The organism is Sphingobacterium paucimobilis HER1398 (assembly GCF_000416985.1).
In the GTDB taxonomy this organism is placed as follows: Bacteria; Bacteroidota; Bacteroidia; order Sphingobacteriales; family Sphingobacteriaceae; genus Sphingobacterium; species Sphingobacterium paucimobilis.
Map to the genome: position 1 here is coordinate 230,687 of NZ_ATDL01000004.1, position 230,686 is coordinate 461,372.

At 40.8% G+C, this 230,686-nt stretch carries 183 protein-coding genes and 1 tRNA gene (2 of these 184 cut by a window edge); 116 read left to right on the forward strand and 68 right to left on the reverse strand.

Annotation, left to right across the window (positions count from 1 at the left end; all coding sequences use genetic code 11):
• From nusG to uxuA, 9 genes are all read left to right on the forward strand, one after another.
• Positions 1–305 carry the 3' portion of a transcription termination/antitermination protein NusG gene (gene nusG, locus M472_RS26590; RefSeq protein WP_021068871.1) on the forward strand. Its footprint begins 241 nt before the window's first position, so the window shows 305 of its 546 coding nt (coding positions 242–546); the start codon falls outside the window, past its left edge; the stop codon is at positions 303–305.
• A 220-nt stretch (positions 306–525) separates the two neighbouring features.
• Positions 526–969 (forward strand): 50S ribosomal protein L11, encoded by a 444-nt coding sequence (gene rplK / locus M472_RS26595; RefSeq protein WP_021068872.1) that lies wholly within the window; start codon positions 526–528, stop codon positions 967–969.
• A 22-nt stretch (positions 970–991) separates the two neighbouring features.
• Complete coding sequence (rplA, locus tag M472_RS26600) at positions 992–1,690, forward strand: 50S ribosomal protein L1 (protein WP_021068873.1); 699 nt, start codon at positions 992–994, stop codon at positions 1,688–1,690.
• Between the two features lie 2 nt (positions 1,691–1,692).
• Positions 1,693–2,211 carry a 50S ribosomal protein L10 gene (rplJ, locus tag M472_RS26605; protein ID WP_021068874.1) on the forward strand — a complete coding sequence of 173 codons (519 nt, stop codon included), beginning with the start codon at positions 1,693–1,695 and terminating at the stop codon, positions 2,209–2,211.
• Positions 2,212–2,284: 73 nt separating this feature from the next.
• Positions 2,285–2,659 (forward strand): 50S ribosomal protein L7/L12, encoded by a 375-nt coding sequence (rplL, locus tag M472_RS26610; protein ID WP_021068875.1) that lies wholly within the window; start codon positions 2,285–2,287, stop codon positions 2,657–2,659.
• 163 nt (positions 2,660–2,822) lie between these two features.
• Positions 2,823–6,632, forward strand: coding sequence for a DNA-directed RNA polymerase subunit beta (gene rpoB / locus M472_RS26615; RefSeq protein WP_021068876.1), 3,810 nt, complete (start codon positions 2,823–2,825; stop codon positions 6,630–6,632).
• A gap of 72 nt (positions 6,633–6,704) precedes the next feature.
• A complete protein-coding gene (gene rpoC, locus M472_RS26620; protein WP_021068877.1) occupies positions 6,705–10,982 on the forward strand; it encodes a DNA-directed RNA polymerase subunit beta' in 4,278 nt (1,425 codons plus the stop codon).
• 156 nt (positions 10,983–11,138) lie between these two features.
• Entirely contained in the window at positions 11,139–11,960 is an 822-nt protein-coding gene (locus tag M472_RS26625) for an SDR family oxidoreductase (protein ID WP_021068878.1), read from the forward strand.
• A 13-nt stretch (positions 11,961–11,973) separates the two neighbouring features.
• Complete coding sequence (uxuA, locus tag M472_RS26630) at positions 11,974–13,137, forward strand: mannonate dehydratase (RefSeq protein ID WP_021068879.1); 1,164 nt, start codon at positions 11,974–11,976, stop codon at positions 13,135–13,137.
• Here uxuA and M472_RS26635 read toward each other — a convergent pair.
• The 3 genes from M472_RS26635 to M472_RS26645 all read right to left on the reverse strand — a co-directional run bounded on the left by M472_RS26635 (position 13,130) and on the right by M472_RS26645 (position 17,592).
• Positions 13,130–14,167, reverse strand: coding sequence for a LacI family DNA-binding transcriptional regulator (locus M472_RS26635; protein ID WP_021068880.1), 1,038 nt, complete (start codon positions 14,165–14,167; stop codon positions 13,130–13,132). The genes uxuA and M472_RS26635 overlap by 8 nt on opposite strands.
• Before the next feature lie 64 nt (positions 14,168–14,231).
• A complete protein-coding gene (locus M472_RS26640; protein ID WP_021068881.1) occupies positions 14,232–14,885 on the reverse strand; it encodes a LolA family protein in 654 nt (217 codons plus the stop codon).
• Between the two features lies 1 nt (position 14,886).
• Positions 14,887–17,592: an FtsK/SpoIIIE family DNA translocase gene (locus tag M472_RS26645; RefSeq protein WP_021068882.1), complete on the reverse strand. Its 2,706-nt coding sequence runs from the start codon at positions 17,590–17,592 to the stop codon at positions 14,887–14,889.
• 142 nt (positions 17,593–17,734) lie between these two features.
• Here M472_RS26645 and M472_RS26650 point away from each other — a divergent pair, with 142 nt between their 5' ends.
• On the forward strand, positions 17,735–18,442 hold the full coding sequence (locus tag M472_RS26650; protein WP_021068883.1) for a DUF4397 domain-containing protein: 708 nt from the start codon (positions 17,735–17,737) through the stop codon (positions 18,440–18,442).
• A gap of 11 nt (positions 18,443–18,453) precedes the next feature.
• Here the strand turns inward: M472_RS26650 and M472_RS26655 are convergent, their stop codons facing one another.
• From M472_RS26655 to M472_RS26675, 5 genes are all read right to left on the reverse strand, one after another.
• Entirely contained in the window at positions 18,454–18,891 is a 438-nt protein-coding gene (locus M472_RS26655) for a hypothetical protein (RefSeq protein WP_021068884.1), read from the reverse strand.
• On the reverse strand, positions 18,891–19,763 hold the full coding sequence (locus M472_RS26660; RefSeq protein ID WP_021068885.1) for a hypothetical protein: 873 nt from the start codon (positions 19,761–19,763) through the stop codon (positions 18,891–18,893). The genes M472_RS26655 and M472_RS26660 overlap by 1 nt, the downstream gene beginning before the upstream one ends.
• A gap of 34 nt (positions 19,764–19,797) precedes the next feature.
• Complete coding sequence (locus M472_RS26665; RefSeq protein ID WP_021068886.1) at positions 19,798–20,343, reverse strand: RNA polymerase sigma factor; 546 nt, start codon at positions 20,341–20,343, stop codon at positions 19,798–19,800.
• Positions 20,344–20,348: 5 nt separating this feature from the next.
• Entirely contained in the window at positions 20,349–21,302 is a 954-nt protein-coding gene (locus tag M472_RS26670; protein WP_021068887.1) for a transketolase family protein, read from the reverse strand.
• A 74-nt stretch (positions 21,303–21,376) separates the two neighbouring features.
• On the reverse strand, positions 21,377–22,225 hold the full coding sequence (locus tag M472_RS26675) for a transketolase (protein WP_021068888.1): 849 nt from the start codon (positions 22,223–22,225) through the stop codon (positions 21,377–21,379).
• Positions 22,226–22,387: 162 nt separating this feature from the next.
• On the opposite strand from M472_RS26675, the gene M472_RS26680 reads away from it, so the two are divergent.
• Positions 22,388–23,995, forward strand: coding sequence for a mucoidy inhibitor MuiA family protein (locus tag M472_RS26680; RefSeq protein WP_021068889.1), 1,608 nt, complete (start codon positions 22,388–22,390; stop codon positions 23,993–23,995).
• 47 nt (positions 23,996–24,042) lie between these two features.
• Here the strand turns inward: M472_RS26680 and M472_RS26685 are convergent, their stop codons facing one another.
• The 3 genes from M472_RS26685 to M472_RS26695 all read right to left on the reverse strand — a co-directional run bounded on the left by M472_RS26685 (position 24,043) and on the right by M472_RS26695 (position 26,929).
• Positions 24,043–24,456 (reverse strand): hypothetical protein, encoded by a 414-nt coding sequence (locus M472_RS26685; RefSeq protein ID WP_022829258.1) that lies wholly within the window; start codon positions 24,454–24,456, stop codon positions 24,043–24,045.
• A 75-nt stretch (positions 24,457–24,531) separates the two neighbouring features.
• The gene (locus M472_RS26690) at positions 24,532–26,193 is read right to left on the reverse strand and encodes a M28 family metallopeptidase (RefSeq protein WP_021068891.1); all 1,662 of its coding nucleotides are present in this window, start codon (positions 26,191–26,193) and stop codon (positions 24,532–24,534) included.
• 106 nt (positions 26,194–26,299) lie between these two features.
• Positions 26,300–26,929 carry a SprT family zinc-dependent metalloprotease gene (locus M472_RS26695; RefSeq protein WP_021068892.1) on the reverse strand — a complete coding sequence of 210 codons (630 nt, stop codon included), beginning with the start codon at positions 26,927–26,929 and terminating at the stop codon, positions 26,300–26,302.
• A 91-nt stretch (positions 26,930–27,020) separates the two neighbouring features.
• Between M472_RS26695 and porD the strand changes: the two genes are divergently transcribed.
• On the forward strand, positions 27,021–27,914 hold the full coding sequence (gene porD / locus M472_RS26700; RefSeq protein WP_021068893.1) for a type IX secretion system protein PorD: 894 nt from the start codon (positions 27,021–27,023) through the stop codon (positions 27,912–27,914).
• Between the two features lie 16 nt (positions 27,915–27,930).
• Positions 27,931–29,592 (forward strand): DNA repair protein RecN, encoded by a 1,662-nt coding sequence (recN, locus tag M472_RS26705; RefSeq protein WP_021068894.1) that lies wholly within the window; start codon positions 27,931–27,933, stop codon positions 29,590–29,592.
• Between the two features lie 776 nt (positions 29,593–30,368).
• On the opposite strand, the gene M472_RS26710 is transcribed toward recN, so the two are convergent.
• The 6 genes from M472_RS26710 to hemA all read right to left on the reverse strand — a co-directional run bounded on the left by M472_RS26710 (position 30,369) and on the right by hemA (position 37,178).
• A complete protein-coding gene (locus M472_RS26710) occupies positions 30,369–30,788 on the reverse strand; it encodes a hypothetical protein (RefSeq protein ID WP_021068895.1) in 420 nt (139 codons plus the stop codon).
• 170 nt (positions 30,789–30,958) lie between these two features.
• Positions 30,959–31,771, reverse strand: a complete 813-nt coding sequence (locus M472_RS26715; protein WP_021068896.1) for a hypothetical protein — start codon at positions 31,769–31,771, stop codon at positions 30,959–30,961.
• 127 nt (positions 31,772–31,898) lie between these two features.
• Complete coding sequence (hemL, locus tag M472_RS26720; protein WP_021068897.1) at positions 31,899–33,209, reverse strand: glutamate-1-semialdehyde 2,1-aminomutase; 1,311 nt, start codon at positions 33,207–33,209, stop codon at positions 31,899–31,901.
• A 31-nt stretch (positions 33,210–33,240) separates the two neighbouring features.
• Positions 33,241–34,212 (reverse strand): porphobilinogen synthase, encoded by a 972-nt coding sequence (gene hemB, locus M472_RS26725; protein WP_021068898.1) that lies wholly within the window; start codon positions 34,210–34,212, stop codon positions 33,241–33,243.
• 28 nt (positions 34,213–34,240) lie between these two features.
• Positions 34,241–35,830 (reverse strand): hydroxymethylbilane synthase, encoded by a 1,590-nt coding sequence (hemC, locus tag M472_RS26730; protein WP_021068899.1) that lies wholly within the window; start codon positions 35,828–35,830, stop codon positions 34,241–34,243.
• 106 nt (positions 35,831–35,936) lie between these two features.
• Complete coding sequence (hemA, locus tag M472_RS26735; protein WP_021068900.1) at positions 35,937–37,178, reverse strand: glutamyl-tRNA reductase; 1,242 nt, start codon at positions 37,176–37,178, stop codon at positions 35,937–35,939.
• A gap of 424 nt (positions 37,179–37,602) precedes the next feature.
• Here hemA and M472_RS26740 point away from each other — a divergent pair, with 424 nt between their 5' ends.
• The 6 genes from M472_RS26740 to M472_RS26765 all read left to right on the forward strand — a co-directional run bounded on the left by M472_RS26740 (position 37,603) and on the right by M472_RS26765 (position 42,396).
• Positions 37,603–38,001, forward strand: coding sequence for a hypothetical protein (locus tag M472_RS26740; RefSeq protein ID WP_021068901.1), 399 nt, complete (start codon positions 37,603–37,605; stop codon positions 37,999–38,001).
• Between the two features lie 17 nt (positions 38,002–38,018).
• Positions 38,019–39,074 (forward strand): AI-2E family transporter, encoded by a 1,056-nt coding sequence (locus M472_RS26745; RefSeq protein ID WP_021068902.1) that lies wholly within the window; start codon positions 38,019–38,021, stop codon positions 39,072–39,074.
• Positions 39,075–39,625: 551 nt separating this feature from the next.
• The gene (gene rbfA, locus M472_RS26750) at positions 39,626–39,997 is read left to right on the forward strand and encodes a 30S ribosome-binding factor RbfA (RefSeq protein WP_021068903.1); all 372 of its coding nucleotides are present in this window, start codon (positions 39,626–39,628) and stop codon (positions 39,995–39,997) included.
• Positions 39,998–40,018: 21 nt separating this feature from the next.
• Positions 40,019–40,696: a leucyl/phenylalanyl-tRNA--protein transferase gene (aat, locus tag M472_RS26755; protein WP_021068904.1), complete on the forward strand. Its 678-nt coding sequence runs from the start codon at positions 40,019–40,021 to the stop codon at positions 40,694–40,696.
• Positions 40,665–41,747, forward strand: a complete 1,083-nt coding sequence (locus tag M472_RS26760; protein WP_021068905.1) for an aminotransferase class V-fold PLP-dependent enzyme — start codon at positions 40,665–40,667, stop codon at positions 41,745–41,747. Before aat ends, M472_RS26760 begins: the two co-directional genes overlap by 32 nt.
• A gap of 4 nt (positions 41,748–41,751) precedes the next feature.
• Positions 41,752–42,396 carry a hypothetical protein gene (locus M472_RS26765; RefSeq protein ID WP_021068906.1) on the forward strand — a complete coding sequence of 215 codons (645 nt, stop codon included), beginning with the start codon at positions 41,752–41,754 and terminating at the stop codon, positions 42,394–42,396.
• A gap of 72 nt (positions 42,397–42,468) precedes the next feature.
• Here M472_RS26765 and tsf read toward each other — a convergent pair whose 3' ends face one another.
• From tsf to rplM, 4 genes are all read right to left on the reverse strand, one after another.
• A complete protein-coding gene (gene tsf / locus M472_RS26770) occupies positions 42,469–43,305 on the reverse strand; it encodes a translation elongation factor Ts (protein ID WP_021068907.1) in 837 nt (278 codons plus the stop codon).
• Positions 43,306–43,469: 164 nt separating this feature from the next.
• On the reverse strand, positions 43,470–44,276 hold the full coding sequence (gene rpsB / locus M472_RS26775) for a 30S ribosomal protein S2 (RefSeq protein WP_021068908.1): 807 nt from the start codon (positions 44,274–44,276) through the stop codon (positions 43,470–43,472).
• An 18-nt stretch (positions 44,277–44,294) separates the two neighbouring features.
• Positions 44,295–44,681, reverse strand: a complete 387-nt coding sequence (gene rpsI / locus M472_RS26780; protein ID WP_021068909.1) for a 30S ribosomal protein S9 — start codon at positions 44,679–44,681, stop codon at positions 44,295–44,297.
• Positions 44,682–44,692: 11 nt separating this feature from the next.
• Positions 44,693–45,136, reverse strand: a complete 444-nt coding sequence (gene rplM, locus M472_RS26785) for a 50S ribosomal protein L13 (RefSeq protein WP_021068910.1) — start codon at positions 45,134–45,136, stop codon at positions 44,693–44,695.
• Positions 45,137–45,444: 308 nt separating this feature from the next.
• On the opposite strand from rplM, the gene M472_RS26790 reads away from it, so the two are divergent.
• From M472_RS26790 to M472_RS26810, 5 genes are all read left to right on the forward strand, one after another.
• Positions 45,445–47,169 carry a tetratricopeptide repeat protein gene (locus M472_RS26790; RefSeq protein WP_021068911.1) on the forward strand — a complete coding sequence of 575 codons (1,725 nt, stop codon included), beginning with the start codon at positions 45,445–45,447 and terminating at the stop codon, positions 47,167–47,169.
• Positions 47,159–47,929, forward strand: a complete 771-nt coding sequence (locus tag M472_RS26795) for a DUF4292 domain-containing protein (RefSeq protein WP_021068912.1) — start codon at positions 47,159–47,161, stop codon at positions 47,927–47,929. The genes M472_RS26790 and M472_RS26795 overlap by 11 nt, the downstream gene beginning before the upstream one ends.
• Before the next feature lie 100 nt (positions 47,930–48,029).
• Positions 48,030–49,307 (forward strand): murein hydrolase activator EnvC family protein, encoded by a 1,278-nt coding sequence (locus tag M472_RS26800; RefSeq protein ID WP_021068913.1) that lies wholly within the window; start codon positions 48,030–48,032, stop codon positions 49,305–49,307.
• 84 nt (positions 49,308–49,391) lie between these two features.
• Positions 49,392–49,592 carry a twin-arginine translocase TatA/TatE family subunit gene (locus M472_RS26805; protein ID WP_021068914.1) on the forward strand — a complete coding sequence of 67 codons (201 nt, stop codon included), beginning with the start codon at positions 49,392–49,394 and terminating at the stop codon, positions 49,590–49,592.
• A gap of 248 nt (positions 49,593–49,840) precedes the next feature.
• Positions 49,841–51,274, forward strand: coding sequence for a lytic transglycosylase domain-containing protein (locus tag M472_RS26810; RefSeq protein ID WP_021068915.1), 1,434 nt, complete (start codon positions 49,841–49,843; stop codon positions 51,272–51,274).
• A gap of 18 nt (positions 51,275–51,292) precedes the next feature.
• Here the strand turns inward: M472_RS26810 and M472_RS26815 are convergent, their stop codons facing one another.
• Together M472_RS26815 and M472_RS26820 are read right to left on the reverse strand one after the other, a co-directional pair.
• Positions 51,293–51,808 (reverse strand): phosphoribosyltransferase family protein, encoded by a 516-nt coding sequence (locus M472_RS26815; RefSeq protein ID WP_021068916.1) that lies wholly within the window; start codon positions 51,806–51,808, stop codon positions 51,293–51,295.
• A gap of 144 nt (positions 51,809–51,952) precedes the next feature.
• Positions 51,953–52,528 (reverse strand): C40 family peptidase, encoded by a 576-nt coding sequence (locus tag M472_RS26820; protein WP_021068917.1) that lies wholly within the window; start codon positions 52,526–52,528, stop codon positions 51,953–51,955.
• Between the two features lie 509 nt (positions 52,529–53,037).
• Between M472_RS26820 and thrA the strand changes: the two genes are divergently transcribed.
• From thrA to M472_RS26840, 4 genes are all read left to right on the forward strand, one after another.
• Positions 53,038–55,488 carry a bifunctional aspartate kinase/homoserine dehydrogenase I gene (gene thrA, locus M472_RS26825; protein ID WP_021068918.1) on the forward strand — a complete coding sequence of 817 codons (2,451 nt, stop codon included), beginning with the start codon at positions 53,038–53,040 and terminating at the stop codon, positions 55,486–55,488.
• 40 nt (positions 55,489–55,528) lie between these two features.
• Positions 55,529–56,521 (forward strand): homoserine kinase, encoded by a 993-nt coding sequence (locus tag M472_RS26830; RefSeq protein WP_021068919.1) that lies wholly within the window; start codon positions 55,529–55,531, stop codon positions 56,519–56,521.
• Positions 56,522–56,654: 133 nt separating this feature from the next.
• A complete protein-coding gene (gene thrC / locus M472_RS26835; RefSeq protein WP_021068920.1) occupies positions 56,655–57,962 on the forward strand; it encodes a threonine synthase in 1,308 nt (435 codons plus the stop codon).
• Between the two features lie 131 nt (positions 57,963–58,093).
• A complete protein-coding gene (locus M472_RS26840) occupies positions 58,094–59,278 on the forward strand; it encodes a class I SAM-dependent rRNA methyltransferase (protein ID WP_021068921.1) in 1,185 nt (394 codons plus the stop codon).
• A 69-nt stretch (positions 59,279–59,347) separates the two neighbouring features.
• On the opposite strand, the gene M472_RS26845 is transcribed toward M472_RS26840, so the two are convergent.
• Positions 59,348–60,394, reverse strand: a complete 1,047-nt coding sequence (locus M472_RS26845) for a 3-oxoacyl-ACP synthase III family protein (RefSeq protein WP_021068922.1) — start codon at positions 60,392–60,394, stop codon at positions 59,348–59,350.
• 145 nt (positions 60,395–60,539) lie between these two features.
• On the opposite strand from M472_RS26845, the gene M472_RS26850 reads away from it, so the two are divergent.
• From M472_RS26850 to M472_RS26865, 4 genes are all read left to right on the forward strand, one after another.
• Positions 60,540–60,821 carry an ATP-dependent Clp protease adaptor ClpS gene (locus tag M472_RS26850; RefSeq protein ID WP_021068923.1) on the forward strand — a complete coding sequence of 94 codons (282 nt, stop codon included), beginning with the start codon at positions 60,540–60,542 and terminating at the stop codon, positions 60,819–60,821.
• 85 nt (positions 60,822–60,906) lie between these two features.
• Entirely contained in the window at positions 60,907–63,399 is a 2,493-nt protein-coding gene (locus M472_RS26855) for an outer membrane beta-barrel family protein (RefSeq protein WP_021068924.1), read from the forward strand.
• Positions 63,400–63,653: 254 nt separating this feature from the next.
• Complete coding sequence (locus M472_RS26860) at positions 63,654–64,463, forward strand: 3-keto-disaccharide hydrolase (protein ID WP_031301341.1); 810 nt, start codon at positions 63,654–63,656, stop codon at positions 64,461–64,463.
• Positions 64,463–65,575, forward strand: coding sequence for an SGNH/GDSL hydrolase family protein (locus M472_RS26865; protein ID WP_081643082.1), 1,113 nt, complete (start codon positions 64,463–64,465; stop codon positions 65,573–65,575). The genes M472_RS26860 and M472_RS26865 overlap by 1 nt, the downstream gene beginning before the upstream one ends.
• A 24-nt stretch (positions 65,576–65,599) precedes the next feature.
• Here M472_RS26865 and M472_RS26870 read toward each other — a convergent pair whose 3' ends face one another.
• Positions 65,600–66,301: a YjjG family noncanonical pyrimidine nucleotidase gene (locus M472_RS26870; RefSeq protein ID WP_021068927.1), complete on the reverse strand. Its 702-nt coding sequence runs from the start codon at positions 66,299–66,301 to the stop codon at positions 65,600–65,602.
• A 179-nt stretch (positions 66,302–66,480) separates the two neighbouring features.
• Here M472_RS26870 and M472_RS26875 point away from each other — a divergent pair, with 179 nt between their 5' ends.
• Genes M472_RS26875 through M472_RS26900 form a run of 6 tightly spaced genes read left to right on the forward strand, consistent with a single transcriptional unit; the run spans position 66,481 to position 70,742 of the window.
• Positions 66,481–67,356 carry a sensor histidine kinase gene (locus M472_RS26875; RefSeq protein ID WP_022829260.1) on the forward strand — a complete coding sequence of 292 codons (876 nt, stop codon included), beginning with the start codon at positions 66,481–66,483 and terminating at the stop codon, positions 67,354–67,356.
• On the forward strand, positions 67,346–68,065 hold the full coding sequence (locus tag M472_RS26880) for a response regulator transcription factor (protein WP_021068929.1): 720 nt from the start codon (positions 67,346–67,348) through the stop codon (positions 68,063–68,065). Before M472_RS26875 ends, M472_RS26880 begins: the two co-directional genes overlap by 11 nt.
• Positions 68,066–68,073: 8 nt before the next feature.
• A complete protein-coding gene (locus M472_RS26885) occupies positions 68,074–68,589 on the forward strand; it encodes a hypothetical protein (protein WP_022829261.1) in 516 nt (171 codons plus the stop codon).
• Positions 68,590–68,595: 6 nt separating this feature from the next.
• Entirely contained in the window at positions 68,596–69,630 is a 1,035-nt protein-coding gene (gene hemE / locus M472_RS26890) for a uroporphyrinogen decarboxylase (protein ID WP_021068931.1), read from the forward strand.
• A 55-nt stretch (positions 69,631–69,685) separates the two neighbouring features.
• Positions 69,686–70,237, forward strand: a complete 552-nt coding sequence (locus M472_RS26895; RefSeq protein WP_021068932.1) for a CopD family protein — start codon at positions 69,686–69,688, stop codon at positions 70,235–70,237.
• 7 nt (positions 70,238–70,244) lie between these two features.
• Positions 70,245–70,742, forward strand: coding sequence for a hypothetical protein (locus M472_RS26900; RefSeq protein ID WP_021068933.1), 498 nt, complete (start codon positions 70,245–70,247; stop codon positions 70,740–70,742).
• A gap of 45 nt (positions 70,743–70,787) precedes the next feature.
• Here M472_RS26900 and M472_RS26905 read toward each other — a convergent pair whose 3' ends face one another.
• The 3 genes from M472_RS26905 to M472_RS26915 form a co-directional block, all read right to left on the reverse strand.
• Positions 70,788–72,002 (reverse strand): bifunctional 3,4-dihydroxy-2-butanone-4-phosphate synthase/GTP cyclohydrolase II, encoded by a 1,215-nt coding sequence (locus M472_RS26905; RefSeq protein ID WP_021068934.1) that lies wholly within the window; start codon positions 72,000–72,002, stop codon positions 70,788–70,790.
• 75 nt (positions 72,003–72,077) lie between these two features.
• A complete protein-coding gene (locus M472_RS26910) occupies positions 72,078–73,535 on the reverse strand; it encodes an LptF/LptG family permease (protein ID WP_022829263.1) in 1,458 nt (485 codons plus the stop codon).
• Between the two features lie 66 nt (positions 73,536–73,601).
• The gene (locus M472_RS26915; protein WP_021068936.1) at positions 73,602–73,979 is read right to left on the reverse strand and encodes an START-like domain-containing protein; all 378 of its coding nucleotides are present in this window, start codon (positions 73,977–73,979) and stop codon (positions 73,602–73,604) included.
• A gap of 240 nt (positions 73,980–74,219) precedes the next feature.
• Between M472_RS26915 and M472_RS26920 the strand changes: the two genes are divergently transcribed.
• Positions 74,220–74,293 (forward strand) — tRNA-Met (locus tag M472_RS26920).
• A gap of 279 nt (positions 74,294–74,572) precedes the next feature.
• Here M472_RS26920 and M472_RS26925 read toward each other — a convergent pair.
• A complete protein-coding gene (locus M472_RS26925) occupies positions 74,573–75,559 on the reverse strand; it encodes a helix-turn-helix domain-containing protein (protein ID WP_021068937.1) in 987 nt (328 codons plus the stop codon).
• A 161-nt stretch (positions 75,560–75,720) separates the two neighbouring features.
• Between M472_RS26925 and M472_RS26930 the strand changes: the two genes are divergently transcribed.
• From M472_RS26930 to M472_RS26955, 6 genes are all read left to right on the forward strand, one after another.
• Positions 75,721–76,662 carry an ABC transporter permease gene (locus tag M472_RS26930; RefSeq protein ID WP_022829264.1) on the forward strand — a complete coding sequence of 314 codons (942 nt, stop codon included), beginning with the start codon at positions 75,721–75,723 and terminating at the stop codon, positions 76,660–76,662.
• Positions 76,659–77,609 carry an iron chelate uptake ABC transporter family permease subunit gene (locus M472_RS26935; RefSeq protein ID WP_021068939.1) on the forward strand — a complete coding sequence of 317 codons (951 nt, stop codon included), beginning with the start codon at positions 76,659–76,661 and terminating at the stop codon, positions 77,607–77,609. The genes M472_RS26930 and M472_RS26935 overlap by 4 nt, the downstream gene beginning before the upstream one ends.
• A 28-nt stretch (positions 77,610–77,637) precedes the next feature.
• Complete coding sequence (locus M472_RS26940; protein WP_021068940.1) at positions 77,638–78,573, forward strand: siderophore ABC transporter substrate-binding protein; 936 nt, start codon at positions 77,638–77,640, stop codon at positions 78,571–78,573.
• 213 nt (positions 78,574–78,786) lie between these two features.
• Complete coding sequence (locus M472_RS26945) at positions 78,787–79,311, forward strand: DinB family protein (protein WP_021068941.1); 525 nt, start codon at positions 78,787–78,789, stop codon at positions 79,309–79,311.
• Between the two features lie 337 nt (positions 79,312–79,648).
• Complete coding sequence (locus M472_RS26950; protein WP_021068942.1) at positions 79,649–80,887, forward strand: TCR/Tet family MFS transporter; 1,239 nt, start codon at positions 79,649–79,651, stop codon at positions 80,885–80,887.
• Between the two features lie 340 nt (positions 80,888–81,227).
• Positions 81,228–81,863 carry an outer membrane beta-barrel protein gene (locus M472_RS26955; protein ID WP_021068943.1) on the forward strand — a complete coding sequence of 212 codons (636 nt, stop codon included), beginning with the start codon at positions 81,228–81,230 and terminating at the stop codon, positions 81,861–81,863.
• A gap of 61 nt (positions 81,864–81,924) precedes the next feature.
• On the opposite strand, the gene M472_RS26960 is transcribed toward M472_RS26955, so the two are convergent.
• The 6 genes from M472_RS26960 to M472_RS26985 all read right to left on the reverse strand — a co-directional run bounded on the left by M472_RS26960 (position 81,925) and on the right by M472_RS26985 (position 87,149).
• Positions 81,925–82,641 carry a 3-ketoacyl-ACP reductase gene (locus M472_RS26960; protein ID WP_021068944.1) on the reverse strand — a complete coding sequence of 239 codons (717 nt, stop codon included), beginning with the start codon at positions 82,639–82,641 and terminating at the stop codon, positions 81,925–81,927.
• Between the two features lie 141 nt (positions 82,642–82,782).
• Positions 82,783–83,088: a 30S ribosomal protein S10 gene (gene rpsJ / locus M472_RS26965; protein ID WP_013667229.1), complete on the reverse strand. Its 306-nt coding sequence runs from the start codon at positions 83,086–83,088 to the stop codon at positions 82,783–82,785.
• 141 nt (positions 83,089–83,229) lie between these two features.
• On the reverse strand, positions 83,230–85,353 hold the full coding sequence (fusA, locus tag M472_RS26970; RefSeq protein ID WP_021068945.1) for an elongation factor G: 2,124 nt from the start codon (positions 85,351–85,353) through the stop codon (positions 83,230–83,232).
• Positions 85,354–85,481: 128 nt separating this feature from the next.
• Positions 85,482–85,949, reverse strand: a complete 468-nt coding sequence (rpsG, locus tag M472_RS26975; RefSeq protein ID WP_022829265.1) for a 30S ribosomal protein S7 — start codon at positions 85,947–85,949, stop codon at positions 85,482–85,484.
• A 19-nt stretch (positions 85,950–85,968) separates the two neighbouring features.
• Entirely contained in the window at positions 85,969–86,382 is a 414-nt protein-coding gene (gene rpsL, locus M472_RS26980; protein ID WP_002993550.1) for a 30S ribosomal protein S12, read from the reverse strand.
• 125 nt (positions 86,383–86,507) lie between these two features.
• Positions 86,508–87,149 (reverse strand): helix-turn-helix transcriptional regulator, encoded by a 642-nt coding sequence (locus M472_RS26985; protein WP_021068947.1) that lies wholly within the window; start codon positions 87,147–87,149, stop codon positions 86,508–86,510.
• A 226-nt stretch (positions 87,150–87,375) separates the two neighbouring features.
• Between M472_RS26985 and M472_RS26990 the strand changes: the two genes are divergently transcribed.
• The 5 genes from M472_RS26990 (at position 87,376) to M472_RS27010 (ending at position 94,445) form a co-directional block, all read left to right on the forward strand.
• A complete protein-coding gene (locus M472_RS26990) occupies positions 87,376–87,876 on the forward strand; it encodes a DUF2480 family protein (RefSeq protein WP_021068948.1) in 501 nt (166 codons plus the stop codon).
• Between the two features lie 4 nt (positions 87,877–87,880).
• Positions 87,881–88,426 carry an NADPH-dependent FMN reductase gene (locus tag M472_RS26995; protein ID WP_021068949.1) on the forward strand — a complete coding sequence of 182 codons (546 nt, stop codon included), beginning with the start codon at positions 87,881–87,883 and terminating at the stop codon, positions 88,424–88,426.
• 90 nt (positions 88,427–88,516) lie between these two features.
• The gene (locus M472_RS27000) at positions 88,517–91,873 is read left to right on the forward strand and encodes a DEAD/DEAH box helicase (RefSeq protein ID WP_021068950.1); all 3,357 of its coding nucleotides are present in this window, start codon (positions 88,517–88,519) and stop codon (positions 91,871–91,873) included.
• Between the two features lie 100 nt (positions 91,874–91,973).
• Positions 91,974–94,193, forward strand: a complete 2,220-nt coding sequence (locus tag M472_RS27005) for a heavy metal translocating P-type ATPase (RefSeq protein WP_021068951.1) — start codon at positions 91,974–91,976, stop codon at positions 94,191–94,193.
• Between the two features lie 36 nt (positions 94,194–94,229).
• Positions 94,230–94,445, forward strand: coding sequence for a heavy-metal-associated domain-containing protein (locus M472_RS27010; RefSeq protein ID WP_021068952.1), 216 nt, complete (start codon positions 94,230–94,232; stop codon positions 94,443–94,445).
• Between the two features lie 100 nt (positions 94,446–94,545).
• Here M472_RS27010 and M472_RS27015 read toward each other — a convergent pair whose 3' ends face one another.
• The gene (locus M472_RS27015) at positions 94,546–95,037 is read right to left on the reverse strand and encodes an Lrp/AsnC family transcriptional regulator (protein ID WP_021068953.1); all 492 of its coding nucleotides are present in this window, start codon (positions 95,035–95,037) and stop codon (positions 94,546–94,548) included.
• A 119-nt stretch (positions 95,038–95,156) separates the two neighbouring features.
• Between M472_RS27015 and M472_RS27020 the strand changes: the two genes are divergently transcribed.
• The 10 genes from M472_RS27020 (at position 95,157) to M472_RS27055 (ending at position 111,035) form a co-directional block, all read left to right on the forward strand.
• Positions 95,157–96,122 (forward strand): EamA family transporter, encoded by a 966-nt coding sequence (locus tag M472_RS27020; protein ID WP_021068954.1) that lies wholly within the window; start codon positions 95,157–95,159, stop codon positions 96,120–96,122.
• A gap of 228 nt (positions 96,123–96,350) precedes the next feature.
• A complete protein-coding gene (locus M472_RS27025; protein ID WP_021068955.1) occupies positions 96,351–96,905 on the forward strand; it encodes an RNA polymerase sigma factor in 555 nt (184 codons plus the stop codon).
• Positions 96,906–97,015: 110 nt separating this feature from the next.
• Positions 97,016–98,215: a FecR family protein gene (locus tag M472_RS0122385; protein WP_144062637.1), complete on the forward strand. Its 1,200-nt coding sequence runs from the start codon at positions 97,016–97,018 to the stop codon at positions 98,213–98,215.
• A gap of 166 nt (positions 98,216–98,381) precedes the next feature.
• Positions 98,382–101,741 carry a TonB-dependent receptor gene (locus tag M472_RS27030; RefSeq protein ID WP_081643092.1) on the forward strand — a complete coding sequence of 1,120 codons (3,360 nt, stop codon included), beginning with the start codon at positions 98,382–98,384 and terminating at the stop codon, positions 101,739–101,741.
• On the forward strand, positions 101,728–103,683 hold the full coding sequence (locus M472_RS27035) for a RagB/SusD family nutrient uptake outer membrane protein (protein ID WP_021068958.1): 1,956 nt from the start codon (positions 101,728–101,730) through the stop codon (positions 103,681–103,683). The genes M472_RS27030 and M472_RS27035 overlap by 14 nt, the downstream gene beginning before the upstream one ends.
• Positions 103,684–103,709: 26 nt before the next feature.
• Positions 103,710–104,930, forward strand: a complete 1,221-nt coding sequence (locus tag M472_RS27040; protein ID WP_021068959.1) for a DUF4959 domain-containing protein — start codon at positions 103,710–103,712, stop codon at positions 104,928–104,930.
• Positions 104,931–104,941: 11 nt separating this feature from the next.
• Positions 104,942–106,084 (forward strand): DUF4998 domain-containing protein, encoded by a 1,143-nt coding sequence (locus tag M472_RS27045; RefSeq protein ID WP_158499868.1) that lies wholly within the window; start codon positions 104,942–104,944, stop codon positions 106,082–106,084.
• Positions 106,085–106,096: 12 nt separating this feature from the next.
• A complete protein-coding gene (locus tag M472_RS27050; protein ID WP_081643083.1) occupies positions 106,097–108,874 on the forward strand; it encodes a family 78 glycoside hydrolase catalytic domain in 2,778 nt (925 codons plus the stop codon).
• 21 nt (positions 108,875–108,895) lie between these two features.
• Positions 108,896–110,194 (forward strand): phosphodiester glycosidase family protein, encoded by a 1,299-nt coding sequence (locus M472_RS44345; protein ID WP_158499869.1) that lies wholly within the window; start codon positions 108,896–108,898, stop codon positions 110,192–110,194.
• A 109-nt stretch (positions 110,195–110,303) separates the two neighbouring features.
• Positions 110,304–111,035, forward strand: a complete 732-nt coding sequence (locus M472_RS27055; RefSeq protein WP_021068963.1) for a hypothetical protein — start codon at positions 110,304–110,306, stop codon at positions 111,033–111,035.
• A 1-nt stretch (position 111,036) separates the two neighbouring features.
• On the opposite strand, the gene M472_RS27060 is transcribed toward M472_RS27055, so the two are convergent.
• On the reverse strand, positions 111,037–111,963 hold the full coding sequence (locus M472_RS27060) for a TlpA family protein disulfide reductase (RefSeq protein ID WP_021068964.1): 927 nt from the start codon (positions 111,961–111,963) through the stop codon (positions 111,037–111,039).
• A 341-nt stretch (positions 111,964–112,304) separates the two neighbouring features.
• Here M472_RS27060 and M472_RS27065 point away from each other — a divergent pair, with 341 nt between their 5' ends.
• The 11 genes from M472_RS27065 (at position 112,305) to M472_RS27115 (ending at position 128,125) form a co-directional block, all read left to right on the forward strand.
• Positions 112,305–115,544, forward strand: coding sequence for a SusC/RagA family TonB-linked outer membrane protein (locus M472_RS27065; RefSeq protein ID WP_021068965.1), 3,240 nt, complete (start codon positions 112,305–112,307; stop codon positions 115,542–115,544).
• 26 nt (positions 115,545–115,570) lie between these two features.
• Positions 115,571–117,016: a RagB/SusD family nutrient uptake outer membrane protein gene (locus M472_RS27070; RefSeq protein WP_021068966.1), complete on the forward strand. Its 1,446-nt coding sequence runs from the start codon at positions 115,571–115,573 to the stop codon at positions 117,014–117,016.
• Positions 117,017–117,029: 13 nt separating this feature from the next.
• Positions 117,030–118,229: a sialidase family protein gene (locus tag M472_RS27075; protein WP_022829267.1), complete on the forward strand. Its 1,200-nt coding sequence runs from the start codon at positions 117,030–117,032 to the stop codon at positions 118,227–118,229.
• Positions 118,230–118,279: 50 nt separating this feature from the next.
• On the forward strand, positions 118,280–119,797 hold the full coding sequence (locus M472_RS27080; protein WP_021068968.1) for a PKD domain-containing protein: 1,518 nt from the start codon (positions 118,280–118,282) through the stop codon (positions 119,795–119,797).
• A 66-nt stretch (positions 119,798–119,863) separates the two neighbouring features.
• Positions 119,864–121,102, forward strand: coding sequence for a sialidase family protein (locus tag M472_RS27085; RefSeq protein ID WP_021068969.1), 1,239 nt, complete (start codon positions 119,864–119,866; stop codon positions 121,100–121,102).
• A 32-nt stretch (positions 121,103–121,134) separates the two neighbouring features.
• On the forward strand, positions 121,135–122,790 hold the full coding sequence (locus M472_RS27090; protein WP_021068970.1) for a sialidase family protein: 1,656 nt from the start codon (positions 121,135–121,137) through the stop codon (positions 122,788–122,790).
• Between the two features lie 103 nt (positions 122,791–122,893).
• A complete protein-coding gene (locus M472_RS27095) occupies positions 122,894–123,829 on the forward strand; it encodes a dihydrodipicolinate synthase family protein (protein WP_021068971.1) in 936 nt (311 codons plus the stop codon).
• Between the two features lie 41 nt (positions 123,830–123,870).
• The gene (locus tag M472_RS27100) at positions 123,871–124,884 is read left to right on the forward strand and encodes a hypothetical protein (RefSeq protein WP_021068972.1); all 1,014 of its coding nucleotides are present in this window, start codon (positions 123,871–123,873) and stop codon (positions 124,882–124,884) included.
• Positions 124,885–125,024: 140 nt separating this feature from the next.
• Positions 125,025–125,717, forward strand: coding sequence for a FadR/GntR family transcriptional regulator (locus M472_RS27105; protein ID WP_021068973.1), 693 nt, complete (start codon positions 125,025–125,027; stop codon positions 125,715–125,717).
• A gap of 101 nt (positions 125,718–125,818) precedes the next feature.
• Positions 125,819–127,042, forward strand: a complete 1,224-nt coding sequence (locus M472_RS27110; protein WP_031301354.1) for an MFS transporter — start codon at positions 125,819–125,821, stop codon at positions 127,040–127,042.
• Between the two features lie 153 nt (positions 127,043–127,195).
• Complete coding sequence (locus M472_RS27115) at positions 127,196–128,125, forward strand: hypothetical protein (RefSeq protein ID WP_021068975.1); 930 nt, start codon at positions 127,196–127,198, stop codon at positions 128,123–128,125.
• 242 nt (positions 128,126–128,367) lie between these two features.
• On the opposite strand, the gene M472_RS27120 is transcribed toward M472_RS27115, so the two are convergent.
• Positions 128,368–129,327, reverse strand: coding sequence for an aspartyl protease family protein (locus tag M472_RS27120; RefSeq protein WP_021068976.1), 960 nt, complete (start codon positions 129,325–129,327; stop codon positions 128,368–128,370).
• 620 nt (positions 129,328–129,947) lie between these two features.
• On the opposite strand from M472_RS27120, the gene M472_RS27125 reads away from it, so the two are divergent.
• Positions 129,948–130,907, forward strand: coding sequence for an Rpn family recombination-promoting nuclease/putative transposase (locus tag M472_RS27125; protein ID WP_021068978.1), 960 nt, complete (start codon positions 129,948–129,950; stop codon positions 130,905–130,907).
• Positions 130,908–131,199: 292 nt separating this feature from the next.
• On the opposite strand, the gene M472_RS27135 is transcribed toward M472_RS27125, so the two are convergent.
• Positions 131,200–131,763 carry a helix-turn-helix domain-containing protein gene (locus M472_RS27135; protein WP_021068980.1) on the reverse strand — a complete coding sequence of 188 codons (564 nt, stop codon included), beginning with the start codon at positions 131,761–131,763 and terminating at the stop codon, positions 131,200–131,202.
• A 734-nt stretch (positions 131,764–132,497) separates the two neighbouring features.
• Here M472_RS27135 and M472_RS27140 point away from each other — a divergent pair.
• Genes M472_RS27140 through M472_RS27150 form a run of 3 tightly spaced genes read left to right on the forward strand, consistent with a single transcriptional unit; the run spans position 132,498 to position 138,474 of the window.
• Positions 132,498–134,090, forward strand: a complete 1,593-nt coding sequence (locus tag M472_RS27140) for a TlpA family protein disulfide reductase (RefSeq protein ID WP_021068981.1) — start codon at positions 132,498–132,500, stop codon at positions 134,088–134,090.
• On the forward strand, positions 134,087–137,101 hold the full coding sequence (locus tag M472_RS27145; protein WP_021068982.1) for a SusC/RagA family TonB-linked outer membrane protein: 3,015 nt from the start codon (positions 134,087–134,089) through the stop codon (positions 137,099–137,101). The genes M472_RS27140 and M472_RS27145 overlap by 4 nt, the downstream gene beginning before the upstream one ends.
• A gap of 11 nt (positions 137,102–137,112) precedes the next feature.
• Positions 137,113–138,474: a RagB/SusD family nutrient uptake outer membrane protein gene (locus tag M472_RS27150; RefSeq protein ID WP_081643084.1), complete on the forward strand. Its 1,362-nt coding sequence runs from the start codon at positions 137,113–137,115 to the stop codon at positions 138,472–138,474.
• Positions 138,475–138,508: 34 nt separating this feature from the next.
• Here the strand turns inward: M472_RS27150 and M472_RS27155 are convergent, their stop codons facing one another.
• The 5 genes from M472_RS27155 to M472_RS27175 form a co-directional block, all read right to left on the reverse strand.
• The gene (locus M472_RS27155) at positions 138,509–138,823 is read right to left on the reverse strand and encodes a hypothetical protein (protein ID WP_021068984.1); all 315 of its coding nucleotides are present in this window, start codon (positions 138,821–138,823) and stop codon (positions 138,509–138,511) included.
• Positions 138,824–139,065: 242 nt separating this feature from the next.
• Positions 139,066–139,659, reverse strand: coding sequence for a cyclic nucleotide-binding domain-containing protein (locus tag M472_RS27160; protein ID WP_021068985.1), 594 nt, complete (start codon positions 139,657–139,659; stop codon positions 139,066–139,068).
• Between the two features lie 89 nt (positions 139,660–139,748).
• The gene (locus M472_RS27165; RefSeq protein ID WP_022829269.1) at positions 139,749–140,447 is read right to left on the reverse strand and encodes an ATP/GTP-binding protein; all 699 of its coding nucleotides are present in this window, start codon (positions 140,445–140,447) and stop codon (positions 139,749–139,751) included.
• An 85-nt stretch (positions 140,448–140,532) separates the two neighbouring features.
• Positions 140,533–140,895 (reverse strand): four helix bundle protein, encoded by a 363-nt coding sequence (locus M472_RS27170; RefSeq protein WP_021068988.1) that lies wholly within the window; start codon positions 140,893–140,895, stop codon positions 140,533–140,535.
• 209 nt (positions 140,896–141,104) lie between these two features.
• On the reverse strand, positions 141,105–142,043 hold the full coding sequence (locus tag M472_RS27175) for an AvrD family protein (protein ID WP_021068989.1): 939 nt from the start codon (positions 142,041–142,043) through the stop codon (positions 141,105–141,107).
• A gap of 324 nt (positions 142,044–142,367) precedes the next feature.
• Here M472_RS27175 and M472_RS27180 point away from each other — a divergent pair, with 324 nt between their 5' ends.
• Together M472_RS27180 and M472_RS27185 are read left to right on the forward strand one after the other, a co-directional pair.
• A complete protein-coding gene (locus tag M472_RS27180) occupies positions 142,368–143,330 on the forward strand; it encodes a hypothetical protein (protein WP_021068990.1) in 963 nt (320 codons plus the stop codon).
• 132 nt (positions 143,331–143,462) lie between these two features.
• A complete protein-coding gene (locus M472_RS27185; protein ID WP_021068991.1) occupies positions 143,463–143,849 on the forward strand; it encodes a hypothetical protein in 387 nt (128 codons plus the stop codon).
• Here M472_RS27185 and M472_RS27190 read toward each other — a convergent pair whose 3' ends face one another.
• Complete coding sequence (locus M472_RS27190) at positions 143,850–144,263, reverse strand: hypothetical protein (RefSeq protein WP_021068992.1); 414 nt, start codon at positions 144,261–144,263, stop codon at positions 143,850–143,852.
• A gap of 237 nt (positions 144,264–144,500) precedes the next feature.
• On the opposite strand from M472_RS27190, the gene M472_RS27195 reads away from it, so the two are divergent.
• From M472_RS27195 to M472_RS45400, 4 genes are all read left to right on the forward strand, one after another.
• Positions 144,501–145,130 carry a fibronectin type III domain-containing protein gene (locus tag M472_RS27195; RefSeq protein WP_021068993.1) on the forward strand — a complete coding sequence of 210 codons (630 nt, stop codon included), beginning with the start codon at positions 144,501–144,503 and terminating at the stop codon, positions 145,128–145,130.
• 205 nt (positions 145,131–145,335) lie between these two features.
• On the forward strand, positions 145,336–145,770 hold the full coding sequence (locus tag M472_RS27200; RefSeq protein ID WP_021068994.1) for a DUF5675 family protein: 435 nt from the start codon (positions 145,336–145,338) through the stop codon (positions 145,768–145,770).
• A gap of 106 nt (positions 145,771–145,876) precedes the next feature.
• Positions 145,877–146,044, forward strand: coding sequence for a hypothetical protein (locus tag M472_RS45395; protein ID WP_021068995.1), 168 nt, complete (start codon positions 145,877–145,879; stop codon positions 146,042–146,044).
• A 173-nt stretch (positions 146,045–146,217) separates the two neighbouring features.
• Positions 146,218–146,385 carry a hypothetical protein gene (locus M472_RS45400; protein WP_021068996.1) on the forward strand — a complete coding sequence of 56 codons (168 nt, stop codon included), beginning with the start codon at positions 146,218–146,220 and terminating at the stop codon, positions 146,383–146,385.
• Between the two features lie 82 nt (positions 146,386–146,467).
• Here the strand turns inward: M472_RS45400 and M472_RS27205 are convergent, their stop codons facing one another.
• Both M472_RS27205 and M472_RS27210 read right to left on the reverse strand, forming a co-directional pair.
• A complete protein-coding gene (locus M472_RS27205; protein WP_021068997.1) occupies positions 146,468–146,782 on the reverse strand; it encodes an ATP-binding protein in 315 nt (104 codons plus the stop codon).
• Between the two features lie 108 nt (positions 146,783–146,890).
• Entirely contained in the window at positions 146,891–147,922 is a 1,032-nt protein-coding gene (locus tag M472_RS27210) for a hypothetical protein (protein WP_144062639.1), read from the reverse strand.
• A 150-nt stretch (positions 147,923–148,072) separates the two neighbouring features.
• Between M472_RS27210 and M472_RS27215 the strand changes: the two genes are divergently transcribed.
• From M472_RS27215 to M472_RS27245, 8 genes are all read left to right on the forward strand, one after another.
• Positions 148,073–149,248, forward strand: coding sequence for a FecR family protein (locus M472_RS27215; RefSeq protein ID WP_021068999.1), 1,176 nt, complete (start codon positions 148,073–148,075; stop codon positions 149,246–149,248).
• 244 nt (positions 149,249–149,492) lie between these two features.
• Entirely contained in the window at positions 149,493–153,020 is a 3,528-nt protein-coding gene (locus tag M472_RS27220; protein WP_200859594.1) for a SusC/RagA family TonB-linked outer membrane protein, read from the forward strand.
• 18 nt (positions 153,021–153,038) lie between these two features.
• Positions 153,039–155,054 carry a RagB/SusD family nutrient uptake outer membrane protein gene (locus tag M472_RS27225; RefSeq protein ID WP_021069001.1) on the forward strand — a complete coding sequence of 672 codons (2,016 nt, stop codon included), beginning with the start codon at positions 153,039–153,041 and terminating at the stop codon, positions 155,052–155,054.
• A 48-nt stretch (positions 155,055–155,102) separates the two neighbouring features.
• Positions 155,103–156,446 (forward strand): DUF5126 domain-containing protein, encoded by a 1,344-nt coding sequence (locus tag M472_RS27230; RefSeq protein ID WP_158499870.1) that lies wholly within the window; start codon positions 155,103–155,105, stop codon positions 156,444–156,446.
• 27 nt (positions 156,447–156,473) lie between these two features.
• On the forward strand, positions 156,474–158,090 hold the full coding sequence (locus tag M472_RS44350; RefSeq protein WP_021069003.1) for a DUF4998 domain-containing protein: 1,617 nt from the start codon (positions 156,474–156,476) through the stop codon (positions 158,088–158,090).
• Positions 158,091–158,100: 10 nt separating this feature from the next.
• Positions 158,101–159,123, forward strand: coding sequence for an MBL fold metallo-hydrolase (locus M472_RS27235; protein WP_021069004.1), 1,023 nt, complete (start codon positions 158,101–158,103; stop codon positions 159,121–159,123).
• 223 nt (positions 159,124–159,346) lie between these two features.
• Positions 159,347–159,934, forward strand: coding sequence for an RNA polymerase sigma factor (locus M472_RS27240; protein WP_021069005.1), 588 nt, complete (start codon positions 159,347–159,349; stop codon positions 159,932–159,934).
• Positions 159,935–160,044: 110 nt separating this feature from the next.
• The gene (locus M472_RS27245) at positions 160,045–161,301 is read left to right on the forward strand and encodes a hypothetical protein (RefSeq protein WP_021069006.1); all 1,257 of its coding nucleotides are present in this window, start codon (positions 160,045–160,047) and stop codon (positions 161,299–161,301) included.
• Here M472_RS27245 and M472_RS27250 read toward each other — a convergent pair.
• Positions 161,298–162,515 (reverse strand): DUF763 domain-containing protein, encoded by a 1,218-nt coding sequence (locus M472_RS27250; protein ID WP_021069007.1) that lies wholly within the window; start codon positions 162,513–162,515, stop codon positions 161,298–161,300. The genes M472_RS27245 and M472_RS27250 overlap by 4 nt on opposite strands.
• Before the next feature lie 161 nt (positions 162,516–162,676).
• Here M472_RS27250 and M472_RS27255 point away from each other — a divergent pair, with 161 nt between their 5' ends.
• The 5 genes from M472_RS27255 to M472_RS44865 all read left to right on the forward strand — a co-directional run bounded on the left by M472_RS27255 (position 162,677) and on the right by M472_RS44865 (position 172,008).
• On the forward strand, positions 162,677–163,267 hold the full coding sequence (locus M472_RS27255) for an RNA polymerase sigma factor (protein WP_021069008.1): 591 nt from the start codon (positions 162,677–162,679) through the stop codon (positions 163,265–163,267).
• Between the two features lie 48 nt (positions 163,268–163,315).
• Positions 163,316–164,491: a FecR family protein gene (locus tag M472_RS27260; protein WP_021069009.1), complete on the forward strand. Its 1,176-nt coding sequence runs from the start codon at positions 163,316–163,318 to the stop codon at positions 164,489–164,491.
• 110 nt (positions 164,492–164,601) lie between these two features.
• Positions 164,602–168,201, forward strand: a complete 3,600-nt coding sequence (locus M472_RS27265; protein WP_021069010.1) for a SusC/RagA family TonB-linked outer membrane protein — start codon at positions 164,602–164,604, stop codon at positions 168,199–168,201.
• Positions 168,202–168,215: 14 nt separating this feature from the next.
• Positions 168,216–169,967, forward strand: coding sequence for a RagB/SusD family nutrient uptake outer membrane protein (locus M472_RS27270; protein WP_200859595.1), 1,752 nt, complete (start codon positions 168,216–168,218; stop codon positions 169,965–169,967).
• A 4-nt stretch (positions 169,968–169,971) separates the two neighbouring features.
• A complete protein-coding gene (locus tag M472_RS44865; RefSeq protein WP_021069012.1) occupies positions 169,972–172,008 on the forward strand; it encodes a phosphodiester glycosidase family protein in 2,037 nt (678 codons plus the stop codon).
• 112 nt (positions 172,009–172,120) lie between these two features.
• Here M472_RS44865 and M472_RS27280 read toward each other — a convergent pair whose 3' ends face one another.
• The 4 genes from M472_RS27280 to M472_RS27295 all read right to left on the reverse strand — a co-directional run bounded on the left by M472_RS27280 (position 172,121) and on the right by M472_RS27295 (position 177,264).
• On the reverse strand, positions 172,121–173,932 hold the full coding sequence (locus tag M472_RS27280) for an ABC transporter ATP-binding protein (protein ID WP_021069013.1): 1,812 nt from the start codon (positions 173,930–173,932) through the stop codon (positions 172,121–172,123).
• Positions 173,933–174,035: 103 nt separating this feature from the next.
• The gene (locus M472_RS27285; protein ID WP_158499871.1) at positions 174,036–174,935 is read right to left on the reverse strand and encodes a S1 family peptidase; all 900 of its coding nucleotides are present in this window, start codon (positions 174,933–174,935) and stop codon (positions 174,036–174,038) included.
• A gap of 119 nt (positions 174,936–175,054) precedes the next feature.
• The gene (locus M472_RS27290; RefSeq protein ID WP_021069015.1) at positions 175,055–176,266 is read right to left on the reverse strand and encodes a porin; all 1,212 of its coding nucleotides are present in this window, start codon (positions 176,264–176,266) and stop codon (positions 175,055–175,057) included.
• Positions 176,267–176,346: 80 nt separating this feature from the next.
• Entirely contained in the window at positions 176,347–177,264 is a 918-nt protein-coding gene (locus M472_RS27295) for a DMT family transporter (protein WP_021069016.1), read from the reverse strand.
• 263 nt (positions 177,265–177,527) lie between these two features.
• Here M472_RS27295 and M472_RS27300 point away from each other — a divergent pair, with 263 nt between their 5' ends.
• The 3 genes from M472_RS27300 to M472_RS27310 are packed head-to-tail and all read left to right on the forward strand — an operon-like array spanning position 177,528 to position 181,573.
• Complete coding sequence (locus M472_RS27300; RefSeq protein ID WP_021069017.1) at positions 177,528–178,598, forward strand: PepSY-associated TM helix domain-containing protein; 1,071 nt, start codon at positions 177,528–177,530, stop codon at positions 178,596–178,598.
• 34 nt (positions 178,599–178,632) lie between these two features.
• The gene (locus M472_RS27305) at positions 178,633–180,957 is read left to right on the forward strand and encodes a TonB-dependent receptor (RefSeq protein ID WP_021069018.1); all 2,325 of its coding nucleotides are present in this window, start codon (positions 178,633–178,635) and stop codon (positions 180,955–180,957) included.
• A 25-nt stretch (positions 180,958–180,982) separates the two neighbouring features.
• Complete coding sequence (locus tag M472_RS27310; protein WP_021069019.1) at positions 180,983–181,573, forward strand: HmuY family protein; 591 nt, start codon at positions 180,983–180,985, stop codon at positions 181,571–181,573.
• A gap of 76 nt (positions 181,574–181,649) precedes the next feature.
• Here M472_RS27310 and M472_RS27315 read toward each other — a convergent pair whose 3' ends face one another.
• Complete coding sequence (locus tag M472_RS27315; RefSeq protein WP_031301365.1) at positions 181,650–182,486, reverse strand: aminotransferase class IV; 837 nt, start codon at positions 182,484–182,486, stop codon at positions 181,650–181,652.
• A 253-nt stretch (positions 182,487–182,739) separates the two neighbouring features.
• Entirely contained in the window at positions 182,740–183,678 is a 939-nt protein-coding gene (locus M472_RS27320) for a cytochrome-c peroxidase (RefSeq protein ID WP_021069021.1), read from the reverse strand.
• Between the two features lie 179 nt (positions 183,679–183,857).
• Between M472_RS27320 and M472_RS27325 the strand changes: the two genes are divergently transcribed.
• The 6 genes from M472_RS27325 to M472_RS27350 all read left to right on the forward strand — a co-directional run bounded on the left by M472_RS27325 (position 183,858) and on the right by M472_RS27350 (position 199,183).
• A complete protein-coding gene (locus M472_RS27325) occupies positions 183,858–184,919 on the forward strand; it encodes an acyltransferase family protein (protein WP_021069022.1) in 1,062 nt (353 codons plus the stop codon).
• A gap of 478 nt (positions 184,920–185,397) precedes the next feature.
• Complete coding sequence (locus M472_RS27330; RefSeq protein ID WP_158499872.1) at positions 185,398–186,297, forward strand: helix-turn-helix domain-containing protein; 900 nt, start codon at positions 185,398–185,400, stop codon at positions 186,295–186,297.
• A gap of 2 nt (positions 186,298–186,299) precedes the next feature.
• Positions 186,300–187,388, forward strand: a complete 1,089-nt coding sequence (locus M472_RS27335) for a helix-turn-helix domain-containing protein (protein ID WP_031301366.1) — start codon at positions 186,300–186,302, stop codon at positions 187,386–187,388.
• A gap of 582 nt (positions 187,389–187,970) precedes the next feature.
• Positions 187,971–196,166 (forward strand): T9SS C-terminal target domain-containing protein, encoded by an 8,196-nt coding sequence (locus M472_RS27340; RefSeq protein ID WP_021069025.1) that lies wholly within the window; start codon positions 187,971–187,973, stop codon positions 196,164–196,166.
• 12 nt (positions 196,167–196,178) lie between these two features.
• Positions 196,179–197,192: a PorP/SprF family type IX secretion system membrane protein gene (locus tag M472_RS27345; RefSeq protein ID WP_031301367.1), complete on the forward strand. Its 1,014-nt coding sequence runs from the start codon at positions 196,179–196,181 to the stop codon at positions 197,190–197,192.
• Between the two features lie 41 nt (positions 197,193–197,233).
• Positions 197,234–199,183 carry an OmpA family protein gene (locus M472_RS27350; protein WP_021069027.1) on the forward strand — a complete coding sequence of 650 codons (1,950 nt, stop codon included), beginning with the start codon at positions 197,234–197,236 and terminating at the stop codon, positions 199,181–199,183.
• A 64-nt stretch (positions 199,184–199,247) separates the two neighbouring features.
• Here the strand turns inward: M472_RS27350 and rnr are convergent, their stop codons facing one another.
• The 5 genes from rnr to fsa form a co-directional block, all read right to left on the reverse strand.
• On the reverse strand, positions 199,248–201,377 hold the full coding sequence (rnr, locus tag M472_RS27355; RefSeq protein ID WP_021069028.1) for a ribonuclease R: 2,130 nt from the start codon (positions 201,375–201,377) through the stop codon (positions 199,248–199,250).
• A gap of 242 nt (positions 201,378–201,619) precedes the next feature.
• Entirely contained in the window at positions 201,620–203,143 is a 1,524-nt protein-coding gene (eptA, locus tag M472_RS27360; RefSeq protein WP_021069029.1) for a phosphoethanolamine--lipid A transferase EptA, read from the reverse strand.
• Positions 203,124–203,954, reverse strand: coding sequence for a phosphatase PAP2 family protein (locus tag M472_RS27365; RefSeq protein WP_021069030.1), 831 nt, complete (start codon positions 203,952–203,954; stop codon positions 203,124–203,126). The genes eptA and M472_RS27365 overlap by 20 nt, the downstream gene beginning before the upstream one ends.
• A 471-nt stretch (positions 203,955–204,425) precedes the next feature.
• Positions 204,426–204,887, reverse strand: coding sequence for a Fur family transcriptional regulator (locus M472_RS27370; RefSeq protein ID WP_021069031.1), 462 nt, complete (start codon positions 204,885–204,887; stop codon positions 204,426–204,428).
• 76 nt (positions 204,888–204,963) lie between these two features.
• Positions 204,964–205,623: a fructose-6-phosphate aldolase gene (fsa, locus tag M472_RS27375; RefSeq protein ID WP_021069032.1), complete on the reverse strand. Its 660-nt coding sequence runs from the start codon at positions 205,621–205,623 to the stop codon at positions 204,964–204,966.
• A gap of 172 nt (positions 205,624–205,795) precedes the next feature.
• On the opposite strand from fsa, the gene M472_RS27380 reads away from it, so the two are divergent.
• Complete coding sequence (locus M472_RS27380; RefSeq protein WP_021069033.1) at positions 205,796–207,049, forward strand: MFS transporter; 1,254 nt, start codon at positions 205,796–205,798, stop codon at positions 207,047–207,049.
• On the opposite strand, the gene ispG is transcribed toward M472_RS27380, so the two are convergent.
• Both ispG and M472_RS27390 read right to left on the reverse strand, forming a co-directional pair.
• The gene (gene ispG / locus M472_RS27385; RefSeq protein WP_021069034.1) at positions 207,009–209,015 is read right to left on the reverse strand and encodes a (E)-4-hydroxy-3-methylbut-2-enyl-diphosphate synthase; all 2,007 of its coding nucleotides are present in this window, start codon (positions 209,013–209,015) and stop codon (positions 207,009–207,011) included. The genes M472_RS27380 and ispG overlap by 41 nt on opposite strands.
• A gap of 28 nt (positions 209,016–209,043) precedes the next feature.
• Positions 209,044–209,952, reverse strand: coding sequence for a LiaI-LiaF-like domain-containing protein (locus M472_RS27390; protein WP_021069035.1), 909 nt, complete (start codon positions 209,950–209,952; stop codon positions 209,044–209,046).
• Between the two features lie 214 nt (positions 209,953–210,166).
• Here M472_RS27390 and M472_RS27395 point away from each other — a divergent pair, with 214 nt between their 5' ends.
• Genes M472_RS27395 through M472_RS27405 form a run of 3 tightly spaced genes read left to right on the forward strand, consistent with a single transcriptional unit; the run spans position 210,167 to position 212,620 of the window.
• Complete coding sequence (locus M472_RS27395; RefSeq protein ID WP_021069036.1) at positions 210,167–210,901, forward strand: MlaE family ABC transporter permease; 735 nt, start codon at positions 210,167–210,169, stop codon at positions 210,899–210,901.
• An 11-nt stretch (positions 210,902–210,912) separates the two neighbouring features.
• Positions 210,913–211,668 carry an ABC transporter ATP-binding protein gene (locus M472_RS27400; protein WP_021069037.1) on the forward strand — a complete coding sequence of 252 codons (756 nt, stop codon included), beginning with the start codon at positions 210,913–210,915 and terminating at the stop codon, positions 211,666–211,668.
• Between the two features lie 52 nt (positions 211,669–211,720).
• Entirely contained in the window at positions 211,721–212,620 is a 900-nt protein-coding gene (locus M472_RS27405; RefSeq protein ID WP_021069038.1) for a class I SAM-dependent methyltransferase, read from the forward strand.
• Positions 212,621–212,657: 37 nt separating this feature from the next.
• On the opposite strand, the gene M472_RS27410 is transcribed toward M472_RS27405, so the two are convergent.
• The 5 genes from M472_RS27410 to M472_RS27430 all read right to left on the reverse strand — a co-directional run bounded on the left by M472_RS27410 (position 212,658) and on the right by M472_RS27430 (position 218,766).
• The gene (locus tag M472_RS27410) at positions 212,658–214,436 is read right to left on the reverse strand and encodes a hypothetical protein (RefSeq protein WP_021069039.1); all 1,779 of its coding nucleotides are present in this window, start codon (positions 214,434–214,436) and stop codon (positions 212,658–212,660) included.
• A 108-nt stretch (positions 214,437–214,544) separates the two neighbouring features.
• Positions 214,545–215,390 (reverse strand): formyltetrahydrofolate deformylase, encoded by an 846-nt coding sequence (gene purU / locus M472_RS27415; RefSeq protein ID WP_031301371.1) that lies wholly within the window; start codon positions 215,388–215,390, stop codon positions 214,545–214,547.
• A 75-nt stretch (positions 215,391–215,465) separates the two neighbouring features.
• Positions 215,466–217,319 carry a DNA topoisomerase IV subunit B gene (locus M472_RS27420; protein WP_021069041.1) on the reverse strand — a complete coding sequence of 618 codons (1,854 nt, stop codon included), beginning with the start codon at positions 217,317–217,319 and terminating at the stop codon, positions 215,466–215,468.
• A 91-nt stretch (positions 217,320–217,410) separates the two neighbouring features.
• A complete protein-coding gene (locus M472_RS27425) occupies positions 217,411–218,202 on the reverse strand; it encodes a DUF3575 domain-containing protein (protein WP_021069042.1) in 792 nt (263 codons plus the stop codon).
• Positions 218,203–218,265: 63 nt separating this feature from the next.
• Complete coding sequence (locus M472_RS27430; RefSeq protein WP_021069043.1) at positions 218,266–218,766, reverse strand: cupin domain-containing protein; 501 nt, start codon at positions 218,764–218,766, stop codon at positions 218,266–218,268.
• A gap of 171 nt (positions 218,767–218,937) precedes the next feature.
• On the opposite strand from M472_RS27430, the gene M472_RS27435 reads away from it, so the two are divergent.
• The 9 genes from M472_RS27435 (at position 218,938) to atpG (ending at position 227,160) form a co-directional block, all read left to right on the forward strand.
• A complete protein-coding gene (locus tag M472_RS27435) occupies positions 218,938–221,145 on the forward strand; it encodes a helix-turn-helix domain-containing protein (RefSeq protein WP_021069044.1) in 2,208 nt (735 codons plus the stop codon).
• Between the two features lie 107 nt (positions 221,146–221,252).
• Positions 221,253–221,480, forward strand: a complete 228-nt coding sequence (locus M472_RS27440) for an AtpZ/AtpI family protein (RefSeq protein ID WP_021069045.1) — start codon at positions 221,253–221,255, stop codon at positions 221,478–221,480.
• A 96-nt stretch (positions 221,481–221,576) separates the two neighbouring features.
• Entirely contained in the window at positions 221,577–221,984 is a 408-nt protein-coding gene (locus M472_RS27445; protein ID WP_021069046.1) for a hypothetical protein, read from the forward strand.
• A gap of 87 nt (positions 221,985–222,071) precedes the next feature.
• Positions 222,072–223,148, forward strand: coding sequence for a F0F1 ATP synthase subunit A (gene atpB, locus M472_RS27450; RefSeq protein ID WP_021069047.1), 1,077 nt, complete (start codon positions 222,072–222,074; stop codon positions 223,146–223,148).
• Between the two features lie 35 nt (positions 223,149–223,183).
• Positions 223,184–223,375, forward strand: a complete 192-nt coding sequence (gene atpE / locus M472_RS27455) for an ATP synthase F0 subunit C (RefSeq protein WP_021069048.1) — start codon at positions 223,184–223,186, stop codon at positions 223,373–223,375.
• A 103-nt stretch (positions 223,376–223,478) separates the two neighbouring features.
• Positions 223,479–223,979, forward strand: a complete 501-nt coding sequence (locus M472_RS27460; protein ID WP_021069049.1) for a F0F1 ATP synthase subunit B — start codon at positions 223,479–223,481, stop codon at positions 223,977–223,979.
• A 46-nt stretch (positions 223,980–224,025) separates the two neighbouring features.
• A complete protein-coding gene (gene atpH / locus M472_RS27465; protein WP_021069050.1) occupies positions 224,026–224,571 on the forward strand; it encodes an ATP synthase F1 subunit delta in 546 nt (181 codons plus the stop codon).
• 56 nt (positions 224,572–224,627) lie between these two features.
• A complete protein-coding gene (gene atpA, locus M472_RS27470) occupies positions 224,628–226,202 on the forward strand; it encodes a F0F1 ATP synthase subunit alpha (protein WP_021069051.1) in 1,575 nt (524 codons plus the stop codon).
• A 79-nt stretch (positions 226,203–226,281) separates the two neighbouring features.
• Positions 226,282–227,160 carry an ATP synthase F1 subunit gamma gene (gene atpG / locus M472_RS27475; RefSeq protein WP_021069052.1) on the forward strand — a complete coding sequence of 293 codons (879 nt, stop codon included), beginning with the start codon at positions 226,282–226,284 and terminating at the stop codon, positions 227,158–227,160.
• 118 nt (positions 227,161–227,278) lie between these two features.
• Here the strand turns inward: atpG and M472_RS27480 are convergent, their stop codons facing one another.
• Together M472_RS27480 and M472_RS27485 are read right to left on the reverse strand one after the other, a co-directional pair.
• Entirely contained in the window at positions 227,279–230,191 is a 2,913-nt protein-coding gene (locus tag M472_RS27480) for an alpha/beta hydrolase family protein (protein ID WP_021069053.1), read from the reverse strand.
• 166 nt (positions 230,192–230,357) lie between these two features.
• Positions 230,358–230,686, reverse strand: partial view of an RNA polymerase sigma factor gene (locus M472_RS27485; protein WP_021069054.1) — the 3' portion only. The gene runs 268 nt beyond the window's last position; 329 of the gene's 597 nt are visible here — the last part of the coding sequence; its start codon lies beyond the right edge, outside the window — the gene reads right to left on this strand; its stop codon occupies positions 230,358–230,360.

Here is a 230,686-nt window from a genome sequence, read left to right on the forward strand (position 1 = left end):
TAATCAAAAACTTAAACAGTGTTATCGGTTTCTTGGGTGATAAGGCAGGTGTTGCTATTCCTTTGCGTCAGACTGAAATCAACCGTATCTTAGGTAAAGTTGATGAGATGGCTGAGCAAGGAGAGTCTATTAATATGGCTTATTTTGTTGGAGAATCTGTGAAAGTTGTCGATGGACCGTTCAATGGATTTACGGGTGAGGTTGAAGAAGTGCATGAAGATAAAAAGAAATTAACAGTTATGGTTAAAGTTTTTGGACGTAAGACTCCTCTGGAACTTAACTATATGCAAGTTGAGAAAGAATAACGGCTGTAAAGCATTAAGATATTAAAAACCCTGTTCACATTTTGAACAGGGTTTTTATTTATAGTTATTTTTGACAATTAGTTTTTGTAATTTAAAACTAATCATTATCTTTGCACCTCGTTTGGTTGTGTAAACTTCGGTTTTACAACTCCTCGAAATAAATGTTACAGTTTGCTTCCAACTTACTAACAAACATTTAACAAATTAAATAACAAACAAAATGGCAAAAGAAGTCAGTGCGTTAGTAAAATTACAAGTAAAGGGCGGTGCAGCAAATCCATCACCTCCAGTAGGACCTGCTTTAGGTGCTAAGGGTGTGAATATTATGGATTTCTGTAAACAGTTCAATGCTCGTACGCAAGACAAACCAGGACAAGTATTGCCCGTTGTAATTACTGTTTATGCTGATAAATCCTTTGATTTTATCATTAAGACCCCTCCAGTTGCAGTTCAGTTGAAAGACGCTGCTAAATTGAAAACAGGGTCTGGCGAACCTAACCGTAAGAAAGTTGCTTCTATCACGTGGGAGCAGGTGGAAACGATCGCTAAAGATAAAATGCCAGATTTAAATGCATTTACTGTAGACGCGGCAATGAGAATGGTCGCTGGTACAGCGCGTAGTATGGGTATCACTGTTTCAGGTGACGCTCCTTGGAAAAATTAATTAACGAAATCAGTTTAAGAAAGTGGCTAGATTAACAAAAAATCAAAAAGCGGCACTATCCAAAATTGAAGCTGGTAAAGCGTACACTTTAGCAGATGCTGCGGCATTGGTTAAAGAGATTACTATGACTAAATTTGATGCTTCAGTGGATATCGACGTGCGTTTGGGCGTAGATCCACGTAAAGCGAATCAAATGGTTCGTGGTATTGCGACATTGCCTCACGGAACTGGAAAAACTGTTCGCGTTTTAGTATTGTGTACTCCGGATAAGGAGGAAGAAGCTAAGGCGGCAGGTGCAGATTACGTAGGCCTTGACGACTATATCAGTAAGATTGAAGGTGGTTGGACTGACGTTGACATCATTATTACTATGCCTTCGGTGATGGCTAAGGTAGGTAAATTGGGCCGTATTTTAGGTCCAAGGAACTTAATGCCAAACCCTAAGACTGGTACAGTAACTACAGAAGTAGGTAAAGCTGTAACAGACGTAAAAGGTGGTAAAATTGATTTCAAGGTTGACAAGACAGGAATTATTCACACTTCAGTTGGAAAGGTGTCCTTCCCTGCAGAAAAGATTTACGAGAACGCATTAGAAGTATTGCAAGTTATCTCTAAATTGAAACCTTCTGCAGCTAAGGGAACATACTTCAAGAGTATCCATATCTCATCTACGATGAGTCCAGGTATTCATGTTGAAACTAAATCAGTAGCAGGAATTTAATCATGAGAAAAGAAGAAAAACAAGAAATTGTTCAAGCTTTGGCCGAACAGATTAAATCTTACGGTAATTTCTATATTACTGACACTGCTGATTTAACTGTTGAGAAAATCAATGGAATTCGTCGCAAATGTTTCGAGCAAGATATCGTCATTCAAGTTGCTAAGAACAGCTTGATTGAGAAGGCTTTGATCGAAGCTGGGATTAACTCTGATGAATTAAAGAGCGTGTTGAAAGGTGCGTCTACTTTATTGTTCTCTGAGACAGGTAATGCTCCCGCAAAATTGATTAAGCAATTACGTAAAGAAGGTGATAAGCCTGTTTTAAAAGCAGCTTACATCCAAGAAACAGCTTTCGTAGGCGATGATCAATTGAATGCACTAGTTAACCTTAAATCTAAGGAAGAATTGGTTGCAGACATTATTGCAGCATTACAATCACCTGCGAAGAATGTTATTTCTGCTCTTCAATCGGGAGGAAATACAGTTTCAGGTTTGTTGAAAGCTTTAGAAAACAGAGGCTAACGAGCGTCTCTTAAAAACAGTTCGTGAACTATTAAAAATAATTATTTAAGAAAATTTTAAAAATCAAAATAAAATGGCAGATTTAAAACAACTTGCTGAACAGTTAGTTAACTTAACGGTAAAAGAAGTTAAAGAATTAGCTGATATCTTAAAAGATGAGTACGGTATCGAGCCTGCTGCTGCTGCTGTTGCAGTTGCTGCTGCTCCTGCTGAAGGTGGCGCTGCTGCTGAAGAGAAAACATCATTTGACGTTATCTTGAAAGAAGCTGGTGGTCAGAAATTAGCAGTAGTTAAATTGGTTAAAGATTTAGCTGGCTTAGGCTTGAAAGAAGCTAAAGATTTAGTTGACGGTGCTCCTAAAGAATTGAAAGCTGGTGTTTCTAAAGACGAAGCAGAAGCTTTGAAAAAACAATTAGAAGAAGCTGGTGCTGTTGTTGAGATTAAATAATTTCGCATAACGCCCAAAAGAGATTAGACTCTGATAGTTTCTATCAGAGTCTATTCCTGTTTTAAAGTATTGAAGCGAATCATACGTGTACTGGCGGATGATTTTCAAAGTGACAAATAACAGTACAATTAAGCTCAGTTTTTTAAACTAAAATCTTATTCCCTTGGCAAACAATAATATTCAAAAGGAAAGAGTGAACTTTGCTACAAGTAAGAAGGTAATTGATTATCCGGATTTCTTGGACGTGCAATTGGAGTCTTTCAGGGAGTTTTTTCAATTGGAAACTACTTCTGATAATCGCCATCAGGAAGGGTTGTACAAGGTTTTCGCGGAAAACTTCCCTATTTCTGATTCAAGAAACATTTTCGTGCTGGAGTTTTTGGATTATTTCATTGATCCTCCTCGTTACGATATTCAAGAATGTATCGAGCGTGGTCTGACGTATAGCGTACCTTTAAAGGCAAAGTTAAAGTTATCTTGTAATGATGAAGAGCACGAAGATTTCGAAACTATAGTACAAGATGTATACTTAGGTACAATTCCGTACATGACACCAAAGGGAACGTTTGTTATCAATGGTGCAGAACGTGTTATCGTATCTCAGTTACACCGCTCTCCTGGCGTATTCTTTGGTCAGAGTAGACACACAAATGGTACTAAACTTTATTCTGCAAGGGTAATCCCTTTTAAAGGGTCTTGGATTGAATTCGCAACTGACGTAAATAATGTCATGTATGCGTATATCGATCGTAAGAAAAAATTCCCAGTTACTACCTTATTACGTGCTATCGGTTACGATTCAGATAAAGATATCTTAGAGTTGTTTGACCTAGCTGATGAAGTGAAAGTTAGTAAATCGGGGTTGAAGAAATACGTTGGCCGTCGTTTAGCGGCAAGGGTATTGAACAAATGGACTGAAGATTTCGTAGACGAGGATACAGGTGAAGTCGTATCTATCGATCGTAACGAGATTATTCTTGAACGTGAAACTGTTTTGGAAGAAGATCACATTGACTTGATCATCGACGCTGGTGTAAAATCCATTATATTGGCGAAGGAAGATGAAGCTAACAATGCGGACTATTCTATTATATATAATACCTTACAGAAAGATACGTCTAACTCCGAGAAAGAAGCGGTTGAACACATCTATCGTCAATTGCGTAACGCTGAACCACCTGATGAGGAAACTGCTCGTGGTATCATCGACCGTCTATTCTTCTCAGACAAACGTTACGACTTAGGAGACGTAGGTCGTTACCGTATCAATCGTAAGTTACAATTAGGTAAAGATGCTGATACGAAAGTATTGACACGTGAAGATATTATTGCTATCGTTAAATACTTGATCAACTTGATCAACTCTAAAGCGGAAGTGGATGATATCGACCACTTGTCAAACCGTCGTGTACGTACTGTAGGTGAGCAGTTATATGCTCAATTCGGAGTCGGTCTAGCTCGTATGGCTCGTACTATTCGGGAGCGTATGAATATTCGCGATAACGAAGTGTTCACACCTACAGACTTGATCAATGCACGCACATTGTCATCGGTTATCAATTCGTTCTTCGGAACGAATCAGTTGTCTCAGTTTATGGACCAAACGAATCCATTAGCAGAGATTACGCACAAACGTCGTCTATCAGCGTTAGGTCCTGGTGGTCTTTCTCGTGAGCGTGCCGGATTCGAGGTTCGTGACGTTCACTACACACACTATGGTCGTCTTTGTACTATCGAAACTCCAGAGGGACCAAACATTGGTTTGATTTCTTCTTTGGCGGTTCACGCGAAAATCAATAACCTTGGTTTTATCGAGACACCGTATCGTAAGGTGAAGGATGGTCGTGTAGTAGTAGAAGAACCTGTTATCTATTTATCTGCTGAGGACGAGGATGAAAAGACAATCGCGCAAGCGAATGCTATATATGACGATAAAGGTAATTTCGAAGATCCAAAAGTAAAAGCTAGATACGAGGGTGACTTCCCGGTTATCGAGCCTGAGAAATTGGATTTGATGGACGTTGCGCCAAACCAAATTACTTCTATTGCGGCTTCTCTTATTCCATTCTTGGAGCATGATGATGCCAACCGTGCATTGATGGGATCCAACATGCAGCGTCAAGCTGTTCCGTTGTTACGCCCACAAGCACCTATCGTAGGTACTGGTCTTGAGGGACGTGTAGCATCCGATTCTCGTACATTGATCAATGCTGAAGGCACAGGCGTGGTGGAGTATGTCGATGCAGAAGAGATTAAGATTCGCTATGATCGTACAGATGATGACCGTTTGGTATCGTTTGATGATGATGTCAAAACATATCGCTTGATTAAATTCAAGAAAACCAACCAGAATACGTGTATCAACTTGAAGCCTATCGTTAAGAGAGGTCAAAAAGTCGTTAAAGGACAGGTATTGTGTGAAGGTTATGCAACAGAAGATGGTGAATTGGCATTAGGCCGTAACTTGAAAGTCGCATTCATGCCTTGGCAAGGATACAACTTTGAGGATGCGATCGTGATCTCGGAGCGTGTAGTGTCTCAAGATATCTTTACTTCCCTTCATATCGAAGAGTTTGAATTAGAGGTTCGTGATACCAAACGTGGTGAAGAGGAGTTAACTGCTGATATTCCAAACGTTTCTGAAGAGGCTACTAAGGACTTGGATGAAAACGGTATTATCCGCGTAGGTGCTGAGGTAGGAGAAGGCGATATCTTGATCGGTAAGATTACACCTAAAGGAGAATCTGATCCTTCACCAGAAGAGAAGTTATTGCGTGCTATTTTTGGTGACAAAGCTGGAGACGTGAAAGATGCTTCTTTGAAAACTCCTCCTTCGATAAAAGGGGTCGTGATCGATACAAAATTATTCTCCCGTGCTAAGAAAATGTCAAAAGAAGTCGAGAAAAAGGCTTTGGAGAAATTGGAAGTTACGCATGAGAAGAACTTAAGAGTATTAAAAGATCGTTTGGTCGATAAGTTATTTACGATTGTAAATGGCAAAACCAGCCAAGGTATCTATAATGTGTATAAAGAGCTGTTGTTAGCTAAAGGTGCTAAATTCACTCAGAAGATCTTAATGGACTTAGACTATGCAAACGTTAACCCGTTTGGATGGACTACAGACGAAGACAAAAATGAGATGATTAAAATGTCACTTCATAACTACAACATCAAACTAAATGAGGAGCTAGGTGCTTTCAAACGTGATAAATTTGCAGTTTCTGTAGGGGATGAGCTTTCTTCTGGTATCGTTCAGATGGCTAAAGTTTATGTCGCTAAGAAACGTAAGTTGAAAGTGGGTGATAAGATGGCTGGTCGTCACGGTAACAAAGGTATCGTAGCACGTATTGTACGTGACGAGGATATGCCTTTCTTAGAAGATGGAACGCCAGTAGATATCGTGTTGAACCCGCTGGGTGTACCTTCACGGATGAACTTAGGTCAGATTTATGAAACAGTCTTAGGATGGGCCGGTCAAAAATTAGGCGTTAAGTTTGCTACTCCAATCTTCGATGGTGCAGAAATGGATCAGGTAGAAGAATGGGTAGATAAGGCAGGTTTACCAAGATCAGGTCGTACGTACTTGTACAACGGTCTTACAGGTGATCGTTTTGATCAACCGACTACTGTTGGGGTTATCTATATGTTGAAATTAGGACACATGGTAGATGATAAGATGCACGCACGTTCGATCGGACCATACTCGTTGATTACACAACAGCCATTAGGTGGTAAAGCACAGTTCGGTGGTCAGCGTTTTGGTGAGATGGAGGTTTGGGCATTAGAGGCATTCGGTGCATCTAATATCTTACAAGAGATCTTGACTGTGAAATCGGATGACGTTGTAGGTCGTGCTAAGACATACGAAGCCATTGTTAAAGGTAATAACTTACCTACTCCATCTGTTCCTGAATCGTTCAATGTATTGGTACATGAGCTTCGCGGTTTAGGTCTAGATATCACATTAGATTAATCAAGCAAAGAAATGAGCTTAGGAGGCGTAAGCCTCTTAAGCTTTTACATACATCTTTAAGTTATACAACGTATGTCTTACAAAAAAGATAATAAAATTAAAAGTAACTTTACCTCCATTACCATTAGTTTGGCTTCTCCGGAAACTATCCTAGAGCGTTCAAGTGGAGAGGTTACTAAGCCCGAAACGATCAACTACCGTACTTACAAACCAGAGCGTGATGGTTTATTCTGTGAACGTATTTTCGGTCCTGTAAAGGACTACGAATGTCACTGTGGTAAATATAAACGTATTCGTTATAAAGGTATCGTATGTGACCGTTGTGGTGTTGAAGTTACCGAGAAAAAAGTACGTCGTGAGCGTATGGGACACATCAACTTGGTGGTTCCTGTAGCACACATCTGGTACTTCCGTTCACTTCCGAACAAAATAGGTTATTTATTAGGTCTTCCAACGAAGAAGTTGGATATGATCATTTACTACGAGCGTTATGCCGTTATCCAACCAGGTATCAAGGAGGATGATGGTATCTCGTACATGGATTTCCTAACAGAAGAAGAATATTTGGATATTTTGGATACCCTTCCAAAAGAAAACCAATATTTGGATGACAATGATCCTCAGAAATTCATCGCTAAGATGGGGGCAGATGCTTTGGAAGAATTATTAAAGCGTCTTGACCTGGATCAATTGTCGTACGACTTACGTCACCAAGCAGCTAATGAAACTTCACAACAACGTAAAAACGAGGCGTTAAAGCGTCTTCATGTTGTAGAAGCTTTCCGTGGTGCTAATACACGTATCGAGAATAGACCAGAGTGGATGATCGTTAAGATCGTTCCTATCATCCCACCTGAGCTACGTCCTTTAGTACCTCTAGATGGTGGTCGTTTTGCGACTTCGGATCTAAACGACTTATACCGTCGTGTTATTATCCGTAACAACCGTCTTAAGCGCTTGATCGAAATTAAAGCTCCTGAAGTAATCTTACGTAACGAAAAACGTATGCTTCAAGAGGCTGTCGACTCGTTGTTTGACAACTCACGTAAGGTAAATGCAGTGAAAACTGAAGGTAACCGTGCGTTGAAATCATTATCTGATATTTTGAAAGGTAAACAAGGTCGTTTCCGTCAGAACTTATTGGGTAAGCGTGTCGATTATTCTGCTCGTTCAGTAATTGTTGTAGGACCTCATTTGAAATTACACGAATGTGGTATTCCTAAAGATATGGCTGCTGAGCTTTACAAACCATTCATCATTCGTAAGATGATCGAAAGAGGTATTGTAAAGACGGTAAAATCAGCTAAGAAAATTGTGGATCGCAAAGATCCGGTAGTATGGGATATCCTTGAAAATGTTTTGAAAGGACACCCTGTATTATTAAACCGTGCTCCAACGCTTCACCGTTTGGGTATTCAGGCTTTCCAACCTACTTTAGTAGAGGGTAAAGCTATCCAATTACACCCATTAGTGTGTACAGCATTTAACGCGGATTTTGATGGTGACCAGATGGCAGTTCACTTACCTCTAGGTAATGCTGCAATTTTGGAAGCCCAAATCCTAATGTTGGCAGCTCATAACATCTTGAACCCTGCCAATGGCTCACCGGTTACTGTACCATCTCAAGATATGGTATTGGGTCTTTACTATATTACTAAAGGCCGCAGAACAGATGATTCTCGTAAGATGAGAGGTGAAGGTAGTATTTTCTATTCTCCGGAAGAAGTAATCATAGCTTTGAACGAGGATCAGGTGGATCTTCACGCATGGATCAAAGTGAGAACTGAAGTTCTTACGAAGTCTGGTCAGATGGAGCAACAAATCATCGAGACAACTGTCGGAAGAGTAATTTTCAATCAGATTGTTCCAGAAGAAGTTGGTTATATCAATGAAATCTTAACAAAGAAATCATTGCGTAACGTAATCGGTGAGATTGTTAAGTCTACAGGTATGGCACGTGCTGCTAAGTTCTTGGATGATATGAAGGAACTTGGTTTTGCAACGGCATTTAAAGGTGGTTTATCTTTCAACTTGCAAGATTTAAATATTCCTGCTGCTAAAGCGGAATTGATCACGCAAGCTACCAATGAGGTAGATGAGGTGATGAACAACTATAACATGGGTTTCATTACAAACAACGAGCGTTACAACCAGATTATCGATATTTGGACGCGTATCAACAACAGGTTGACTGCGCACGTAATGGATATCTTGTCTAATGACAACCAAGGATTCAACTCTGTATATATGATGTTGGATTCTGGAGCCCGTGGTTCGAAAGAGCAGATCCGTCAGCTATGCGGTATGCGTGGTTTGATGGCTAAGCCTCAGAAATCAGGTAATTCAGGTGGTGAGATTATCGAAAACCCGATTTTGTCAAACTTTAAAGAAGGTTTGTCAGTATTGGAGTACTTTATTTCTACTCACGGTGCGCGTAAAGGTCTTGCGGATACGGCCCTTAAAACAGCCGATGCGGGTTACTTGACTCGTCGTCTACATGACGTTGCACAGGATATGATTGTTGTTGATTTCGATTGTGGTGGATTACGTGGTCTTTATACAACAGCATTGAAAGATAATGATGATATTATCGAACCATTGTATGACCGTATTTTGGGACGTACACCGCTTCATGATGTTTACCATCCTGAAACCGATGAACTTATCGTAGCTGCTAATGATGATATCACAGAAGAAGTTGCTGCTGCAATTGACGAAGCAGGTATTGAAGGTTTGGAAATTCGCTCAGTATTGACTTGTGAGGCTAAACGTGGTGTGTGTGCTTGTTGTTACGGACGTAACTTAGCGTCAGGTAAGCGTGTTCAAATGGGTGAAGCTGTCGGTGTAATCGCAGCACAGTCTATTGGTGAGCCAGGTACACAGTTGACACTTCGTACATTCCACGTGGGTGGTACTGCATCGAATATTGCCAACGAATCTACTGTTGTCGCGAAGTATGAAGGTACTGTAGAGTTTGAGAACGTTCGTACGGTTGAGAAAGAAGGTGAGGAAGGACCTTACCAAGTGGTTCTTGGTCGTTCAGGCGAGATCAAATTGGTAAATGCAGACCGAAAAGTTCTTTATCAACAGATCATTCCTTATGGTTCTAATCTTTATGTTAAGGAGGGTGATAAGGTTGAGAAAGGTACTAAGCTTGTTGATTGGGATCCATATAATGCGGTGATTATTTCGGAATTTGCAGGTAAGGTTGAATTCGATGCAATTATTGAAGGTGTAACTTTCCGTGAAGAATCTGATGAGCAAACTGGTCACAAAGAGAAGGTAATTATTGAAACACGTGATAAAACTAAAAACCCAACTATCAAGGTTCTTGATAACAAAGGGGAAATTATCCGTTCCTACAATATTCCAGTAGGGGCGCACGTTTCAGTTTCTGACGGACAAAAAGTTAAAGAAGGTGCTGTATTGGTTAAGATCCCTCGTTCGACAGGTAAAACTCGAGATATTACAGGTGGTTTACCTCGTGTTACAGAGTTGTTTGAGGCTCGTAACCCTTCAAATCCAGCAGTAGTTACAGAGATTGATGGAGTTGTTTCGTTAGGTGGTGTTAAACGTGGTAATCGCGAGGTATCTATTGAATCACGTGATGGTCAAGTGAAGAAGTACTTGGTACCTCTTTCCAAACATATCTTGGTTCAGGATAATGACTTTATCAAAGCAGGTATGCCATTGTCTGATGGACAGATTTCTCCAGGTGATATTTTGTCAATCAAAGGCCCTGCAGCTGTACAAGAATATATCGTAAATGGTATTCAAGAGGTTTACCGTCTACAAGGTGTGAAGATTAATGATAAGCATTTTGAGACAATTGTACACCAAATGATGCAGAAGGTGAATATTGAAGATCCAGGAGATACACGTTTCTTAGAAAAAGAAGCTGTAAATAAATGGGACTTCATGGAGGAGAACGATTCATTGTACGATAAGAAGGTTGTTGTTGATGCCGGGGACTCTAACGAGTTGCGTCCAGGACAGATTGTTACGTTACGTAGACTTCGCGAAGAGAATTCACTCTTGAAGCGTCAAGATATGAAGCTAGTAGAAGTTCGTGATGCTATTCCAGCGACATCTAGTCCATTGCTTCAAGGTATTACTAGAGCTTCGTTGGGTACTAAATCATTCATTTCAGCAGCGTCCTTCCAGGAAACTACGAAAGTATTGAATGAAGCAGCTATCGCAGGAAAACGTGACCATTTATTAGGATTGAAAGAGAACGTAATTGTAGGACACTTAATTCCTTCAGGTACAGGTCTTCGTCAATACGGTAATATCATCGTTGGATCGCGTGAAGAATATGATCAGTTATTAGCTTCTAAAGAAGAGGATTAATCGCTTCAGAAGTATGCTATAGGAAAAGGGGTGTCCATTTGGACACCCCTTTTTTTGTAGCGACATATATACGAAAACGTTTTCGTATATATGTCCGTTAAAATACGCTTATTTATTGATTAACTTAGTTAAGTTTGTATCAAATAGAATTAAGATATGAGCATTTTAGAACGTTTTTCTTTATCGAATAGAGTGGTGGTTGTGACAGGGGGGACGGGGATCTTAGGTAAGAACTTTGTGAAAGCTATTGCAGAAGCTGGTGCGAAAGTTTGTATTATAGGCAGAGATTTAGCTAAGGCACAAGAGCGCGTTAAGTTAGTAGAAGAACTGGGCTCTGAAGGTTTGGCGATAGCAGGAGACGTGTTAGATGAACAGTCTATGTTGGTAGCCTGTCAGCATATCGTTGACAAATGGGGCACAATTGATGCTTTGGTTAATGCCGCAGGTGGGAATATATCGGGTGCTACTATAGGTCCGGATCAGGATCTATTTGCTTCTAATATACAGGATACAATAAAAGCGATTGAATTAAATCTGTTCGGTACGATCATACCTACGCATATTTTTGGAAAGATTATCGCAGAGAAAGGTAAGGGGGTGATTATCAATATCGGCTCTTTGTCTTCTAGTCAGGCTATAACAAGGGTATTAGGGTATACAGTTGCAAAGAACGGTATTGTGGGCTATACCAAGTGGATGGCTACTGAGTTGGCTTTGCGCTATGGAGATAAGGTGCGTGTCAATGCTATAGCTCCTGGTGTATTTTTAACTGAGCAAAATAGGGCATTGTTGACCAATCCAGATGGAACATTTACCGAACGCGCACAACGTTTTGTTAATGGTACTCCCTATTCCCGTCTAGGTGATCCCAGTGAATTAGAGGGTACTCTTATTTATTTGTTGAGTGACGCATCCGCTTTTGTTTCTGGAGAGACCGTGTACGTAGACGGTGGATTTAATGCGTGGACAGGCGTATAATTAAAAAGAAAAAATGAAGAAATTTGAACAAACTTGGAGATGGTACGGACCCGATGATCCAGTGTCTTTACAAGATATTAGACAAGCTGGCGCTACAGGTGTCGTGACGGCTTTACATCATGTGCCCCATGGAGAAGTATGGACAGTAGCGGATATTCTTGATCGGAAACGTATCGTAGAGGAAAGTGGGCTTTCCTGGTCCGTTGTTGAGAGCGTACCAGTACATGAAGTCATAAAGACTAGAGGTAGCGAAGCAAAGCGATATATCGAGAACTATAAACAAACACTTGAAAATCTTGCTTCCTGTGGGATATATATCGTTACCTACAATTTTATGCCTGTATTGGATTGGACGCGGACGATGCTCGATAAGGAAATGGAAAATGGTGCAAAGGCACTCTATTTTGATTGGGTCGACCTTGCTCTATTTGATATTTATATATTGAAAAGAAAAGGAGCTGATAAGGATTATTCAGAGGAAATCGTAACCGCTGCTAAGAAGGGCTTTGAACAGCGTTCCGAAGAGGATTTGGCAGCCCTAACTCATGTGATATTAATGGGGATTCCTAGTGAAAAAGATATTTCGTTAGCGGATCTTCAAAATAGTTTAGACGTATATTCAAATATAGGACTTGATGGACTTTTAAGCAATCTCTTATGGTTTTTAGGAGAGATTCAGGAGGTTTGTGAGGCCAATGGAGTACAGATGGCATTGCATCCAGACGATCCGCCTTATCCGATTTTAGGTTTGCCCCGGATAGCCAGCAATAAAGAGGATTACCTTAAAGTAATAAATGGGGTAGATAGCCCCTTTAATGGAATTTGTTTTTGTTCTGGATCCTTAGGAGCTGGAGCGGCTAATGATGTCTTGGATATAGCTCGTGCTGTCAAGCACAGGGTTCATTTTGCTCACTTTAGAAATGTTAAGAAGGATCATATAGGTAATTTCTATGAAGCAGATCATCTCGATGGCGATGTGGATATGCCTAGTCTTCTCCGAATATTTGTTGAAGAGAATCAAAATAGGACGCGTCCTATTCCTTTCCGACCTGACCATGGACATCAGATGCTAGATGATCTGCATAAAGTCACGAATCCCGGATATTCTGCCATAGGTAGATTGCGTGGTTTGGCTGAATTAAGAGGAGTAGAGCAGGGCCTGATAGCCCTTATGTAAGTGCCGTAGATTTTCGGAGCTGGATAGAGGTTTCTAAAAGAATAGTTTGAAAATCTATCTGGCTCCGATCTTTTTTTGAGTTTATAAGATCCAAAAGTAACTGTAATGCGGTACTTGCCATTTCTTCTGTCGGTTGGTAGATAGTTGACAATGCGGGATTGAGACTGTTAGCAAACTCTATATTGGAATATCCAATAACTGCTATATCTTCAGGTACTTGTATCTTGAGACTAGCCAATACGCCTAGCAAACGTGTTGTCAATGTCTCGGTAGTACCTATTATAGCGTTAGGAGTACAGCCTGAACGCCAACATCTGGAAATGCTCTTTGTTAAGTCTTCATCTATTTTGTTTAGCGTTTTGCTATAATCTATATAGATGATATTTGCGTCATTCATTGGAATATTATAATCTTCTAGGGCTTTACGATAACCTTCTAAGCGATGATGGGTAATTCCTATATCTTTTCCGCATAATGCTATGATATTTTTCCTGTTGACTTTTATGAGTTCTTCTGTAGCCAAATACGTGCTCTTTATATTGTCAATTCCTACTTTGTGTGTGTCTAGGTTATAGTGTATGCGGTCAAATAGAACGACAGGACAATTCTCTTGATGGATTTTGGAAATTAATTCTAGATTAGACGTCTCGTGTACTGGAGCAATCAAGATTCCGTCTACCCCTTGATTGGTTAATGTCATCAAGGCTCGTTCTTCATCCTTTTCATGATCCATGCTCTGCATAAAAATGATGTTATAGCTGTTAGCTATTGCACTCTGATGCAGATACTGTAACAGTTGGGCAGAGAAAGGGGATTGAATATTAGGTAAAAGCACGCCAATATTATTGGTCTTACCTAGTTTTAGATACTTGGCTAAAGGGTTCGGTTGATAGTTGTGCTGTTGCGCAAATTGCTTAACCTTTTTTTTTGTTTCTTCACTTATCTCGTAGCTATCATTCAAAGCTTTCGAAATGGTAGATGGGGATAAGTGTAATCTTTTAGCTATTTCTTTTAAGGTGATTTTGGCCATATCGGTCGGATTCTATGGAGCCTAATATACAAAAAAGGAGGCCATGTTTGCCTCCTTTCATGACTTATCGTAAGTCTATGCTTTCATATCCTTTATACCTATCTTTTGCAAAAGTAAAAATACTTTCATCGAACTTCTGACCTAGATATAGCGATTTAATCGTATAGGTAAACCGGTTACTGGACTTGTCAAAAATCGTAACGTCGTGTATATGGTTATTTTCGTTGATACGTAGTTTTATCTTAAAATAATTTGTTTTCGTATCCAGGGGAGATAATTCTACTACACGCAGGGACTCCGTTTTACCGTTTTTGGTCAACTTCTCTACTGGCATCGATATGTACTTATATCCTTTTTTGTAGAAGGAAAAAAGGTTGTTTGGGCCTATCGTGCTATCATCATGCTCCGCATCCGTTATCTGAACTTCCTTGATATCGTGGGCGATATTCCATACGGTCTTTCCATTGGACAATATCTCTTGATCTTCCATTTTGATAGCATATTGTTTTTTAGGCTTGTTGAAATACATAACTCCTGTATTGCTATAAGCCGTTTTGTTCGCATCTTGCACAGTCAGATCAAATTCCGAGCGAATTGTTTTATAAGAATCATACTTCTTAGAAACCTCATTTAGCATTTTTGTCGCTGCCGGATCGGTTTGTGCTATGGATAGAGTTGCAATTGCAGTACAAATCAATGTAAGAATGTGTTTTTTCATATTAATCCGCCTTTCTTAATGTTTCTAAAAACTGTTCTAAGGAGTATTCATCTGGATATAATACTTCGCGGGCTTTACTACCTTCAAATGGTCCCACTATCCCAGCAGCCTCCAGTTGATCGATGATACGTCCAGCTCTATTGTAACCCAATTTTAGCTTCCGTTGTATTAGTGACGTAGAGCCCTGTTGATGCATGACGATAAGACGAGCGGCCTCTTCAAATAACTGATCCCTATCCGACATTTCAAAATCCATAGATCCGGATCCTTCTCCGGATTCATCGATATACTCCGGTAGCATGAAGGCAGAAGGATATCCACGCTGACCTCCGATGAAGTCGGAGATGCCTTCTACTTCGGGAGTATCTACAAATGCACACTGTATCCTTATGAGATCACTTCCGGTGGCTAATAGCATGTCTCCTCGTCCAATAAGCTGGTCGGCGCCTCCAGAATCTAAGATAGTCCGGGAGTCAACCTTGGATAGAACTCTAAATGCGAGCCTTGCGGGGAAGTTGGCTTTAATAGTACCCGTAATAATATTGACCGAAGGTCGCTGGGTAGCAATTACCAAGTGTATACCCACAGCACGCGCAAGTTGTGCCAATCGTGCAATAGGGGTTTCAACTTCCTTGCCAGCTGTCATCATCAAATCAGCAAATTCATCAACAATAAGAACTATGAATGGTAAGAATCGATGTCCCTCCTCAGGGTTTAATCGTCTATTGACAAATTTGGCATTATATTCTTTTAAATTCCTTACCTGCGCATTTTTTAAAAGATCATAGCGCTGATCCATCTCAATACAGAGTGAGTTTAATGTGTTTATTACTTTCTTCGTATCGGTGATGATGGCGTCATCTTCGTTAGGTAATTTGGCAAGGAAATGACGTTCAACCTTTTTGAATAGGGAAAGTTCAACCTTTTTGGGATCTACCAGTACGAATTTTAGTTCGGCAGGATGCTTTTTATAGAGTAACGATGTTAATATTGCATTGATACCTACTGATTTACCTTGACCTGTAGCACCAGCAACTAATAAGTGTGGCATTTTTGCTAGATCGGCGATGTATACCTCGTTGGAAATAGTTTTTCCCAGTGCGATAGGCAGATCCATGTCTGTTTTTTGAAATTTCTCTGTAGATATTACAGAACGCATAGAAACCATTTCGGGCGTACTGTTCGGAACTTCAATCCCTATAGTTCCTTTCCCTGGCATGGGCGCAATAATACGAATTCCTAAAGCTGCCAAACTTAAAGCAATATCGTCTTCGAGGTTTTTTATTTTCGATATGCGGACTCCTGGTTTGGGGATGATTTCATACAGAGTAACAGTAGGGCCAACAGTAGCTTTGATGTGTTCTATTTCAATATTATAATTTCTTAGGGTTTCTACAATTCTATTTTTGTTGGCTTCAAGCTCGTGTTGATTGATGGTTATTTTACCAGTACCGTAGTCCTTAAGCAATTCGAGTGTAGGGTGTTGATAACTTGACAAGTCTAGTTTAGGATCATATTCTCCAAATTGAGCTACCAAATCGCTTGCAGAGATCGATTTTTCTTCTTTTTGTTCTTCAATGCTCAATGTCGGTTCATTAATCTCGTCTTCTATAGATGTTATATCAAGAGGTGTATCTACTGTTAATTCTATCGTTGTATTTTCCTGCAATGTAGTTGACTCCACTGGAGGCTTGGTTTCAAAGCTTAGACTGTTTGTGAGTTCTATTTCATCTAGTATAAACTCATCATGCTCTGCATCTTTGTTTTCTTCCCGCAGATGCGCATATCGATCATTGAGACTAGGAGAGATGGAATTCATTGCGTTTCTGTTTCGTAGAGTATTGGAAACTTCAATTACAGCCCCGTCTATATTGATGTCGTCGTCCTCCTCTTTTTCTTCTAAAGGTGCGGAGTGTTCTCTTTTTATTGTCGAGATCCTGTTTTCTTTTTGATATTCAAGCTCTTCTTCTGTACCATCTTGATTCTCTTTCTGAGTTGCAGATTGAAAAGAGAATTTAAGGTCAAGATTGTAAATTAATATCAATGCAGTCAGGTAGCAGAAAATCAATAATCCCCCTACACCATATTTTCCGATTTGTGTATTTAAGAGCTGGTTGGTCCAGAACCCAAATTTTCCTTCCAGTATATGTGGTGTTTCTGTAATGTATTCCTGTATAAAACCAAGCGTAACCGAAAGGAAGATAATGCCAATAAATGAATAAAGAAGAGTTTTCCAAACAGGGAGTATAGACTTTTTATAAAGTAGTTTGTAACCGACAACGAATAGAATCAGAATAAATAGGAATGACGCTATACCAAACCACTCAAAAATAAATAGATTGGCCAACAGAGCTCCTAGTTTTCCTAACTTGTTTTCTACGATAGGAAGTTCAACGCCTTCTGTCTGTAGTTCTACATTGGTGTTAAATAGTGTTTTCCAACCACCATTGGTGGCAGCAATATAGCTTTGGTCTTCCTTCCATGTAAACAAGTAAGATGTAAATGCAACAGCCAATAAAAAAGAACTTAGTATCAAGAAGAGCCCAATAATCTTTAAGGCCTTTCTTTGCCCTTCCGAAAAATCGATATTATCAAAAGATTTTACGAATGAAGGAGTTTTCTTTTTAGCTATTGTCGCAGTACTCTTTGCTTCTTTTGTATTTCGATTCTGACTGCTATTTTTAAATGTATTGCCTTTGTATGCCATGAAAATGTTATACTTTACCGTATACAAACTTATTAAAAAAAAATGGGAGAAATGTATTGTTATTGGGGATTTGTAAGGTATGTGTAGCATTTGCTGTATACTGTTCGTTTTAATCATTAAATTAGCATTTTACGGGGCAGGTATGAACTATAGATATAATATTGCACTTTTTTTGATAACATTGTTCCTGAACAGTTGTGTAAAGGATGATGGGATGAACCCATATGATAGCCCTAGCGACTTATCTAGCTTGGCTAGCTTTAATGCAGTTCCTGGCACTTCTGAATTGAGCCTTTTTTTAGATGGTGCTAGGTTGAATAAGACAGATGAGAAGTTCTCTTTTAGTGAATTCATGTCACATCGAAATGTCTATCCAGGAGAAAAAAAGCTTAATATTGAAGGTGTTTATGTCAAGGGGGAGAAAATCAGGACTTTAAAGGATATTTCTCTGCATGCAGGGAATATATATAGTTTGTTTCTTTATGAAGAGGGGGGAATTCAGACGTTATTAACAAAGGACAATATTGTCGTACCTAAAGAAGGGTATGCTAAAATTAGACTGGCGCATATGGTTAAAGATGCTCCAGCACTTAGCATATGGGATAAAGAAAGGCCTCAACCTTTATTTGGAAATATACCTTTTAAGGGTGTCACTGAGTTTATAGAAGTTAAAGCCGATGAGATTGTGGAATTGCACATTATACCATCTGGTGATAGAAGTAATAAGAGTCTAGAAATCTCACAAACTTTTGTTCCTAGAAACAAAGCTTTTTATACACTAATGGTCGTTGGATTAATCAATGCGGAAGATAAAGAGCAAGAAGTATCTCTCCAAGTTATAGAGTTTTAAGAGAAATTTATCTACTTTCTTCGCCTATCGTTTTTTTGGCGTTCTTGTAATGTACTTCGCAATAGATCATTGAAGTCTTCAACAACTTGAAAGAATTGTGATGCTCTGGCTTGTCCAAGAACCTTGGCAAATTCTTCTCTATATTTTTTTTTGGTTTCGACTTCTTTTGCATCAAAAGCAATTACATCACGTTTAACTCCTGTGAAAGAGTTCGCCTGCTGCGGCGTTTCTCCTCTTTTTGCCCGTTTTAACTCTCTTAATTCATCACTATATTTGTTGTAGATAGGGAAAAATTTCTGAGCTTCACTAGGTGTTATCTTGAGCTCTTTGGTGATATAAGCTATTTTCTCACTTTCAATCGCCTCAAAGTTTCTTTGTTGGGCAAATGTTATTGAAAGAGAGAACAGCAAAAAGAAAACTGTAGTTAAAATATACTTTAAACGTAACATTATAGCATGTAATTTAAATATTCCTTTATATCCTCGTCAGCTATCGTATTATCTATGTGATTTTGGTTAGCGGTATCTTCTTGTTCTATAAATTTTGTCAGGTGCATCAGTTCTTCTCCTTCCGATACCTGAGCCAGGTACTCTAAGATTTCTTCATCGCTTACCTCACCAAGATTAATCTGGGTCGAGTTTGTCTGAAGTCTGGGGATAGAATTGGACAATGAAGCCTGCTTTAATGTAAAATAAGAACCAAATCCAATAAGGAATAGTAGTGCAGCAGCAGAAATATAGTTTATCCAGTTTCTGCCTTTGTTGATCGCAATAGTCTTTGCTTTTGTTCCATTGTCATTCCTGTACAGGGATGATGTGCTATTAATCTTATCAGATAAGGCATTAAAATAATCCGTTGGAATTGAATAACCATCAGAAGGGACTTTTGATTTAAGTGCTTCTTCTGACCTTTTTGTCGCTATATCTTTTTCTAATGAAGAAAAATAGTCGGTAGGAATAGCAAAACCATCGTCAATGATCGTCTCCTTGAGCTTGATTTCTGAAATTTGGGCTAGTATGGAATGCTCTAGATTTTCAAAATAACCCTGAGGCACATCGGCAGAGAAAGTTGCCTGTTCTTTAATCCTAATTTCTGATTTCTTAATTAAAATAGATTCTTCGAGTTGCTCAAAATAGTCTTTTGGCAGACTGTAACCATCAGATGCCGGTAAAGTACGAGATTGAAAAACACTAATCTCTGTTAGAATAGATTCTTTCTGTTTTATAAAGAAATCATTGGGTGTAGAAAAAGGTGTCACACGTAGTGAGTCAGGAAGGTTATTGTCTTCCATTGGCTCGTTATATATGTCTCTTTCTCTCATGGTCTATCTATAGATACATTCTTAGGATAAAGGTTTAATCATTGTTGTTAAAAAAGTTTTCAACCTTCTTGACCGCTAGGTGATAGGATGCTTTCAGAGCACCTACGCTAGTTCCTAATATGTCAGATATCTCATCGTATTTCAGATCTTCGAAATATTTCATGTTGAAAACCAAACGTTGCTTTTCTGGGAGAGTCAAGAGAGCTTGTTGTAGTTTCATCTGCGCCTTATCACCATTGAAATAAGTGGTATCGGCTAATGTTTCTGAAAGGTAAGAAGAATTGTCGTCATCAAGAGATACATTCTGCTTTTGTTTTTTCTTATTTAAGAAAGTAATACATTCATTTGTAGCTATACGATACAGCCAGGTATACAGCTGTGAATCTTCTCTAAACTTTTCCAAGTTTCGCCATATCTTGATGAAAATATCTTGGGTCACGTCATCCGCATCGTCATGATCAATGACCATGCGTCTGACATGCCAATATATTTTCTGTTGATATTTTTTTAACAAATGACTGAACGCCGCTTCTCGTGTACGTTCGTCTGCAAACATAGCTATGATTTGCGCGTCTTCCATTTGATTTATTTTCTACTGATAGCTTTACGTGCAGCAGCTACTATACTGTTAGCGTTAAGCCCGTATTTTTCCATCAACTGTGCCGGTGTGCCCGACTCTCCGAAGCTATCGTTGACAGCGACGTATTCTTGTGGAGTAGGCAGTTTCTGAGCCAATACCTGAGCTACACTATCACCTAGTCCCCCAAGACGATTGTGCTCTTCGGCCGTTACGACACATCTTGTTTTTGCTACCGATTTTAGGATGGCCTCTTCATCCAACGGTTTAATGGTATGGATATTTATGATTTCGGCATTGATTCCCAGTTTTTCTAACTCTTCGCCAGCTTGTATAGCTTCCCATACAAGATGTCCTGTTGCGATGATAGTGACATCTGTCCCCTCATTAAGCATGACCGCTTTTCCGATTTCAAAGGTCTGATCTGCAGGAGTGAAGTTTGGTACTACAGGTCGGCCAAAACGTAAGTATACAGGCCCTACGTGGTTTACCAATGCAATTGTTGCGGCCTTAGTTTGATTGTAGTCGCAGGTATTAATAACCGTCATCCCTGGTAACATTTTCATCAAGCCGATATCTTCTAAAATCTGATGCGTAGCCCCGTCCTCACCTAATGTAAGTCCCGCATGTGAAGCACATATTTTAACATTTTTGTCGGAATAGGCAACGGATTGACGGATCTGATCATAAACACGACCGGTGGAAAAGTTAGCGAAAGTACCTGTAAAAGGTATTTTTCCACCAATAGTAAGTCCTGCCGCAATTCCTATCATATTGGCTTCGGCGATACCAATTTGGAAAAATCGTTCTGGAAACTCTTTAATGAATGCATCCATTTTAAGAGAACCGATTAAATCGGCGCAGAGTGCTACTACATTGCTGTTTATTTTGCCCGCTTCTAACAGGCCTGCTCCAAAACCCGAGCGTGTATCTTTAGATTCTGTAAAAGTATATTTTTTCATTATATTATAGATGTGAGATACTAATGATTATAGTCTCATTTTTAATATCTGGTTTCTAAAACTCTATTTTAAATTTAGTAGTCCCCCAAAGTTCTAGGGATTTGATTAAGAGCTGATTCTAATTGCTCATCATTGGGAGCAGCACCATGCCATTTGTGAGTACCCATCATATAGTCTACACCAAATCCCATCTCGGTGTGTAATAATATGACCACGGGTTTTCCTTTTCCAGTGCGGGATTTAGCTTCGTCTAGACCAGCGATTACTTCAGTCATATCATTGCCCTTGTTTACCTCTAGAACGTCCCATCCAAATGCTTCCCATTTAGCTTTTAAATTACCTAATGACAAGACCTGATTGGTAGGGCCATCTATTTGTGCTCCATTGTAATCCACAGCAGCTATAATATTATCTACCTTGTTGTGAGGTGCATACATTGCGGCTTCCCATACTTGCCCTTCTTGTAGCTCTCCGTCACCCATTAATACATAGACTAAATGATTGTCTTTGTTCAGTTTTTTAGCCTGTGCAGCTCCAACAGCTACCGAAAGTCCCTGTCCTAGAGATCCCGAGGCAACTCGTATTCCAGGTAGATGTTCATGTGTTGTAGGATGCCCCTGTAGACGAGTGTTGAGTTTTCGGAAAGTCGCTAATTCACTTACCGGAAAATAACCAGCTCTAGCTAGGGTGCTATAAAACACAGGAGATATATGTCCGTTTGACAAGAAAAATAAGTCTTCATCTTTTCCGTCCATTTGAAAAGAAATGTCATGTTTCATAGCGTGAAAATACAGCGCTACAAAATAGTCTGCACATCCTAAAGACCCTCCTGGGTGACCAGATTGACAGGCATGTACCATACGTACGATATCACGCCTTACCTGAGAAGCGATTTGCTCGAGATTGTTAATATCTACACTCATCTTTAATTGAATTTCATAATGTTTATTCGTAAAGGTAGTGAATTTTGAATATTTAGGGCTATTATTTGCATTTTTAATTGTTGTCGATTATGGAATTGGTATGGATTGTGCATCCCTAAGCAAATCATAGATTTGAAATAGTTATTTAAAGAGATTATTATAATGAGAAAATTAATTTTTTGTATTTCGTTGTTGGGTTTAATATTGCCAAGTAAAGCACAACAAAAGTTAAGTGCCATTGCCGAAGTGAAGGAAGTCACTGTTTATGCAAATGGTGCTCAGGTGCAGAATCGGGTTCTTGTCAATCTGCCTGCCGGTAGCAGTGATCTGATTATAAATAATGTGGCCAGTGATCTGGATGAAGGCAATGTCCAGATTAGTGGACCTGATCAAGTGTCCGTTTTATCGATAGCAAAAACACGTGCTGAAGATGTGCCTATTTCTAATGTGAAGTATCAACGGTTAAAAGATTCTTTAGATTTATTGATCGCTGATAGAGAGGTGGTCGGGAATAAATTAGATGCTGCAAAAGGTGCATTGCAGATCTTGAAAAATGATAATCTCTTGGGGGGCGGTAATGGAAAAATTGATGTGGCGGACTTATCCAAATTGGTTGATTACTACCAAATGAAGTCAGTAAATCTCAATAGAGATATTTCTAGTCTTAACAAAGAGATGGGGGTACTTGACAAAAAGATTGCTCAAATGCAGATGGACTTACGTACGTATATTGGCAATGGAGGACAACTGAAACTACAGCTGGTCTCAAATCGCGGAGGTAATGTTACGTTGGACATCCGGTATATGACATATGCTGCAAGCTGGCAAGCATATTATGATTTAAAGGCAGTTTCTGTCTCAGCTCCGTTGAAGATGCTCTACAAGGCAAGTGTATCGCAAAATACGGGAGTAAACTGGCAGAATGCCAAGTTGATATTGTCCACAGGCAATCCTACAATGGGTGGAACAGCTCCTGTTCTTTCAACTTCGTATGCCGTGATCCGGAATCTTGATGAAGAGCTCTTTTCAAACTTATCGGTACAAAATAGAGCTCAGAATAAGATACAGTCATTGAGTGCGAAATCCATTCGAGCGGAGGTAAGCATGGATTCAAAAGCCCTAGAAGAAGTAGCTATTGCGACTACATCCATGGTTGAAAATCAGTTGAGTACTACATTTGATATAGAGGTGCCTTATACTATCCTTTCAAACGGTCAGCCGCACAGTGTAACGTTGAAGGAATTCTCTCAACCTGCAATCTATAAATACTATGCTGTTCCGAAGTTAGATAAAGATGCTTTCTTGATGGCAGAAATCACAGACTTCCAAAAATTGAACTTAATCCCTGGTGAAGCAAATATATCCTTTGAAAATATGTTTGTAGGCAAGTCGTATATCAACCCCAATATAACTACGGATACATTGAATTTAAGCCTTGGTAGAGATCACGGAATATCTATAAAAAGGGAGCGTATAATGGATCAAAAAAGTACGCAAATCTCTGGTAGTTGGAAAAGGCAAATATTTACCTATGAGATTAAAGTCCGAAACAATAAATCCAGCGAAGTAGACATCCTGTTGAAAGATCAGTACCCTATCTCTACGGATAAGTCAATCGAGGTAGAATTGTTGGAAGCAAAATCTGCACAGGTTAATGCGGAAACGGGAATTGCGACCTGGACAGTTCGATTGAAGCCTAATGAAACACAAACTTATAGAATAAGCTATATGGTAAAGTCTCCTAAGGACAAGTCGTTAGCTTTTAATTAAGTGTTTTAAAAGCAAAAAAGGCAGCGAAATTACTCGCTGCCTTTTTATTAGTTTAATATAGACCATGTTGACCAAGGTATTCTACTGAGTATAAGTATTAATCCGATGGTGTACATAATGAATACTTTTTGGTTGGCAGCGTAATCTTCTTTCGCTTTTTTAGCCTTGGAGTAACCTATGGTAATTAAAACGATCGCAATAATCATGGTCAACGGGTGTTCGATTACTTTAAACCGTAACTCAGAACTTTTCATAGTACCTGCTGAAAACATGGTGTAGTATTTAAGAGTGAAAAAGTAAATTAGACCGATCAATAACTGAAGGTGTGCACTGATAAAGCCGATTAATGCTACTTTACGGTTGTAAGGTTTAGCTTTAAAATAATTGACAGCTGTAATGATAATTGAAATAACCAAAGCCGCCAATAAGATGATTGCTAGGGTGGAGTGTAGGTGTTTCATTCCTGTTAACATGATTTATAGTTTAAGTTCTCTCTTTTGTTTTTCTCTTCTTTAATAATGATTCCGTCAAAAGTACTACTTTGTTAATCGTTTCTCTCCTAATTCACGAAATTCTGACATGATTTTGAACTGTGGGAACGTTTTTTCCATACTTAAGGTGTACCCAATATCAAAAAACAACTTAATGTCTGCTCGTATTCCATCAAAATCCCAATTATCATCCAGTTCATCAGATGGTGCATGGTAGCGGTCCGATAGCGCTGCTCTTCGTTTATTGATTTGTACCGTATCGGTAGATACCAATTCAGTACCGCTTCCCATAAAGAGACCAGGGATACCTTTTTTTACAAAATTGAAATGGTCTGATCTATAGAAGCCACCTGATGTTGGATTTTTCTCACCGTGTACTGTCCGCCCGAACTTATTAGCGGATTGTATGACATAGTCGTCGATTTCCGTTTGTCCAAATCCGACAATAGAGACATCTTTTGTTTCTCCTAAGGGACTGAAAGCGTCCATATTTAGGTTAGCGACAGTTTTGTTGATGGGATAGATTGGATTGTTGCTATAATGTGCCGATCCCAATAAACCTTGCTCTTCGGCAGTCACAGCCATAAAGATAATAGTTCGCTCCGGTTTTACCTTAGCAGCTTGAAAAGCTCTCGCTATCTCAAATAATGCAGAGACTCCTGCAGCATTGTCTATTGCTCCATTATAAATAGAATCGCCGTTTACCGCTTCCCCTATTCCTAGGTGATCCCAGTGGGCCGTATAGATAATGGTTTCGTCAGCTCTTTTGGTCCCCTCTATTTTTGCAATGACGTTGTTAGATTTGGCATATTTTAACGTATTCTTTAACTGTACTGACGTTGAAATAGCTAGAGGGATTGCTTTAAATCCCGGTTTTTTAGCAGATTCGATTGCATCGGTGCTTATTCCGGAGAGTTTAAATAACTGCTGTGCAGTTTTTGCCGATATCCATCCTTCGTATTGTGGTTTTGGATCTGCTGTATTTTTGTCATCGAGGTCCATTTGAGGGCCACTCCATCCCGAGCGGACCACATCCCAACCGTAACTCGCAGCTTTGGTATCGTGGATGATTAGTACACCTGTGGCACCTTGTCGACCAGCTTCTTCAAATTTATAGGTCCATCGTCCATAATAGGTCATCGTATCTGCTTTGAATAACTGTTTGTCATAGTGTCCGGGATCGGAAGCTAAGACAACGACCGTTTTTCCTTTTACATCAAGGTCGGCGTAGTCATTCCAATTGTATTCAGGTGCTACAATTCCAAAACCTGCAAATACCAAATCCGTCGATGCGATATCGATATGCTCTTCCAATCGCCTCGTACCGATGACATAATCATCTAGATATTGAGCGGATAGAGAGCCGTTTTTGCCTTTAAATGTAAGTGTTGAAGTTACAGGTTTGGACGATATCTCGACCATAGGTACCTCTTGGAAAAAAGAGTCGCCATTTCCGGGCTGTAATCCTAGCGCAATAAATTGATTTTTGATGTAATCGACCGTAAGACTGTCTCCTTTGGTAAATGGCATTCTTCCTTCAAATTTATCAGAGGCTAGGTTAGCTACATTATTAGCATAACTGTCCATGTCGATAGCCGCAATAGCAGTGCTATCAATGCCCGATGCATCGTATGAAGTGCTGTTGGTTTGCGTACATCCAATGCATATAAAGAATGTAGTTAAGGTGATGAATAGCTGTTTGTTCATATGTGAATACGCTGTTTAAAGTATAGTATTGTGGATTGCAAACTCTAAAATTACAATATTTTTCCCATAATTTGAGCTATTGATAAGAGGCTCTTACAATAGGAACTTAATCTTCAGAGAGGAAGACTTCGGCAATAGGATGAAACAGGTATATTTTATCGGTATCTATTTCAATGCATTTGTAACGCTTTCGGACCTTTTCCATTTTTTTGAATTTCCGCCCATTTTTTAAGGTGAAAATCGCATGGAGAGGAAGTTCTTCCACCACCGTCGCGCCGTTGGTGTTTTGAGTGTCATGTTTTTTTAACGCACGGTATAGATTTAGATCTGTACATGATGACGCCGATGGGTTGCTCATATAAGACGAAATCGCGATGAGTAGATCTGTGGGGAATATAGACAGTTTAATAAAAGGCTGTATGAGCGTAGCAAAGTTCTGTTTCCACTCTTTACCATGTGGTTTGACCGTGCTTTTATAATCCTGATAAGTCTTTAGGTGAGCAAATTCATGGATACTCGTGATTAAAAAAGAGTATGGGTTGAGGTCATGGTTTACCGTAATCTGATGAGGGCTACCTCTAAAAGGAGCTCTATAATCTCCTAATTTAGTCTTGCGGCTTCGGGTTACTTTAAAGCGGCATGAAGTATCATTGATCCATTGGGAGATAATGGGAGCAGCAGCCTCAGGCATATATTTACTCAGTTGTTTGCTAAAGTCTGACATGATTGCAAACATATTGTTTTCTTTTCAGATTCAGATTATTTCAATTTCAAATTCGTGAATATAAAGCATTTTATCTAAGTTTGATTTAGATATTTAAATACATATGGTTCGGATTCTTTTCACCTTATTTTTTGTTCATTTTTATTGCTTATCGTGGGGACAGGAGTTACTAGCGCGAGTTGAAATCTCGGCTCCCCAGGTTCAAAATGCAAACTCACGCACTATAGATTTTTTGAAAAAGGTCGTTTCTGATTATTTAAACAATCGATCCTGGACGGATCATAAAGTCAAACCGGAAGAACGTATAGATTGCAGTTTCAACATTGTGATTTCTTCCTTTGATGGAGTTAGTCAGTATAAAGCTACTGTGCAAGTCAATTCAGCACGGCCTGTCTACGGGACGAATTACAATTCTCCTGTTCTGAGTTTTAAAGACAAATATTTTAATTTCACCTATACTGAGGGGGAGCAACTGGAGTTTAACGAAAACCAAGATATGGGGACGTTATCTTCTTTATTGGCGTTTTATGCGCAGATTATTATCGGAATGGATATGGATACCTTCAAAAGTATGGGAGGAACTAGTGTATTTGGGCGGGCTCGGAATATTGTGAACTATTCGCAGTCTACGCAGAGCGAAGGGTGGCGGGCTATGGATGCGACAGATAATAGATACTGGCTGGTGAATAATTTATTGGACAGGAAGTATTTTCCTTATCGAGAGTTTTCTTACACCTATCATAGAGAAGGGTTGGATCTGATGGCAGAAAAGGAGATAGAAGCGAAAAAGAAGATGGCTGAACTTCTTGTGAAATTGAAGGATGTAGATCGTTCTAATACGGGCAATGTGCTGACTAATGCATTGTTTACAGCAAAGTCGAATGAGTTTGTCGGTTTGTTTTCGAAGATGCCAGGCAATGAAAGTGTTAAGGTCTTCAATCTATTGGCCGACCTGGACCCGACCAATGTGTCAAAATATGAAAAGTTGAAGAACTAAAATCTGATTGAATTTTATGCTAGTACGATTACTGATAAAAAACTATGCACTGATCGATAGTTTAGATATTTCTTTCGACAAAGGACTGAATATCATAACAGGGGAGACAGGAGCTGGTAAATCTATATTGATGGGGGCCTTGGGGTTGATTTTAGGGAGTAGAGTAGAAGGGCGTCCTTTTTTTAGTGAAGAGCGGAAATGTGTTATAGAAGGATATTTTAATATTTCCGCCTATGGCTTAGAACCCTTCTTTGAAGAAGAAGACTTAGACTACGAAGCGGAAACCATTATTCGCAGGGAAATCCTATTAGATGGCAAGTCACGCGCATTTGTTAATGATTCGCCCGTAACACTGGCTACATTGAAGGGACTAGGGGAGAAATTGATTGATATCCACTCTCAGCATGCCACTTTGCAGATCAATACGGAAGATTTTCAATTATTTGTTCTGGATAGCCTGGCTGAAAATGAAGAACGGTTGGTTTCGTTTAGAGAAGAGTTGAAGGAGTTACGGAATTTGGACAAACAGCTCAAGACGGTACGGGAAGAGCTGGACAGTGCGAATGCGGAGGCCGATTATAATCAGTTTTTATTTGACGAATTGGAGCGTGTGAATGTACAGCTTGATGAGGTCAAGGGATTGGAAGATGAGCAGCAGCAGTTGGAACATGCTGAAGAAATAAAACGGGGGCTAAATGCCGCAAGCTATTCTTTGTCAGAGGGGGAGGCTAATGTGATTTCACTTTTGAAGGAAAGTGTAGGGCAGGTGCAACATGTGACTCGCTACCTTAGTGGTGTTGAGGGGCTGACAGAGCGAATGCAGAGTGCTTTGATTGAACTCAAGGATATTGCCGAGGAGTTGGTGACACAGGAGAATGCGGTTAATTTGGATGAACAACGTCTTGATGAAGTGAATAATCGCTTAAGCGAGATTTATGTTCTACAGAAAAAGCACCGTGTAGATTCGGAGAATGAACTGGTGCAGATCCGCCAACAATTAGAGACTAAGCTTCAGATGGTTTTAAACCAAGATCAGCTTGTAGAAGAACTTGCCCATAAGCAGAAAGAGCAAATGCAAAGGGTATTACAGTTAGGGTACGATATCCATGAAAAACGGAAATCTATTATTCCGAGGGTGGAGATGGAGGTACAGCAAACACTGAGTGCGGTAGGGATGCCTAATGCGCAATTGAAGATTGATTTACAATTGTTAGATGGTGATCGGATGAGTGTAAAGGGACTGGATGTTATACAATTCCTTTTCTCCGCAAATAAAGGGCAGGCTATGCAGGCTATTCATAAGGTAGCGTCCGGAGGAGAGCTGTCGCGGGTTATGTTGGCGATTAAATCTTTGGTTGCGAAATCATCCGCTCTACCGACGATTATATTTGACGAGATAGATACAGGTATATCGGGTGAGGTAGCATTGCGCGTAGGAGAGGTAATGGATAGCTTGGCAGATCATATGCAGGTATTAGCCATCTCGCATTTACCGCAAATCGCTTCAAAAGGAAAAGCACACTTTAAAGTTTATAAAGAAGATCGCGGGGATAAGACCCAATCTAATATACAATTGTTGAATAAGGATGAGCGTGTTATGGAAATCGCACAAATGCTGAGCGGAACCAACCCTGGGGAGGCTGCATTACAGCACGCAAGAGAGTTGTTAAAGTCCTAAGCAGATGCTTAGGACAAATTTCACCCTATTTTTTTAGTTATAAGTTCACCTGTAATTACCATAGCAGAACGAAATGTCTGTGGCAGATTGCTTATTTTCGATATCCTGAGTGGGAAGAACGGTAGTGATTCTACTTTGTACGCTTGGGTTGGGATGATAGACGTTAGCGCGTAGACATGGTAAGCTAACACACAGACTATGTAAGCTAGTGAGCAGAGGAGATAGGCTGGTGCACGGATACAAATCGTTAGCCTGTCTATGCTGTTGGCAAGCGTACAGCATAGACAGGCTAGCTGCTGGACAATATACGCTAGCGTTTGTCCATTGGGAGCTAGCGTCCTGATGTCAATCGGATACGCTAGCGTCTGGTCTGTGGGTGATAGCTTGTCAATTCGAATAGCTGGTGTCTGGATTCTGTACGCTAGCGCGTAGCCTCCACACGCTAGCGTGCGGGGATCGGTTTTTTGTGATTTTCCGTCGCTCTAAAAGTTTGTTTTTGATATCGATAAGGCTGTTTTTGAGCTTTTTTTTGCTTCTAAAATGACGTAAGAAAGGTTTGGAAAACGGCAAAATATTTTTTTGTACCCCCTTGATTTTGGCCGAAAAACAAACCTTTTGTGTCTTATTTTTAGTTATTGTTTTATCAAGTTTTAGCAAGAAAATGTCCGTTTAGAAAGGATCCGGAATTGGGTGGGTATTTCTGCTTGATCATAAAAATACCCCCAAAAAGCATATAACCTTTTGGGGGCAGTGAAAATGATAGTCTCTTTAAAGTCTTATTCTACCCAATCAGCATCTGTTAATGAAACTTTGAAGAATACCTTATCAGGTGGATTGATTGTCACACCGTTGTCCATTATTGGATCTTCTAAATAAACACGGACAATGCCAAGCTTATAGTTGAATGAATAGGATATACCATCGATAGTTGCAGGAATAGCGTCGTAACTCTTTTCTCCATCTTGACTCATAGCAAGTGTTACAATACCTTGATCCATATAGTAAGCATTCAATTCTTTGACAGACAGCTCAACATATAGACGATTGCTGGATTCCCTTTTCCAATCACCAAATACTCTTTCGTATATCATAGTCTGGCTAGGGACGAAATTATTTGTAATGTACTCTTTTGTACAAGAATTAAGCGTAACGAGGGATGCCCCTGCTATCGCAAATGCTAGTAATAATCGTTTCATATTTTCAAATTAGTTTCCATGTTAAACAATCGATTTCTTTTTCTATTTATAAAGATAAGACACGACAAGTCGTTAATCGTTTAATCTAAGCAAAAATATTGCCATAAAAGAATAAGGCGCTAGATTTGCCCTAGGAGCAGGTCATTCTAGTGCCCTATATAGTATGTTGATTATTCCGCAATAAGCTTTATTTTACGTTCTACAGAGACATTATCGCCGGTTAATGCATTACCGTCTTTATCAATTAGCGTAAGTTTTACAACATTTTCGCCCAAGGGAAGATTGAGTATTTCATAAGGAGCCCATTGGTCGAGTATGAATTCCTGTCCATTGATGTCTGCTTTGACTTTATTTCCGTCAGCAGCTAGTGTTGTGTTCTCTATAAAGAAATCCAGTAGGATGTTCTTGGTATCTGCTCCTTTGTATTCGCCTTTCGGTCTGCTATAGAATAGAGAGGGCGTTGTTACTTTTGGTAATTCTTCTATTTGAGCATTGGCATTTACTTTGAATTTTAGCAATTTCGAGGCATCAACTGTTTTGATCGATTCATGAAATGACCTAGACAGAAAGGACATTAAGTAATGCTCCGAGTTGAGTGCTACGGTAACGCTATGCTCTGGTTTATACAACGCAGCATAGGGAGTGTTATCCAGAATGAAGTGTATATGCTGACCCTCATGTGAGTTCGCCATATTGTGGGTGTGTGCAGTCTGTTCGGTGAGGTTAAAGTTGTGTACGTTGTATTTTACAGTGACTTTTGCGGAGTCACTACCCACTTTTTCTCCCGTTATACTGGCTATGCTCAAAGTCGCTCCCGGAAAATCCTTTGCATGAGCTATAGGATTTACAGCTATAGCACCGACGGTATCTTTGAGTAAGGTACTATCTTTGACTTCACCGTCCGTGTTTTTTGTGGGTCCATTACAGGCACTAAAGGAAGCTAGTAATGTCAGTACTGTAATGCTACATATCCAATTTTTCATAATATTAACGTTTATGTGTGAATTTAATGTAAGGTATACAACAGCTGAATTGCCGTATTTGTTTTTGAGGAATAAAAAAACAGGCTTCCTGCGTAAAGGAAGCCTGTTTCATGCTTTTTAAATTTGGTTATGCTTCAAAAGCAATCAGTAAAGAATCTTTGATTGCAGCGAGAGCCGTCGCCAGGTCAGCTTCTGTATGTGCTGCGGATATGAATCCTACTTCATAGCCCGATGGACCAAAATATATTCCTCTATTGAGCAACTCACGGTGCATTTTTTTATAATACAACATGGAATTTGGATCGATCTGGTCAGCACGCTGTATGCGTTCTGACGTTGCAAAGGCAAACCAAAAAATCGAACCTACTGTAAATATCTTTACATCAAGTTGCTTTTCGGTAATGAACGATTGAATTTCATTAACGAAAGCCTGCGTTGTCTGTTCTAACTTTTCATAGAATCCAGGTTGCGACAATATACGCAGGGCTGCTATTCCTGCTGCCATAGCCACAGGATTGCCCGATAGTGTACCCGCCTGGTAAACATTCCCATCAGGGGATATGTTTGACATGATTTCGGAGGATGCTCCATAAGCTCCCACAGGCATACCACCACCGATGATCTTACCGTAAGTAAGTATGTCTGGTTGTATGTCGTAATATTTTGCAGCACCTTCAAAACCTAAGCGAAAGCCGGTTATCACTTCGTCAAAAATTAATAAGGCACCATTGTCTTTTGTTATTTTTCGCAAGAATTGGATATACTCTTTGTCCTGGATAAGCAGTCCATTGTTGGCAGGGATACCCTCGATTATTACGGTTGCAATTTGGTCTTTGAAATCAGAGAAGACTTTCTCCAATGCTTCTTTATCATTTAGAGCGATTACGATTGTCTCGTCGGCAAATGCTTTGGGCACTCCAGCAGAAGAAGTTTCTCCAAAGGTGACCAAGCCTGATCCCGCTTTTACAAGAAGTGAATCGGAGTGACCGTGATAACAGCCTTCGAATTTGACAATTTTACTTCTATTGGTATAGCCACGCGCTAGCCTTATTGCAGACATAACCGCTTCAGTGCCTGAACTAACGAAGCGTATCTTCTCTATATATTTATTGTGTGTTAATATCAGGTCGGCAAGTTCATTTTCTAGACGGGTAGGAGCTCCAAAGCTCAATCCCTTACCCAATTGGGCTTGTACTGCTTCACGAATTTCTGGATTATTATGTCCTAGGATCAAAGGACCCCAAGAGCAACAAAAGTCGATGAACTCGTTGTTGTCCGCATCCCAGAGACGCGAACCATCTCCACGTTCAATAAATAATGGACTGCCGTATACAGATTTAAATGCACGTACAGGAGAGTTGACCCCTCCTGGAAAATAATTTTTAGCCTTCTCAAAAAGTTGAGCCGATTTCTCTCTTGATATATCTTTTGTCGCCATAACGTTAATAAGAGTTTATTTTTTTTCAGATCTATTTTACCCAGCCCTTTTCTATGACTTCTTTTGCGTGATAGGTCAGTATAGAGGTTGCTCCAGCGCGACGGAAACTTAATAGTGTTTCCATAATCACCGCTTCTGAAAGCCACCCATTTGCTATTGCAGCTTTAAGCATTGCATATTCTCCCGATACATTGTAGGCTGCTATCGGCAGGTGAAAATTGTCATGCAATAGCTTGATGATATCTAAATAAGGAAGACCTGGTTTTACCATAAGGAAATCTGCCCCTTCTTCCATATCCAGCTGTGCTTCGATCAGCGCTTCTCTGCTATTTGCAGGATTCATCTGATAGGTTTTTTTATCTCCATTTTTAGGTGCCGATCCTAAAGCATCACGGAATGGACCATAGTATGCCGAAGCATATTTTGCTGTATAGGACATCAGGGATACATCGGTATGCCCGTTTGAATCCAGGATTTCTCTGATATAGCCAATTCGTCCATCCATCATATCGGAAGGAGCGATAATATCAGCTCCAGATTGAGCATGGGCTAGTGCCATTTTACCTAAAACCTCCAGTGTCTCATCGTTTAAGATTTCACCATCTTTTACAATACCGTCATGACCATCGGAGCTGTAAGGATCCATAGCGACATCGGTCACAACGCATGCCTCTGGAAAGTTCTTTTTTACAGCCTCAATAGCGCGCAAATAAAGTGTGCCTTCTCTATAACTCTCTGTTGCGTATTTATCTTTCAGTGCTTCTTCTACAGCAGGGAATAAGTCAAATGCGTTCAAACCGAGTTTAAGACAGCTTTCTACCTCTCTAAGCAAGTTGTCTATAGAGTAGCGATAGATACCCGGCATGGATTTTACCTCTACCTTTTGGTTCTCCCCATCGACAATGAATAGGGGGAAGATTAGATTAGCTGCTGATACGTGTGTTTCCTGTATCATGTTACGAATGACAGGCGACTTTCTGTTTCTTCTAGGGCGTTTTAACATTTCTTAGTCTTTTAGTACAAAGTTCGATTTACATATCCAGTCCAAATATGGCTTCGGCTAGTCCCATTTCATCCGGTGAGAAGGGTAGGGTATAAGGAAGTCCCATTTCTTCTATGGCCTGTGCTGTGGAATAGCCGATACATATTATCTTTTGACCTGGGTCTGCAAGGTTTTCTTTGAAGTAGGCTTCTACATTGCTTGGGCTAGTGAAAACTAATACCTCAGCATTGGATTTGTCAACCTCTTCTTCGAGTACCGTTTCGTAAATAGGCATATCTATAATATGCGTATTTGGGGTCAAAGCTTTTTGTATACTTTGTAATGAGTCTTTGGCTCTAGGTATGAGAACGGTTTGTCCGTCAACCAATTCAGCAAAAGCTTGTGCGATAGCTTCTGTACTGATACCAAGATCGTCTCCAGAAAAGTCTGCTACTCGACCGAACTTTCGTAAGGTAGATTCCGATCCTCTTCCTAATACCGCAATTTTAGTCTTTTTCAGAATGAGCGGGTCAAGGGCAAAGAAATGCTCGATAGCATTCTTACTGTTGAAAAAGATCCAATCTGCCCTTTTCAATATAAAGGAATCGAGGACATTGATCGTTGGGTATATTTTTATCAACGAGCGTGCGTCGATCTGTATGTTATGCTTTTTTAAGTAACGGCCCAAATAGGAGTTTTCATCCAGATCTCTTGTAATAAACAGTGAGGAAGGAAGTTTTCTGGATTTGTCGTACTTGTTGAATATGGCTTCAGCCATTCCCTCTGTGGTGTCAGCCTGTAGGTATAGGCGATCTGGGAAATCCTCGTTGTCTTCTGCAATAGAAGTCCAAGATTCAAATTTGCCATCACGTTCGCGGCAGTAACAACCTAGGGGAGCGTGACAACCTGCCTCGAACATGTTGAGTACTTTCCGTTCTACAGCGATCGTCTGTGCGACTTTGGTGTCATTGATTTTTTGTAGTGTATTAAAGAGCTCCTGGTCAGATTCTCTGATTTGGATAGCCAATACTCCCTGAGCAGGGGCTGGTATTATTTCTACGGGTGCGATCTCTTCCATATGGAAATCCGAAAGCTCCATGTTAATACGGTTTACGCCGGCTTTTGCTAAGACAATAGCATCGTATTTTTCGTCGCGCAGTTTTTGAATCCGCGTTTGAAGATTACCACGAAGATCTTCAAATTCTAAGTCTGGACGAAGAGAAAGTAATTGAGCTTTGCGTCTGTTTGAAGATGTGCCAACCGTAGCCGCATGTTTTATGGATAAACGTTTTGTGATATCGACACAGTCTTTGTGGATGATGATTACTTCGGCGGGGTTTTCTCGTTCTGAGACCGCTGCAATGATTAGACCTGGAGGATTTACAGTAGGCAAGTCTTTGTGGGAGTGTACAGCTAGGTCAATCTGAGAAGAAAGTAGTTCTTCTTCGAGTTCTTTGGTGAAGAAGCCTTTTCCTTCTAGTTTATCAAGTCTAAGGTGTTGGATAATATCGCCTTGAGTCTTGATGATTTTCAATTCGGCCTCTATGCCAATTTCCGCTAATCTGTCTTTTACAAAGTTAGCCTGCCACAGTGCAAGCTCACTGCCTCGAGTTCCAATAATTAGTTTTCTATTCAACATGGATTGTTTATGTTACGAAAAATACCACGGCAAATTTAGCCAAATACCCTAATAATCTGATCATATAATGTCAGAATAAAGTATCTTTTAGGAAGATTGTCGTAAATTAATTGTTTTCGAATTCGGTGTTTTTAACCAAGATCTCTTTTGCCATTACCATTGGAACTTTTATGTATTTTTTTTCCATGTAGTTAATGACCTTTTCTAGTACTTCACGCGCTTGCGGATCAAGTTTACTAACATCTTGGGCAAAAATCTCATTCAACGCAATTTCCCGAATTTCTTTTATTTTATCAGGCACCTGACGCATAGCCACTTCAACGCGACGCTGTTTAATAAGTGGAAGAAATTCTTTGATGTTCTCGTTGATTATTTTTTCGGCAGCTGTCAGTTCTCCATAGCGTTCTTGGAGGTTTTTCTCTGCGATAGCTTGTAAACCGCTTACTTCGATGTAGTGAATTGCATTGTCGGGGATGACTTCCGCATTTATGTCGTTTGGTATTGCTAAATCGACGACGATCTTTTTATCGGTATCTCCCTGTAATAAGTTTTGATATAGATTGTTGTCGATGATTGATTCAGATGCACCGGTACAGGTGATCATAATATCAAAACCTCCTTTGTAGCCTGCGAGCTGGCTTAGTGGATAAGCTTCACAGTTTAGCTCTTTGGCAAGTGATTTTGCGTTTTCAATTGTTCTATTAAAAACGACAAAATTTGAAAGTTTATGCTTTTTTAAATATTTCGCTAGATTTTGGTTCGTCTCTCCCGACCCAATTACTAGTATTCTAGGGTTTCCTAATAGTTTTACTTCTTTCAGCTTGCGGTATGCCAGCGATACGACAGAAATCGGATTCCGAGAAATATTGGTATGGGTGTAGACTTCTTTTGCTGTTTTTACAAGGCGATCCATCATGAGGCGAAGAAAGTCTCCTGTAAATCCTGCCTCTTTGCACTTTTCGTAGGCTCTTCTAACCTGAGCTAAAATTTCTTTTTCACCTACGACCAAGCTTTCTAAGGAACAAGACATTCTGAAAAGGTGGTTTAATGCCTCTAGTCCAGAATAACGGTTTACTTGTCCTAGATAGCATTGAAGCCTTTCTGATGGTACGCAGAAGTTCATCTTATCCATGAAGTGTGCGATAAAATCATCAGTCAGTTCATGGGCTCCATAGAAAACAAATTCCACACGGTTACATGTTGCAATATAGAATATCTCAGGGATGTCTAAGTTGTTTTTTAGATTGATTAATCTGGAATCTAACTCTTCGTTACAAATCACCAGATTGCCCAAATCTTTTAGGTCAACATGCTTGTGGGTAAATGCTATAACTTTTAAATTCTTCAACGCCTTGGTAATCTAGCCTCTATTATACTGATGCAAATGTAGACTAAAACCTCGGGTGTTATGTCAAAAATCTGTCAAACGAGCTAATTTAGAAGGGTTATAAATAATGTTAATTTTTTGTTAAATGTCTTTTTTACAGTCTGTTGTTTGCGGTTCTCTTTGGGTATTTCCTAGTTATATCTTCTTTGTTTTTTGTCTAAGCTCCTGCGACGTTTATAGGGTTTGCACAACTAAAGTGAAATCTAATCGTAATTTCTCATTAGAAGCATTATAGTGCCTGTGGAGATAAAGGAAGTAATTGATGATTTTGATGCTAATTCAGCGCTTTTTTTGAGAAGAGTGCGTGATATAGAGGGGTTAAAAAATGTTGCTAATTGCGCCCAAAGTTTTTTGACATTCGAAAATTGAAATCTACCTTTACGCTATGTATGTGCTTAATAAAATATACGCATTGCTAGGGATAGTTATTGCGGCGTTTTCCACGGTGTTTTGTCCTTTTCTTAGGGTGCCATTGACCGGAAACTGGAACTTGTATCAGACCGATCTTATCTTGTTTGGTGGGACCATTGGACTACTATCGTTATTGGTTCTTTTTTTTACACTTAGAAGGGTGAGTTGGTTCCGGTGGACATCTTACCTGCTCTTGGTTTGGTGTGCAGTCGCTTTTTTGGGTGTTTATTTTAAGATAAATAATTATTTTGGGATGAAATTTGTTGATGGTATGCTAGCTAAGGCATTGCACTTGAAATGGGGTTGGGTCGTTTTGTTTATAGGGGTATTCATCTCGGTGCTGAGTGTTAAAAAGGTCAAAGAGATTAATTGATTTAGAATGTAAATAATATGAGAGCTAAGCAGATAAATAATACGCCCATTAATCAGATTATGCTGATTCTGATTATCCTCTTGATCTGCATTTTGATTTTTAAGAATCTGCTGTATTATCTGCCAGGTTTCTTGGGAGCAATTACCCTGTATATCTTATTCCGAAGTTCTTATTTTTCACTTACTGAAGGGCGCAAGTGGAATAAGTCGTTGACCAGCGTCATGTATATTCTCATTTCGATCGTCTTTATCGTATTGCCGATATGGGCTATTGTCGATTACTTGGCACCACAGCTGTCTACATTCTTGACGAATACGGATCGGATGGTCGACCAGTTTAATCTGGTAAAGGAGTATATGAAAGACAAACCATTGCTTAAAGATATAGATATGTCGGATGAAGCGTTATTGGCTTTTGTGCAGCGCCTCACGAGATATATCCCCAATATCGTAAACTCTGTTGTCGAGGTGGTCATTAATGTGGTCGTAACGCTGTTTGTCCTTTACTTTATGCAGGTGCATGGCAAAGCGATGGAGAAAGCGATAGAAAGAGCGATACCTTTCTCTGTTCGTAGTAAAAATGAGATTTGGAATGAGGTGAATCTGATGGTACGGTCAAATGCGTTAGGTATTCCTATTTTAGGTATCTGCCAGGGATTGGTGGCTATGTTGGGGTACTGGATTTTTGGTGTAGAGAATTTTGTGCTATTGGGCGTGCTTACAGGGGTGGCTTCAATTGTTCCGGTTTTAGGGACAATGACCATCTATGTTCCGGTTACGATAATGGTACTGGCATCCGGAGAGACAGCCAGTGGTATTGGTTTGGCGATCTATTGCTTTTTCCTAGTGGGGGGGATCGACAATATATTGCGATTTACGATATTAAAGACTTTAGGAAATGTGCCGCCAATGATTACGGTGTTTGGTGTACTATTGGGACTTAATATGTTTGGTATGCTGGGGCTTATCTTTGGGCCGCTCATTCTCTCTTCAGTGGGTGTTTTAATTAAGGTATACAGCAACGAATTTGGAAGGCAATCGATTGATGTATTTACACAGGAGAAAGAAGAATAGTAAATAGCTATAAAAGTGACCACTTACTTTTTTTTAAAATATATTTTCGGTTATTATAAATATCTGCTTATGTTTGTAACACAAAGGGAGATGAAAAGAAATACTTTGTGAGTCTTTACTCACATTTGTAACCAACAAAAGTAAACAACTGAATATTGATAGACGACAAAGTCTTAAAACTTGAAAGAAATTTTTCTATCCAATTATAAACTAATTTTGATGAAGACTTGTCCACTTGCCCGCGACAAGTCTTTTTTTTTGCCTAAAATGTATATGTTGTTGATTCGATATTTTATTAAAGGTATTAATTAGCTCTCTTCGTTCGGTTTAAAGGACATCAAGAACTTTTTTCATGATGATTTCCTTTTGCATTTGCATTCAAGAGCTCGCCGATAACATCGGGATCGGTTCATCTCTGTTATTGATTCAATGGCAGGGATGAAAGTTTTATTTCAGGTGTTCGTGAATACAAAGCATTTTGTCTAATTTTGTGAGAGGTGAGGTGTTGACATTGGCGACACCTGTATTATTATTTTAAATATTCATATAGCATGGGAACGGAAAGTAAGAGACAACAAAGATTCGGGGGAGTCATCCAACAGGATTTGGCCGAACTGTTTTTACGGGACGGAAAAAATTGGGCTCCGGGAGCTTTTATAACAGTAACAAAGGTTCGTGTTACTCCAGATCTTGCGATAGCTCGTGTATATCTAAGTTTTTTGAATACCAATACCGCCAAAGATGATATCGCAAGCATTAAAGCTAAAGTTAGTGAAATCAGGTATAAGCTAGGTGCACGGATTAAGAATCAGGCTAGAATTGTTCCGGATTTGGAGTTTTTTCTTGACGATACCAATGAGTATGTCGAGCATATGGATCGCCTTTTTGACGAAATCAGTAAGGAACCGAGACAATCAGATTAGTAGCTCTAAGTCTATTGTCCCATGGTATTTCAGTTAGATGAAGATTTAATTTTGTTCCCCGATGTACAGTTGGCGGAGGAAGATGGGCTTCTGGCAGTAGGTGGCGATCTTCGTACCGAGCGATTACTCGAAGCCTATAAGAATGGGATATTTCCCTGGTACAGTGATGATACACCTATCCTGTGGTACGCTCCTCACGAACGCTTTATTCTCTATCCTCACCAGGTCAAGGTGAGCAAGTCGATGACTAAGGTGCTTGCCAAGAATATATTTGAGCTATCCTTTAACACCTGTTTTGAAGATGTCATGCAGCAGTGTTCTACTGTAGCACGTAGAGGCCAGGATGGAACATGGATTGTGGATGATATGTTGAGAGCTTATGCCCGATTACATCAGGAAGGCTATGCACATAGTATTGAAGTGCGTCAAGGTGGGAATCTTGTAGGCGGATTATATGGTGTTCTGATCGGTAAAGTATTCTGCGGAGAGAGCATGTTTTCTAAGGTTCCTGATGCCTCAAAGGCAGCCCTGATTTACCTATGTCAAAACTTTGATCTGGAGTTGATCGATTGTCAGATTTATTCTTCGCATTTAGCATCAATGGGAGCAACTACTGTAGATGCATCTTTTTTTTATAGCAAACTACAACAACAAGAAGTTGAAATCAATGGACTACAAAAGTTATTTCGATATCCCTAAGGGATTGACTTATCTCAATACCCCAGGAAATGGGCTAATGCCTATAAAGCATCATAAGTGGAGACGGGAATGGGAGCAGGCATTTTTTGATCCTGACGGTAGCTTAAGAGATCAGCAGGTGGCTTTTATAAAGGGAATAAAATCGGAGATATCGACTTTATTTAATTGCCCTGTAACCAATGTGTATGCTGTTCCGAACTTTTCGTTCGGGTTTAACGTATTGCTGGAAGGCTTACCTAGAGAATCCACGTTTTTATTGGTCGAGGATGATTATCCTTCATTAAACTATCCAGTGATTAGTCGAGGCTATCGTTATGATATTGTAGCGATTGGAGACGGTCTATTAGAAGCTAATATTCGCGATGCGCTTAAGCAAGAAAAGACCGATGTACTTATATTAAGTATCGTGCAGTATATAAGTGGGCTTAAGATAGATCTTGATTTTATTAAAGAGCTTAAACGCGATTTTCCGGATCTTATTCTGATAGGTGATGCTACGCAATATTTAGGGACCGAACCATTTGATTTTATGGAATCGGGCTTTGATGCGGTATGTGGTAGTGGCTACAAGTGGATGATTGCAGGTTTTGGAAATGGTTACGTAATGCTGTCCGACAGATTAAAAGAGGTGCTATACGCAGATGCTCAGAAGCGGGAGCGGCCTAAAGAGTTGATGTGGGAACACAAATCAATTCTTGAAACCTTTTTTGAACCGGGGCACCAGGATGTACTTAGTCAAGGGACGTTGCTTCAGTCTGTTCTTTTCTTCAATGAAATAGGCCTCTCGAACGTAAAACGGCATCTAGATGATGTTGTGACTTATGCTTACGAACGGTTTATCGATCGAAATTGGATTCTTCCAATCGTTGAATGCAGATCTTGTAGGTCTGGGCTCATCAATTTGCAAGTACCGCAGGATTGTTATCCATTGTTGCAAGAGGAGGGGATTAAGTGTTTTCCGAGAGGAAAGGGAATCCGTATAGGGATTCATTTATATAATAATAAAGAAGACATTGACCGTGTCGTCGATGTGTTAAGCAAAGTGTGTTAAAAAGATGAATTTGAAGATAGGTGATTTGGTACGATTTGTAGAGGAACCCATTGAGGGGCATATTACCTCTATTCAAGCCAACGATGTTATTGGCGTTACAGATGATACGGGTTTTGAGATTCCGGTTTTAAAAACGAAGGTTACACTTGTTCACGGGAATATGAGGATGCCCGAAGACGAGCTGGAAGAAAATACTTCTACATCGAACCTGCCGTTTGTCGATAAGGGTATTTTCATAGGCGTAGCAGGCGAACAAAAAAATGGTGTAGCGAAGTTTTACATTATCAATGAAACGTCTTTTGAGCTCTTGGTAAGTGTTTCTGTATTATCTGGAACCAAAGTAACAGGTGTTTTTGGGAACTTGATTCCAACGCATGATTATGCACAGTTCTATATGGCTAATTTTGCAACTGTAGGTAAATGGCCTACGTTTCATATACAAATAATTCAACATAGTAAAACATTACAACCACGGCAGCAACCGTTGAGTAAAGAGTTTCGTGTGAAACCCCTAGATTTAATAAATTCCAAGGAGCGTGTGGAGATGCTGAATGATAAGGTGTGGCTGTATGAACTGGATAAAGAAGAAGAGGATATTGGATTGGATAAGTTGAAATCCCATTTTATATCGCACCGGCCGAATAAGTGATGAATATCAATATTATAAAAAAACCTGCTTTAAATTTTAAAGCAGGTTTTTTATTTTGAGTAGATATTCTAATTATTCTCCTAATTGAATGCGTTTGAACGCTGTTACAGTCAATCCTTTAGAAACTGAATCTAAAAACTGAGCAATACTTTTAGAAGAATCTTTTACGAACTCTTGGTTCAATAAAGTGTTCTCTTTGTAGAATTTATTCAATTTACCAGCAGCGATTTTTTCTACCATTTCTTCAGGTTTACCTTCTGCACGGATTTGCTCTTTAGCAATTTCTAATTCGCGCTCGATAGTTTTTGAATCAACGCCATCTTTATCGATAGAAACTGGGTTCATGGCAGCGATTTGCATAGCTACATCTTTACCTGCTTCTTCAGCTCCTGCTGCGTCAGCAGAAAGACCTACTAATACACCTAAACGGTAGTTACCGTGGATATAAGCTACTACTTTTTCACCTGTTACGATTTCGTATTTAGAAACGTCGATTTTCTCTCCGATAACACCAGTTTGCTCGATTAACGCTTCTGAAATAACTTTTCCATCAACTGTTAAAGCTTTTAATGCATCCAAAGAAGCTGGAGTATTAGCTAAAGCTACATCAGCGATTTTATCTGCGAAAGCTACGAAATCAGCATTTTTAGCTACGAAGTCAGTTTCACAGTTAACTTCTACCACGATACCAGTTTTACCATCCGCTGAAGATTTAGCGATGATAACACCTTCGTTAGAATCACGGTCCTGACGGCTAGCAGCTACTTTAGCTCCTTTTTTGCGTAGGTAGTCAACAGCAGCTTCGAAATCGCCATTTGCCTCTACTAGAGCTTTTTTACAATCCATCATACCTGCGCCTGTTTGTTGACGCAATTTGTTTACATCTGATGCAGAAATTTGTACTGACATGATATTTTATTTTTTTTAAAATTACAATTGTAGGATTAACAAAAGTATACTTTGTAAGTAAAGCTATTGTTAACGTTATAAAAAGAAACCGGATAGACGAGTTTGTTTAAGGAAGCTTTTCTTCCAGAAACCAACACTTGTCTATCCGGCTTAATATAGAATTATTATTCTACGTCTTTTGCTTTACGAGTGCGTTTTCCTGGAGCAGCATCTGTTGCTTCACCATTGTCGACTGCTGCTTTAGCTGCAACAGCTTCTTTTTCCGCATCTTCTTCTTTATCGCGTTTACGCTCTTCCAAACCTTCGATGATTGCTTGTCCGATAATTCCTGCGATTAAGCTAATTGATTTAGTAGCGTCATCATTTGCTGGAATAGGGAAATCAATGTTAGTAGGGTCAGAGTTTGTATCTACCATTGCAAAAGTAGGAATGTTTAATTTAATAGCTTCAGCTACTGCAATGTGCTCTTTTTTCACGTCGATGATGAATAAAGCTGCTGGTAGACGATTCAAATCAGCGATACCTCCTAAAAGGTTTTCTAATTTGATACGCTCACGCTGAATCATTAATTTTTCCTTTTTAGATAATACATCGAATGTACCGTCTTTTTGCATTTTGTCGATGTTAGACATCTTTTTGATAGACTTACGAACTGTTGCGAAGTTTGTAAGCATACCACCTAACCAACGCTCTGTTACATAAGGCATGTTTACATCCTTAGCTTGTTGTGCGATGATTTCTTTTGCTTGTTTTTTCGTAGCTACGAATAAAACTTTACGACCTGATTTTACGATTTGCTTAATAGCAGAAGAAGCTTCTTCTAATTTCGTAAGAGTCTTGTTTAAATCGATAATGTGAATACCGTTGCGTTCCATGAAAATGTACTTAGCCATTTTCGGGTCCCATTTACGTGTAAGGTGACCAAAGTGAACACCAGCATCCAATAAATCTTGATAAGTAGTTCTTGCCATTTTGTGATCCTCCTTTGATTAACGTTTACTGAATTGGAATCTTCTACGAGCTTTCTTGCGTCCTGGTTTTTTACGCTCAACCATACGGTCATCACGCGTTACTAAACCTTTAGCACGTAAAGCTGGTTTTACTTCTGGGTCTAGCTCAACTAGTGCTTTAGCAATTGCTAAACGTACCGCTTCTGCTTGACCTTTAACTCCACCACCATGAACGTTAACTTTAACATCAAAATTTGTTAGTGACTCTGCTACTAATAAAGATTGAGTAGCAATGTACTGCAAAGGCAATGTTGGGAAATACTCTTTGTAGTCTTTACCATTGATGGTAATGTTTCCGCTTCCTGCTCCTAAGTAAATACGAGCAACAGCAGTTTTTCTTCTTCCTGAAGTGTTAGTTGTTGACATAATAATGCTCCTTAGAATTTAACGGGTTTTGGGTTTTGTGCCTCATGTTTGTGTTCTCCACCAGCGTAAACAAAAAGATTTTTGTACAACTGACGGCCAAGACGGTTCTTAGGTAACATACCACGAACAGCTTTCTCGATGATGCGCTCTGGGTGTTTTGCCATTAATTCTTTAGGAGATACAAAACGCTGACCACCTGGGTAGCCTGTGTAGCGAACATAAGTTTTGTCGCCTAATTTGTTTCCTGTCAATTTAACCTTGTCTGCATTGATAACAATCACGTTATCACCGCAGTCTACGTGTGGGGTGAATGTAGGCTTGTGTTTTCCACGAATTACTTTCGCAATTTCACTGGCCAAGCGCCCCAAGATCTCGCCCTCAGCGTCAACAACGATCCACTCTTTGTTAACGGTGTTCTTGTTGGCAGAGACAGTTTTGTAACTTAACGTATTCACTTGCTTTTATTTAATTAATTAAACTTGTTATTTACCAATCGTAATCACTACAATTGGATTGCAAAGGTACGATTTTTATTTTTTAAAACACAAGAGGTGTGCGTCTTTTATTTTTGCTTTAATGCTTTTGGTTTTTCGAGGCACTCAATGTGTATTCACAGATTGGTGAGAAAAGTAGTGTTCGATTCATGTAGTCTAATAGTGGGATGGATAATTTTAACATTTATTAAGGAGTTTGGGATTAAACTTTTTGATACTATTGTACTCTTTTTTTAAGGCAATATGTTACCTTAGTAAAAGGTGTTACTATGATTTTGAAGATGTTTTTGAATATGAAAGCGATAGGTTTGCTGAAAAAAGTATTTGTATTAGGGGTGTTATTGTTTGCAGGAACCGCAAATGCCCAGCGTGTTGACCCTCCTTATAAGATGCAGTTGGCAAAGGTGGAAGAACGATTGAAAATAGGCGATTTTAGGGAAGCTATGGGGGAAATGGACCGTATTACGGCACAGTACCCAGATGCTGCTGAAGTCTATTATGCGAAGGCCTTATTGTTTGGTCAGACTGGGAATTACGAAGAGGCTCTAGAAAATGCTAAAACAGCTTATCGACATGATGCCAATATTATGCATGCAAACCTACTGGTAGAGCTTTATAAAAGCAAGCAGAACTGGGCAGAGGCCAGTGTCATATTGGCGGAACTTAGGGGGAGATATGCAGGAGTTTCTTCTATCGCAAGAGACTTGATTATGGTCTTGTCCAATGCGAAGAAGCTGGATGAGGCTATTGCAGTATACCACGATGAGGTGGCTCGCGGACATGCCTCGGATACGTTGGATGTGGTGTTGGCCGATGTTTACGTGATGAATGATCGTTTTAAGGATGCAGAGGCGCTTTTGGAGCCATGGGATGGTAAATCAACATTAAGACATGTATATGGTACATTGGCCTATGTTAATTTGCAAAACGGTAAGACCAAGCCAGCTATTGCGATTTTAGAGCGAGGTGTAAAATATAGTAAAGATCCGGTGTTGTACCTTGATCTTGCAGATGCGTATAAGTCAGATGGTAAAATGAAGATGACTTTCGAGTCGCTAAAGCTTGCATTTGAGTCTAGTCAGGTCGATTTTGGGGATAAGCATCGCGTGATGTTGAATGTAATGCATCCTGATTTTAAGGGATTCACCTTGGATCAAATTCAAACACTGGCCAATACGTTGGTCTTGATCCACCCGAGAATAGCAGAGAGTCATGTGGTCAAAGGTGAAGTGTTATGGCGTAAAGGAAATACTGCAGAGGCCCGTTCGCTATTTCTTACTGCTGTAGGGATTAATCCTAGGCATGTTGATGCCTGGCGTATGCTAATCAATACTGATTTAGGACTGAATGAGGTTGACGAGGCTATTCGTCACGCGGACGAAGCGATCCGCGCAAATCCTGGTAATGCGATGCTGATGTATTTTTCTGGATTGGCTTTCATGGTAAAAGAGGATTTTGAAAAGACACGTATCATGTTGGAGATGGCTTTGGATCATAGTGAGGAGGAGAATACCTATTTGAGGTCAATCATCTATAGCGGACTAGGGGATCTGTACCATCAGTTGAAAATGGATGCTGCTTCGGATGTCGCTTACGAAGAAGCCATACAATTGGATAGTACGAATAGTACGGCTATGAATAATTTAGCTTATTACCTCTCTATTCGAAAAAAGGATCTGGATAAGGCGGCCGGTTATGCAAAGAAGGCGAATGAAATAGATTTGAATTCAGCTACTTTTCAAGATACCTATGCCTGGGTTCTATTTCAGCAGGGTTCTTATAAAGAGGCTGCTTTTTGGATGGAAAAAGCTATTAAGTCTTCTGCGTCTCCATCTGCTTTGTTATTCGAGCACTATGGCGATATCCTTATACAGCTCGGTAGAGAAAAAGAAGCGGTCAAACAGTGGGAAAAAGCATTGTCTCTTGTCAAAGGTGATAGTGTAGACGTCAATAAGATTAAGTTAAAAATAAAAGATAAGCGATATGTGGAGTAGGTATGTTTTGTTGTTGCTAACCTTAACTATTGTATTCGGTTGCGGTAGTAAGAAACAAGTGGTCGGTGCAAAAGGGGGAGAGGGCACAGTATACAAGAATGGTGCAGAAGGTTATTTGATCAATAACCTCGATTTTAGTACGTTTTCAGGACGAGCAAAATCGAAAATTGAGTTTGATAATGAAAAACATGATGTGACTATGCATGTGAGGATCCTGCGCGATCGTGAGATCTGGATTTCGGTAACTGCAACATTGGTTAATTTTGAAGTCGCACGAGTTAAGATCACCCCGGATAGCGTACAGATCTTAAATAAAATGAGAAGCGAATATATCGGGAAGCGTTTCGATTACGTGCATCGGTATACGGGAGAGGGAGTTTCATTTTTTACGTTGCAGGATCTTCTGATGGCTAATGTATCGCAGCCATTGTTACGGACCGACCAAATTACGGTAGCAAGTGCGTCTGATGAGGTGCAGATTGTTGGGGTAAAGGATCAATTGGCTTTTCAATACAGCCTAAACGAAAAGAATAGGCCTAAGGTATTCCGCTTGAATGTTGTAGGGCGTGATGATAATTTAGAGTCCTTTTATAGTAATTTTACAGTTTCTGGAGGCTATAATTTTCCGCAGAATCAACAGATAAAGTTAGGTGCGGGAGGAATGTCGATTAGTGCGATTTTAAATTATAATAAAGCTGATTTTAATCAGGATATAGATTTACCTTTTACTGTTCCAGCTAAATATAAAATAGTAGAATGATGTGGTGAAGGTGTTAAAAAGTTATTTTTATTAGGCAAGTAGGTGAGATATGTTTATTTTTGGAGGTTATATAAAACGCTAAGTTTAGAAGTAGCAATTCATGGTTTTTAAGAAAATATTACTCAGTATATTTATAATCGGCGCATGTGCGCATTTTTCATACGGTCAAAGCAGTGCGGAACTAAAGAAGCAATTGGAAAAAATCAATGCCGATATTTCTGCCTTGAACAAAGAGTTGTCTGCTAAAACCAAAGAAAAGCTCCTTTCCCAAAAGGAGGTCAATGCGCTCAGCCGTCAATTGAATTTACGGGAAGATAAGATTACGATTATCAATCGTGAGTTGGTTAATCTTTCAAAGCAGATAAATGACAATACAAAGTCTGTTAATGCATTGAAAGCAGAGCTCGAAAAGATGCGTCAGGATTATGAAAAAATGGTCATGTTTGCATTCCGTAATAAAAATGCCTATAACAAGATGATGTTTATCTTTGCTTCTAAAGATTTTAATCAGGCTTTCAAACGGGTGAAGTATTTGCAACAATTTACCGATGCTCGTAAAATAAAGGCAGCAGAGATTGAAGGGGTCAGAAAGGAAATAGAGTTGAAGATTGCGCGATTGGAAGCAGATCGGAAAACACAGAATGAACTGTTGGCAGAGCAGCGAAAAGAAAAAGATGTTATTGCCAAAGATCGGTCTGAGCATCAGGTTCAATTGAATCAATTGGCAAAAGAGGAGAAATCGTTTCAAGGTCAATTGTCTGCTAAACAACAAGAGCGGAAGAAGTTAAATTCGTTGATAAAAACCGCAATTGCCAGGGAGGCAGCAGAGGAGAGACGAAAAGCGGAGGAAGCACGGCAGAAAGCAGCCTTGGCTGAGTCGAAAAAAACGGGTAAATCGGTTGAAGATGCGCGGAAGGAAATCGATAAGAGAAAAGGAGCTGATGTTATTGCGAGTACGCCTGAAGTCGCAAAATTGTCGGCAAGTTTTCAGGCTAATAGAGGAGGGTTACCTTGGCCTGTAGCGCAGGGTAATATCGTTCGTAACTACGGAAGTGTCGTCGTTGAGCATGGAGTTAGGGACTTCTATGACTATATCCGTATTCGGACAGGAGATGGTGCAGCGGTAAAATCAGTGTTTTCCGGAACAGTAGTGCAGGTTGTAAGCATGGGGACTTCAGCGGTGGTCGTTAAGCATGGTAATTATTATACCGCTTATTCCAATTTGAAGACAACTTCAGTTAGTAAAGGTCAGTCCGTAAGTACTGGTACGGTAATAGGTACAGCTGCTGGAGATGCCGAAGAAGGGTTTTCTTATATTGATTTCAGTGTCTTCCAGGGAGAGACTGTTTTAGATCCATCTGCTTGGATAGCAAGATAGTTACGGGATATTAATTTATTAATATCTATATTTGTAAGAAGGAGTATTTATTGTAAAAGTATTTTATAAGTATAATAGAACAAAATGTATACATCAAATTTATTATTTATAGGAACCCAGGAGATTATCATTATAGTTGTCTTGGTTCTATTATTGTTTGGAGGGAAGAAGATTCCTGAATTAATGCGTGGCTTGGGACGTGGTGTCAAAGAGTTTAAGGATGGGCAGAAGGAAGAGCCTACCGATCAAAAGAACAATACATCTGATAACACAAGCAATTCTTAATGATTGCTCTTACATAGGAAAAAGGATTTGATCTTCGCTTTGGAGGATTGAGTCCCTTTTTTTTTGCAAGTGTTCGCTGTTTAAGGCCATTAAGATTTTTTTTTTCATGATGTTTTATCTTTAGTATTCGTATTCAAGAGGTCTCTCGATAACAGTGGAATCGGTTCATATCTTTTGAATATTAAAAAGAATCATGGAAGTTTTATTTTGTAAACCTTGCCCACTAGTCGGCTAAAAAACTAGAAAGCATGAAATTTTCTATTACGTTGTCAATCGCTGCTGTATTTGTATTCTCGTGTACGGTAGCTCAAGAAGTTGCGATTGATGCCCAAAAAGAGGAACTGAACAGTTCAATGAATGCCTTTATAGAGCTTCAGCAAAAGCAATTGGCATCCCATCTCGATTCAATCAAGGAAAATATAGATCCCAATCTGGAAATCACCCCTGAAGACCTAGGGATACTGAGACGATTGAAGTCTATTTCAAAGGACGTGCCTTTGGAGTTTAATTCACAGGTGAGGGGGTATATTGGTAAATATGCATCTCAGAACTACAGGCCCTATATGAATAGATTGTTAGGGTTGAGCCAGCATTATTTTTCAATTTATGAAGCTGTCTTTGAAGAGGCTAAAATACCTGAGGAGATCAAATATCTTTCCTTAGTCGAGTCCTCATTAAATCCTCATTTGGTTTCTACTTCAGGTGCGGTTGGCCCCTGGCAGTTTATGTATGCTACTGCCAAGTTTTATGACTTGGAGATGAATAGTAATATAGATGAACGAAAAGACGCTTACGCGGCGAGCTATGCCGTGGCTCGATATATTAATGAGGCCCATACTCAATTTAATGATTGGTTATTAGCTTTGGCATCTTATAATTGTGGAAGAGGTTGCGTACAGCGAGCGATTCAGCGTTCGGGATTCACCAATCCTACCTTTTGGGAACTAGCTCCGTTCCTTCCTAAAGAGACGCGAAATTACATTCCCAAATATATCGCAATGACCTATGTTCTTTCGAATGCCGACTATTATGGAATAGAAGCAGAATCTACAGAACTAGAGTTGGCGAGCAAGTTGGTTATGGTGGATAAGAAGATTGCTTTGGCAGGAGTAGCTGAAGCTGTCGGGGTATCTTTGGATCAGTTAAAGAAGTATAATCCGGCATTCAAGCAAAATGTAGTGATAGGCTCAGTTGAGAAGCCACGACGTCTATTGTTACCTCTTACCGAAAATACAAATGATAGTCTTTTGTATTTAGCTTTAAATGAAGTTGTATTACCCCAGCAATCGCCTCGGAATGAAGAAGTAGAAGCAAAGCTGGCTGTTCAGGAGCAAAAGAAATATAAAGTTAAAAATGGTGAAACCTTGGTTAGCGTATCCCGTAAGCTAGGAGTCTCTGTTCAAGACCTTGTAGCTTGGAATGGATTGTCGTCTAAGAGCAAGGTTGTGGGACGCGTTTTGATTGTAGAGAAACCTGTTGATTCCCGTTTGGCGGAAAGTGTAAAAACTGCGGCAACCAAAAGGAAAAATACGGGTGTGGTCTATACGGTGCAAAGAGGGGATTCTCTAGATCGGATAGCCAATAAGTTTTCAGGGAGTTCAGTGTCCAAATTAAAAGCAGATAATGGTTTAAAAAGTGATATGATTAAACCAGGAATGAAACTTAAGATAAATAAAGGCTAGGGATGAAAAAGGTGCTGCTTAGTAAAGCCAAGCAGCATCTTCTTCATTGTCGATTTCTTCTAGTCTGACCTCAACATGCTCTTTCAAGATTGTAGAGAGTTTTACACCGTAAAAATCGCTGAATATAGGGAACTTATGATGGCTTCTATCAATGAGCACTGCGGTCCGCATTTTCTTTAAGGGTACATTAATAAAGGCTCCTAGGGCATAGGCTAATGTACGGCCACTGTTAAGCACATCATCCACAATGATGACCGCTTTGTCTTTAGCCATTTCAACAGGTAGGTCTGTACTGGCTTCCAGATTTCTTTTACTCTTTTCTATATTGACCTTAATAAGTTCTATTTCTTTTTCAGGTGCTATTTCTTGAAGTATGTTTTGTAGGCGTTGCGCAAAAATATACCCTCGGTCAGCAATTCCAACGAGTACTACAGCTTTTTCTTCAAAGTTGTCTTCTAGGATCTGATAAGCGATGCGACGGGATTTTTGCTGTATCTGCTGCTTGTTTAATATAAGAGTTTTCTTTGTTGACATGATGATTATTTGACTATGCTAATTTAGTGAAATTAGGAGAGAAGTTCTATATAATACGCGTGAAAATTATTTAATGCGGGATGAATAAAAAAAAGCCTAGATGGATTCCATCTAGGCTCTATATTGTTCAAATAGTAACAAAGTCTATTTGTTGTCTTCTTTGTAGTTTGACGCATCTGCTGTCATGATCCTATCTTCGTCTTTTTTAGGCCTTCCTCCGTTATAGTAATAACGCTGCCAGTAAGCTTCATTAAGACTACTTACCATTACACCTTTACTCGAGGATGCATGTGCAAATTTGTCGTCTCCTAGATAGACGCCTACATGTGTTATACTTTTACTTCTGATTTTGAAAAAAACTAAATCTCCTGCTTGAAGGTCGCTTTTTCTGATGGGAGTTACATTGTCATATTGATTCCTGCTGTTGTATCCGATTGTAGTATTGAATACGTTTTCATAAACAGCCAAAGAGAACTTGGAACAGTCTATGCCTTTTTTGGAATCCCCGCCTAGTCGGTAGGGAGTACCTAACCAATCGTAGACAAACTGATAAAGTTTTGTGCTTGTTGTAGTATTAATAGCTACACCCATAATCTGAGAAAAGTACTCTTTTGTAAGATTATCCTGATCTCCTGTTTTACTTTTGTTTGTTGTTTGTGCGTGCGACACTAGACAAAAGCCTATAAATAGCATACTCGCTATTATCTTTTTTGTTTTCATTAAATCGCTTTATTTAATTACAACTTTCCTTCCGTAGATGTATATCTACACATCGACATCAACGAAGATAGGGTATTATGGTTGCGGTTCCAAACTATTTTACATTTTTTTAACAAAACTTTAACTTTTTAATTCGTGTAAATACTTGTATTACAATAGGTAGTGTGTTTGTCTTTCTGTGCGTATTGTAAAATGTTATTTGTAGTATATTAACAAGTCAGTGTATTTGATTACCATCTCTGATTAGATAGAAATAATAGACTAATATTTCTATTTTATTAAAATAAATTTGCATTTGTTGATATAGTTGTATTATCTTTATGAAAATTTTACAAAAGAGATGTTTTTAAATACGATTATTTCAACAACTATTATTACCACCGGGATAGATTCTGGAGGAGGTAGTTCTATGGTGAAATGATTAAGTGCAGCGAATATATAGAGCCTTCCTCCAGAAAAGAGGAAGGCTTTTTTTTTGAACTATTTTGACACAAACTAATATAAAACTAATGAAGGTATTAAAATTTGGAGGGACTTCGGTAGGTACCAAAGAGAGTATCCAAGAGATGTTGGCAATCGTTAAAGAATCTTTTGATAAAGGAGAAAAACCACTTGTTGTTTTGTCTGCAATGTCGGGGGTAACGAACTTGCTGACCCAAATGGCGGAACATGCTGCTGAAGGAAAACCGTTTGATGAGAATCTGAAAGTGCTGGAGGAAAAGCATTTTGATGTTGTAAAGAGCCTTATCGCGGTCAAATTCCAGAATCCGGTATTTACCAAGTTAAAGCTTATGCTCAACGACCTGGATGAAATCCTACAAGGCGTCTTTGCTTTGAGAGAGTTGAGTATGCAGAGCAAAGACCTGATTGTTTCTTTTGGTGAGCGCTTTTCAAATTATCTGGTTTCTAAGATTATGGAGCAATATATACCGGAGTCCGAGTATATCAATGCTTCTCACTATGTCAAGACGGACTCCAATTTTGGGAATGCCCATATCAATGAAGAGTTGACGACACAGCTTATTCAGGCTTTGTCTTATACCCATGCGGACAAATTGTTGTTTGTTACCGGTTTTATAGGATCCAACGATAAGGGACGTGTGACGACATTGGGCCGTGGAGGTTCCGACTATACTGCTGCCATCTTTGGATCTGTCCTAGGGGCTTCTATTATCGAAATATGGACCGATGTAAATGGAATGATGACAGCTGATCCGCGGATCGTTAAAAAGGCATTTTCGTTGCCTATACTATCTTACACAGAAGCAATGGAACTCTCGTACTTTGGCGCCAAGGTAATCTACCCGCCGACGATGATTCCGGCATTCATGAAAAAAATACCTATCGCTATCCGTAATACCTTCGAGCCACATTTGGCAGGGACAGTTATTCAATTTGAATCGGATAAGTCGAGTTATCCTATAAAAGGTATATCGTCTATTTCAGATATATCTATTATCAATCTTACAGGAAGTGGAATGATTGGCAAGTCTGGATTTTCCGGGCGACTTTTTACGATGTTGGCAAGAGAGCAGATCAATGTGATCCTAATCACGCAATCATCCTCTGAGCATAGTATAACATTTGCGGTCAATCCACAGGATGCAGCGAAAGCATTGCAGTTGATCGCCGTTGAATTTGAATTGGAGCTTGATGCCAATAAGCTTATCATGCCTGAGTTGGAAGAAAATCTTTCTGTCTTGGCGATAGTGGGTGAAAATATGAAGCGTACTCCGGGTATATCGGGAAGGTTGTTTCATGCATTGGGGCGGAATGGTATAAATGTACGCGCTATCGCTCAAGGTTCGTCCGAATTCAATATATCGGTTATTATTTCAAAAGATGACCTTGCTAAGGCGCTGAATGCTGTGCACGATGCGTTCTTTGCCGAGTTGAAAAAGACCTTACATGTCTTTAACTTGGGTACAGGCAATATCGGCGCTACATTATTTAAGCAGCTTCATGAACAACATGACTTTCTACTGGACAATAATGATATCGAAGTAAAGGTCGTTGGGATTTCTAACTCTCGGAAAATGCTCTTTAACGAAGCGGGAATTAATTTAGAAGGCTGGCAAGAGGATTTGGAAGGCAATGGTGAGATAGCAGATTTATCAGGTTTTATGGAAAGAATGCGAGCGATGAATCTGCCAAATTGTGTTTTTATTGATAATACAGCGAGCAAGTTGCCTGCTACCTATTATGAAGACATCTTTAAGTCCAATATATCTATTGTAACATGTAATAAGATCGCTAATTCGGGCGATTATGCACAGTATCGTTCGTTGAGAGACACGGCGCGCTTACACGGCGTTGACTTTTTCTATGAAACCAATGTAGGTGCCGGGCTACCTATTGTACGTGTTTTAAAAGACCTGATGATGAGTGGAGATCGGATTTTAAAGATAGAAGCAATTCTGTCGGGTACAATCTCTTATATCTTTAATAATTTCGTTGGCGATGCTTCTTTCTATGAAGTTGTGAAAAAGGCACAGGAGTTGGGTTATACAGAGCCTGATCCACGTGATGATCTGGGAGGAGTAGATTTTATGCGTAAAATGTTGATTTTGGCAAGAGATGGAGGTCATGTGATCGAAGCATCTGATGTCGATTTAGGTGCTATCCTGCCCGAGTCCTGTTTGCAGGCGGCCTCTGTTGATGAGTTTTATGCCGAATTATTGAAAGCTGACCAGTATTTTAATGCGTTGAAGGATAAAGCGGCTAGCGAAAATAAAGTAATCCGTTACATCGGTACATTGGAAGATGGTAAGGTGAAGATCTCTTTGCAGATGGTCGATAGCTCACACCCTTTCTTTGCACTATCCGGTAGTGATAATATCATCTCGTTTACAACGGAGCGGTATAAGGAACGTCCGCTCGTCGTGAAGGGGCCTGGAGCTGGAGCAGAAGTAACAGCAGGAGGCGTATTTGCCGATTTAATTAATGTTGGTGCGAGGTAAGCCGTTACATAAGAATTTGATTCAGTTTAACAGTCGAGTTATGAACGAAATAAAATTAGAGAAGAAAGTAAACTTTGATAATATAAAAGATAAGGTTCGGGTTTTTGCGCCTGCTACCGTGGCAAATATGATCTGTGGCTTTGATATCCTGGGCTTTGCTGTCAATGAACCCGGCGATGAGGTCAAGATGTATCGCGTAGCCGAGCCGGGGGTCCGTATCCGTTCGATAGCAGGGGATGACGGACGCTTGCCTCTGGATGCCGACCGTAATACAGTGAGCGCTTGTGTGAAGATGCTGCTGCGGGATCTGGGAGTTGCGGATACCATCGGTGTAGAGATTGAGCTTATTAAGCATATGCCAATAGGTTCTGGCCTGGGCTCGAGCTCTGCGAGTACCGTTGCTGGTCTGTATGCTATTAATGCTTTGTTGGGAACACCTCTTACGAAGGAAGAGTTAATGCCCTACTGTGTAGAAGGGGAGCGCCTGGCGTGTGGACATGGACATGCTGATAATGTCGCACCAGCATTGATGGGGGGAGTCACGTTGATTCGAGGACAGGAAGCACTGGACGTTATAAAGCTTCCGGTACCCGGAGATCTCTATGCAGGGATTGTATTTCCACAGGTCGATGTACCGACACGGGATGCCCGCCAGCTCATAAAAGATAAGGTGCTATTGAAAGAAGCTGTAGTGCAATGGGGTAATATCGCAGGGTTGATTGCGGGCCTTTTTCAAAATGATTATGATTTGATAGGTCGCAGTATGCAGGATGTCTTGATCGAACCTACGCGCGCTATTTTGATCCCTGAGTTTTATGAGATGAAACGGATTGCCCTAGAATGTGGGGCGTTAAGCTTTGGGATATCGGGATCTGGACCATCGGTTGTAGCTATCTCCAGAGGAGAAGATATCGCTCGTGTAGCGACAACTAAGATAAAAGAACACCTGTCGTCAAAAGAAATCGATAGCTATCAGTATGTGTCTGCTGTTAATGTCGAGGGGCCTCGACTGTTGGAGTTTGACAACGTATAGAAAAGCCCAAAACTAACTAATGACCATTGAAAATTATATACATATGAAATATCCATGTAGTACAGGCTACACAAACACGGATGAATATAGTTTGGATATTCCATATGACAGATAAAAAACAGATTATACACATATGAAACTTTACAGCACAAATAATAAAGCATTGCGTGTTTCTTTTCAAGAAGCCGTTTTCAACGCTCTCCCTCAGGATAAGGGATTGTATATGCCAGAAGTCATCCCACAATTGGATCCTTTTTTTATCCAGAATATACAACAATATTCACTTCAGGAGATCGCTTTGACGGTGGCCTCAGCATTGATTGGTGATGATATCCCTAAGGCTGACTTGAAGAAGATTGTGGATGATGCCATTAATTTTGATGCCCCGGTTAAGTTCTTGAATGCAGAGACGGCAGTTTTGGAATTGTTCCATGGACCTTCTTATGCTTTCAAGGATTTTGGAGCTCGTTTTATGAGTCGGGTCATGGGGTACTTCTCTCAAAAAGGCGATCAGCTCTTGGATGTGCTGGTCGCGACATCAGGAGATACCGGTGGAGCAGTGGCTTTAGGCTTTTTAGGAGTTGAAGGAACGCGTGTCACGATTTTGTACCCTAAGGGAAAAGTATCTAAGGTACAGGAGGAACAGTTGACGACTAACGGTCAGAATATTAGAGCCCTGGAAGTAGATGGTACATTTGATGACTGTCAGGCTTTGGTGAAAGAGGCTTTTAATGATACCGAACTTAATAGTGTGTTGCGGCTCACATCAGCAAATTCAATCAATATCTCCCGATTGATTCCTCAGACATTCTACTACTTTTGGGCTTATGCGCAATTGAAAGCTCAGGGGATCTCTGAAGTCGTATTTACAGTGCCTAGTGGTAATTTTGGAAATATCGGTGCTGGGTTATTGGCCTATAAAATGGGACTCCCAGTGACGCATTTTGTAGCAGGGACAAATGTTAATGATACCGTTCCTCGCTTTCTTCGTTCGGGTAACTATGAACCCAAGCCTTCGGTTCAAACACTAGCCAATGCTATGGATGTAGGTAATCCAAGTAACTGGGTCAGAATACAAGATATGTTTGATGGAGATTTAGAACACCTTCGAGGTATGGTCTCTTCGTATACCTATGATGATGTTGCGACTGAACAAGCGATGAAAGAGCTGTATGAAAAATATAATTATATAGCTTGCCCTCACACTGCGATAGCTTATCTAGCATCAGAGGCATATCGTAGAGATACACCGGGGACCTACGCTTCGGTATTTTTATCAACGGCACACCCTTGTAAATTTCCGGACGCAATAGACGAAGCGGTATTTGCCAAAGTAACTCTTCCTAAGGGAGCAGTAGATTTGTCCAATAAACCTAAGCTTGCGACGGATTTAAAAGTCAGCTATAAAGATTTTAAAGCCTATTTGCTCGCTAGTAGATAGGCTGATCGTCCTATATCCGAAAAGAGCAGTATCCGATAGGAACTGCTCTTTTTTTGTGTAGTTTGGAATAAAATTTTGAAAAAGTTTAAAATAAATAATATTGTTTGCTTCTTCAGTTTTATTTTTGTGCGATGAATAAGATAATCTTACAAAAAGGTAAAGATAAAGCTGCTTGGCAATTACACCCTTGGGTGTTTTCTGGAGCGATCGGCAAAATAAATGGTCGGGTGCAACCAGGAGAGGTTGTAGCCGTATACAACATAGAAGAGGAGTTCATTGCCTATGGCGTCTATAATAATACATCGCGCGTTGCAGTCCGTTTGTTGGAATGGAATCCGGCGAATGAGATTAATGAAGACTGGTGGAGGCTGCGGGTAAGAAAGGCCATTCAGAATAGAAAACATTTGTTGACGGCAGATAATGATGCGGCTCGTTTGATTTTTGCGGAAGCTGATTTTTTACCCGGACTGATTGCGGATAAATATGCAGACTATATTTCTATTCAGGTTCATTCGGCAGGGATAGAACAGGTCAAAGAACTTATCGTTGATGAATTGGTAAATCTCCTGCAACCTAAGGGGATTTACGAAAGAAGTGATTTGAAGTCTAGAGACTATGAAGGGCTACCGGATAGCAATGGCGTATTGTGGGGAGAATTACCTCCGGATTTTGTTGAAATCGTGGAAAACGGGATCCATTATAAGGTAAATATCATTGATGGTCAGAAGTCAGGGTTTTACTGCGATCAGCGTGAAAACCGCTTTTTGACAGCTCAATACGTCAAAGGCAAGCGGATGCTGGATTGCTTCTGTTATTCGGGTGGTTTTACTTTAAATGCTTTTCGGGCGGGGGCTGATGAAGTTGTCTCTGTTGACAGTTCTGCGTTGGCGATAGAGACCTTAAAGGAAAATGTGAAGTATAATGGTTTTGATGAGACAAAACATGTAGCGGTTCAGTCTGATGTAAATAAGTATTTGCGTCAATTGGGAGAGGGTGGAGAAAAGTTTGATGTAATTGTGCTAGATCCACCAAAGTACGCACCCTCCAGATCGACTTTAGAAAAAGCTTCGAGAGCTTATAAGGATTTGAATCGTAGGGGATTGATGTTGTTGGAGAGTGGTGGTCTATTAGCAACTTTTTCTTGCTCTGGAGCAATGGATATTGAGACCTTTAAACAAGTTATAGCTTGGGCTGCTTTGGATGCAGGTAAAGAAATCCAATTTATTAGACAGTTTTCGCAACCGGAGGATCATCCCGTTCGTGCTTCTTTCTCCGAAGGTGAATACCTGAAGGGGTTATTGGTGCGTGTATTGTAAGAAAGCAAGTTGAAATGTTGTGATAAGAAAGTCGGCAGAAAGACGATTCCTTATCACAACATTATATTATTACCACCGGATCAATGCCGATCCCCAAGTAAAGCCTGCTCCAAATGCGGCTAGGCAAATCAAATCGCCTTCTTTGATCCGGCCCTCTTCCCAAGCTTCTGAAAGCGCTATTGGTACGGATGCAGCAGTTGTATTGCCGTATTTTTGAATATTATTGAATACCTTATCATCCGCTAATCCCAATGTTTTCTGTACAAACTGTGATATACGGAGATTGGCTTGATGCGGTACCAGAAGGTCTATATCGGCAGGTGCTAATCCGTTTTTGGCTAAAGCTTCACCGATGACTTCCGGAAATTTTACCACTGCCTTTTTGAAAACGGCCTGACCATCCATATACGGAAAAGCACTTCCATCTTCTAGCATTTTAGGAGTCACGAACATTCCTCCCAGTTCCTGATCGGGCCATTCGGGTCTGTTTTCTAAGCCTTTTCCTCCCGATGCTCCAGGGTAATACATCGCTAGTTTTTCGGCATCCGCACCATCCGAGTGGAGGTGGGTACTCAAGATGCCTTTACCCGTTTCGGTTGTTGGTTGCAGTACGGCGGCACCCGCTCCATCACCAAATATAACGGATACGGCACGGCCTCGTGTCGAAAAGTCCAAAGCAAAAGAATGTTTTTCTGAACCGACCACCAGTATGTTTTTATACATTCCCGTTTTTATAAATTGATCCGCTATAGACAATGCGTAGACAAAGCCCGAACATTGGTTACGGATGTCTAATGCTCCGATTTCTCCCATACCCATTTCCCTTTGGAGCAGTACGCCACAGCCTGGAAAATAATAGTCTGGAGATAGGGTGGCAAATATGATGAAGTCGATGTCTTTAGCCGTTGTTTTTGCACGCTCTATAGCGATCTTGGCTGCTTCAATAGCCATTGATGTCGTCGTTTCCTCCAGACGGTCGGCATACCGTCTTTCCTTGATGCCAGTACGTTCTTGGATCCACTCGTCGGTGGTATCCATGAATCGGGTAAGGTCATTGTTGGTATACACATTTTTAGGAACATAGTGTCCTATGCCTGCTATTTTAGATTGGAACATGATCTTGTAATTCTAGTCGTTAATAATCCAATTGTTTTCAACCCATCCGCTGATTAGGATGACCTTTTATTCAAAGAGGTCTGTCCATAGGGAGGAAATTACTACAAAATTACGGTTTTTTTGAAAAATACACTACTTTTGCGCTATGGGTGTAGAAACCGCACAAGAAACCTTTACGCTTGAAGAAATATTAGCTTCTGTAAAAGAAAGCCATAAGCTTATTCTTTGGAATGATGATATTAATACGTTTGATCACGTAATCTATTGTCTGATCCATCATTTGCAATATACAGAAACACAGGCCGAGCGTATTGCTTGGAAGGTGCACACTGAAGGCAAATGCGCTGTGTTAGAAGGGCCTTATGTAGAGCTGGAGATTTATCGGAAGATATTGAAGGCAGAAGGTCTTACCGTTTCGGTGGAGTAGCTTTTTCTCGGTAATAATACAGTTACGATAGTCCCTTATTCTGTTTTATTCTCCATTTTTGTAGCTTACGAACGCAATCTAAGCTATGCAACTTAAATTACTATTTACCCTATTTTTTGCCCTTCCTTTATTTATATATGCGCAACAAGGCCAGTTTAAAGTCACTGTCCTAGAGGAGTCGACCAAAGAGCCTGTTCTTGGAGCCAGTGTCTCGTTGTTGCACGCTGTTTCAAAGGCCCCTGTAAAGGGACGGCAGACGGATGGTAACGGAGTCGCTTCTATTGATGGGCTGCCTGCCGGTACGTATCTCGTAAAGATCAGTTTTGTAGGAATGCTTGATTATGAACGGGAAGGTGTGGTAATCGCTGCCAATAAGACAAATGATATCGGTGTTGTATCCCTTTTTGAGAGTGGTCGTCAGCTGGACGAGATTGTGGTAAAGGGGCGTCTGCCCGAATTGCAGTTGGGAATCGATAAAAAGGTATTTGATGTCTCCCAAAGTATGGTTAGTGTAGGTGGTACGGCGCAGGATTTACTAGCCAATGTTCCCACCTTACAGGTGGATATGGATGGTTCTGTGAGTTTGAGAGGATCTAACAGCGTTCGTATTTTGATAGATGGCAAAGAGTCTGCTATGGCAGGTTCTGATGTTAATAAATTGCTTCAGTCACTACCGGCTGATGCCGTTGCTAAGGTAGAAATCATTACCAACCCCTCGGCAAAGTATGATGCGGAAGGACAATCCGGAATTATCAATATCGTGTTGAAGAAGAATGTCCGCACTGGGTTTAATGGGGTGGCAAATGCTTCTGTCGGTAGTTACGATAATTATAATGCAGGGGTTACGTTGAATTATAGAGACCGGAAGTTTAATTATTTTGGAGGATATAATTATAGGAATGGCCGTAATGTAGGCGAGGGTGGCGTACGTACGGTACAGCTGTTTGACGGTTTGCAACAGAATAACAGTGAAATCACCGAATCGAACTCAGAAACATTCCGAAAGGGAATAAATAATTCTTTTCGTTTAGGAACGGATTATTATGCTAATGAAAAGACAACGATTAGCGTAGGAGCCAATTTGAGTTTGAGGGATAATAAAAGAGGTGAAGATATTTTTTACAACTATTATAACCGCCCCGATTATGGTAGCTCTAGTTCCCGTGAATCCAGACAGAAAGAAGAGGATCTGGGATACGATATCAGTTTTGATTTTAAGCGTACCCTACGTAAGGAAGGCGAAGAGTTGACGGCTAATGTAACTTACGGTTACGACAAGGAGGATGGTACGAATAACTATATACAGCGCTACGATAAGACTTCTACTATCTCTGAAAGTAGACGGAAAAATGCGACCAATGAAAGTGGCCAGAATTGGAATTTTCAACTGGATTATGTTTTGCCGCTAGGTGAGAACCATAAGTTCGAAGCCGGGTATCGTACGATATTACGTTCGTCGGATGAAGGGCAACGTTCGGATAAATTAGTAGACGGAGTGTTTGAACCTGATTATGGGGTAAACAATGATTTTAATATGAAATCGGGTGTCCATGCATTGTACGCTAATTATCAGCGTATGTTATCTCAGCGAATAGGGCTACAATTAGGATTGCGTGCGGAGGATGCTTTTCTAAATACGACTATCCGTAGTTATGACCCATCTCTCATCAATAAAGGGACAGATGTGATGCCAGGCAAGCTCGATTACTTTCGAGTATATCCGAGTTTGTTCCTAACTTATGATGTTAACGCGGAAGGCGATAAGGTACAGTTGAGCTATTCTAGACGAGTGCAACGTCCTCGAGGCTGGCAGGTCAATCCTTTCGTGGATTTATCGGACGAGACGAACTTTAGACAAGGTAATCCGGAGCTGATGCCCGAAGATATTCATGCTGTAGAGATGAGTTTTGCAAAGTTTTATTCGGGATGGAATTTCCTTGCCTCGGCTTATTACCGCCGTATAAACGATGTGACGCAACCGTTTCAGTATGATCAAAATGATTCTTTAGCAGCTATTTATTTGGCTGATAATCCCAATGCTACTTTTATGCGTTGGGAAAACATAGGTTCCAGAAATAATGCTGGGTTTGAGGTCGTGTCTAAGGTGAATATTTTTCCCTGGTGGGATATAACTGCTAATGGAAATGTTTTCTATTTTAAAATAGAACCGAATGAAGGATATAATGTTCGTTCTTCTGACGGACTTTCTTGGAACGCAAATCTAACGACAAACCTTAAGTTGGCAAAATTGACCTCTCTTCAGTTGCGTGGCGATTACCGAGCTCCAATGAACAGTTTGCAGGGGCGGACGAAAGCCATGAAGGGGGTAGATCTAGCTTTAAAGCAAGACGTGTTGAAGGGGAAAGGCAGTGTCACGTTTAATGTTCGTGATTTATTTGATTCTAGACAGTTTGGTGGCGATAGTTATCTGCCTTCTCAGTATTCGGACCGGTACTTTAGATGGTCTAAGCGTACATTTACGCTTGGCTTCTCTTACCGTTTCGGAGTACAGGATTTGACCAAAGGCAGAAAGAAAAATGAAGACATGCCTTCCGATGAAAACATGGGCGGTTATTAGGTTTTTCTTTTAAACTACTAAGTGTAGGAATTACATTAAGTATTTGTATATTTATTGGTAGAATTTTGATTATAGATTTGAACCTGAATAGTTTTCGATGACTTTTGGGTAATTCAACGACCGTAAATAAAAAATATTTTAATGAAACTATCATGATTTATTCGATCATAGGAGAGAATGAATCTGATAGCTTTCTAACAAATGAAAAGTAAACCAATCCGCCAACTGGCGGATCACGAAGTAATTATATACATATGAAAACTAGCTTTATTTCAGCTTGCTTAATGATGGGGATGTTTTCCTTCTCAGCAGCACACGCACAAGGCAAAAAGAGCTTCGAGGCTGTCGATCCAACCTATGAATTGATGAACTTGCCAAAGGTAGATCTGACAAAGTTCAAGAAAAACAAAAACGGAGCCTATGTGCTATTTGATGGTAGTTCCCTAGAGGGCTGGCGAGGATACAATAAGACCTATGTTCCCAATAAATGGACTATTGAGGATGGTGCACTTAAGTTTTCTAAGAAGCCTAGTGTCGATAAGCCTGAAGGTGGTGATCTAATTTTTGCACACGATTTCAAGAATTTTGAACTGGAGTTTGAATGGAAAATATCCGAAGCGGGCAATTCTGGTGTGTTTTTCTTAGCCAAAGAAGTCAAAGGTCAACCGATATATATATCGAGCCCAGAATACCAAATTCTGGACAACGAGAAGCATCCTGATGCTAGTAAAGGTGTTGATGGGAATCGCCAATCGGCCTCATTGTATGATATGATCCCCGCAAAGCCTCAAAATGCAAAAGCGGTAGGAACGTGGAATAAATCGAAAATCATCGTTCAAGGAGAGAAAGTTCAGCATTTTCAGAATGGTAAGAAGGTCGTAGAGTATACGATAAGAACCCCTGAATGGAATAAGTTATTGCAATCGAGTAAGTTTAGTCAAGACAAGTGGCCCCTAGCTTTTGAGTTACTTTCTAAAGTGGGCGCTGAGCCGGGGGTGATAGGTTTTCAGGATCATGGAGACGATGTTTGGTATCGAAATGTTACGATTAAAATATTACCATAATGAGCGTGTTTATATCCAACTATAGAGTTAGACTATGGTGCGCGATCTTTTGTTCAGTCTTTTTATTGACTGGTGTGGCACAGGGGCAGCAGCAATCTTATAAGGTCAGCTCTGATGTTTTAAAAGGGAGGGTCAAGGAGATGTCGAATGAAAGTTCTCTAGGTCGTCTTCCGGTGAGGGTGAAAAGCCATGTTAGAGATGCTGTTTGGAATCTAGGGGAGAATTCAGCTGGCGTATATGTAGACTTTCGTACAGATGCGGACACTATAGTGGTTCGTTACGCTGTTTCCGGAAATTTGAATATGCCGCATATGCCCTCGACAGGCGTTAGTGGAGTAGATCTATACCTCAAAGAAGGGAATAGTTGGCAATGGGCATATGGTAGCTATCAATTTAAAGATACCATACAATACACATTCAGTAATATTGGAAGGAATAAGTCGGGTACCTATCGTTTATACCTCCCCTTGTATAATACGGTAAAGTGGCTTGAAATCAGCGTAGATAAATCGCAGCAGTTTTCTTTTGTGGATAACAAGGAGAAAGCGGCTCCTATCGTGGTGTATGGAACTTCCATCGCACAGGGAGCCTGCGTATCGCGACCAGGTATGGCTTGGACAAATGTGGTGGGACGCTCTTTGGGAAAAGAAGTAATCAATTTAGCCTTTTCAGGAAATGGACGTTTGGAGAAAACTGTGTTAGACTTGATTGCTCAGGAAGATGCTGCAGTTTTTGTTTTGGATTGTTTACCTAATTTACCTGTTACCCCTAGTCGGACGGAGAAACAATTGGATTCATTGATTGTGGGAGCTGTCAAAACCATTCGGGCCAAGCATCCGACAGTTCCTATCATCCTCACAGGGCACAGTTCGGCTTTTACGCCAGGCTTCCTAAATAAAAGTACACGTGCTGAATATGAAAGATCTACAGAAGTAGGTAAAGCAACTTTTGATAGATTGGTCAAGGAAGGTGGCCGTAATCTTTACTGGTTGGACAGTAGGGAGATAGATTTAGACATTAATTCTACGGTCGACTATGCACATCCCAATGATTATGGCATGGATAAAATAGCACAAGCCTATATCCGGTTGTTAAAAAAAGTATTAAAATAGGGGAGGGGTTAATCTTCCCCCCTATTAAAAAATATGTTGCAGCTCCTTTAGGTCTACAATCATATGTTCCACGTCAGCTGGTTTGTCTGCTCCCGTACTATTGAAATAGATAGCTTCCATGCCTGCATTTTTTGCTCCCCTTATATCAGCGTCTATATTGTCACCAATCATGATAGAAGTTGTCTTTTCAGCTTGGCCATTACTTATCGCATGATCAAAGATCCGTGGATCCGGTTTGTTGATACCAAAAATTTCTGATATGACAATTGTTTTGAAGTAATTTTCAAGTTGACTGTGCTTTAGTTTAAGCTCACAGGCTTCCTTAAAACCGTTTGATATCAGGTGAAGATTATACTTTCTTTGAAGGTAGGAGAGTGACTCGTGTGCATTGGGGAATAGATTGGTCTTTGTGGGGCACAGTTTGAGATATTCTTCTTCGAAGGCAAGTGGAAATAGGCTAGGGTCTACGCCTAGCTGTGAGAACGTATCTGAGAATCTTAGTTTTCTTAGTGTAGGTTTGTCTATTTTTCCATGATGGTAAAGCGCCCATACACGGTGGTTGTTCAATGTATAGGTCTCTATAAAAATATCTGCTCGGCCAGGTCCAAAAAGACGGTCAAATTGAAAAGCTGTATACAACTCGTGTAATGCTTCTTCTGCATTTTTGTCAAAATCCCAAATGGTATGGTCGAGGTCAAAAAATATGTCTTTTTTTTGTTTGAGCATGTACAAACCTACATAAATTCAATATTCTACGCAATATAGTGGCATTGTAATAGTTTTGTCGCTTTCTCTATTTAATTTTTTTTAGAAGAAATGACCAACCCTTTTTCTTATTAGTGTCATAAAACAAGGCCTATTTTATTATGCCCTAGTATTTGCCTATTTTTGTTGAAAATGCATTTATGAGAAGAGCACTTTTTTGGTTTTATCTACTGGCGTTATATGCACTTTGCCAACTAATAGGTTGGGGGTATATGTTTATAAAGCATGTGCCAGATAGAAAGGGGATGATTATTGGTGAGGGATTGATTTTTATAGCAATTTTCGTTCTAGCGGTAATCAAGCTGAAAAAGCACTTAGAACGTGAGCGCTATTATCAACAACAGCAGCAGAACTTCCTGCTTTCGGTAACACATGAGCTAAAATCGCCCTTAGCTTCTGTTAAGCTTTATTTACAGACTATTTTAAAACGAGACTTGGATCGTGAGCAGCAGAAAACGTTTTTGTCCAACTCGTTGAAAGATATCGAACGTCTTGATTATTTGGTAGAGAATGTTTTGTTGGCTACCAAATTGGAAAACCGGACTTTTATTCTACCTAAAGAGGATTTTGATTTTTCAGAATTGATTGAAGAGATATTGGATCGGCTTCAAAAAAATGCATGCAAATCTGAGATTATTAGACCGCAAATCGAACCGGGAATTGTCCTACATGCTGATAAGTTTGCAATTACTAATGTGGTGACCAATCTTGTTGAGAATGCCGTCAAATATTCGCCACCTTGTGCTAATGTAGAAGTGAGTCTCAAGAAAAATCATAATAATCTTGTTTTTTCTGTTGCCGATCATGGAGCAGGTATACAAGATGAGGAAAAGAGACTTATCTTTAATAAATTCTATCGTGTAGGGAATGAATCTACTCGCAAAACCAAAGGAACTGGTTTGGGGTTATATATAGTAAAAACTGTATTGCAAAAACATGATGCTACAATTCGGGTAATGGATAACAAACCTTCTGGTAGCATCTTTGAAGTAACATTTGAAAATTATGCAAGCTAAACAAAGGATACTCTTAGTCGAAGACGAGGAACACTTGTTGGAGGCCATCAAATTAAATTTAGAATTAGAAGGGTACCGTGTCACTACGGCTACCGATGGTAAGAAGGCGTTGAAAATCTTCAAAGAAGAACGCTTCAATCTGATTATTTTGGATGTAATGATTCCTGAAATCGATGGTTTTCAGGTAGCAGAAACCATACGTCTTCAGAATACAGAAGTGCCTATTATGTTTCTAACGGCCAAAAACAGTAGTGAGGATCGTATTACAGGTTTAAAGAAAGGTGCAGATGATTATTTGGTGAAGCCCTTTAATTTGGAAGAGCTAATCTTGCGCGTTGGAAATCTGATCCGCAGAGGGATGAAAGGAGACGAGTTAAAGGAACTCAACTCTTATACAATAGGCGATAAGACTATTTATTTTAATTCCTACGAGCTGCACTTGGCAGATGGTACAGTCACTTCGTTGACAAAAAAGGAAACCATGCTCCTAAAGTTACTCATCGAACGACGTAATGAGGCCGTTTCTAGAGAGCAGATTTTAGAAACAGTATGGAACTATGATGTGTACCCTTCTACACGTACAATTGATAATTTTATTCTGACTTTTAGAAAGTATTTTGAACCCGATCAAAAACATCCTATTTATTTTCATTCGATAAGAGGGGTCGGTTATAAATTTACAGATAATACGGACGGTCAAGCCGAATAATATATTTTATGAATACAAGGCGCCGAATGATAATCATAGGCATAGCCATTATTGGATTGGCCTATGCTGTTGTTTTTAAGCACTATAACGTTTGTATCTATTTGTTGGGAATTATTGGTTACTTTATATGGAGCCAGTATAGAGAGGGGACAGTTTTTCTAGCAACTCAGGCATTCCATAGACAAGATTACGAAAAGACGGACAAGTTACTTTCAGAAATCAAAAATCCAGATAACCTACGTAAGGGAAGGCGTAATTTTTATGAATTTATGAAAGGCAATCTGGCCTTGAAAAATAATAATATAGAGGAGGCGGAGTATCATTTTCAATTGGCATCGCGGTTACCTTGGCGGAGAGACAATGAGAAAGGTATGGTTCTGATTAATCTAGCCAATATTAATCTGCGGAAAAAGGAATACGATCGAGTGAACACCTATTTGGAATTAGCGGACAAATTGGCTTTGACACACAGACAACGAGATATCGTTGCAAAAATTAAGGAAGACGTAAAAAAATATAATTAAAATATAGTGAGTACAACTTTACAGAACGATTTGTTTATCAAGGCTGCGCTTTCGCAGCAAGTGGAGAGACCTCCGGTATGGATGATGCGTCAAGCAGGACGTTTTATGCCAGAGTATTGGGAAATTAAAAATAAGTACAGTTTTTTGGAGATGTGCAAAACTCCAGAAATTGCTGCGGATGTAACCATGCTTCCTGTTGACCTTTTAGGTATTGATGCTGCTATTTTGTTTTCGGATATTCTCGTCACTGGAGAGGCGATGGGAGGAGATCTTTCTTTTGAACAGGGAGTAGGTCCTCGTTTTGCGAATCCTGTCCGTACTTGGAAGGACGCTGAAAATCTATCTGTAGATTGTCTCGATAAGTTGCAATACGTAGCTGATGCAATCCGTGTTATACAACAACGTCTTGATGGACGCATTCCTTTGATTGGATTTGCGGGAGCACCGTTTACAATACTAAGTTATTTGGTTGAAGGTGGATCTTCTAGAGATTTTAAGCTAACGAAGTTGATGTTGAATAATGAGCCTGAATTGGTGCACCTTATTCTTCAGAAAATAGCAGACTTAACGATTGCTTATTTAAATATGCAGATCGATGCTGGTGTTAACGCTGTTCAGCTTTTTGATAGCTGGGCTAACGCGTTGTCATGGAATGACTACCATACATTCTCGCATAAATACAATAAGTATATCTTAGCGAATCTGAAGCGTACAGTACCTGTAATATCATTTGCTAAAGGAGCATCTGTATTCGCACCTGTAATGGCTGAGAGTAATCCTGATGTTATTTCTGTCGATTGGAATGCGGATCTGTTGAATATCAAGAAGAGTCTTCCTGCAGGTATGGCGGTTCAAGGAAACTTAGATCCGTTTATAATGTATGCAGACAAACCGGTGATTAAAGCTAAGATTCATGAGCTGTTCGAAAGAATGCGTGGGGAAAATGGCTTTATATGTAATCTGGGGCATGGTATTATGCCTGATATGCCATTTGACCATGTCAAATACGCAGTGGAAGTCATAAGAGAGTTTAGATACTAACGATTAGATTAAAAAAAGGAAAAATTATTTAATTTTTCCTTTTTATTTTTGTGCTATGATATACCTATACGCGAAGGCAGTGCATATAATTTTTGTGATCTGTTGGATGGCGGGATTGTTTTATATGCCTCGGCTTTTCATCTATCATACCGAAGCGAAAGCTAAGGGAGAGGTTGAATATCAAATTTTGCATAAACAGTTTACATTAATGGAAAATCGCCTATGGTGGGTGATTACTACTCCAGCAATGTACATTGCAATAGCTTCGGCACTACTGATGTTATATACGACTCCTGGCTTGCTGACGCTAGGGTGGATGCATGTCAAGTTGTTATTTGTTGGAGGTATGGTTTTTTACCATTTCAGATCGCAGCGGATTATGCATGCGCTTAGGGATGAAAAATCAACATGGACATCACATCAGCTGAGGTTGTGGAATGAAGTCGCAACAATATTGGTATTCGCTATCGTGTTTGTCGTTATTTTGAAATCAGCACTCAACTGGATATACGGCGTATTAGGTATTGTGTGTCTAGCAGTATTGCTGATGTTTTTGATTAAGCTTTATAAAACATATCGTAAATCAAAAGGAGAACAAGTAGATTAAAACTATTATGATAAAAGGAATTTTGACTTTAATAGCGGTAGTGGCACTGACAACGGTTTCACTTAGCCAAGAACATAATTGGGCATTTGGTTTTTATGGAGACATGAACGTGAAAACCGCTAAAGAAAATAGCTTTGGTGTACAGGCCAAATATGATTTGAACAATAGAAGTGCTCTTCAGGCTCAAGTGCATGGTAGAAGTAGTTTTGTATCAGTAGGAGCAGACTACCTATTTTCATTCTTAAATAAACGTAACAGTGATTTTAATGTTTTACTAGGAGTTGGTGCTGCTGAAGAGTTTGTTCGTTTTCAGAAAGAGAAAGAAATAGACTATGAGTTGGTCAAAGATGATTTGTTCGTTTTGAATGGACAAATAGGAGTTAGTTATTACTTTTCTCCTGTTAAGTTATCCGTCTATGCTGGATATAAGATGAAGTATATTACGACCGATGAAAAATTCAAGCCCAATTATGCGATGTTGGGTGTGCGTTATCACTTATGGTAAAACAAAAAAAGAGGATCAAGTCCTCTTTTTTTATGAAAGCTTTATTTATATGTTTTTGAGAATGGTATGGCCCATTCGGTCTCGTTTAGTTTTTAAATACTCTTCGTTGTAAACATTGGGCTCTATTTCGATAGGCACATTTTCAACAATCTCAAGACCGTAACCTACTAGGCCAGCTCTTTTCGTAGGATTGTTGGACATTAGTCTCATTTTCGAAACTCCCATATGGCGGAGTATCTGAGCGCCTACACCATAGTCTCTATGGTCAGCTTTGAAACCTAATTGAATATTTGCATCTACAGTGTCGATACCTTTTTCTTGTAATTTGTAGGCTTGCAGTTTATTGATCAATCCAATACCTCGTCCTTCCTGGTTCATGTACACGATAATGCCTTTGCCTTCTTTTTCGATCATTTCCATAGCCTTATGGAGCTGCGGTCCGCAGTCGCAACGGCAAGAGCCAAAAATGTCTCCAGTCATGCAGGAACTGTGTACACGTACCAATACTGGCTCGTCTTCTTTCCATTCTCCTTTGTATATAGCAAGATGTTGTTCTCCACTGTTCTTTTGTGTAAAAGCTTTCATCTGAAAATCACCGTAGGCTGTTGGCATTTGTACCGATACCTCTTCATTAATCAATGTATCGTGCTTTAATCTGTATTCTATGAGATCTTCGATACTGATGATTTTAAGGTCAAAGCGTTTCGCTACCTCTAGAAGGTCCGGCAATCTAGCCATTTCTCCATCTTCTTTGAGTATTTCTACCAATACTCCAGCTGGCTCAAAGCCTGCAAGTCTAGCAATGTCTACAGTAGCCTCTGTGTGGCCTGTACGGCGTAGTACACCACCATCCATAGCTATCAATGGAAATATGTGACCAGGACGTCCGAGTTCCTCAGGCTTGATATTAGGGTCTATTAAAGCTTTTATAGTTTTCGAACGATCCGAAGCTGATATTCCTGTGGTACAGCCATAGCCTTGTAAGTCGACAGAAACAGTAAAGTTTGTTTCGTATATAGCAGTATTCTGACCTACCATTGGATGTAGGTTGAGTTCTTGACAGCGTTGTTCTGATAATGGAGCACACACTAATCCGCGCCCATGGGTTGCCATAAAGTTAATTACTTCGGGAGTAGCATTCCTTGCGGCAGTAATAAAGTCGCCTTCGTTCTCCCTGTCTTCATCGTCCACTACAATGATTACTTTTCCAGCCTTGATGTCTTCAATGGCCTCTTCGATTGTGTTTAATTTTATATCCATTGATATATGATTTTTCCAATTACAAAGGTATATCTGATTTCTATTCTTTTAATAATGAAGAAGTCAAAAATGGTATTAGACCTTTTGTTTTTTGATATTTAGTTTTTCTTTGATCCACTGTAAAGCGACCTGTGCTTTGATCTTGTATTGATCTATGTCAAATAGTGCTGAATCCGTGGTGGATTTATAAGTGAGGAAAGCCGCTAATGGACTAAGTACGAGTATAGCCATCCACATTCCCCAAAAAGGAGTCATAGCACCATCTTTAGCAGATTTTTCTGCCACCGTAGATATGATGTGGTATATCAGGAAGAATATGATGGATATAACTACTGGTGCACCTAGACCTCCCTTTCTGATGATTGCCCCCAAGGGAGCTCCAATAGCGAAAAGAAGAAGACAGGATATCGCAAGTGTGAATTTTCGATGGTATTCAATATCATAGCGGGTATCTTTGTCAACTAATCCTTGGTACTCGGTCGATCTGTTGAATGTACCGTCTTTAAATTGCTGAACCTGTCCCAATGCGCTACTAACCACATTTCTTCGGTTAGACTCCGGGATATAAGCTAATATGTTATTGCCGACTTCTATCTTTGCATTTTCACGAACGCCTTCATTATAATATCTGGAGGTGAAAAGAATATTGTGTTTTAGTTCTTGCGCAGTCATCTTTGAGAGACTATCCAACTCCATCAAGTTGGTGTCTGATTTGAGTTTGAGTTGGCGTAAGTTTAGCATTTGATGATGTTGTTTGAAAAGGTTCTCATCTGTGCGTTTCATTTCAAACGCATCCATGTTAAACTTCGTTTCTGTCTCTTTGAAATAAAAGCGAGTAAACTGTTGACGAGGATCATAGGTCTTTGCATTATTGGCACGAGAATCTTCATATCGAACGCCGTCGATTAGTTTTAGGATCATGAAATTTTGATCACGTGAATTATACATATATCCCTCTTTGGCAACTAGGACATCACTGGCTGAGTTGCCTTTCGATTTATCGTAGATAGTGAGATCATAGAGTACAGTTCCGTCTTTACTTTTGCTTTTGGCTCGTATGGCATATCCTGGAATAGTGCTGTTGAATATTCCGGGCTTGATTAAAAAGTCGGCTTTTTTATTACGTACATCCCATAATAGAGAGCCCATTTTCAGATTTACGACAGGAAGTATATAATCTGAAAATAGAAATGATCCAGCTGCAAATAATCCCACTAAGATAAATAAAGGACTCATTGCTTTTCTTAAAGATACTCCTGCAGCTTTTATGGCTACCAGTTCGTAGCTTTCTCCTAGATTTCCGAAGGTCATGATTGACGAGAGGAGCATGGAGAGAGGGAGTGCCATGGAAAGCTGTACAGCACATTGATAGCCTATCAGCTCCATTATCACATACCACTCAAATCCTTTTCCAATAAGATCGTCGATATATTTAAATAAAAAAAGCATCAAAAGCACAAACATCACAATACAAAATGTGACAATGAACGGCTTAATGAATGCTTGCAGTATTAATTTGTGTACTTTTTTCATGTATCTATAAGCATAGCCTTGTTACCTTTACATGAGGCTATGCGTGATAAACAAAGGTACAGAATTTTAAGCACCAATTACACTTTGAAGATAGCTTATCGAGTTGTCCCAGATTTTTTTTCGATCTTCTACATTTTCGTCTTTTGCATGGTCAGTGATTGCCAGAGCGACATCATTGGTTAGTTCATCCTGTATGATTTCCAATTCGAAAAAATGCGGCTCGTCATCTATCCATTTGAACTTAACATATTTGTTTTCTTTAAAAGCAGCAATTTTTGCTCTGTGAGATTCGCCATCCCAAATGAATTCGTATACTCCATCGTGATAGATTACATCATCAGCAAACCATTGTGCAAGATCGTTCGGCTCAATTAAATAGGGGTAAAGGATACGTGGAGAAGAGTTGATTATATATTCTAGGTGAATTTTAGTTTTTTCCGACATAGCTAAATCATTTTTTAGTTAACGTTTTCATATTGATTTCTGTAATAATACATATTTTTATTTTAAAAGTACATGAAGCATAATAAAACTTGTTAACATCCACAAAGTTGTCAACATGTTACAGCTTTCATTCTTAGATAATTGCGTGGAGGGGCTTTTTTGAAGGTTATAAAATTATTAAAATCTCTAAAAAATTACTTTGAAAATAATTCCTTATTGCTATATTTGCATCACTGAAACGGCGGGGTAGCTCAGATGGTTAGAGCGCAGGATTCATAACCCTGAGGTCGGCAGTTCGATCCTGCTCCCCGCTACTAAATAAAGCTTCAAGGAAACTTGGAGCTTTTTTCGTTTATAGGTATTAACGAGGCAGGCTTCATATCCGCCAGCTGGCGGACTGCAGTTCGATCCTGCTCCCCGCTACTAAATAAAGCTTTAAGGAAACTTGGAGCTTTTTTCGTTTATAGGTATTAACGAGGCAGGCTTCATATCCGCCAGCTGGCGGACTGCAGTTAGATCCTGCTCCCCGCTACTATATAAAGCTTCAAGGCAACTTGGAGCTTTTGTCTTTTATAGCTCCCCAAAAATCCTATTTACTTCATGTTACTGGGGGCGTATCCGTAAAAATTTTTAAAAGCAGTAGAAAACTGTACAATGCCATTGTATCCGCAGAGGTAGGCGATTTCGGTTATACTATGTTTCTCTTCATTCAATAAATCTATGGCATGTCTCATCCGTAAAGAAATGACATAACTCTTTATGGTCATGCCAAAACAGGATTTGAAGCCTTTTTTGAGCTTGAATTCATTGAGATAGCTCATACGAGCAAGCTCCGGAATCCCTGGAGCATCTCTAAAACCGATATCTAATATATTTTTGGCTTCCAGGAGCTTTTTATGATCCCGGTCATTCAAGCCTGATTTATTATATAAAAGATGCTGCTTTTGGTTTATTTCGAGTTGCAGTAACAGGAGCTCTTGTATTTTATTCTCAATGTAGAGGCGTTTTAACTCTCCTTTTCTAGTGCATGACCTTATTTCGTGAATGACTGCATGTATATATGGGTTGAACTGCAGCATCTTCCTGGAGAGTGTAGCTGTCTTTTGCTCGAAGATATTATTTACAAACTCTTTATGCAGTATATAGTCTTTCGGAATGAGGTTAAAATAATACTCCTTAGACAGGATGATGATTAGAAACTGAACAGGGATGTTTGGAGGCATTTTAAACCGACCGTGGTAGTTCTTAGAGAAGGTTATATTATGTGTGTTGGCTAGATTCCAAGTAGAGTGCGTTAGCTTATCAATATCGGCTTCTATTTTGGAGTCAAACATAAACTCCATCATCACGCTTTCACCGTCTATCTTGAAGATATCCGTCATAGCCTGTTGCAGGGTCATTGTTACATCAATTAACAACATGCCCCCGCAGGACATCTGTTTGTAGGTGATTTGGCCTATTCTGTCCTCTACAATGTCAACTTCTCTTTCGTCCAGTAGGGTAGACCTGTTATAGGCATCCTCTATTTCCTTTTGGATATAATACCGGTCAACCTGTTTCAACTTTGCTGAAAGCCTCATTTTAATCCTTTTATATTAAATAATCATCCTGTTTTGTTAACCTCTTGAATTTAGATAAATCTAGCTTTGCAAATATATTTATAATGAGTCTTAATAAGAATAGCTTTAAGGCATATCATTGTAATGATTCTGTTAATTGTTTCAAATACTGAGCTAAGGAGTTGAAGACAACACTACTTATATTCGTTTTATTATTTTTTTCTATACTCTCCCTATTTGTAGGAGTGGCCGATATTTCTATATCAGATATTCTTCAATGGGATATGGACAAGATTTCTATCGTGTCTTTGAGTCGTATACCAAGGACTATATCACTGATATTAGCTGGAATTGGATTGAGCGTATGTGGTCTTATTATGCAACAGATGACACAGAATAAGTTTGTGTCGCCTACTACAGCTGGGACTTTAGAAGCCGCCAAGATGGGTTTATTGGCAGGGATGTTTCTTATTCCAGCGTCTAGTATGCTTGTAAAAGGCGCTTTTGCATTCTGTTTTACATTCCTGGGCAGCTTACTCTTCTTATTTATTACGGGGCGTATACGATTCCGCAACGTTATTTTTATTCCATTAGTGGGACTTATGTTTGGAGGTATTCTGAACTCCATTGCTACTTTTTTTGCCGCCAACCATAATTTAGTGCAAGACATGAACGCTTGGATGATGGGCGATTTTTCAGGTATTTTGCAGGGACAGTACGAGCTTATTTATGTCAGTCTACCTGCGATAATAGTTACTTATCTATATGCCAATAAGTTTGCTGTGGTAGGGATGGGGCGGGATTTCTCCAAAAATCTAGGACTGAACTACAAAGCTGTTATGAATATTGGCGTATTATGTGTCTCCTTAACGGTTAGTACTGTTATTATCACTGCCGGTTCTATTACTTTTCTGGGATTGGTCGTTCCGAATATAGTCAGTATGGTATATGGCGATAATATTAAGAAGACGCTTCCTTATGTTGCGCTGTGGGGAGCTATTTTCCTGCTGATCTGCGACATTATTGGAAGGGTAATCATTTTCCCTTTCGAGATTCCGATAGGTATGGTCGTTGGTTTTATTGGAGGTATACTATTTCTCCTTCTTTTATTGCGCAAGAAATGAGGGAGAACAAGAAGAGAGTTTTGCTATTGCTATTATTGGCTATTCTCATTATAGGTCTATTTTTAGGCTATAATCTTGGGACTAGTTGGCGGTTTGCGCTAGAATTAAGGTCCATCAAGTTGGTCGCCATGCTTGTCGTAGCTTGTTGTGTTGCTTATTCCTCTGTTGCTTTTCAGACCATCACTGCCAATCGTATTCTGACACCTTCTATTATGGGATTTGAATCGGTCTATATGCTGTTGCAGACCATTATCGTGTTTGTATATGGTGATATGACTTTTCGTGTTCTTAATAGTTTTGACAATTTCTTGTTGTCGGTTGTATTCATGATCGGGTTTTCCTTTCTGCTTTATTTTCTGATTTATAGAAGAGGACGCAACAATATGTATTTGTTGCTATTGGTGGGACTGGTACTTGGGATTTTGTTCAATACCTTCAGCTCATTTATGCAGTTGTTGATTGATCCCAATGACTTTTTCATCATCCAGGGAAAGATGTTTGCCTCTTTCAATAAGATAAATGAAAGCTTGCTATGGTATGCTGCAGGTATTTTGGTCATCGTTCTGCTCTTCGGTTTTCGAATGAATCGGTATCTCGATGTACTTGCTTTGGGACGTGATCAAGCAATTAGTCTTGGAGTGGATTACCCTAAGGTGGTGAAGACCTTCTTTATTATCATTGCTATTCTTGTATCGGTTTCTACAGCGCTAATCGGTCCTGTCGCCTTTCTAGGCTTGTTGGTTACCAATGTAACTTACCAACTGATAAAGTCACAGCGCCACGGATTGGTTATTCCGGCCTGTTGCCTGGTAGCTATTATTGCTATTGTAGGAGGACAGTTCATTATGGAACGGATACTTAATTTTTCTACACCAATCAGTACAATTATCAACCTGGTGGGAGGAATATACTTTTTGTATCTATTGTTAAAAGTCAAAAAAATATAGTGCTAATTCTGTTTTAAATAATATACATATGAAAAAATCTGTTTTTTTATTCGCACTGGCGATAGCAGTCGCTTTTACGGGGTGTAACAATGCCAATCAAAGTAAGGCTGAAGGTGAAGGGGCTAACGATAAAGTCACCATAACTCATGAATTGGGAACGGTAGATGTGCCAGTCAATCCCAAAAGAGTAGTCGTATTGGATTTTAGTCAATTGGAAAACCTAGACTTTATAGGAGTAAAGCCGGTAGGTATCCCCAAAACAGGAGTGCCAAAGTATCTTTCAAGATATAAGGACGATGAGAGTATTGCTGACCTAGGTAATCTGGTTGAGGCTAATGTCGAAAAATTGAATGAGTTGAATCCTGACCTTATCATTATTGGAGGTAGGCTTAAAGATTCTTATGAACAGATTTCTAAAATTGCCCCGACTATTATTCCTGTTTGGGATACAAAAGACCAGTTCGGTGCATTGGAAAAGAATATAACCAACTTAGGTAAGATCTTTGGTAAAGAAAAAGAGTTTGAAGCATCGTTGGCCGATATTAAGACAAAAGCAGCAGCAGTCAAAGAAAAAGCAGACAAGTCTGACGCAAAGGCTCTTGTTGTATTACATAACAAGGGACGTTTTAGTGCTTACGGTAGCGGTTCACGTTTTGGACTGATTCACGATATCCTTGGTGTGCAGGAAGCTGCAAAAGGTTTAGATACGCATCTTCACGGGACGAAAACCTCTAACGAATTTATTGCTGAGACCAATCCTGATATTTTATTTGTTGTCGATAGAAGTGCTGCTATCGGTGATACCCCATTAAACAAAGAGGAAGTTGAGAACAAATTGATCCAACGCACGAACGCCTTTAAAAACGGAAAGATTGTTTACCTAGATTCCGAAACCTGGTATCTAGCTGGCGGTGGAGTGATCTCTATCAACAGAATGATCGATGAAGTAGATAAGGCTTTATAGTAAAGAATAACAAAAAAGCTCCAAGTGAAAGAACTTGGAGCTTTTTTCTGAAAGTACCTTTGTTATTGATTCCATACTATATTTTAAGGCACCAATGAGCGCTCTTCATTCGACTCAATGAAAATCACCAACAGTGATGAAAGTTTTATTTTGGTATATGACAGTCATTATGATTACTTTTAAAAGCTAATCAGATAAGATATCTTAATAAATATGACAAAGTATCAATTAATTGAGACATTCGTAAAAAACCATCAAATCCTAATAGACTATATAGATCAATTGGAAAAAGAGGGATATCTCTATACCCAAGGTGGAAAATGGACAGCGGGTCAACAATTACATCATGTCGGCTCCACTATCGTTCCGTTTACTAAAGCTTTGGTTTCAAAAGAATACCTGGTTCAAAAGTTTGGCGATTTGGATAGATCCACTTGGTCTTATCAGACTGTTTTGGATAACTACGCCAAGACAAGTCTAAAAGCACCTGAACAGTTTTTGCCACCTGCGGAAGTCAGCTTTGAACAAAAAGAGACTATTATTACGTCACTTCACAGCGATCTCAAAAAAATAAGTGCTCTGTTGGAACTTTATGAAGAAGATGAACTGGATCTTCTCGTTATTCCACACCCTTTGTTAGGCAAAATGAATATTAGAGAGATTTTCTATTTAATGGGGTATCATCCTATCCATCATCTCAAGCAAATTAAAACTCTGTTAAATAATTATGAGGTGTAAGTGCGGGAGCTGCTAATGCAAACTACAGCCTGATAAAAAGCTCCGAATTTCCAAGCCTTTCTTAGTAGTACTCTAGAGAAAGGCTTGAAGTGCTACTTAACAGCATGGGCAATCTCTATGCGAAAAATCAATCGTCATTGTTTGTTGAGATTAGCAGTGTTTTGATGTTAAGCTTTCTTTTTAATACCTTTGTGCCATTATGCGGCAATAATAAATCTATTCTTATAATAATTATACCCTTTGGTTGATTCTATACCAAGGGCTTTCTTGTATTTATTAATTGTTAACAGATCCTATACCATCAGGTATAGTGACTTCTTTATTATTGCTTCATAATATGAAATCTAAAGAGAGATATACGCTATTTTTTATCGTGATAGTGGTCAGCATAGATACCGCAGGCTTCGGTATTATTTTTCCAGTACTGCCACAGTTATTGACTGATTTATTGCATACAGATATTAGTACTGCCGCCCAGTATGGGGGCTGGTTGTCTTTTTGTTATGCCCTTATGCAATTTGTCTTCGCTCCTATATTGGGTAACCTCAGTGATGCTTACGGACGCCGGCCAGTGTTGCTGAGCTCCTTGTTAGGCTTTGGGATAGATTGCATTTTTTTAGCTTTTGCACCTGATATATTGTGGCTGTTTTTGGGGCGTACCATCGCTGGGATCACGGGAGCGAGTTTTTCGGTTGCATCAGCCTGTGTAGCTGATATCAGTACGGGAAAAGATCGAACAAAGTTTTTCGGCTTGATCAATGCCGCTTTTGGCGCGGGATTCATTTTAGGTCCCGCCATTGGAGGGGTGTTGGCCAAGTGGGGAACACACGCACCTTTTCTTTTTGCGGCTACCTTGAGCCTGATCAATTTTATCTTCGGATATTTTTTCTTTACAGAGTCCCTGGAGAAAGAGAAAAGAAGGAAATTTGATTGGAGAAAAGCTAATCCCTTTGGTGCCCTCGTGCATTTGCAGAAATTGCCAGCCGTTTGGTCGTTGGTTATCGCGATGTTGTTCGTCTCCATGGCAACCCACAGCATGGAAAGCGTATGGTCATTCTTTACTATAGAGAAGTTTCATTGGGATAATTCGATGGTGGGTTATTCTTTGGCGTTTATTGGTGCCCTTTCTATTATCGTACAGTTGTGGGGAGTAGCTTTCCTCACGGATAGGATAGGGGAGCGAAGGATGCTGATCGGTGGTCTTTGTTGTCTTATATTTGGCTTTTTTATTTTCGCTTTCTCTTCTGTAGAGTGGTTACTATTCGTTGGGATTATCGTCTTTATTATAGGAGGTGTTCAAGGAGCAGCTATGCAAAGTATTATTTCTCTAAGTGTCCCTGATAACGAACAAGGAGTGCTTCAAGGTGCTTTGGGGTGTTTACTCGGCTTTACTACCTTTGTGGCGCCGCCAATAATGACATCAAGCTTTTCTTGTTTTACGAAAGAAGGAGCTGGATTTTATTTTCCGGGAGTGCCTTTTTTGATAGCTGCTGTATTCGGGGTTATCGGCTTGGTTTTATGCTATTTCAGTATTAGCAGATTATCAACGAAAACCAGATCAGAACGGTCAAAATAACACTGTTGATTTTTAATGTGTGGTTGAAATAAGCTGTAAGAATCTGAATATGTACAGATTTTTATGGCTTATTTTATAGTTTCGTTTGAAACCTTTTAAATAATTGACCTTTTTTGTTTAGTGGTCAGTATTGAAACGTCTTTTTCATTAGGAAAATTGTATAAAAGCTCTTTTTTTTATCGCATTTTAATAAAAAACACAATTGTTACATTTGTAACTTGTTGATTTTTAGTTTTTTATTTTTAGTTTTTAGTTGTTGTGACAATTAGAAGACTTTTTGTTCTTTTTTTGATTTTAAAAAGTTCTACATTTGCCAGTGTTAAATATAAATTAAAAAGATATGAAAAAATTTTTACTTACATTAACTGCTGTTGCAGGTTTGACAGTTGCTTCTCAAGCACAAGAATTTGGTTTTGAAAAAGGTAACTTCATCGTTGAAGGTAACTTAGGATTTACTAATAAAGATGTTAAAGGCGAAAAGATCAAAAACACAACTTTTAACTTCAATCCACAAGTAGGTTATTTCGTAACTGATAAGATTGCTGTTGGTGTTTTTGCTAAGGTTGGAACAACTAATAAAGATCAATACGCAGAAGATAAAGATATTCAAAATAAAACAAATACTTTTGATATCGGTGCTTTCGGACGTTACTATTTCCTAGAAGTTGGATCACGTTTCAAAACTTATACTGAGTTAGCTGTTGGTTACGAGTCAGATAACAGTAAAACTGTGACTGCTGGTACTTCTGTAAAAGATCCAAAAGTAAGTGGTTTTGGAGCTAATGCAGGTATTGGTGCTACTTTCTTCTTAACTGACAAAATTGCTGTTAACTATAAGTTCGCTGATGTTATTGGTTTCAAAAACTCGAAAGTTGATGTAGACGGAGCTAAGGCTACTAACACTTTTGGCGTAAATGTAAATAACTTTGAGAACTTCTTTGCTTCAGGCACATTCGGTTTGACTTTCAAATTCTAATTTGAATAGAAGTTCAAAAAATAAGATCCCGATAAGCATAGCTTATCGGGATTTTTCTTGTTTATGGATTTGTGGACCACAATGAAGCTGATTTAAGCATCGCTCTGCGTGGTAATTTGAGATTGGCGACGATCAGTTCGGCAAAGTCTTCTGGTTGTAGTACGGTCTCTGGATTGCCGTCTGTGAGCTTCAGCTCTTTGGACATATCCGATGCAATAGTACTTGGCATTAATGTACATACACGGATATTGTTTTTACGTACTTCACGCATCAGCGAGTCTGAGAAACCAATCACGCCAAATTTGGATGCACTATAAGCAGAGGTAGTCCCTGCGCCATTTAAGCCCGCAGTAGAAGACACATTGATGATATCTCCCTCATTCTTTTCTATAAGCTGTGGCAGGATCGCTTTGGTGACATAATAGGTGCCCAATAGATTGGTTTCGATAATGTCTTTCCAGGTTTTTGGATCCATATCCAATACCGATCCAAAAGCGGCTACACCTGCATTGTTGACCAAGATGTCGAATGTTCCAAAGTCCGTGTTTAATTTGGCTATAGCCGTCGTCACAGCGTCAAAGTTAGCCACGTCAAAGACCGCATAGGTCGCCTGTACTCCAAGAGCCCTTAGCTCAGAGATGGTCTCTTTCAATAGTTGCTCATTTCTGCCTGTAATCGCTACGTTGATGCCTTCTTTGGCAAACGCTAGGGCAGTTGCCTTACCTAAGCCTCTACCGCCACCAGTGACGAGTGCATTCTTTCCTTTTAAATTCTCCATGTACAAAACTACTCAATAGTTTTTATCCTTGTGTTCACCTTGTGGAGAGTTTACGTTTATTTAACACGAGAAGTTCGCTTGTACCCATAAAAAAAGCCCTCTCTCACGAGAAGGCTTTTCTTTTTCAGTAACTGAAATCTATCACACTTTGATTTCAACTTCAACACCTGAAGGTAATTCTAATTTCATCAACGCATCAACTGTTTTTGAGTTAGATGAGTAGATGTCTAACAATCTCTTGTAAGAACACAATTGGAATTGCTCACGTGCTTTTTTGTTAACGTGTGGTGAACGTAATACCGTATAGATTTTTTTCTCAGTAGGCAATGGAATAGGACCACTAACAACTGCACCTGTAGGTTTTACTGTTTTTACGATTTTCTCAGCTGATTTGTCAACTAAATTGTAATCGTAAGATTTCAATTTGATTCTGATTCTTTGGCTCATTTTTTATTTGTTTTAATATGACCACTGATTAGAGCTATTCGCAACCAGTGATCGGTTTATCTTTCTTTGGATTAAGGACAGAAAGAACAAAGATAAAAGACATGTCCTTCATCTTTGCTCCTTTATCCTTATTCTCAATTATTATTCTTCGATACCTTTAACTTTACCTTTAGATTTTGCGATTACATCATCTTGTACGTTACGAGGTGCTTCAGCGTAGTGGTCAAATTCCATAGTGGAAGTTGCACGGCCTGAAGTGATCGTACGTAATTGAGTTACATAACCGAACATCTCAGATAGAGGAACGATAGCTTTGATTACTTGTGCACCATTACGTGTGTCAAGACCTTGCATCTGACCACGACGACGGTTCAAGTCACCCATCACGTCACCCATGTTTTCTTCTGGAGTCAATACTTCTACCTTCATGATAGGCTCCATCAATACTGGAGAACATTTAGGTAAAGCTTGACGGTATGCCATCTTAGCAGCTAGCTCAAATGAAAGAGAGTCTGAATCCACTGCGTGGAATGAACCATCGATCAAACGAACTTTCATGCCTGATAGCGGGTAACCTGCCAATACACCATTGTTCAATGAAGATTCGAATCCTTTTTGAACAGAAGGGATGTATTCTTTAGGAATAGCACCACCTACGATTTCGTTTACGAATTGAAGAGCTGATTTTGTTGTGTCGTAATCCTCATCGACTGGAGAAATAACAACTTTGATGTCGGCAAATTTACCACGACCACCGGATTGTTTTTTGTAAACTTCGCGGTGCTCAGTGCTACCGTTGATAGACTCTTTGTATGCTACTTGAGGAGCTCCTTGGTTAACTTCAACCTTGAACTCACGACGTAGACGGTCGATCAAGATATCCAAGTGAAGCTCACCCATACCTGAGATTACAGTTTGACCTGTATCTTCGTCCGTTTTAACTACGAATGTAGGATCCTCTTCAGATAATTTACCTAAAGCAATACCTAATTTATCAACGTCAGCTTGAGTTTTAGGCTCGATAGCTAAACCGATAACCGGCTGAGCAAAGTTCATTGCCTCAAGGACGATAGGGTGTTTTTCGTCACAAAGTGTATCACCAGTTTTGATATCTTTGAAACCTACTACTGCACCGATATCACCTGCGCCGATTCTTTCAATTGGGTTTTGCTTGTTAGCGTGCATTTGGAAGATACGAGAAATACGCTCTCTGTTTCCTGAACGCGTGTTCAAGACATAAGAACCTGCTTCTAATACACCTGAATATGCACGTACGAAACACAAACGACCTACGAAAGGGTCAGTAGCGATTTTGAAACCTAAAGCTGCGAAAGGCTCTGCTTCAGATGGTTTACGCTCGATTTCTTCACCATTGCGTGGGTCAGTACCTTTTACAGCTTCTTGATCCAATGGCGAAGGCAATAACTCCATTACGAAGTCAAGCATCGTTTGTACACCTTTGTTTTTGAATGATGAACCACATACCATTGGTACGAATGCGTTGTCCAATACTGCAGCACGAAGTGCGTTAAGGATTTCGCGTTCTGTCAACGAGTTTGGATCTTCGAAGAATTTCTCCATCAAAGACTCATCATATCCAGCAACAGCTTCTAATAGGTTTTCACGGTATTCAGCAACCTCATCCAACATATCTTCTGGAATAGGCACTTCTGTGAAAGTCATCCCTTTATCTTCTGTATTCCATACGATACCACGGTTGTTGATTAAGTCAACTACACCTTCGAAGTTATCTTCAGCACCGATAGGTAATTGAAGAGGAACAGCAGTCGTACCAAGCATTTCTTTAACTTGCTTAACTACTTTTAAGAAGTCAGCACCTGAACGGTCCATTTTGTTTACGAAACCAATACGAGGTACTTTGTAGTTATCTGCTAATCTCCAGTTAGTCTCAGATTGAGGCTCAACACCATCTACCGCAGAGAATAAGAAAACTAATCCATCCAATACACGAAGGGAACGGTTTACTTCAACCGTGAAATCCACGTGTCCAGGAGTATCGATTACGTTTACTTGGTATTTTTTGTTACGGTAGTTCCAGAATACAGTTACTGCAGAAGACGTAATTGTGATACCACGCTCTTGCTCTTGTGCCATCCAGTCTGTAGTTGCCGAACCCTCGTGCGTTTCACCTAATTTGTGATTCACACCAGAGTAAAACAGAATACGCTCTGTAGTGGTTGTTTTACCAGCATCGATGTGTGCAGCGATACCGATATTTCTTACTAAACTTAAATCTTTTGCCATTTTATTTTTGCAGTTTGCCTTGGAAGGCTGTTTAATTTTAACACTTTAAATAAGTACACCGACCGTGATAATGATAGGAATCTTTATCAGCGATCGGTGTAATCATATTTGTTTTGTTGTTTTCAAAACTAGAATCTGAAGTGTGAGAACGCTTTGTTAGCTTCCGCCATTTTGTGCGTATCTTCTTTCTTCTTCACAGCAGCACCTTCACCTTTAGAAGCTGAAATGATTTCTCCTGCTAATTTTTCGAACATAGTTTTCTCACCACGTTTACGAGCGTAAGAAATTAACCATTTCATACCTAAAGCGATTTTACGCTCTGGACGTACTTCCATAGGAACTTGGAAGTTGGCACCACCAACACGACGAGATTTAACCTCTACTGCAGGCATTACGTTGTTCAAAGCTTTTTTCCAAGCTTCTAGTCCGTTCTCTTGTGTTTTTTGTTCTACTAATTCTACTGCATCGTAAAAAATAGAGTAAGCGATAGATTTCTTACCGTCAAACATCATATTGTTTACAAAACGTGTTACCTGAACGTCGTTAAACTTTGGATCAGGTAAAATGATTCTCTTTTTTGGTTTTGATTTTCTCATTTTTCTTTCCTCCGTTTAATTATTTCTTTTTGCCTTTTGCTGGAGCTGCAGCTGCTTGTCCTGGTTTAGGACGCTTAGTTCCATACTTAGAACGACGTTGGTTACGACCTGCTACACCTGAAGTATCTAATGCACCACGGATGATGTGGTAACGCACACCTGGTAAATCTTTAACACGACCACCACGGATCAATACGATCGAGTGCTCTTGTAAGTTGTGACCTTCTCCAGGGATGTAAGCGTTGACCTCTTTACCGTTTGTTAAACGTACACGAGCTACTTTACGCATTGCTGAGTTTGGTTTTTTAGGGGTAGTAGTATATACACGTGTACATACACCTCTTCGCTGTGGACATGAGTCCAACGCTGGTGACTTACTCTTGTCTACCAGAGCTACTCTACCTTTTCTAACTAATTGTTGAATAGTAGGCATTTACCTGTTTTTGTTTTTAAATTTTTGTTTAAAATACTTTTAAAGTCCGCAAAGATAACAAGAATATTTCGAACTCTAAATAGTTGGGGTATAAAATGTTTTAACAATTTAAGAACTGTTGTTTTTTATTTGTTATTGACTTGGGCTACATTTTTTATTTCGTAGACACAGCGTCTGTCTTTGGCAAGAATGTGCTGTGTTCGTTTTATCTCATATTTAGGGCCTAGGAGCTTGATGAAATTCTGTAGTTCTGCTCGGCAGAATCCCTGACAGGCGGTAGCAGCTGCACAGATCGGGCAATGATTTTCGATGAAGTAATAGGTTTCATCTTCTTTTTTCCATTCGGCCATGTAGCCTTCTTCCGTACGAAGCTCACGTAGTTTTTCAAGACGGCTTTCAATGCTGTTGGACGATGAGAGCGCTTGGTCATAGCGTGTGTAGGTCTGTTGTTCGCGATCGGATATGAGCAGGTCTAAAGCTTGGTCGCCCAATAAGGTTTTAACGGCGTTGAGAAGATCGACTGTTACTTGGGCGTGTGTGTCTGGAAAACGTGAAAATCCCTTTTCCGTGAGCGAATAATAGGTCGTAGGCCGTCCTACGCCCTCACTCCGTTGGGATGAAGTTACCAATCCGGACTCTATAAGATTGTTGAGATGCTGGCGTGCTCCCTCTTTTGTAATATGGAGTTCGGATGCCAATAGTGCGAGCGTAGCCTCTCCTCGCATTTTTAGCGTCATTAGGATACGGTTCACACTTTCTTTCTTCATAGCTACAGTTTGTACGTTTGGGTGCAAAGATAATGCTATTTTCCGAAAGCTGATTAATAAAACAAGTTAAAGCTTGTTTTATTAATCAGCTTTTCTCAATTTTGCAAAATGGATTATCGATGTTTTCTCAGGTTTATACATTACGATTATTATATCGTACAGATGGTGTTGGCTCTTTAAGCCTATACTTCTTAAATTAGTGATTAACAATTAAAAAGTACTTCATATGGAAGATGATGTTTTTATAAACAAGGTTCATGCGTCGGGAATTGTAACGGTAGATTTGATGGATTATGTCCCTCAGGAAGAAATCGTAACTCTTGATATCAAGGATTTTTTGTTTATGGGCCTTATTATAAGGGAAAAGGAGTTTAAAGAAGCCGTTGCGGCTTACGATTGGACGGCTTTGAAAGACAAAACAGTAGCAATATGCTGCAGTGAAGATACGATTATCCCCACTTGGGTTTATTTTATGCTGGCGGATAAGCTTCATGATCTAGCAAAGCGTTTCGATTATCGGTCCGCTGAGGAGGTCGGCAGGCTTCTGTGGCGGGCCAATATCCAGGAAGCAGACTTTACCCGCTTAGAAGGGAAGAAGGTAGTGATCAAAGCAAATCCAAAAATTGATCCGGATCTTTTTATGACTGCTGCGGATCAGTTACGTCCTTTTGTGGCGACATTGATGTATGGTGAGGCGGGTATGCCTAAAGTTATTTTTAAAAGATAGATTTATGAAGGTATTATTGTTTAACGGTTCGCTGGACCGAAGAGAAGGAGCTACTTCCGAAATAATAACAAAGTATTTCGAGGAAAAGTTTCTGGAGGAAAATGCTTCTGTCGATGTTTTTAGAGTTACAGACTCTGGGGTTCCCTTGTTTGATACAACACTCAATAAAGTGCCCAATGCTGTTGAACGTATGAATATCATGTTTAGAGAGGCTGATTTACATGTATGGCTCACTCCTCTTTATCATGGAGGAATGACCGGAGTGATGAAAAACTGTCTCGATTGGTTAGAATGTAGTGCAAAATTACAAGCACCTTATTTGACAGGCAAATTGGTCGGTCTTGTCTGTTGGGCGGATGGTGTGCAAGCTATGCAGGGAATCAATGGTATGGATGATGTGGCCAAATCATTGCGTGGCTGGACATTACCATATAGCTTGCCGATGCAGCGTAAACAGCTGTTTACAGCCGAACGGGAATTGACGGAAGAGTATATGGAAAGAATTGATAAAATGGTCAAGCTGCTTGTACATTCTCCCTTCGCAAAATAGGTGGATCACAGCTGTCTATATTGCTCTCCGATTATCCCTTAAAATTTATACTTTTACGATCGTATATAAGATTAAGATAAGGTACTCCGAATGGATCCCAAACACGCTGTTATTTTACGGGATATAGTATTGACTTCATGTTCTATTTACGATATTATGCGTTACCTCGATACAGAAGTAAAAGATATCGTATTGGAAGAGCATGAGTTGTTTTATCCGTTACACATCCAGATCGATCAGGCTCTATTTACTAAGAATTCTATGGGGCCGATGTATCCGGAAGTCGGTATCCATCAAGAAGGGACGTCTTTAGCGTTGACCTGTACCTGTGGCATCCAGTCTGATAAGCTATGTGTCCATCAGTTTGAAGTGTTGGATGCTATTCTCAAACGGGAGGAGCTACGTGTCTTTTTTGATGATCGATTGCGGGATTCGCGTCTTCGCAGTCTCGCAGCAGGTTATGGGCTCGAACATGAGCACGATATGGATTCCTATTTCTACCTACGTTATGAAGATGGCAGGACTCAGTTCTTCAGCAAACAAAAGGAGTTGTTGCGTATTGATCAGTCCTTTCTTCGGCAGCCTTCTTTTGCACGGAGTACATCTGCTTTGCCAGCATTGTTGGAGCGTAGTGATTCAAAAAAATGGATATTGGTACTTAGTCGACACCGTTTCTATGATCAGCTTAATTTTTTGTTGTTTGAAGCGGCCTTTACCCAAGAGGATAAATTGAAAAATCCATTGACTCCCGTCGATCTTACCAGGCAGCTCTTGCTGGATAATACGGTGGAGACGCTTCGCTTTTTGACAGCATTGCTCAGTTGCCAAAATAGATTTGAGGGTGAGGTGACCGAGACCGAAAATATGGCACTTCAAATCATAGCTTCAAATCCTATGGGATTGCGGGTTTATTTTCATGATAGAGATAGGTCTGATAGCATCGTTGCAAAAAGCCTGTTTCCTGTGAAACTGGCGGTAGTCAAACCCGAGTTGAAGCTCAAGGTTCTTAAAAAGGAACCTTTTTATGAGATCAGCAGTACTTTGCATCTCTTGGGGAACCTAGTACCTGTAGCCGAATTGGCAATTAAAAATGATCTGTTCATCTTGTTCAAGGAGCAGTATATTTATGTTCCTGATTCTGATCTCATGCGGGTCATTCGCTTTTTTAAGAGTAACAATGAGATTTTATTGGTCCACAGTTCCAAGTATGATGCGTTTGAAACACAGTTTTTGGCACCTATCGAGGATTACGTCGAGGTAGAGTACGGGTACATCTATAAGGCTGCTTCTACAGCACTGCCAGTAGAACAAGAAACAGAAAAGCAAAAGCTCATCTATCTCCAAAAGGAAGGTTCTATTATTTCAATCACGCCCGTCGTACGATATGGTGAGGCCGAAGTGCCCGTATACTCCCGCAAGCAATTGTATACCATCGATGCTGCCGGCAATAGATTCAAGTTAAATCGAGATCGCAAATACGAAGATGATTTAACAGCCTTGATAATGAGACAGCATCCCGACTTTGCGGAGCAGTTACAATACGGACAATATTTCTATCTGTATAAAGACAAGTTTTTTGATGAGGACTGGTTTTTGTCGGCATTTGAATCCTGGCGGGCAGATGGTGTTCGTATTCTGGGGTTTAAAGAACTTGAAGGCACGCGTATCAATGCACATGCGGCAAAGATAGATATCAAGGTCAATAGCGGTAAGGATTGGTTCAATGTGCATTTGAAAGTAGACTTTGGAGGTCAGACAGCAAAGCTTAGGCAGATACAGCGAGCTTTCAAGAACAAAAGTAAGTTTGTCGAACTGGACGATGGGACGTTAGGATTAATGCCTGATGAATGGATGGATAGAATCGCTGGATATTTCAGTATGGGCTACCTTGAAAAGGAACTATTGCATATTCCAAAAGTTCGGTTCTCTGAAGTTGCTGCATGTTTTGAACGAGAGGTGTTGGCCGAAGAGGTGCGCGAGGAATTGAACGTATTTCAGCAAGAGTTTTTAGACGCTACAGAAATTCCACAAGCAGCTGTTCCAATGGGTTTACAGGCTGTTTTGAGAAATTACCAACACGAAGGTTTCAATTGGCTGTGCTTCTTAGATAGATTTGGTTTTGGAGGGTGTTTGGCAGATGATATGGGACTGGGCAAGACGGTACAGGTTATTGCTTTTCTGTTGCACCTTAAGGAAAAGTATGCGTCTGCTCCCAATCTGATAGTTGTGCCGACTTCGCTTTTATTTAACTGGGAAGACGAATTGTTCCGGTTTGCACCGGAACTACATGTTCTTAACTATAATTCGGTGACACGCAATCGGCAAGAGCAAGCATTTAGTGCCTATGATGTTGTTTTGGTGAGTTATGGTGTATTGGTGTCGGATATCAGTACCTTCAAAAAGGAAAAATTTCAATACGTTTTTCTTGACGAGGGGCAACTCATCAAAAATCCCAATTCGGAACGTTATAAAGCAGTCTGTCTGCTGCAGTCTTTCAACAGAATCGTGTTGACGGGGACGCCTATCGAGAACAGTACATTTGATATTTATGGACTTTTTTCATTTGCATGTCCGGGGTTATTAGGGAATAAACAGTTTTTCAGAGACACCTATGCGATACCTATAGATCAGTTTGAATTCCAGCGCAGGGCTATTGAGCTTGAGCGTCGTATAGCGCCTTTCCTTTTACGGCGCACCAAAAGCCAGGTTATTGCGGAGCTTCCTGAAAAAACAGAGACCCTTATATACTGTGAGATGGGGGATAGGCAGCGCGATATTTATACCCGTTACGAGGACGAGGTGCGTAGTTATATTAATTCAACCGATGCAGATAGTTTAGAGGGGGATCGTATACATGTTTTGGCTTCCCTCACCAAGTTACGGCAGATCTGTAATTCTCCAGCTTTGTTGCAGGAGGGATATTCTGCAGCGTATAGTGTCAAGATAGATGTTCTGCTTGATCAGATCAAAAGCAAGATGCAAGTGCACAAAATATTGGTGTTCTCTCAGTTTGTCGGTATGTTGGATCTTATTAAAGAGCGCCTAGATCATGAGGAGATCGCGTATTCCTATCTGACAGGACAGTCCAAGGATCGAAAAGCCATTGTTTCTGAGTTTCAAAGCGATGATGCTATACGCGTATTCCTGATCAGTTTAAAAGCCGGAGGGGTAGGGCTCAATTTGACAGGGGCAGATTACGTCTATCTGATTGATCCTTGGTGGAATCCTGCAGTAGAAAATCAGGCAATAGATAGAAGTTATCGTATTGGGCAGGACAAAAAGGTTACGGCAGTGCGACTCATATGTACCCATACGATCGAAGAGAAGATTGCTGACCTACAGCATCGTAAACAGAAGTTAGCCGGTGATCTGATCGGCAGTGGCAGTGCCTGGACCCATAATCTGTCAAAACAAGATTTGTTACATCTGGTAAATAGGACGGACTAAACCACGACAGTCCGTAATTGTATAACACATTGTCCAAATACTATAAAACTATTGTACTGCGATTGCAGACCTTTGTGATGTTAAATAATAACATGCAATTATGGAAGTTATAGAGTTAAAAAAAATAAAAAAATCTTTCCCCGTACTCAATATGAGTTGTGCCAGCTGTGCCTCGAGTGTCGAGAGCATGGCGCAGACGGTGGATGGAATCATAGATGCCTCGGTTAATTTTGCGACAGCTACTGTCACAGTCAATTTTCGAGAGGGAGAAGCAGATCCGACAAAGTTGCAACTGGCGCTGCAAGATATAGGTTTTGACATATTGATCGAAGAAGAAGATAAGCAGCAGGAGATCTTAGAGGAACTCCATGAACAAAAATACGCCGATTTAAAGCGTAAGACCATTGGTGCAGTTGTGCTATCCTTACCGGTAGTTATTATCGGTATGTTCTTTATGAACATGCCCTATGCCAATGAGATCATGCTGGTGTTTTCAACACCTGTTGTGCTCTGGTTTGGTAAAGATTTCTTTGTGAACGCTTGGAAGCAGTTGCAGCATAGGAAAGCCAATATGGATACACTGGTCGCATTGAGTACAGGTATAGCCTACTTGTTTAGTCTTTTTAACATGGTGGCGATGGACTATCTGATGTCACGTGGTATAGAAGCTCATGTTTATTTTGAAGCAGCAGCAGTGATTATTGCCTTTATTTTACTAGGGCGGCTATTGGAAGAAAAGGCAAAAGGAAATACCTCCACCGCTATCAAAAAATTAATGGGTCTACAGCCTAAGACCGTGTTGGTCATATTGCCTACTGGAGAGGAGAGGACTGTTCCTATAGAACAGCTCTTGGTCGGTGATACCGTGATGGTCAAGCCAGGCGAAAAGATTGCGGTAGATGGTCGGGTTATGTCGGGTAGCTCATTTGTGGATGAGAGTATGCTCAGTGGAGAACCTGTTCCTGTGGAAAAGAAAGAGGGAGAGCCGGTGTATGCCGGTACGATTAATCAAAAAGGAAGTTTTCAATTTGCCGCAGAAAAAGTGGGCAAGGATACCATGTTGGCACAGATTATCCGTATGGTACAGGATGCACAGGGTTCAAAAGCACCGGTACAGAAATTGGTCGACAAGATTGCTGGAGTCTTTGTCCCTGTTGTCATATGTATTGCTGTAGTCACGGCTCTATTGTGGGCTGTGCTTGGAGGTGAGCATGCATGGGTGATGGGGCTGATCTCTGCCGTGACAGTCTTGGTGATAGCCTGCCCTTGTGCTTTGGGATTGGCGACACCAACGGCGATTATGGTCGGTGTGGGCAAAGCTGCTGAAAGCGGTATATTGATCAAAGATGCCGAAAGCTTACAGTTGGCCAAAAATATTACAGCAGTAGTATTGGACAAGACGGGGACAATAACCGAAGGAAAGCCTAAGGTTGTGTCCGAGTATTGGGTGGAGGACAGTATACAGAACAAGCAGATCTTGTTTTCGATCGAACGAAAATCAGAACACCCCTTGGCTGATGCTGTTGTGCATCATTTGGAGGGCTATAGCTCACTGGCTCTTGAACGCTTTGAGAGTATTACTGGACAAGGTGTGGAAGCGGTATTAGATGGAGAGCTTTACCTGGTGGGCAATCCTGCACTGCTGTCTGCACATCAAGTGGAGGTTCCCGAAGAGGTCGCTAGAATAGCGTCATCTTGGGCAGCTATGGCACAGACAGTGATATGGTTTGCAACGAATAGTAAAGTGTTGGGAATAATGGCTATAGCCGATAAGGTGAAAGAAAACTCGAAAATGGCTATTAAGTCATTGCAGAGCGGAGGTATTGCCGTCTATATGATGACTGGCGACAATACCTCTACTGCAGCGGCTATTGCGGAACAGACAGGTATTACGGCTTACAGGGCAGAGGTGCTACCTCATCAGAAAGCCGAATTTGTAAAGGAGTTGCAGTCTCAAGGCCATACCGTCGCGATGGTGGGAGATGGTATTAATGACAGTAGTGCACTGGCCACTGCCGATGTAAGTATTGCGATGGGCAAGGGATCTGATATCGCTATGGATGTAGCCAAGATGACCATCATTTCATCCGATCTGCTGAAAATTCCTCAGGCGATAAAAATCTCCAAGCAGACCGTGGCAACGATCAAGCAAAATCTGTTCTGGGCATTTATATACAATTTGATTGGTATTCCTTTAGCAGCAGGGTTGCTTTATCCGATCAATGGTTTTTTATTAAACCCGATGATTGCAGGAGCAGCTATGGCATTGAGCAGTGTTAGTGTGGTGAGCAACAGTTTATGGCTTAAGATCAAAAAATAAAGATCATTTTTTTAATAACAATAAATCAAGTATAATATGGAAACTCAAAAATTTCAATTTAAAACGAATATCAACTGTGGTGGATGTGTTACGAAAGTGACGCCACACTTGGATAAAGTCGAAGGTATTGCATCATGGGAAGTTGATACGACGAATAAGGACAAGGTACTCACGGTAAGTTCGGACAGTGTTAGTGCCGACAAGGTCGTAGAAATTGTCAAAGAAGCCGGATTTAATATCGAGCAAATTTAAGGATATACGAATGAGTGGGCTGTCTCAAAAAAAAGACTGTCTTTTTTGAGACAGCCCCTTTTTAGTGATTACAAATAGCGATTGGCTTTACAATCTCTTCCTAAAAAGGCAAGGCCGTAGTCTGCTTGATATAGCGCATGACGAAGGAACTCTGAATCTTACTCACCTCCGGTATGGCCGACAGCTTTCCTGAAGCAAATGCGTTGTAAGCCTCAGGGCTGCTCACCACCACTTTCAATACGATGTCGAATATCCCTCCTGTTACGTAGGCATCCATTACTTCATCGAGAGCCGTAATCTGTTCCAAAAAACGATCTACATGTACCTTTTGTTGGCTGATCAGGGATACATTGACGATGACCGTAAAATTCAGGCCCACTTTTTCCTGATCCAAGATAGCGACATACTCTTTGATGTAACCTTCATTTTCCAGTCGTTTTATTCTTTCGTACACCGATGTGCGGGACATATGTAAGCGTTCTGTCAGTTCATTGATGTCAAATTTTGCATTCCGCTGGAGCTCCCTCAATAGTGCTGTTTCTTGGCTGCTTAATTTTTCCATTGTATTTTTTCCGAGTATGACCTGTTCCATCTGCTGTTTTCTGTTTTAAATCCCAAAAATAATTTAATTTGTGGACTATATTCGTATTTAAAACTTGTTTGTTGGTTGTAAAACAGTATTTGATAGATTTGTCCGTACAAAATTAAATTATGAACAGGTACGTGTGGATTGTTGGTCTTGGTGCATTGAGTTATGGAATGCTATCTTCCTTTGCTAAGGTCGCGTATGGACAGGGCTATAGCGCTGCGGAAGTAACTTTTATACAGGGATTGATCGGATCAGTGGTATTATGGTCAGCTGTACTTATCCGAGGTATATACCGTCGGAAAAAGACCACTGTTCACAGTGCATCCGTACGATTCAAATTGCTGTTGTCGGGCGCTTGTATGGGGATTGCTACCTATTTGTATTATCTGTCCGTGCAGTATATAACAGCCTCACTTGCTATCGTCTTATTGATGCAGATGGCCTGGATGAGTGTATTCGCCGAGTGGATCGTGCTGGGGATCCGTCCACCGGCCAAAAAGCTAGTCGCTTGTGCATGTATTATTTTTTCAACCTTTCTTGCGGGAGGCTTCACGGGGCTTACTGCTCTAGATTACTCCTTACTAGGTATTATCTTGGCATTGACATCGGCAGTGTTATATACCTTTTATATCTTGTTGACCAGTGAGTTGGGCAAAGCTATGCATGTCTTTGAAAAAGGAGCTTTGATGACGACGGGTTCTACTGTGATTATTTTTCTTATCAACTGTACTTCCATATGGAATAGCTCCCATATGGATAGCGGTCTTTTTCAATGGGGACTCTTCTTGGCACTGTTCGGTACCGTGATTCCCCCGTTATGTTTTAGCATTGGTATGCCCAAGCTAGGGCCAGGACTCAGTTCGATCCTGTTGACGTTGGAACTTCCGGCAGCCGTGTTATGTGCATTTTTCGTTCTTAATGAACAGATCTCATTTATACAGCTGCTCGGTATTGTACTGTTGTTTATGGCGATTGTCTATATCAATTTGTCCATGAAGCCTCATGGTACAGCAAGCGTTGATAGCGGTATGCCCCCGAGTACCACTCCTGTTATAAATCCCTCGGTCGGAGAGAGGCAGGCGAGCTGATCTGTTTTTTTACAAAATACTTAACATATACTTAATAGGATTTCAACTCTAGCTTAAATCTTAGTGCCTATTTTTGTTACATTGACTCTTCTATATTAAGTCTTTGGGATAGAAATGGTGAAATTATCAGATAAAAATTATTATAATTGTCTTATCGCTTTGGGTGAATTGATCTTCAGCATAAGGGGAAACCAATTAAAAACAATGATAATCTGTTAAATACTTGCTATGGAATATATTTCTGGAAAGGATTTTATTGAATTTCAAAATGGGAGCGAACAGGTTTTTAAGCAGATATTCGAACACCATTATCGAACCGTTTTTAATTATGCTTATGGTTTTGGTAAAAATCGGCATGACGCCGAGGAGGTAACCCAAGAAGCTTTTACCAAGCTTTTTCTGTATCGTAAGCGAATAACCGATTTGAACAGCATAATGCCTTTTCTGCTGGCCGTATCCAAAAGGATTGCTATATCCATCTTTCGGAAAAAGGTAATACGAGAAAACAGTGTTGCCGATATCCAATTAGCCACTGAGACTGTTTCATACAATACCAAAGAGACCATCTACAATAACGAACTACATAGCGCACTGGAGAAGATTATAGCAGAATTACCGATTCAGCAGCAACGGGTATTTGTACTTAATAAAATGGAGGATCTTTCCTACCAAGAAATTGCTGAAGAACTTGGGATTTCTAAGAATACAGTGAAAAATCACCTTATAGTAGCTTCTCGTTCTGTTCGAATCAAGCTTCAGAAGTTGCTCTATATTTTTTTATAATCGCTCTATTGCGCGGATACTGAAGTTATTTATAGTATCTGTATTTTTTTTCCTTCCGACTAGTCCATTTTCAGAGATGAAGCGATTACCTATAAAGAGCATCAACGAAATTGAACAAAGAAAGACTACTATATCTAATAGAACAATACCGGGAGAATCGGTGTACACCTGCTGAGCAGAATGAATTGTATCAACTAATGTCGGAGGAAGACGTAGAAGATCATATACTACAGTTATGGGATCAATTGCACAGTTCGACTACCACCTCAATGTCAGAAGAAGAAAGCAATCAATTGTTTCAGCGGATTGTTAACAGCTCTTTGGTGCAGCAAGATATTGAACCTGCAAAACAGTCAACGATGGGTTGGTTTAAAAGAATTGGTGCAGTAGCAGCTGTTGCTGCTCTTATTCTAGGCACTTGTACTTTTCTGTTCTTAAGAAGATCAGTATCGACGACGGATTATGCAGCACTACCCTTAGACACAGCTATTATACCAGGTAGTAAGAAAGCTCATGTTATTCTTGAAGACGGAAAATCCATCAGTTTAGTAGGATTGGAATCCAGGGACACGATTCATACTGGCAGTTATCTTATATTGAATAAGGGGCAGGAGGGAATTTCTTATCATGGAAAGGATGGTTTGGCAAATAGGAATAGAGAAGTCTACAACACGCTGGTGACGCCGCTTGGAGGCGAGTATATGGTCGTGCTTGCAGATGGAACCAAAGTGTGGTTGAATGCAAATTCTCGGTTGAGATATCCTACTGATTTCGTGACCGACGTACGTACGGTAGAATTGGAAGGTGAAGCTTATTTTGACGTAGCGAGTCTAGAGAGCGGGGGTAAAAAGGTGCCTTTTTACGTTAAGACCAGAACTCAGACTGTAGAGGTTCTGGGAACCCAATTCAATATTAATAGTTATGGTGGACAGATAACGACCACACTGGTCGAAGGAAAGGTAGCTTTGCGATATAAAGGCGTTTCCAAACCGTGTTTACTTAGCCCCAATTATCAGTTGATTTATACAGAGCATACCCATACATATGAAAAAAAAGAAATAGATCCCTATTATTTTACCGCTTGGAAGGATGGAAGTTTTGCTTTCGACAATACTCCTTTGACGGCTGTCATGGCGGATATCTCCCGCTGGTATAATGTTGAATTCAACTATGAGACTGATGTTTCGGATGTTTACTTTTCGGGTAAAATTTCTAAACTAGAAAGCTTCGAAAGCTTATTGCAGACGATCCAATGGACTGGTTCTGTCAAATTCAAAATCAATGGAAGGAGGGTAACCATAAGAAAGTAAGGATACAAAAAAGCAGGGATGTTACCAGCACCCCTGCAGGTCCAAAAGACCAACGATTGAGAACTAACGTGTTAAATTATTAATCAACCGAATACAAATGTATAAAAAAAAGCGGTTAGGTCTGCTATTATATACAGCTGACCGGACCATTACCAAATCCGTATTAATGAAATTTTCATTAGCTGTACCTCTATTGCTTACGGCAACATTGCAAGTCAGTGCATTTGCCTTTGGACAAAAAATAACCCTTCGGAAAAAAAACGTGAAAGTAGACTACGTCTTGAAGGAATTACAAAAGCAAAGTGGTTATAATATTCTCTATGATCAGAAGATAATCCCCTCCACAAAAATACATCCACTCTATAATGATGTCCCTCTTCAAGAGGTCTTAAAAGATATTTTGGAACCCCTGAATATTCAATTTAGGATCAATAATAAAAATATCGTATTGAGCCCGTCTCCTGCTTCAAAAGAAAATAGGAGTAATATAAGAAAGCAAAAGGAAATCAAGGGAAAGGTTGTGGACAGTGATGGCAAGCCTATCTCTGGAGTTTCGATTCATCTCAATGATGGGACATCGGGGGGCGTGCTTACCGCAAAAGATGGATCCTTTTCTATTGCTGCGCAGGTAGGCGATCGACTTACGCTCCGTTATGTTGGAAAGGAAACCCTGGCTCTAGTTGTTGAAAAAGTAGAAGATCTCCTGCTCACCATGACGGACAAGGCCAATGAAATGGACGATGTGGTCGTTGTTGCCTTTGGAAAGCAAAGAAAAGGAAATGTGGTAGGCTCTATTACTTCTGTAAAGCCAGAGAATTTAAAAATTCCTTCAAGCAATCTGACAACGGCCCTCGCTGGTAATGTTGCAGGAGTCATCGCTTATCAACGTAGTGGTGAGCCGGGACAGGACAATGCTGATTTTTTCGTTCGGGGGATTACCACTTTTGGAAATAATAATAAACCACTTATTCTCATTGATGGGGTAGAGCTGACAACGACCGATTTGGCACGTCTACAGCCCGACGATATTGCTAGTTTTTCCGTCATGAAAGATGCTACAGCTACAGCATTGTATGGTGCCCGTGGAGCTAATGGAGTGATATTGGTCAGTACCAAAGAGGGAAAAGAAGGACCTGCAAAAGTTTCGTTGAGACTTGAACATTCAAGTTCAGCACCTACTCAAACGACTAAAATAGCCGATCCCATAACCTTTATGAAGTTAGGGAATGAAGCGGTTTTGACACGAAATCCTCTAGGGGATTTGCCTTATTCACAGACCCAGATTGAAAATACCCAGCTGGGAGTCTCTCCAGTTGCTTTCCCTGCAAATGATTGGTCTGCGCTATTGCTCAAGGACCAGACCTCTACCTCTCGTGGCAATCTAAGTGTGAGCGGAGGTGGACAGGTGGCCCGTTATTATGTAGCTACTTCTTTTGCTCAGGACAATGGTATTCTGAAAGTAGATAAGCGTAATAATTTCAATAGCAATATAGACAACAAGTCCTATACGCTACGTTCCAATGTGAACGTCAATCTTACTAAATCAACCGAATTGATCGTACGGTTGAGCGGTACATTTGACGATTACAAGGGACCATTGCAAGGTGGAGCAAAGACTTATGACATGATTATGCATGCCAATCCGGTCAAGTTTCCAGCTTTTTTTCCAGTGGACGCCGAGCATGCGCATCTACAGCATATCATGTTTGGTAACTATGATAATCGATATACCAATCCTTATGCGGAGACGGTACGAGGGTATAAAGAGCGGTCTCGTTCACAGGTACTGGCGCAGCTGGAGTTGGGGCAAGATCTTTCGTCGATCACTCCAGGCTTGGCGATTCGAGGAATGGCCAATGTTTCGCGCCTGTCCCAGTTTGCCGTTGCAAGATCTTATAATCCATACTATTATCAGTTGGCGAGCTATGATAATGCGACAGGCGAATATAGTATCGTCATGAATAAAGAAGGAACCGAATATCTGGGTTATTCCGAACCATCCGACGACAAAGTAACCAATTCGACCTTGTATTTTCAGAGTACACTGAACTACGGTCGATTGTTTGGTAATAAGCATCAGGTTAATGGTCTTTTGGTGGGTATACTCCGCGAGGAGTTGAATGCCAATACCGGTAGTTTACAGCTTTCCTTACCATCACGTAATCTTGGTGTTTCTGGGAGAGCGACCTATGCCTATGATAATCGTTATTTCGGGGAATTCAATTTTGGCTATAATGGATCAGAGCGTTTCGCGAAGAATAAAAGATACGGCTTCTTTCCTTCGATAGGCGGTGCTTGGTTTGTATCTAATGAGAAGTTCTGGGATGAGTTACGTCCAGTATTTTCTAAGATCAAACTTAGAGGATCTTATGGACTAGTCGGTAATGACAATATTGGTAGTGCCAAGGATCGATTTTTCTATCTCTCTGAGGTAAATATGGCCAATGCGGCGAGAAGTGCGTTTTTTGGTCTGAACATGAATGTTGGGCTCCCAGGAATATCCATATCAAGGTATGCAAACCCGGAGATCAGTTGGGAGATATCACATAAACGGGATCTGGCCGTAGAGATAGGTCTATTTGATAAAATCAACCTGGTGACAGAATACTTTACCGAGAAGCGTGAAAAAATCCTTATGAGCAGATCGTCAATTCCTAATACGATGGGATTGCAGGCCGTGCAGCGCGCCAATGTTGGTGAGGCAAACTCAAAAGGAGTAGATCTCAGTTTGGATTATACACAAAACTGGAATACCGGTTTCTGGACATCAGCTCGTGCAAACTTTACCTATGCTAGAGGTACTTATAAAGTATACGAAGAACCTGCCTATGAAAATGAACCATGGCGATCGCGAGTTGGCCATTCTATCAATCAGCAGTGGGGCTATGTCGCCGAAAGGTTGTTTGTAGATGATGAAGAAGCGCGAAATTCACCTATTCAACAGATTGGTAATTCAAAATACGGCGGTGGCGATATCAAGTATACCGATATCAATAAAGATGGTAAAATCAATGATTTGGACCGTGTACCGATAGGTAATCCTACTGTGCCAGAGATTGTGTATGGTTTTGGTTTATCTATGGGCTACAAGCAGTTTGACTTTTCAGCATTCTTTCAGGGAGCTACCAATCAATCTTTTTGGATTGATGCCACTAATACCAGTCCATTTCAAAAGCAAACACAATTGCTGAAGGCTTATGCAGATAGTTATTGGAGCGAGGACACGCAGAATATATATGCATTATGGCCTCGTTTGAGTGCTGACGTAAATAGCAATAATGTGCCTCGCAATACCTGGTTTATGCGGGATGGTACATTTCTCCGGCTGAAGCAGTTGGAGATGGGATATACGCTCTCCGATAAGATGAAACAACGCTTGAAAGCTAAAAACCTGCGTATTTATTTGAGTGGCACCAACCTTTTGCTGATCAGTAGATTCAAGCTTTGGGATATTGAAATGGCCGGCAATGGACTTGGATATCCATTACAGCGCGTATTTAATGTCGGACTCAATGTTCAATTCTAACATCATTACCAATAATACCGTCATGAACAAAAAAATAATACGAAATATCATTTTATCCGCATTGTTTATTACAGGAGGGTTGAATTCCTGTAATTATCTCGATGTCGTGCCCGATGGTGTGAGTAAATTAGAAAATGCCTTTACCATGCGTAATCAGGCTGAAAAATTTCTGTACACCTGTTATTCATATATGCCTACCGAAGGACAGCTTTCCTTAGACCCTGGGTTGTTGGGAGGAGACGAGCTGTGGAACCTGGAAACGGCCAATGCACCCGTCTTTAATTTTGCTGCTTTCAATATTGCTCGTGGTTTTCAAAGTCCTTCCAGCACGTTGGTCGATTATTGGGGACAGCTCTATATTGCATTGCGCGATTGTAACATCTTTTTAGAGAATATCCACAATGTCGCTGATCTCCAAGCATGGGAGCGAGATCAATGGATCGCTGAGGTTAAGTTCTTAAAAGCATATTACCATTTTTACTTGGTCAAGATGTATGGTCCGGTGCCGATTATACGTCAGAATCTCCCTATCGATGCGGGTATCGAGGAGGTAAAAGTATCCCGCAATACGGTGGATGAGTGTTTTGACTATATGGTGGAGCTATTGGATGAAGCTATCCCAGTTTTACCTCCGGTAGTAGCCAATCCTACTGTAGAATTAGGACGTATTACAAAAGCTATTGCTGTATCTCTAAAGGCTAAAATCTTGGTCACAGCGGCGAGTCCTCTTTTCAATGGTAATACCGATCAGGCAGGCTTGGTCAATAAAGATGGTCGTCAGTTGTTCAACCAAGTGAATGATGTGGCTAAGTGGGAAAAAGCGTTAGCGGCTTGCGAAGATGCGGTCCAGGTATGTGAGAATGAGTTGGGGATGAAACTCTATAGGTATCCGGGCAATCCTCAATTTAACCTTTCGGACGTGACCATGCAGGAGCTTACCTTGCGCAATGCTTTTGCCGAAAGATGGAATTCGGAAATTATATGGGCAAATACGCAAAGTGTTAATCATCAAACCCAACAATTCGCTGTACCTCGTTTTGACCCACGGTATCCTGATGCCCCGTATCTGAAGAATGTAATAGGTGCTCCTATTAAAGTTGCCGAGCAGTTCTATTCAAAGAATGGTTTACCGATTGCCGAAGACAAAACCTGGGACTATAATGGACGATACAATATCCAGACTGTTGGAACTTCTTACCGTCGTTATATGCGAGAGGGTACCCAGACCATCAAAATGCATTTTGATAGAGAGCCTCGGTTTTATGCCTATCTGGGGTTTGATACCGGTATCTGGTATGGAGAAGGAGTCTTAGATGATGCTAATCCAACAAACCTATATGCTGTTGCAGCTAGAAAAGGACAGGTTCATCAAAAGCGGGGTTCGGACGATGGACCTATTACAGGCTATTTTATCAAGAAATATGTCCACTTTCAAAATACGATGATTAATATAACAACATATTCTACAGTATCTTATCCGTGGCCCTTGATCCGATTGAGTGATTTGTTTCTGCTCTATGCCGAAGCCGCAAATGAGGCTAATGATAGTGAGCAGAATAGAGGGAAGGCTCTTGATTATTTAAATATGGTACGAAAAAGAGCGGGTATTCCCAAGGTAGAAGATGCTTGGACGGACTACTCCATTACACCTACCAAGTTCAAGTCACAGAAGGGACTTCGACAGATTATTCATCAAGAGAGGCTCAATGAGTTGGCTTTCGAGAGTCAACGGTTTTGGGATGTAAGAAGATGGAAGACGGCTCCCGATTATTACAATACGCCTATTCAAGCTTGGGATCTGACACAGTCTGCCCCTCAGAATTTCTATAGAAAGGTGTTGCTGGCAAAACAGACGTTTACGGTCAAAGATTATTTCTGGCCCTTGAATATTTCTAATTTAACGATAAATAATAATCTAGTACAGAATATCGGCTGGAGATAGCTGTAGGATCTTAAAGAAAAATAACAATGAAAAATTTATTTTGGATTAATATACTTCCTCTTCTGCTGTTGTTGTCCTGTAAAGAGGAACAGCCATCTGTCAATATAGACGATACACTACCGGCTCCACAAGCAGTCAAAAATGTGACTGTTAAAAATCTGCCTGGTGGAGCAGTGCTGTACTATGACGTGCCTGATGATAAGAACTTTTTATACGTCAAGGCGGAGTATGAGATCCGCCCTGGTGTGATTCGCGAAACCAAGGCATCGCTGTATACCGATACCTTATTGTTGGATGGCTTTGGTCGTCAGGGCGAATACGCTGTCAAGCTGTATAGTGTTGGGCGCAATGAGAAGCCGTCCGAACCGGTAGTTGTTCAGGTTGCTCCAGAAGAAGCCCCTGTGCGGCAGGCTTTTCATGATTTAGCACTTACAGAAGGTTTTGGTGGAGTTCGTTTGTTCTTTGAAAATCCCTATATGAAGGATTTTGCATTTTGTCTGATTGCCGATACCCTTAATAATGGAGATTGGACTGCCCTGCAGACTTTCTATAGTAAAAATAGTTCAGGGGTATTCTCCCATAGTGGACTTAATCCTAAACCGATCAAAGTGGGGAGCTATATTCGTGACCGTTGGGGGAATACTTCCGATACTCTGGTTTCGACATTGACGCCGTTATTTGAATACATGATTCCCAAACCTTATGGCGTATTCAACCTTCCGTCGGATAGTTTCGAACCGGCAGAAGGGAACGCAGGTAGATATGCCATTACTGGTTTGTGGGATGGGATTACAAATGTTGAAAACAGTAATATTTTTGCCAATTCTCACGTAGAACCCATGCCGCAGACATTTACGGTCAATTTGAAGCAAAGCGCAACGTTGAGCCGTATCAAAGTCCATCAAAGGATAAAAAATGAATACACGGGGAGTATGGTCAAGAAGTTTGAACTCTACGGGTCCAATAGCAACAATCCAAAAGATGATCTGTTCGGAGGTGATTGGGTATTGCTAGGTCGGTTTGAGTCCGTAAAGCCATCTGGGCCTGGTGCTATTACCGCAGAAGATCGCAATTATGCTAACGTGCAGGGGGAGAATTTTGAGTTGGTGCCTACGGATGAAATTCCTAACCCATGGGTTCCAGTCCGTTTTATACGATTCAGAACGCTAGAGACCTATAATGGGCCATCCGAACGGGGACAGGTTATTATTGCGGAGATATCATTATTTGGACAATCAACAAAATGAGAAATTATCTGATGAAAAAGAAACAAAAACTAGTTGGATGCCTATTATTATTAGTGTCGTTGGCTATATCAGGCTGTAAAGATATGCACGATATCTATGCGGAGCATGTTGTCCCGAATGGATCAAAATATCCGGGTAAAATACAGTCTATAGTGGCGCATTCAGGGCACAATCGTGTCGTTTTGGGCTGGCGTAATACAAAAGACCCGGCAGTGAATAAAGTTCGTGTATTTTGGAATAACTATAAAGACTCGGTCGAGATGGATATCACAGAACGTAAGGATTCCTCCTCGCTCAGTATACAGCCGCTTAATGAAGGTAACTATAACTTCGTTGTCTATACCTATGATCGAGAGATGCGTCGCTCGGTTCCGCTTGAGGTGCAGGGTATTGTCTATGGCGAGGTCTATAGTTCTTATCTGTCCAATAGTGTGATTGTGGAAGACAAGATCTTGGAAAATGAGGGACTTTCTATAAATTGGGGTACCCCCGACACCCAGAATGGTATGATAGGTACACGTATCATTTACCGTAGCAATCAGGGAAACGAGAAAACGGTTGTAATTCCTTCGACAGAAAAGAAAACGTTTATTGATGATTTTGATACTTTCTCCAACGGCTATCAGTACCAGGCTCTGTTTCTTCCGAACGAATTGAGTGTTGATACATTTAGTGTCGCTTTGGACCGTAGGATACCTACTATGGCTTTGGACCGTCGTTTATGGACTGTTACTGCGAGTTCCTTTGAAGCGACTGCGCAGATACCAGTAGGAGGTGGTCCTCCCGAAAAAACTTTAGACGGCGATGTCAATACATTCTGGCATAGCAAACACACTGGGACAATGGTGCCTTTCCCGCATTGGTTGGCATACGATATGAAGAAAAAGATTCTCATCGAGAAGATCGTGCTTACTGCGCGTCCTGGGAAGTTTAATAAAGAAGATTTTAACAAGTTTATTATTCAGAGTAGCAATAATGGAACGGATTGGACCGATCATGGCAGTTTTACATTTGCAGATATTGATGATCCTCAGGTCTTTCTACCGCAGACCTCAATTTCTGCTCGGTATTTTAGAATCTATATGACCGCTGGTCCACAGAAATACAGTCATCTGGCTGAGGTCGAGGCTTATGGAAGAGCCGTAGATCTATAAACAAGAGTTATAATGCATAGATTTAAAATTATTCTTTTTATCATGATTTGCTGCTGTCAGGGACGCCTGATGGCAGCAAATTCTGTCGCATCTATTGTTCCTGGCCATCTCACCTGTGCCTACCTGACAGACCCCATAGGAATCGATGATTTGACTCCTAAGCTTGGCTGGCAGCTTCGCGCCACGGACAAGAGTCGTTATGGACAGCGGCAGACAGCCTATCGGATTTTGGTCGATCAGGACTCTGTCGCTTTGAGCCAACGTCGGGCCGATGTATGGGACAGCGGATGGGTTGAGTCGGATGCTACACAGCATATTGTCTATTTGGGAAAGAAGTTGCATCCCGACAGAAAGTACTACTGGTGCGTAGCTGTCAAGGATGAAAAAGGCAAGATGTCTGATTTTAGCCCTATTGGTAAATGGGTGACTGGACTGTTCTCTAATGCCGACTGGACTGCTGACTGGATCGGTACATCCGAAGTCTTTGATGCCAGTCAGACCGATTATAACGTATACGATCCCTGGTTCCGCAAGAATATATATCTGGAGGAACAACCATCTGACGCACGTATTTTCGTTGCCTCTATAGGTTTTCATGAGCTATATGTCAATGGGCAGAAGATCGGGAACCCGGTACTGGCACCGGCGGCGACAGATCATGGTAAGAGAGCCCGTTACATCGGTTACGATATCAGTAAAGCGTTACGCAAAGGTTCGAATACGATTTCGTTTTGGTTAGGAGCAGGTTGGTCTATCTATGCACCCTATGTGCGAGATGACAGGCCGCGGGGAGCCATGGTACGGGCAGAAGCTAGTCTTTATAATGCTTCGAGAGAGGTCATCGGGGTGATTAAGACCGATGGAAGCTGGAAGACGCATCCGAGTCCCAATAAGCTGCTGGGCAATTGGTCACCGCGCAACTTTGGTGGCGAGGTGTACGATGCGAATCTCGAAGTGCCAAATTGGAACCAGCCAAGTTACGATGATCGATCCTGGAAAAGAGCAACAGTCTATTACCCTCATGTGCAGTTGTCAGCCCAGCAGGTCGAAGGGAATGTCTTGTTCCGAGAAATAAATCCAGTCGCTATAGAGGCATTGCCCAATGGAGACTACCGTGTGGATATGGGCGTAAATTTTGCGGGTTGGACCCAGATCAATGTCAAAGGAGCTCCTGAGAAGCGGATAGATTTTCTGTTTTCCGAGCGTCGGCAGGACGAGATGACGTTTAACAATCGGAGTGCCTATATTGTGGATGCTTCTGGAGTAGGGACGTTTAAAAACAGATTCAATTACAGCTCGGGACGTTGGATCACGATTAAGGGCGCCGAGTCGAAACCCAGCCTTCAAGATATTAAAGGATGGGCTATCCGTACAGGATATGCTCCGGCTAGTTCTTTTGTATGCTCAGACAGTCTTCAGAATTGGATATACGATCGTACCCTTTGGACCTTTGATAATCTATCGTTAGGTGGGATGATCGTAGACTGTCCACAGCGCGAACGGATGGGCTACGGAGGAGATGCACATGCTACTACCGAGACTGGGATGCTGAACTACAAGATGGCGTCCTTTTATGCGAAGTGGATGGAAGATTGGCAGGATGTACAGGGCACCGAACCCATGGTCGGGAATATGAATGATCCTCAATGGGCCAGAAAGAAAACGAGCAGTGGTCGGGTCTTTAATACGGGGATCCTTCCCCATACAGCCCCCACGTATTGGGGCGGAGGAGGTCCAGCTTGGGGTGGGATTGTGGTTACTCTTCCTTGGAGCTATTATCAACAGTATGGCGATAAGCAAATATTAGAGGACAATTTTGATTTGATCAAGGGTTGGTTGAATTTTTTAGAGGGACATGTTCAGGATGATCTCTTAAAACCCTATGGTGGCGATTGGGATTTCTTGGGAGATTGGTTATGGCCCAATGCTACTGCCGAAGGAATGAACAATAAGAAGCCAGAAAATATATGTTTCAATAACCTGTATCGGGTTTATAATCTTCGTACAGCAGCCTTGATAGCCCATGAAATTGGAAATGAAGAACAGGCTGAAATATGGCTGGCGCAAGCCGAGAAAACCTCAACAGCCATCAACGCTCATTTTTACAAAAACTATAGCTATGCCGACGGTTCTATGTCCAATCAATCCCTGGCACTCTTAGCCGAAGTAGTGCCTGCAGAAGATATCAAAAAGGTGCAGCAGCAGCTGGAATATGAAATTCTGGTCAAAAGGAAGGGACATATTCATGCCGGTATTACAGGTGGAGCCCTATTGTTTAAGTATTTGCGTTCGATACATCGGAATGATCTTATATACAGTATGCTGAAGCAGACTGCTTATCCGAGTTGGGGTTATATGCGTGACAATGATGCTACGACCATTTGGGAGATGTGGGAAAAAGATCTCCGAGGACATTCTTTATTGCACAGTTCATTTCTCTATCCCGGAGCTTGGTATATAGATGGTCTATCCGGAATAAAGTCTTCATCACCTGGGTATAAGACTTTTGATATACAGATTCCAAAAGCGACAGATACTGATATAGCGTGGGCAAAGACTGACTTTATATCTCCTATGGGGCCTATCAAGAGCCATTGGACGCGGCAGGACGGTACGCTTACGCTCGATATTGCTGTGCCTCCCAACACCACAGCATTGCTCAAGATACCCAAAGAGGACGGTACTTTAGTTCTGCAGCAAAAGGCAAAAGTACGTACCCTTCCAGCGCAAGCGGAATATAGCATCATAGTCTTAGAACCTGGAAAATACGTTTTTAAAAACATAAATTAATGATCGTCAAATTGTATGAAAATGAAAAGAAATGTTGTAATTAAACTGTTTTTATTATGCGCAGTTTTATTTGCTGTTTCATGCAGCAAGTCAAAAACGGGAGAAGAAACGACGACTCCTAAGACCGAAAATAAGGAAGTTCCGGTAGACAAGCCTTTTATCAATATAAAGGTAAAAAACTATCCCGATGCTACCGTCAAAATCGATGATGTCAATAGGAAGATTGTCATCAGTTTTGCCCATCCGGTACAGCTCAAAAAAATGAGTTTGGATTTTCAGCTAGCAGGCAAAGTCCGGCTCAATACAGCACAGTCTACGTTTGATTTATTAGCTCCGTATTCATTAAATATCAATAATAATACCCATCAACAAAAATATACGATTACGGGCGAGGTCAAGGCAGCAGATTATAGCGGTTGGACCGAAGATGCCTCATTTGGTGAGCTACCTACGCACATCAAATTGTTCAAGAATATCAGCATGCAGGGAAAGGCAGGGATTGCTTATTTTGCACTGGTAGATCTTGCCAAGGATCCTAAGTTCAATGTCATTGGGGGAGCCTCTGGAGTCAAGACTCCATCCTTATTTTACGAACAATTGCCAGCTGCACAAAAACCTACTATTCTTATCAATTCGGGCTATTTTACGTATTCCGATGTACAGGGGATGTATGGCGTCAGTCTCTTGATTCAAGAGGGGACTACGGTACGGCACAATACAACCTCGACAGATAGGCTTGGAAAAACATATTATATGACTCGCTCAGCGATCGGTATGGAGAGAAATGGGGCTTTGGAAATCAATTGGGTGTATACAGACGGCATCAATGCGCCGACCTATGCCTATCCTGCTCCAGCTGCAAATATAGAAGGAGAGACCCCGTTATCCAAGCCCTCACTGGTTTTCCCTGCCAACGGTCGTATTTGGAATGCTTATATGGCTTCTGGTGCTGGGCCTATTGCTGCTAAAGATGGTAAAGTTGTGCCTTTTGAAAAGATGAAGCAAGAACTTATTACAGGAGATGGTTCGGCCAATCGACCACGCTCTGCTGTTGGCTTGACGAGTGACAACAAAATGATTGTCTATGTCAATCAGGGCAATGGCTTTGATGGATTGGGAGGATATACCTGGGAGGAAGTAGGAAGAGAATTGGTCAAGCTCGGTTGTTATGATGTGCTCCATTTTGATGGGGGAGGGTCGAGCTGTATGCTTATCAATGGCAAGCCGTTGATAAAAGGGGGAGAGGTCGATACACCAAGCGCTCCTAACCCTAATGGGGCAAAGCAACGTGCTGTGGCTACTGTAGTGACAATCAATTAATGTTTGTTTATGACACTTTGGATGATGCTGTACCCTGTGAGTCTCGTTTCTTAGTTATCTCAAGAATAATGGTTTAATAGGAGAGTGTATTAATTTCATTCTTAAGACTATGTTGAAATATATATATATAGGTGTTTTTCTTGTGTTTTTTGTCAATATGCTGTGTGGGCAAGCGACAGATGAAAGAGTATTGTGGACCATGGGCCTTAATTACAAACTTCCCGAAAAATTCAAAACTTATATCCCAAAGTCCTCTTCCTTTAAAGAAAATCTCAAATTAAGGCAGTTAATGGGAAATCCTGCACAAGGTATTATCTCTGATGATGACGAGTTTATTTCGTTTTTTCGAATATTTAGAATCTCTACTAAAGAAGATTCTATACGGATTAATAGTCTGTTTCCAGGTGCTAATATGTCTCCAAGTATTAGGCATATAGACAATATACGGCATCAGATTAAATTGCTTTATGGAGACAGTGCCAAGCAAAACTGGTTGAACTATGTTGATTATTGGCCAAATGATAAAGCTAAGGAGGTTTTTAATGCAGATTCTGTCATTGTCTACACTGCGAAACTTAAAAAGGAAGAGGTCTATGAAGGTAAATATGACCATTTTGGAGCGCTATATCTATCTAAGAAAGACCGTGGTTTTGTTAATTATTTTTTTCTTTTTACGGAGAAGGCGAACGAGCAGTATGATTCTTATATTAAGAATATTCAACAATCCCTTTATTATGATGATTGGACAGGTCTCAAAGAAACGCCTGACCCTAGAGACCTGGGAGGACCAGTTACTATATACAAAGAAGGTAATGAGTGGAAAGTAAAGGAGGGGACTTAATTCATTTCAACGCCTCGTTAATCATTCCTTTTAAGGTGTCATTTCCAGGGAAACCAGTGAATTTATTGATTAGAATTCCTTTCCTGTTGTACACTAAATAGGATGGAATGCCCTCAAATCCGAAATAATCCATCATGTATTCCCATTGAGCGTCGTTGAGATTGAAGTCTTTCAAAAAGCGAAAATAGGACCGATCGATCTTTTGGATGTTAGGTTTACCAGTTGTGTCCCGAGTTGCGTTACGATAATTATGTTTCATCTCTCTTTCGTAATCGAAGACATGCCCTGTGTATAGGAATAAACGATAATCTTTAACGATAATATCTTTAAACTCCTTGGAAAGCAATTCGTCATTATCTACGAATAATGCAGATTTTTTGAATACATTATTTTTAGCATAGTCCAAGAATTCATCGGTACCTTTATCATAGAGTCGCGGATACACCCAATTTGGATCAGTAGGTCTATGATCGATCATCTTGTTTAAAACCACCAAGGACTGCATCATATCATATTTATTCATCGCAGGGGCAATCTCGATATTTTTGAAATCGCGGTTTGAGTTATAAACTATATCAATGTAAGTAGAATCATTGTTTCTTGATTTGATGTAGAGTACTTTATAAGGATTTACACTGGTGGATAAGCCTATTAAAGAAGTCTCGGTTTCTGTATTAAATTCCAGTGAAAATTTGCCTTTTTGGTCAACCAAAATTTCTTGTCTAACATTTTCCCCCGAAATTGGATGTGTTAGGCTAATAGTTACCATGATACTATCCATGTGAGAATCATCAGGAGTAATGATACTTCCTGTTATTTTGGAAGTGCCAGCGACTATGGTTGTTATATCTGTATTTATCTCTGTTGCCTGGTTACATGACAAAAAGAATAAAAGACTACAAATGGAAAAAAGGTTTATTTTATTCATAATTGTCTTAGACTTGTTTTTGTTTGGTTCTACATACTAAAGATAAGGTTTTGTTCAATCAATAAATTTTAAAAGATTTTAAACTGGTGTGTACATCTGATATAGAGCAAAAGCTGATCTGAGATTTTTGATCGATCCAGCATAGGGTTCTTTAGGTTGTTGTACGAAAGGACTAGAAGTCTTTTAGGTTGGATTATACTTCGGCAATTGGGAAAGTCTTAACAGAAAAATCAACATTTGGTGCGTGCACATCCAATAAAAAATTAATTTTTGGTTTTCTTACATAATTTTCTACTTTTGTTATGTAGAACATATAAACATAAATTATAAACCAAATTAAAATGAAAAGAAACGTTACCAGCGTACTATTTCTCTTCTTGTTTTTACTTTCTTCGATTGTATTCGCTCAGGAATCTGATTTCGGGGTAATAGGCAAAGTTATTTCAAGTCAAGATGGGCGCGTCTTACCAGGGGTTAGTATTCGATTAAAAAATACAACAATTACTGCGGCCACAGACAGTAATGGGAAATACGCTATTAAAGTGCCCTCTGGGCAGGGCATCCTTGTTTTTACTTTTGTGGGTTTTAAATCTCAGGAGGTTGCTGTTCAGAATAGTAGAAACCTAGATGTTTCGCTTGAGAAAGATGAAGCAACTCTAGATGAAGTAGTGGTGGTGGGGTATGGTAAGCAGAGTCGAGAGACTGTTGCTGCCTCAATTACCCATATAGGCAAGGAAGAGTTTGACAAAGCTCCAGGACAAAACCCTATGCTTCAGTTGCAAGGCAAAGTAGCAGGACTGTCTTTACAAGTGTCAAATGGTCAGCCTGGTTCCAGCCCGCAGGTCTTTATACGGGGCGGTAGTTCGACTTCTCCCGAAGGTGATGCGCCTCTATTTGTAGTTGACGGACTAGTTTCGCAAGGGACACGTAGTATAAACGATTTGAATCCCGATAATATCGAATCGATTACGGTTTTGAAAGATGCGGCTTCAACAGCGATTTACGGCGCTAGGGCAGCAAATGGGATTATTATAGTAACTACCAAGACCGGTAAACTCGGTAAGCCTACTATAAACGTACGGTATACGCATGGGGTAGAGCAGCAGATGAGTCGTTTGCCTTTGCTGAATGCACGTGATTATGTGTATCTATCACGTAAGAATACGATCGATTTTAATAAATCAAATCCAGACTTTTATCTCACTGGTGGTCGATATGGTATGTCTACTGGTAATCCACGTAATTCTAGAAATACATTAGAATTTCTAGATGTATACCTTCAAAATTATGGACAAGAATATGTTGCCGATTTATTGGAAAACCAAGGTTGGGAAACTATGACTGATCCAGTGACTGGAAAGAAGCTTGTTTTTCAAAACAATGATTTTCAGGATGCTACATTTCAAGTAGGAGGCAAACAGGAGGTGGATTTCGATATCAGCGGGGGAACCGAAAGAGCAAAGTATTACTTTGGCCTAGGATATTTGAATCAGGACGGCATAGTGAGAGGGACCAATTACAAAAATTATAGTGCTTTATTTAATGGCGATTTCAAATTGAGTGACCGATGGAGTATAAATACAAAATTTACCTATCAGCAGCGAGATGACAATTCGCCTAATAACTATGAATGGGTATTATCAAGGAGTGTGTTGACACCGCCGACCTACAGACAATATTATGAAAATGGTCTGCCAGCACCTGGAGAAGGAGTTTCATCCTTTAGAAATCGTCTGCACGAAATCTATTACAAAACGAAATATAATGATGTTGAGGTGTATCGTACCAGCTTTCAACTTGGTGCTAATTGGGATATTATACCAGGGCTTTCATTTAAGCCGTCTGTGTATTATTTTGGATCAGAGGGAATAGAGAATTACTTTGAAGCTTATAATGAAACAGTGACAAACAGGCCTGCTTCAGCCCGACATAACTTTGATAGACATATTCAAACCGATGGCTTGTTGTCTTATGATAAACAATTTGCTGATCTACATAATTTCAGCGCAATTCTTGGCGGAAGTTATTATCACGATTATAGTTACCGTATGAGTGGGAGTGGACGGGAGGCAAAAACCGACCATATCCCTACATTGAATGCAACTTCGGAATTGACACAGCGTATTACAACGACTAAGGGGTATGAGGCTATGTTGAGTTATTATGCCCGTGCCAACTATGACTATGCCCGAAAATATATACTGTCTGCTAGTATGCGGATGGATGGATCCTCTAAGTTTGCTAAAGACAAGCTATGGGGGTATTTTCCAGGTATGTCAGCAGCATGGAATGTGCATCGGGAAGATTTCTTCCAGACGCTGGCCAATACTCCATTATCCAAATTAAAGTTTCGTTCCAGTTGGGGCAGAACAGGGAATAATAATATCAACCCATTGGATTCTCGTGGACGTTATGCGACTGGATATAGTTACATGGGCGAGGTAGGGATTTTGAATACTGTTCTCATGAATAATAGTTTAGTCTGGGAGAGAACGACTTCCTTCGATGCAGGTTTAGATTTGGGGCTGTTTAATGATAGGCTCACAGTTTTGGTAGATTACTACAATAAAGTCACAGATCATAGACTGTTTGACAAGCCCCTATCTTCTCAGCTTGGTTTTGGTTCTATAAAAAGCAATTACGGTTCTATCCGTAATCGTGGGTTTGAAGTTGAGTTGCAGGCTACCCCTATTAGCAATGACAATTTTAAATGGAACCTGAGTACAACTTTCTCGTTCAATCGTTCTTCGGTGGTGAAGCTACCAGCCAATGAAGAGGATAAGAATCGTATAAATGGAAATTATGTATATGATCCTGCATTAGGAGATTATAGAAAAGTAGGTGGATTGGCAGAAGGAGAACGATTTGGAGGGCGTTGGGCTTATCATTATCAAGGGGTTTATCAGACAGATGCTGAGGCTGCAAATGCGCCTTTGGATCGAAATGCTTCAGGAAGAACAAAGACTGCTGGTGATGCCATTTTTGAAGACTTGGATGGGGATGGTGTTCTTGATAATAATGATATGGTTTTTATGGGATACATCCGACCAGATAAAATGGGAGGGATGGTTAATAATTTTTCTTATAAAGGACTTTCATTACGAGTTGTTGTTGATTGGTCCGTGGGGCATGTAATAGACAATGGTTTCAAAGGAAATGTGATGGGAAGCAGTCGCAACAACAATAATGCTTTTAAAGAAGCCATGACAGAGAGTTGGCAGGGCGAAGGACACGACGCAAAATATCCGAAATATACTGTTCAAAGTGATTTCGATTATAATTTCAGAAATCATATGAGATGGGACAATGGATTAGGCAATGCCAGTGGCGGTAGCAATAATAGCCGTTATTATGGAAAAGGTGATTATTTAGCCTTCCGTGAGGTATCATTAAGTTACCGTCTAAAAGCTGCTTTTTTAAGTAAGGCTAAGATTCAAGGACTTGAATTCTTCGGTGGAGTATACAATTTGGGTTATTTGACAAAATATGATGGCATGATGCCAGAAATATTCGATGGTGCCGATTACGGTACTTATCCACGGCCAAGGCAGATTAATTTTGGCATGCGCGCTACTTTTTAAGTTCAAATAGTTTTAATCTAATACACATGAGACAATATATTAAAATATACACGCTTATCATGGGCGTCTTCCTATTCACCAGTTGTGAAAAATTATTGGAGGTCGATACGATTTCTGATATTACGAATGACGATTATTGGCAAAACCAAGGAGATATGGAAAGCTATCTTCTCGGTGTCTATGATCAGTTTCGAAATCTGAACAACAATACCAATTACTTCGAAGACCGTGGAGATTCCTTTGTCCCTGGCATGGAAGGAGGCCCTTCTAATGCTTGGAATCAAAATTTGACAGATCAGAATGCTCCAAACTGGATTGGTTTTTACGGAGTTATTCAGCATTGTAACCTATTGTTGAAATATTCCGATAAAATAGATTTTGGAGTACAGGCTGACAAGAACCGTATTTTAGCCGAAGCTTATTTTATCCGCGCACATACATATTTTAGTTTGTTACGTATCTGGGGCGATGTGCCTTTGGAGCTAGAGCCCACAGAGAATGATAATAAAGAGCAGTTACCTAGATCACCTAAAGATGAAGTCATGGTGCAGATCTTAAGCGACTTATCTAAATCAATTGAGTTATTTCCCGAAAATGGATTTAAAAATAAAAGCAGGGCTTCTAAACCAGCAGCTTATGCTTTGAAAGCAGATGTGCTACTATGGAAAGCAAAGGTTTTGAACGGAACAGATACAGATTTAGAAGAGGTTATCATTGCAGCAGATGCGGCCCAGGTAGGAACGAGTTTAGAAGAAGATTTTGGAAAGATCTTTGAAGATGGAAGTAAAAATGGCAAAGAAATAATATTCTCGATTTATATGCAACGGGATGAGAAAGGGGATCATTACAGTAGCCGTTTAAAACCGAGAGATGTTTTCGTCCAGAATGCTATCAATGTAAATGATATTGCTTTTGCAAGAAGCGGTGCAAGAAGTCAGTATGCTCCATCACCTAAACTACGAAATGCTTTTAGTGAATATACCTCTGATATCAGGAGGTCAAAATCTATTATTGAAGCTATCGCACCCGGAAATGTTAGTATTGGTTGGTTTGACAACAAGATGAGAGGAAGTATAAATACTGGAAATCGTTATTATGATTCTGATATTGTAGTCTATCGTCTAGCCGAAATGATTTTATTCAAAGCCGAAGCATTGGCTGCTTTAAACCGTACAGGCGAAGCGATTGACGAGTTAGATAAAGTAAGAGCAAGAGCCAAAATTGGAGATTATACCGGCTCGGCAGAAAAGATTGCTGTTGAACGGGCTATCCTCCAAGAAAGATTTAGAGAATTCTATCTCGAACTTAAGCGGTGGCCTGATCTGTTGAGATTTCATTTTGGTGGTACCATAGATGTCTATGGTGAGGTGCCTAATCTGAGTGGTACCACTGTTCCCTTATATTCACCTATTCCGAAGATACAGATTGATAGAAATCCTAGTTTGGAACAAACTGACGGTTATAACAAATAAAAATTAAGAGCAAATGGTTTTAAGCAAAAATTTAATAACGAGTATTGTTTTATTGTTATGTGTGACTTCAAATGTTGCATTGATTGCATGCAAGTCTGATGAGCCGACAAAGCCAGTTACAAAGCCAGGAGGCAATGGCGGAGACAATGATGGTGAGGACCCTACCAGTTCCTTCAACTATATTTATAAAGAGAATACTGGAGGATTCCAAGTCTATCGTATTCCGGCCATTGTAAAAGCCAATAGCGGGCGTCTTTTGGCTTTCGCCGAAGCGAGAAAATTAAGAAGCGGCGGAGATAGTGGTGATATTGATATGGTCGTCAAATTGTCTGATGACAATGGAAAGACCTGGGGCAATATGATTACTATTTGGGACGAAGGAGTGAATACCTGCGGTAATCCAGTTCCGATTGTAGATAAAGTTACAGGCAAGATACACCTGCTATTGACCTGGAACAATGGTGCGGACGATTGGGCAGCATTGACCAATGGCACAGGTAAGGACACTAGAAGAGTATATTATACCTCCTCTTCTGATGAAGGGGCAACCTGGAGTAAACCCAGAGAGATTACATCAAGTGTCAAGTCATCCACATGGGATTGGTATGCCACTGGTCCAGTTCACGGTATTCAGATTTCAAAGGGCACATATAAAGGTCGACTGGTATCACCAAACTATTTTACCGAACGGGTGGACGGACGGCGCCAAGATCTTTCTCACGCTATTTACTCCGATGATAATGGACTTACATGGAAGTCTGGAGCGGCAACAAAGACTGGTGGTGTGGGAGAGTGTACCGTGGCGGAACTCTCAGACGGACGTTTGATGATGAATTTTAGAGTGAGTTCTGGCAATGTGCGCAAATATAGTATCAGTGAAGATGGAGGCGAGACCTGGGGCGATATCCAGACCGATTACACGCTAGTGGATGCTATCTGCCAAGGCAGTTTACTTTCTGCACCTATTGATAACAAACATATGATGTTTTTCGCTAATGCAGCGAGTGTTGAACGCAAGAATATGACCGTCAAATTGAGCAATGACAATGGCAGTAATTGGACAAAAAAGGTGTCGATACATAGCGGGCCTTCGGCGTATTCGGATATGACTCTTACCGCCCAGGGAAAGATAGCCTTGGTCTATGAAGGAGGAGTCGGTAGGCCCTATGAAGGTATTGCTTTCAAAATGTTGGAACTGGGAGATTTTAAATAGTAAACTATAGACTGAATAGGTTTACATCCGTACTAAACAATTATAGACATATGAATACTAAATTTTTATTGGTTATCTATATCGCTTTGCTGGGGGCGTTTTCGTCCTGCAAAAAAGACGACGTTATGGAGCAATTGGCGGCCGATTTTACATTTGAATCTGAAGCTATTCAAGTGGGAAATCCTGTCGTTTTTTCAGATGCTTCTACTGGAAAAGTTTCTAGATGGAATTGGAAGTTCGAAGGAGGAGATATTGAAGAATCCGTGCTTTCCAATCCTATTGTTATTTTTGAACAACCTGGAAAATATAATGTAACATTGGAAGTCTCGAATTCTCATGGCGGCTCCGTGATTACAAAGGAAGTGACCGTTGGTTATGACGTGATAGAAGCTGCTTTTGAAGCAGATAAAACGATAGTCACACAGGGAGATGAGGTTAGTTTTATAGACGCTTCAACGGGGCTGGTTGAAAGTTGGACGTGGGAGTTTACTTCAGCGGAAGGTATTGTCCTGACCTCTAATGAGCAGAGTCCAAAACTCAAGTTTAATGAAGTAGGGATTTATCGTGCTAAGCTGACCGTCAGTAACCCTGACTTTTCTGATGTCGAAATCAAAGAAGCTTTTATTGAGGTTTTAGACGCGAGTAACGTTAGTATCGACTTTTCTGCTAGTTCTACAGGTACCTATGAAGGCGGCACCATAGATTTTACGTCATCGTCCGTAGGTACTGTAAATAGTTGGCAATGGGAGTTTGAGGGCGGCACGCCGTCAACAAGCACCGCAGAAAACCCATCTGTTCAATATGCCAAACCTGGAAGGTATAAAGTAAAATTGAGAGGGACAAATATTGCAGTAACCAAAGAAAAGGTTAGAGAAGGGTATATCGTAGTTATGCCTGGTGATAGGTTGGCCGCTTATTTCCCATTTAGTGGTAATCTGAACGATGTGGGGCCTCACAAGTTTGCGCCGACAATGCGGGGTGCAGTGACGAGTCTCGGGGTAGATAGAAAAGCGTATGACAGTAATGCTGCAGTGTTCAACGGATCGAGTGGATTGGTCGTGACTGATCATCCTGCGTTGAACTTTGGTGACAAGGACTATACGGTTGCTGTATGGGTCAAAGCAAGCAAATTGGCTAAGATGATGGTTTGGCAGGAAAGTGGTGATAAAGGTTCCAAAGATAATCAGACTTGGTTGCGCTTATTGTCAAATACTACAGATCAGCTTGTGACCTTTGCTACAGAAGATTCCAATGGTGGATCCTTCGTAAACTTGAATGAATCTCAGAAAGGTAAATGGGAGGCCAACCAATGGTTTCACGTTGTGACTACCCGTAGTGGTTTAAAAACATCTATATATGTCAATGGTGTATTTGCTAAAGAAGGCACTTCGGCTAGCGGCGTCAAAGTCGTGTCTAATGCGGGCGACTTCAAGATAGGTATGCAGCGCGGAACCAATGCGTCTGGTGATTTTACATATGGCAGTTACTACAGTGGTTTGTTGGATGATTTAGTTATTTATAATAAAGCATTAAGTGCGGCGGAAATACTAGCGCTATACAATCTTTAGTCGATATAAAAGTTGTCCAGAAGTAAGATTTTTCTGGACAACATTATAAACAAGAATTTTGCTATAATGAAGGATATATGTATGAAGTTTCTTGCGATGGTGACAAGTGTGATGTTTTGTTTTGCATCCTGTACGAAAGACAGTGTGACAAAGGAAAAGCCACAACCACCTGAGTCCGAAAATACGCAGGATGAAGAATTATTGAAGGCTCCTCCAATTCATACCCAATTGAAAATTTTTGATGGAGGAAATGAAGGTTATCATTCTTATCGGATCCCATCCTTGGTTCGGACAGTATCAGGAACCTTGATCGCTCTTGCGGAAGGAAGGAAGAATGACAACCGCGATTATGGGGATATTGATCTGGTATATAAAACTTCACAGGATAATGGAGCAAGCTGGTCTTCTTTAAAGACGGTGGTTAGTGAAGGTAATGGTACCTGGGGTAACCCAACTGCCGTGGTGGATGAATCAAATGGGCGTATCTGGTTGTTTATGTCTTGGAACAGCGACAGACATAACCAATCCGGTACTGACGGATTTGAGAAAATCGACCATTGGGGGCAGCGAAAGGTATATTCTTCCTATAGTGACGATGAAGGGGAAAGTTGGTCCACACCACAGGATTTAACCGCTATTCTTTTGCCTTCCAATTATACTTGGGATGCTATGGGACCAGGAATAGGTATACAGAAGAAGCAAGTAGAGGGCGTAGGACGACTAATTATTCCAGCTATTGGACGAAATATTTACAGCGATGATCATGGGCAGACTTGGAAATATCAATTACTGGCATCTGGTACGAGTGAAGGAACGATTGTTGAAAAATCCAATGGAGCAATGATTCGAAATGATCGAGCAGTAAGAAGCGCATGGGAGCTCTCGAAAACGAGAAGAATCTCTACTGGAACAATTGGCAGCTTTTCAAATTGGGTCTCAGATCAAGCCCTTCTTGATCCTGCAAATCAGGCCTCTATATTGCGGTTTACGTGGAATCGCAATCGTATACTTTTTTTAAATTCTGCAAGTACGACGACTAGAGGCCGGATGCTAGTCAGGCTAAGTTATGATGAAGGCAAAACCTGGCCCTTGGATAGGCGAATTTACGACACACTGTCTGAAGAAGAGGCCCAGCGCCAAGGAAAAGGCGGGTATTCCAGTATGATAAAGACGAAGGATAATATGGTCGCTGCTTTGATCGAGATCAATGAAAATACAAGGAGTTCTGAGACTAGTAACCGTTCGATCGACTTTCATCGATTCAATTTAACATGGATATTAAATGGTTCTGCCGAACCAAAATAATCAAAATAGTAATAAATAAGTTAAGTCATAATATGAAGTTTAGCGTTTTAGTAAGTGCCGTTTTATCGTTTATTATCGTATCGTTTCTAGCTTTTGCTCCTGTTGATTTTAAGATATCGAGTGATCAGTATCAATTGCCTGTATTAAAAAGGAAAGCCGATAATCCCATCATCCGAATTCACATATTTTCACCCGTCGAAGGAAGCGTCCTGACCGGGATACGTGCGAGTACTAAGGGAACAACTGATCTGAAAGATATCAAAGCGGCTCGATTATATTACTATGGGCAGGATACGCTTCCTGGGAACATGGAGACCACAAAAGCTAAGCTGATGTCTACGGTAAATCATGTAGATCAGGAATTGCGTTTTGAGAGTAGTCAGGTTTTACAGAAAGGGGATAATTACTTCTGGCTTTCTTACGAACTCGCTGACAATGCGAATATATTAAACTTTGTAGATGCAAGTCTATTGTCTGCTGAAATTGACGGAGAGAATATTAATATAACTCAGAAAGATAATCAAGTAAAGCAACGTATAGGTGTAGCAGTAAGAAAACACAAGCAAGACGCTGTTCATACCTCCCGGATTCCAGGTTTGGCAACAACGAATAAAGGGACGTTAATTGCTGTTTTTGATGCACGCTATGAAAGTGGAAGGGATTTACAGGGCCATATGGATATAGGGGTCCATCGTAGCGAAGATAGGGGCAACACCTGGCAACCGATACAGATAGCGATGGATATGGGAGAATGGGGTGGACTGCCTCAAAAATTCAATGGCGTATCGGACGCTTGTATCCTAGTGGACAAAAATTCAAATACGATTTATATTGCAGGTCTGTGGATGTATGGTGTTATTAATGACGATGGTCAATGGCAGGAAAATCTTACTCAGGCTAGCAAAGATTGGAATCATCAGTGGCTAACGAAGGGTTCACAGCCTGGTTTTGATGTGAAACAGACTGCCCAGTTTTTGATTGTTAAAAGCACAGATGATGGGAAGACTTGGTCAGAGCCAGTAAATATAACACAGATGGGAAAAAAGAAGGATTGGTGGCTATGGGCACCAGCACCTGGCCAGGGTATTACTTTACGTGATGGCACATTAGTTTTTCCGACACAGGGTCGGGACAGTACTGGAGAAGCATTTTCAAATATTACCTATAGTAAAGACGGAGGCAAGACCTGGGTATCCAGTGAGCCAGCCATAGGTGAATCGACCACAGAATGTATGGCTGTTGAATTATCCGATGGATCTATTATGTTGAATATGAGAGCGAATTCTAATAAAGGACGGATAGATGACACAAATGGGCGGGCTATTGCCACAACCAAAGATTTAGGAAAGAGTTGGACAGTACACCCTACTTCTCATCATGCTTTGATTGAACCCGTTTGCATGGCGAGCATCATTCGCCATGATTATGGCAAGGGAAAGAAGGACAAGTCTGTTTTGCTGTTTTCAAATCCTAATTCTAAAACAACACGGCATAAATTGACCATCAAACATAGCTATGATGACGGCATGACCTGGTCGTCCGACTCGTCGCTACTTTTGGATGCTTTAAAAAGCAGAGGATATTCTTGCCTTACGAGCATAGATAGACATACCGTCGGAATTCTTTATGAAAGCAGCCAGGCTGACATGGTTTTTCAGGCGATAGAACTAAAAGACCTTTTAAAATAAATCAAGGAATAAGAACGCTCCCTGAAAAGTGAAAATATGAAGAGGTTGAGATGGAGCAATAGATAGATGCACAGAGATAATTACATAAAAAGAGAGATATACGATGAAAAAAATTACAGGATTGGTAGCTGCGACTTTTGCTGCATATAATGAGGACGGTGAAATTAATTTAGAGGCTATTCCTCAGATTGTCGAAAAACTGGTCAGAGATGGAGCTTCTGGAGTGTTCGTGTGTGGTACAAATGGAGAGGGACCAAACCTAACGATAGATGAAAGAATGGCTATCGTAGAAGCTTACGTCAAGGCGGTAAACAAGCGCATGACAGTTATGGTGCATGTAGGACACAGTTCCGTAAAAGAAGCTCGTAAGCTGGCAGCACATGCGGAGCAGGCCGGTGCCGACGCACTTTCATCCGTTTCAGCCTTTTACTTTAAACCAGCTTCTGTCAAAGCTTTGGTGACGAGTTTAGCAGAAATAGCTTCCGCAGCTCCCAGCACGCCTTTTTATTATTATAATATTCCCCATTTGACAGGTGTATCTATGGATATGCTCGAGTTAATAAAGTTGGCCGAGGAGATGATTCCTAGCTTTGCTGGCTTAAAGTATACGGCGACTACCCTACATGAATATGAAGCTTGCTTGAACTATAAAGGCGGTAAGTACGATATCTTATATGGGCTAGACGAGATGCTGCTGGGAGCCATTGCGGTAGGCGCCAAAGGAGCAGTCGGAAGTACATATACCTATGCTACTCCGCTATATAAAAAAATAATTGAGAATTTTGAAAGCAACAATATCGATGAAGCTCGTCGACTACAGATGGTTTCGATCAAGATGGTCCAATCCCTGGTCAAGTTTTCTCCTATTCCTGCACAGCGTGCTATTGTCGATATGAGCGGTTTTGAGTTAGGTCCATGTCGTCTGCCATTGGTCAGCTTAAATTCAGAAGAAAGAAAGAGACTAAAGGATGATTTGGAGTCTGATAATTTCTTTAATTTGGTAGATCAGTGCAGAGATGCGTCTATGGTAAATTTTTAGGAATGAGGTTTTTATTCAATACTGTAAAATTAATTTTTCTAATGATAGGTATTAGTAGCTGTTCATCTAAAAACATCTCCATTGATTGGAGTTCTCTGATGGATATTCCTGATCAAGTTGGCTTTGCCGGTTCCTTTGTCGGTATTGCCAATGATGCTTTGATTGTCGCAGGAGGAGCTAATTTCCCAGATGGTGGGGCTCCTTGGACTGGATCTAAGAAAGTATGGCATGATGATATTTTTGTGCTTGATCATCCTAAGAGCAAGTGGAAAAAAGTAGGTAAACTCCCGAGACCTTTAGGCTATGGTGTATCTATTACTTGCAGAGAAGGAATGATCTTAATTGGAGGGAGCACCCAAGATAAACATAGTTCTGAAGTATTATTGCTCCAATACGAAGGTGATTCAGTTCGATTTGAGCGATTTCCAGATTTGCCCCAACCTCTTGCCAATTCTACCGGCGTTATTCTGAACAATATTGTTTATATATTAGGAGGTACTCTAGATCACAGCTCCACAAAAAGCGAGTCTAACTTTTGGGCTCTAGATCTCGACAGCGTCGACGCGGGTTGGAAAATATTAGATTCCTGGCCCGGTCCCTCACGTATGCTTGCCGTAGCTGGTGCTCAAGACGAGGCCATTTATCTATTTAGTGGTGCCCGGCTGGAGGATGGTACTCGTGAATATTTGAAAGATGCATATCGATATGATGTGGGTAAGGGATGGAAAGAAATTGCAAGCTTGCCAAGTCCCGTGGTAGCAGCTCCTAGTCCTGCATTCGCGGAGTCTTCAGGTCATCTCCTGATTTTCGGAGGGGATGATGGTTCGTCTGTAGGCATAGATCCGAAGCAGGATAAACACCCAGGGTTTTCCAGAAGTATATTATCATATGATGCATACGCTGATCGTTGGTCTGATATTGGGAGCCAGCCAGAGACCGCAGCAGTCACTACCTCGCTAGTGGTTTGGGACGGGCGGATCATAATCCCAGGCGGAGAAGTACGTCCAGCTGTGAGGACACGGCAGGTCGTTGTAGTCGACGTGCGAGACTTATAGTGTTTTGAAATGTTATAGTAGTATATTGTTAAGTTTAAGTTATCTAATGTGGTAATTAACATATTATTTACAGTGAGAATGTGTTTGTAAAATGTTTTATGTTAATTTGTGAAGTGGCTCTAATAGTTAAAGTATAAATAATGGAAATAAGTGAGTTAAGTAAAGATTTGAAACCCATATCTGCTGATACTAGAGCAGATCTTGTGGAATTACGCCTTCGCGAGTATTTAGCCAATAAAGAGCTACGGACAGGTGATGTGTTGCCTACAGAGCTTGAGCTGTCTGCCGCTTTGGGGGTCAGCAGAAATGTGCTCAGAGAAGCTTTGAGCCGACTCCGTATGTTGGGGTTGATCGAATCAAGAAAGAAACGGGGGATGGTATTGACTAGTCCGGATATACTGGGATCTTTCGAACGGGTATTAAATCCCCAGTTGATCGATACCACTACATTGCAAAATCTTTTCGAACTAAGACTAGTCCTAGAGTCCGGGTTAGCTGATTTACTTTTTCTCCGAAAGACAGAAAAAAATATTGAGGAATTGGAGGCGATCGTGGATAATGAAAAGTTTATAGATGACGATGTGTTTCGAGTCAATAGTGAAATAGCATTTCACAGTAAACTGTATGAAATTACAGGAAATGATACGTTAAAGAGGTTTCAGGTGATGTTACTTCCCTTATTTGACTTCGTATTGAAAAATGAAAACCGTAGCGTAAAGTCAAAAGTTTCGCACGCTGATTTGGTTCAGATTTTAAAAGAGGGGACAAAGGAAGAATTTGTAATAGGGATGAGAGAGCATCTCCGTCCACACTTTGAATTACTTCAGAAATAATCATAGTGCGATAAAGAAGGTTCCTAGACAAGATAAACCTTTTTGTCGGAATTTATTTGTACTACATAAAGACTAAATATCTCAAAGATAAAACTAAGCCAATGAAAACAAATACAAAAGGATATGCCTGGTTATTGGTCGCTCTGCTGTGGGTGGTAGCCTTTCTTAATTACTTTGATCGGATATTGATTACTTCGATGCGAGATCCGATCGTAGCTGATTTCAATCTGACTGATGCACAGTTTGGGTTGCTGACTTCTGTTTTTCTTTGGTCGTATGGTTTTGTTAGTCCATTTGGCGGATTTCTTGCAGATAAGTATTCGCGGAAGAAAGTCATTGTATTATCTGTTGCCATCTGGTCACTTGTCACCTTATGGACTGGCTACGCTACTTCTTTTCCAGAGATGCTGGCTACACGCCTTTTCATGGGGATCAGCGAAGCCTGTTATATTCCTGCGGCGTTGGCATTGATTACGGATTATCATTCCGGCAAAACTAGGTCATTGGCTACGGGGCTGCACATGTGCGGTCTGTACACAGGCCTAGCCTTGGGCGGATTGGGCGGCTTTATTGCAGAGTACTGGGGCTGGCGGTATGGTTTTCATGTATTCGGTATTTTTGGAATAGTGTACGCTATAGTGCTCCTATACCTTGTTCGCGATAAATCAAAGGAAGATAATGTGGAAGAGGACGCAGTCACTAATACGAAGAAATACTCCATAAAGGAGGTGCTAGCATCCCTGTTCAGGTTACCGTCTTTCTATATTATTTTAATGTTTTTTGCCGTGTTAGGAATGGCAAATTGGCTCGTGAATGGATGGTTGCCAACTTTTCTCAAGGATCAATTTCATCTAGATCTCGGCACTGCAGGTATTTCGGCTACTGGTTATATCCAGATAGGATCGTTTGTAGGCGTAATCCTAGGAGGCATTATTGCTGATAAATGGGTTCAGAAAAATCCGAAAGGCCGCCTCAATGTTATGATTATTGGATTTTGCATAGGCACACCTTTCTTATTTCTCATGGCTTCTACCTCTGTATTTGTCCTGGCCATAATTGCTATGGTGGTATTTGGATTGGCCAGAGGATTTAATGATGCTAATCTGATGCCGATGTTGAGGCAGGTTGTTGATCAGCGATATATTGCTACGGCCTATGGCTTTTTGAATTTTCTCAGTACGATTGTGGGTGGGCTTATGGTATATGTCGGAGGAGCATTAAAAGATGCAAATATCAGTCTTTCTATTACCTATCAAATTATTGCTATCGCACTACTATTAGCATCTTTGAGCTTGTTTTTCGTAAAGATCAAGCAAAAAGATTAAGCATAACGAAGTAGGGTTTAAAGGGATGCCATAGGTATCCCTTTGCTTTTGCATCTTTTCTCGAGCGATGTTGAGTAGCTCAGAAATTCTTTCTTAAAACACCCATTATTCTTTTTTAATTGTATCTTACCATTACTAGTCAATGCTCTCTACATGGATAAAATTCTAAAAGACCGCAGTTTTCGGTTGTCGATTATTCTTACCGCTCTTTTCTTTGGTACAGGTATCTTTTTTCTGTTTATCGGGACAGCTCCATTAGGTTGGGCTCTTTTCATTGTTTTGCCTATAGTTTTGGGTGTGGCTATCGGTGCTATGCCCAATGCAAAATATATCGTATGGGGGGCTATCGGATCGGCAGCTATTATTCTTACAGCGCTCGTTATTCCCGGCCTGTCCGGTTTATTGTGTATTGTGATGACATTGCCCTTGGTGCTTCCGCTTATCTTTGCCGGTTATATTATTGCGCATTTGATAAAGCGTTATCGGCATATACGGGGTACAGACAGGTTGCGGGTCTTGCTCCTCCCGCTGTTGCCTTTTCTGATCGCAGCACCAGTAGAGCAATACCTAACAGCAGATAAGGATGAGGTCATCGAAGTCGCCACAACGCAGATCTTTGACTATACGCCAGAGCAGGTGTACGATGCTGTTAAATCTGTTGATACCCTCGATGCCGACAAGCCCTATCTTATGTATTTTGACCTTCCTATCCCTACCAAATGTGTTTTGGAGAAAGAAGAGGTCGGGGGATTGAGGACCTGTTATTTTAAAGCCGGAAAATCCAGCGCAAATGATTTTGGTAGCGGTACTATTGTAGAGCGGATTACAGCCTTGGAGCGCGGTAAGGTTCTGAAGATGGATGTCATCGACTATAAGTTGGTGGGACGCAGTTGGCTTGGTTTCAAAGAAGCAATATATTATTTTGACAAAGTGGGAGAGGACAAATGTAAGCTGACACGGATTACAACCTATACCTCTGTTTTGAAACCTCGATTCTATTGGGAACCGTTAGAAAAACTCGGGATAAGACAAGAGCATGATTATGTGTTTAATAACCTACTCAAGGATCTGACAAAAAGATAAGGCTATATACCTGATATACGGATCACGCTATTGTTCGTAAATAAGCTTTCTGTCTTCCTTTTTTTGCAAGTAACGTTTATAAAGAACTGGTCACTTTGCTCCAGAACATTGATTCTTTCTATCTGTCCGACTTTTTAGATTTATTACAAATGTTGGGTGTCTCAAAAGTGTTTGATTTAAGAACAAAATAACTGTTCCCATTGAACAAAATAATCTAATGTTTTAAAGGGCAGTACTGTAAATTAATTAATGAGATGTATTTGTTGTTGGATATAATCTAGATGCACTTGTTTGTAGCTCCTCATAAAATCAAGTCCACATAACATATAAAAATTTGCTGAACCAAAGGGGCCTTTCATTATGAAGTCTTTTTCTTTCGTTATTAAAACTTCAGGTTGTTCGATTTTTAGTTTCCCAGAAATCAATAAGGCTTTTAATTCTACTGCGTGTAGATCTTGTTTGTGATTCACGAGATTCGTTCTTTTGGACGTTGTGCTTTTTATGGGGGTGTCCCAAGATTTGGTAAGTGAATCTATATCTAAATTTGTAAAGAGGGCAAATGACTTATTAAAACCTGAATCAAATATCATATTTGCAGTTTGTGAATTAGAATTGTTTAAGAGAAAGACGACTTTTACAGCTGTTGATACATGCAATATTTTACTGTAGTCTGTTTCGAACCCCGCGTCAGAAAAGACCATATCAAATGTTGTAATGTTGTTATATTTGGACTTATCTATAGATGTCTTTGATATCGTAATAATATGATTTTCAAAATCAATTCCAAAGTTTCTAGCTCTGTCGGAGCTTGAAATTCCCATTAGTCCGTCTATTCGAATCCCTCTTTCCTTACTCAGCCAATCTAGGTCAACAGCTAGCCCAGATGTGTTCATTTCATTCAGTTCCTCAATTTTAAATATGTCGGCCTTTCCAAAAGGTAAGGCTTTTATGTTACCGCCCGGCATCAAGGATGGTATTTCATCTTTTGTTTTTATATTGTGTTTCCTAATAACTTCTGTGCTTAACATAAAAGTGTTAGCTCCAGAATCGAAAAGCATATTAAGCATGTTCCCTGCCTTATCAGGAGTTTGTATTATGATGCTACCATTGGTTATTATAAAGGGGATTTTTGTGTCAGTTACACCTGCTTGTGTCGTTAAAGAAACAAAAAAGATAAGTGTTGCAAGTAATAGCTTTTTCATAGATTTTTTCAACTTTGAGACTGAGATTCCTCACCTTGTTTTTTATGTTTTAAGTTTAAAATGGTTGTTTAAAAGAGCAGTCTGCACTCCTTCCTGATATTTGATAGAATTCAGCCCAATCCTTTACTTAAAAAATCGCATAGCTTGAATAGATCAGTGTCTTTGTTGGTGCTGTTGGTATTCAATAATTTCATTTATAAACTTATAAGTGGTTGCTTTTCTTAAATGTAGGCGTTAAAAATGAATGTTTCAAGCTTTAATGTTTTTATTGATGATAATTTAATATGATTGTATAATAAGTTTTGTTAGTTTGAATTGCATGGGTCGTTATTTCATTATAGTAAAAAATGAAAATAGAAGATATCCAAAAACGTATTATTGATTCTTTTATTTTTTGTTTTAGCCTGTTTTCCCAAGCCTAGACGGGAATTATAAAGCGCTATTGGACTATGATGTAGCAGAGGCTAACGTGATCAAGGCCAAATATACGCTGATGTACAATGGAGAGGTGATCAAGGTGTTGAGAGGGGAGGAGTGATGGCTTGCTTATGTTTGCTAATTATTTTAGTTTAAAAGGTTTTATTTTTGTATATTTGTTTAATAACCAATGATTAAACGATATGACTAAATCAAAGAAGCATCTCGGTAAATACGTCGATCCACGGACCGACTTCGGTATGAAGTTTTATTTTGGACGGGAAGAAAATAAGATCTTATTGATCGAATTCCTTAACAGTCTGTTTGAAGGCGAGAAGATAATTGCCGATCTAAAGTATAAGACCGTAGAGCACGATGGTGATCAGGAAGATATGCGTCGCGTTGTTTTTGATCTGCACTGCATAGGTAGTGATGGTGAAATTTTTATAGTCGAATTTCAACAATTATTCCAGGAGTTTTTTAAAGACCGTGCCGTGTTCTATACCTCACGGTTGATTAATAAGCAGCTTGCCAAAGGGAAGAAAGGGAATGATTATCATTTGCCGGAAGTTTACTTCGTCGGTATTCTGGAATTCGACATGAATGGAGGCTCGAATGTTGCGTTGCCCCGCGAGACCGATCGCCCGTATTTTTATGATGTTGCGTTATGTGATAGGCATACCCACGAGGTTTTTTATGACAAGTTGGGGTATAAGATGGTCTCCCTTCCTGTTTTTGATAAGCAGCCAGAGGAATTGGAGACGATAATGGATCAATGGCTCTATCTTCTTAAGCATCTGAGTACCATGGATAAACTACCTTCATTTTTGGACAAACGGATATTTGGTCGTATCTTTGCTATAGGAGAGATAGGTAAATTAAAAGAGGAGGATCTGATGTCATACGAAGCAAGTTTAAAACAAAGACGGGACGCTGAAAGCGTTTTTAATTCTGCATTACGCTCTGGCCATGCCAAGGGTAAGGCTGAGGGGCGTCAGGAAGGTCGTCAAGAAGGTCGTCAAGAAGGTCGTCAGGAAGAGCGGGCAAAAGCAGATGCAGAAAAGCGAGAATCAGCGGTTAAGATGTTGGAAAATGGATTTGGGGTCAAGATGATCTCGGAAATTCTTGGATTGACTGTTGAAGAGATAGAAAAGTTGAAATAGTTTTAAAAGATAATTATATTATAAAAGCGTTCAGGATTAATCCTGAACGCTTTTTTTTATGTGTTAACTCCGCTATTTTTTCAAAGATGCATTGCGCTATATCCGTCAGTCGGTGTATCTTCCCGTCCGCATCAAACTCAAATACCGATCTGCCTTTCAACTTGATAGCATCACCTTTTTTTGTGCTGGTTTCTCGGATCGCACCTGCTCTGTGAGTGGTAATGTAATTTTTTGTTTGTTGAGACACCACTTGCAAAGTGGCGCTAGTTTTGAATCATGGTGCTAGCCTTGGTTATTTAGTATCTTTAAGGTCGATAATAATATATTCATTCACACGAGCTTTAGCATTGTCTGAATGTTTTTTTCGCGATATTAACCAACCATTTTTAATAGCTGTCAATAGTGATCCGGATATATTTTTATAGGTTATGCCAAAAGCCGTCCTTATATATTCATCTACCGTTTGTACGTCTACCCATTCTCTAAAGAGATTTAAGTCTAAAAGTCTTAATTCAATTAGGTCAATCAAATCGATGGGAGTGTCAAGAATTTTATGTCTATCTGAATCGTGCTCTTGATGGAAATTAATCATGTTAGCTCTGAAAGTCTTTTCGTCTTTTAGTTTCTTGGAAAAATCAAAGAATTCTAAAACAGGAACTCCGTAGAAGGTAAGCAATTTGAGCAAATTAATGAGATGGACATTTCCTTTGCCTTCTTCAAGCCTCTTTAACGATGCAACAGTTAAATCTGAACCCGTTGCAACTTTCTTTAATGAGAGTATTAATAGCTTTCTAATAGCTTTTAATCGTAATCCAATCTCTCTAGATTGAAATGTTGATATCTTACTTATTATCATTGTTTTTATATTTTTATAAATACATTATGTTATTATAAATATGTATCGTATATTTGTGTCAGCGACTTGTGAGTAACGAGTGATGTCTCTCATTTAAATGGTCGTTACACGTATATGAATTAAATTATAGGCTAGAAAATATAACCTTGGTATAGGTCGATACATTTAAAGTCTCGTCGCTTAGAATATCCCACACGAGAGCGAGGCAGCAGGTATTACCCAATCCCATCCAAATGACTTATATTTGTCCTTTGTATGGATAGGGTACTGCTGTTGATCCGTTACTCGTGTGGGAACTCAAGCGGCGGGGAGGTAGTGCTCAAATCCATACATTTCCATTAATGATTTCAGCTCAGCCTTTCCTATTGTATTTCCTTTACCATTTAAACTCAATTGTAAAAATGGTGAAAAAAAATCAGAATCATCAGATTAAAATTATCTCTGCTCCTGAATAGTTCAGGTTAGTAGACTTGGTCTTAAGGAGACCAATCTAATCGGTTTTGCGCTCCAATTATATAACCCGAAAATTATACCAATTAAATACTTAAAAGTGAGCTCTTCCCGATAACAAATCAATCAATTTTATTTATTAACCGTGTGGCCTGATCAAGGATTGGGTACGGTAGGATATTGACCGGTCTATTTTTCCGGCGCCACACATTCAATGAACTTTAGAAACCCCGCTGTGCGGGCTCTTTAAGTCCATTGAAAAACAATTTAAAATCTTAAAAAAAATGAAGAATTTTTTAAGGGGTGGGAGAGGACTGTCCTTTGGACAGGGGGATCATGTTGTCAAATTATCCCGATATAACTTCCCGATTCTCGGGACAAGCGGGACAGGTCTCCGTGACAAAGACCTTTCTAGTCGCCCAATTGATAAGAATAGAGGTATGACATCTTTATTCTGTATAGACCTCTCTGTTCCACTACGCTCCAATCGAGGTGACGTGCTGTGTGGATTGAGGTCGCCATCTGCTATTAGCTATTGGCCATTAGCCTGTATAATATTATTCTGTGTGTTGTTTAGTGGTCTTTTGGTTTCTCCTGCTCAAGGGCAGGAGGCCAAAGGCCTTAAGAAGCCAAATGCTTTGCAGATAGGAGATACCATACCGGAAATGTTGTGGCATATGCCTCTGCAGATCGTAAGTAATCCTGATCAAATGAAAACAATGACCTTGAATGACTATCGGGGCAAGCTGATTATACTCGACTTTTGGGCTACATGGTGCGGAGGTTGTATAGCTGCTTTTCCCAAGCTTGACACACTGCAACAAAAATATGCTAAAGATGTGGCATTCTTAAGTGTCTCTACAGAAAGTAAAGAACGTGTTTCCGTATTTATAAAGGCACGCGGTGCTCAAACACCGAATCTTACTTTTATCTCCGAAGGTAAGGACATAGATGATTATTTTAAATATGGAACACTGCCACACTATGTTTGGATAGACTCGCAAGGCGTAATTCGTAGTAGTTCCGAATCACTACAGGTCAATGCTGTCAATATAGATGAAGCTCTGAAAGGAATATTTAATTTCAGAACGAAGACTGACGTCATTGTAGAATATGATTTTGACAGATCATTACTTCAAAATGTTGGTAATGATGAGATCGGTCAATTGTATTTTAGTAGCACGTTGATACCTTATCATTCAGGTTACAAGTCCATGCGTAAGATAAGTACGGACAAAGACAAAGGAAGAAAGATTACTCTTTTAAATGTTCCGCTCTTTTGGCTATATATAACTGCATACTCTACGAATGGGCAGGGGTTTTGGAAATCGAATACCATAGTTGAAGTAAAAGATCACGAAAAAATTGTTAAGCGGGGAATCCCGGGACAACGCTATGAGGATTGGCTTGCTGCTGGAAACGGCTACTGCTATGAACAGATCGTGCGCTACGAAGAAAGAGATTCAAGCTTTAAATATATGCAGGCTGATCTGGACAGGATGATTCCGCAGTACAAAGCTGTAGTGGAGTCTAGAGAGATCTCCTGCTATATTCTTAAACTCATTGATGAAAAAAAGTTAATAGCGTCTACCGAAAAAAACACTACGCTCGGAGCAGCTTATGGCACCGGAGAAAAGACATTTAACGGTACTAATATCCCTATCAATAGATTGGTCGAGGAAATTAATGAGTACGACAAAATGGGTGTTAATCTCTATAATGAGACGGGTAGAAATGATCGGCTTACAGTAGCTATACCAAAGCCTATAGGAGACCTGTCCGAAGTCAATCAATACCTGGCAAAATACGGGCTTGCCATCTCTTTGGAAAAAAGGACAAAACCTTTTCTGGTTATTAAAGATAGACCTACCTCATGAAAACATTGTATGTAATATTTAGTAGTATAGGGCTACTGGTAGTCCTATACTTGTTGCCTGTTCGTGCAATAGCACAGGACAGAACAGGAGATATATTGAAAGACAGCCTCAAAAGACCTGTCGAAATTGAGGAGGTGTTGATCAATACGGGGTATCAGCGCATTGGTAAAGAGCGTGCTACAGGTGCCTACTCGCACCTGGACAGCTCTAAAGTAAAATATGGTGTCGGTATGGGGATTTTGGAGCGATTGGCCGATCAGGTGCCGGGGCTTATTTTTAATAATGTAGGTACCAAGGCTATCAACAACAATAATATCCTGATTCGTGGACAGAGCACCATCCAATCACGAACAGACCCGCTTATCGTTATTGATAACTTCCCATTTGACGGCGATATGAGCGCTATTAACCCCGAGGATGTCGAGAGCATCACGGTACTGCGCGACGCGGTGGCTACCTCGATATGGGGTGCCCGTGCAGGTAATGGGGTTATCGTGATTACGACCAAACAGGGTAAATACAATGCTAAGGCCAAGCTAACGCTTTCCAGTACGTATACCATAGGGCAACGACCTGATCTGTCTTATCGCCAAGCGATCAGTAATGCGGATTATATTGATATCGAAAAAGAGCTGTTTGCAAAGGGAGTGTATAATAATGATATCATAAGTACTGCCAAGTTACCGTTGAGTGAGGTGGTGGAATTTCTATTGGAGAAAAAGAACTATCCAGAAAGAGGAGGTGAAATTGATCAGCAGATAGAGGCACTTAAGGGTTATGACCTAAGAACGGATCTTTCTAGATATGCCTACAGAAATTCTTCGTTAAGACAGCTTTCGCTGAATCTTAGCGGAGGCTCGAGTAATTACCGCTACTATTTATCGGGAGGAACCGATAAAAATTTGGAATCACTCAAAGGCAATAACATGGATCGATATACAGTTAGGTTTGATAATGTGTTAAAAGTACTTGGCGAGCGTGTGGAGATCAATCCACAGGTCAATTATAGTAACTCATCAAGCAGTCGCTTTTACATACCAGTCAAATTCTCTAGCTTATACCCGTATGCACGGCTAGTGGATCAGCATGGGGTGGGCAGGGGGCTGGCACTGGACTATAGTTCGCGGTTTATTGAAGAGGCAAATGATTTAGGATTTTACGATTGGTCGTACAATCTTTTGGACGAGATCGAACGATCTAATAATTCGGTACGAAACCACGATCTACGGTTCAATTTGCGTACCGATGTGGATTTATCCCGAGGCTTTGCTTTATCTTTGAATTACCAGCATCTGCTGAAATTTGGATCAGGCAAAACGTTGAATGACAAAGTCGACTATTTCACACGTAGTCTACTTAATCAGTATTCGTCTATCAATGCGGAAGGAGTTGTTAGTAGCGCTATTCCAACCGGTTCTATTCTCGATTATTCCAATGAAACGGCCAAAGGTTATAATTTCAGGTCGCAGCTTTCCTATGCCGGGCAAGATCGATTTACAGGCCTGCATGTCATAGCTGGTTACGAGATCTCGGACAATAAGCTACAGTCGCTCATAAGTAGAGAGTACGGGTATGATCAGGATTATGGCATTTTCTCACAGGTAGATTATAAAACTAGTTTCGTTCAATACCCTAATAGTAACATACGTGGGCAGATTCCTTTCGTGAACAAAGAGAATGAAACTGTCGATCGCTTTGTCTCTCTATACGGTAATGCATCCTACGAATGGCGTAATAGGTATTCGCTTTCATCGAGCGTGCGTTGGGACAGGAGTAATCTTTTTGGCGTTAAGACCAACCAAAAAGGCGTACCGCTCTATTCGATCGGTGGCGCATGGAATATCAAAAATGAGTTATTAACGAATAATACATTTTTTGATGCGCTAAAGCTGCGATTGACCTACGGAAGCAGTGGTAATGTAAACAGAAGTTTATCAGCCTATACCACTGCTCGATTCTCTGCTTTTACGGCAGGAACCGGTTTGAAATTTGCAAACGTTGTTAATCCTCCGAATCCGCAGCTACGCTGGGAGCAGGTAACCATGCAGAATGTTGGGTTAGACCTGAGTGTATTGGACAGGCGGCTAAACGCTACGATTGATTATTACCGCAAGAAAGGGAAGGATATCATTGGCGAAAGCCCCTTACCACCACAGACGGGTGTGGCAGCCTTCATTGGTAATACGGCACATACTGTCGGTTCAGGACTGGATGTTACGGTTGGTACAGGCAATACTGTTGGTGTGGTCAAATGGACAACCGATTTACTCTATCATTTTGAGAGAGAAAGAGTGACGACATACTTGAAGGATAATATAACCGCACGGTCGTACACCGAGAATACGAGTCAACCAGCAGTGGGTTTTCCGCTCTATGCGTTCTACAGCTACCGATCGGCAGGATTAGATCCAGGTAATGGTTCTCCTCGGGGCTATCTGAATGGGGAGCCATCTGTAGATTATGCAAAAATAATGTCAAGTACAAAGTTCGAAGATCTGGTGTATCATGGCTCCGCACGACCGACACACTTCGGAAGTTTTAGAAATAGCTTTCTTTTTAAGGGGGTGACATTGTCGTTTACCCTCAATTTTAAATTGGGCTATTATTTTAGACGGGAGTCTATCGATTTCAATTCGCTTATCCAGGGTAAGGGCGGTCATACAGACTACTATGATAGGTGGCAGAAATCAGGGGATGAGACGACTACTTATGTGCCGTCGGCACCATTGGCAGTGAATGCCAATCGGCATACCTTTTACCGTTACAGTGATGTGCTTGTGGAGCGTGGTGATCATATCCGCTTTCAGGATATCAAATTGTCGTACGAGTTTGATCGGTTGCTTAAGAAAGACTGGGTTCGATCTGCTACACTATTTGTATTTGCTAACAATATAGGACTTCTCTGGGCTAAAAATAAGAGACATATAGATCCTGATGTGTTGCCGCTGGTCAATAGTTTCCGTAGCCCTACACCATTCTCTTTGTCCATGGGTCTACAGTTTAACCTTTAAAGATTATACAGATGAAAAGAATAATTATTACAGTTAAGATGCTATTCTGCATTGGCTTTATACTCATATTGCAGGCGTGTCATCAGGAATTTCTTGCTATAAAACCCACCAAATCGCTCGTAGTACCACAGAAGCTCGAAGATTTTCAAGGCTTGCTGGATAATATGTCCACCGTAATGAATAGGGGAGTTGGAATGCATGTGATGGCCGGAGACGAAATGTTTGTTGAGCCAGTAAATCTATTGCAATATGACCAGATTGATAGAGAGACTTATCTCTGGAAATTGCCTCCCTATCCAGACAATAGCAGTTACGATTGGAGTGACGCTTATAGGGGTATATTTTATGCGAATATCGTACTGGAGGGCACTAAGAAGTATGGAGAAGGCTCTCTTCCATGGTTAGAGCTGGAAGCCGCTGCGAAATTTTACAGAGCTTGGGCGTTGTATGGTCTGGTCGAGGCTTTTGGTGACAAATATGATGCAGCTAAGCTGAAGGAGCTAAAAGGGGTTCCTGTTCGCTTGGATCCAGATATTGAGGTCATTGCACAACGCGCATCATTATTTGATACTTATAAGCAGATCTTTGAAGACTTGGACTTTGCGAAAAGCTATCTTCCAGAGAAAATAGAGTACGTGACTAGACCATCAAAAACAGCAGCTCTTGCTCTGTTGGCGCGAATTTATTTGGCCATTGAAGAATATGATAAAGCATTATTGAATGCAGAGTTATCTATGAAGTTTAAGGACGATTTGCTGGATTATAATACACTAAATACGTCTAATACTCGAACATTTCCTTTGGGATATTTAGGTACTAATCCAGAGGTCATCTTTTACAGTATATTAACAACTGGTGCATACACAATTTTAGCGACAACCTATTGTGACACCGTGTTGATAGAAGATTTTCACAATTGTGATCTCAGACGAACCTCCTTTTTTAAAGATCTTGGAAATAAAAGAGCTAACTATAAAGGAAGCTATACTGGATCAGCGACGGCTTTTGGCGGGCTGGCTACAGATGAGCTATATCTGATCCGTGCCGAATGTCTGATTCGACTAGATCGTAGTGCTGAAGCAAAACCTTATCTTGATAAGTTGTTGATAAATCGTTGGATGAAGAATAGCTATGTACCTATTCTGTTGGAGGGGCAAGAAGAATTGTTGCGATTTGTTTTACAAGAACGGAGAAAGCAACTTTACCTTCGAGGGTTGAGATGGCCTGATCTTAAACGATTGAATAAAGACCCCCGCTTTCAGGTAACGCTGAAAAAGCGGGGGACTGATGGACAGCTGTTGGAGCTGCCTCCCGATGATAATCGGTATGTGTTTCCTATCCCAGGTAATGAACTGGAATATATTACTAAATAGGGACTAGGTGCGGCACCCGTGCCGCACCTTTATTTTATGGTTCTATAGTATACCCCAGTGCATATTCACCATCAACAGCATTTTCTATAATTTCGTCTTTGGTCATATCTGCTGGATTCATACCTGTTGGAAGAACTACGTGACAGATATCTTGATCCGTTAGACAGGATGGAATTCCTGAAGGAAATCCTTGCTTCCACTCGAATTGATTGCTGGCGTTGCGTACCCTACGCCATTCCTGTGTAGCGACTTCATCTGTTTTATTATCCATCAGCGTATACGCTGAGAACCCTATTATTGATGCTATCGCCAACGTAAAGATGACAGCATATGTTTTTAACTTTTCCATATTATTAATTTTAATAACAGCCGATCTCCCTCTTTCTTTTATTAGGGCGGAGTGATCACTAGTTCCCCATTTTTTATCGCTGTGGCCTTTTCTTTATACACCTGGGCACAGCCTGAGTGGTGTACCCTTTTGGTGAGTTTCCCCTTTTCATTGATACCTGGTATCGCCGATCCGCTGTACTTGCGTTTTGATATTTCAAAGTTAGGGCTGCTTTTGCGCTCGAACTTGTACGATTCGTACAGCTAGGAAATATTTTTCAGCTTTTTGTCCATATATTTTTTGGCCTTATAGTAGGCTTCATTATTAGCAAGCTTGAGAAATGCGCTTTTTTGTTCTACGGTAAGCTGTTTGATCAGATTGGGACGATCGAGATGCAAATCGTATAGACGTTCTTCTGCCAGGAGTCCATTGGTGCGGTGTATATGTCTATTGGACTGATTGAGCTTTCGCTGTACTAATCTGTGATAGATGGCTTTGAGTTCATCATGTTGATCCAGCAGCTCCTGCAGATGACTATTTCTGATTTCATACAGCAATGTAGGCTTGAGAAATTTTATAGCCAAGGGTTCTCCAGTGGATGAAAAGGTGTGCTTGGTACCGACAAAGTATTCATTGGTATCGCATATACGCTCGACGACCAGTCGATCGCCCGCATTGAAATGTTCTTCGGAGACCAGTCCCTGTATGATAAAACACCATTTGGAAATAGCTTCGTCCTCGTGTTTATAATAACTGCCTTTGTTGTATCTCTTGATCTTGCCGAGTGTCGTTAAGTCCTGTTTGATTTCTTCGTTTAAGGAACTGTAACGTTCAAATTGTACATAGATTCTTTCCATAATGTGTGTTGTCAGTTGCTTGAAAAATCTCCCCACGGACCGCGCTCTAACCCACAGGGAGACTATAAAAAGGGATTGGGGGTGCATTGTTATGTTTCTAGGTGTACCTGATCAAAGCGCTCGCGGCGTTCTTGCGTACTATGGTCGATATAATAGGCAATCGGGTGCTGAGGTGTTATGTCCAGTATCTGCAGAGCTTTGCTTAATCGCTCTTCTATCGATCCGGAAAGGACAATAGGCTGGATACCCATTTCCATATAGGTGGCCAGCAACCTTTTCTCGGATTCTGTTCGAAAGCGCTCAGAAGTAGGTCTATGTCCATCAGCGACAAACGGAAACTCTGTCGGTAGATGGAAAAATAGGTCATAGTGACTTCGGGTGTAGGCTTTTACCATGCCTTCAAATCCTTGGAGCAGTTTTTTGAAATCGCGATAGCTGCGGTAGTATCCTAGTTTTTTGAGCATCATTTTCCAAGGATATTCATCAGGGTAGGCGCCCGTGACGAGCCGGGTACTGCCATAGAGCCATTCTTGTAGCGGACAGCCATCGGAGATAAAGCCATTAGGTAGTTGGGCTTCGCTGTGTATACGATCTTCAAAACGCCGCATACCGAGGGTGATGAGCTCGGCATAGTTGCATTGGCGAAGGGCCTTGCCAGGGTATAGCATAGGCAGTATCTCACGCATGGTGAGTGCATGGGTAGCGGGTATGTCTGTGGCTTTTTCTAATGCTATGGTGAGTGTGGTCTTACCTGTGCAGTATGTGCCGGAGATGACGATTCGATTCATGATGTTTTGGATTGGTTACTGGTTACGGGGTACTGGTTATGCGTCACTCGTTACGGGGTATGCGTGACTGGTTACGTGTGACTGGTTACGGGGTACGATTTTGTACAGACTTTATTAGGCCAACTAACATTTTTCTTATTCTATCATTTCTATCTAACAGTAGAGTTGATTGTTCCTCGTTGAAATAGTGCAGGTTTTTGGCAATTAATAGTTGTGTTTCCAATTCTGACGCACTACCTAAGGCGATATATAAAAATTGGATGTATTCTTTGTTATGATTTCTGGCGGCGCCTTCAGCTATATTGGATGGAACGGATACAGCAGACCTTCTGATTTGATTAGTGAGTCCGTAAATTTCTTCTTTTGGAAATTTTTTTGTGTGTTGGTAGATAGCTGTTACCAGTTCCATACTTTTGTTCCAGACATCGAGGTCTTTGTGTGTTTTCATTTTTTTAGGTTTTAAATTGCTTACTGGTCACTCGTCACGTATTACTGGTTACGCGTTACTGGTCACGCGTTACTGGTCATTCGTCACGTATTACTGGTTACGCGTTACTGGTCACGCGTTACTGGTCATTCGTCACGTGTTACTGGTTACGCGTTACTCGTTACTGGTCACTCGTCACGTGTTATTGGTCACTCGTTACGCGTTACTCGTCACTTCTTTACTTCAAAAGCTACTTCAAATCTGCCCTTAAAATTACCAATGGTGCCGCTCAGTTTTACGAGTTTCCAGTGGACCTCGCCTTTTTGAATCTCTCGGATATGATCAAAATGAACTTCTGCGCTAGCTGTACCCGTAAATAGCGGGCGATCCGATTGTAGGTACATTTTGCGTAACCAGATATTGGGACAACTGTGTCGACAAGAGTTCTCGAGCTCGTAGAGCAGTACTTGCATGAGTTGTCCAAAGACACGTATTGCATCGGTTGTCAACAAAGCATCTCGTGCACTGCCTATACCGTGCAGGCTATTCTCCTCGAATAGGTAGGCGTACGATATATCAGCGGTAATGCACTGCTGTCGTAGGTTTGTTTTCAGGGCGGTAATGTCTAGGTCGGTACACTTATAGCCTATAGAATGCAGCTGTTCGATATGGATCGCTAAAGTCTCCTTTGCTGGGAGCGTACCATAGCGCATGCCACCTCGGTGATCGATTGCTATATGGATGGCAACCGCTCCGATATTGATTTCGAAATGGGAGATGCTGCCCTGCATACTGTTCGCATCGATGACGCTCTGTACCAGACGACAGTGAAACTGATGCTGTCCCGTGTAAAGGCTCTCTTTGTTAAGGATTTGATAGCTGTGCATAAATGCGCGATCGGTATCCGATACCGCTATCCTTCCGAGTCGATTGAGCCCATAGGTGGCTAGACGAAGGGCAACGGCGGTGTATTCTATACTGCCTAGGTGCGGCGCCTCCTCACGGGGACGCTGTGGCCCTACATAGTCTACATAAAATTGACCGGTCAGTTCGCTCTCAGATTGCTCCATGGTAAGGAAACGGACATAAAAACTACGGAATGCCTGTCCAAAATAGCGCTCCGTGGAGCGACCCAATACATGTTCTATGGTTGTTTCTTTTGCTATCATTGCTTTTGATTTTTGTATTCGTAACGAAGTTAATGGGATGAAATCATTTAAAAAATGGAAGGAAATGGCAGGATTTAGAGGCATTGGCAATTTATCCTGTAAGCAGCTTACGTGTTTTTGATAGGGACAGAGCAGGTGTGTAGTATGTTTACGTAAGGTTGATGAATAGGGTAAGCTGCATGTGTGATTTTGGGAATATATGGCATAATCACTGGTAAAAAAATAGAGATTAGGCGGATATAGGCCTGAAAGGTGTAATGCTGTGGTGTTTTTTTGTTGATTATTAATTGGTTAACTTGTGGGTGCTAAACAACATTACTAAATATGAAGACACAGAAAGAACTTTTTGAGGTTATTTTAACCCGGTTTAAAAGTCGAGTGGAGATGTATGCACATGTATCCGCACTGCTATCGGTCAGCACCGATACGGTGTCCAAGTGGAGCTATGGAAAAACCTATATCCGCTATGACCGTCTCATGAAATTGGTAGGTCACTTTGTGCTTTCCCCTGGGGATCTGCATCAATCGCGTACGGATGAGGTGACATTTCGTTTTGCTCCATTGGATATGGATGATATACCAGGCTATTGTCATTACATTCGTGGTTTTCGGGAGATGTTGCAAAGAGTTGTGGAGGCTCCTGATGTGCATATATGCTTTCATGCAGATGAGTTGCCGATATTTTATTTCATGCCTTATGTAGAGCTTGTCTATTTCAAACTGTACTCTTTTGCTCATGATACACTGAAAGTTGAACTTAGCTATGAGCAGTTTGTAAAACGTATGGAAGAATATAAATTGGACACAGTGTTTGAGGAAATTGCAGCGCTTTATGAACGTATTCCTAGTGTAGAAGTCTGGGACGATGCTGTGATAGATTCGCTGCTCTATCAGATAGACCATTTCCAGGTATTGGAACGCTATGACGATCCTGACAGTCGATCTTTAATTCTTGGTCAATTGGACGAATTGTTGGAAGACTTTCGGAAGACAGCAGCAGCGGGCGTGAAGTCCTCGGGCGTACGCTTCGATTTTTACCGTAGACATAGTCCAGCCAAAAAGGGATATATGTTGTTGCGTGACAATGGACGGATTAGCCTTTCGATCAAGACAGATACGATCAATAGTATGTATACACAGGCGCAGGGGATAGTGGAGGCGTTTGTTGGTTCTTTTAATGCTACTATTAATAAATCTACTGCTGTGGGTATTGGTGCCGAACGCGAACGTACTGTATTCTTCCGCAACCTAAAGACTAAGATTGAATTTGCGCTGACTAAGGATTGATAGTAAGGGGGAGGGGGGAGTGGTAATTTTTAAAAGGCCTATGTATTGTTTTCGCAGTAGGCTGTGTGTCTACATATACTCAGCATATCTGCGCGCTCCGGAGAGGGTGCTGTGGCACATTCCCAATTTATCATGGAAAAATTATTCCAAAAGATGATCGCCCAGACGATCAGAGCCAATGATCTAAATGAAAAGCAACATGAGACTTTTTTGATCCAACAGGCTATTCTTCAAAAGCAGGAGCAGCAGATGGAACTGCTGCAACGGCGCATCGGTATTATGGAAGACCTGATGCTCAAGATGTGTGAGATCCTTGACCGTGATCTACTGTCGCTATTGGACCAGCCGCTGCTGTTCAAGCAGGATGTGATGGAAAAGCTAAAGGTCGTGGATTCTACTTACCGATCTTACGTAAAGGAAGGCAAGTTGAACCCGATGCAACTGGGGAAAATTGATTATTACTTTGCCCGTGGCCTAGCCAAGGATCTCATGGCATCAAAGTATAAAAAGAAGTCGTGACTAGGGGGCGCCCCTGGTGGTTTCTCGTGAAATGATGCGGTAAACCTGTACAGGAATGTGCTTTCCTTGTACGGGTTTACTGTTGTTTTGTGCAGGTCTGTGAATGTCTTGTACAATACTTTTGAACATTTGTACAATACTATCGTACTTCTGTACAGGACTCTCTAATCCTTGTACAGAATACTTGAAGTTTTGCACAGGTTCTTTCCAGTTCTGTACAGGAGTTTCAAACTTGTGCACAAGATTATGAAAGTTTTGTACAACTGTCTCCCATTTCTGAACAAGACTCTTAAAGTTATGTACGTATCTCTCGATATTTTGTGTGAGAATGTGAAAGTTCGGTACCAGTCCATCACACTTTTGTACGAGATTGTCCGTGGCGTGTGGCGGTGTCCCATACACTGTGGGCATCATCCCAATAAGTATGTAGCAGAATCTTAAAAGCTGTATGTCAGCGCCAATCGGCGCGAAATGTACGATATCGACCTATTTCAATTTTTGACGCCGATACGAGCTGATACTTTCATTTTGCCTTCATTACGAGGCTATGTTTGTGGTGTAAAGGGGAAGTTAAGGGTGACGAGTGACGAGTAACACGTAACGAGTGATCAGTAACTAAATCTCTAACATTTTAACATTTAAATAATAAATATGGCTACAAAAATGAAAGCACTGATCGGATTTGGCGGTATGCTGGACGATCAATTATTAAGCGCTGCGACGACGATAGTCGCTGCGATGACAGGGAATACAAATTTCCCGACACCGACACCCGCACTGGAGGATATTCAGGACCTGTTGGATGATTTTTCAACCAAACTGGCTGCAGCAAGAAAAAGGGGATCTCCGGAAGATACAGCCCTTAAAGATGAGAGTTTTCCGCTGCTTGTCTCTGGTTTGCAGAAACTGGGATACTATGTCAACTCGGTCGCTGATGGACAGCTGTCGGTGCTGCTGAGTTCGGGTTTTCCGACCAATGCGCCCTCGTCTCCATCCCGAGTACCGGACATCGTTCTAAATGTCAGGACGTCGGACACCAATCAGTCGGGACAGATGCGTCTTGATTTTCAACCACAGAAAAGGGTGCGCTTGTATGAGTACTGTTACCGTAAGGTCAGTACCCCAGAGGAACTTTGGAGCGATCGTATCGTTACAGGCACATCCCGAAATAATGTGATAGCGCCACTGGAACCAGGTCAGTATTATGAGGTGCGTGTGCGTGCCGTCAACAGCAAGGGGGCAGGCGACTGGAGCAATACAGCAAGGTTGTTGGTGAGATAGCTCATAGCCGCAAGGCCTAGTCCTTTTCCCTTGATAGAAAAGGACCAAAAGATCAAGGCTTGGATGGTTACGCTAAAAACAACCTTGAAGTCCTAAACAGCTCGGAGCCGTTTCTCTTTTTCGATCTGTTTGAACGGACTTACAATACTGTTTTCTATACGCGTAACCCTCCTAGGCCAAGTTGTAAATCAATAAACGCAGTGTCATGCAGATAGTAGTAAAACGCATTAAACAGGGGAATAACAGTACGCTGTCTGAGATCTATATCGATGGGGAGTTTTTTTGCTATGGATTGGAAGATCTGGTACGGGATGTCAAGATAAAAGGCTCGACGGCGATACCTGCCGGTAGCTATAAGTTGGGGCTGAATACCTATGGAGCTATGAATGCACGCTACAAACGTAAGTTCCCGGAGGTGCACCGCGGTATGATCGAGATCAGGGATATCCCGAATTTTAAGTACGTCTACATCCATATCGGCAACTATTTCTCCGATACCGAAGGGTGCCTGCTGGTCGGCGAATATTTTAAGCTGTACGATGGCGATTATGCCGTATATGAGTCGACTAAGGCTTACAGGATGTTGTATGAGTTGGTGGTGGAGGCGGTAGGTAGAGACGTAGAAATAATTATTGGCTAGGGAGGGAGGTTACAAGGTTATATAGTTACAAGGTTATAGTTCCCACTGCGCTAAACAAACTTTTATAACCACTATAACTTTCTTAACCTCCATAACTTAAAATCAAATGAACAAAATAATCAAAAAAATAAGCCAGGCGGTACAGGTGTTGCTGCTGGCTCCGATCAAATTGCCAGGGAAGGCATTGAATATTATCAAGTACGTCGCTGTAGGACTGGGGATATTGGAGGCGGTGACGAGTGAAGAAAGTGACGAGGTTGAAGAAGAGCAGTAATGGATATTGACGTTATCAAGTTAAGTAGTGAACGAGTTATCTGGTGAACGAGTTATCCAGTTTTTTCAAGATAACAGGTTAACTCAAATAAAGCTGATTAAGTATGGTTTTTAGACCTCTCCGCAAGGTCGAGGTGACGATGTTTGCTTTTTAACCTTATAAGCTTAAAAACTATGAAACTAAACGAAATACGGGCGGGTACCCTAGGTGGTACGCTGTGCTCGATATGGGCTTCGATCACGCTGGGGGATATCCTGCAGACGGTCGTCACTGCAGTAATAGGAACAGTAGCCAGCTATATCGTGAGTCAGCTTCTCCACAGAAATAAACATAAGCACTAGCTAAAATCAGAACAGGGACCGAGAGATCGGGCCCTGTTATTTTTGTTTTTACCAAAACTAAGAAGATAGTTAGTTTCGAATGTTAGATGTCCATCATGAGAAAATCAATTAGATTTCTTTGTAAAATTCCGCCATGGTTGTCACCGATCATAGGATCATTGAAAGTAATTACGTATTTTGGATAATTATCTTCTATATCTTTGAGATTGCCAAATTCCCGGGCTATCGTGTTTTCATAAAGTAACGTTAGACAGACTTGTACATATATTTTGGTGCCATTTCTATCTCCAATAAAATCAATCTCCTTGTTTCCCAACTTTCCGACGTATACGGTATATCGTATACTTTTTGTTAAATGTGATGAAGTTTCATGTATATCGTATTCTTTCTGCGGCAAATAGTTTGTAGGCGTTTTTAATAAGTTTAATTTTTATTTGCCCAATTTATTCCTTTGTCCGACAGATAATAGTGTTGTTTTCTGCTGTTGGCGCCGCGTAATGCAAGATTATTCCATATTGAATTTCTTTTTTAATTTGAGGGCCAAATGTGGAGCAATGGTATAGTACCCTTTAGGCTGGCCAATAGCTCTATACGATAAGAGTTTTTTCTTGACACTTTCCTTGTTGATCTGGTCAAATACCTTCTGCAGCAAGGGAGATATAATGATAATCTTCTTTTTTACATCTATTAACATAATATGGTCATAACGGATATAAAGGAGGTCATTGATGTGCAGGAATATACCATCGTAGAAATTTTCTGGACCTTCTTCGTTATCGAATACCATCGGTACAGTAAAGCCATGGTCAATAATGACATAGTCAAATCCCTTTCCATAGATGAATGCATACATTTCTATATCTACCTTGGCTTTAGGTGTGTCTTCGGGCGGTGGTTTTGAAAAAGTATTAGCTAGTTTTTCTGCTTTATGAAGTAGCTCTTCACTGTTATCCACAACAGCTGTGGTCTCTTGTGGATAGGAGCTCGGTCTATCGGCGATATACTGTACCATAGTCAAAAAATGCTTTCGATAACCTTTGTATAGTGCTAATATCAAAAAGCCAATTGATATAGCGTAAAGGTAGTAGCTTAGGTCTCCCTGATAAGATAGTTTGGTCAACTCGATTTCTATCGCAGAGAAAGGTTCATTGTCTATAAAATAAGGGGAACGGTAGGGGACTACTTTGTCCAGGTCAATGTTTTTCTGCCTGTGGAATAGATATCCAAAGAAAGCAGTATACAAAAAATAAGGAACGAAGGACCAGAAGAAGAGTGTGATTTTGGTTAGCGGTCTACGGCTATGAGATCGTGATATTATTAGAGTTATACATAAGGTAAAGAAAGAGGAAAACACTATTGACAAAATTAGTGCCCATTGTATACGATCTGCTAAAAACTGATCGTAAAGATCGCCTGATAATGTGTGCAAGAGTGGAATGTAAGCACAGAAGGAGCAAGCTGCCGTAATCAGGAATGTTGCAGATGGATAGAATATAAAGCTCTTCCAGGCTTGTTCTGGTTTATAGTGGTTAGTCATACCTAAGTATATTGGTTTTTTATAAGTATACTGATTTTTAATTAGATAATCAATTTTTTGAGGTTTTAAATCCACTACTGCTATTTATTTCACTTTTTTACTAAGGTTCTTCTTTTTGATTCGTATTGCTGGTATTAAGGTAAAAGTAATATGTACGATACTTCGGAAATAGCTCGGTTGATCAAGAGAAAAATGGAGGGAACCATTACAGCTGATGAGTTGATGGAGCTCAGTGAATTGGCTAAAAAAAATCCCTCTATTGACAGGTTGCTGTTGATGGTCGAAGATGACCGTACCTTACTGGAAGATACAGCTATGTATCTGAGCCTTTCTATGGAACAGGAGAAGACGGATCGACAGAAGAGGATACTTGAAAACACATTGTCGAAAATTCATCAACGGCCTAAAGTAGCCCTGTATCGTAGGCTCCTGCCATACGTAGCAGCAATTTTGGTGCTGTCGTTGATCAGTCTTGTATACTATAGCCTGGAAGTAAAGAAATCGCCTGTCATGGCTCTGCAAGATTTGGCTCCGGGTACCAATAGGGCCTCTATTACATTGTCGGATGGTCGTATAATCGAGCTCAGTGAAGATCAACATGGTGTGGTCTTGGGTGATCAGCTGCAATATGAAGATGGTACACTGATTCATAATCTGGATCAGGAAGAGGTATTCTCTGCAACGATAGCTACGCCAAAAGGAGGACAATACCAGATCACATTATCTGACGGTACAAAGGTGTGGTTGAACGCCGATTCAAAATTGACGTACCCCTCTAAATTTAAGGGAGAGGATAGAATGGTAGAACTTCAGGGTGAAGCTTATTTTGATGTCTCTACGCTTTCCAAAAATGGAAAGAAAACTCCATTTATAGTCAAAACAGTTGAGCAGCAAGTCGTGGTACATGGTACCCAGTTTAATCTTAAGGCGTATGCGGACGATCAAGGGGATGTTCTGACGACGCTGATAGAAGGGGCTGTTTCCTTACATGTAGGAGGTAATACCCTTCCGTTGGTTCCTGGAGAGCAGGGAGTCCGTAGCAAGCAAGGGTTGCGCAAAAGAAAAGTGGATGTAGAGCCTTATATCGCTTGGAAAGACAACCGGTTTGTCTTCGAAGAGGTAGAGTTGAGAGAGGCGCTCAAGGTATTGAGCCGTTGGTACGATTTTGATTTCAGTATAGATAATGCCGTAAAACCTATACATCTATACGCTAGTATCAATAGAGAGAAAAGTTTCAAAGAGGTGTTGAAAATACTGGAGAGCAGTGGTATTCGATTCAGACTGGAACGTATAGGAGAAAGAAACAAATTATTAATCTTCAATTAAAAACCAACAAAAAACTACTATGGGATAAAAACGAACAGAAAAAGGGAGATGGAAAAAGCAGCGGACAGTGCGCGAACACTGCCCGCAAATGTTTGATCTATCTGTCGCAATTATGATCTCTAAGCAAAGAGAAGATTTTTCATTTTAACAAATTATAGTATGATCTAAACAGTACAAATGTATGATTTTTAAAACAAAACCTGAAGGACTGTATAGGCCTTCTGTTAACCGTGTGCTCTTAATTATGAAATTAATAGTTGTACTTATTTTGCTAAATATTACAGCAGTATGGGCCAATGGATTCGCACAGAACATCACCCTTAAAGCAAATGGGATGTCGCTGGTGCAAGCTATGAAAAGCATTCAACAACAGACCGGATATGAGTTTTTTATAAAAAGTAAAGCTCTTGCACAGATTAAGGTCAGCCCGGATATCCAAAAGATGAAAATTGAAAGAGCGATGGAGAAGCTGTTGCAGGGACAGTCCGTAGCTTGGTTATTGGAAGGCAACACGATTGTGATAAAACCAGCTGCAGCATCTACGGCGGCGACTGGCAAATCTGTAGTTAACCTGACGAAAGATATGGTCAGAGAGTTGCCCCTGGTTCAACAACATCGGATAACAGGAAAAGTGACGGAGGCGATTGATGATGCCCCGATATCGGGGGTAAGTGTCCTCGTGAAAGGAACCACGAATGGTACCAATACGGCTGCAGACGGAGTGTATGAATTGGCGGTCAACGAAGGAGATTCCTTGATTTTTTCGATGGTAGGCTATATCCAGCAAAGGGTAAAAGTGGGCGCTTCCAAACTAATCAATATCAGGTTGGCTAAGGACAATAAAGAGTTGGAGGAGACGGTTGTCGTAGCCTTTGGCCGGCAGAGCAAAGAGAGTGTAGTATCTTCTATCACGACTGTCAATGTGAGAGATTTACGATCGCCTTCGAGCAACCTGACTACAGCATTGGCAGGCCGTATGGCAGGCTTGGTAGCTTACCAATCTACTGGTGCTCCTGGAGAAGAGGATGCCCAGTTCTTTGTACGTAGTGTCACGTCGTTCGGTAGTGGATTGGCATCGCCCTTGATTCTGATCGATAACATCGAGATGACTTCAAGGGATCTGTCGCGCTTGAACCCCGATGATATTGCTAGTTTTTCGATCTTGAAGGATGCTTCAGCGACAGCATTGTATGGTGCACGTGGAGCGAATGGCGTGGTCTTGGTGACGACCAAAGAAGGGGAAAAGGGAAAGGTGAAGACCTCATTTCGTTACGAGACATCAGCCTCGACTCCGACCACTAAAGTAGATGTGGTAGATCCAGTTACTTTTATGGAATATTCGAATATTGCTAGTTTGACCCGACATGATGTATTGACCTATCCGCAAGGCAAGATCAATATGACTAAGGATCCGAACCGTAATCCGTATGTGTACCCTGCGGTCAATTGGAAGGACATGATGACAAAGGACTATTCAATCAATCAACGAGCTAATATCAATCTGACAGGAGGTGGTAATGCAGCAACCTACTATTTAGCAGGATCGTTTTCGCAGGACAGAGGGATATTGAAAGTGGACAATGTCAATCCATTCAATACGAATATTGACCTCAAGAAATATACAGTCCGTTCGAATGTGAATTTGAACTTAACAAAGACCTTAGAAGCTAAAGTAAGGCTGAATGCCAACTTTGACGATTATACCGGGCCTATAGGGGAGTCCGGAAGTGGAGGTGCAAACACCTATGGACGTAGTTTATTGGCCAATCCTGTATTGTTTCCGGCGTACTATGCACCAGATCGGGCTACACAGTATGTGGATCGTATTCTGTTTGGTAACTATTCGGATAGCGAATATGGCGATGGGGCACCTCAATATATGAATCCCTATGCCGATGTGATGAGGGGATATGAGGATGTGAGAAACAGTACTTTATTGACACAGTTAGAACTGCATCAAGATCTGAAGTCGGTGACTGAGGGATTGAAAGCACGTTTTATTGGTAGCTTTACACGATATTCGGGCTTTAATATCGCTCGAAGTTATAATCCTTTTTACTACCAATATATCAAAGGAACGTATAATCCGAATAACCCAGAATTTCCCTACGATTTGGCTTCTTTGAACCCAGAGGGAGGTTCAGATCATATCGATTATGCAGCGGGAGGAAAAACAGTACAAGCCCGTTATTATGCCGAGGGGGCCATGTTGTACAATCGGAAGTTCGATGGTAAACACGATGTGGGCGGACTGTTAGTGGGGTCTGTCAAAGAGAGTATGGATGGGAGTCCAGTCAATTTGGATAGCTCACTTCCGTCTCGAAATGTGGCTCTTGCGGGTCGATTTACGTATGGATTATCACAGAAGTACTTTGCCGAGTTCAATTTCGGGATAAACGGATCGGAGCGTTTCGACCCTCGTTACAGATGGGGATTCTTCCCTTCGTTTGGGTTAGGATGGCAGGTATCGGACGAAAAGTTCTGGGAAGGGCTACAGACTGTCATTCCTAAGTTCAAGATAAGAGGTACGTATGGGCTGGTAGGTAATGACGTTATCGTAAAAGATTACGATCGTTTTTTCTTTACATCTAATATTAATCTGAATGGCCCAGCGGCAGGTCGTTTTGGGAATAACCCTTACGAGACCTTTACACGGCCTACGGTCCAGACCTTGCGTCATGCCAACCCTTATATCACATGGGAGGTGTCGTATAAAACGAATCTAGCGGTAGAACTGGGGCTGTTGAATAATGATCTCTCGTTGATTGCCGAAGTCTATCGTGAAAACCGGACCAATATTGTACAGGAAAGAAGTGATATACCGTCGGTCATGGGCGTGGCAGGCACTATTCGTACCAATTATGGTGAAGCTGTTGGAAAGGGATTTGACCTTACTCTGAATTATAACAAGTCGTTCTATAATGGTATGTGGTATATACTACGGGGTAATTTTACCTATGGGTCGTCCAAGATTACGGTATATGACGAATTGGATTATTCGGAAGTTGCGCCTTGGCGCTCAGTTATCGGGCAGAAGGTTGGCCAGTCTAGAGGATACGTCGCCGAACGCTTATTTATCGATGATGATGAAGTGGCCAATTCGCCGATACAACAGGTGCATAGTTCAGGAGGGGACTATCAGGCAGGTGATATCAAGTACCGGGATATAAATGGGGATGGAGTTATCAATTCCTTTGATATCGTCCCTATGGGGTATCCGGTCAATCCGGAGATTCAATATGGGTTGGGGGCTTCTTTTGGTTTTAAAAACTTTGATATATCGGCATTTGTGCAGGGTGAAGCACGCTATTCTTTCTTTCTTGATGCACGGGCTATGGCACCGTTTGTAGAGGTGTTTTCTGGTGAGTTGAAAAACGGTCAATGGACGGAGGATGGTTCGAAAACTGGGTTGAAAGGAAATAGAGCAATGCTAAGTTTTATTCCCGAAAGTCTGTGGACGGAGACTAACCGGGACCTGTATGCCAAATGGCCACGTCTGTCTCCAGATGGTAGCGGTATTGCAGCTGGTAACAATAATAATTTTGTGAAAAGTAATTATTGGATGCGTACCGCAAGTTATCTCCGACTGAAGTCGGTAGAGATGGGGTATAAGATTCCGGATATACGTGGTGTCTCGACACGGGTGTATGCGAGTGGGACAAATCTGTTGACTTTTTCTGATTTTAAATTATGGGATCCGGAGATGCGTGGCAATGGTCTTGCTTACCCTTTACAGCGCGTATTCAATCTAGGGGTTCAGATCAATTTTTAAACTACAAAGACATACTACATGAAACGTATATATTATTTATTCACTTTTATCTTATTATCTGCTGTCAGCGGCTGTAATAAGTATCTGGATATTTTACCCGACAACAAGCCGGTATTGGAAGATGCCTTTAAGGATAAATATAATGCCGAGAAGTATCTGTTTACTTGCTATAATAGCTTGCCAAATGTGGTAAACCCGACCAATACCCTGGGGATTTCAGGTGGCGGAGATATTATCTACTCCGAAAAAAATACAGGCGGAGGATTCTCTGCTGGGCCTCCTGCTACACAGATGGCCTTTCTGAAAGGAAATAACGTAGCCAATCCTTATGTCAATTTTTGGGATGGAGCCAATGGTGCCAGTAGAAATATCTGGCAGGGAATCCGTCACTGTAACGTGTTCCTGAATCATATCCGTGTCGAAGATGGAGGGCCTCGTGATCTGGACGAGTCGACCCGGGACAAATGGATAGCGGAAGTGAAAGCTATAAAAGCTTACCTGCACCTCTACCTTTTCCAATTGTATGGACCTATTCCTATTATGGACGAAGTGATCCCCATTTCGGCCAAGGGGGAAGAATTAGAGATCTATCGCGAACCTGTAGATAAGGTGGTGGATTATATTGTGCAGACATTGGATGAAGCAATTGAAGATCTGCCTACTATAGGTGAGCTGGATATTGTGAGTGAGTACGGTCGTTTTACGAAAACTATTGCGTTAAGTGTCAAGGCTAAAACATTGGTATTGGCAGCAAGTCCTTTATTCAATAACAATAATAATTACAGCGGATTTAAAGATAAGAGGGGGGTAGAGCTTTTTCCTGTAGGGGATTCAAAAGCAAAATGGGAGCGCGCATTGGCAGCATGTGATGCTGCCGTACGTGCTGCAGAGGAGGATGGAGCAGTTATTATGGTGACCACAGACGGCGGGAATAACGCTATTCGTGGCATCAACAGCACCAATATCAATGATACGACCAAGGCCATGGTGAGCCTAAGGCAAGCTGTCACAGCTTCTTGGAATCCAGAGGTGATATGGGCCGTAAATGAGAGTACAACGGTTTTACAGCGCTGGGCCACAATGTTGAGCAATGATGAGTATTTTAACTTAGCAGGATCAGCAGGATCAGATATTGGGCAGCGCCAAAGCCCTACGCTGAATGTGGTAGAGATGTTCTATTCATCCAAAGGGGTGCCGATCGAAGAAGATTCAGATTGGGAAACTAAAGGATGGTATCAAAATCGCTACAATACGCAGCTTCCTGACGCTGAGCATAGCAAATACTTCATAAAAGAGGGGCAAGAGACGGCTGTACTTCATTTCAATCGCTGTCTACGATTTTATGCATCAGTAGGTTTTGATGGGGGAATATGGGAAGGACGAGAGAAACCATTGAGTGAAGCTTCGTTCCCGAATATGATGCGCCATTTCGGTAGCGGATTCAAGCATTCGGAAGCCTATGGCGGTTACCCCTTCTCAGGCTACCTCGCAAAAAAGCTGAGTCATTTGAAGACAACTTATACAGAGACACGTATCACGTTGATGCGGGAGGACTATTCTTTTCCAATTATCCGACTGGCTGATATGTATCTCCTGCTGGCAGAAAGTCTGAATGAAGTAGGTGGTCCTACACAAACGGATTCCCGTGGACATAATGCATTTCATTATTTGGATGCGATTAGAGCCCGTGTAGGGATGGAAGGGGTAGTAGATAGCTGGAACAAATATGCGTCAGCTAGATTCAAATCTAAGCCTAGTACTGAAGGTGGGCTTCGGCAGATTATACGTCGGGAACGGATGAATGAACTGGCTTTTGAAGGACATTTTTACTATGATGTCAGGAGATGGCTTATGGCCGAAGAGATGTTTAATCGCCCGATTCTAGGCTGGAATAAGGATGGAGAAAATAAGACTGATTTTTACAATGTCAGGGTGCTGGCACAACCTCGGTTCTCCATGAAGGATTACCTGATGCCAATCCGTACGAATACATTGTTGCAAAGCAAGACGCTCGTGCAGAATCCGGGTTGGTAAGCGTATAACTGATTTTAATTCATAGAAATGGAAAAGATGAAATATATAATGAGATTTTTAACCGCTATGGTCGTTTGTCTTTCGTTATTAATAGGTTGTGGCGACACCTACCTAGGAGTAGAACAAGTGGTGATAGATACGAACAGACCCGATAAACTGACTGTGAATAAGGTTGTCGCGCAGTCTGGTGCATTGGAGATTCATTTTAGTATACCTGCTGGTAATCCTAATATTGATCAGGTGGTGGCTACCTATAAGAATAAAAAGGGAGAAAATGTAGAGTTCAAAGTGTCCAGGTACAGTTCCACGATTTTGGTGGAGGGATTTACGGGGACAGATGAGAAATCTATAGAATTGGCCTGTGTGGATGTGAGTGGTAATAAATCGGACATCACGACAGTCAATGCCGCACCTCTTTTGTCGCCACTTGAGATTGCTTTTGAGTCTCTTTTCGTAGAGCCTGCATTTGGTGGGGTTCGCTTAAAATGGAAAAATAATAATGCTAACCCTTTGGCTATCCATGTGCTGACCGAAGATATACTACAAGTGGGGGTGGTCTCTCTGGTTGAAGATCCGACCAAGACCATCTATAATAGGGACTCGGTCAATACGTTTGCTTTTGTTCGTCAATATCCATCTATTGAACAGAAGTTTGGATTTACAGTATCCGATAAGTGGGGCAATAGGTCGGATACGATGATCAATTCGTTGATACCGTATAAAGAAGAGGAAATAGAATTTAAGTATGTCAAAGCGGTTTCTTTTTTCAACCCTACGTACTATGCGGGTAGTCGTGATTATGGTATATATGGGGTCAATCCGGCCACTGGTATACAGAATGATGCAAATGCCCACGCAGCGGGCAATGCTCCACAGACAATGTTTAATGGTGTGACTTCCGGAAACCTGTACTATGGCTACAAGTTTGTGAAAGATCTATCCAATACAGATCCTTCAAAACGAGAAACGGTACACGATGTGTATGCGACTTTTGATCTGAATATGGAGGCCCGTCTGAATAGGGTGAAAATATCACCTCGGGTGCATATTTCTTATACTTATTCGAGATCCAGTCCTAAGCGTTTCAGAATATGGGGTACCAATGATGCGAATAGCGCACGCTGGGCCAAGTTTCCAGAAGGATGGACCCTGATCGGTGAATATGTGGGTAAGACTCCGGTCAACCTGGCGAGTCTGACCGATGAGGAAAAAGACTGGTTCAATAATAATCAAGAATATTTGATCAATGAGGATAATGTGAATCCTGATGCAAAACCCACTGAACCATTCCGCTATATGAGGTTGCAGCTTATGGAGTCTTATAACAAAAATGAAGCATATTATACAATCAATGAGTTTCAGATGTTTGGTGAAATATTGAAACGCTATTAACATTGTCTTTACTTAACAATAGAAGCTATGAGCAAAATTAACTATATACTTTTATGGGCATTTTTTCAGCTTTTTCTGGTAGGCTGCGATAATGCAGATGATCTGCTGAACCAACATATAAAAGATGGACCTTTGGTCTATGCCGGTAAGATTAAAGAAATGGGGGCACAGTCGGGATATTACCGAATCCGTGTCAATCTCTTTCCAACGACTGATGCCAATAGGTCACATAGTGTGCTGACTTGGAATACGCAGGGAGATACAAAAGATTCGATGCGAGTGGATTATAATGAGGCGAATTTTGACCCAATCATGGGGGGGTATTTTAAAGTCATCGAATTTGCTGATCTCCAAGGACCATTAGAAATCAAGGCACAGAATGTTGATAAATTTGGCAATAAATCATTGATGGAATCGATCAGTGCCAATATTTACGGGACTGATTATGTCTCGGCATTGGTCAACTCTCCAGCAAAGGTATCCTCCAAAGTGGATAAGGTGACCTTTGAGGAGCGGGTAGGTGCAGTCGGTAATATTATCAGTTATGAAAAAATAGATGGTAGTTTTACACCCGAAGTTTTTGTGAAAGATAAAAACTATCCGTTGGTAGATGCCAAAAGAGGAGGCTTAGTTCGTACAAAAACACGATTCTTGATCAACGAGACGGATATTGATACGTTGGATGTTACGGCATTTTTGGAGACAAGGATACCCACCAATGACGGAATAGCCGTTTATGAGGCATTATTGCAAACCTCTCCTTTTTCGCTGGACAACGAAAGATTGGCCGTATTGAGACAGATTGAGGTGTTTTCGGATAGTTTTCCGAAAGCTTCGTTTGGACAATATCTTAAGGCTGGGGATGAGGCATCGGTCGATATGGAATATACAACTCCTATCCTATATGCGTATGGGAGGGCTTTTGACAAACTGATGGATGAAGTACAGCATACCGATGTCGCCTATGGTTCGGTCGCAGTATGGCTTCTGTATAATATGGGCTATGTTGTCAAAACTCCTTCAGTGACTTTTGGTATAGATGTGGACCACCGCTGGGCAGAAAAGTTAGAGCCCTATCTGGATTTCATTTGTGTGACACATAATCATGTAGATCATGCTCATGTAAAACTGATGGATGCTATGAATAAAAAAGGTAAACCTGTATTGTCAAATTTTTACAAAAAGGATACCAAGTACTATTCAGAAGATGCTAAGAACTTTACTATTGGAAATATAAAAATACGTACCGATATTACAGATCATTTGCGGGATCCAGCATTGCCGAAGTTCGTGACCGTATTCCGTATCGAATGTGGTGCGGATGCTGGAAATTTCTCTATGCTGCATTGTGGAGATTCAGGATTCAGACCGACTGAGTTTACAAAGGTAGAGGGGCCTTTAGATTTGGCTGTCCTAAGATGGGGTGCACCACGAGAAAATGATATTTTGGGGACGGGCAGTGGTCAAGTGGAGCCTAAGTACGCTATATTGTCTCATTTGATAGAACTGCGGCATGATCCATATCCGAATGGACAGGCTTCGATCTCGCAAACACTGAAACATCTTCCTGGTGTGAAATGTGATAATACCATTATTCCGTTTTGGGGAGAGAAAATGATTTGGAAAAATGGACAGATGCAATAAATCTCAACATATGTTTAAATACGCTTTATCAATTTTATTACTCGCTTTTTGTCAGCTTTCGAGTGCCCAAAAGAGATCTTTTGAAAAGGACCAGAAAAACTATGTGAATGTAGGGGTGGAGACGATCAAGAAGTTGAATAAAACGAGTCCTCTGGTATTGAGTGAGGAACGTGTATCCCTGTTGAAGACGATCGAGACTTATTCTGACCCTTATTCTGACGTTCCATTTAAAGAGTATCTGAAGAAGTCTGAGGAAGAAGCAGAAGAATTGGAGCATAAAGAACCTATTCTATATGCCTATAGAGCGGCGTTTGAGAAGGTGTTGAAAGAGGTAAAGCATACCAAGGTCAAAAAAGGTACAGCATCCGTATGGATGCTGTACAATATGGGGTTTGTCATTAAGACACCTTCTGGCTGTTTCGGAATAGATGTGGATCATCGATTGGCGGAGCAATTGGCTCCTTATCTGGACTTCTTGTATATTACGCATAATCATGGGGATCATGCCAATCTGAAATTAATGGCCGCCATGAAGCAATTGGGCAAGCCTGTGATCACTAATTTTGATATCGACAACGCTCCCTATTTTTCCACTGTTGCCACTGGTTATAAAATTGGAAACTTTACATTACAAACCGATATATCAGATCATTTGAGAAGCCCTGATCTCCCTAATTTTGTAGCTGTGGTTCGTATCGATTGTGGAGATGATACAGGAAATTTTTCTATCCTACATTGCGGAGATTCTGGCTTTGATCCACAACGGTTCCAAGAAGTACAGGGACCGGTAGACGTAGTGGTATTGCGTTGGGGAGCGGCAAGAGAAAATGAAATTTTAGGTGCGGGAGATGGTCAGGTACAAACCAATTATGCGCTGTTGTCGCACCTCATTGAAATGAGACATAAACCTTACCCTAAAGGGCAGGCTTCCATTACACAGACATTGAAACATCTTCCTCATGTGGCCTGCAAAAACACCATTATGCCATTTTGGGGAGAAATGTTAACCTGGGAAAATGGTGTGTTGAAATAGCTTCTTATAGAAAATAGGTATAACATACTCCTCATGTTAGGAGTATGTTATATAATGATTATGTAATCGTTGGGAGAAGTCTTTTCTAGTTGGTTTTATTTAATTTCGCATCGAACTATTTATTAGCTGTATGTAGGTGCATTTTTTTAGCTTACCTGCTGTGGCGTTTGATTTATATTGCTTAACTTAGTTATGCTATCAAAATTATCTAAACCTCTAGAGCGTGAAAGACGACCTGAAATATGTTGAAATTCTATGTCTTGGACATGAAGCGGGGTTACAGTATTTTATCGCTCAATTTGGCGAACCGTTACATTTTTTTGCTTACAAGATTACCAAGAATAGGGAAGTGTCTGAAGAGATAGTCTCCGAGTCATTTTGTAAGTTGTGGCAGCGAAAAGAAAAAATGGAAACCTATGAAATGGTGCGATCTTTTCTGTTTTCGGTCACTAGAAATGCTTGTTATGATCATATGGGGTCGGCCTACCAGAAAAAGATCTCTCTATCCCATAATGATTGGACCAGTATCGAGGGAAAAGAAGGGGATATGTTGGGACAGATCATCTATATCGAACTGATCAAGCAAATTATTCAAGAACTGGAGAAGCTACCTAAGAAGCAGGCCGAGATTTTTAGACTCTCATATATAGAAGGTTTGGATACGGAAGAGATCTGTAGGGTATTAAATACGACTGCTAATAATGTTTATTTTGCTAAATCTAAAGTATTGAATGTATTACGGCAAAACTTAAGTAAAAAGGATATGGGACTCTATCTTACACTCATCGCCTGGATGCTGCCTTTAGATTGATAGGCTTTTGTCTCGTATATTATAATGATAGTACATGTGATATCTATCACTTAAAATTATAATTTTCAGCATAGGAACTGGTGCTGTAAGTTGTTAGATTTGTGGTTAATATGGGTGGATTCTTTTCCTCAATCACTATACGGCAGTGGACGGTCCTGGGTGTATTCAATTTGATGTTGGTGGCCGCCTTTGGACTGCTGATGCGCAGTATGGTTATCTTTCCGCAGACTTGGCTTAATCAGAAGTTTATTCTTCATGCACATTCGCATTTTGCTTTTTCGGGTTGGATATCCCATATGCTGATGGTTTTGATGACTATGGTGGTATTGCGGCGTGAACCGGGTGAGTGCCTTCCAAAACGTTATCAGCTGCTTTTAGGGGCTAATATGTTGGCCTCCTATGGAATGTTGTTCTGTTTTTCCTGGCAAGGGTATGGACGCTATTCCATTGTCTTTTCTACGCTTACCATCTTGCTGTCTTATGTATTTGTAGGGATGCTGTGGCGTGCTGTTGGCCAAGCTCTACTGTCTCCCTTGGTGCGGAAATGGTTTAGGGCGGCACTTGTCTTTTTAGTGCTGTCTTCGGTTGGGACATTTTACCTGGCTTATCTACAGGCAACACATAATGTAGACGGTGATAAGCAATTATCGGCGGTATATTTCTTTCTTCACTTTCAGTATAATGGTTGGTTTTTCTTCGCTTGCATGGGCTTGTGGCATCATTGGTTAGCCTCGCATAAGATAGAAGTGTCTGGTGGGACAATACTGTATCGTTTTTTTGCATGGACTTGTGTACCTGCTTACCTGTTGTCGCTACTGTGGATGGATCTGCCCGTATGGTTGTATGTTATTTTGGGTATGGCAGTCGTGTGTCAGAATGTGAGTTGGTTTTATTGGGTAGTGGGAATGGTCCCGGGGGTGAAGCGAGGAAAAGGTATCCAGCCGGTCTGGCTGCGCAGTGTACTGCTGTGTGTGCTATTGGCTGTGTGTCTTAAATTGCTATTGTACGTTATGGCGCTGATTCCCAAATTTCAACCGTTGACCTACAGTTTCCGTCCGATTGTGATTGGGTATTTACATTTGGTGCTGTTGGGCATAATCACGTTATTTATTTTGGGCTTTGTATTTTTGAATGCTGTTACCCGTGAAACTCCGCTCACCAAGTGGGCGTTGATATCATTTATAGTGGGGATTGTTGGTAATGAATCTTTGCTATTGTTGGAAGGATTGACCGGAATGCAGGGAGTCTACATTCCCTATATACCTTTGGGGCTGGCGGTAGTTGCCTTGCTGTTGTTTTTGTCAATCGGGCTGCTCTGGATATCAATATTCTTAGGCCGTAAAAATGTAGAAGGTGCTGCTGGTTAAGAAAAGAATGATAATTGTTGGCCTTTTTGGGTTTGAATGGGCTTCTTGGAATCGCCCATCACGGTCTTGCCGCCGTATTGCCAAGCGTCTTTCCGTTCTTGTTCGATGACTTGTTGTACGTCAAAGCAAGGGGTAAATTGTTGCTCTGCCTGTAATACAATCTGATGAAGTTTTTGTATGGTTTTTAGCTTGTCTGTATGGCCTAATTTTGATTTTTCTATTCCATTGCGCAGTATGGCGATTCCTTCGTCATAGACCTTGGTGGGAACTGGAAACGGATGCCCGTCTTTTCCGCCATGGGCGAAGGAAAAACGTGCTGGATCGTCGAAGCGGCAGGGTGCGCCGTGTATGATTTCGCTGACTAGTGCCAGTGACTGTAAGGTCCGGGGACCCACGCCCTGTAGAAGGAGCAGATCTTCAAAAGTGTGGATATCGGCCTCGCGGGTGACATATAAAAGTGCGCCCAGTCGTTTTAAATTGACATCCTTGGACTGGACATCGTGTCTCATAGGCATGTGTAGGTGGCGGATTTGTCGGAGGGTGTATTCAGCATCCTCTTTTGATAGTGATAAGATGCCTTGACGGTTTTGAGTAGCTTCCAAAGCGGTCAGGTTTAAGATCCTTCCTCTGGATACACCGCGTATACCACTATGGGGTTGATCGATGAATGACTTTAGATGCTGGGAGTGCCAGTGGTAGCGTCGGGCGGTACCATCGTATTGGTGCATGCCCTGTTGTACTACGGCCCAGTTCCCTTCATTGGAAACAATAAAGTTGTGAAGATATAACTGATAGCCATCTTGTATAGCGGTATTGTCTACCTTGGCCGTGAGCTTACTCGCTCTAACGAGGCTGTTACCATCTACTCCTGTGGCATATGCTACACGCTGTATCTCGTCTGGTGTGTGGCGGGACAATTTTCCTTTGCCTCCACAGATGTATAGTCCGAGTTGTGCGGAATGTGGATTAATGGCTCTTTTTAGTGCACCCATGACGGAGGTCGTGATGCCGGATGAATGCCAGTCCATGCCCAGTACAGCACCAAAACTCTGGAACCAAAAAGGGTCAGCCAATCTTTTCAAGACTTCGTCCTTTCCATAGTCGGTCAATATATTTTCGACAATAGAAAGACCTAACGCCGACATACGCTCGTAAAGCCAGCTAGGAACTTTGCCGTAGTGTAAGGGGAGATCTGCTGTGCCGGATCGTTTCATGGATTGCTAATTTTATTAGTGTAAACTTAGTGTTTTTTTAATAGGTTTTTAGGATTCTTTTTTTCTTTAAGTATTTTATAACTTCGTATATCCAATTATATCGTTTACAAAATTAATAAGAAGTTTACATAGCATTAATTTACTTGTAATACATTTGGCTTATGGCTATTGCTGGATTTAAAATCACTGCTAAAGAGTTTGAACAGTTCCGAGATGGAGATGAGCAGGTATTTGAATCTGTATACCACGCTTATTATAAAACGCTGTTTACAAAAATTAATAATCTTTGTAACGATACGGAATTGAGTAATGAGGTAATACAGGAGACTTTTATTCAATTATTTATTAATAAAGAAAAGATAAAGGAACCAGAAGCACTCTATCCCTTTTTGTATACGGTATCAAAACGTATGGCCATATCTGCGTTTCGTAAATCTGTGGTTCGAATGCAGTACCAGGAATATCTGCAATATACCTTTGAAGAAAGTAGTGAAGCCAGAGGCTTGTCCATCTTGGATGATGATATGACAAGCCGGATTCATGAAATGATAGATGAACTCCCAACAGAACAGAAAAAGGTGTTTAAAATGAACAAGATTGAGGAAATGAGCTATAAAGAAATTGCAGAATCCGTAGGCGTCTCTCCTCATACAGTCAGAAATCAAATCGCTAATGCTACAAAACTGATACGGCTCAAAGTCAGTAAAATGTTGTTTTTATCCCTTTTTTTACTTTTTTTACTTTCGCAATAGTACATTTTTCATACTGATGCGTGTATACTTATAGAAGTATCACAGCAGATGGAAGAAAAGAGACTAAGAGAACTGATTTCAAAATATCATAACGGACAATGCACCGAGCAGGAGTATCATGAGCTTCAGGAGGTGTTGGCAGATCCTGTACAGCATGATTTATTGGAAAATTATTACGACAATCTGCAGCCCCAAGAGAAAGTGCCGGAAGTTAACCTCTATGGATCTGATAGGATTCTAAAGAATGTTTGGAATGACAATCGGGTAGGACAACAAAGAAAGGCACGTCGGATTGATCAAAAACAAACTATACCATATTATAAAATTGCTGTTGCTGTTTTACTGATTCTAGGCTCTGTAATCTGGTGGTACCCCAAGTCAAAGGTAGGCGATCTTGTTGCGAGGACTGGAAGTGAAGTGGTGCATGGCCAGGATCGCGCGCAAATTCAGTTGGACGATGGCCGCATATTTGATTTAGATAGTCTGAGTGGTGGAGCAGAATTGATGGATAAAGGTTTTTATCTAACCAATGGAGAAGGTAAAGAAATGGTGTTCAGGTATAGTCCTACTGGAACGAGCACGGGTAGTTTGAAGTACCATACCTTATCTACACCTAAAGGAGGGCAGTTTAAGTTGGAACTACCAGATGGGACGCTAGTATGGCTGAATGCGGAAAGCAAAGTGAGTTTTCCTGCGCATTTTCTAGATAGAGAGCGAATTGTGAAGTGTGAAGGAGAGGTGTATTTTGAGGTGGCAAAACGTACAATAGCCGATAAACGGATTCCTTTTAAGGTGATGACGAAAGATCAGGAACTCGAGGTTTTAGGGACTACATTTAATATCAGTAGCTATGGAAGCACCGTAGTAACCACGTTGGTAGAAGGGAGAGTTAGCTTAAAGGATCATCACGGTCAAGTATTTCTCGAACCCAATCAACAAGCTGTTTTTGATAAGTCCTTTGAAATAAAAGCTATAGATCCTATGTACGCCGTGGCATGGAAAGATGGGGATTTTGCTTTTCACAAATCTAAAATTGGAGATGTAATGGCTGCGGTATCCCGTTGGTACAATGTTGAGGTGCACTTCGAGGGTGATTTTAGTAAGGATTCGTTCACCGGAACTATATCTAAATATGAAAATATAGATAAACTATTAGAAACAATAGCGCTCACAGGCTCTATAAAATTTTCAAGAGAAGGGAGGGTAATAACTGTAAAGAAATAGAAACAAAAACCTGAAAAGATCAGGAGTGCTTGCAACACCCCTGACTTGGAGTCAGCGAGCTGACATGATTGAAAAATAACCTGTTATCAATTAATTAACAATCAACACAAATGTATGGAAAAAAACTAGGAAATAGCTTTCTGGATAGAAAGCAGATTCCGCCTATTAAATCTATTCTCATGAAGTTGAGCCTAGCCGTTCCTTTGCTTGTGGTTGCCAGCCTGAATGTAAGCGCGGTAACGATAGGGCAGACCATTACGCTAAAGAAGAAGAATCTGAAAATTGAAGAGTTGCTGAAAGAAGTCAGAAAGCAAACTGGATATAATGTTTTCTTCAATGAATCAACTATTCCGCAAGAACTTAAATTGGATGTCCTTTATTCTAAAGCCCAATTAAGAGATGTGCTGGATGAGATATCCAGTAAGTATAGTCTTGGATATAAAATAGTAGATAAGAACATTGTACTGTCCAGTGTTGCTGAGAGGCAATCGATGGGGGATAGTGAAGTAGTCGCTGCAATACAGCAAAGACAGGTCACCGGACGTGTTACCAATATGAAGGGAGAGGCTTTGGGAGGAGTGACGGTATTGGAGGTTGGTACGGGGAATAGTGTGATCTCTAATAATGCAGGGGTATATACTATTACGATGCATAGTAAAGAAAACTTATTAAGATTTTCGTCAGTGGGCTATGCGAGTAGAGAGGTAAGGCCGACGACTTCCTCTACTTTGGATATAACTATGGAAGAAGCGATCAGTGTATTGAGTGATATTGTAGTAGTGGGATATGGTACACAAAAAAAAGGTAATCTTACTGCTGCCGCTAGTGTAGTAGATACAAGGTTACTAAAGAGTAGACCAGGAGGGAATGCTTCATCACTCTTGCAAGGGACAGTACCCAACTTGAATGTCAGTTTCTCGACTGGTAGGCCTGGGGCAGCAGGTAGCTTCAATATCCGTGGCGTGAACTCCATCTCTAACGATGCAAAGCCACTGATTATTATTGACGGTTTTGAGGGGGATATCAATCGCCTCAATCCGAATGATATCGAATCCGTAACAGTATTGAAAGATGCGTCAGCTGCAGCTGTGTATGGTGCAAGAGCTTCGTATGGGGTCATTATAGTGACGACTAAGTCTGGAAGCGGAAGTGCCACTGCAATCAACTATAGCGGACAAGTGTCTGTGAGTACACCAACTACATCGACTGATTACGAGCGGCGAGGATACTATTCTGCAGCTATAAACGATAAGTTTTTTTCGCAATATGCAGGAACAAACTATACGAGGTACACAGATGATGATTACTATCAGCTATGGATACGACGGGAGGATAAGAAGGAACATCCTGATAGGCCATGGGTAGTACTGGATAAACGGGATGGGCGTGATAGCTATGTGTATTATGGAAACACAGATTGGTATAGTTACCTGTTTGATGATAAGCGCCCAATGCAGTCGCACGATATTAGCGTAGTAGGTGGGGCTGATCATATACGATATAGCCTTTCTGGTAATTATTACGACCAAAAGGGAATATTTAGACAGAATCCAGATCAAATCAAACGGTATAACCTACGATCTAAAGTAGATTTTGAAGTAAAACCTTGGCTAGATATCAATACGAATATAACTTATTTTAACTCTGCATATGGTTATCCTGGTGTGGGAGGTGTGGAAAAAACTTTCGAGAATTCTGTCAGTCATGGTTTGGCGAGTATCGTGCCTCGTAATCCTGACGGAACTTTAGTATATGCTACGACTATCAGTAATTATAATGTTATGGATGGATATTCTGCGATGTTGACACAGGGATTACACCATAATATGGATAAAATATCGGAATTTTCACCAACGATAGAAGCTGTATTAAAGCCGTTAAAGGGATTGGAGCTGAGATCGAGTTATCGCTTTACGCATTACAATTATCAGACAATGAACCGTTCGGTTAATATTCCTTATTCCAAATACCCAGGGGAGGAATTGAGTATTACAACAGGAATTGGTAATAATCGCCTTTATGAATCACAGATCAATCATTATTTTCAAGGTGTAAATATGTATGCTACCTATGAGCATACATGGAACAATGCCCATAATTTTAAACTAATGGGAGGGTATAATTACGAAACCCGTTATATAAAGGATGTAAAAGCTGCACGGGACGGCCTTTTGAGTAATCAGCTGACAGATTTAGAACTCGCTACGGGAGATGTAATCGAAGTAAATGGGGGACAGAATGAGTATGCCTTATTCGGTGTGTTTTATCGGGCAAATTACAACTATAAAGACCGCTATCTGTTAGAGGCCGCTGGACGGTACGATGGTACTTCCCGATTTGCTAAAAATCATCGTTACGGTTTTTTTCCATCGTTTTCTGCTGGATGGAGAGTAGATCGTGAAGATTTTTTCAAAGATTGGAATCAACATTTATTTTCTGGACTTAAGTTAAGAGCTTCTTATGGTTCTTTGGGGAATCAACAGGTGGGGTATTACGATTATATACAAACAGTCAACGCAGGCGGCGTCTTAAAATATTCATTTGGCGATGGCAGTGTGGCTCCGTTTGCTGATGAGAGCGCTCCAAACTCGAGTGCCCTAACATGGGAAACTGTAAATACTACCAATATAGGATTGGATGTCGAGTTACTTCAATCAAGGGTGACTTTTAATGGGGATGTATACTGGCGTGAAACTTTGAATATGTTAACGTTGGGTAAAGCCATTCCTGCCTATTATGGAGCAGGCTTCCCTAAAGAGAATGCATCTGATTTAATGACTAAAGGATGGGAGGTGAGCGTGTCCTGGAAAGATCAATTTGAACTTGCTGCTAAGCCTTTTGCCTATCATGTAGGAATCGGTGTAGGGGATAATACATCGAAGATCACACGTTTTGATAATCCGAATAAAAACCTAAGTAATTTTTATGAAGGGCAACGTCTAGGACAGATTTGGGGATATGAGGTGAATGGTTATTTTAAAACGGATGAAGAAGCGAAAAATTATGCTGTAGATCAAAAAGCGGTGAATGCGATTATCAATTCTTCCGCTATCGATCAAGGCCTGCGCGCAGGTGATTTGAAATTTGAGGATCTAGACGGAGATAAGGTAATATCTATGGGCGACAACACATTGGCCAATCCTGGAGATAGAAGGGTCATCGGAAACTCTCTGCCTAGGTATAACTTTAACTTCAATACAGGAGCTTCATGGAAAGGGATTGATGTCTCCGTGTTTTTTCAGGGAATAGGTAGGCAGCACTGGTACCCAGGGGCAGAAGCTATAAACTTCTGGGGTCCTTATTCTAGGCCCTACGCAACTTTTATCCCACGCGATTTTATGTCACAGGTATGGAGTGAAGATAATCCGGATGCCTATTTCCCTAGGCCTAGAGGTTATATTGCCTTAAATGCAACGAACCGTTCGCTGGGGGTTGCGAATACAAAATATCTGCAGGACCTCATGTACATACGTTTGAAAAATCTGACTGTGGGCTACAGTCTTCCTGAAGCAACTGTAGGAAAAATTGGATTATCACGTTTACGCTTTTATTTGAGTGGAGAGAATCTGTGGACTTATACGAAGCTGAAGAGTAAATATATAGATCCTGAACAGGCTGCAACGAAGAATACCTATAAAGTCTCGACGAGTACGGCCAAAACCTATCCTTGGGCTAAGACATTTATGTTTGGCCTGGACATTGGATTATAACTTTAAATATTAGGATGATGAAAAAATATTTGATACAATATATAGCGGGCATACTCTTCATTTTGGGCACTTTGAGTGCATGTGACCTGGATAAGATGCCGCTAGCGGCACTTTCACCGGATACGTATTTTTCTAATGAACAAGAACTAAAACTGTATAGTAATAAGTTTTATCTAGATGTCTTGCCAGGGGCGTCTGATGTTTATGGAGAAAATGCTGACGATATCGTGATCACTCCATTGAGTTTAGAAGTTTCTGGTCAACGTACCGTGCCCGCAGCCGCGCCTACAACAGGGTTTGGATGGCGCTGGGCTCCACTTAGAAGAATAAACTATCTGTTGGAAAATTCGCACCAGACAGCAGATGTTCGTGTGCGAAACCAGTATGATGGTCTGGCCCGCTTTTTTAGAGCCTACTTCTACTTTGAAAAAATGGTTCGGTATGGAGAGTTACCTTGGTTTAATCGGGTGCTTGGATCTCAGGATACTGAATTATTTAAACCTCGTGATAGCAGGGATCTGATCGCTGACTCTATTTTGAGAGACTTGGATTTTGCAATAGCGCACCTGCCAACGACAAAAGATGTTTATCGGGTAAACAAATGGACAGCTATGGCCTTAAAGTCCCGGATGGCACTTTTCGAAGGAACTTTTAGGCATTATCACCAACTGCCGAATGCTAATAAATACCTGCAGATATGTGCTGAGGTTTCGCAGGAGTTGATAAACGATGGTGGATATTCACTTTATAAAACAGGAACACAGCCTTATCGGGATCTGTTTGCTAATTCTAAAGCAATAGGTCAGGAGGTTATTTTGGCAAGGGATTATGATGAATCATTGGCTTTGTTTCATGATGTCCAGAATTTTGAAAACTCCAGTACCCGCGGCCGGCCAGGTATTGCTAAAAGTGTGGTCAATTATTATTTGATGACATCGGGAGCGCGTTTTACGGATATGGCAAATTATGATAGAATGGAGTTTGTGGAAGAGACTAAGAATAGAGATCCGCGTTTGGCGCAGACTATACGGACTCCAGGGTACACGCGTATCGGAAGTACAGCATTAGTCGCTCCGAACCTAACGTTTTCTGTGACGGGGTATCATTTAACGAAATATAGCATGCAGCAAACTTACGATGCTTCGGGAAAAAGCTTTTCTGATATCCCGTTATTTCGCATAGCTGAAGTTTATTTAAATTTAGCGGAGGCTAAAGCTGTGTTGGAGACACTGACACAAGAAGATTTGAATAAGACGATCAATCTGCTACGCAATAGGGTGGGCATGCCTAGCCTCAATCTAGCGCAGGCAAATGCCAATCCTGATCCTTACCTTGGGCAGGGTGAATATGGTTTTCCAAATGTAGTAGGTGCTTTTAAAGGAGTTGTATTAGAGATACGTCGTGAACGTACTGTAGAGATGATGTTGGAAGGACTGCGTTATAACGATATGATGCGTTGGAAGTCGGGAAAACTGTTTGAAAAGCCCTTCTTGGGAATGTATTTTGGTCGTTTGGGAAATTTTGATCTGGATAATAACGGAACTATTGATGTATGTCTATATGAAGGTACTAAGCCAAGCTCTACGGCTAGTGTTTTTCTGGAAGTGGGTAAGGATATCATTCTTTCCGAAGGAAATAAGGGATATATCGTGGTGCATGGTAATTTAACACGTGTATTCAGAGAAGATAGGGATTATCTATATCCAATCCCAACAGAAGAAATTAATCTGTCGAATAAGACGCTAATTCAAAACCCTAACTGGTAGAATCATGAAAAAGATATATTTTTTAGTGCTTTTTGTGTCGTGTATTTCTGTTACGGGATGCAGCAAAAAAATTCTAGATAACTCGCGTTACGACAGTCTATTCCCTGAAATTAAGGAACCTGTTCCTCCGGTGTCACAGGTAACCCTAAAAGATAAAGATGGATGGACTATGGATACCATGGCAAATGGGTTGATACATTATCAGTTTGCGAAGTACATACAGACACAGACTGCGAATCAATTTGTGAATGTGGTCGAGATAGATTTGATGAATCCGGAATATGAACTTGAGTTTGTGAGCTTAGGAGCGCAGGATACATTGTCTGCTGTTGCAGCCAACCGTGGTGCCATTGTTGCGATTAATGGTACCTATGAAATGGACGCAAGTTACATCAAGACGAATGGTAGCATTCACTCACCTATTACGTTGAGTTCCGGACATTTGAGATATTGGAAACATGAGGGAGCGATTTCTTACAATTCAGGCCAAGATCTTAGAATAGAGAAGGGAACGAAAGATAGCTATGCACAATCTCCTTACTTGAATATATTTTCTGGATCACCTATGTTGGTCGATGATTATAAAAAGGTGGGAGAGGATTTTATTGGAGATGTGAGTGGTATAAATCTTAACAGTCTGGACTATGAAGATTACCGTCGGCATCAAGGAGTAAGGCACCCCCGTACAGTAGTAGCAGTGACAGAAGATAAGAAATTACTCTTAGTAACCATTGATGGACGATTCCCAGAGTCTGCGGGCATGACTGCAAAAGAGGTTACTCAGTTTATGACTTCTTATTTTACGCCACAATATGCATTGAATATGGACGGCGGTGGTTCTACAACTATGTTTGTAAAGGATAAAGGCTTTAAAGGTGTAATCAACTATCCTACGGACAATGGTGTACGTAATCATTACGGACAACGCATGCTTCGGACTTTTATATTGGTCAAAAAGAAGGGACAGGGTGGTAATGCTTTTGCCGGAGGTGATGGTACAGAAACTAACCCTTATCTGATTGCCACTGCTGCGCATTTGCAGAGTATGCATACGCTGGATTGGTCCAACACCGAAACGAATCCATATTATTTTAAATTGACAGCGGATATCGATATGATAGGTCGCAGTTGGACTCCGCTTAATAATCAGGACCCTTATGCAAGATATCTGCATTTTGACGGCGATGGCCATGTGATCAAGAATCTGAAAGTGGGAAAATCTTCTTATGGAAGTTTGTTTGGTGTATTGTTTGGATCATGTAAGAACCTAGGGCTTGTTGACGTTGATATCGAGTCGAGTAATGGAGCTGGTGCATTTGGTGGGTATTTGGGATTACGATCGCCTGATAAAGTGGCGAAGATAGGTGTGTTGGAAAATTGTTTTTCTACCGGTAAAGTGACAGGAACAGATGCCGTAGGGGGACTTATTGGTAATGTGGGTAAGCGTAACACTACTGGAGCACCTAGTATGATCTCGAATTGTTTTTCTGCTGCAGAGGTAACAGCGACGGCTACGGCCAATGGTCGTGCAGGAGGGATTGCTGGTATTGTATATGATGGCGGTGTAGTAGAAAATTGTTTTGCGAGTGGAAAAATTGTGTCTAAAACTGCTTCTGGAAAAGGTGCCGGCGGAGTGGTTGGATGGACAGATTCAAAGGTGAAGGGTCTGGTTTCTTTTAACGTTTCGATCAATAATGACGGAAATGGAACTGCAGGACGCATCGCTTCTGCGATGGGACTCGTAGGGGGAGCAATCGCGCAAGGAGAGAATTGTTGGGCGTCCGAGGAGGTTATGGTGACCAAAAATGGGATAGCCGTGCCATCGTCTGCTTATATCACGGGAGAGGTAACGGTAAAAGAAACGGGATTTGATGGGGAAACTAAAACTAAAGTCTTTTTAAAAGATATGAATAACTATAACAGCGTTCTTGGATGGAAGCTAGGGCCCGGTAATTCATGGTCTTCTACAGTAAACTCGAAAGGAAAGCCAATTTTACAGTGGTTATTTCTAAGAGGTGATTATGAGTCTTTTTATCAATAATTAGTTTATTGCAATTTGAAAGGTAGTCTGTGTATTTCTATACAGACTACCATTTTTTTGAACTTATCTTTTTTTATCGCACTGTGGATTTTCATAAAAAGAGATGAAGGTTTTATTTTTCATCCTTATACGACTGAACTAATTTTTCAAGATTGAGGCTGCGGGCGGAGGCATCGAATATCTCCCGATAGGTACCCTTGACATCCATTAATGAGTCGTGTGTACCGGATTCGACAACTTCTCCCTTCTTCAATACATAGATGTAATCGGCATCCAATATCTGAGAGAGGGAGTGGGATATGATCACTACGGTCCTGTTTTTTTGGATGGCGTCCAATGAATTTTTGATCTGTTCGGTAGCAATAGCATCTAGACTGGCAGTAGGTTCGTCCAAGAAAATAATGGGTGGATTTTTTAAGAACAGACGTGCTATGGCGATCCGTTGCTGTTGGCCTCCGGATAGTAGTGTGGCGTCATGTGCATATCCTTCTTTGAGTTCCATGATCTGCTCGTGCAGGTAGGCCTTGCGTGCTGCCTCTTGTACTTCTTCAAAACTGGCTTCTATTTTTCCATATCGGATGTTATCTTCGATACTGCCTTTGAAAATATGGTTGCGCTGTAATACCAGCCCGATTTTTTCGCGCAGTGCGCCATTGTCATAGTCATTCAGGTTGATCCCGTCCAAGAGAATCTCACCACCTTGAGGTAGATAGAACTTGCAGAGTAAGTTGATTATTGTAGATTTGCCTGCTCCACTCAAGCCGACCAATGCAGTGGTCTTGCCGCTCTCGATACGCATGTCAATCCCTTGTAGTGTCTTAACACTATTGGGATAGCTGAAGTCCACATTACGAAGTTCGAACGTACCATTCGTAGTAGACGGAGCATGGTGACCATTGGGTTCGATCTCGGAATCGGCTTCTAAGATATCGAAATATCCTTCGGCATAGATCATGGCGTCATTCATGTCATCGTAGATGCGATGTAATTGACGGATCGGAGCGGATACATTGTTAAATAGCATGATATGTAGCATGATTGCACCGATGGTCATCTGTTGATCCAATACTAAGAAGACGGTCAACAGTATGATGGCTACCACGCCAAACTGCTCTATGAAGGTCTTGAGTCCATCATAGAGAAAGTTGACTTTGCGGGTATGGAGTTGACTTTCCATCAGTTTCATCTGAAGATCATACTGTTTCTTTCCTTCGAATTTCTCACGAACAAAGCTTTTGATGACCAGTATGGAGTTGACCAAATTTAAAAGGCCAGACGTTTTCTGCTCGCGTTGGTTGCGTAATGTACGCCTTACGCCGCCCAATTTTTTGGCCTGTAAGGAACTTACGTAAAAATAGATGGGTACGACAACGGTAGATACCAAACCGACGTACACATTCTGGATATACATCACTATGAGTGCTAACAATGCACTGGAAAAAAGTGGTAGGATATCGATGAAAAAGTTCTGTACCAATCGGGTGAGGCTTTCGATGCCGCGATCGATTCGGGTCTGGAGCTTACCGGATTCATGATTGCCATCTGTATAGAAAGCTACTCTATAGGTCAATATTTTATCAATGACGGTTTGGGCCAACTCGGAACTTACATTGATGCGTATTTTTTCGCCGTAGTACTTCTGTCCAAAATTGATGAAGATATTGATAATTTCTTTTGCTAAGAGAACAACGGAGATGAAGGCTAGTACGTGGATACCGGTTTCCATTGGAGCTGGGAGCTGGATCAGTTGGGATACTTCATCGACGGTGTATTTTAAAACAATGGGGTTGACCTGTGCCATCAAAGCACCCACCAGGGTGAGGAGCAATGTCCATATAATCATTCGCTTATTGGGACGGACAAAGGGCTTTAACTGTCGAAAAATGCCGAAAAGGCTGATGGTTCTGTTAAATGGATTTTTCATTGTTGTCTACAATTTAACAAATTTTGGCGGTTATTGTTTGTCAAAAGACAAGGGCTATCCTTTTACCAAGAATAGCCCTTTACTGTTTCCACGATATGGTGGATTAAATATTTTTGATAAGCTCTTTAAGGAGTACTACAGGCTTGGTGTTTTTGACAACCATCTGTAGGTTCTTTTGCTCTCTCATGTCATAATAAATCGAACGGGTCGATGATACGGTGCTGATCAAATTGCCGTACTGATCGACGATAGGTGCTCCACTGGATCCTGCAGCGTAATCGGCTGTGATATCTGTCTGTGGAAGTCTTTCTGATTTTGAAACTGATTCTATATAGTTACGTGCCACTTTGCCCGTCGTGAAATAATTAATCATCGGAGCTGGATTGCTCATGACGAATACATTTTCTCCGACTTTAGCGGTATTGCCCAATGGAAGTGGAGTCAATTTTTTGCCCTTGGTATCGACACGTACGATAGCTAGATCGGCGTCTTTGAAAGAAGAAACAATCTCGTGTACCAAATAGACTTCACCATCATTGGTCTGTATGGACATCGCTAGGTTTTTGCCAGCTTTACTTTCTGTAAAACCTTCGATAACATGGTGGTTGGTAGCGATAAGGCCATCCTCGCTGATGATATAGCCCGAAGCGGTATTGAGGTGGGTGCGGTGACAATTGCCACAATCATAAGCCGTTGCGAAGGATACAAATGAAGGCTGTATCAAGGTGGCGATTTCTGAAGCTTCCAATGCTTTGTTGCGTAGCTTTACCAAAGGCATGTCTACTTTTTTACCTTCTACAGCGAGAAGGTCTTTCGCTGCTTGTTCAGCGGTGATGTATTTGCTACTCTTTAGTAATTCTTCTGTTTTCAACTCAAAATTGTTTGTGATTTCTTGTTGATCACTGAAACCATCCCATTTTTTTGAGGTCTGTGCATTGATCTCGATATTGCCAAAGAATAAACCAATAGCCAAAAGGCTGAGCGATAACTTACTTTTCTTCATGATACTCATTTAAAATAATTCGTGTGATTTACATTTCGGTTACATCACATGGGCAAAGTTAGTGCTTTGTACTGATCAGTGTATCGCGTAACAATAATTTTAGAAAAGGAGCGAGAATGTTATAATGCAATCATTTTCGATAATTGGGTGGACAGATCGATTTTCATGCCTATGGTGAAGACAGCATCTTCTTTCGCTCCAAGTGCTGTACGGCCATTGGAGATACGCTGCTCGCTGTAGAACTGTACAAATCGTATGGGTTGGTAAGATACACCTAATATGAGGTCGTTTCTTTTAAATCCTTTGTCGATCGGGTCGGTAATAGGGTGGTTGTTATTGGGTTTAAAGGAAGGTATGTATAAATTGTAACCAGCAAGGAGGGATAGTTTGTTCCACTTGTATTTTGCAAATAGCTCGAGTCCTGTGGCGTCAAATACGACGGTAGGGGTAGCGTATTGGCCAAGTGGATCGGCATAGTGTCCCTGTGTAAAATCTCCGTTTTTCTGTAGCACGGCTACAGCACTGAAGTCGATTTTCTTGCCTTTAAAATCGCCTCCTAAAGTGGCATAGATGGGCTGTCCCGAGAGGCCTAGTATCTTACCGTCATTGATCAGGTTGTCACTGAGGAACGCTTTGTTGAAGGCTGCTCCTATGCGTAGTTCAGGAATAATCTGCATCTGAGCAGAGGCGCCAAAGCCATCGACAAAGCGATGATTGTTGGCACCACGGGCCTGTAATTGTCCACCGATATAGAGGCGTCCGATTTGATTACGATAGATAATGGATTGATCGGCCCGACCGGTTCCATTGGCCCCACCGTCGGTGCCTCCGATAAATGTAGCGGATCCCTTGGAACCAAATACATTGAAACGGTCGGTATAGGCTGTCACATCGCGGTATACGCTCCATTGTTTACCAAAAGTAAGTCGGCCAAGACGTTCAAACTCTACGCCTAAATAGCCGAGTCTGTTGCCGAAAACCTGTTGGTTCTGTCCTGACTGTATGGTTAGAAAGCCTCCGGACAAACTTCCGTCAGCATTGAAACTCGAGCCCCCACGCAGCATGTTGACCTGGAGCTCGGCTGCAGCGACAAATCCGAGCTTGCCTTTTTTCATAGCGACTTCGGTGCCGATACGCGATGCATTTTCCTGAATATCCATCTTCCCATCGTAGATGGCGGCATGTCCTCGTAGCCCAGCATAGGGCCTGATCCTCATCTCGATGGAGTCGGCTGAATTCTGTGCATAACTACAGATCGTAGCCGATGAGAGTAGTGAAACTATCAGTGCTTTGGAAAATACTGTTTTCAGGAATGTTGGATACGTTTTCATAGCTTAATGGCTGTGAATCCAGCCGGTACGAATTTCGAAAGATTATGTTTGAACTCCAAATTGTTATTGTAATTAGAGGCTTACTTTTTTAAACTGTGTAAAGACATGCCAATAATGACCAGTAGCATTCCTGTCAGGGCATAGCTATGGGGAAGGGGACTCTGTAAAATGAAGATTTCGCCGATCACAGCAAATACGACTTCAGCCGACTGTGTCGCCTCAACTTTGGCCAATCCTTTTTCATCTTTGCGAACCATATCGGTTGCGGTGAAGAAAAGAACAGTAGAAATAACACCGGAGAATACTGCGACAATTAAGGTCTGTAAGAGTTGACTGTCCGAAGGTGAGGGATGCCCCGAAGAGTAGCCGTAGAGATTTAAACCTATCCAAAAAGGAATACTGCATAATATCATACCTAATATACGTTGGTATACATCGAGTTGTCCTTCTGCTAGCTGCATCATTTTTCGATTGCCTAAAGGGTATGCAAATGCGGCAACTAAAACCCAGAAGAAGCCTGATAGCAGATTTGAAATCTCCACGGATTGGAGAGCTTGGACCTGCATGATGGCGATGCCTAGTAGTATGATTGCAGAAAAAGTATAGGTGCTTTTTGAATGGATGGATTGATAGTTTTTGTTAATAAAGGGAGCAAGTATCATTCCTGCAATAATGGTAATCTGCCAAGTGCTCGCAACGAGCCAGGATGGACTGAATGCAGCAGCATAGGTCAGGGGGGCATAGAAAATCCCAAATCCAATTGTACTCCATAATAACCAAGGTAAGGGTTTTTGTTTTATTGCGTTAAGGAGTGGCTTTAAATTACGGCGAAGTACGACAATAATCAGGAAAAAAGGCAGCATCCAGTAAAAGCGTAAGGAGGCACTCCATATCCAACTGCCACCTTCTACAGACATGAGTCTATTGACGACAAAGGTCACTGCAAAAAATAGAGCTGATAATAGTCCCAGTAAAAATGCTTGCTGTGTGATTTTCATAAATGAAGTGCCGTTTTAGGTTTGGAACAAATATACGGTACTAAAATCTAAAAAAAAGGTAGCGTCTGTAAAGAGGGCGCCTCAATATTATCTATCGATGTTACCAATTGATTTTGTGGATCCGGATAATGAAATATTTGGTATTCCTGTTTGATTTTTTAGAGTGTATTCATTTGTTTGTTAGTTATTTCTAATAATTGTTTTTAGTTTATTTAAATATATGTTAGATATATCTAATAAATATTATTAGTTTTGCCGACATTATGAGTAGGGTAAAGAAAGTATTGCGAGAAATACACGGTATAATAGGACTGTTGGTAGGTGTGGTAATTGTAGTGGTAGCCTTAAGCGGTTGTGTATATACCTTTCAACGGGAAATCAGAAATGTGCTATATCCGCATCTTCTGTATGTTGATATTCCAAAAGATGGTGTCAGATTGTCTGTCGATCGTATGTCGGAGATCGCCGAGGAGTATCATTCAGAAACCAAGGTGCGGGAGATTGTGGTCAATCAGCAACTCGACCGCTCGGTAAAAGTGTATATGTATGGCCAACATTTGCTCTATATCAATCCTTATTCTGGTGAAGTACTGGGCAAGACAGATACCACAAAGGATCCCTTTTTAATGGCCTGGACTCTTCATACCCAGTTGGGCTTAGGGAAGGTAGGAGGTAATATAGTAGCTTGGGCTACCCTGGCTTGTATCCCGTTGATCATTACGGGAATGTGGCTATGGTGGCCTTCTGTACGGAGCGCTTGGAGGAAGGCTTTCCAATTGCCATGGAGAGGAAATTGGCGGCTGCTGAACTTTCAATGGCACAAGAACGGAGGGTTTTACGCATCTGTATTTTTGCTGTTGATCTGTCTGAGTGGCTTAATGATGTCTTTTAGTTGGTTTGAGCATGGTGTATATTGGCTCACAGGGTCTGCACAGGCGTCCCGAAAAGCACCACAAATAGAAGTGGCCGACCCGAAGACAAATAGTATTCAGGAGTCTTTAAACTATACGTTGAATACTTTTTCAGGTATACAGGAGGTCAATATTTTCTTTCCGGGAAAATCAAACAAGGTTTTTATGTTTATTGCTAAATATGAGGATCGTCTCGGCCGGCGTGAGATACTCTATTTCAACCCTGCTGACGGAAGGCTTTTACAGGGCATCTACTCGGATGCGCAAAGCGTGGGCGATCAGATAAAGGCTTTGAATTATAATATTCATTCGGGACAGATCGGTGGTCTCTTGGGAAGAATCATAGCGTTCGCGACGACTTTATTTGCTGTGTTCCTCGTGATCAGTGGAGTACTAATTTGGTGTCGGCGCAAGTGGAAATAAGCATAGCTGATTATTAATTAACGTGTAATATATTATGAAATATATCAATTGCAAAATAAGGGTTATTTTGTTGGTTTACTGTGCTCTTTGTTTTGGAGTCAAGGAGGTTTTTGCGCAGGAAGGAGAGGTGTTAAAAGGGCTTGTTACAGATGAAAAAGGTAGCCCAGTTGTAGGTGCTAACGTCTACTTAGTTGGCCAAAAAAGAAGCGAACAGACGGATAAAGATGGCTTGTTCCACTTTGTGGATGAAGGAGGAAAACATCGTGTACAGATCAGTAAGGTTGGATATGGGAAGCTTTCTTATACGGAAGTTTTCGGGCGAGAAAACTGTCCGGTATTTCAGTTGGTAAGTGAAAGTGTAGGTCTGCATGAAATTGTCGTGACAGCCACGAGGACGGAGAAGCGGCTGGCGGATATCCCGTTGCCGGTATCTGTGGTGGGTGCCAAAGAAATGCAGGAGAAGGGAATGGTAAGGCTAAATGAAGTACTTGCCGAGCAGCCTGGGATAGCACTGGTAGAGAATCATGGTACAGGCGTACAGTTGCAGGGATTTGACGCAAAGTATACATTGATACTTATTGATGGGGAGCCTGTCATCGGACGGAGTTCGGGCACTTTAGAGCTCTCTCGTATCACGTTGGCCAATGTGGAACGTATCGAGATTTTGAAGGGACCATCGTCTTCGCTCTATGGTTCGGAGGCAATGGCAGGTGTGATCAATGTGATTACCAAAAAGGCTCTTCTGGGCAAAAAGTTGGGTGCCTCCATGCGTTATGGCACGCATCAGGCACTGGATATTGGTGTCGATGGAAGTATAGCCGGCCGTAAGACGGGCGTATATGGAGCATTTAATCACTTCAGTAATAATGGTTACGGGTATAGTGATGGAGCAGTAGGCAAAACGGTGCCTCCATTTTACGGACATACGGGGCATGTCAAAGTCAATCATCAAATGACGCCCAAACTGGAGCTTCAGTTGGGATTAAATTATAATGACGAGTATGCCAAGAATCAGTACGAGACGAATACCGCTGTGACGAAAGAAATGGTGTCATCGAAATTTTTGAGGCGTGATTTTACATTGACGCCTCGATTGGAATATCGGTTCTCAGACCGTCATACTTCTTTTTTACGAGTCAATCAATCTTTTTATAAGACCGATACGCGCATCCATGTTTTGGAAGATGGTCACTTATATAATCACGATTTTTTCGATCAAAAGTTTTCCAGAGCGGAGTTGCAGCATAATTTTCAGGTTAATGATAAGATCTCTTTTACTGGAGGGGTAGGGACAACCGACGAATGGCTGAAGGCAAATCGATATGATGATAAAAAAGAGTTTAGAGCTGGATTTGGTTATGTACAGGCTGATATTCGTTTTTCGGATCGATTGAATGTTATTGCTGGTGGACGATTTGATGTGCATAGTGTCTATGCATCACAATTCAGTCCCAAGTTGGCTGCGCAGTATAAGGCGCTTTCGTGGTTGACAATCAATGGTTCCGTAGGCAGTGCCTATAAAGCTCCCGACTTTAGAGAGTTATATCTCAATTGGACGAATCCTACGCAGGGATATAGTGTATTTGGAGCTGAAGATGCAGCCTATAAGCTGGATAGGTTGTTGGCAGCAGGTGAAATTTCGGAGGTGCTTTTTGATGCTGAAAATATCAAACCATTAGATGCTGAGCGTTCCTGGAATTATCAAGGAGGAGTAAGGCTGCACCCCTGGGAGAAGTTGACCGTAGGTGTTAATGCTTTTTATAATGAGGTGTCGAATCTGATCGAAACGTTTGTACTGGCAACAAAAACCAATGGTAAGTCGGTATATACCTACTCGAATCAAGAACATGTGGTGATCAAAGGAATGGAGTCGAACGTGGCTTATGAATGGCAGGATTTTCGGCTACAGCTGGGTGGGCAATACCTGAGGACCGCCAATACTACGGTGCAGGATGCCATCACTGCTGGTAAAGGATATTATACACGTGATGCAGAGACTGGTGCCAGTCGACTGGTAAAGCCTAACGAATATGGAGGACTTTTCAATCGATCTCGCTATAGTGGTACTATGAGCTTGACGTACACCTGTCCCAAACCGAAGTTGACCTGTACTTTTCGCTGGTCTTATCGGGGGCGCTTTGGTGTAAGGGATATTGATGGCAATGGTATATTGAATTTAGATGAAGAATATGCATCGGGATATTCCCTGTTGAATGCGTCTGTTGTCAAATCGTTGTATAAAGAACGTATAGCCCTTACCCTATCTGGAGAGAATCTAGGCAATGTGAAGCATACAGGTGTAGCAACAATGCCAGGTCGTCTGTTTTTCACCGGCATATCTTATCGAATTACTAAATAATACATTCATATTAAAATTAAAAAAAATGATTAAAAATTACATTTTTCAAAAAGTGAGTTTGTGTGCAGCAGTAGTAGGATTGCTCTTTACGGCCTGCAGTAAAAGCGAAACGGAACCCCAAGAAGAAGAGAAGAGTGAGCATATGGTATCGGTCAAGGATCTTAATGGATTGGATAAAGGTGGTGTGTTCTTCAGTTTGGAGCTGAATAAAGAGATGGATGAAGAGTCAAAGGAATGGGATATCAAGATATCAGGTACAACTATTGGCTTTGGGAATGGTGCTGTAGGGCAATTGGTGGAGGGGGTGCTCAGCAACTACCCCACGGCTCCTGCTGAGGGGTATAGCGAATCCGGAATCACTGGCAATAATACCTATTATGTGAATACGCTGTATAATGCACCTCAACACGCTATATTGATGAAGCCAGGGGTACTTATTCTGGTGAAAACCAGTAAGGGTAATTACGCCAAACTAGAGATGGTTAGCTATTACAAAGGTAATCCGAATGTGACGACGGCTGACTTTGCAGATATTCCTACGCGGGGTGAAAAGTGGCCCAAGCAACACTACACATTTAATTATGTGTTGCAATCGAACGGAACGAACAAGTTCTAATATTTCTCTTTTGTTGGTCCGCAAGACGCCCTCCGTCTGGAGGGAGGTATTGCGGACTTTTTACTGCGGAGTATCTTTATGCATACTGATTCACTGTCTTGGAGACGAGGTCCTCTAGGAGTTGCTGTAGTTGACGGGTTTGTGTTCCTGCTTCTGGTCCAAAATCTTTGTAGCCCAATACAGAGGAGACAGGTGTAATATTTTTCGTCGTCGAGCTGATGAATGCTTCGTTGGCATTTTTTAAATCCTCTAAGGTGATGTCTCTTACTTCGACTTCCATCTTTTCTTTTGCCAATTCTAGGATCTTCATGCGTGTAATGCCTGGCAATACATCATCGGCTGCAGTTAATAATTTGCCCTCAGCGCTGATTAGGAAAAAGTTGGCCCGCGGGCATTCGGATATCTGTCCATTCTGTATGTAGAGGACATCGTTTGCACCTTTCTCTTTAGCGATTTTTAGTCCCTGTATGCCCATAACGTAATCAATAGATTTGACCTGACTAAAGGGACGGTGGTAATCCAAGGGGAGGAGCTTGATACCTTGCTGCTCAGCGGTCACCGTTATCGGGTGTTGGCTAATAATGAGATTAGGCTCGGCGATACTGTAGCCATCCGGGCTATACCCTCCGGTAAGCAATAGTTTGATCCCTGAATCAGGGATGTTATTAGCTTGCATCATCGTATCAATATATTCTTTTAACTGTTTTCGGGTATAGCTTACAGGCAGGTCCATCAACTCGGCAGATCGGTAAAAACGATCTAGGTTGTCTTCAAGAAAGACAGGACAGCCATTTATGGTTTTTAGATAATCAAATATGCCATAACCTCGTACAATAGCGAGATCGTTTACAGATAGCTTGGCTTCGTGCTCGGGTATTAAGGTCCCGTTAAAAATTACAAAGGGTGTCTGCATATTTTTTGTATTAACAGCGGTTTGTTCTAAAGCAAATGTAGACAATGCGAAAGGGAAAAGCAATATGCGATGGGGAAGGCAATGATGTCTTTTTGAAAAGCTGTTCTTGCCTAAATAAAAATGCCTAAAGCGGGGAGCCTCAGGCATTTTAACTAACCAATTATTAACCTAAATTATGAATACTGATATGTTTGCTAATATCGTGCAGAAAAATCTATTGGCTTATTGTCAATTTGTCTTAATAGGTGGCTGTTTAGTAAGAGTTGGGATTTGAAAACTGCTCGTCTGTCAGCGTATTAAGAAAGATAAGAATAGATTGATGTTCTTCTGGGCTAAGCTTTTTTCTGTGGGTTTCCTGTGGAAATTCGTAAGGATGTTGTGCCAGTAGGCTGTCGAGGGTTTTGAACCGGCCATCATGCATATAAGGCCCCGAATATTTTATGTTGCGGAGTGAAGGACTGAGGAGCTTTTGACCGTCGGTCGTCAGGATAGGGGTGCTGTCCTGAAAAAAAGGTGGTATATGACAGCTTGTACATTGTTGTTCAAATAGTAGTTGTCCCTGTTTTTCTGGTTCGGTAAAAACATAGGTGCCCTGACGCATCCGGTCGTAGTTGCTGTCCCAGGAATTGAGCGTACGTAGATATTGTGTCATAACATTGATAATGTGATCTGCTTCCACTTCTTTAATCTGGAATATGTTCTTTAATTTTTTGTTGTATACTGGATGTTGACGTATGCGTTCTACAATCAAATCCATGTCACTGTTCAGCTCTAGGGTATCTTTTATAGCATTAAGTATGGTTTGCTCTAGGCGTTGGGCACGTCCGTCTGCAAAGTAATGACTTTTCCATATCAGATTGATCAGTACTGGGGCATTTCGCTTGGTGAGAAGTCCACGATCACCTGTACTGAATTGTTTGTTGTAATCGGCATAGGATGCGGTCTGTTGGTGACACGATGCGCATGATATTTTCTGATGACGGGACAGAAGCGGATCATTAAATAGCAACCTGCCCAGACTAGCCCCCTGTACAGTGGTGATACCCGTGTCCAGAGGGACGTCAAAGTGTGATGGAGACTGTATTGTTATTTCAGAATCGTTGCTGTTCAAAAAATAGTAAACCGCTATTGAAACAACTGCAACAATCAATACACTTACAATAACGAGTTTTCCCGAATTTGATCTACGCATCACCTTTTGGTTCTTTTAATTGGGACAAAGGTAAATGATTTATAACTAAAAAAACGCCTCAAGCGGGGAGCTTCAGGCGTTTTTAACTAACCAATTATTAACCTAAATTATGAATACTAAATAATTAGCCAATATCATGCCAAAGTTTATTTTCGAAAGTTTGATTACCTTTGCGCGCTATGGTTTCATCCACAAGGGTTTATCAGATCGATCTTTTTCGATTTCTCGCAGCTATGGCTGTCGTATGCTATCATTTTTTGTATAGGGGATTTAAGGCCGGAAATATGACGCTGTTGCGCTTTGATGAAATAGGTTCCTATTTTAAATATGGATACCTAGGGGTGGATCTGTTCTTTATCATCAGTGGGTTTGTGATCGCTTTTTCAATCAAGCACCTCTCGTTGCCTCGATTTTTAAAATCTCGTTTTCAACGTCTTTATCCGGTATATTGGTTATGCCTTATCCTGACTACTGTCGTTACCTATTACTTTGGTGCACCGCGGTATACGGTTACGGGAGGCCAATTCTTAGCCAATATAACGATGATACAGACTTTGTTGGGTTCTGATCATATTGATGGAGCCTATTGGTCGCTCTATGTAGAGATGAAGTTCTACCTGTTGATAGCACTTTTTTTAATGGTGAATTATGTCCGGAAGATCAGTCTCGATTCTATGGTGTGCATGTGGTTGCTCATTTCTAGTTTACGGTTTGTGATAGGAGGGACATCGGTATATACCGCATTGCATCATTTTTTTATTTTAGACTGGAGCTCTTATTTCATTGCAGGAATACTGTTTTATCGAATTTTTTCCAGAGGGCCAAAAACTGTCTATTTCTTGCTGTTAGCCTATTGTCTTTTTTTATCGGTGTACACTTCGGTCGGACGAATCAATTGGCTGCAGCGTACTTTTCATGAGGAATTTTCGTCTTATGTTATTGGCGGTACGATCATTGGTTTTTATATGTTGATGACTTTGGTTGCGCTAAGAAAGATGGAATCAATCAATAATTCTAAAATGGTCAAAATAGGTATGCTTACTTACCCGTTGTATCTTCTGCACCAGCATATAGGTTTTATTGTTTTTAATCACTTGTATCCGTACATCAATAAGTATGTGCTGGTAGGCGTGGTGACTCTTCTTCTGATCGGCATAGCCTATATGATCAGTGATAAGATAGAGCCACGTATACTTCGATGGATACGTGGCCAGGGAAAAGTGACTTCTGATACGAAATAGGAGCTTTCATTACAAGATGGAAACAGGTCTCGTGAAATGACGATTGAAAGGACCTTGTTGTCAAAATGTTGTAACTTGTTGAGAATAACAAAGATTTATTTTTTCCAGAAAAGATTTTATGCTACATTTGTATAAAATTATATATTGTTAATCAATATGTAATACATCTACCTTTACCTTGGGGTTATCTAAAGGATTCATCCGTAATATTTGTAACGGATTTTTTGAACTTAACTTAAGAGAGTTTTATCGATAGCTGATATTATCCTGTTTGGAATACGGATATCAGGCTTGGATTAAATTTTCGGGGCGTATTGTTTAGGTCACGTGATGATCTGAATAGATTTTGATTTCATGCTTTATAATAAGCTTGGATAGGAAAATATAATACATGTTGTTAACGAGAAAAATCTACATGACATCGTCTTCTTTTTTGAGGAAAATGACGCTTTTTGAGCTATTTGTGTCTGTATTGACTATGCTACAGTTGTATCATTTTTGTATATTGTTTTCTAACCAAGGTTTTCCCATGCCATTGTTGTATGGCCCCTTGTTTTGGGCAATGTACCAATTTCTGTCTGGCAAAAGTAGAGCAGTTATCAAGCGAGATTTTGCAGTCGGCAATTTTCCTTTTGCTTTTTTTGTTGTTTGGTATTGGATGAAGGGCGATAACCTGGACTGGAATTATTTTCAGTGGTATCTGCCTGTGATGATACTTGGTCAGATTGGCTATCCCTTAGCGATTTTGTATCGCTTGAAAGGTGTGGAGAGTAAAGGCAAAGGATTTGTTTTACTAAAGCAGTTAATGGCTTTGGGTATGGGGATTTTTCTTTTTGTAGGCGCTGTGTTTTTACATCACTATCTTCAGGTCGATGTGCTGATGGGGATCGATCCTATACATGCAATAGCTGTCGCTATGGTTTTTAGTGTATTTATGCTTCTTAACTATATGTATGCCCTATGGGATTCTACAGAGCGAGAGATTGTCGAAATGCCTGCTGAACCCGAGCTGCTTATAACTGTTGATGACGAACTGGTGGAATACTGTGATTCCGAATTGACGCGTGCTATGGAAGAGGAGCGTCTTTTTTTGGATGCAAAATTGACTTTGGATAAGCTGTCGACGTATATTGGAATCTCGAAAAATATTATATCACAGTATTTACATAGTCAACTTGGATTGAATTACTACGAGTGGCTTGCTGCATATCGTATAGATTATGCTAAAGAAATACTTTCGGAGTTTGGCAGTGAGTATAAGATCGAAGCTGTCGCGCGCGCTTCCGGATTTTCGTCTAAGACTACATTTAACAGGTATTTTAAGGAAAGAGTAGGTGTGCTTCCTTCGGTGTACAGAGAGCAGGCTTCATTCACGTAGGTATGTTTGTGGTTTTTCTATACGCAATCATTTTTACCATTGCACTACAGGCCTTGTTGCTGTGGCGGTGGATTCGCAAGCGAAATACGATTGATAATATCTTGTCGATTTTTTTAGTGCAAATGCTTATTGATGTCAGTCTGATGTTCTTATTTACCGAAGTTTTTCCAGGTAAGGAGTATGTCAGTACAGCGGCGCCTTTTGGGTTGACCTTTGGCCCTTTTCTTTTTTGGATCTATCGGATACTGGAGGGAAAAAGCATACGGAAGGACAAATTGTTGCTTCATTTCTTTCCCTTTTTTTTGGGTGTCGTCTCTTATATCGCCTTCTTGTCATCTCCTATATTCAGAGCGGATTTTGCAAGCGATTATTATATCATTTTGTATGGCGCTATGTGTATCTCGTGGGTGTCCTATCCTATATTTGTTCTGACTGCCAGGAAGGAGACCGCAGATATAAATCTAGGAGTTTTTAAATATACTATGATCGTACTGCTGATACTGACTTCGTTTATGCTGCCCTTTGTATGGGAGATTTATAGCGGAGGTATGCAAGAAGAGCCCTTGATGACAGGTGTCATCGTAATAGGGGCAATGCTTTCGGGGGTATCTTTGATCTATTGGTACATGCTCGGACGATTTCGTAATGTCTCCGCTCCTTTGCCGGTTGTTATCGAATCTGCACCGGTTTCTAATCTGCATCTGTTGGAAGATGAGAGTCGTGAGGAAGTAGAAACAAAACAATTGCCGGATGTCACCGATGAATATAATCGTAAGATTGCAGAATATTTAATGCTGGAAAGGTATTTTGATCCTAGTTTTAAGCTGGAGCAAATGGCGCAGGATTTGAATATTCCCAAAAGTTTCATTTCCCTGTATTTTACCCAGGTTCATGCGGATGGTTTCGTAAAGACTATTAATTCTTGGCGTATCGCAAAGGCATGTGAGATGCTTATGGCAGAGGAGTTGGATATGAGCATGGAAGAATTGGCCTTTGCATGTGGTTTTAATTCTCGAGCTTCTTTCTACCGTAATTTTAGTCTTGAAAAAGGATGCTCACCGATGGCCTATCGGGAGAAAAAATTAAGCTAAAGAACAGGTCGTTATTCTTCAAAAAATATTTCTTCAAAAAAGGATTCGCTGTCGTTTTTTCTGGCGGACCTATGCTGCGATGGGTATTAGTTCTTTCTTTTATGCCTGTTTTCAGCGTATATAATTTTGGTCATTTCACTCATTAATCTCTTTCTCGGTATCATTTATTTCTAACCTGTTCTACATACCCGTAGGGTAGGCTATAACTGTCTTGTTTTTGTTGTCTCAAAAAATATTTTCATGCATTTTGGTGTAGCTCATTGTCTACATTTCCCAAGGTTTATTTCTGTTTAACTTATTGGTTTTCAGCACGAATGTTGTGTCTCATTTTTTAACTGTACAACAAGGGGACAAAATGAGACACGAAAATATCGTGGGATATCTACTTTTGCACGACGTATAACTACCCGTGGGTAGGAGAGGTTATTTTGAGGGCTTTTGAGGAAGCTTGAGTAAGTAAAATCTAAACGTTGCAAACTATTATTTATTGTATATGAAATATCCATGTCGCGTAGGCTGCACAGACCGAAAAGAAAACACTTGGGTATTCCGTATGACCGTTAACAAACAAATTATTTAAATATGAAATTTAAATTTCGTGGTTATCTAGGAAAAGTGTTTTTATGGCTCCTGACAATGTTGACTGTGGTGGGGACACTACAGGCGCAATCGGGTCGTATCAACGCAGATCTCGCTGCTCCTAATCTTGAGGTGGAGAACGGAGCTAAAACTTTTCGCGTACGTATTAACAAAACTGCTACCGAATGTACCGATGGTAGTTTAAACATTAAACTACCATCAGGGTTTAAATACGTGTCAGGTACGGCAAAGGTTGGTGGAGCGAACCCGTCTTCGGAGGAAGTCTCTAATGACAATAATGCAGTTACGATTCCTTTAGGGATAATTCCAGCTGATGCTTCCGGTTATGTGGAGGTTTCTTTTGATGTGGAGGCTCTTTGTGGTGCTTTGAGTTTGAAAGTAGAAGATCGTTTCGTAACGTATACACTTAAGGGGTGTGGAGCACCAACTGAGGGTGTGAAAGCAAACGGAAATATTATCAATTTACAGTTTGCGGTATTGAACATTTCGGTAACTCCCAATTTAACGATGGGATTGGTGGGCCAAGAGCTCACGCGTACCATTACTGTTAAAAACTCAGGAACAGGTGGACTTCCAGCGTTTAAACTTCCGGTTAACTATGGTAATGGTATTATAAGATCACAAGAAGGTCAAGAAGCATTGCCTACTGGACTTACGTTTAATGAAAATGATAATACCTATAGTTATAACGGGAATTTTGTTGCGGGGTCAACTTTAACCTTTACAGAAAAGGTTACTATAAATAATTGTGAAGGTTTATTATCTACTTATGAAGCTGTTTACGGAAAGGGCTGCGAGCGGAATAATAAGGATAAGGCTTCTGTCGCTGTAGAGATTGATGATAGTAAACGGCCTCGTCTTGTCATTACGGATGTAAGTGATCCGGCGCAGATGGTCTGTATGGGCAAAACTTATACTCATAAATGGGTAGTTAAGAATACAGGTAATGCACCTGCTTCGTCGATAGTACTTGATATAAATGCGACAACAATCGAAGGAACGGTTGCTTTTGCTGGAGCAAATGACGCAATAGTAGCAGTTAATGGTTCTAAAGTGACGATTGATCGGTTGAAGGAAGGTGCAGAGATTACTCTTACTTTTAACCAACTATATGCTGCTCCTGCAAGCGGTACAGACTGTGCTTCGGCACCGAAAAGTTATACCACAGAATCTACAGGATATAAAGTTACATACATCCATAAGGAAAGCTGTATAGGAGGGAAAACTCCAGAATACGCAGCATCAGCTACGACTAAGGGAGGACTAACTTTTGCTTTTGCCGGCGAGAATGTGGGTGAACAAGATATTATTGGTGCAGCTCCATATGAAGCTGATTTTAAAATCGGGACATGGTCTTTTCCAAAAGAAGGTTTGGGAGCAGACGCTTACCTCGAAATTGCTATTGATTTATCGGCAGACCTCTCTAAGTCAAACTTAACGGACCTCAAATTATTTAATGGTGCGAATGATGTTGCAACAGAGGTGACTAAAGTCAGCGAGACAGAATATAAAATTAAAATAAAGCGTGACGCTTTAATCCAGAATACCGAAGGTAACTGGCGGTTGAAGTTTCCTTTGACTTTAACTTGTCCGACAACGGAGGCTAATCCATCTTATAAGATAACAAGTACATTACACAATTGTGATAATAGAATCACTTTTGCTTGTGAGACTATCGCGTTGGATGCTACTTGTCCAACTGGAGATTGTGACGGAGGTGGAATGCATAGGGGAAAGGTCTCCTTGCAACGGGTTACGATCGGGTTAGCAGATGCGGACAATAACGGTATCCCTGACAGTAATAATCCGGCGACAGGCCTAGGCGAATCTATCCGCTCTTTTGTTGCTGGGGATATTATCGAGATTGCTCAGCAAGGAACTGTAATCGCTCCTAAGGGCACAGCAGACTATGTTTGGAAGAATGGAGGACGTTTTGAAGTTTCGATTACAGATGCTGCATTAGGATTGGCTTCCAGTGGATTGTTTGGTAAAGTGGAGGTGGTTCGAAATGGTGCAACTGCATTTACTTTTGAGAATATCGCTATACAAAGTGAGGGAAATAGGTTCTTTATTACTCTTCCTGCCGAGAATCAAACAAGCGCATTTGCTGGTTTTGTGAGCGGAGATAAAGTTACGGCCTCTTTGCAGCTGAAAGCGACAAAGGCTAATGCAAATACCGGTTTGAAAAGGTTTGTAACTGGATACGGACTATACGATGCAAGTAAGCCTAACCCTAATCTGCTTACTTGTGGTATTTTGGATAAGGTATCGGGATACTATGCTAGTACAGCATTGAACACAGGTACGGATAATGGAACCTATAATATCCCTGGTTGTGAATCCGGAAAAGAAGGAGCTGGATTTAAAATCGATTTTGCAATCGATGGAGATACTTATCGTAATGCATTATTTCCAGATGAATTCAGGCAGATAGCAAAACCGAAGACGGTTACTTTTACTGTGTCTTCTGGTCTAAACATGAAAGGATATCGTGTTGAATTAGAAGGTAACGGGGCAAATCCTACACATATTGATGTGAACGGATTGTCTGTCTCGGGAGGGAAATATACTATTGATGCGGATAAGTTAGCAGAGCATTTGCGTGCACTCAAAGGCAACAGTCCATGGGGAGTTATCGATGAAGGTTTTACTTTTATCGTTAGACCTATCGTAACACCTAATTGCAGTGAAACAAGTCTTAAGGAAACTATTAAAGTTTCGGCAACGGTAGACGGTAGTTTTTATTCAGAGGGTAAGGATCATGTTAATGCTGTTGATGTAACTGTCAAAGAGCAAACGTTGAACTATAATACCGACAATGATAAATTAGAGGTTAAGGTTTCACAGGTTTCTACGATTGCTTATACACAAGAAGCAAAATGGTTAGTTAAAGTTTCGAATCGTTCGGAATTCCGTAAGTTCGATAACTTATGGTTAGCGAAAACAGCAGGGAATGTAGATATTTCCAGTATAATAGAGGTCGAGTCATTAACTAATATGACCGAAGTGAATTCCGGTATTTCGAAAAATAACGGCGGAGTATATAACCTGACTCATATCAATGCCGAGCAGTCGCGTTACTTCCTTGTTACAGCTGCTGTTATAAATTGTAAAGACGGCAATATTGAAATTGCTTATGGTAGTGACTGTAAAGGAGTACCCGCATCGGTAGCAGAAGCTTCATGTAAAAAAAGCTATGCGGAGGAGCTCAGCTTTGTCTTGGTAGATCCAATTTTACAGACTACGGTTATCGATGATCCAGGAGTAGGGCCATTGCCTATATGTGAACCTATTACCTATATAGTAGAGATCAATAATGCTGGAGGAGAAGCTAAGGATTTGAAGTTGAATATTAAGATGGCTTCTTTCTTGAACTACGTAGGTGTAGGGAATATCAGTACGAATGCATATATGTCAGATGTGTATACAACACGGCCTGGCAACATAATCTTCAAAGAAGGAAACCCTATTCAAGGCGTAGGTCTTTCGGACGATAAAACAGAAGCAATTATTACCATCCCTGCAAGTTTTCTTAAAAACAACAGCTTGCAGAATGGAGAACGCTTCTACTTAAAATTCCAGCTGCAGGTTGCCAGTTGTGAATTTAAAAGTGGACAGACGGTGACATTAACACCTTCAGCAGAAAACTTCTGTGGTAAGCCTGTTACGGGAAAAGAGAGGATATTAGAAGCTGGAACAGATCGTATTATTCTAGAAGGGGCGCCTGATAAAGAGCCAGTTGTAGATTTGGAAGGTTCTGTAAACATTGATCTAACGCCTGCTGGAGGAACAGTATTAAAAGCAACATATACTGCTTTTGTAACCAATGTAGGTAATGATATTGAAAATTATCCGATTACAGGAGCAACATCCAACACAGGCGTTGTCTACAAATATGCCTTGAAATTGCCTGAGGGTTGGGTTATTGATAATGACAATGACGATGCACAGGCTCTTGTGGCTGCAAATAAGTTGATTTATAAAGGAGCGGATGCAGTAAAGGGTTATATATTTGAATTTGGTGATGATTTGAACCATCAAGAGAGAATAAAGCTATCGGGCAAAATTAAGTTCGTTGGAGATTTGAAAACTATTGACTGTGAAGACGGATATCTGTTTGGAAACATCCATCAAGAGGTTTATACAAATTTCCAGCCTGTAGGGACGTGTTTACCATTACCTGGTAAAGGTGACTGTGGACTTATGGAGCTATTGACAAAAGATCATAGCACACCATTTAAACTTTCACGTATTAAACCTGATTACAAAGAACAAGCATTCTGTATCAAAGGTACACCTAACCTTAGTCAGGTTGTGTTAACTAATAAGGGTATTGTAGAGTGGTATAGAGATGCAGAACGTAAGGAACGTATTCTAGATAGCGAATTAGCGAACGAAGATCTATATGCAAGGTATCAAGCGAAAGAAGGAAAGGATATTGCTGAAGGTAAAGTTGGTGAGATTGTTTATTATGCAGCAAATCGATTGGTAGAAGGATCAACTTGTTTAAGTGAAAATACGGAAGTACGTATTGTTTTAGAGGTAGATCCTATCGCTAATGCGGGGCCAGATCAGTTAAAATATAACGACGGTAAGTTTACGTTAGCAGCTAATAGGCCAGTAAGAAGTAGCACTAACCAAACGGGAAGTAGCGGAGAATGGATTGTAATAACACAACCTGCGAAAGGGGTAGTCAAGTTCTCTAATAAGTCTAGTTACAACAGTACAGCTACTATTGAACAAGGTAACACTGCAACCTTGGAATGGCAGGTGAAGAATGATTGTGGAAGTGCATCTGATCGAGTTGAAATCCGTTCTGAAATTGCAACTATTGAGTTAACCAAGTCAGTTAAAAAGCAAGGGAATGATGATGTCAAAGACAAAGACAATGATGGCCGACATAGTAAAGGAGATGAAATCGAATACGAATTTGTAATCAAAAATACAGGTGAAGTAACATTGAAAGCTCCATTTAGGATTGTGGATGAGAAATTGGGCTGGACGGGAGCTGGATTTGAAATCCCAGGGCTTACCGAGCTAGTTAAATATCAAGAATTCCGCTTTAGTGCTCCTGTACCATATGAGATCACACAGAAGGATATGAATGACGGTAAAGTTGTAAATACAGCGACTGTTACGGGTAAAACTCCTGAAATACCTACAGGAAGTAATACTCCTATCGATATTAAAAGTAAACTGGCTAGTAAAACCACGGATTTGATTCAAGCTCCAAAGCTTCAATTAATAAAATCTATTACTTTTATAGAAGGGAAAAGTAAGGTTGGCGATAAAATCACATATACGTTTAAAGTTACCAATACGGGGAATGTTACTATCAAAGATTTAAAACTGACGGATGCTAAATTAGGATTAAATAGTTCAAAAACTTTTAATCCTTCGACTATCGATCCAGGTAAAACTGCAATTGCTACGGCAGATTATGAGTTAGTTCAAGATGATTTGGATAGGGGGCATATAAAGAATACAGCTAAGGTAGAAGGAACCGATCCGAAGGATAACACTGTTGAAGACGTGTCCGATACGGGAACGGATAGAAACGGAAATCCTATTAATGATCCAAGTGCGGATGGGACTGAGGATCCTACTATCTTGGATTTGGTTCGGGAGCCTAGTATCAAGGTAGAAAAGACAGGAGTATATAAAGGAGACAAAGACCGCGCTAAAGTTGGTGATAAGGTCGAATACACTTTTGTGGTGACCAATACTGGTAATATGACATTGAAAGATGTTTCGTTGACGGACACGGAGTTCTCTGGTAAAGGAAGCAAATTGACTATAAAGGGGCCAGATGGAAACCCAAGCGGTAATACCGTTAACAAGTTAGCACCAAAAGCAACGCTGACTTATACGGCGACTTATTCATTGACGCAAGAAGATATTGACGCAGGCAAGCTCATAAACCAGGCAAGTGTCACGGCCAATCCAAATGTATTGGATCCTGTCAAGCCACTGCCGCCAGTAACTGGTACATCAGTAGACCCAAAAAATCCTACTCAACCGAATGGTAAGACTGTCGTTTCAATTCCTCAAATAGCGGGTATCTCTGTTGAGAAGAGCGCATCTAGAACGGAGTTTTCGGTTATTGGAGACGATATTACTTATACGATTAAAGTAACGAACACAGGTAATGTTACCCTAAAAGGTTTTGAGTTCTCGGATACGATGTTCCCTAATTGGGCACCTAATCCGAAATTGGATAAACTTGAGCCAGGAGACTCTCGAGAGTATACCATAGTTAAAACGATTACGCAAGAAATATTAACTGCAGGTAAAGACTTGTTTAATAAGATGACCGTAATGGCGAAAGATCCTAATGGTGAGCCGGTAGAGGGTGATGATAATGTAACGGTAACATATAAGAAAAATGTAATTCTTGCGAGTCCTGATAAGTATGGTTCTTTCAATGGTCGAGAAGAGCACACGACAAGAACAGTATTAGAGAATGATAAGTTGAACGACGTTGTGGTCCAGTCAGGTCAAGTGATTCTTACGCCAGGTATAGTAGTGGATAAAGACAGGCAACCCATCCAGGGTATAGTAATGAATGTGGATGGAACTATTTCGATTGCTAAGGGGGTAGTACCTGCTGGTACGTATACGTATCCATATACCATATGCGAAGCTTTAAATACGACAAACTGTTCTTCGACGGAAGCAATAATTATTATAATCGCTTCTCCGATCAAAGCTGATGATGATACCTTCGGTCCAATCAATGGTAAAGATAAAACGGTAACGCCAAACGTACTTGATAATGACAAGTTGAATGGTAAACCAGTAATTCCAAGTGAGGTAGTGACCACGGTAGAAAAACCTGCTGATCCACGTAATCCTGGAGAGCCTGTTCCTACACTTGATCCAAGCACAGGTAAGGTCACTATCAATCCGGAGACACCAGCAGGTGAGTACAAGATCACGTACGAAATCTGTGAAGTATTGAATCCGACGAACTGTAGTACGGCTATCGTCACCATAACTGTAGTTGCTCCAGAAATAAAAGCGATTGATGATGTGTACGGAACGTATAACGGTAAGGACGGTGGAGATACGGGGTCAGTACTTGAGAATGACTTGTTGAACAAGGTGAAAGTAAATCCTGAGGATATTGAATTGAGAGCAGGAGTGCCAGTGAATGAAAGAGGTGAGGTGGTAGCAGGACTGTCGATGAACAAAACGGGTAATATCCATGTGCAAAAGGAAACAGCAGCAGGTAAGTATTACTATCCATATGAAATCGAGGAAAAATTAAATCCAGGTAACAAGGATGATGCTGTTGCTATAGTTACTGTCATTGCAGCACCTATCGAGGCTAAAAATGACAAGTATGATGTCAATGGCAAGAATGGTGGTACGACACCGACTGTATTGGATAATGATAAGTTGAATAACAAGACCATTATACCAAATGAGATCACATTGACCCCAGGCAATCCGGTAGATAGCAAAGGAAACCCGACAACGGTGGTTAAGATGAACCCAGATGGTACGATTACGGTAGCGCCAAATACGCCTCAGGGTCGATTTGAATATCCATATACGATCTGCGAAGTATTGAACCCAACCAACTGTGCGAACGCTGTTGCAATAATCGAAGTACAGCCAGCGCCTATTGTAGCGGAAAATGATACATATAAAGTAGAGTGGACTAGAGACAAGGTGACTACAGGATCTGTACTGTCGAATGATAAATATAATGAAAAGCCTATCGATCTTGACGAAGTCACTTTGCAACCTGGTGTGCCTAGTAATCCAGGATTGACGATGAATCCTGATGGAACGATTGATATAGCGCCAAGCACGAGACCTGGTACCTATACCTATCCGTATACGATCTGTGAGGTATTGAATCCGACCAACTGTTCGAATGCGATAGCTACTATTGTGATCGAGGCTTCGAATGTCTTTATTCCAAATACATTCACACCGAATGGAGATGGCGTCAATGATAAATTTGAAATCGTCGGTCTAGACGGCTATGATCAGGTGAAATTGACGATTGTAAACCGTTGGGGTAATGAAGTGTATCGCAATGATAACTATTACAACGAGTGGAATGGTTCAGGACTCAACGAAGGTACTTACTATTATATCGTGACTCTACGCAAGGGTACGACCGATACGGTACACAAAGGATGGGTATTAATTAAAACAAGATAAGCTAGTCTTACGATGAAAAAGTTTAATATAAAAAGTTTGTTGTTCACGACTATGGTCCTTCTCGCAATGAAGGGCCATGGCCAACAAAATATACAGTTCACGCAGTATATCTTTAATTCGATATCGGTCAATCCGGCCTATACAGGATACAAAGAAGAATGGTTTGGACAGATGGGGTTACGTAGTCAGTGGTCAGGCTGGGAAGGTGCGCCTAAGACGGGATCAATATCGGTAGATGGGGTGCTGGATCCTGAAGAAAGACGCCATGGTGTAGGTCTACAGGTGACAGCTGATAAGTTGGGAGCACAGGCTGCGACCAGTATTTTTGCGAACTATGCATTGCGTCTACAGTTGGATCGTGCCGATGAGCATCGCTTAGCGCTTGGTGTAGCTGGAGGGGTGACACAATATAGTCTTGATGGTAGCAAGTTAGAAACAGTGGAAAGAATTGATGGGGTTGTACCAGACCATATGGTTACCACCTGGCGTCCGGATATCAGACTGGGAGTGTACTATAGCAATCCGAAATGGTATGCTGGTGTGTCTGTACAGGATCTGTTTGCTAACAGCAATAGTGCAGAAGAGTTTCAGTTCAATCAGAACTCATTGGAAAGCTTGTACCGTAAAGTTCACGGATACTTTATAGCAGGAGCACTTTTTGAACTGGATCCGGGATTGTCTTTGCGTCCTAGTTTATTGATAAAAGAAGACTTTAAAGGACCTACTTCATTGGATTTGAATGCGATGTTTATCTTTAACGACAAGTTTTGGATTGGGGGCGGATACCGTACGAGAGCACGTATTTTTGATAGGGAGTATAATAAGAATACGGCCAATAAGCTTAGCGCAATGAACTCGTTCAGTGGGATAGCACAATTTTATGTGAGCCCCAAATTGCGCATAGGATATTCTTACGATCATATGTTGAATAGTTTGAGTGGGTTGCAGAATGGAAGTCACGAAGTGACTCTTGGAATTACATTTGGACGTGGATATCGTCAAATCTTGAGTCCACGTTATTTTTAAAATGACTTGTACATATTGGTAGTCTTTATAATTCGTACTTCATGAGAACAAAAAAATATTTTAATACAATCCTGATGGCTGTTGCACTTTCTATAAGTGTGGGGTCGGTGCAGGGACAAGAACAGCCTAGCCGTCGTAACCGAGCAGATCAACTTTATAAGGAGATGCAATACGCTAAAGCCGCACTCGCTTATGAAAAATTGGTCGATGTAAAGAAACCCAGTGTTTCGAATATGGAACGATTGGCTCATAGTTACTTCTATATCAAACAATATGATCTAGCAGAAAACTGGTACGCAAGATTGGTCGCTCAAAAAAATGTATCCCCAGAATTGCGACTGAACTATGCTGAGGTGTTAAAACAACAGGGTAAATATGCTGAAGCTAAAGCGCAGTATGAACAGTTGTTGGCTTCGGAGGGAACAACAGAAGCGATATCGAATGCCATACATGGGGCCGATTCAGCTCAAGTGTGGATGCGTAATCCTACGCGTCACGATCTTCGTAATGAGAAGGAGGTAAATACTTCGCTAGCTGAATTTGGTGTTGTCAAAACCAGCAATGGCGTCCTGTATGCCGCAGAGCCAAACAGTCTGCTAAATGCTAAAAGTGGCATGACAGGGCAAGCATTTTTGCGCATCTATACGGCAGAACGTAAAGCAGACGGTACATTGGTGTATCCGAATGTCGTAGCTTCTGCTATCAACAACTCGGCTTATCACATCGGTCCTATAGCTACGAATGCTGCGGAGGATGTACTCTATGTAACCCGTACCTTTGCAGGTAAGGATGGAGAGCGATTTAAAGAAGACGGTGCAAAATGGAATAAGCAAAATTTAGAGCTTAAAATATTCCGTAAAAAAGGAGCGGAGTGGGTAGAGGAAGATTTTGCATACAACAATGTGAAGGAATACTCTTTGGGACATGCTTTCCTTAGTCCTGATGAGCAGATACTATACTACGCATCCGATATGCCAGGAGGTAAGGGTGGTGTTGATATTTGGTACAGTGAGTTGCAGGGAAACGGTAGCTGGGGCAAACCTCAGAATGCTGGAGACGTTATCAATACCGCAGGAGATGAGATGTTTCCAACATTGGCAGGTAAGGAGCTTTATTTTTCAAGCAATGGCCATGTTGGAATGGGAGGACTTGATATTTTTAGTGCCAAAGGAGCTAAAGGTAAATATGAGGGAGTGAAGAACTTGGGTTATCCCATCAATTCGGCCTCAGACGATTTCGCTTATGTAGAGTATGGAGAAACGATGGAGACCAAAGTTGGGTATCTATCTTCTAACCGTAAAGGTGGTGCAGGCTCAGATGACATCTATTCGTTCGTGTATCAAAAGCCTAAAATTAGAATCATCCTGGAAGGTGTGACGCGTGACCGTCAGACAGGTGAATTGTTGCCGGCATCTACAGTAACTTTGTTTGGTGCTACAGGTAATATTATTTCCAAAGGACAGACTGATAATGCTGCTCAGATTAGTTTTGAAGTAGCGCCTAATACCGTGTTCCATCTTTTGGGTGAGAAAAAAGGGTATCATGCGGATTCAGTATTGGTAAATGCTGTAATGCCTACAAAAGATACGGTGATCCGCTATACGATGAACCTGAACCCTATGCTTAAGGTGGGAGATCGTTTTGTGCTGGAGAATATCTATTATGATTTTGATAAGCATAATATCCGTACGGATGCCGCTAAGATTTTAGATCAATTGGTAGCAACGATGCGTGATAACCCTACGCTGCGTATAGAGCTGTCGAGCCATACGGATAGCCGCGGATCGGATAGCTATAACGAAAAATTGTCGCAACGTAGAGCGCAAGCAGCTGTAGACTATTTAGTGTCTAGGGGAATCGATCGTCAACGTCTAGTAGCGAAAGGATATGGGGAGAAACGCTTGGTTAACAGATGTAGCAATGGTGTAAATTGTACGCCTGCTGAACATCAGGCAAATAGAAGAACAGAAGTGGAAGTTCTAGAACTCTAATGAGTTCTGTCTTTACACATAAAAAAAAGCTCTTTCTGATTGGAAAGAGCTTTTTTTTATCTGATTAACTTATTAAGGTGAAATCTATCTGTCTTTTCTCCAGATCGACTTTCTTGACTTTGATCTGGACTTCGTCTCCGAGCTGGTAGACTTTTTTCTTGCGTTGTCCTATAATGGCAAAGTTCTTCTCGTCTAAGGTATAGAAATCATCCGTGATGTCGCGCAGGCGTACCATACCTTCGCATTTATTTTCTTGGATCTCGACATACATGCCCCATTCCGTTACTCCGGATACAATGCCTGTATATTCTACACCAACTTGATCCTGTAAGAATTCAGCCTGTTTGTATTTGATCGAAGCGCGTTCTGCTTCAGCAGCTTTTTTCTCCATTTGGGAAGAATGTTCTGCCATCTTCTCGTAGTGTTCGACATTGATCTTGGTCCCGCCATCGAGGTAGAATTGTAATAGCCTATGCACCATAACATCGGGATAACGACGGATAGGCGATGTAAAGTGCGTATAGTAGTCAAACGCTAGACCATAATGTGAAGTGCCTTTGGTAGTATATATGGCCTTGGCCATCGAACGTACCGCTAGTGAGGTCAATAAATTTTGCTCTTTACTTCCTTCAATTTTCATCATCAAAGCATTTAATGACTTCGCTGTTTCTTTGTCTGATTTTATAGAGAGACGGTGGCCAAAGCGAGCGGCGAACTGCGAGAAACTGGTCAATGTCTCTGGATTAGGGGTATCGTGAAAACGGTACACGAATCCAAGCTTGTTCTTGCCTTTTCCTTGTTTTCCGATATACTCTGCTACTTTGCGGTTGGCCAACAACATAAAGTCTTCTATCAGTTTGTGAGCGTCTTTTCTGACTTTGGTATATACACCTAATGGTTTGCCTGTTTCATCCAATAGAAATTTGACTTCCTCGCTTTCGAAACTGATCGCTCCATTTTTGAATTTACGGTCGCGTAGGATATAGGCTAGTTCGTTGAGTTTGAGAATTGCTGTTGCATGATCTCCATTTTTGCTCTCAATGATTTCTTGCGCATCTTCGTAGCTGAACCGTCGATCGGAGTGGATGACAGTACGTCCAAACCATTGGTCTACAACATTAGCTTTGTCATCCATCTCAAATACAGCCGAAAAGCAAAGCCTGTCTTCATTGGGACGCAATGAGCAAAGGTTGTTTGATAGTCGTTCGGGCAACATCGGAATAACACGGTCTACCAGGTATACGGATGTGCCTCTCTCAAATGCTTCTTTGTCCAGCGTACTTTCAGGTGTGACATAGTAGGATACATCAGCAATATGTACACCGATTTCGTAATTGCCGTTTTCCAATTCCTTGAAGGATATCGCATCGTCAAAATCCTTGGCATCGGCAGGGTCTATCGTGAATGTGAGCGTATCTCTGAAGTCTCTGCGCTTGGCAATTTCTTCGGAACTGATCTCTTCGGATATGGCATTGGCAGCGTCTTCAACTTCTTTTGGAAACTGGAGGGGAAAACCATAATCTGCAAGAATAGCATTCATCTCGGTATTGTTCTCACCTTTTGCTCCAAGTACCGATTTGACTTTACCTATAGGATTCTTCGCGTTTTTGGGCCATTCTACAATGGTAACCAAGACCTTCTCGCCATTTTTTGCACCATTAAGACTGTCTAATGGGATGAAGATGTCATGTTGCATCTTTCGGTCATCAGGTAGGAAGAAAGCATAGCTCTTGGAGATATCTATCGTTCCGGTAAAGTCGGTTTTCGAACGTTGTAGAATTTCGACGACTTCACCTTCTCGTTTACGTCCCTTTTTGCGATCATAGACGTGTACTTTGACAATGTCGCCATGTAGTGCCTGCCGTAATTTCCGGGGAGCGACAAAGATATCTTGCTCCAATTCGTCTTCAGGAACGATATAGGCTGAACCATCGGCCGTCATATCTACCTTACCGATGATGTAGACCTGTAGTTGTTTCAGTTTGAACTTCCCTCTTTCGGGTTGAGAAAACTGCCCGTTTTTTGACGAGTCGTTTAAGATATCGGCGATGGCAACCTTGGAGTCGCTATCCTGAATATTGAGTTTTGCAGCGACTTGCTTATAGTTTAGAAGTGGATTGCCTGATTTTTCAAAAATATCAACAATCAGTTGTGTCAGCACTTCTTTGTAGGGATTTTCTTTTCTTGATTTCATTTTTTTTCTTCTTCAGTGGCTAGCAGGAGTCTTCCTTTCGGTCGGGTTCATCTCTCTGTATTCTTTTCTTCAATAGCTAGATGCCTGATTTATTGCTATAGGATCTACGTTATCGTATGTCGCTAATGAAGTAGCGGTGCCAATTGTTAGTGAAATATACAAAAATGATGCAGAAATTGTGGTTTCTATGGGAATATTTATTTTTTGTCAGGGCCAATAGCAGATAGCCAACAGCCATCTGCTTAATATTTATAAATGTTCAAATCCTCATTATAGATGGGGCTTTGTATGCTCAAAAAATTCATAATACTATGAAAAACATGGTTTTGTGTTAATGCTTCATTGGGCTTTAACTGTTTTGCAGGATCCGATACCCATACAATGAAGGGAATCTGGTATTGTTCTTTTGGTGCTATGCTCATCGGGACGCCATGCATATATAAGTTCTTCTCTCCCAGGGATTCACCATGATCCGAAACATAGATCATGCTACTATGGAATCCTTTCAGTTGTTTGAGGTCTTCAATCACCTGATGTAATAGATAGTCGGTATACACAATCGTATTGTCATAAGCATTAATAAGTTCTTCTTGGGAGCATTGGGCTAATTCTACGGAATGACAAACGGGTTTGAAAACTTCAAATTGAGGGGGGTACTTTGTACTGTAGGTCGGGCCATGGCTGGTGCTACTGTGTAAAATAACCAGTATTTTATCTTTGTCGCTTTTTAGAATCTGTTCTTTCAAGCCACTTAGCAATATTTCGTCGTAATCACAACCGACACCCTCGCAATTTGGCTTCAGATCTTCAGCCTTCAAATAGTTCGCTATATGTACAGGAGGCTCACCCCAATTCGTAGTCCGCCAGATTACTTCAACCCCATTTCTGTCGAGGTAATTGGGTAATATCTCGTATAGTTTTCCTGTGTTTTCATGTTCCAGAATACATTTTACCGTTGCGGTTGTATATGTAGCACAGGATGTTGCGTTGAAGTGGTAGACATTATCCGTCTTGGAAAGCAAAGGGTTGGTATTCTTTTCGTAACCATAAAGCGAGAAATTCTGACTACGTCCGGATTCTCCGATAACTAATACAACTACTGATTTTTCTTTATTTGTAATCTTTGCATCCGGTAAAAGTATTTCCTTCACATTTTCCTGGTGCTTGTGGATATAAAACCGTGGAATGTTGACCATGTAAGACCAAGGCATGGCTAAGCCTCCCAATACTTTGGAATGTTTGTCGATCCATAATACCTGGCTGGCATTGGCCACGACAAGTATGACAATCAGTAATAGATTGATACCAGAACATTTAAAGAAAAACTTAGTGGACTCTCTCTTGATTTTGGTTTTGCAGATCCATATACTTGGGAGAATTCCAAAAAAGACCAAATAGATGATGAGTTTGAACGAAAAAAAAGCGCTGGATTCCTCCAAGTTTGTATTGATGACGTTGCCAATCATGCTTTCGTCGATAATAGCACTATAGGTATTGACGAAATATACCGCTATGGAGTTGACGATAAAGAACAAAGAAGTCAGGATCCTGCCCGCAAGTGGGGATAGGAAGAATAGTAAATAAAAGACAAAGAAATTTGCTGTGATGACAAGGATAGTCAGCGTAAACATGAAGAATAAGCCGCTAGCAGATGTATAATCTAGATTATCGAGTGTAAATGTAAGGAATGGAAAGTGGAAAAACAAAAGGTTTAAGAGGCATATTATCAATACAAAGGAAGATAATTTAATACTTTTTTTGAACATAAATTCTGGTAATAACGAATAAAGATATTAATAAGCTAAATAGTGCAAGATAGAATATAAATAGATTAGTATCTAGTATTTTGAAAATAATTATCACAGTAGAGACTGTAAAAAGTAACATGAATATTGGATAGAGTTTGACTTTGTCGATCCAGGTCCACAAGTTGAATTTTTGGGTGACCACGATTCCTATTAAGGCGGACAAGTAACCAAAGATGGATCCAACCAGGACATCTAATGGATAATGTGCGCCTACACCAATGCGGGTAGAGATCAGAATAGCGCCAAGGACACAAATAAATAAGCACCAAAGTATTTTTAAAATTATTCGCTGTGGCATGAATGCAAATAGGATCACACCTAGAATGGTGAATACTGTAATCGAATGACCAGAAGGGAAGCTGTTGCTACCGACGAGTTTGGGGCCTATAATTGTGAATTTCTCCTGGAGAAAAGCTGCAGGACGCGGAATAGCAAATAAAGGCTTGAGTATTGCAGTGAAAAGTGCCGAGATCAACAAGGCATTGATAAAGCATTCCCAGCATTTGGGGGCGATAACAAAGAGTATGGTTAGAAAGGACAAAAGAATCAAGGCGTCCCCCAATTGCGTCAGATTGTCCATGAGTACAGGGTAGACGGAGAGCTCGGCATTGCCGTATAAGAATAGTTCTTTCTGTAGTTCTATATACTCACTATGGAGTAAAGCGCGAGAATAAAACAGAAAACCGAATACTGCCATAAGCAATAGAACAGGTAAGAAGAAATAGGAAAGCCTTATTTTTAATATATTTTTATTAACAGTACTTTTCATAAGCAAAAAAAATAATTTTTAATGACGCTATGGAATATCCAAACCGATTGTAACGAGCTCAAAAAGTAATTGCATTATTTTGTTGTGTATGCTGCTTTTCGGTCGTTAGTATTTGTTCAGTATATACTACATGGATATTTCATGCATGAGCGTTTATATTGGTTGTTTTTTAGTATATAATGGTGTTCAATTTTGTTTGTTCACAGCCTAATTATCGCTAACGGACAGGTTCTTTTTTTGAACTTGAAAATTTCAACGGTCAAATATAAACTTTATGAATGAAGTTTGGTGTTAATTTATTATTATATGTATGTTGAATATGATTTTTTTTTAAATATGTCAGGAGGGATGAACATATTATGCTAAATGTCGAATCTTCGTGTAACAGCCGACAGACAGTAGGTGATTGTAGCCAATAGAGGATGGCTTAACTTGTAGGTTGGCGCGAGCGTTTAGCTCGTGTTCATAGTTTTATTCGCTGCTGTTGCAATCGTTACATAAGCCTACCGCATTGATCGCTATCGAATGGAGCGTAAAGTTCTTAGGAAGATTAATTTTTGGAACCGTAACATCATCTAAGCAAAAGACACTGTTGCATACTGAACAGATGAAGTGTATGTGCTGGTCATGGTGATGATCTGCTGTACATTTGGTCGAACAGATGGCGTAGGTGGCCGTTCCATTGAGATCGAATATTTTGTGAAGAATTCCTTTTTCCTCAAAGCTTCCCAATATCCTGTAAAGGGTAACACGATCGATATCTTTACCTACGATTTTTTCCAGGTCGGGCTGGGATAGAGCGGCTGTCTTTTCTGAAATGATCTCTAAAACACGCAGACGGGGTTGGGTTACTTTAAGTTGGTTCTTTCTTAATAGATTTGCAAAATCCTCGTTAATGATTCCTTCTTTTGTCTGCTTTTTCTCGATACTCATGGTTGTCAAATTAAAGTGTCATCTTGAGCGGCTATATTACTACCCGCTCAAGATGACATCCCTTATATTCTTTTTTCTATTTGCCAGCTGCTTTAGCGTGATCTGCTAAAAATTGCGCTAGACCGCTGTCTGTCAACGGATGCTTCAAAAGAGCTGTGATAGCGGACAGAGGACCTGTCATCACATCGGCTCCGATCTTGGCACAGCCCAAAATATGGGAGCTGTTGCGAACAGATGCAGCTAGGATCTGCGTTTGGAATCCGTAGTTGTCATAAATTAATCTGATCTCTTCGATAAGGCCTAGACCATCAACGGAGATATCATCAAGACGCCCTATGAACGGAGATACATAAGTCGCACCAGCTTTGGCAGCCAATAGAGCCTGACCTGCTGAAAATACAAGTGTACAGTTTGTTTTTATACCTTTCTTACTGAAATATTTGATAGCCTTGATGCCGTCCTTGATCATAGGTACTTTGACGACGATCTTGCTGTCTAATGCAGCAAGCATTTCACCTTCTTTGATCATACCTTCGTAATCTGTAGAGATAACTTCTGCACTGACATCACCATCTACGATCTCGCAAATAGCCTTATAATGGTTGATGACGTTTTCCTCGCCACTGATTCCTTCTTTGGCCATTAGGCTTGGATTGGTGGTTACACCATCTAATACCCCGAGGTCTTGTGCTTCTTTGATCTGTGCCAGGTTGGCCGTGTCTATAAAAAATTTCATGTTTTGATTGATTGTTGTTTACAAATTATTACGACGTTTTAAAAACTATCTCCTATGTTAGCTGTTACAAATGTAGTTAATTCTTTAGATTTTCTGAAAAGACTAAGTTTTCTAAAGGTCATAATGTAAGACTGATTCGGTTGCAGTCTCTCGATTTAAGTATATTGCCTATATGGATATTTTCAGGTCGCTTCATTACCCCAATTTTAGGCTACATACCATAGGACAGTCCATCTCTCTTCTCGGAACATGGATGCAGCGTATCGCTATCAGTTGGTTGGTTTATGAACTTACGAATTCTGTCTTTTGGCTCGGTTTTGTTTCATTTGTTTCTTTATCGCCTTCGCTGTTTTTCTCCCCTTTTATAGGAAGTTTTGTAGATGGGAGATCTAAATATCGGCTTGTTGTAGTCACGCAGATATTGCTGATGATCCAAGCTGCTGTATTGACACTGGTTGTATATGCAGATTGGGTGTCGGTATACTGGTTATGTGTACTTGGTTTTGTGCAGGGGGTGATCAATGCTTTTGATGTGGTGTCCCGACAGGCCCTATTGGTCTCTTTGGTGGATAACAAAAAAGACCTCCCTAATGCAATTGCTCTTAACTCTTCTGTGTTCAATGCTGCACGAATGGTGGGACCGGCTATCGGTGGATTTCTTTTAAGTACCTATGGAGAATTGGTGTGTTTTTTTATCAATTTTTTGAGTTTTATTCCTGTGTTGTTTACACTGTCTCAAATGAAAGTCGAGGAATTGCGTATCGCTAAGTCTAAACAGTTTTCGAATTGGCAAGGCTTGAAGGATGGGTTCGACTATTTGAAGCGCTCGCCACATATTGCTTCCTTGATTGTTATTATGGGATGCTCCAGTCTTTTTGTGATTCCTTACACGTCTTTACTGCCGGCTGTAGCAAAGGACTTGTTTAATGGGGACGAACGTACGTTTTCGTGGTTTGAGAGTGCTGCCGGATTGGGAGCAATGATCGGTGCTATTAATATGGCCAGGCTGAAATCCGGGGAAAATCTACGCTATCGTGTGTTGTTCTCTGCTCTCATCATGGGGATTTCTCTGTTGTTGCTTGCTTATGCACACTATTTGGTCTCTGCATTGCTCTTTACCGTAGCGGTTTCTTTTGCGATGATGATGCAAAACTCCAGTATCAATACTTATATACAGACACACGCAATGCCGGCATATAGAGCGCGTATTATGTCCTATTACGTGATGGCCTTTCAGGGGATATTTCCAATAGGGAGCCTCATTATCGGTGCCATAGCAGAGGGGCTAGGTATAAAACATACGCTCTATCTCATGGGTACTATCGGTGTTTTGATTGCTGTGGGCTTTTACACCTATCTCCGACAGCACATACATAGAAGGCTGTTTAAATTTCCCCTTCCTCTAACCAGAGACCGTCGTTCTTGATGATATCGATCAATTCGTCCAGGGCATTGGCCGAGCTGACATTCTTTTTGACGACTTCCTTGCCTCTATACAGTGTAATCTTATCAGGACCGGCACCGACGTAACCATAATCTGCGTCGGCCATTTCGCCAGGGCCATTTACTATACAGCCCATAATGCCTATTTTGAGTCCTTTAAGATGGTTTGTCCTGCTCCGTATCATCTGTGTAGTTTCCTGGAGGTCGAAAAGTGTCCGGCCACAACTAGGGCAGGATATGTATTCGGTTTTAGATATCCGAGAGCGGGTCGCCTGCAATATACCAAAGGAAATTGAAGAGAGTTTGTCTGTTGGCGTAGCAGGTGAATCGATCCATATTCCGGAACCAAGACCATCGATCAATAAAGCACCAAGATCGGTCGCGGCGTAAAGCTGTAATTTGGAAATAGGCTCTTCGGGATCCATATCATTGCCGATAGGGGCCGAAAATTCTTCTACAGGATAGTTTCGATGTATAATGACTGGTGTATCTATCCCGATCTCTTGTAGATTAGCGAAGAATTGCCGTTGGTCTGCCATACCATGAGCATAATCCGTTTCTAATAAAAAGACTACAGTTTTGTCCAATTGCAGATGTTCGAAATCTGGGGATTGTAGTTGTGTATTGGACAGGCGAATGAGGTTTAACACGGGATCTTTACTTGTCGCACTATTGAACTCGTTCAATGTAAAGACAGGGTGAATGTTGCTCTTGTTGGACAATTGCAGCCAGGTGCTGTAACTGTATAGTTGCTTTAGGTTGCCGGGCATGTTGAATGAAGGCAACTGCTCACCTAAATACACAAAGTCAACAGATTGGTCTCCCATGTGATATTTGTCATTTAACAAATCGTATCGATAGCCCACTTCGGATAAGATGAAGGGGTCTTTTAGATTCTTGTTTGAAATATCGACTATGACACGCGGTACCAAAGAACCTCCGACAAAGGTGTTGACTTCTTGAGAAGTATATGGCTTTGTGTCCTCGGGGATGGATAAGGCGAAGATCGGTTTTTCCTCAGGATTATCTATCTGTTTGTTTCTTCTGGAATATCTATTTACTAAGGCAATAGCAACAGGAGCTTCTTTTTCAGGTTCCTCGGTTAGAGACACGCGAACGGTATCGCCCAATCCATCTTCTAGTAAGGTCCCAATACCGACGGCAGATTTAATGCGACCGTCTTCACCATCACCTGCTTCGGTAACTCCGAGGTGTAATGGATAATTCATGTTTTCAGCGACCATACGTTCTACAAGCATACGATAAGCTTGTACCATGACCTGAGGATTGGAAGATTTCATAGATACAACCAGGTTGTAATAATTCAAGTCTTCACATATGCGTATGAATTCCATGGCAGACTCGACCATTCCTTCTGGGGTATCGCCATAACGGCTCATAATACGGTCGGATAAAGAACCGTGGTTGGTGCCGATGCGCATAGCTGTACCATATTCTTTACAGATATGGACAAGAGGAGCGAACTTCTTGTGTATTCGTTCGAGTTCAGCCTGATAGGCGGCATCTGTATAGTCTATCTGATCAAATTTCTTTTTGTCGGCATAATTACCTGGATTTACCCTGACCTTTTCGACAATACGGGCAGCAACTTCAGCCGCATTGGGTGTAAAGTGTATATCGGCTACCAATGGAACCTGATAACCTCGAGCACGAAGTTCTCGCTTGATATTTGCTAGGTTCTCCGCTTCTTTGATGCTTGGAGCTGTAATACGGACATATTCGCAACCAGCGTCCACCATGCGTATGGTCTGTTCGACAGAACCAATTGTATCCATGGTATCGATCGTGGTCATGCTTTGTATACGGATAGGATTATTCCCGCCCATCGGAATATCACCTATCTTTACTTCTCTTGTTTTAAACCTCGAATATTCAAGTTTCGAATTACAATAACCTCCTGGTAATATCAACTTCGTGTGTGCCTCCATCTTGGATGCAAAGTTAGTTATTTGTGGGTTAATATCTATTTATCTTTAGAGAATTAGCAGCACCTGTGATTTTGATGATGTACTTGTTGGAGGCAGTGTCATAATTGTCGGTCTGCTGTGCATCATCTTTCTTATGAAAGCCTTCGAATTTTTTGGACGTGAGTATGCTTTCCATCTCTAGCCTGCAGGCTGCGTCTTTCGGAATATTGATTTCGCAACTCGATGCTGCGGTATTTATTTCCAGGTTAGATTCTTCTGTCTGTGGCATATCAAATGTCAGCTTTAAAGATGCTGCACCTGCATTGATTTCCATTTTTTCAATTTTGTGTTTGCTAAAATCTCCGGTAAAACTAGCTGCTCCCATATTGATGGTTAGATCCCAAATAGGAGATTCATGCAGGGCCAACTGTATTTTGTTCTGTTGGTTGTTTTCGTGCTTTATGACGGAGCTCAATTCCAGTCGTGGATGTAGGCTATCTCCATTATGCTCTAATTTCAGGCCTACGTTTCCATTGGGACTTGCTGCCTTCAATAATTGGGTAGATGGGCTTCTGTCTAGGGTGATCGAGCTAGCACCAATATTGAATTCTAAAGCAGCTCTCTCGGTACCTGAAACAAATGCAGCCTCTACTATGGAAGCGGTGCCTAAAGTGTCGGCAGAAGAGCTATAATTGACATGGTTGCCAAAGTTGAATCGTTCGGTCGAGGTCATCCCTTTATAACCTAAGAAAAGACAGAGACAGATATTGATTGCACTCAAGATAAAAATACCGTGAGGTCTATTCTGGAATATAAGGTTGGCTCCAATGGCAATAATAAGTAGTGGCCAATAGCGAATAAGTGCCCAGAAATTAAAATCTATAACATCAAAATTATGGAGCAAAGCTATAATACCGAAAAATATAAACCAGATGCCCGTTGAAATTTTACCTTTCATATTGCGAATAAATATAGTATTAAACTTTCTTATCTACTACAAATGTACTGTGCTATTTTGAACTTGTACAATAGAATAGTGCCGTTAGAGTATAAAATTCGGTAAATTAAAAGGTTTAATCGGTGAATGAAGAAGTCTCGATAATAAAACGGATAAAAAGAAATGAACTTTTTACTATTAATATGTATTTTAGCATAAATAGTAGATAGCAAATATGTTTTTTTATCATTTTGGAGAATACGTGCTTTTGCTGAAGAAGGTTTTTAAAAGACCGGAAAAGTGGAAGATTTACTGGAAAGAGACTTTACATGAAATGAATGAGATTGGGGTGGGCTCGGTAGGGCTTATCGTTATTATCTCTACATTTATTGGAGCAGTCATGACGATGCAGATCGCATTCCAGTTGGTATCGGACCTAATCCCGAGTTCGGTCATAGGACAAATCAATAGAGATTCTAATATTTTGGAGTTGGGGCCAACCATATCCGCGCTAGTGCTTATGGGTAAAGTGGGTTCGTCGATCTCTTCTCAGATAGGGTCGATGCGTGTCACGGAACAGATTGATGCATTAGAAATCATGGGGATCAATGCTGCGGGTTATTTAATATTGCCCAAATTGATCGCTGGGGTAATCATGGTGCCGGTTCTTGTGACGATAGCTATTTTCTGTGCTATAGTCGGAGGACTCCTTGGAGGTGCTTTGACTGGTGCTGTGACGCCTAACGAATACATTATGGGGATTCAGAGTGAGTTTAGGGGATTTACGATCGTAGTGGCAATGGTGAAGGCATTTTTCTACGGATTTATTATTACTACGGTGCCAGCACATAAGGGGTTCCATGTACGAGGCGGAGCACTTGAAGTAGGACAGGCGGGAACAAAAGCTGTTGTCATTGGTTGTATTGCTATTTTGGCCAGTGATTATATCATCACAGCATTAATGTTATAAGAAGACTTTATATGATCGAAATACAAAATATTCATAAGGCCTTTGGTAGTAATGTCGTATTGACTGGAATAGACGCTGTTTTTGAACCAGGAAAGGTAAGTCTTATTATCGGGGGATCTGGCTCGGGCAAGAGCACGCTTTTAAAGTGTATCGTGGGGCTGCATCAACCGGAACAGGGAAAAGTTTTTTTTGATAAAAAGGAGTTCACACATATGGACTTTGAGGAGAAGATCCCTATTCGTAAGGAAATCGGGATGCTTTTTCAAAACTCAGCACTATTTGACTCGATGACGGTAGAGCAAAATATCATATTCACGTTGGATATGTTTACCGAGATGTCTAAATCGGAGAAAATAGATCGTGCTAATTTTTGTTTGGAGCGTGTTAATCTAGCTGGTAAAAACAACCTATACCCTGCGGAATTGTCAGGTGGGATGAAGAAAAGGGTAGGTATAGCCAGGGCCATCAGCATGAGTCCCAAATATCTTTTCTGTGATGAGCCCAATTCGGGATTGGATCCTGCTACCGCTATTTTGATTGATGAGCTTATTCAGGACCTCACGCAAGAGTATTCCTGTACTACTATTGTCGTGACACATGATATGAATTCGGTAATGGGGATAGGAGAGTATATTCTGTTCCTGCATAAAGGACAGAAATTTTGGGAGGGATCTAATCAAGATATGTTGAATTCGGATACGAAGGAGTTGAATGACTTTGTATTCGCCAGTCCGTTGATGAAAGCAGCAAGACAGGTTATAAAATAATCTGATTTTTACGAGTTTTGATTACCTTTGCCCCACATTAAATATTAGTATTTTGTCTACAGCTACACACATACAGTTATTAACACCACAACATTGGAAAGATTATGAGTTGATTGATTGTGGGGATTTCGAAAAATTGGAACGTTTTGGTGATTATATTTTAATCCGACCAGAACCACAAGCAGTATGGCCAAAGGCCTTGGGGGACGCTGAATGGGAAAAGAGATATCACATCAAATTTAAAGGTCGTTCTGCGACAAGCGGTGAATGGCTAAGAAAGGATCCCAAAGGTGCCGATAGATGGCATATCAGTTATAAGAATCAGGATGTAGCTATCAAGTTTCGCTTAGGATTGACTTCTTTCAAACATGTTGGGATATTTCCAGAACAGGCTGTTAATTGGGATTATATCTCGGAAAGTGTTAAATCCTTTAAAACTCCCAATCCGAAAGTGCTGAACCTTTTTGCGTATACCGGAGGTGCTTCTCTGATTGCAAAAGCGGCTGGTGCGGATACAACACACGTTGATTCGATCAAACAGGTCGTTACATGGGCAAATGAGAATCAAGAACTTTCGGGACTTTCGGATATTCGTTGGGTCGTAGAAGATGCCCTGAAGTTTGTAAAAAGAGAGTTGAAACGGGGAAATACCTATAATGGTATTATTTTAGATCCTCCTGCTTATGGTCATGGACCAAAGGGTGAGAAATGGAAATTGGAGGACCATATCAGGGAAATGATGCAGGATGTGGTCAAGCTTTTGGATCCACAGGAGCATTTTTTGATATTAAATACCTATTCCTTAGGTTTTTCTTCGGTAATCGTAGAGAATCTAATCCGTACTTCTTTTCCGAAGGTAGAGAATCTAGAAATTGGGGAGCTATACCTGCAGGCTACTGCAGGGCCTAAATTACCTCTCGGAGTCTTTGGTAAATTTAGAAAGCTAAAATAAAACAAAAGAGGCCATGTTAATGGCCTCTTTTGTTTTATTAAAGTGCTGTAATGCGTATGAGACTATCTCTGAGTTCTGTTAACAACTCTGCCCGTTGCACATCGTTGTCTATGGGATAAAGCTGAAGAGCGATACTTTCGTAATAGGTGATACCACGAAGTAGTTCTTCTTTGAACTTGGTGACAAATTTTTCTTTTTTGTCATCCATCTGGAATTCGTTGTCTTGAAGATATTGTTGCAGATGCTCAATATATAAATGTAGTTCATTGACGAATAACGATGATCTGTTGGAATGAGCTAATAGATCCTTCCGTCCATAAATATGATCTACCATATCCTGTAGACTGTATATGTCATTGAAATAAGCGGTATTAGGTCCAGGACAGATTGCTACAGCGTCGTCTTCTTTACGTTGTAGTATATTATATTTTAGGTAAGCAGAAGTGGCTAGTCCTTCACAAAGACATGTTTTTTCGGTGATTGCTTCTAGTTTTTTTTGATAGTCAGCACTTTCAGTGTCAAAAAGTTCGAGCTCTTTTAGTTTAGTGTATTGGTAGACCCGGGATGCGGTACAGATAGGTTCATCCGAATATTCTGCATTGGAAATGAGATATTTTTTTGTGCAGGGTGCTCCTGGACGTCCTTTTTGTATACGTTGCAGTCGATTCAGTTCGGCACTGCTTTTTCTGAAATTGTTGAATGGTACCCCTAATGGAGACGCTCCGCTGACATAGAAATCGTCTTTCTGTGCAGAGGCTAATGCTTGTAGTGTTTGATCATCCACTGTCGTTGCCTCGGGCACCAATAAGAAAGGGGAACCCCATCCTGCCGATTCTAGGCCATAATAGTTCAGTAGAAAAGCATGTTCTGCCGATGTGCCTATTCCTCCCTGGGCTGTAATTACTAGCGAAGGACAAGTATCAATGGTATAACCTTTGGAATGTAGGCTGTCACGATAAAGAGAGTAAAGCTCTTGTTGTAAAAAACCTTTGTTTTTTTTGAACTCTTCCAATATTGGGCCGAGGAGAAGACCATCCGTAGCGAAAGCATGTCCTCCGCAGTTGAGGCCAGACTCGACTCGGAATTCAGAAATCCATATTCCTTTTTTGGCTAAGAACTTCGCTTGTATCAATGCCGACCGATAGTCGGATACTTTCAATATAACACGCTTTAGAAATTGTCCCTGTTTATTGGGCATGAATTGAGGAAACTCGCTAAGATAGCTGTATAGCCGAGGGTTCATACCCGCAGATAAGACGATACCTCCTTTGAGATTGCTGTGGGCAAATCCGCGTAAAGCAGCATTGGCATCGGAATACATATGTTCTAATCTGTTGCCAGCCTGATCGGTGTTGATTTTGTCTACTTTGGACATAATATTGACATGGATCTCGCCGGGATTGATATTCATCATCAGTGTAGCTTTGAGATTCGCTTTTTTATCAATATCAGTTTCTTGTATGTAGGCGTTGTAGGTCTTCTTAATATTGGAGAACTCGGGAAGCAGGTTGAAGTATTTTTTTAAGTCAGCACTGTCATCCAAGTCGGAATTTCGCAGGGAGTCTATTTGTTGATTCACAATGTCCTGTACCAAGTCTAGATAAGCTGTGATTCTTTTTGAACGGCTATCTTTCGCTTTTGGGGTTATAGGGATGTAGGGTAGACTGTTTTTTGTTGAATAGTATTCGCGCATACGCTCTATCAGTTCGTCATCTACAATAGATAGGACTGACGAGATACCGAATTGAGCGATTTTGAGCGGACTATCTATAGAAAAAGCTAGACCAAGTACAGGGAGATGAAAAGTGTGTTCCATTGCGAAATTTTGTTATGCAAATAGCCGCAAAATTTATGGAATAAAAAATGTTACACACCATCTAAAAAGATGTTTTTGGTCACTTTTGTTATGGTTTAGCTCCTATCACTAAGACTTAAAGACGATGGTTTTGTTGCCATTCAAGATTACCCGGTCCTCCATGACAAGTTGAATAGCACGTGTGAGTACGGCTTTCTCGATTTCTTTCCCTGCGGTTTTCATACGCTGTAGATCATAGCTGTGGTCGACAGACTTGGTGTTCTGTACAATGATTGGACCTTCGTCCAAATCATCGGTGACAAAGTGTGCTGTAGCTCCTATAATTTTTACTCCTCGATCGTGTGCTTGCTTGTAAGGGTTGGCACCGATGAATGCTGGTAGAAAAGAATGGTGTATATTGATAAGACGATGTTCGAACTCCTTTACAAAATTAGGGGATAGGATACGCATGAATTTGGCCAATATGATATAATCGGGAGCGTATGTTTTTATAGTATCTGTAACTTGCTGCTCAAAATCCTCCTTGGTTTTTCCTTCGTGGGAGATGTGATGAAAAGGAATGTCGAACTTTTCCGTAAAATCCTTTAACGTATCATAATTGCCTATAACAGCCTGGACCTCGCCCTGGAGTGTGTCGAAGTAATGGCGGGTCAGTATATCCGCTAGGCAATGATGTTCTTTGGTGACAAGAATGATAAGTTTTTTTCTGTGTGTTGGATTGATCTGTATCTCGGCGTTTTGCGGCAGTGTGTTGCGGAGGTCTTCCAATAGAGATTCGGTAGACTGTGGTTGACCAGAACAGACGACTCGCACAAAGAATTTATTGTTTTCCTCATCGACATACTCTCGCATGGTGATAATATTGAGCCTATGTCTGGTGATGCTGTTGGATAGGCCTGATACGAGCCCTACAGCGTCTCTACACTGTATGAGTATAAGTGTTTGGGTTTGCATGGTGGTTTTAGGTTAGGTTTAAGAGGCTGTCTCCTACATTTGCTTGATATAAACATAGGAGACAGTTTCTTGTGTTTAGCCTGCTTTTTGAGCGAGCTCTGCTTCTAGATCAATCTCTATACGGAGATTGTCTACAATATGTCGTTGCCTATCTGGTGTGTTTTTTCCCATATAGTATTCCAGTAACTGTTGTAATTTATTGTCTTTAGAGAGAATTACAGGTTCTAGGCGTATGTCTTCACCAATAAATAATCCAAACTCGGAAGGAGAGATCTCACCTAGACCTTTAAAACGGGTGATCTCAGGTTTGTTTCCCAATTTGGAAATAGCTCGTTGGCGTTCTTCGTCCGAGTAGCAATAGATGGTTTCTTTCTTGTTTCTGACGCGGAAAAGTGGCGTCTGTAAAATGGACACGTGGCCAGCTTTGACGAGATCTGGAAAAAACTGTAAGAAAAAGGTCATTAACAATAGACGGATGTGCATCCCGTCGACATCGGCATCGGTAGCGATAACAATGTTATTGTAACGTAGTCCTTCGATACCATCTTCAATATTCAAGGCATGTTGCAGAAGGTTGAATTCTTCATTTTCATATACAATTTTTTTGGTCAAACCAAAACTGTTCAACGGTTTTCCTTTTAAGCTGAAGACTGCTTGTGTCTGTACGTCACGTGATTTGGTAATAGATCCAGATGCAGAATCTCCCTCCGTGATGAAAAGAGTGGTCTCTAGGTTTCTTTCACTTTTGTCGCCAAAGTGTATTTTGCAGTCACGTAGTTTTCGGTTGTGTACGGATGCTTTCTTAGCACGTTCATTGGCTAGCTTTTTGATGCCTGCTATATCTTTACGTTCGCGCTCGGATTGCATGATACGTTTTAACAGGGCATCTGCTGTGGCCGAATCTTTATGGAGATAGTCATCTAACGCTTTTTTGACGAAGTCGTTTATGAAAGTACGTACCGTAGGGCCTTCAGGACCTATACTCTGTGAACCTAGTTTTGTCTTGGTTTGCGATTCGAAAACCGGCTCCTGCACTTTGATCGCGATAGCACCTATGATAGAAGCACGTATATCTGAAGCATCGAATTCCTTCTTGTAGAATTCACGGATCGTTTTTACAACTGCCTCGCGGAAGGCAGCTTGGTGTGTACCCCCTTGTGTGGTGTGTTGTCCGTTGACAAAAGAATAGTATTCCTCGCCATACTGCTGACCGTGTGTCATCGCTATTTCGATATCTTCACCTTTGAGGTGAATGATAGGATAGCGCATACCCTCGGTATCTACATTGCGTTCGAGCAGATCTTTTAAGCCATTTTCAGAGACGAATTTTTGCCCATTAAAGTTGATGGTGAGTCCTGAGTTTAGGAAAACATAGTTCCATATCATGTTCTCGACAAATTCAACTCTATATTTATAGTGTTTGAATATGCTTTCGTCTGGATAGAAGGTAACTGCGGTACCGTTACGCTGTGTAGTTTCTTTTTGCTCATCTTCGATGAGCTCTCCCTTGCTGAATTGTGCGATCCGGGTCGCTCCCTGTCGATAGGATTGAACGGTAAAGTTTGCAGAAAGTGCATTGACAGCTTTTGTACCGACTCCATTTAAGCCTACAGATTTCTGAAAGGCTTTACTGTCGTATTTTCCACCTGTATTGATCTTGGAGACCACATCGACTACTGAACCAATGGGAATGCCTCGTCCGTAATCTCTTACGGATACTTTATTCTCGTTGACTGTGATGTCAATCGTTTTTCCCGCCCCCATTACAAACTCATCAATAGAGTTGTCTACAACTTCTTTTAGTAAAACATAGATGCCATCATCATAGGCAGAACCGTCTCCCAGCTTACCAATGTACATACCAGGACGTAGTCTGATATGTTCTTTCCAGTCGAGGGATCGTATGCTATCTTCGTTATATGTAGTCATGTGCCGTAAAAAATATGAAGTATATACAAACTTAGATAAAATGCTTCGAATTCACGAATACATAATTAAATGTTCGTAAATATTAATGCGCTTAGAATCTATATCCAACGGAAAGAGCAGAGGTAATGCCTATGTTTAAGCCCTTGGGCCTGACGGTGACACCGGTCTGATCAACGGTATGGGCAAAGGAATAGATTGGAATGTCATCTAATTTCTCTAAAGACTTTTTGATGTCCTGTTGTATGTCTTCGGTAAGTGGATAGTTGGATTTTCCTGTCCCTTTTCCAAAAACAATTCCGTAATGGTTGCCCATTATCTTCCAATCTAGATAAATAGATTTTAACAACTGAAACTGCAACCCTACAGCTAGGCCTGCACTCAGTGTATTGAGATTGCCCGAGATAGGAATAGAGATTGATTCTGATGCTAGGGTGCCACCTACTAGGGCTTCCTGTTTGTAATATAATGTTGTGTTGGTTTGATAGCGGGTATATTTGATATAAGGAGAGGCATAGAAACGCGTGAATACGTCTCGGTCACCAAAGTAAAAACGCATCTGAGGCACGATAGAAAACTGGTTTAATCGAGCTTCTTCAACGCTTTTCTTTGAGTTTTCGTCCGTTATATTTTTGGTTAAAGAGCTTTTAAAAGGTAAGTCACGACTAGGAGTAAACGATACGTTTACCCCTAGGGATATATTGGTTTTAAAAGAACGCTCGTATTCTAGATTGAAACTTTTAAAAGCAAAATTAAATAGGTTGGTTTTGAGGAGATGATCTGTGCCTCGTTCTCCCCATTTACAATATTTTTGTCCTGTAGCCTGTAATCCCCAAATAACCAGTATTCCTAAAAAGAAGGATTTGAAATGCCAATTTCGAAACATCAGTTTAATTTAGGTTATTTGGTAATAGGGTCGTATCGTTTCATCATTGATTACAAGGTAAATCTATCGTCCAAAATCGTCTTGAACACGTACGATGTCTTCCTCATCGGATGGACTGTTGATATCGGTGTGTTGCCATATCTCTGCTATTACACCATATTCGCCAAGTCCCACCAAGCGATGACGTTCGCCTTGTGCCAGACGGATATACTGACCTTCTTTTAGAATTTTTAACTCATGCTCATCATCGTCAAGACTGGTTACTACACCGACTTCACCACGTATAACGCGCCATATCTCTGCTCTGCGATGATGATATTGCCAAGAAAGACGTTTGGATGGAGCGACGATCAATATTTTGGGGCTAAGTTTGCCTGAAATTTTTAAATCTTTAATATCTAATCCTTCAAAGTATTGATTTGCGAACTGTTGGGCTTGTGATTCGTCAATAACAAAGAAACCTCCCCATGGTCTGTTGGAGTCTATGTTTTCTATTTTGAACCCTGCATCTGTGATTTTCTTTTCAATCTGATTGAATAAGTCAGTCTTATCGATATACGTCATAGTCTTTGTTTGTATTTGTACAGGTTAAGATAATATTTAAAGCTGAAAGTACATAAAGTTAGTTCTTTTTTTTGAGATTTAGATTGTGGTAAATTAAATAGGCGTTTTTGATTTAATCTGTGTGAGAGTAGGACTTAATCTACTTCAAAAGCCTTACTTTTGTAAAATATCATGGCGCAACAATACGATAACGAAAATAAAATCTTTAAGAAAGCAGTAGCTTTTGTCAATCAAACGAATCAAAATCTGTTTCTTACAGGAAAGGCGGGGACAGGAAAAACTACATTTCTCCGTTATATTCGAGATAACTGTTATAAAAAAATGGCTATTACAGCGCCTACGGGGGTGGCTGCAATGAATGCTGGGGGAACAACATTGCACGCTTTGTTTTGGTTGCCATTTAGCGTTTTTATTGAGGATTATGCGCTCAAATGGGACGAGCAGGATCACCATATCTATAATAAAAGCCGTCTTTTCAGCACGATTAAGTTGACCAAGCAGCGACGTGCTATCTTACAGGAGCTGGAGCTTTTGGTGATTGATGAGGTCTCTATGGTTCGTGCCGACACTCTGGATGCTATAGATGTCATTCTGAAATCGGTACGTCGCGATATGCGTCCATTCGGAGGGGTACAGGTTCTCTTCATTGGGGATCTCTATCAGCTGCCACCTGTGGTAAAGGACGCTGAGTGGCAGGTGTTGCGGGAGCATTATTCCAGTATGTTCTTTTTCGATGCGAAAGTGTTGCGTAGCAGTGCATTGGTTAAGCTGGAGTTGCAACAGATATATCGTCAACAGGATACCGGTTTTATAAACGTGCTGAATAATATTCGCAATAATGAATGTACAACGGAAGACCTGGAGTTGCTGAATGGACATTATAAAGAAGGATTTGTCCCTAAGGAAGGGGAGCAATATATTACATTAACCTCACATAATCGCCTAGCCGAGCAAATTAATCAGGAAGAATTGGTAAAGCTGGCTGGCCGTATGCATAATGTGAAGGCTATCGTTAAGGATGATTTCCAACAAGGAGCCTATCCGACGGAAGAAACATTGGCGCTTAAAGAAGGGGCGCAGGTGATGTTTATCAAGAATGATGTAGGTGAAGATCGTAAGTATTTTAATGGTAAGATAGGGGTTGTCAAAGAGTTGCTGTTGGACAAAGATCAGATTGTCGTAAGTTTTAAAGATGGCACTGCAGATGTCGTGGTGAAGCGGGAGACTTGGGAGAATATTAAGTATAAGTATAATAAGGGAGAAGATAAGATCGAAGAAGAGGTATTGGGTACTTTTTCTCAATATCCGCTCCGCTTAGCTTGGGCCATAACGATACATAAAAGTCAGGGATTAACTTTTGATAAAGCGATTATCGATGCGGGTACTTCATTCGCTTCTGGACAAGTGTATGTTGCGCTGAGTCGTCTGACAGGACTTGAGGGATTGGTTTTGCGATCGAGAATTGCTGCACATTCTATACGTACAGACTATCAGGTGGTCGGCTTTATGAAGCAGCTTTTAGAAGAGGAAGAGATGGATAGGGTATTGGTGCAATGCCAGAGGGTGTTTTTAGGACAGATTTTATTGCAGAGTTTTCGGTGGACAGCATTAACAGAAGCCGTACAGGAGTTAACGGATTCATTGGTCAATCGAAATATTGATAATAAGCCTGGGGTAGAGGTTTTTATGTTGGGTTTGATGACTGCTGTAAAACAACAGGAAGCTGTCGCGCATAAGTTTGTAACTCAGCTGTATGGTATGTTGGCTAATCCTGAAGAAGTGGATTATCAAAAGATCTGTGACCGTACTTCTTCTGCTGTTCAATGGTTCTTACCTCGGATGGAAACAGAGCTGCTGGATGCTACAGCCAAGCATATCGAGGATTGGCAGGTGCGTAAACGGACAAAAAAATATATTCAGGAGCTAAAAGCGTTGCTTTTAGATTTTAAACGGAAATATGAAGTGTTGAAGCATTGCCTGACGATTGCTACGGCTTTAACCAAAGAAGAGGGATTAGAGGATCTTGTGCTGGGAGCGAATGTGGTAAAGGATGAGACTGTAGCTACTGCTGACGATGGTGACGGGAAAGAGTTAGATACGAAACAGGTCACCTTGGAGATGTATTTGGATGGTTTTGATATTGCTCAGATCGCTGCGAAACGTGGTATGGTCGAGGGAACTATTTATGGACATCTGATTCATTACGTAGGTGAGGAAATCGATGCAGAAGATTTGATTTCAACAGAAAAGCTGAATCATATTCTAACCGTATTAAAAGCTAATGAAGGTAAATCTTCTTCGGAGATTAAGATGATTCTTGGAGATGCTTACGGTTATCCCGAAATTAAGATAGGGCAAAAAGTACTGGAAAAGGAGTAGATTAATTATTACTGGTTAGTTGTCAATGGTTGATGGTGTAACAACAAGTACCCATAGTCTATTTCCAAAAGAAAATACTTAGCTTTGCGTGTTAACCTCCGAGTTGTTTGAAGGAAGAAAAAACACAAAAAAAGATTAATAAGTGGATTGTGTTCACTTCGATGCCATTTCAGATGGCAGCCACTATCTATTTGTGTTATTTTGTGGGAGATTGGATTGATGTACGTTTTGATTTCGATGGAGGATGGTGGGCAAAAGGATTTACGATGTTGGGCGTGATAGCTTCTTTGTATCAGGTTATTCGTCAAGCTAATAAGATTAGTAAGAGTGAATAGCCGAGTGAAGCGAGCTCATGAACCGAACGAAGTGAGTTCATGAATGTCACTAAAAGGTTAATGCTAATGAATAATTCCTTTGAATACAAACAATAGATGAATAACTATATCAAGTATATTTTAATGTTGTTGTTAGTTGCAACAACTGCTTTTTTTGCGCACTATCTGATACTGCAAGGTATGGAGTTAGGCGATTATTGGTCACGTTCAGAATATAGTTTATTAGGTTTGTATACTTTTGGTGGAGTTGGGTCTTTATTAGCGGTTATATTGATTATTTTGACCAATTGGGCTATGCCTAAAAGTCTAGGATTTGTCTTTTTGGGTATAATGACGGTCAAAGTTATAGCGGGATATATCTATGTTCGTAAGGGGTTAGGAGTGTTTGAAAACGATTTTATAGAGTTTAATTTTTTAGCAGTGTTTTTTCTGTTTTTATTTTTTGATGTTTATGTTGCCTTTCAGGCTTTGAATCAAGAAGATAGCGCTGTTGAAAAAAAATAACAAAAAGTTTGTGTCAAATGGCATTATATGACAAATAAAGTTGTATTTTTGCCCAAAATTTTTCATTATTCATATTAGTAGTCTAAAATGGTGAGTCTTAAGAGAGCAATTTTGCTTTTTACAGTAATCTTCTTTACAGTTAACCCGTTCACAGTTCGAGCTCAGGCCTCAGAAATCTCTACGCCCGAGGAGATAGATGCTTATTCCCAACATCACGTCAAAGATGATTATTACTTCTCCTTGTTCAGTCACAAGGAATCTGGAAAGCATTATGGTTTTGCTCTGCCAGTGATTTTGATTGATAATGGTTTGAAGGTATTCTCTTCTGCTGAATTTCACCACGGTGATGTAGTAGTCGAAAAAGAGGGGCAATTCTATAAATTGTACCATAGTAAGATTTATAAGACAGATGCAGCAGGCACTATAACTTATGATGAAAAAGGTTTTCCAACCAACGAAAAGCCTTGGGATTTTTCGATTACGAAGAATGTTGCTGGTTTGATTATCGCGACTATCTTGTTATTCTGGGCGTTTTTGAGTCTAGCTAAAACATACAAAAAAAGTGCTAACGCCATCCCTACTGGTATGGGACGTATTTTAGAGCCTCTTGTTATTTATGTGCGTGATGAGATGGCGCGTCCGAATATCGGTCACCGTTATAAAGAATTTATGCCGTACTTGCTTTCGGTTTTCTTTTTGATCTTCTTGTTAAATTTAATGGGGCTTACACCTATCGGTTTTAACGTAACAGGTAATATTACCATCACATTTGGTTTAGCTATCGTTACATTTTTAATCACAAACATTAAAGCAAATAAAGGATATTGGAAACATATTTTTTGGATGCCAGGTGTTCCTGTGCCATTCAAAATTTTGTTAGCACCTATTGAGTTACTAGGTATTTTTACTAAGCCTTTCTCGTTGATGCTTCGTTTGTTTGCCAATATGACAGCAGGTCACTTTGTGATCATGGGTTTTATTGCGGTCATTTATTTGTTTCAAGATCAATTGACATTAGGCGGTAGTATCGGTATCTCGATGTTGCTGACACTAATCATTTTTGTTTTAAAGCTATTGGTTTCTTTTTTACAGGCCTTCATTTTTACCATGTTATCTTCATTGTTTATAGGTATGGCTGTAGAAGAGCATCCAGAGCATCATTAATCAGAATTTTTTGTTAAATTTTATATATATACATTATGATTCCAAGTTTAGTAGGAGCAGGTTTAATTGTAATTGGTGGTGGTATTGGCCTAGGTAAAATCGGTGGTTCAGCTATGGAAGCTATCGCTCGTCAACCAGAGGCTGCCTCTAAAATTCAAACTGCGATGATCATCATTGGTGCATTAGTTGAAGGTTTGGCACTTGCTGCCCTAATCTTAGGTAAATAAGCCCAATCTGACACAGTACAGAACATCATTTGCAACGGTTGGTTGCAAATGATGTTACTTAACAAAAAAACAAAAAATAACAACAAAACATTAAACATATATAATGGACGCATTAATTCACGATTTTTCCTTCGGTTTATTTTTCTGGTTACTGATTGTATTGGTAATCGTCGTATTTTTATTGGGTAAATTTGCTTGGAAGCCTATCATTAGTGCATTAGATGAGCGTGAGCAAGGTATCTCTGATGCTTTAGCTTCAGCAGAAAAGGCTAAATTGGAAATGGCACGTCTGACTAATGAGAATGAGCAATTATTAAAAGATGCTCGTGTGGAGCGTGATGCTATTCTTCAGGAAGCAAAAGCATTGAAAGATAAGATTGTTGCTGAAGCAAAAGAAGCAGCACAGACTGAAGGATCTAAGTTGATTGAAAACGCGAAGCGTGAAATTGAAGATCAGAAGTTAAAAGCTTTGGCAGAGGTTAAGAACCAGGTTTCTTCTTTGTCTTTAGATATTGCTCGCAAAGTATTGGCGAAGGAGTTTGAAGACCAAGGTAAACAAGAGGCATTAGTTTCTGACTTGTTGAAAGACGTTAAATTGAATTAATCGGGTTCTGCTTGATTGTAATTTTTAAATTTTTAAATTTTTAAACATGTCAGTATTCAAAGTTGCTTCTAGATATGCTAAATCTTTATTGGATTTGGCAAAAGAGCAAGGTCATGTAGAGGCGGTCAAAGCCGATATAGAGCAGATAGTTGCTGTAATAAAATCGAGTTCGGAATTGCAGGCTGTTTTAAATAATCCTATTATTAAAACAGATAAGAAAGAGAAAATTTTAGTGGCTCTTTTCAATGGTAAAGTAAGACCTGAAATCATGACTTTCTTTGGGATTATGATCCGCAAAGGACGTGGCGAATTGATTTATGCTACTGCATTAGAATTCATTCGCGAGTACAACGAGTTGAATGGTATTGTTAAGGCAGAAGTACTTTCTGCGTCTGCATTGTCGGAAGCCAATATTCAAGCGTTGAAAACTGCCATCGGTCAACAGATCAATGCGGAGGTTATCTTAGTCAATAAAGTAGATCCTACATTAATTGGTGGATTTGTGGTCAAGGTAGGCGACAGACAAGTTGATGCGACCATCGCTGGCAAATTAAATAAACTAGAAAGACATTTCGTAACGCAAGGTGTTTAATCCTTGCACGAAATCGATAAAGTAATAGATTCTAAAACCCCTTATACGAAGTTAAAATGATAGAGGTAAGACCAGATGAAGTTTCGGCAATTCTAAGAGAGCAATTGTCAGGCTTTAAGTCAGAAGCCGAATTAGAAGAAGTAGGTACCGTACTACAAGTAGGTGACGGTATTGCTCGTGTTTACGGCTTAACAAAAGTTCAATCCGGAGAGTTAGTTGAGTTTGCTAATGGATTACAAGGTATTGTAATGAACTTAGAAGAAGACAACGTAGGTGTCGTACTTTTAGGCCCATCAGACGAAATTAAAGAAGGAGATACAATCAAACGTACCAACCGTATCGCATCTATTAAAGTAGGTGAAGGTATGTTGGGTCGTGTCGTAAACACATTGGGACAACCTATCGATGGTAAAGGACCAATTCAAGGCGAGACTTATGAAATGCCTATCGAGCGTAAAGCTCCAGGGGTACTTTTCCGTCAGCCGGTTACTGAGCCTTTACAAACAGGTATCAAAGCTATCGATGCGATGATTCCAGTAGGTCGTGGCCAGCGTGAGTTGGTAATCGGTGACCGTCAGACTGGTAAGACTGCGGTTTGTATCGACACGATCATCAACCAAAAAGAATTTTATGATGCAGGTCAGCCTGTATTCTGTATATATGTTGCTGTAGGACAGAAAAACTCTACAGTAGCGAATATCGTACGCGTATTGGAAGAAAAAGGTGCTATGGCTTACACTGTAGTTGTTGCAGCTTCTGCTGCAGAGCCAGCTCCTCTTCAATTCTACGCACCAATGGCAGGTGCTGCTATCGGAGAGTTTTTCCGTGATACAGGTCGCCCAGCATTGATCGTGTATGATGACTTGTCAAAACAAGCGGTAGCTTACCGTGAGGTTTCATTGTTGTTAAAGCGTCCTCCTGGACGTGAGGCTTACCCTGGAGACGTATTCTACCTTCACTCTCGTTTATTAGAGCGTGCCGCTAAAATCAACTCTTCAGACGAAATTGCTCGCGAAATGAACGATTTGCCTGAGTCTATCAAACATTTGGTAAAAGGCGGCGGTTCATTGACAGCACTTCCTATCATTGAGACACAAGCAGGAGACGTATCAGCTTATATTCCTACCAACGTAATTTCAATTACAGATGGTCAGATTTTCTTGGAGTCTAACTTATTCAACGCAGGTATCCGTCCAGCGATCAACGTAGGTATCTCGGTATCACGTGTAGGTGGTAACGCGCAGATCAAATCGATGAAGAAAGTTGCAGGTACCTTGAAATTAGACCAAGCACAGTACCGCGAGTTAGAAGCTTTCGCTAAATTTGGTTCAGATTTAGATGCAGCGACTAAAGCCGTATTGGACAAAGGGGTACGTAACGTTCAAATCTTGAAACAAGGACAGTTCTCTCCAGTTTCTGTGGAGAAACAAGTTGCTATTATCTATGCAGGTACAAAAGGATTGTTGCGTAACGTCCCTGTAGATAAAGTAAGACAGTTTGAGGAAGAATACTTAACACAATTAGAACAACGTCATCCAGAAGTGTTGTCTGCTCTTAAAGCAGGTAAATTCTCTGATGAATTGACAGATGTGTTAGAAACAGTAGCTAAAGAATTAGCTTCAAAATATTAATTAGATATGAGTATAGGGTATTGGGTATAGAGATATATACTCAATACACACTACTCAATACTCAAATCTCAATTTACATATGGCAAATTTAAAAGAAGTAAGAAACCGGATTACGTCGGTTACATCCACGCAACAGATTACCAAAGCGATGAAGATGGTATCTGCTGCGAAATTAAAACGTGCGACAAATGCGATTGTGCAGTTGCGTCCTTATGCCAATAAATTAAGAGATATTCTAGCTCAAGTATCCAGTTCTGTAGAAGGTAATGATTCTCCGTACACACAAGACCGTGTCCCTACTAAGGTATTGGTTGTTGTAGTTACCTCTAATAGAGGTTTGGCCGGAGCTTTTAATGCGAATGTTATTAAGGCAACGAATAATCTTATCTTCAGTAAATATGCGGAGCAGCATGCCCGTGGCAACCTGAGTATTGTTGCTATTGGTAAGCGTGGGCACGATTTTTTCACTAAGCGTGGTTTTAATGTCATTGGTAATCACAACGAGCTTTTCAACGATCTTAATTTTGAAAATGTTTCTAAGGTTACGGAGTACATTATGGACGAGTTTAAGGAAGGTAATATAGACCGTGTAGAAGTGGTTTATAATCAATTCCAAAATGCTGCGGTTCAAGTATTGACTTCGGAGCAGATTTTACCTTTGGTACCAGAAGAAAAAGGAGAGAACGTAGCAGAACTTGACTATATCATCGAACCATCAAAGGAAAAGATCATTGAAGAATTGATTCCTAAGGCGATCAAAATTCAAATGTATAAAGCTGTTTTAGATTCTAACGCTTCAGAACACGGAGCACGTATGACAGCGATGGATAAGGCTACAGAAAATGCAGGTGATTTATTGAAAGCATTGAAATTGTCTTACAACCAGGCGCGTCAAGCGGCAATTACTACTGAGTTGACTGAGATTGTTTCCGGTGCAGCAGCATTGTCAAACGGTTAATAAGAAAACAAACTAAGCATAAAAAAGGCGTTGAATTTTTTCAACGCCTTTTTTATGCTTAGTTTATAGCTAATAGTCGATGGCTGATAGCTATTTGCCATCAGCCATTAGGCTATTATTAAAATGCTCTTTCTTCTAAGTGTTTTTCTAAGTCCATATAATCTACGCCCTTAGACCACCAGCTTGGAGCCTCTTGTCCTTTTAAATAGTAATCAAAGTACTCCATCATACGCACTGCGTAATCTTTCTTATTGACTTCTTTCACCAAACCGTGGTTTTCACCATTGTAGGTAAGCATTACGACTGGTTTGTTAAGACGTCTTAGACCGTTGTAGTACTCGACTCCTTGTGTATAGTCCACCGCACCATCTTTATCATTGTGCATAATGATCAGTGGCGTATTGACCTTCTTGATATGGAATATAGGAGAGTTACGTGTGTAGGCTTCCCAATTGTCCCAGTATCCACTTGTAAGACGACCCTGGCTCGATTCGAAGATCGCTTGGTTCGAAGATCCCGAGTTCCAATAGATCAATGAATACATAGAGATCATATTCGTCAATGGAGCTCCTGCTACTGCTGCTTTAAAGATATTCGTCTGCGTGATCAAGAATGCCGTTTGGTAACCACCCCATGAGTGTCCATGTATAGCTACATTTTTCTCATCGACAATTCCCGTAGCGATTGCTGCTTTTACAGCTGGGATTACACATGCTACAGCAGACATACCTGGATCATTCAATTTGTATTTGATATCCGGCATTAATACCGCGTAGCCATTGCTGTTGTACATCGCTCTATTGAATCCACCACCAGGGTATCCCGGTTGCGCGTAGGTGTTTTTATCGTCTGTAAGTCGCTCGTAGATATAGGTGATCGTCGGATAAGACTTTCCTTCTACATAGTCTGCAGGAAGATAAAGAGTAGCCTGTAGCGTGTCGCCATGGTCACTCACATAAGTGATCAGTTTAGAACCTGCCGATAGGGCATATTTATCATTATTACTTCTGTTCTTAGTCAGTTGGTTCTCGGTTTTAAGGAACTTGTCTTGACTTACAAAGTATTCTGGTGCTTGATTACTGCTCTCCATGATGTAGAAGAACGTATTGCTATTTTTCACTTTGTTGATCGAGCTCATGTTCATATCATCGAGCTTTAGGATTTGCATTTTGTTTTGACCAGCAGGTAGATATGCTATTCCCTTTTGCTTAGTCTCCTGACTGAGCACGGTAAAGTACTGATCCTTTTTCAAGTCGATGTTTTCGTCATCTTCATATAGTCTGCTAACACCTCTGGTGGTGAGTTTTTTGCTCTTCCAGTCGTCCGTCAGTGTAGTAGCTGATTTGCCATCTGCAGATACCTTCCATAGATCAAAGTTGTCTTTCAATAAGACATATTTTCCATCTGCTGTCCATCCAAAGTTGCCGGTTGCGACTTTAGAAACATTATGGTCATCGTAGATGTCAATAAAAGAAGCCGCAATATTTTCGGTTATATTTTTTTGTTGTAATGTATTTACATTTAGCGTGTAGTAGTTTCCGTCGTTATAGTACAGAAGGAAGTCACTGTTTGGCGAGAACGAAAAGCCACGCGATGCATTCATGTACAATTTCTTGACCGCTAGTTTTTTAGTACCAGTCTTTACATCTACGATATATAGATCACCATATCCCTGTCCATCCAGGTTGGCCTCGTATTCATATGGACTGAAATCCAATCCGTATCCGATTGTTTGGTTTGGCGCTAGAGCGATAGATTTTATAGCGCTATCCGCTAGAGATACAAATTTGTTGGAAGCGACATTCCAAGCACTCATGATCATGAAATTCTTGTCTCTTTGCAATTGCGTGCGCTGTGCCGATTGCAAACGCTTGTCTTGCCAGTTCCAGATAATCATGTCTGGTTTTTCGAGATCTTTTTTGTTGACTTGAGGTTTCGTAGGCGCAGCTTTAGCTAGCTTTGTTTTTGTGGAATCCGTTGAAACACTATCTTTTATCGCTAGTTTCGTGTTCGTGGAATCTTTACCCAGCTCATCAATCTTCTTCTCCGTACTCTTAGGCTCTTCCGTTTTTTCAAGTTTTGCAATACCAAAGAATACCGTGCTTAAGTCTTTACTCCACGACGCTCCGGTATGTTGACTGATACCGTAGCCTGCCATAATTTGATTTTCATCTAGGCCCGAATAGGTAAATACCTCCGCTTGCTGCCCTTTTATGTTTTTAACACCGATCAACGAATATACCGGAGTTTTGTATTTTTTATCTTTTTTAGATTTCAGGAGCGCAAATGCGGTGCCTTCTTTATTCCAACTGATTTTAGAAAAATTGGCATCATCATTTTGTAGTGCACTTGTCAGTCCTGTTGTCATATCCATCAAGAATATACCGTTACCATTTTTGTTATTGGCATCGATGGTATAAGCAAGGTACTGACCGGATTTGTTGAATTTGTAGTCGCTGACATTACCCAGGTTAAAGCTTTTCTTGGTCAAGAGGTTGTACAAGACTAAATCTGCTCCACGGCCTGCATCTTCACCTCTCGGGGCGCCGGGGCCAGCAGGCATACCTTCAAAGCGGATAGCAACCCATTTGTTGTCATCGTTAGAAAAGTTAAAACTTTGTACTTTGTCAAAACTCAACGATGCGGTGTCTTTTAAAGCAACGATTTTAAGCTTTTTACTGCTTGGCTTTTTCGCTTTTTCATTCGCTTTTATTTCTTTAAAATTTGGTGATTCAAAGAAACCGATATATTGGCTGTTATTAGAGAAAGCGATAGGCGTGCTTTGACCGCCTATTTTGTAGTTATAGTTTAAGGTATCTTTGGTGCTTTTCAGCGTAAGGGTCAGATCTCCCTCAGAAGGTCCTGCTACATAAGCAAACCACTTACCGTCTTCAGAAGGCTGTGCTCCGTTCATTCGGATATAGTGCCACGACGGGATCTCTTGCCATGTTAATGGCTTTTTACCTTCTTGCGCCTGGGGGATAAACCACGACAGTTGACACGCCAAGAATAATAAAGTTCTTTTGTTCATTAAAAAATAAGTTAAGTATATCAGCCTCTAAATTATTGATTTTAAAGAGTTGTTTTGGTAGGAATATGGATTGTATGGAATATTTTACGATTTGTCATCCGACAGTTGTAAGATGCAAAGGAGAATAATGGGCTTACAAAGGCATTTAATCCCAAGACGTCCAAACCTATAGCATCACGATAATGACCCATAGCAAAGAAAGGGTGTGCGAAGGGTTGTCTTTTATTAAGGTGCGTAGATGTTTCAGTGCATGGGTAATCTGATTTTCTACAGTACGCTTGGATATTCCAAATTTAGCAGCGATTTCATCATTGGATAGATGGTCTATCCGACTTAACCAGAATATCTCACGGCACCGTTGTGGCAAAGGTTTTAGAGACTCGCGGAGGTTAATTTCAAAATCAATATAGCTTAGCTTTTCATCTGCGGTATTTAGTGTTTCTTCCTTTTCGACAGTTTCATAACTTTCTATATATTCTATGGGCGATAGTTTTT

Excerpts from the sequence above, each read along its gene's own strand:
- M472_RS26745 (WP_021068902.1), top strand. The coding sequence starts at position 38,019 with ATGAGAGCTAAGCAGATAAATAATACGCCCATTAATCAGATTATGCTG.
- M472_RS26865 (WP_081643082.1), top strand. The coding sequence starts at position 64,463 with ATGAGCGTGTTTATATCCAACTATAGAGTTAGACTATGGTGCGCGATC.
- M472_RS27235 (WP_021069004.1), top strand. The coding sequence starts at position 158,101 with ATGTTTAAATACGCTTTATCAATTTTATTACTCGCTTTTTGTCAGCTT.
- rpsG (WP_022829265.1), bottom strand. The coding sequence starts at position 85,949 with ATGAGAAAATCAAAACCAAAAAAGAGAATCATTTTACCTGATCCAAAG.
- M472_RS27055 (WP_021068963.1), top strand. The coding sequence starts at position 110,304 with ATGTTGAAATATATATATATAGGTGTTTTTCTTGTGTTTTTTGTCAAT.
- M472_RS27460 (WP_021069049.1), top strand. The coding sequence starts at position 223,479 with ATGGACGCATTAATTCACGATTTTTCCTTCGGTTTATTTTTCTGGTTA.
- ispG (WP_021069034.1), bottom strand. The coding sequence starts at position 209,015 with ATGGAGGCACACACGAAGTTGATATTACCAGGAGGTTATTGTAATTCG.
- M472_RS26765 (WP_021068906.1), top strand. The coding sequence starts at position 41,752 with ATGAATTTGAAGATAGGTGATTTGGTACGATTTGTAGAGGAACCCATT.
- M472_RS27135 (WP_021068980.1), bottom strand. The coding sequence starts at position 131,763 with ATGATAATAAGTAAGATATCAACATTTCAATCTAGAGAGATTGGATTA.
- M472_RS27345 (WP_031301367.1), top strand. The coding sequence starts at position 196,179 with ATGAAAAAGTTTAATATAAAAAGTTTGTTGTTCACGACTATGGTCCTT.
- M472_RS27315 (WP_031301365.1), bottom strand. The coding sequence starts at position 182,486 with ATGCAGACACCCTTTGTAATTTTTAACGGGACCTTAATACCCGAGCAC.
- M472_RS26840 (WP_021068921.1), top strand. The coding sequence starts at position 58,094 with ATGAATAAGATAATCTTACAAAAAGGTAAAGATAAAGCTGCTTGGCAA.
- M472_RS27210 (WP_144062639.1), bottom strand. The coding sequence starts at position 147,922 with ATGACTAACCACTATAAACCAGAACAAGCCTGGAAGAGCTTTATATTC.
- rpoC (WP_021068877.1), top strand. The coding sequence starts at position 6,705 with ATGTCTTACAAAAAAGATAATAAAATTAAAAGTAACTTTACCTCCATT.
- tsf (WP_021068907.1), bottom strand. The coding sequence starts at position 43,305 with ATGTCAGTACAAATTTCTGCATCAGATGTAAACAAATTGCGTCAACAA.
- M472_RS26660 (WP_021068885.1), bottom strand. The coding sequence starts at position 19,763 with ATGAGAGAAAGAGACATATATAACGAGCCAATGGAAGACAATAACCTT.
- M472_RS27140 (WP_021068981.1), top strand. The coding sequence starts at position 132,498 with ATGAAGAATTTTTTAAGGGGTGGGAGAGGACTGTCCTTTGGACAGGGG.
- purU (WP_031301371.1), bottom strand. The coding sequence starts at position 215,390 with ATGCAAACCCAAACACTTATACTCATACAGTGTAGAGACGCTGTAGGG.
- M472_RS45400 (WP_021068996.1), top strand. The coding sequence starts at position 146,218 with ATGAAACTAAACGAAATACGGGCGGGTACCCTAGGTGGTACGCTGTGC.
- M472_RS26760 (WP_021068905.1), top strand. The coding sequence starts at position 40,665 with ATGGACTACAAAAGTTATTTCGATATCCCTAAGGGATTGACTTATCTC.
- M472_RS27330 (WP_158499872.1), top strand. The coding sequence starts at position 185,398 with ATGCTACAGTTGTATCATTTTTGTATATTGTTTTCTAACCAAGGTTTT.
- M472_RS27075 (WP_022829267.1), top strand. The coding sequence starts at position 117,030 with ATGGTTTTAAGCAAAAATTTAATAACGAGTATTGTTTTATTGTTATGT.
- recN (WP_021068894.1), top strand. The coding sequence starts at position 27,931 with ATGCTAGTACGATTACTGATAAAAAACTATGCACTGATCGATAGTTTA.
- M472_RS27335 (WP_031301366.1), top strand. The coding sequence starts at position 186,300 with ATGTTTGTGGTTTTTCTATACGCAATCATTTTTACCATTGCACTACAG.
- M472_RS27285 (WP_158499871.1), bottom strand. The coding sequence starts at position 174,935 with ATGAAGAAAAGTAAGTTATCGCTCAGCCTTTTGGCTATTGGTTTATTC.
- hemB (WP_021068898.1), bottom strand. The coding sequence starts at position 34,212 with ATGTTAAAACGCCCTAGAAGAAACAGAAAGTCGCCTGTCATTCGTAAC.
- hemL (WP_021068897.1), bottom strand. The coding sequence starts at position 33,209 with ATGGCGACAAAAGATATATCAAGAGAGAAATCGGCTCAACTTTTTGAG.
- M472_RS27180 (WP_021068990.1), top strand. The coding sequence starts at position 142,368 with ATGAAGACACAGAAAGAACTTTTTGAGGTTATTTTAACCCGGTTTAAA.
- M472_RS27100 (WP_021068972.1), top strand. The coding sequence starts at position 123,871 with ATGATAGGTATTAGTAGCTGTTCATCTAAAAACATCTCCATTGATTGG.
- rpsB (WP_021068908.1), bottom strand. The coding sequence starts at position 44,276 with ATGGCAAGAACTACTTATCAAGATTTATTGGATGCTGGTGTTCACTTT.
- M472_RS26860 (WP_031301341.1), top strand. The coding sequence starts at position 63,654 with ATGAAAACTAGCTTTATTTCAGCTTGCTTAATGATGGGGATGTTTTCC.
- M472_RS26895 (WP_021068932.1), top strand. The coding sequence starts at position 69,686 with ATGATATACCTATACGCGAAGGCAGTGCATATAATTTTTGTGATCTGT.
- M472_RS26995 (WP_021068949.1), top strand. The coding sequence starts at position 87,881 with ATGAAGGTATTATTGTTTAACGGTTCGCTGGACCGAAGAGAAGGAGCT.
- M472_RS26990 (WP_021068948.1), top strand. The coding sequence starts at position 87,376 with ATGGAAGATGATGTTTTTATAAACAAGGTTCATGCGTCGGGAATTGTA.
- M472_RS26680 (WP_021068889.1), top strand. The coding sequence starts at position 22,388 with ATGAGAAAATTAATTTTTTGTATTTCGTTGTTGGGTTTAATATTGCCA.
- M472_RS27125 (WP_021068978.1), top strand. The coding sequence starts at position 129,948 with ATGACTAAATCAAAGAAGCATCTCGGTAAATACGTCGATCCACGGACC.
- M472_RS27365 (WP_021069030.1), bottom strand. The coding sequence starts at position 203,954 with ATGAAAAGTACTGTTAATAAAAATATATTAAAAATAAGGCTTTCCTAT.
- M472_RS27105 (WP_021068973.1), top strand. The coding sequence starts at position 125,025 with ATGGAAATAAGTGAGTTAAGTAAAGATTTGAAACCCATATCTGCTGAT.
- rplL (WP_021068875.1), top strand. The coding sequence starts at position 2,285 with ATGGCAGATTTAAAACAACTTGCTGAACAGTTAGTTAACTTAACGGTA.
- M472_RS27020 (WP_021068954.1), top strand. The coding sequence starts at position 95,157 with ATGAACAGGTACGTGTGGATTGTTGGTCTTGGTGCATTGAGTTATGGA.
- M472_RS26910 (WP_022829263.1), bottom strand. The coding sequence starts at position 73,535 with ATGAAAAAAGTACACAAATTAATACTGCAAGCATTCATTAAGCCGTTC.
- thrC (WP_021068920.1), top strand. The coding sequence starts at position 56,655 with ATGAAACTTTACAGCACAAATAATAAAGCATTGCGTGTTTCTTTTCAA.
- M472_RS26880 (WP_021068929.1), top strand. The coding sequence starts at position 67,346 with ATGCAAGCTAAACAAAGGATACTCTTAGTCGAAGACGAGGAACACTTG.
- M472_RS27380 (WP_021069033.1), top strand. The coding sequence starts at position 205,796 with ATGGATATTTTCAGGTCGCTTCATTACCCCAATTTTAGGCTACATACC.
- rplJ (WP_021068874.1), top strand. The coding sequence starts at position 1,693 with ATGAGAAAAGAAGAAAAACAAGAAATTGTTCAAGCTTTGGCCGAACAG.
- M472_RS26710 (WP_021068895.1), bottom strand. The coding sequence starts at position 30,788 with ATGAAACGATTATTACTAGCATTTGCGATAGCAGGGGCATCCCTCGTT.
- M472_RS27030 (WP_081643092.1), top strand. The coding sequence starts at position 98,382 with ATGAAATTTTCATTAGCTGTACCTCTATTGCTTACGGCAACATTGCAA.
- M472_RS26940 (WP_021068940.1), top strand. The coding sequence starts at position 77,638 with ATGAAAAAATCTGTTTTTTTATTCGCACTGGCGATAGCAGTCGCTTTT.
- M472_RS27015 (WP_021068953.1), bottom strand. The coding sequence starts at position 95,037 with ATGGAACAGGTCATACTCGGAAAAAATACAATGGAAAAATTAAGCAGC.
- M472_RS27225 (WP_021069001.1), top strand. The coding sequence starts at position 153,039 with ATGAAACGTATATATTATTTATTCACTTTTATCTTATTATCTGCTGTC.
- M472_RS27115 (WP_021068975.1), top strand. The coding sequence starts at position 127,196 with ATGGATAAAATTCTAAAAGACCGCAGTTTTCGGTTGTCGATTATTCTT.
- atpH (WP_021069050.1), top strand. The coding sequence starts at position 224,026 with ATGTCAGTATTCAAAGTTGCTTCTAGATATGCTAAATCTTTATTGGAT.
- M472_RS26985 (WP_021068947.1), bottom strand. The coding sequence starts at position 87,149 with ATGAAGAAAGAAAGTGTGAACCGTATCCTAATGACGCTAAAAATGCGA.
- hemC (WP_021068899.1), bottom strand. The coding sequence starts at position 35,830 with ATGTTGAATAGAAAACTAATTATTGGAACTCGAGGCAGTGAGCTTGCA.
- rpsL (WP_002993550.1), bottom strand. The coding sequence starts at position 86,382 with ATGCCTACTATTCAACAATTAGTTAGAAAAGGTAGAGTAGCTCTGGTA.
- M472_RS26645 (WP_021068882.1), bottom strand. The coding sequence starts at position 17,592 with ATGGCATACAAAGGCAATACATTTAAAAATAGCAGTCAGAATCGAAAT.
- M472_RS26960 (WP_021068944.1), bottom strand. The coding sequence starts at position 82,641 with ATGGAGAATTTAAAAGGAAAGAATGCACTCGTCACTGGTGGCGGTAGA.
- M472_RS26795 (WP_021068912.1), top strand. The coding sequence starts at position 47,159 with ATGTGGAGTAGGTATGTTTTGTTGTTGCTAACCTTAACTATTGTATTC.
- M472_RS27165 (WP_022829269.1), bottom strand. The coding sequence starts at position 140,447 with ATGAATCGAATCGTCATCTCCGGCACATACTGCACAGGTAAGACCACA.
- M472_RS26640 (WP_021068881.1), bottom strand. The coding sequence starts at position 14,885 with ATGAAAAAACACATTCTTACATTGATTTGTACTGCAATTGCAACTCTA.
- uxuA (WP_021068879.1), top strand. The coding sequence starts at position 11,974 with ATGAAGAAATTTGAACAAACTTGGAGATGGTACGGACCCGATGATCCA.
- M472_RS27410 (WP_021069039.1), bottom strand. The coding sequence starts at position 214,436 with ATGGAACACACTTTTCATCTCCCTGTACTTGGTCTAGCTTTTTCTATA.
- M472_RS26650 (WP_021068883.1), top strand. The coding sequence starts at position 17,735 with ATGAACTATAGATATAATATTGCACTTTTTTTGATAACATTGTTCCTG.
- M472_RS26925 (WP_021068937.1), bottom strand. The coding sequence starts at position 75,559 with ATGAGGCTTTCAGCAAAGTTGAAACAGGTTGACCGGTATTATATCCAA.
- thrA (WP_021068918.1), top strand. The coding sequence starts at position 53,038 with ATGAAGGTATTAAAATTTGGAGGGACTTCGGTAGGTACCAAAGAGAGT.
- M472_RS27395 (WP_021069036.1), top strand. The coding sequence starts at position 210,167 with ATGTTTTTTTATCATTTTGGAGAATACGTGCTTTTGCTGAAGAAGGTT.
- M472_RS27400 (WP_021069037.1), top strand. The coding sequence starts at position 210,913 with ATGATCGAAATACAAAATATTCATAAGGCCTTTGGTAGTAATGTCGTA.
- M472_RS26885 (WP_022829261.1), top strand. The coding sequence starts at position 68,074 with ATGAATACAAGGCGCCGAATGATAATCATAGGCATAGCCATTATTGGA.
- aat (WP_021068904.1), top strand. The coding sequence starts at position 40,019 with ATGGTATTTCAGTTAGATGAAGATTTAATTTTGTTCCCCGATGTACAG.
- M472_RS27350 (WP_021069027.1), top strand. The coding sequence starts at position 197,234 with ATGAGAACAAAAAAATATTTTAATACAATCCTGATGGCTGTTGCACTT.
- M472_RS26670 (WP_021068887.1), bottom strand. The coding sequence starts at position 21,302 with ATGAAAAAATATACTTTTACAGAATCTAAAGATACACGCTCGGGTTTT.
- M472_RS27040 (WP_021068959.1), top strand. The coding sequence starts at position 103,710 with ATGAAAAATTTATTTTGGATTAATATACTTCCTCTTCTGCTGTTGTTG.
- M472_RS27080 (WP_021068968.1), top strand. The coding sequence starts at position 118,280 with ATGAATACTAAATTTTTATTGGTTATCTATATCGCTTTGCTGGGGGCG.
- rpsI (WP_021068909.1), bottom strand. The coding sequence starts at position 44,681 with ATGTCAACAACTAACACTTCAGGAAGAAGAAAAACTGCTGTTGCTCGT.
- M472_RS26950 (WP_021068942.1), top strand. The coding sequence starts at position 79,649 with ATGAAATCTAAAGAGAGATATACGCTATTTTTTATCGTGATAGTGGTC.
- rpsJ (WP_013667229.1), bottom strand. The coding sequence starts at position 83,088 with ATGAGCCAAAGAATCAGAATCAAATTGAAATCTTACGATTACAATTTA.
- M472_RS26810 (WP_021068915.1), top strand. The coding sequence starts at position 49,841 with ATGAAATTTTCTATTACGTTGTCAATCGCTGCTGTATTTGTATTCTCG.
- M472_RS26855 (WP_021068924.1), top strand. The coding sequence starts at position 60,907 with ATGCAACTTAAATTACTATTTACCCTATTTTTTGCCCTTCCTTTATTT.
- M472_RS26685 (WP_022829258.1), bottom strand. The coding sequence starts at position 24,456 with ATGAAACACCTACACTCCACCCTAGCAATCATCTTATTGGCGGCTTTG.
- M472_RS27445 (WP_021069046.1), top strand. The coding sequence starts at position 221,577 with ATGAATAACTATATCAAGTATATTTTAATGTTGTTGTTAGTTGCAACA.
- M472_RS26935 (WP_021068939.1), top strand. The coding sequence starts at position 76,659 with ATGAGGGAGAACAAGAAGAGAGTTTTGCTATTGCTATTATTGGCTATT.
- M472_RS26875 (WP_022829260.1), top strand. The coding sequence starts at position 66,481 with ATGAGAAGAGCACTTTTTTGGTTTTATCTACTGGCGTTATATGCACTT.
- M472_RS26915 (WP_021068936.1), bottom strand. The coding sequence starts at position 73,979 with ATGTCGGAAAAAACTAAAATTCACCTAGAATATATAATCAACTCTTCT.
- M472_RS27175 (WP_021068989.1), bottom strand. The coding sequence starts at position 142,043 with ATGATAGCAAAAGAAACAACCATAGAACATGTATTGGGTCGCTCCACG.
- M472_RS27390 (WP_021069035.1), bottom strand. The coding sequence starts at position 209,952 with ATGAAAGGTAAAATTTCAACGGGCATCTGGTTTATATTTTTCGGTATT.
- M472_RS26955 (WP_021068943.1), top strand. The coding sequence starts at position 81,228 with ATGAAAAAATTTTTACTTACATTAACTGCTGTTGCAGGTTTGACAGTT.
- fsa (WP_021069032.1), bottom strand. The coding sequence starts at position 205,623 with ATGAAATTTTTTATAGACACGGCCAACCTGGCACAGATCAAAGAAGCA.
- M472_RS26675 (WP_021068888.1), bottom strand. The coding sequence starts at position 22,225 with ATGAGTGTAGATATTAACAATCTCGAGCAAATCGCTTCTCAGGTAAGG.
- M472_RS27000 (WP_021068950.1), top strand. The coding sequence starts at position 88,517 with ATGGATCCCAAACACGCTGTTATTTTACGGGATATAGTATTGACTTCA.
- M472_RS26945 (WP_021068941.1), top strand. The coding sequence starts at position 78,787 with ATGACAAAGTATCAATTAATTGAGACATTCGTAAAAAACCATCAAATC.
- M472_RS27200 (WP_021068994.1), top strand. The coding sequence starts at position 145,336 with ATGCAGATAGTAGTAAAACGCATTAAACAGGGGAATAACAGTACGCTG.
- M472_RS26800 (WP_021068913.1), top strand. The coding sequence starts at position 48,030 with ATGGTTTTTAAGAAAATATTACTCAGTATATTTATAATCGGCGCATGT.
- M472_RS26655 (WP_021068884.1), bottom strand. The coding sequence starts at position 18,891 with ATGTTACGTTTAAAGTATATTTTAACTACAGTTTTCTTTTTGCTGTTC.
- M472_RS27295 (WP_021069016.1), bottom strand. The coding sequence starts at position 177,264 with ATGAAAATCACACAGCAAGCATTTTTACTGGGACTATTATCAGCTCTA.
- M472_RS26805 (WP_021068914.1), top strand. The coding sequence starts at position 49,392 with ATGTATACATCAAATTTATTATTTATAGGAACCCAGGAGATTATCATT.
- M472_RS26820 (WP_021068917.1), bottom strand. The coding sequence starts at position 52,528 with ATGAAAACAAAAAAGATAATAGCGAGTATGCTATTTATAGGCTTTTGT.
- M472_RS27085 (WP_021068969.1), top strand. The coding sequence starts at position 119,864 with ATGAAGGATATATGTATGAAGTTTCTTGCGATGGTGACAAGTGTGATG.
- M472_RS27060 (WP_021068964.1), bottom strand. The coding sequence starts at position 111,963 with ATGAATAAAATAAACCTTTTTTCCATTTGTAGTCTTTTATTCTTTTTG.
- M472_RS27480 (WP_021069053.1), bottom strand. The coding sequence starts at position 230,191 with ATGAACAAAAGAACTTTATTATTCTTGGCGTGTCAACTGTCGTGGTTT.
- M472_RS26665 (WP_021068886.1), bottom strand. The coding sequence starts at position 20,343 with ATGGAAGACGCGCAAATCATAGCTATGTTTGCAGACGAACGTACACGA.
- M472_RS27050 (WP_081643083.1), top strand. The coding sequence starts at position 106,097 with ATGCATAGATTTAAAATTATTCTTTTTATCATGATTTGCTGCTGTCAG.
- M472_RS27270 (WP_200859595.1), top strand. The coding sequence starts at position 168,216 with ATGATGAAAAAATATTTGATACAATATATAGCGGGCATACTCTTCATT.
- M472_RS27220 (WP_200859594.1), top strand. The coding sequence starts at position 149,493 with ATGAAATTAATAGTTGTACTTATTTTGCTAAATATTACAGCAGTATGG.
- M472_RS26790 (WP_021068911.1), top strand. The coding sequence starts at position 45,445 with ATGATTTTGAAGATGTTTTTGAATATGAAAGCGATAGGTTTGCTGAAA.
- M472_RS26695 (WP_021068892.1), bottom strand. The coding sequence starts at position 26,929 with ATGTTTGCAATCATGTCAGACTTTAGCAAACAACTGAGTAAATATATG.
- M472_RS27190 (WP_021068992.1), bottom strand. The coding sequence starts at position 144,263 with ATGATGCCCACAGTGTATGGGACACCGCCACACGCCACGGACAATCTC.
- M472_RS27110 (WP_031301354.1), top strand. The coding sequence starts at position 125,819 with ATGAAAACAAATACAAAAGGATATGCCTGGTTATTGGTCGCTCTGCTG.
- M472_RS27320 (WP_021069021.1), bottom strand. The coding sequence starts at position 183,678 with ATGCGTAGATCAAATTCGGGAAAACTCGTTATTGTAAGTGTATTGATT.
- M472_RS27435 (WP_021069044.1), top strand. The coding sequence starts at position 218,938 with ATGGCGCAACAATACGATAACGAAAATAAAATCTTTAAGAAAGCAGTA.
- M472_RS27090 (WP_021068970.1), top strand. The coding sequence starts at position 121,135 with ATGAAGTTTAGCGTTTTAGTAAGTGCCGTTTTATCGTTTATTATCGTA.
- atpA (WP_021069051.1), top strand. The coding sequence starts at position 224,628 with ATGATAGAGGTAAGACCAGATGAAGTTTCGGCAATTCTAAGAGAGCAA.
- M472_RS27195 (WP_021068993.1), top strand. The coding sequence starts at position 144,501 with ATGGCTACAAAAATGAAAGCACTGATCGGATTTGGCGGTATGCTGGAC.
- M472_RS27215 (WP_021068999.1), top strand. The coding sequence starts at position 148,073 with ATGTACGATACTTCGGAAATAGCTCGGTTGATCAAGAGAAAAATGGAG.
- atpE (WP_021069048.1), top strand. The coding sequence starts at position 223,184 with ATGATTCCAAGTTTAGTAGGAGCAGGTTTAATTGTAATTGGTGGTGGT.
- fusA (WP_021068945.1), bottom strand. The coding sequence starts at position 85,353 with ATGGCAAAAGATTTAAGTTTAGTAAGAAATATCGGTATCGCTGCACAC.
- rplK (WP_021068872.1), top strand. The coding sequence starts at position 526 with ATGGCAAAAGAAGTCAGTGCGTTAGTAAAATTACAAGTAAAGGGCGGT.
- atpB (WP_021069047.1), top strand. The coding sequence starts at position 222,072 with ATGGTGAGTCTTAAGAGAGCAATTTTGCTTTTTACAGTAATCTTCTTT.
- atpG (WP_021069052.1), top strand. The coding sequence starts at position 226,282 with ATGGCAAATTTAAAAGAAGTAAGAAACCGGATTACGTCGGTTACATCC.
- M472_RS27300 (WP_021069017.1), top strand. The coding sequence starts at position 177,528 with ATGAGTAGGGTAAAGAAAGTATTGCGAGAAATACACGGTATAATAGGA.
- M472_RS27290 (WP_021069015.1), bottom strand. The coding sequence starts at position 176,266 with ATGAAAACGTATCCAACATTCCTGAAAACAGTATTTTCCAAAGCACTG.
- M472_RS27025 (WP_021068955.1), top strand. The coding sequence starts at position 96,351 with ATGGAATATATTTCTGGAAAGGATTTTATTGAATTTCAAAATGGGAGC.
- M472_RS27310 (WP_021069019.1), top strand. The coding sequence starts at position 180,983 with ATGATTAAAAATTACATTTTTCAAAAAGTGAGTTTGTGTGCAGCAGTA.
- M472_RS26900 (WP_021068933.1), top strand. The coding sequence starts at position 70,245 with ATGATAAAAGGAATTTTGACTTTAATAGCGGTAGTGGCACTGACAACG.
- M472_RS44345 (WP_158499869.1), top strand. The coding sequence starts at position 108,896 with ATGAAAAGAAATGTTGTAATTAAACTGTTTTTATTATGCGCAGTTTTA.
- M472_RS26845 (WP_021068922.1), bottom strand. The coding sequence starts at position 60,394 with ATGTTCCAATCTAAAATAGCAGGCATAGGACACTATGTTCCTAAAAAT.
- M472_RS27250 (WP_021069007.1), bottom strand. The coding sequence starts at position 162,515 with ATGAAACGATCCGGCACAGCAGATCTCCCCTTACACTACGGCAAAGTT.
- rbfA (WP_021068903.1), top strand. The coding sequence starts at position 39,626 with ATGGGAACGGAAAGTAAGAGACAACAAAGATTCGGGGGAGTCATCCAA.
- M472_RS27070 (WP_021068966.1), top strand. The coding sequence starts at position 115,571 with ATGAGACAATATATTAAAATATACACGCTTATCATGGGCGTCTTCCTA.
- porD (WP_021068893.1), top strand. The coding sequence starts at position 27,021 with ATGGTTCGGATTCTTTTCACCTTATTTTTTGTTCATTTTTATTGCTTA.
- M472_RS27280 (WP_021069013.1), bottom strand. The coding sequence starts at position 173,932 with ATGAAAAATCCATTTAACAGAACCATCAGCCTTTTCGGCATTTTTCGA.
- M472_RS26690 (WP_021068891.1), bottom strand. The coding sequence starts at position 26,193 with ATGAACAAACAGCTATTCATCACCTTAACTACATTCTTTATATGCATT.
- M472_RS26815 (WP_021068916.1), bottom strand. The coding sequence starts at position 51,808 with ATGTCAACAAAGAAAACTCTTATATTAAACAAGCAGCAGATACAGCAA.
- M472_RS26905 (WP_021068934.1), bottom strand. The coding sequence starts at position 72,002 with ATGGATATAAAATTAAACACAATCGAAGAGGCCATTGAAGACATCAAG.
- M472_RS27160 (WP_021068985.1), bottom strand. The coding sequence starts at position 139,659 with ATGGAAAGAATCTATGTACAATTTGAACGTTACAGTTCCTTAAACGAA.
- M472_RS27255 (WP_021069008.1), top strand. The coding sequence starts at position 162,677 with ATGGCTATTGCTGGATTTAAAATCACTGCTAAAGAGTTTGAACAGTTC.
- M472_RS27260 (WP_021069009.1), top strand. The coding sequence starts at position 163,316 with ATGGAAGAAAAGAGACTAAGAGAACTGATTTCAAAATATCATAACGGA.
- M472_RS27005 (WP_021068951.1), top strand. The coding sequence starts at position 91,974 with ATGGAAGTTATAGAGTTAAAAAAAATAAAAAAATCTTTCCCCGTACTC.
- M472_RS27265 (WP_021069010.1), top strand. The coding sequence starts at position 164,602 with ATGTATGGAAAAAAACTAGGAAATAGCTTTCTGGATAGAAAGCAGATT.
- M472_RS27010 (WP_021068952.1), top strand. The coding sequence starts at position 94,230 with ATGGAAACTCAAAAATTTCAATTTAAAACGAATATCAACTGTGGTGGA.
- M472_RS27325 (WP_021069022.1), top strand. The coding sequence starts at position 183,858 with ATGGTTTCATCCACAAGGGTTTATCAGATCGATCTTTTTCGATTTCTC.
- M472_RS27120 (WP_021068976.1), bottom strand. The coding sequence starts at position 129,327 with ATGAAAAAGCTATTACTTGCAACACTTATCTTTTTTGTTTCTTTAACG.
- M472_RS26715 (WP_021068896.1), bottom strand. The coding sequence starts at position 31,771 with ATGAAAAATTGGATATGTAGCATTACAGTACTGACATTACTAGCTTCC.
- M472_RS26740 (WP_021068901.1), top strand. The coding sequence starts at position 37,603 with ATGTATGTGCTTAATAAAATATACGCATTGCTAGGGATAGTTATTGCG.
- M472_RS27185 (WP_021068991.1), top strand. The coding sequence starts at position 143,463 with ATGGAAAAATTATTCCAAAAGATGATCGCCCAGACGATCAGAGCCAAT.
- M472_RS27230 (WP_158499870.1), top strand. The coding sequence starts at position 155,103 with ATGAGATTTTTAACCGCTATGGTCGTTTGTCTTTCGTTATTAATAGGT.
- rnr (WP_021069028.1), bottom strand. The coding sequence starts at position 201,377 with ATGAAATCAAGAAAAGAAAATCCCTACAAAGAAGTGCTGACACAACTG.
- M472_RS26635 (WP_021068880.1), bottom strand. The coding sequence starts at position 14,167 with ATGGCCAAAATCACCTTAAAAGAAATAGCTAAAAGATTACACTTATCC.
- M472_RS27155 (WP_021068984.1), bottom strand. The coding sequence starts at position 138,823 with ATGGAAAAGTTAAAAACATATGCTGTCATCTTTACGTTGGCGATAGCA.
- M472_RS27305 (WP_021069018.1), top strand. The coding sequence starts at position 178,633 with ATGAAATATATCAATTGCAAAATAAGGGTTATTTTGTTGGTTTACTGT.
- M472_RS27045 (WP_158499868.1), top strand. The coding sequence starts at position 104,942 with ATGAAAAAGAAACAAAAACTAGTTGGATGCCTATTATTATTAGTGTCG.
- M472_RS26850 (WP_021068923.1), top strand. The coding sequence starts at position 60,540 with ATGGGTGTAGAAACCGCACAAGAAACCTTTACGCTTGAAGAAATATTA.
- M472_RS27420 (WP_021069041.1), bottom strand. The coding sequence starts at position 217,319 with ATGACTACATATAACGAAGATAGCATACGATCCCTCGACTGGAAAGAA.
- M472_RS27245 (WP_021069006.1), top strand. The coding sequence starts at position 160,045 with ATGGGTGGATTCTTTTCCTCAATCACTATACGGCAGTGGACGGTCCTG.
- M472_RS27035 (WP_021068958.1), top strand. The coding sequence starts at position 101,728 with ATGTTCAATTCTAACATCATTACCAATAATACCGTCATGAACAAAAAA.
- M472_RS45395 (WP_021068995.1), top strand. The coding sequence starts at position 145,877 with ATGAACAAAATAATCAAAAAAATAAGCCAGGCGGTACAGGTGTTGCTG.
- M472_RS27150 (WP_081643084.1), top strand. The coding sequence starts at position 137,113 with ATGAAAAGAATAATTATTACAGTTAAGATGCTATTCTGCATTGGCTTT.
- M472_RS27340 (WP_021069025.1), top strand. The coding sequence starts at position 187,971 with ATGAAATTTAAATTTCGTGGTTATCTAGGAAAAGTGTTTTTATGGCTC.
- M472_RS27370 (WP_021069031.1), bottom strand. The coding sequence starts at position 204,887 with ATGAGTATCGAGAAAAAGCAGACAAAAGAAGGAATCATTAACGAGGAT.
- M472_RS44350 (WP_021069003.1), top strand. The coding sequence starts at position 156,474 with ATGAGCAAAATTAACTATATACTTTTATGGGCATTTTTTCAGCTTTTT.
- eptA (WP_021069029.1), bottom strand. The coding sequence starts at position 203,143 with ATGTTCAAAAAAAGTATTAAATTATCTTCCTTTGTATTGATAATATGC.
- M472_RS26830 (WP_021068919.1), top strand. The coding sequence starts at position 55,529 with ATGAACGAAATAAAATTAGAGAAGAAAGTAAACTTTGATAATATAAAA.
- M472_RS27065 (WP_021068965.1), top strand. The coding sequence starts at position 112,305 with ATGAAAAGAAACGTTACCAGCGTACTATTTCTCTTCTTGTTTTTACTT.
- M472_RS27145 (WP_021068982.1), top strand. The coding sequence starts at position 134,087 with ATGAAAACATTGTATGTAATATTTAGTAGTATAGGGCTACTGGTAGTC.
- M472_RS27430 (WP_021069043.1), bottom strand. The coding sequence starts at position 218,766 with ATGACGTATATCGATAAGACTGACTTATTCAATCAGATTGAAAAGAAA.
- M472_RS27170 (WP_021068988.1), bottom strand. The coding sequence starts at position 140,895 with ATGAAAACACACAAAGACCTCGATGTCTGGAACAAAAGTATGGAACTG.
- M472_RS27095 (WP_021068971.1), top strand. The coding sequence starts at position 122,894 with ATGAAAAAAATTACAGGATTGGTAGCTGCGACTTTTGCTGCATATAAT.
- M472_RS44865 (WP_021069012.1), top strand. The coding sequence starts at position 169,972 with ATGAAAAAGATATATTTTTTAGTGCTTTTTGTGTCGTGTATTTCTGTT.
- M472_RS26870 (WP_021068927.1), bottom strand. The coding sequence starts at position 66,301 with ATGCTCAAACAAAAAAAAGACATATTTTTTGACCTCGACCATACCATT.
- M472_RS27425 (WP_021069042.1), bottom strand. The coding sequence starts at position 218,202 with ATGTTTCGAAATTGGCATTTCAAATCCTTCTTTTTAGGAATACTGGTT.
- M472_RS26625 (WP_021068878.1), top strand. The coding sequence starts at position 11,139 with ATGAGCATTTTAGAACGTTTTTCTTTATCGAATAGAGTGGTGGTTGTG.